This is a genomic window from Cytobacillus sp. Hz8 (assembly GCF_042263505.1).
In the GTDB taxonomy this organism is placed as follows: Bacteria; Bacillota; Bacilli; order Bacillales; family Cytobacillaceae; genus Bacillus_BE.
The window spans coordinates 115,344-346,029 of the sequence record NZ_JBHKFI010000003.1 but is presented as its reverse complement, the minus strand read 5'-3'; the positions used below and the strand labels follow the sequence as shown (position 1 = coordinate 346,029).

Annotated in this window: 192 protein-coding genes, 5 pseudogenes and 4 riboswitches (2 of these 201 only partly in view); of the genes and pseudogenes, 139 read left to right on the top strand and 58 right to left on the bottom strand. The window is 36.8% G+C overall.

Annotation, left to right across the window (positions count from 1 at the left end):
• The 10 genes from rnpA to ACE38V_RS06660 all read left to right on the top strand — a co-directional run.
• On the top strand, positions 1–32 hold the final stretch of the coding sequence (rnpA, locus tag ACE38V_RS06705) for a ribonuclease P protein component (protein WP_375840430.1). 334 nt of this gene lie to the left of the window's left edge; only the last 32 of its 366 coding nucleotides appear in the window; the start codon falls outside the window, past its left edge; it ends in the stop codon at positions 30–32.
• Between the two features lie 233 nt (positions 33–265).
• Positions 266–1,042, top strand: a complete 777-nt coding sequence (gene spoIIIJ, locus ACE38V_RS06700) for a YidC family membrane integrase SpoIIIJ (RefSeq protein ID WP_375840429.1) — start codon at positions 266–268, stop codon at positions 1,040–1,042.
• A complete protein-coding gene (gene jag, locus ACE38V_RS06695) occupies positions 1,039–1,659 on the top strand; it encodes an RNA-binding cell elongation regulator Jag/EloR (RefSeq protein ID WP_375840428.1) in 621 nt (206 codons plus the stop codon). Before spoIIIJ ends, jag begins: the two co-directional genes overlap by 4 nt.
• A 296-nt stretch (positions 1,660–1,955) precedes the next feature.
• Positions 1,956–3,341: a tRNA uridine-5-carboxymethylaminomethyl(34) synthesis GTPase MnmE gene (gene mnmE, locus ACE38V_RS06690; RefSeq protein ID WP_375840427.1), complete on the top strand. Its 1,386-nt coding sequence runs from the start codon at positions 1,956–1,958 to the stop codon at positions 3,339–3,341.
• Between the two features lie 33 nt (positions 3,342–3,374).
• Positions 3,375–5,276, top strand: a complete 1,902-nt coding sequence (mnmG, locus tag ACE38V_RS06685; protein ID WP_375840426.1) for a tRNA uridine-5-carboxymethylaminomethyl(34) synthesis enzyme MnmG — start codon at positions 3,375–3,377, stop codon at positions 5,274–5,276.
• A 9-nt stretch (positions 5,277–5,285) separates the two neighbouring features.
• Entirely contained in the window at positions 5,286–6,002 is a 717-nt protein-coding gene (gene rsmG / locus ACE38V_RS06680) for a 16S rRNA (guanine(527)-N(7))-methyltransferase RsmG (RefSeq protein WP_375840425.1), read from the top strand.
• Between the two features lie 144 nt (positions 6,003–6,146).
• Entirely contained in the window at positions 6,147–7,031 is an 885-nt protein-coding gene (gene noc / locus ACE38V_RS06675) for a nucleoid occlusion protein (RefSeq protein WP_375840424.1), read from the top strand.
• A gap of 198 nt (positions 7,032–7,229) precedes the next feature.
• Positions 7,230–7,991: a ParA family protein gene (locus ACE38V_RS06670; protein WP_375840423.1), complete on the top strand. Its 762-nt coding sequence runs from the start codon at positions 7,230–7,232 to the stop codon at positions 7,989–7,991.
• Positions 7,984–8,835, top strand: a complete 852-nt coding sequence (locus ACE38V_RS06665; RefSeq protein WP_375840422.1) for a ParB/RepB/Spo0J family partition protein — start codon at positions 7,984–7,986, stop codon at positions 8,833–8,835. Before ACE38V_RS06670 ends, ACE38V_RS06665 begins: the two co-directional genes overlap by 8 nt.
• Positions 8,836–9,243: 408 nt before the next feature.
• On the top strand, positions 9,244–9,951 hold the full coding sequence (locus ACE38V_RS06660; protein ID WP_375840421.1) for a DUF554 domain-containing protein: 708 nt from the start codon (positions 9,244–9,246) through the stop codon (positions 9,949–9,951).
• A gap of 92 nt (positions 9,952–10,043) precedes the next feature.
• On the opposite strand, the gene yyaC is transcribed toward ACE38V_RS06660, so the two are convergent.
• Positions 10,044–10,676, bottom strand: coding sequence for a spore protease YyaC (gene yyaC / locus ACE38V_RS06655; RefSeq protein WP_375840420.1), 633 nt, complete (start codon positions 10,674–10,676; stop codon positions 10,044–10,046).
• A gap of 211 nt (positions 10,677–10,887) precedes the next feature.
• On the opposite strand from yyaC, the gene ACE38V_RS06650 reads away from it, so the two are divergent.
• The 21 genes from ACE38V_RS06650 (at position 10,888) to rlmH (ACE38V_RS06550) (ending at position 33,288) form a co-directional block, all read left to right on the top strand.
• Positions 10,888–11,775 carry a mechanosensitive ion channel family protein gene (locus ACE38V_RS06650; protein ID WP_375840419.1) on the top strand — a complete coding sequence of 296 codons (888 nt, stop codon included), beginning with the start codon at positions 10,888–10,890 and terminating at the stop codon, positions 11,773–11,775.
• Positions 11,776–11,797: 22 nt separating this feature from the next.
• Positions 11,798–11,995 carry a DUF951 domain-containing protein gene (locus ACE38V_RS06645; RefSeq protein ID WP_375840418.1) on the top strand — a complete coding sequence of 66 codons (198 nt, stop codon included), beginning with the start codon at positions 11,798–11,800 and terminating at the stop codon, positions 11,993–11,995.
• 65 nt (positions 11,996–12,060) lie between these two features.
• Positions 12,061–14,067, top strand: a complete 2,007-nt coding sequence (locus tag ACE38V_RS06640) for a molybdopterin-dependent oxidoreductase (RefSeq protein ID WP_375840417.1) — start codon at positions 12,061–12,063, stop codon at positions 14,065–14,067.
• Positions 14,068–14,242: 175 nt separating this feature from the next.
• Entirely contained in the window at positions 14,243–15,343 is a 1,101-nt protein-coding gene (ychF, locus tag ACE38V_RS06635; protein ID WP_375840416.1) for a redox-regulated ATPase YchF, read from the top strand.
• A gap of 124 nt (positions 15,344–15,467) precedes the next feature.
• Positions 15,468–15,755: a 30S ribosomal protein S6 gene (gene rpsF / locus ACE38V_RS06630; protein ID WP_375840415.1), complete on the top strand. Its 288-nt coding sequence runs from the start codon at positions 15,468–15,470 to the stop codon at positions 15,753–15,755.
• Between the two features lie 73 nt (positions 15,756–15,828).
• Positions 15,829–16,329 carry a single-stranded DNA-binding protein gene (gene ssb / locus ACE38V_RS06625; RefSeq protein WP_375840414.1) on the top strand — a complete coding sequence of 167 codons (501 nt, stop codon included), beginning with the start codon at positions 15,829–15,831 and terminating at the stop codon, positions 16,327–16,329.
• 54 nt (positions 16,330–16,383) lie between these two features.
• Positions 16,384–16,623 (top strand): 30S ribosomal protein S18, encoded by a 240-nt coding sequence (rpsR, locus tag ACE38V_RS06620; protein WP_075983350.1) that lies wholly within the window; start codon positions 16,384–16,386, stop codon positions 16,621–16,623.
• Between the two features lie 186 nt (positions 16,624–16,809).
• On the top strand, positions 16,810–17,754 hold the full coding sequence (locus ACE38V_RS06615; RefSeq protein ID WP_375840413.1) for a YybS family protein: 945 nt from the start codon (positions 16,810–16,812) through the stop codon (positions 17,752–17,754).
• Between the two features lie 30 nt (positions 17,755–17,784).
• The gene (locus tag ACE38V_RS06610; protein ID WP_375840412.1) at positions 17,785–19,758 is read left to right on the top strand and encodes a DHH family phosphoesterase; all 1,974 of its coding nucleotides are present in this window, start codon (positions 17,785–17,787) and stop codon (positions 19,756–19,758) included.
• Positions 19,755–20,204, top strand: a complete 450-nt coding sequence (gene rplI, locus ACE38V_RS06605) for a 50S ribosomal protein L9 (RefSeq protein ID WP_375840411.1) — start codon at positions 19,755–19,757, stop codon at positions 20,202–20,204. Before ACE38V_RS06610 ends, rplI begins: the two co-directional genes overlap by 4 nt.
• A gap of 210 nt (positions 20,205–20,414) precedes the next feature.
• On the top strand, positions 20,415–21,779 hold the full coding sequence (gene dnaB / locus ACE38V_RS06600) for a replicative DNA helicase (RefSeq protein ID WP_375840410.1): 1,365 nt from the start codon (positions 20,415–20,417) through the stop codon (positions 21,777–21,779).
• A gap of 286 nt (positions 21,780–22,065) precedes the next feature.
• The gene (locus ACE38V_RS06595; protein ID WP_375840409.1) at positions 22,066–23,358 is read left to right on the top strand and encodes an adenylosuccinate synthase; all 1,293 of its coding nucleotides are present in this window, start codon (positions 22,066–22,068) and stop codon (positions 23,356–23,358) included.
• A 342-nt stretch (positions 23,359–23,700) separates the two neighbouring features.
• Entirely contained in the window at positions 23,701–25,182 is a 1,482-nt protein-coding gene (locus ACE38V_RS06590; protein WP_375840408.1) for a peptidoglycan DD-metalloendopeptidase family protein, read from the top strand.
• A 321-nt stretch (positions 25,183–25,503) separates the two neighbouring features.
• Positions 25,504–26,211 carry a response regulator YycF gene (gene yycF, locus ACE38V_RS06585; RefSeq protein WP_375840407.1) on the top strand — a complete coding sequence of 236 codons (708 nt, stop codon included), beginning with the start codon at positions 25,504–25,506 and terminating at the stop codon, positions 26,209–26,211.
• 9 nt (positions 26,212–26,220) lie between these two features.
• Positions 26,221–28,053: a cell wall metabolism sensor histidine kinase WalK gene (walK, locus tag ACE38V_RS06580; protein WP_375840406.1), complete on the top strand. Its 1,833-nt coding sequence runs from the start codon at positions 26,221–26,223 to the stop codon at positions 28,051–28,053.
• Positions 28,050–29,369 carry a YycH family regulatory protein gene (locus ACE38V_RS06575; RefSeq protein WP_375840405.1) on the top strand — a complete coding sequence of 440 codons (1,320 nt, stop codon included), beginning with the start codon at positions 28,050–28,052 and terminating at the stop codon, positions 29,367–29,369. The genes walK and ACE38V_RS06575 overlap by 4 nt, the downstream gene beginning before the upstream one ends.
• The gene (locus ACE38V_RS06570; protein WP_375840404.1) at positions 29,356–30,168 is read left to right on the top strand and encodes a two-component system regulatory protein YycI; all 813 of its coding nucleotides are present in this window, start codon (positions 29,356–29,358) and stop codon (positions 30,166–30,168) included. Before ACE38V_RS06575 ends, ACE38V_RS06570 begins: the two co-directional genes overlap by 14 nt.
• A gap of 5 nt (positions 30,169–30,173) precedes the next feature.
• Entirely contained in the window at positions 30,174–30,968 is a 795-nt protein-coding gene (locus tag ACE38V_RS06565; RefSeq protein WP_375840403.1) for an MBL fold metallo-hydrolase, read from the top strand.
• 181 nt (positions 30,969–31,149) lie between these two features.
• Complete coding sequence (locus tag ACE38V_RS06560) at positions 31,150–32,379, top strand: S1C family serine protease (RefSeq protein WP_375840402.1); 1,230 nt, start codon at positions 31,150–31,152, stop codon at positions 32,377–32,379.
• 187 nt (positions 32,380–32,566) lie between these two features.
• Positions 32,567–32,728: a CxxH/CxxC protein gene (locus ACE38V_RS06555; protein WP_375840401.1), complete on the top strand. Its 162-nt coding sequence runs from the start codon at positions 32,567–32,569 to the stop codon at positions 32,726–32,728.
• 80 nt (positions 32,729–32,808) lie between these two features.
• Positions 32,809–33,288, top strand: a complete 480-nt coding sequence (rlmH, locus tag ACE38V_RS06550) for a 23S rRNA (pseudouridine(1915)-N(3))-methyltransferase RlmH (RefSeq protein ID WP_375840400.1) — start codon at positions 32,809–32,811, stop codon at positions 33,286–33,288.
• On the opposite strand, the gene ACE38V_RS06545 is transcribed toward rlmH (ACE38V_RS06550), so the two are convergent.
• Both ACE38V_RS06545 and ACE38V_RS06540 read right to left on the bottom strand, forming a co-directional pair.
• Positions 33,184–34,923, bottom strand: a complete 1,740-nt coding sequence (locus tag ACE38V_RS06545; RefSeq protein ID WP_375840399.1) for a recombinase family protein — start codon at positions 34,921–34,923, stop codon at positions 33,184–33,186. The two genes, rlmH (ACE38V_RS06550) and ACE38V_RS06545, sit on opposite strands and share 105 nt — an antisense overlap.
• Positions 34,916–35,689: a helix-turn-helix domain-containing protein gene (locus tag ACE38V_RS06540; protein WP_375840398.1), complete on the bottom strand. Its 774-nt coding sequence runs from the start codon at positions 35,687–35,689 to the stop codon at positions 34,916–34,918. The genes ACE38V_RS06545 and ACE38V_RS06540 overlap by 8 nt, the downstream gene beginning before the upstream one ends.
• 127 nt (positions 35,690–35,816) lie before the next feature.
• Here ACE38V_RS06540 and ACE38V_RS06535 point away from each other — a divergent pair, with 127 nt between their 5' ends.
• The 4 genes from ACE38V_RS06535 (at position 35,817) to rlmH (ACE38V_RS06520) (ending at position 38,081) form a co-directional block, all read left to right on the top strand.
• Positions 35,817–35,978 (top strand): hypothetical protein, encoded by a 162-nt coding sequence (locus ACE38V_RS06535; RefSeq protein ID WP_375840397.1) that lies wholly within the window; start codon positions 35,817–35,819, stop codon positions 35,976–35,978.
• 53 nt (positions 35,979–36,031) lie between these two features.
• Entirely contained in the window at positions 36,032–37,066 is a 1,035-nt protein-coding gene (locus ACE38V_RS06530; protein WP_375840396.1) for a phage/plasmid replication domain-containing protein, read from the top strand.
• Between the two features lie 97 nt (positions 37,067–37,163).
• Positions 37,164–37,511 (top strand): hypothetical protein, encoded by a 348-nt coding sequence (locus ACE38V_RS06525; protein ID WP_375840395.1) that lies wholly within the window; start codon positions 37,164–37,166, stop codon positions 37,509–37,511.
• 90 nt (positions 37,512–37,601) lie between these two features.
• Positions 37,602–38,081 carry a 23S rRNA (pseudouridine(1915)-N(3))-methyltransferase RlmH gene (gene rlmH, locus ACE38V_RS06520; RefSeq protein WP_375840394.1) on the top strand — a complete coding sequence of 160 codons (480 nt, stop codon included), beginning with the start codon at positions 37,602–37,604 and terminating at the stop codon, positions 38,079–38,081.
• A gap of 285 nt (positions 38,082–38,366) precedes the next feature.
• Here rlmH (ACE38V_RS06520) and radC read toward each other — a convergent pair whose 3' ends face one another.
• The 4 genes from radC to ACE38V_RS06500 form a co-directional block, all read right to left on the bottom strand.
• Positions 38,367–38,972, bottom strand: a complete 606-nt coding sequence (gene radC, locus ACE38V_RS06515; protein WP_375840393.1) for a RadC family protein — start codon at positions 38,970–38,972, stop codon at positions 38,367–38,369.
• A gap of 195 nt (positions 38,973–39,167) precedes the next feature.
• On the bottom strand, positions 39,168–39,938 hold the full coding sequence (locus tag ACE38V_RS06510) for a hypothetical protein (RefSeq protein WP_375840392.1): 771 nt from the start codon (positions 39,936–39,938) through the stop codon (positions 39,168–39,170).
• Between the two features lie 25 nt (positions 39,939–39,963).
• Positions 39,964–40,482, bottom strand: coding sequence for a hypothetical protein (locus tag ACE38V_RS06505; protein ID WP_375840391.1), 519 nt, complete (start codon positions 40,480–40,482; stop codon positions 39,964–39,966).
• 39 nt (positions 40,483–40,521) lie between these two features.
• Entirely contained in the window at positions 40,522–40,728 is a 207-nt protein-coding gene (locus ACE38V_RS06500; protein ID WP_375840390.1) for a hypothetical protein, read from the bottom strand.
• A gap of 397 nt (positions 40,729–41,125) precedes the next feature.
• Here ACE38V_RS06500 and ACE38V_RS06495 point away from each other — a divergent pair, with 397 nt between their 5' ends.
• The 9 genes from ACE38V_RS06495 (at position 41,126) to ACE38V_RS06455 (ending at position 54,892) form a co-directional block, all read left to right on the top strand.
• The gene (locus ACE38V_RS06495; protein ID WP_375840389.1) at positions 41,126–43,921 is read left to right on the top strand and encodes a type I restriction endonuclease subunit R; all 2,796 of its coding nucleotides are present in this window, start codon (positions 41,126–41,128) and stop codon (positions 43,919–43,921) included.
• Complete coding sequence (locus tag ACE38V_RS06490) at positions 43,918–45,219, top strand: restriction endonuclease subunit S (protein WP_375840388.1); 1,302 nt, start codon at positions 43,918–43,920, stop codon at positions 45,217–45,219. Before ACE38V_RS06495 ends, ACE38V_RS06490 begins: the two co-directional genes overlap by 4 nt.
• On the top strand, positions 45,216–46,712 hold the full coding sequence (locus ACE38V_RS06485; protein WP_375840387.1) for a class I SAM-dependent DNA methyltransferase: 1,497 nt from the start codon (positions 45,216–45,218) through the stop codon (positions 46,710–46,712). Before ACE38V_RS06490 ends, ACE38V_RS06485 begins: the two co-directional genes overlap by 4 nt.
• 278 nt (positions 46,713–46,990) lie before the next feature.
• Positions 46,991–47,665 carry a hypothetical protein gene (locus tag ACE38V_RS06480; RefSeq protein ID WP_375840386.1) on the top strand — a complete coding sequence of 225 codons (675 nt, stop codon included), beginning with the start codon at positions 46,991–46,993 and terminating at the stop codon, positions 47,663–47,665.
• Positions 47,665–49,653: a hypothetical protein gene (locus tag ACE38V_RS06475; RefSeq protein WP_375840385.1), complete on the top strand. Its 1,989-nt coding sequence runs from the start codon at positions 47,665–47,667 to the stop codon at positions 49,651–49,653. The genes ACE38V_RS06480 and ACE38V_RS06475 overlap by 1 nt, the downstream gene beginning before the upstream one ends.
• A 24-nt stretch (positions 49,654–49,677) precedes the next feature.
• Positions 49,678–51,489: a hypothetical protein gene (locus ACE38V_RS06470; protein ID WP_375840384.1), complete on the top strand. Its 1,812-nt coding sequence runs from the start codon at positions 49,678–49,680 to the stop codon at positions 51,487–51,489.
• 271 nt (positions 51,490–51,760) lie between these two features.
• Positions 51,761–52,954 carry a GmrSD restriction endonuclease domain-containing protein gene (locus tag ACE38V_RS06465; RefSeq protein ID WP_375840383.1) on the top strand — a complete coding sequence of 398 codons (1,194 nt, stop codon included), beginning with the start codon at positions 51,761–51,763 and terminating at the stop codon, positions 52,952–52,954.
• Entirely contained in the window at positions 52,944–54,035 is a 1,092-nt protein-coding gene (locus tag ACE38V_RS06460) for a DUF3696 domain-containing protein (protein WP_375840382.1), read from the top strand. Before ACE38V_RS06465 ends, ACE38V_RS06460 begins: the two co-directional genes overlap by 11 nt.
• Positions 54,032–54,892 (top strand): hypothetical protein, encoded by an 861-nt coding sequence (locus ACE38V_RS06455; RefSeq protein WP_375840381.1) that lies wholly within the window; start codon positions 54,032–54,034, stop codon positions 54,890–54,892. Before ACE38V_RS06460 ends, ACE38V_RS06455 begins: the two co-directional genes overlap by 4 nt.
• Positions 54,893–55,195: 303 nt before the next feature.
• Here the strand turns inward: ACE38V_RS06455 and ACE38V_RS06450 are convergent, their stop codons facing one another.
• From ACE38V_RS06450 to ACE38V_RS06425, 6 genes and pseudogenes are all read right to left on the bottom strand, one after another.
• Positions 55,196–55,621, bottom strand: coding sequence for an OsmC family protein (locus ACE38V_RS06450; RefSeq protein ID WP_375840380.1), 426 nt, complete (start codon positions 55,619–55,621; stop codon positions 55,196–55,198).
• 23 nt (positions 55,622–55,644) lie between these two features.
• On the bottom strand, positions 55,645–56,382 hold the full coding sequence (locus tag ACE38V_RS06445) for an amino acid ABC transporter ATP-binding protein (RefSeq protein WP_375840379.1): 738 nt from the start codon (positions 56,380–56,382) through the stop codon (positions 55,645–55,647).
• A gap of 15 nt (positions 56,383–56,397) precedes the next feature.
• Positions 56,398–57,042, bottom strand: coding sequence for an amino acid ABC transporter permease (locus ACE38V_RS06440; RefSeq protein ID WP_375840378.1), 645 nt, complete (start codon positions 57,040–57,042; stop codon positions 56,398–56,400).
• A 31-nt stretch (positions 57,043–57,073) separates the two neighbouring features.
• A complete protein-coding gene (locus tag ACE38V_RS06435) occupies positions 57,074–57,895 on the bottom strand; it encodes a transporter substrate-binding domain-containing protein (protein WP_375840377.1) in 822 nt (273 codons plus the stop codon).
• Between the two features lie 70 nt (positions 57,896–57,965).
• Complete coding sequence (locus ACE38V_RS06430) at positions 57,966–58,538, bottom strand: TetR/AcrR family transcriptional regulator (protein WP_375840376.1); 573 nt, start codon at positions 58,536–58,538, stop codon at positions 57,966–57,968.
• A gap of 213 nt (positions 58,539–58,751) precedes the next feature.
• Positions 58,752–60,102 (bottom strand): annotated as a pseudogene (locus ACE38V_RS06425) (IS4 family transposase).
• A 153-nt stretch (positions 60,103–60,255) separates the two neighbouring features.
• On the opposite strand from ACE38V_RS06425, the gene ACE38V_RS06420 reads away from it, so the two are divergent.
• From ACE38V_RS06420 to ACE38V_RS06405, 4 genes are all read left to right on the top strand, one after another.
• On the top strand, positions 60,256–60,933 hold the full coding sequence (locus ACE38V_RS06420; RefSeq protein ID WP_375840375.1) for an HIRAN domain-containing protein: 678 nt from the start codon (positions 60,256–60,258) through the stop codon (positions 60,931–60,933).
• An 834-nt stretch (positions 60,934–61,767) separates the two neighbouring features.
• Positions 61,768–62,826: a DUF5105 domain-containing protein gene (locus tag ACE38V_RS06415; protein ID WP_375840374.1), complete on the top strand. Its 1,059-nt coding sequence runs from the start codon at positions 61,768–61,770 to the stop codon at positions 62,824–62,826.
• A gap of 13 nt (positions 62,827–62,839) precedes the next feature.
• A complete protein-coding gene (locus tag ACE38V_RS06410; RefSeq protein ID WP_375840373.1) occupies positions 62,840–63,991 on the top strand; it encodes a TcaA second domain-containing protein in 1,152 nt (383 codons plus the stop codon).
• 100 nt (positions 63,992–64,091) lie between these two features.
• On the top strand, positions 64,092–64,487 hold the full coding sequence (locus tag ACE38V_RS06405) for a hypothetical protein (RefSeq protein WP_375840372.1): 396 nt from the start codon (positions 64,092–64,094) through the stop codon (positions 64,485–64,487).
• Positions 64,488–64,701: 214 nt separating this feature from the next.
• Here the strand turns inward: ACE38V_RS06405 and ACE38V_RS06400 are convergent, their stop codons facing one another.
• On the bottom strand, positions 64,702–65,820 hold the full coding sequence (locus tag ACE38V_RS06400; RefSeq protein WP_375840371.1) for a Fic family protein: 1,119 nt from the start codon (positions 65,818–65,820) through the stop codon (positions 64,702–64,704).
• 774 nt (positions 65,821–66,594) lie between these two features.
• Between ACE38V_RS06400 and ACE38V_RS06395 the strand changes: the two genes are divergently transcribed.
• Complete coding sequence (locus tag ACE38V_RS06395; RefSeq protein WP_375840370.1) at positions 66,595–67,623, top strand: potassium channel family protein; 1,029 nt, start codon at positions 66,595–66,597, stop codon at positions 67,621–67,623.
• A 70-nt stretch (positions 67,624–67,693) separates the two neighbouring features.
• On the opposite strand, the gene ACE38V_RS06390 is transcribed toward ACE38V_RS06395, so the two are convergent.
• Genes ACE38V_RS06390 through ACE38V_RS06380 form a run of 3 tightly spaced genes read right to left on the bottom strand, consistent with a single transcriptional unit; the run spans position 67,694 to position 69,626 of the window.
• Positions 67,694–68,080 (bottom strand): DUF350 domain-containing protein, encoded by a 387-nt coding sequence (locus tag ACE38V_RS06390; RefSeq protein WP_375840369.1) that lies wholly within the window; start codon positions 68,078–68,080, stop codon positions 67,694–67,696.
• On the bottom strand, positions 68,077–69,312 hold the full coding sequence (locus ACE38V_RS06385) for a glutathionylspermidine synthase family protein (RefSeq protein ID WP_375840368.1): 1,236 nt from the start codon (positions 69,310–69,312) through the stop codon (positions 68,077–68,079). Before ACE38V_RS06385 ends, ACE38V_RS06390 begins: the two co-directional genes overlap by 4 nt.
• Positions 69,313–69,314: 2 nt before the next feature.
• Positions 69,315–69,626 (bottom strand): hypothetical protein, encoded by a 312-nt coding sequence (locus ACE38V_RS06380; protein WP_375840367.1) that lies wholly within the window; start codon positions 69,624–69,626, stop codon positions 69,315–69,317.
• A 95-nt stretch (positions 69,627–69,721) separates the two neighbouring features.
• Between ACE38V_RS06380 and ACE38V_RS06375 the strand changes: the two genes are divergently transcribed.
• Positions 69,722–70,171 carry a hypothetical protein gene (locus ACE38V_RS06375; RefSeq protein ID WP_375840366.1) on the top strand — a complete coding sequence of 150 codons (450 nt, stop codon included), beginning with the start codon at positions 69,722–69,724 and terminating at the stop codon, positions 70,169–70,171.
• A gap of 531 nt (positions 70,172–70,702) precedes the next feature.
• On the opposite strand, the gene ACE38V_RS06370 is transcribed toward ACE38V_RS06375, so the two are convergent.
• On the bottom strand, positions 70,703–72,865 hold the full coding sequence (locus ACE38V_RS06370) for a DUF5689 domain-containing protein (RefSeq protein WP_375840365.1): 2,163 nt from the start codon (positions 72,863–72,865) through the stop codon (positions 70,703–70,705).
• 177 nt (positions 72,866–73,042) lie between these two features.
• Positions 73,043–74,629 carry a bifunctional metallophosphatase/5'-nucleotidase gene (locus ACE38V_RS06365; RefSeq protein ID WP_375840364.1) on the bottom strand — a complete coding sequence of 529 codons (1,587 nt, stop codon included), beginning with the start codon at positions 74,627–74,629 and terminating at the stop codon, positions 73,043–73,045.
• A gap of 174 nt (positions 74,630–74,803) precedes the next feature.
• Here ACE38V_RS06365 and ACE38V_RS06360 point away from each other — a divergent pair, with 174 nt between their 5' ends.
• From ACE38V_RS06360 to phnE (ACE38V_RS06345), 4 genes are all read left to right on the top strand, one after another.
• Positions 74,804–75,742, top strand: coding sequence for a phosphate/phosphite/phosphonate ABC transporter substrate-binding protein (locus ACE38V_RS06360; RefSeq protein ID WP_375840363.1), 939 nt, complete (start codon positions 74,804–74,806; stop codon positions 75,740–75,742).
• Positions 75,743–75,845: 103 nt separating this feature from the next.
• A complete protein-coding gene (gene phnC, locus ACE38V_RS06355) occupies positions 75,846–76,619 on the top strand; it encodes a phosphonate ABC transporter ATP-binding protein (protein WP_375840362.1) in 774 nt (257 codons plus the stop codon).
• Positions 76,616–77,407, top strand: a complete 792-nt coding sequence (phnE, locus tag ACE38V_RS06350) for a phosphonate ABC transporter, permease protein PhnE (protein WP_375840361.1) — start codon at positions 76,616–76,618, stop codon at positions 77,405–77,407. Before phnC ends, phnE (ACE38V_RS06350) begins: the two co-directional genes overlap by 4 nt.
• The gene (gene phnE / locus ACE38V_RS06345; RefSeq protein WP_375840360.1) at positions 77,404–78,207 is read left to right on the top strand and encodes a phosphonate ABC transporter, permease protein PhnE; all 804 of its coding nucleotides are present in this window, start codon (positions 77,404–77,406) and stop codon (positions 78,205–78,207) included. Before phnE (ACE38V_RS06350) ends, phnE (ACE38V_RS06345) begins: the two co-directional genes overlap by 4 nt.
• A gap of 289 nt (positions 78,208–78,496) precedes the next feature.
• Here phnE (ACE38V_RS06345) and ACE38V_RS06340 read toward each other — a convergent pair whose 3' ends face one another.
• From ACE38V_RS06340 to ACE38V_RS06325, 4 genes are read right to left on the bottom strand one after another with little or no spacing between them, the layout of a single operon-like run.
• Positions 78,497–79,276 carry an ABC transporter permease gene (locus tag ACE38V_RS06340; protein WP_375840359.1) on the bottom strand — a complete coding sequence of 260 codons (780 nt, stop codon included), beginning with the start codon at positions 79,274–79,276 and terminating at the stop codon, positions 78,497–78,499.
• Positions 79,273–80,157, bottom strand: a complete 885-nt coding sequence (locus ACE38V_RS06335; RefSeq protein WP_375840358.1) for an ABC transporter ATP-binding protein — start codon at positions 80,155–80,157, stop codon at positions 79,273–79,275. Before ACE38V_RS06335 ends, ACE38V_RS06340 begins: the two co-directional genes overlap by 4 nt.
• Positions 80,154–80,345: a PLD nuclease N-terminal domain-containing protein gene (locus ACE38V_RS06330; protein WP_375840357.1), complete on the bottom strand. Its 192-nt coding sequence runs from the start codon at positions 80,343–80,345 to the stop codon at positions 80,154–80,156. Before ACE38V_RS06330 ends, ACE38V_RS06335 begins: the two co-directional genes overlap by 4 nt.
• Positions 80,345–81,463: a helix-turn-helix domain-containing protein gene (locus ACE38V_RS06325; protein WP_375840356.1), complete on the bottom strand. Its 1,119-nt coding sequence runs from the start codon at positions 81,461–81,463 to the stop codon at positions 80,345–80,347. The genes ACE38V_RS06330 and ACE38V_RS06325 overlap by 1 nt, the downstream gene beginning before the upstream one ends.
• 860 nt (positions 81,464–82,323) lie before the next feature.
• Here ACE38V_RS06325 and ACE38V_RS06320 point away from each other — a divergent pair.
• Together ACE38V_RS06320 and ACE38V_RS06315 are read left to right on the top strand one after the other, a co-directional pair.
• Positions 82,324–83,625, top strand: coding sequence for a GntP family permease (locus ACE38V_RS06320; protein WP_375840355.1), 1,302 nt, complete (start codon positions 82,324–82,326; stop codon positions 83,623–83,625).
• 18 nt (positions 83,626–83,643) lie between these two features.
• Positions 83,644–84,780 (top strand): glycerate kinase family protein, encoded by a 1,137-nt coding sequence (locus tag ACE38V_RS06315; RefSeq protein ID WP_375840354.1) that lies wholly within the window; start codon positions 83,644–83,646, stop codon positions 84,778–84,780.
• 38 nt (positions 84,781–84,818) lie between these two features.
• Here ACE38V_RS06315 and ACE38V_RS06310 read toward each other — a convergent pair whose 3' ends face one another.
• The gene (locus tag ACE38V_RS06310; protein WP_375840353.1) at positions 84,819–85,847 is read right to left on the bottom strand and encodes a CdaR family transcriptional regulator; all 1,029 of its coding nucleotides are present in this window, start codon (positions 85,845–85,847) and stop codon (positions 84,819–84,821) included.
• A gap of 452 nt (positions 85,848–86,299) precedes the next feature.
• Here ACE38V_RS06310 and ACE38V_RS06305 point away from each other — a divergent pair, with 452 nt between their 5' ends.
• Positions 86,300–86,980: an N-acetylmannosamine-6-phosphate 2-epimerase gene (locus tag ACE38V_RS06305; protein ID WP_375840450.1), complete on the top strand. Its 681-nt coding sequence runs from the start codon at positions 86,300–86,302 to the stop codon at positions 86,978–86,980.
• A gap of 231 nt (positions 86,981–87,211) precedes the next feature.
• Here ACE38V_RS06305 and ACE38V_RS06300 read toward each other — a convergent pair whose 3' ends face one another.
• A complete protein-coding gene (locus tag ACE38V_RS06300; protein ID WP_375840352.1) occupies positions 87,212–87,976 on the bottom strand; it encodes a DeoR/GlpR family DNA-binding transcription regulator in 765 nt (254 codons plus the stop codon).
• A 160-nt stretch (positions 87,977–88,136) separates the two neighbouring features.
• Here ACE38V_RS06300 and ACE38V_RS06295 point away from each other — a divergent pair, with 160 nt between their 5' ends.
• Complete coding sequence (locus tag ACE38V_RS06295; RefSeq protein WP_375840351.1) at positions 88,137–88,922, top strand: HAD family hydrolase; 786 nt, start codon at positions 88,137–88,139, stop codon at positions 88,920–88,922.
• A gap of 819 nt (positions 88,923–89,741) precedes the next feature.
• On the opposite strand, the gene ACE38V_RS06290 is transcribed toward ACE38V_RS06295, so the two are convergent.
• Positions 89,742–90,986, bottom strand: a complete 1,245-nt coding sequence (locus tag ACE38V_RS06290) for an EAL and HDOD domain-containing protein (protein WP_375840350.1) — start codon at positions 90,984–90,986, stop codon at positions 89,742–89,744.
• A 335-nt stretch (positions 90,987–91,321) separates the two neighbouring features.
• A riboswitch (cyclic di-GMP riboswitch) is annotated at positions 91,322–91,407 on the top strand.
• 305 nt (positions 91,408–91,712) lie between these two features.
• Here ACE38V_RS06290 and ACE38V_RS06285 point away from each other — a divergent pair.
• From ACE38V_RS06285 to ACE38V_RS06240, 10 genes are all read left to right on the top strand, one after another.
• Positions 91,713–93,731, top strand: coding sequence for a chemotaxis protein CheW (locus ACE38V_RS06285; protein WP_375840349.1), 2,019 nt, complete (start codon positions 91,713–91,715; stop codon positions 93,729–93,731).
• A 331-nt stretch (positions 93,732–94,062) separates the two neighbouring features.
• Entirely contained in the window at positions 94,063–94,548 is a 486-nt protein-coding gene (locus ACE38V_RS06280) for a chemotaxis protein CheW (protein ID WP_375840348.1), read from the top strand.
• A gap of 20 nt (positions 94,549–94,568) precedes the next feature.
• Positions 94,569–96,287 carry a methyl-accepting chemotaxis protein gene (locus tag ACE38V_RS06275; RefSeq protein WP_375840347.1) on the top strand — a complete coding sequence of 573 codons (1,719 nt, stop codon included), beginning with the start codon at positions 94,569–94,571 and terminating at the stop codon, positions 96,285–96,287.
• A 270-nt stretch (positions 96,288–96,557) separates the two neighbouring features.
• Entirely contained in the window at positions 96,558–97,382 is an 825-nt protein-coding gene (locus ACE38V_RS06270) for a CheR family methyltransferase (protein ID WP_375840346.1), read from the top strand.
• Positions 97,383–97,404: 22 nt separating this feature from the next.
• On the top strand, positions 97,405–98,439 hold the full coding sequence (locus ACE38V_RS06265) for a protein-glutamate methylesterase/protein-glutamine glutaminase (protein WP_375840345.1): 1,035 nt from the start codon (positions 97,405–97,407) through the stop codon (positions 98,437–98,439).
• Positions 98,440–98,471: 32 nt separating this feature from the next.
• Positions 98,472–101,426: an ATP-binding protein gene (locus tag ACE38V_RS06260; RefSeq protein ID WP_375840344.1), complete on the top strand. Its 2,955-nt coding sequence runs from the start codon at positions 98,472–98,474 to the stop codon at positions 101,424–101,426.
• 141 nt (positions 101,427–101,567) lie between these two features.
• Complete coding sequence (locus ACE38V_RS06255; protein WP_375840343.1) at positions 101,568–102,308, top strand: LytR/AlgR family response regulator transcription factor; 741 nt, start codon at positions 101,568–101,570, stop codon at positions 102,306–102,308.
• A gap of 273 nt (positions 102,309–102,581) precedes the next feature.
• The gene (locus ACE38V_RS06250; protein ID WP_375840342.1) at positions 102,582–102,941 is read left to right on the top strand and encodes a response regulator; all 360 of its coding nucleotides are present in this window, start codon (positions 102,582–102,584) and stop codon (positions 102,939–102,941) included.
• 935 nt (positions 102,942–103,876) lie between these two features.
• On the top strand, positions 103,877–104,758 hold the full coding sequence (locus ACE38V_RS06245; protein WP_375840341.1) for a DUF3994 domain-containing protein: 882 nt from the start codon (positions 103,877–103,879) through the stop codon (positions 104,756–104,758).
• A 526-nt stretch (positions 104,759–105,284) separates the two neighbouring features.
• Entirely contained in the window at positions 105,285–105,653 is a 369-nt protein-coding gene (locus tag ACE38V_RS06240) for a M48 family metalloprotease (RefSeq protein WP_375840449.1), read from the top strand.
• Between the two features lie 568 nt (positions 105,654–106,221).
• Here the strand turns inward: ACE38V_RS06240 and ACE38V_RS06235 are convergent.
• Positions 106,222–107,193, bottom strand: a complete 972-nt coding sequence (locus ACE38V_RS06235; RefSeq protein WP_375840448.1) for an NAD(P)H-dependent flavin oxidoreductase — start codon at positions 107,191–107,193, stop codon at positions 106,222–106,224.
• A 158-nt stretch (positions 107,194–107,351) separates the two neighbouring features.
• Here ACE38V_RS06235 and ACE38V_RS06230 point away from each other — a divergent pair.
• Positions 107,352–108,207: pseudogene (locus tag ACE38V_RS06230) on the top strand (IS30 family transposase); the annotation flags it as partial.
• Between the two features lie 106 nt (positions 108,208–108,313).
• On the opposite strand, the gene ACE38V_RS06225 reads toward ACE38V_RS06230, so the two are convergent.
• Positions 108,314–108,877, bottom strand: coding sequence for a TetR/AcrR family transcriptional regulator (locus tag ACE38V_RS06225; RefSeq protein ID WP_375840340.1), 564 nt, complete (start codon positions 108,875–108,877; stop codon positions 108,314–108,316).
• A gap of 138 nt (positions 108,878–109,015) precedes the next feature.
• Here ACE38V_RS06225 and ACE38V_RS06220 point away from each other — a divergent pair, with 138 nt between their 5' ends.
• Positions 109,016–109,561: an HXXEE domain-containing protein gene (locus ACE38V_RS06220; protein WP_375840339.1), complete on the top strand. Its 546-nt coding sequence runs from the start codon at positions 109,016–109,018 to the stop codon at positions 109,559–109,561.
• Positions 109,562–109,913: 352 nt separating this feature from the next.
• On the top strand, positions 109,914–110,255 hold the full coding sequence (locus tag ACE38V_RS06215) for a zinc ribbon domain-containing protein YjdM (RefSeq protein WP_375840338.1): 342 nt from the start codon (positions 109,914–109,916) through the stop codon (positions 110,253–110,255).
• Between the two features lie 333 nt (positions 110,256–110,588).
• On the opposite strand, the gene ACE38V_RS06210 is transcribed toward ACE38V_RS06215, so the two are convergent.
• Positions 110,589–111,167, bottom strand: coding sequence for a class I SAM-dependent methyltransferase (locus ACE38V_RS06210; RefSeq protein WP_375840337.1), 579 nt, complete (start codon positions 111,165–111,167; stop codon positions 110,589–110,591).
• 271 nt (positions 111,168–111,438) lie between these two features.
• Here ACE38V_RS06210 and ACE38V_RS06205 point away from each other — a divergent pair, with 271 nt between their 5' ends.
• The gene (locus ACE38V_RS06205) at positions 111,439–112,299 is read left to right on the top strand and encodes a metallophosphoesterase (protein ID WP_375840336.1); all 861 of its coding nucleotides are present in this window, start codon (positions 111,439–111,441) and stop codon (positions 112,297–112,299) included.
• A gap of 305 nt (positions 112,300–112,604) precedes the next feature.
• On the opposite strand, the gene ACE38V_RS06200 is transcribed toward ACE38V_RS06205, so the two are convergent.
• Complete coding sequence (locus ACE38V_RS06200; RefSeq protein ID WP_375840335.1) at positions 112,605–114,254, bottom strand: 2-hydroxyglutaryl-CoA dehydratase; 1,650 nt, start codon at positions 114,252–114,254, stop codon at positions 112,605–112,607.
• A gap of 23 nt (positions 114,255–114,277) precedes the next feature.
• A complete protein-coding gene (locus ACE38V_RS06195; RefSeq protein WP_375840334.1) occupies positions 114,278–117,769 on the bottom strand; it encodes a BadF/BadG/BcrA/BcrD ATPase family protein in 3,492 nt (1,163 codons plus the stop codon).
• A gap of 252 nt (positions 117,770–118,021) precedes the next feature.
• Here ACE38V_RS06195 and cls point away from each other — a divergent pair, with 252 nt between their 5' ends.
• Positions 118,022–119,470: a cardiolipin synthase gene (gene cls / locus ACE38V_RS06190; RefSeq protein ID WP_375840333.1), complete on the top strand. Its 1,449-nt coding sequence runs from the start codon at positions 118,022–118,024 to the stop codon at positions 119,468–119,470.
• A 171-nt stretch (positions 119,471–119,641) separates the two neighbouring features.
• Complete coding sequence (locus tag ACE38V_RS06185; RefSeq protein ID WP_375840332.1) at positions 119,642–120,229, top strand: hypothetical protein; 588 nt, start codon at positions 119,642–119,644, stop codon at positions 120,227–120,229.
• Between the two features lie 104 nt (positions 120,230–120,333).
• Here ACE38V_RS06185 and ACE38V_RS06180 read toward each other — a convergent pair whose 3' ends face one another.
• The gene (locus ACE38V_RS06180) at positions 120,334–124,011 is read right to left on the bottom strand and encodes a trifunctional glycoside hydrolase family 18/polysaccharide deacetylase/glycosyltransferase family 2 protein (protein ID WP_375840331.1); all 3,678 of its coding nucleotides are present in this window, start codon (positions 124,009–124,011) and stop codon (positions 120,334–120,336) included.
• Positions 124,012–124,611: 600 nt separating this feature from the next.
• Between ACE38V_RS06180 and ACE38V_RS06175 the strand changes: the two genes are divergently transcribed.
• The 20 genes from ACE38V_RS06175 to ACE38V_RS06080 all read left to right on the top strand — a co-directional run bounded on the left by ACE38V_RS06175 (position 124,612) and on the right by ACE38V_RS06080 (position 148,768).
• On the top strand, positions 124,612–125,247 hold the full coding sequence (locus ACE38V_RS06175; RefSeq protein ID WP_375840446.1) for a copper homeostasis protein CutC: 636 nt from the start codon (positions 124,612–124,614) through the stop codon (positions 125,245–125,247).
• Positions 125,248–125,534: 287 nt separating this feature from the next.
• A complete protein-coding gene (gene mqo / locus ACE38V_RS06170; protein WP_375840330.1) occupies positions 125,535–127,055 on the top strand; it encodes a malate dehydrogenase (quinone) in 1,521 nt (506 codons plus the stop codon).
• Positions 127,056–127,290: 235 nt separating this feature from the next.
• Positions 127,291–127,980, top strand: coding sequence for a DNA/RNA nuclease SfsA (gene sfsA, locus ACE38V_RS06165; protein ID WP_375840329.1), 690 nt, complete (start codon positions 127,291–127,293; stop codon positions 127,978–127,980).
• A gap of 409 nt (positions 127,981–128,389) precedes the next feature.
• A complete protein-coding gene (locus ACE38V_RS06160; protein WP_375840328.1) occupies positions 128,390–130,495 on the top strand; it encodes a BglG family transcription antiterminator in 2,106 nt (701 codons plus the stop codon).
• Positions 130,496–130,526: 31 nt separating this feature from the next.
• Complete coding sequence (locus ACE38V_RS06155; RefSeq protein WP_375840327.1) at positions 130,527–130,970, top strand: PTS sugar transporter subunit IIA; 444 nt, start codon at positions 130,527–130,529, stop codon at positions 130,968–130,970.
• Entirely contained in the window at positions 130,967–131,233 is a 267-nt protein-coding gene (locus ACE38V_RS06150; RefSeq protein ID WP_375840326.1) for a PTS sugar transporter subunit IIB, read from the top strand. Before ACE38V_RS06155 ends, ACE38V_RS06150 begins: the two co-directional genes overlap by 4 nt.
• A 29-nt stretch (positions 131,234–131,262) precedes the next feature.
• Positions 131,263–132,564: a PTS ascorbate transporter subunit IIC gene (locus ACE38V_RS06145; RefSeq protein WP_375840325.1), complete on the top strand. Its 1,302-nt coding sequence runs from the start codon at positions 131,263–131,265 to the stop codon at positions 132,562–132,564.
• Positions 132,565–132,644: 80 nt separating this feature from the next.
• A complete protein-coding gene (locus ACE38V_RS06140; protein WP_375840324.1) occupies positions 132,645–133,637 on the top strand; it encodes a phosphotriesterase family protein in 993 nt (330 codons plus the stop codon).
• 17 nt (positions 133,638–133,654) lie between these two features.
• A complete protein-coding gene (locus ACE38V_RS06135; RefSeq protein ID WP_375840323.1) occupies positions 133,655–134,395 on the top strand; it encodes a creatininase family protein in 741 nt (246 codons plus the stop codon).
• Positions 134,364–135,089: a KDGP aldolase gene (locus ACE38V_RS06130; RefSeq protein ID WP_375840322.1), complete on the top strand. Its 726-nt coding sequence runs from the start codon at positions 134,364–134,366 to the stop codon at positions 135,087–135,089. The genes ACE38V_RS06135 and ACE38V_RS06130 overlap by 32 nt, the downstream gene beginning before the upstream one ends.
• A 6-nt stretch (positions 135,090–135,095) precedes the next feature.
• Positions 135,096–135,830 (top strand): SIS domain-containing protein, encoded by a 735-nt coding sequence (locus tag ACE38V_RS06125; protein ID WP_375840321.1) that lies wholly within the window; start codon positions 135,096–135,098, stop codon positions 135,828–135,830.
• A 676-nt stretch (positions 135,831–136,506) separates the two neighbouring features.
• On the top strand, positions 136,507–138,525 hold the full coding sequence (locus ACE38V_RS06120; RefSeq protein ID WP_375840320.1) for a methyl-accepting chemotaxis protein: 2,019 nt from the start codon (positions 136,507–136,509) through the stop codon (positions 138,523–138,525).
• Between the two features lie 317 nt (positions 138,526–138,842).
• Positions 138,843–139,490 (top strand): GntR family transcriptional regulator, encoded by a 648-nt coding sequence (locus ACE38V_RS06115; RefSeq protein WP_375840319.1) that lies wholly within the window; start codon positions 138,843–138,845, stop codon positions 139,488–139,490.
• 522 nt (positions 139,491–140,012) lie between these two features.
• Positions 140,013–140,816: a fumarylacetoacetate hydrolase family protein gene (locus tag ACE38V_RS06110; protein ID WP_375840318.1), complete on the top strand. Its 804-nt coding sequence runs from the start codon at positions 140,013–140,015 to the stop codon at positions 140,814–140,816.
• A 387-nt stretch (positions 140,817–141,203) separates the two neighbouring features.
• Positions 141,204–142,097 (top strand): DUF6282 family protein, encoded by an 894-nt coding sequence (locus ACE38V_RS06105; protein ID WP_375840317.1) that lies wholly within the window; start codon positions 141,204–141,206, stop codon positions 142,095–142,097.
• Positions 142,098–142,114: 17 nt separating this feature from the next.
• Positions 142,115–142,846 carry a PIG-L deacetylase family protein gene (locus tag ACE38V_RS06100; protein WP_375840316.1) on the top strand — a complete coding sequence of 244 codons (732 nt, stop codon included), beginning with the start codon at positions 142,115–142,117 and terminating at the stop codon, positions 142,844–142,846.
• Positions 142,846–143,565, top strand: coding sequence for a 4-carboxy-4-hydroxy-2-oxoadipate aldolase/oxaloacetate decarboxylase (locus ACE38V_RS06095; RefSeq protein WP_375840315.1), 720 nt, complete (start codon positions 142,846–142,848; stop codon positions 143,563–143,565). Before ACE38V_RS06100 ends, ACE38V_RS06095 begins: the two co-directional genes overlap by 1 nt.
• Before the next feature lie 360 nt (positions 143,566–143,925).
• A complete protein-coding gene (locus tag ACE38V_RS06090) occupies positions 143,926–145,278 on the top strand; it encodes an MFS transporter (protein WP_375840314.1) in 1,353 nt (450 codons plus the stop codon).
• A gap of 549 nt (positions 145,279–145,827) precedes the next feature.
• A complete protein-coding gene (locus ACE38V_RS06085) occupies positions 145,828–146,826 on the top strand; it encodes a LacI family DNA-binding transcriptional regulator (protein WP_375840313.1) in 999 nt (332 codons plus the stop codon).
• A gap of 1,066 nt (positions 146,827–147,892) precedes the next feature.
• Entirely contained in the window at positions 147,893–148,768 is an 876-nt protein-coding gene (locus ACE38V_RS06080; RefSeq protein WP_375840312.1) for a hypothetical protein, read from the top strand.
• Positions 148,769–149,029: 261 nt separating this feature from the next.
• On the opposite strand, the gene ACE38V_RS06075 is transcribed toward ACE38V_RS06080, so the two are convergent.
• Positions 149,030–149,797 carry a nuclease-related domain-containing protein gene (locus ACE38V_RS06075; RefSeq protein WP_375840445.1) on the bottom strand — a complete coding sequence of 256 codons (768 nt, stop codon included), beginning with the start codon at positions 149,795–149,797 and terminating at the stop codon, positions 149,030–149,032.
• 403 nt (positions 149,798–150,200) lie between these two features.
• Here ACE38V_RS06075 and ACE38V_RS06070 point away from each other — a divergent pair, with 403 nt between their 5' ends.
• The 3 genes from ACE38V_RS06070 (at position 150,201) to brnQ (ending at position 155,164) form a co-directional block, all read left to right on the top strand.
• On the top strand, positions 150,201–150,923 hold the full coding sequence (locus tag ACE38V_RS06070) for a GntR family transcriptional regulator (RefSeq protein ID WP_375840311.1): 723 nt from the start codon (positions 150,201–150,203) through the stop codon (positions 150,921–150,923).
• 198 nt (positions 150,924–151,121) lie between these two features.
• Complete coding sequence (locus ACE38V_RS06065; protein WP_375840310.1) at positions 151,122–153,506, top strand: phosphoketolase family protein; 2,385 nt, start codon at positions 151,122–151,124, stop codon at positions 153,504–153,506.
• Positions 153,507–153,826: 320 nt separating this feature from the next.
• On the top strand, positions 153,827–155,164 hold the full coding sequence (gene brnQ, locus ACE38V_RS06060) for a branched-chain amino acid transport system II carrier protein (RefSeq protein ID WP_375840309.1): 1,338 nt from the start codon (positions 153,827–153,829) through the stop codon (positions 155,162–155,164).
• A 101-nt stretch (positions 155,165–155,265) separates the two neighbouring features.
• Here brnQ and ACE38V_RS06055 read toward each other — a convergent pair whose 3' ends face one another.
• Positions 155,266–155,589, bottom strand: coding sequence for a heme oxygenase (locus ACE38V_RS06055; protein WP_375840308.1), 324 nt, complete (start codon positions 155,587–155,589; stop codon positions 155,266–155,268).
• A gap of 241 nt (positions 155,590–155,830) precedes the next feature.
• On the opposite strand from ACE38V_RS06055, the gene ACE38V_RS06050 reads away from it, so the two are divergent.
• Positions 155,831–156,862, top strand: coding sequence for an ATP-binding cassette domain-containing protein (locus ACE38V_RS06050; protein ID WP_375840307.1), 1,032 nt, complete (start codon positions 155,831–155,833; stop codon positions 156,860–156,862).
• Entirely contained in the window at positions 156,859–157,674 is an 816-nt protein-coding gene (locus ACE38V_RS06045; protein WP_375840306.1) for an ABC transporter permease, read from the top strand. The genes ACE38V_RS06050 and ACE38V_RS06045 overlap by 4 nt, the downstream gene beginning before the upstream one ends.
• 178 nt (positions 157,675–157,852) lie before the next feature.
• On the opposite strand, the gene ACE38V_RS06040 is transcribed toward ACE38V_RS06045, so the two are convergent.
• Complete coding sequence (locus tag ACE38V_RS06040; RefSeq protein WP_375840305.1) at positions 157,853–158,611, bottom strand: IclR family transcriptional regulator; 759 nt, start codon at positions 158,609–158,611, stop codon at positions 157,853–157,855.
• Positions 158,612–158,968: 357 nt separating this feature from the next.
• Between ACE38V_RS06040 and ACE38V_RS06035 the strand changes: the two genes are divergently transcribed.
• The 4 genes from ACE38V_RS06035 (at position 158,969) to ACE38V_RS06020 (ending at position 164,883) form a co-directional block, all read left to right on the top strand.
• The gene (locus tag ACE38V_RS06035; protein WP_375840304.1) at positions 158,969–159,889 is read left to right on the top strand and encodes a dihydrodipicolinate synthase family protein; all 921 of its coding nucleotides are present in this window, start codon (positions 158,969–158,971) and stop codon (positions 159,887–159,889) included.
• A 224-nt stretch (positions 159,890–160,113) separates the two neighbouring features.
• On the top strand, positions 160,114–161,295 hold the full coding sequence (locus ACE38V_RS06030) for an iron-containing alcohol dehydrogenase (RefSeq protein WP_375840303.1): 1,182 nt from the start codon (positions 160,114–160,116) through the stop codon (positions 161,293–161,295).
• A gap of 98 nt (positions 161,296–161,393) precedes the next feature.
• Positions 161,394–163,367 (top strand): YjhG/YagF family D-xylonate dehydratase, encoded by a 1,974-nt coding sequence (locus ACE38V_RS06025; protein ID WP_375840302.1) that lies wholly within the window; start codon positions 161,394–161,396, stop codon positions 163,365–163,367.
• 169 nt (positions 163,368–163,536) lie between these two features.
• On the top strand, positions 163,537–164,883 hold the full coding sequence (locus ACE38V_RS06020) for a GntP family permease (protein WP_375840301.1): 1,347 nt from the start codon (positions 163,537–163,539) through the stop codon (positions 164,881–164,883).
• Positions 164,884–164,954: 71 nt separating this feature from the next.
• On the opposite strand, the gene nagZ is transcribed toward ACE38V_RS06020, so the two are convergent.
• Positions 164,955–166,691: a beta-N-acetylhexosaminidase gene (gene nagZ / locus ACE38V_RS06015; RefSeq protein WP_375840300.1), complete on the bottom strand. Its 1,737-nt coding sequence runs from the start codon at positions 166,689–166,691 to the stop codon at positions 164,955–164,957.
• Between the two features lie 379 nt (positions 166,692–167,070).
• Positions 167,071–167,253: riboswitch (Lysine riboswitch) on the top strand.
• Positions 167,254–167,367: 114 nt separating this feature from the next.
• Here nagZ and ACE38V_RS06010 point away from each other — a divergent pair.
• From ACE38V_RS06010 to ACE38V_RS06000, 3 genes are read left to right on the top strand one after another with little or no spacing between them, the layout of a single operon-like run.
• Positions 167,368–168,204: a transporter substrate-binding domain-containing protein gene (locus ACE38V_RS06010; protein ID WP_375840299.1), complete on the top strand. Its 837-nt coding sequence runs from the start codon at positions 167,368–167,370 to the stop codon at positions 168,202–168,204.
• A 58-nt stretch (positions 168,205–168,262) separates the two neighbouring features.
• The gene (locus tag ACE38V_RS06005) at positions 168,263–168,997 is read left to right on the top strand and encodes an amino acid ABC transporter permease (RefSeq protein ID WP_375840298.1); all 735 of its coding nucleotides are present in this window, start codon (positions 168,263–168,265) and stop codon (positions 168,995–168,997) included.
• A gap of 21 nt (positions 168,998–169,018) precedes the next feature.
• Entirely contained in the window at positions 169,019–169,762 is a 744-nt protein-coding gene (locus ACE38V_RS06000; RefSeq protein ID WP_375840297.1) for an amino acid ABC transporter ATP-binding protein, read from the top strand.
• A 55-nt stretch (positions 169,763–169,817) separates the two neighbouring features.
• Here ACE38V_RS06000 and ACE38V_RS05995 read toward each other — a convergent pair.
• Positions 169,818–170,283 (bottom strand): annotated as a pseudogene (locus tag ACE38V_RS05995) (transposase); the annotation flags it as partial.
• A 435-nt stretch (positions 170,284–170,718) separates the two neighbouring features.
• On the opposite strand from ACE38V_RS05995, the gene ACE38V_RS05990 reads away from it, so the two are divergent.
• The 3 genes from ACE38V_RS05990 to ACE38V_RS05980 all read left to right on the top strand — a co-directional run bounded on the left by ACE38V_RS05990 (position 170,719) and on the right by ACE38V_RS05980 (position 173,740).
• Complete coding sequence (locus ACE38V_RS05990) at positions 170,719–171,207, top strand: DUF3231 family protein (RefSeq protein WP_375840296.1); 489 nt, start codon at positions 170,719–170,721, stop codon at positions 171,205–171,207.
• Positions 171,208–171,213: 6 nt separating this feature from the next.
• On the top strand, positions 171,214–171,732 hold the full coding sequence (locus tag ACE38V_RS05985) for a DUF3231 family protein (protein ID WP_375840444.1): 519 nt from the start codon (positions 171,214–171,216) through the stop codon (positions 171,730–171,732).
• Between the two features lie 697 nt (positions 171,733–172,429).
• Entirely contained in the window at positions 172,430–173,740 is a 1,311-nt protein-coding gene (locus ACE38V_RS05980) for a M14 family zinc carboxypeptidase (RefSeq protein WP_375840295.1), read from the top strand.
• Between the two features lie 346 nt (positions 173,741–174,086).
• On the opposite strand, the gene ACE38V_RS05975 is transcribed toward ACE38V_RS05980, so the two are convergent.
• Positions 174,087–174,638, bottom strand: coding sequence for a TetR/AcrR family transcriptional regulator (locus tag ACE38V_RS05975; RefSeq protein ID WP_375840294.1), 552 nt, complete (start codon positions 174,636–174,638; stop codon positions 174,087–174,089).
• Between the two features lie 186 nt (positions 174,639–174,824).
• On the opposite strand from ACE38V_RS05975, the gene ACE38V_RS05970 reads away from it, so the two are divergent.
• Both ACE38V_RS05970 and ACE38V_RS05965 read left to right on the top strand, forming a co-directional pair.
• Positions 174,825–175,478 carry an MBL fold metallo-hydrolase gene (locus ACE38V_RS05970; RefSeq protein WP_375840293.1) on the top strand — a complete coding sequence of 218 codons (654 nt, stop codon included), beginning with the start codon at positions 174,825–174,827 and terminating at the stop codon, positions 175,476–175,478.
• Positions 175,479–175,489: 11 nt separating this feature from the next.
• Positions 175,490–176,587 carry an AbrB family transcriptional regulator gene (locus tag ACE38V_RS05965; protein WP_375840292.1) on the top strand — a complete coding sequence of 366 codons (1,098 nt, stop codon included), beginning with the start codon at positions 175,490–175,492 and terminating at the stop codon, positions 176,585–176,587.
• An 80-nt stretch (positions 176,588–176,667) separates the two neighbouring features.
• Here the strand turns inward: ACE38V_RS05965 and ACE38V_RS05960 are convergent, their stop codons facing one another.
• Positions 176,668–177,585: an aldo/keto reductase gene (locus ACE38V_RS05960; RefSeq protein ID WP_375840291.1), complete on the bottom strand. Its 918-nt coding sequence runs from the start codon at positions 177,583–177,585 to the stop codon at positions 176,668–176,670.
• Positions 177,586–177,939: 354 nt separating this feature from the next.
• Between ACE38V_RS05960 and ACE38V_RS05955 the strand changes: the two genes are divergently transcribed.
• Genes ACE38V_RS05955 through ACE38V_RS05940 form a run of 4 tightly spaced genes read left to right on the top strand, consistent with a single transcriptional unit; the run spans position 177,940 to position 181,376 of the window.
• On the top strand, positions 177,940–178,767 hold the full coding sequence (locus tag ACE38V_RS05955) for an electron transfer flavoprotein subunit beta/FixA family protein (protein ID WP_375840290.1): 828 nt from the start codon (positions 177,940–177,942) through the stop codon (positions 178,765–178,767).
• Positions 178,767–179,801: an electron transfer flavoprotein subunit alpha/FixB family protein gene (locus ACE38V_RS05950; protein WP_375840289.1), complete on the top strand. Its 1,035-nt coding sequence runs from the start codon at positions 178,767–178,769 to the stop codon at positions 179,799–179,801. The genes ACE38V_RS05955 and ACE38V_RS05950 overlap by 1 nt, the downstream gene beginning before the upstream one ends.
• Positions 179,785–181,080 carry an FAD-dependent oxidoreductase gene (locus ACE38V_RS05945; protein ID WP_375840288.1) on the top strand — a complete coding sequence of 432 codons (1,296 nt, stop codon included), beginning with the start codon at positions 179,785–179,787 and terminating at the stop codon, positions 181,078–181,080. The genes ACE38V_RS05950 and ACE38V_RS05945 overlap by 17 nt, the downstream gene beginning before the upstream one ends.
• Positions 181,080–181,376 (top strand): ferredoxin family protein, encoded by a 297-nt coding sequence (locus ACE38V_RS05940; protein WP_375840287.1) that lies wholly within the window; start codon positions 181,080–181,082, stop codon positions 181,374–181,376. Before ACE38V_RS05945 ends, ACE38V_RS05940 begins: the two co-directional genes overlap by 1 nt.
• Before the next feature lie 614 nt (positions 181,377–181,990).
• Here ACE38V_RS05940 and ACE38V_RS05935 read toward each other — a convergent pair.
• Complete coding sequence (locus tag ACE38V_RS05935; RefSeq protein WP_375840286.1) at positions 181,991–182,326, bottom strand: hypothetical protein; 336 nt, start codon at positions 182,324–182,326, stop codon at positions 181,991–181,993.
• Between the two features lie 251 nt (positions 182,327–182,577).
• Here ACE38V_RS05935 and ACE38V_RS05930 point away from each other — a divergent pair, with 251 nt between their 5' ends.
• On the top strand, positions 182,578–183,249 hold the full coding sequence (locus ACE38V_RS05930) for a YdeI/OmpD-associated family protein (protein ID WP_375840285.1): 672 nt from the start codon (positions 182,578–182,580) through the stop codon (positions 183,247–183,249).
• A gap of 504 nt (positions 183,250–183,753) precedes the next feature.
• Complete coding sequence (locus ACE38V_RS05925; protein WP_375840284.1) at positions 183,754–185,787, top strand: Na+/H+ antiporter; 2,034 nt, start codon at positions 183,754–183,756, stop codon at positions 185,785–185,787.
• A 202-nt stretch (positions 185,788–185,989) separates the two neighbouring features.
• Here the strand turns inward: ACE38V_RS05925 and ACE38V_RS05920 are convergent, their stop codons facing one another.
• Both ACE38V_RS05920 and ACE38V_RS05915 read right to left on the bottom strand, forming a co-directional pair.
• Positions 185,990–187,258 carry an MFS transporter gene (locus ACE38V_RS05920; RefSeq protein WP_375840283.1) on the bottom strand — a complete coding sequence of 423 codons (1,269 nt, stop codon included), beginning with the start codon at positions 187,256–187,258 and terminating at the stop codon, positions 185,990–185,992.
• A gap of 53 nt (positions 187,259–187,311) precedes the next feature.
• Entirely contained in the window at positions 187,312–188,631 is a 1,320-nt protein-coding gene (locus tag ACE38V_RS05915; protein ID WP_375840282.1) for an alkaline phosphatase family protein, read from the bottom strand.
• 165 nt (positions 188,632–188,796) lie between these two features.
• Here ACE38V_RS05915 and ACE38V_RS05910 point away from each other — a divergent pair, with 165 nt between their 5' ends.
• The gene (locus ACE38V_RS05910; RefSeq protein ID WP_375840281.1) at positions 188,797–190,068 is read left to right on the top strand and encodes an MFS transporter; all 1,272 of its coding nucleotides are present in this window, start codon (positions 188,797–188,799) and stop codon (positions 190,066–190,068) included.
• Positions 190,069–190,201: 133 nt separating this feature from the next.
• Positions 190,202–190,301: riboswitch (purine riboswitch) on the top strand.
• A 121-nt stretch (positions 190,302–190,422) separates the two neighbouring features.
• On the top strand, positions 190,423–191,712 hold the full coding sequence (locus tag ACE38V_RS05905; protein ID WP_375840280.1) for an NCS2 family permease: 1,290 nt from the start codon (positions 190,423–190,425) through the stop codon (positions 191,710–191,712).
• An 81-nt stretch (positions 191,713–191,793) separates the two neighbouring features.
• On the opposite strand, the pseudogene ACE38V_RS05900 reads toward ACE38V_RS05905, so the two are convergent.
• Positions 191,794–191,958 (bottom strand): annotated as a pseudogene (locus ACE38V_RS05900) (oxalate decarboxylase); the annotation flags it as partial.
• Positions 191,959–191,986: 28 nt separating this feature from the next.
• Positions 191,987–193,321 carry a 5'-deoxyadenosine deaminase gene (locus tag ACE38V_RS05895; protein WP_375840279.1) on the bottom strand — a complete coding sequence of 445 codons (1,335 nt, stop codon included), beginning with the start codon at positions 193,319–193,321 and terminating at the stop codon, positions 191,987–191,989.
• Positions 193,322–193,397: 76 nt separating this feature from the next.
• Positions 193,398–193,498, bottom strand: a riboswitch (purine riboswitch).
• Between the two features lie 329 nt (positions 193,499–193,827).
• Between ACE38V_RS05895 and ACE38V_RS05890 the strand changes: the two genes are divergently transcribed.
• Positions 193,828–195,048 (top strand): MFS transporter, encoded by a 1,221-nt coding sequence (locus ACE38V_RS05890; RefSeq protein ID WP_375840278.1) that lies wholly within the window; start codon positions 193,828–193,830, stop codon positions 195,046–195,048.
• A gap of 46 nt (positions 195,049–195,094) precedes the next feature.
• Here the strand turns inward: ACE38V_RS05890 and ACE38V_RS05885 are convergent, their stop codons facing one another.
• The 4 genes from ACE38V_RS05885 to ACE38V_RS05870 form a co-directional block, all read right to left on the bottom strand.
• Positions 195,095–197,032 carry an FtsX-like permease family protein gene (locus ACE38V_RS05885; RefSeq protein ID WP_375840277.1) on the bottom strand — a complete coding sequence of 646 codons (1,938 nt, stop codon included), beginning with the start codon at positions 197,030–197,032 and terminating at the stop codon, positions 195,095–195,097.
• Positions 197,022–197,783, bottom strand: coding sequence for an ABC transporter ATP-binding protein (locus ACE38V_RS05880; protein ID WP_375840276.1), 762 nt, complete (start codon positions 197,781–197,783; stop codon positions 197,022–197,024). Before ACE38V_RS05880 ends, ACE38V_RS05885 begins: the two co-directional genes overlap by 11 nt.
• Positions 197,784–197,879: 96 nt before the next feature.
• A complete protein-coding gene (locus tag ACE38V_RS05875; RefSeq protein WP_375840275.1) occupies positions 197,880–198,884 on the bottom strand; it encodes a sensor histidine kinase in 1,005 nt (334 codons plus the stop codon).
• On the bottom strand, positions 198,877–199,572 hold the full coding sequence (locus ACE38V_RS05870; RefSeq protein WP_375840274.1) for a response regulator transcription factor: 696 nt from the start codon (positions 199,570–199,572) through the stop codon (positions 198,877–198,879). Before ACE38V_RS05870 ends, ACE38V_RS05875 begins: the two co-directional genes overlap by 8 nt.
• A gap of 316 nt (positions 199,573–199,888) precedes the next feature.
• On the opposite strand from ACE38V_RS05870, the gene ACE38V_RS05865 reads away from it, so the two are divergent.
• Entirely contained in the window at positions 199,889–202,021 is a 2,133-nt protein-coding gene (locus ACE38V_RS05865; protein ID WP_375840273.1) for a peptidase M6, read from the top strand.
• Between the two features lie 371 nt (positions 202,022–202,392).
• Here ACE38V_RS05865 and ACE38V_RS05860 read toward each other — a convergent pair whose 3' ends face one another.
• Complete coding sequence (locus ACE38V_RS05860; RefSeq protein ID WP_375840272.1) at positions 202,393–203,571, bottom strand: ABC transporter substrate-binding protein; 1,179 nt, start codon at positions 203,569–203,571, stop codon at positions 202,393–202,395.
• A 443-nt stretch (positions 203,572–204,014) separates the two neighbouring features.
• Here ACE38V_RS05860 and ACE38V_RS05855 point away from each other — a divergent pair, with 443 nt between their 5' ends.
• The 5 genes from ACE38V_RS05855 (at position 204,015) to panF (ending at position 209,051) form a co-directional block, all read left to right on the top strand.
• Entirely contained in the window at positions 204,015–205,637 is a 1,623-nt protein-coding gene (locus tag ACE38V_RS05855; RefSeq protein WP_375840271.1) for a methyl-accepting chemotaxis protein, read from the top strand.
• 160 nt (positions 205,638–205,797) lie between these two features.
• Positions 205,798–206,268, top strand: coding sequence for a hypothetical protein (locus ACE38V_RS05850; RefSeq protein ID WP_375840270.1), 471 nt, complete (start codon positions 205,798–205,800; stop codon positions 206,266–206,268).
• Positions 206,268–206,786, top strand: a complete 519-nt coding sequence (locus ACE38V_RS05845; RefSeq protein WP_375840269.1) for a hypothetical protein — start codon at positions 206,268–206,270, stop codon at positions 206,784–206,786. The genes ACE38V_RS05850 and ACE38V_RS05845 overlap by 1 nt, the downstream gene beginning before the upstream one ends.
• A 535-nt stretch (positions 206,787–207,321) precedes the next feature.
• Positions 207,322–207,606, top strand: coding sequence for a YhdT family protein (locus ACE38V_RS05840; protein ID WP_375840268.1), 285 nt, complete (start codon positions 207,322–207,324; stop codon positions 207,604–207,606).
• Entirely contained in the window at positions 207,603–209,051 is a 1,449-nt protein-coding gene (gene panF, locus ACE38V_RS05835) for a sodium/pantothenate symporter (protein ID WP_375840267.1), read from the top strand. The genes ACE38V_RS05840 and panF overlap by 4 nt, the downstream gene beginning before the upstream one ends.
• Positions 209,052–209,168: 117 nt before the next feature.
• Here the strand turns inward: panF and ACE38V_RS05830 are convergent, their stop codons facing one another.
• The 3 genes from ACE38V_RS05830 to ACE38V_RS05820 all read right to left on the bottom strand — a co-directional run bounded on the left by ACE38V_RS05830 (position 209,169) and on the right by ACE38V_RS05820 (position 209,956).
• Positions 209,169–209,474: a MerR family transcriptional regulator gene (locus ACE38V_RS05830; RefSeq protein ID WP_375840266.1), complete on the bottom strand. Its 306-nt coding sequence runs from the start codon at positions 209,472–209,474 to the stop codon at positions 209,169–209,171.
• A 172-nt stretch (positions 209,475–209,646) separates the two neighbouring features.
• Entirely contained in the window at positions 209,647–209,793 is a 147-nt protein-coding gene (locus ACE38V_RS05825) for a Fur-regulated basic protein FbpA (protein ID WP_375840265.1), read from the bottom strand.
• A gap of 1 nt (position 209,794) precedes the next feature.
• Positions 209,795–209,956, bottom strand: coding sequence for a hypothetical protein (locus ACE38V_RS05820; RefSeq protein ID WP_375840264.1), 162 nt, complete (start codon positions 209,954–209,956; stop codon positions 209,795–209,797).
• A gap of 283 nt (positions 209,957–210,239) precedes the next feature.
• On the opposite strand from ACE38V_RS05820, the gene ACE38V_RS05815 reads away from it, so the two are divergent.
• From ACE38V_RS05815 to ACE38V_RS05805, 3 genes are all read left to right on the top strand, one after another.
• Positions 210,240–211,193 (top strand): DUF561 domain-containing protein, encoded by a 954-nt coding sequence (locus ACE38V_RS05815; RefSeq protein WP_375840263.1) that lies wholly within the window; start codon positions 210,240–210,242, stop codon positions 211,191–211,193.
• 222 nt (positions 211,194–211,415) lie between these two features.
• Positions 211,416–212,315: a permease gene (locus tag ACE38V_RS05810; protein WP_375840262.1), complete on the top strand. Its 900-nt coding sequence runs from the start codon at positions 211,416–211,418 to the stop codon at positions 212,313–212,315.
• Between the two features lie 7 nt (positions 212,316–212,322).
• The gene (locus ACE38V_RS05805; RefSeq protein ID WP_375840261.1) at positions 212,323–213,177 is read left to right on the top strand and encodes a TIGR03943 family putative permease subunit; all 855 of its coding nucleotides are present in this window, start codon (positions 212,323–212,325) and stop codon (positions 213,175–213,177) included.
• Positions 213,178–213,216: 39 nt separating this feature from the next.
• Here the strand turns inward: ACE38V_RS05805 and ACE38V_RS05800 are convergent, their stop codons facing one another.
• From ACE38V_RS05800 to ACE38V_RS05790, 3 genes are all read right to left on the bottom strand, one after another.
• Positions 213,217–213,867: a TetR/AcrR family transcriptional regulator gene (locus ACE38V_RS05800; protein WP_375840260.1), complete on the bottom strand. Its 651-nt coding sequence runs from the start codon at positions 213,865–213,867 to the stop codon at positions 213,217–213,219.
• Positions 213,868–213,977: 110 nt separating this feature from the next.
• Positions 213,978–215,084 carry an ABC transporter permease gene (locus tag ACE38V_RS05795; RefSeq protein ID WP_375840259.1) on the bottom strand — a complete coding sequence of 369 codons (1,107 nt, stop codon included), beginning with the start codon at positions 215,082–215,084 and terminating at the stop codon, positions 213,978–213,980.
• Positions 215,081–215,803 carry an ABC transporter ATP-binding protein gene (locus tag ACE38V_RS05790; protein ID WP_375840258.1) on the bottom strand — a complete coding sequence of 241 codons (723 nt, stop codon included), beginning with the start codon at positions 215,801–215,803 and terminating at the stop codon, positions 215,081–215,083. The genes ACE38V_RS05795 and ACE38V_RS05790 overlap by 4 nt, the downstream gene beginning before the upstream one ends.
• Positions 215,804–216,290: 487 nt before the next feature.
• Between ACE38V_RS05790 and ACE38V_RS05785 the strand changes: the two genes are divergently transcribed.
• The 3 genes from ACE38V_RS05785 (at position 216,291) to ACE38V_RS05775 (ending at position 219,739) form a co-directional block, all read left to right on the top strand.
• The gene (locus ACE38V_RS05785) at positions 216,291–217,010 is read left to right on the top strand and encodes a YebC/PmpR family DNA-binding transcriptional regulator (RefSeq protein WP_375840257.1); all 720 of its coding nucleotides are present in this window, start codon (positions 216,291–216,293) and stop codon (positions 217,008–217,010) included.
• A 112-nt stretch (positions 217,011–217,122) separates the two neighbouring features.
• Positions 217,123–218,124, top strand: a complete 1,002-nt coding sequence (locus ACE38V_RS05780) for an aldose 1-epimerase (protein WP_375840256.1) — start codon at positions 217,123–217,125, stop codon at positions 218,122–218,124.
• A 7-nt stretch (positions 218,125–218,131) separates the two neighbouring features.
• The gene (locus tag ACE38V_RS05775) at positions 218,132–219,739 is read left to right on the top strand and encodes a M20/M25/M40 family metallo-hydrolase (protein WP_375840255.1); all 1,608 of its coding nucleotides are present in this window, start codon (positions 218,132–218,134) and stop codon (positions 219,737–219,739) included.
• A gap of 887 nt (positions 219,740–220,626) precedes the next feature.
• Here ACE38V_RS05775 and pepT read toward each other — a convergent pair.
• Positions 220,627–221,856 (bottom strand): peptidase T, encoded by a 1,230-nt coding sequence (gene pepT, locus ACE38V_RS05770; protein ID WP_375840254.1) that lies wholly within the window; start codon positions 221,854–221,856, stop codon positions 220,627–220,629.
• A gap of 111 nt (positions 221,857–221,967) precedes the next feature.
• Positions 221,968–222,774 carry a formate/nitrite transporter family protein gene (locus ACE38V_RS05765; RefSeq protein ID WP_375840253.1) on the bottom strand — a complete coding sequence of 269 codons (807 nt, stop codon included), beginning with the start codon at positions 222,772–222,774 and terminating at the stop codon, positions 221,968–221,970.
• 465 nt (positions 222,775–223,239) lie between these two features.
• Here ACE38V_RS05765 and ACE38V_RS05760 point away from each other — a divergent pair, with 465 nt between their 5' ends.
• The 5 genes from ACE38V_RS05760 to ACE38V_RS05740 all read left to right on the top strand — a co-directional run bounded on the left by ACE38V_RS05760 (position 223,240) and on the right by ACE38V_RS05740 (position 227,849).
• Entirely contained in the window at positions 223,240–224,433 is a 1,194-nt protein-coding gene (locus tag ACE38V_RS05760) for an ABC transporter substrate-binding protein (RefSeq protein ID WP_375840252.1), read from the top strand.
• Positions 224,434–224,521: 88 nt separating this feature from the next.
• Entirely contained in the window at positions 224,522–225,400 is an 879-nt protein-coding gene (locus tag ACE38V_RS05755; RefSeq protein WP_375840251.1) for a branched-chain amino acid ABC transporter permease, read from the top strand.
• A 13-nt stretch (positions 225,401–225,413) separates the two neighbouring features.
• Positions 225,414–226,388: a branched-chain amino acid ABC transporter permease gene (locus ACE38V_RS05750; RefSeq protein ID WP_375840250.1), complete on the top strand. Its 975-nt coding sequence runs from the start codon at positions 225,414–225,416 to the stop codon at positions 226,386–226,388.
• Positions 226,363–227,142, top strand: coding sequence for an ABC transporter ATP-binding protein (locus ACE38V_RS05745; RefSeq protein WP_375840249.1), 780 nt, complete (start codon positions 226,363–226,365; stop codon positions 227,140–227,142). The genes ACE38V_RS05750 and ACE38V_RS05745 overlap by 26 nt, the downstream gene beginning before the upstream one ends.
• Complete coding sequence (locus ACE38V_RS05740) at positions 227,142–227,849, top strand: ABC transporter ATP-binding protein (RefSeq protein WP_375840248.1); 708 nt, start codon at positions 227,142–227,144, stop codon at positions 227,847–227,849. The genes ACE38V_RS05745 and ACE38V_RS05740 overlap by 1 nt, the downstream gene beginning before the upstream one ends.
• Before the next feature lie 115 nt (positions 227,850–227,964).
• Here ACE38V_RS05740 and ACE38V_RS05735 read toward each other — a convergent pair whose 3' ends face one another.
• On the bottom strand, positions 227,965–229,233 hold the full coding sequence (locus tag ACE38V_RS05735) for a dicarboxylate/amino acid:cation symporter (RefSeq protein ID WP_375840247.1): 1,269 nt from the start codon (positions 229,231–229,233) through the stop codon (positions 227,965–227,967).
• A 333-nt stretch (positions 229,234–229,566) separates the two neighbouring features.
• Between ACE38V_RS05735 and ACE38V_RS05730 the strand changes: the two are divergent.
• Positions 229,567–229,800: pseudogene (locus tag ACE38V_RS05730) on the top strand (multidrug ABC transporter ATP-binding protein); the annotation flags it as partial.
• Between the two features lie 157 nt (positions 229,801–229,957).
• On the top strand, positions 229,958–230,686 hold the 5' portion of the coding sequence (locus ACE38V_RS05725) for an NAD(P)/FAD-dependent oxidoreductase (protein WP_375840246.1). Its footprint extends 165 nt past the window's final position; only the first 729 of its 894 coding nucleotides appear in the window; it begins with the start codon at positions 229,958–229,960; the stop codon falls past the right edge of the window.

Here is a 230,686-nt window from a genome sequence, read left to right as displayed (position 1 = left end):
ATATAAAGAATCATCAGTATTCAAAAAACTAAATAAATAAGCTAGTGATGAAACATGAAAAAATGATACAATACACTTGGATTTCCCATAATTGAAAAAGAATAATTAATGGGTGTGATTTAAAGGTTTAAACCTTTAGTTAATCGCCTAATACATAAATAACGGCAAACTTAATAAATAACTGGATTGAAGAAGAATGAAGGGATGAACCCAATGAATGTTCATGTTATGTTTTTAACATGAAATGACAAGGAGGAATAAACGGTTGAAGAAGCGAATATTTTTAGCAATCGGTTTAACATTTTTAATGGCATTTTTGTCGGGATGTACGGAGGTTAATAAACCGATTACTTCAGAAAGTAAAGGATTTTGGAATGAATTTATTGTCTATCCACTTTCCCAGCTCATTATAAAAGCAGCTGATATTTTGTGGGGAAGTTTTGGATTATCTATAATTATTGTCACCATTCTTATAAGACTTGTAATATTACCATTAATGATTAAACAAACCAAAAGCTCAAAGGCGATGCAAGTAATTCAACCTGAAATGCAAAGACTCAAAGAAAAATATAGTTCTAAGGATCAAAAGACTCAGCAAAAACTACAGCAGGAAACAATGGAACTGTTTCAAAAGCATGGGGTAAACCCGTTAGCTGGTTGTTTTCCACTGATCATTCAAATGCCAATTTTGATTGGTTTCTATCATGCCATTTCAAGAACTCGAGCGATTGCGGAGGATAATTTCCTATGGTTTGATTTGGGTTCTCCAGATCCTATTTACTTATTACCTCTCATAGCAGGTGCAACCACCTTTATTCAACAAAAAATTATGATGGCTGGAACTGCGAATGATAATCCACAAATGAAAATGATGCTCTACGTTATGCCTGTTATGATTGTTGTCTTTGCAATAAATTTTCCTGCAGCCCTTTCTTTATATTGGGTAGTTGGAAATATCTTTATGATTGTGCAAACATACTTAATTAAAGGACCGGAAGTGAATACAACAGCTACCGGTAAAGCGGGAGGAGCGAAAAAGTGAAACAGATCACTGCTAACGGACAAACCGTCGAAGAGGCAGTACAGTCGGCTTTAGCTCAGCTAAAAACAACAAAGGATCGCACAGAAGTAACGATCATTGATGAAGGAAAAAAAGGATTTTTGGGGATCTTTGGTTCAAGGCAAGCTATTGTAAAAGTAACGGTTAAGATTGATCCAATTGAAGAAGCCAAGCAATTTTTGATGAATGTTTGTGAAAAAATGGGGACATCCATTGAAGTTGAGGTTGTTAAAAGCGGCAGGGATATTCAATTTATCTTGTCTGGTCAAAAAATTGCCTTGTTGATTGGTAAAAGAGGACAAACCTTAAATTCATTACAATATTTGACACAGCTTGTCATTAATCGCTACTCTGAGCAGTATATTAATGTGATTCTTGATGCGGAAGATTATCGAAAAAGACGAAGTGAAACATTAATAAAATTAGCCGATCGTCTTGCACAAAAATCCATTAAAACCGGAAAAACGGTTACCCTTGAACCGATGCCTTCATACGAGCGCAAGGTTATTCATACAGCATTGATGAACAATACTCGTGTGAAAACCTTCTCTGATGGATATGAGCCAAATCGACATATTGTCATTTCGCCAGTTAAATAATGAAATATATTTGAAATGCTCCAATCTTCAAGATTGGAGCATTTTTTTTGAATTTTTTCCTACCTTTGACCAGTTACGAAATAACGTTGTGAATAATCAGTGTGCTTTATTGTTATTCACATGTGGATAAGTTAAAATAGAATTTACTTGCAAAGATATGTGGATAACTATTAGAAGATTATTTTCTTTTTTATGAAAAAAACTTGTGATATTCTAAGAATTTAAATGACTAAAATTCAAAGTATCACAATACTTATATAAATTTTTGAGTGAAAAAATGAAAGGAGGAAGCATGTTTGGAGTTTGATACAATTGCCGCAATATCCACGCCGATGGGTGAGGGAGCGATTGCTATTGTTCGCTTAAGTGGTGATCAAGCAATTGAAATTGCCAATAAGCTTTTTCGCGGAGTAAAGGGGAAGAAATTAATAGATGTGGACTCCCATACCATTCATTATGGACATATTATCGACCCAAAGACAGGTGAGGTAGCAGAAGAAGTGATGGTTTCTGTTATGAAGGGTCGCAAAACATTTACAGCTGAAGATGTCGTGGAGATTAATTGTCACGGTGGTCTTGTTTCGGTCAATCGAGTTTTGAAGCTTACTCTAATAGCTGGAGCAAGACTAGCAGAACCTGGGGAGTTTACAAAAAGAGCTTTTTTAAATGGGAGAATTGATTTGTCCCAAGCAGAAGCTGTAATGGATTTAATTCGGGCTAAAACAGACCGTGCAATGAATGTCGCTTTAGGACAAATGGAAGGTCGACTTTCCAATTTGATTCGCAGACTTCGTCAAGAAATACTGGAAACCCTTGCTCATGTTGAGGTGAATATTGATTATCCTGAATACGATGATGTGGAAGAGATGACCCATAAGCTTTTATTTGAAAAAGCAACTTTGGTGCGTGAGGAGATTAAAAAATTACTACAGACATCAGAACAGGGGAAAATTTTACGAGAAGGATTATCGACAGTCATTATTGGTCGGCCAAATGTCGGGAAATCTTCTCTCTTAAATAGCTTAGTACATGAAAATAAAGCAATTGTTACGGATATTCCCGGGACAACCCGTGATGTAATTGAAGAGTATGTAAATGTTCGTGGAGTTCCATTGCGATTATTAGATACAGCGGGGATTAGAGAGACAGAAGATATTGTTGAACGAATTGGCGTGGAACGCTCTCGTCAGGTGTTAAAAGAGGCAGATCTTCTTCTCCTTGTATTAAATAGCTCTGAAGAACTAACAAAAGAGGATGAAAATTTATTCAAGGCAGTAGATGGTTTTGACAGTATTGTGATTATTAATAAAACGGACCTTCCTCAAAAAATGGATCTAGCCCGTGTCAAGCAGCTTGCGAGAAAAAGTAAATTGATTACAACCTCATTATTAGAGGATAAGGGAATAGATGAATTAGAGGAGGCAATTGCCTCATTATATTTTGAAGGGTCAATTGAAGCAGGAGATATAACCTATGTTTCAAATAGCCGTCATATTTCTCTATTAAATTTAGCTCTCCAATCCATTGAAGATGCCTTACATGGAGTAGAAGCTGGGATTCCTATTGATATGATTCAAATTGATTTAACTAGAACATGGGAGATCCTTGGAGAAATTATTGGAGATAGTGTTCACGAAAGCTTAATTGATCAATTATTTTCACAATTTTGTTTAGGAAAGTAGTCAGAAAGTTACACAATTCAAGGAGGCAGCATTATGCAATATGAAGCTGGAAACTATGACGTAATTGTCATCGGCGCCGGTCATGCAGGTTGTGAAGCAGGTCTTGCAGCAGCAAGACAAGGGGCCAAAACATTGATGATTACGATTAATTTAGATATGGTTGCCTTTATGCCATGTAATCCATCTGTCGGTGGTCCCGCTAAAGGAATTGTTGTCAGAGAAATCGATGCACTTGGTGGGGAAATGGGCAAGAATATTGATAAAACCTATATCCAAATGCGTATGCTCAATACTGGGAAAGGTCCAGCTGTGCGAGCATTAAGAGCACAGGCAGATAAACTGATGTATCAAAATGAAATGAAAAATACATTAGAAAGTGAGCCGAATTTAACGTTATTACAAGGGATGGTAGAGCGGCTGATTGTTGAAGATGATATTTGTAAAGGGGTTATGACCAAAACTGGAGCTATTTACTATGCCAAAACAGTGGTCATTACAACCGGAACTTTTCTTTGCGGAGAAATTATTATTGGGGATTTAAAATACTCCAGTGGTCCTAATAATCAACAACCATCCATTAAATTATCAGAACACCTAGAGGAATTAGGATTTGATTTAGTTCGATTCAAAACAGGAACACCTCCTCGTATAAATAGTCATACGATTGATTATAGTAAAACAGAAATTCAGCCTGGCGATGATGTCCCTCGGGCATTTTCTTATGAAACCACTCAATATATTACCGATCAACTTCCATGCTGGTTAACTTATACGAATGAAACCACTCATCATATCATTGATCAGAACCTCCATCGGTCACCGATGTATTCTGGCATGATAAAGGGAACGGGTCCTCGTTATTGTCCATCCATTGAGGATAAAGTGGTTCGTTTTAACGATAAACCGAGACATCAAATCTTTTTAGAGCCAGAAGGTAGACATACTCAAGAAGTCTATGTCCAAGGATTATCAACCAGCTTACCTGAAGAGGTACAGCATCAAATTTTAAAATCCATTCCGGGTTTAGAAAAGGCACAAATGATGAGGGCAGGCTACGCGATTGAGTATGATGCAATTGTACCAACTCAGCTTTGGCCAACATTAGAAACGAAAAAGGTGAAAAATCTATATACAGCCGGTCAAATTAACGGAACTTCTGGTTATGAAGAAGCAGCAGGACAAGGCATGATGGCAGGATTGAATGCAGGGAGAAAGGCTCTTGGTGAAGAGGAAATCATTTTAAGTCGCTCTGACGCCTATATTGGTGTATTAATTGATGACCTGGTGACAAAAGGGACGAATGAGCCTTATCGGTTATTAACATCAAGAGCAGAATATCGACTATTATTGCGCCATGATAATGCTGATTTACGCTTAACAGGCATTGGTTACAAAGTGGGCTTAATTAAAGAAGAACGCTATCAAAAATTTCTACAGAAAAAAGAAGCAATTGACCAAGAAAAGAAAAGGCTCAATTCAACCATATTGAAGCCAGTCAAAGAGGTTCAAGAGCTAATCGTGAGCCTAGGTGGAAGCGAATTAAGAGATGGGATTAGAGCTTCTGACTTATTGAAACGTCCCGAAATGAATTATAGCCATATTGAACAATTAGCTTCTAGTGACGTATCTTTAGATGAGGAAATAAAAGAGCAGGTTGAAATCCAAATCAAGTATGAAGGATATATTGAAAAATCCCTTCAACAGGTAGAGCGACTTAAGAAAATGGAAAACAAAAAAATTCCGGAAAATATTGATTATGATGCCATTACAGGTCTTGCGACAGAAGCTCGTCAAAAATTGAAAAAAGTTAGCCCATTATCGATAGCACAGGCTTCACGTATTTCTGGAGTAAATCCTGCCGATATTTCTATCTTACTAGTGTATTTAGAGCAAGGTAAAATTGCTCGCGTTTCAAATACAATGAACGAAGGATGATCCATATCAATGACCATTGAACAATTTATCAGCATGCTTACGGAGAAGGGAATTCACCTTTCTCCTCAGCAATTAAAACAATTTGAAACGTATTATCAGATGCTGGTTGAGTGGAATGAAAAAATGAATTTAACGGCAATTACGGAACAATCTGAAGTGTATTTAAAGCATTTTTTTGACTCGATATCCGCGTCCTTTTACTTTGATTTTACGCAGCCTTTACATATATGTGATGTCGGAGCGGGGGCAGGATTTCCAAGCATACCCATTAAAATTGCCTTTCCGCATCTCAAAGTTACGATTGTAGATTCATTAAATAAAAGAATTCATTTTTTAGAACATTTAAGAGAGCAATTACAGTTAGAGAATGTTCAATTTATCCATGATCGAGCAGAAACATTTGGGCAAAACAAACAATACCGGGAAACTTATGATGTGGTTACAGCACGAGCTGTAGCAAGAATGTCGGTGTTGAGTGAACTATGTCTGCCCTTGGCCAAAACGGGGGGATATTTTATTGCAATGAAGGCAGCAAATGCTAAGGAAGAACTAGATTCTGGGAAAAAGGCGATTTCCATTCTAGGGGGAAAATTAGAAGAAGTTCATTCATTCAAACTCCCTTTTGAAGAAAGTGAAAGAAATATTTTAATTATTAAAAAAGAAAAACAAACGCCAAAAAAATATCCGCGAAAACCGGGAATGCCTAATAAAGCACCTATAAAATAGCATTACTTTTTAGCCAAAATTGTGGCATAATTTTTAATAGGGTCGAAATGATAAATGAAAAAAAGAATAATTTCGATAGATGCAGGATATTGCCATTTTGTAGGGAATATTTTAATAGGGAGTTCATAAAGGTGGTGTTGGGGAATGAAACAGACTTTCTCACGCTTTTTTGGGTTGAGTGATAAAGATTCACAGGATTCTCAGGAGGAATTGGATTCTTTAGAAGAACCAATGGAGTTAGAGAATCGGGAGGAGAATGAAGAGGTTAGGAAAATTCCAATTGATCATATTGTCCCAAATCGTTTTCAGCCGAGAACGGTATTTGACGATGAGAAGATTGAGGAATTGGCGCGAACCATTCATATTCATGGAATCATTCAACCAATTGTTGTCAGAGAATATGAAAAAGGCAAGTATGAAATTATTGCTGGTGAGCGAAGATTGAGAGCGATTAAGAAGCTCGGTTGGCATGAAGTTCCAGCAATTATAAAAAATTTAACAGATACAGAAACAGCCTCCGTTGCGTTGATTGAAAATCTCCAACGAGAGGAGCTATCTCCAATTGAAGAGGCAATGGCTTATGGAAAATTATTAGAGCTACATAATTTGACACAAGAAGCACTTGCTCAGCGATTGGGAAAGGGCCAATCTACCGTTGCTAATAAGCTGCGCCTTTTGAAGCTACCAAGAGAAGTGCAGGATGCTTTATTAATGAAAAAGATTACAGAAAGACATGCAAGAGCATTAATCCCTTTAAAGGATCCAGAAAAACAGATTAAACTTTTAAATGACATCATTGAAAAAGGGTATAATGTGAAACAAACGGAAGAGCAAGTTGTTAAATTACTTGAATCTCCAAATAAAAAATTAAAGCCAAAGAGAAAGGCCTTTAGCAAGGATATGAGAATTGCCGTCAATACAATTCGCCAGTCCCTCTCCATGGTATCGGATAGTGGAATTAAATTAGATGCGGCAGAGGAAGAATTTGAGGAATACTATCAATTTACGATTAAGATTCCAAAGAAATAGTTCATATAGAATTCAAGTGGGAAATTAAACATCTAGTTTAGTTTCTCTTATTTTTTGTCTTTTATTCTAGTAATTATTTATGGTAATTATAAGAAAAAATTTATTCCCTTGTGTTTTTCATGCTAAAATAGTATACATGACTGCTAGATAATAGATTGAATCGAATAGATTGAATTGGAAATGAAGGTAGGTGAAATCGTGGGCAAAATTATTGCAATTGCTAACCAAAAAGGTGGAGTTGGAAAAACGACAACTTCTGTTAATTTAGGTGCTTGTTTAGCGTACATAGGCAAGAAGGTTTTATTGGTTGATATAGACCCTCAAGGAAATGCAACGAGTGGAGCGGGACTTGATAAAGCAGATGTTGATCAATGTATTTATGATGTTCTTGTTGATGATGAGGAAGCCAAAAATGTCATAAAGCCAACAGCAGTTGAAAATCTTTATGTCATTCCGGCAACCATTCAATTGGCTGGAGCAGAAATTGAACTTGTCCCAACGATATCTAGAGAAGTTCGTTTAAAACGGGCTTTAGAAGAAATTAAAAATGATTATGACTTTATTATTATAGATTGCCCTCCATCGCTAGGCTTATTAACTCTTAATGCCCTCACAGCTTCAGATTCAGTGATGATTCCGGTGCAATGTGAATATTACGCGCTTGAAGGACTTAGTCAGCTATTGAATACGGTAAGACTTGTGCAAAAGCATTTAAACCAAGAATTACGTATTGAAGGCGTCTTATTAACCATGTTAGATGCTCGAACGAACTTAGGAATTCAGGTAATTGAAGAGGTAAAGAAATACTTTCAGGATAAGGTTTATAAGACGGTTATTCCACGAAATATTCGTCTCAGTGAAGCTCCAAGTCATGGGGAACCCATTATTATTTACGATCCTAAATCAAGAGGGGCAGAAGTATATTTAGATTTAGCGAAGGAAGTGGTTGTTAATGGCTAAAGGCTTGGGAAAAGGGTTAGATGCTTTTTTTACTAATATGGATGTTGGAAAGGAAGAAATTGTCCAAGACGTGAAAATTAAAGAGCTTCGACCAAATCCATATCAACCACGAAAGTTTTTTGAAAAAGAAGCAATTGAGGAATTAAAACAATCCATTATGGAACATGGAATTCTCCAACCCATCATTGTACGAAAGAGCATTAAAGGCTATGAAATAGTGGTCGGGGAAAGAAGATTCCGCGCTGCAAAGGAAGCTAAATTAGCCACAGTCCCAGTGGTTGTTCGCGATATGTCTGAACACCAAATGATGGAATTGGCTGTCTTAGAAAATCTTCAACGCGAGGATTTAAATCCGATAGAAGAAGCGGGAGCTTATCAGCTTTTAATGGAAAAGCTGAATGTTACTCAGGAAGAGTTAGCTAAACGACTTGGGAAAAGCAGACCTCATATTGCCAATCATATTCGTTTGTTAACCTTACCGGCTAATATCCAAGAATTGATATCTAGCGGAAAAATTACGATGGGACATGGCCGTGCATTATTAGGTTTGAAGAAAAAAGATAAACTGTCCTCTCTAGTTGACAAAATCATGAAGGAAAATCTTAATGTACGCCAATTAGAATATTTAATTCAACAAATTAATAATCATGTTTCACGTGAAACAAAAGAGCCAAGGCAAGAAAAAGATGTTTTTCTAAAAGAGCAGGAATCTTTCCTTCGAGAGCGTTTTGGAACGACTGTCCATATTAAACAATCTAAAAATAAAGGGAAAATAGAAATTGAATTTTTTTCAAAAGATGATTTAGAACGGATCCTCGAATTATTCGATCGTCAGTCGTCATAAGCCTCCTTCAGTAGGATGGCTTATTTTTTTATCATAAAGTGAAACTTCCATCAGTGGGGGTTTTCGACGCACAGGACGTGCTAGTGCAGACGTTGCGACAGGACGTCGCGCTTTTAGTCTGCCATTCATCCCCCACTGATGGTTAGTCACGCAGAGCCTGATTGATTTTTCTAAGGGCTGAAGCCCAAAGAAAAATCTTATTTCACTTATCACGCTCATAACGCCACGTCCTGTGGCTTCGCCTGACTAGGACCTCCTGTCCGTTAAGAGTGGGATAAAACGAAAACCTTAGCTCTATTAAATTGAAGAATTTCATGCTACATTAGTTATTAAATGTTTGGTTTGTTGTAAAAATAGCGAAGTGCACAACTATTTGATTATACGAAATGGAAATTCAGGTGAAAAGAAATGGCATTATTAGGTACCATCGTTAATGGTTTATTAATCGTAATCGGAACACTTTTAGGAAAATTGATGCATCGTATTCCGGAAAGTATAAAAGGAACGGTGATGCATGCTATTGGACTTGCTGTTATGGTTTTAGGTCTTCAAATGGGATTCAAAAGTGATAATTTTTTAATTGTCATCCTAAGCCTAGTGTTTGGAGCGGTTATTGGGGAAATATTAGCGTTAGAAGATCAATTGAACAAATTTGGCGATTGGTTAGAAGAGAGAATTGGTTCGACAGGAGAGGGAAGTATATCCCAAGGATTTGTGACAGCGACTCTTATTTTTGTCATTGGGGCAATGGCGATTATTGGTGCTTTAGATAGTGGGATAAGGGGAGACCATGATGTCCTTTATACAAAGGCAATCATCGATGGATTTACAGCTCTAATCTTAACCACTACACTTGGAATAGGTGTTATTTTTTCTGCTATTCCTGTAGTCATGTATGAAGGACTTATAGCGGTTTTTGCTACACAAATTTATCATATTATTCCAAAGGAATTAATGGATCAATTCATCATTGAAATGACAGCAACTGGAGGAGTTATGATTTTTGCGATAGGGTTAAATTTAATAGGATTGACGAAAATTCGTGTTGCTAATCTCCTGCCAGGGATTGTTGTAACTGCCGTTATTGTTACGATCTTGTATTACTTTAAGATGTAATGAAAGAGCACAATAGAAGAAGGAAGAGATAAGAAAAGGCAAATTTGCCCCTTTTACGCAATATCAAGAGAAGAATTAGCCTTTTTTTAGGTTTATGTGATTTTTTCTTGGTCCCAATCAACATTTAGATTGGACCAGCCCATTTGTGGTTTATATAGTAAATTGGCCTTATAAATTCCATTTGCAATCGTCTTAGCCATATTAAATACTAAATTGAGTCTTGTATTTTGAAGGACAAAAAACTCCATAAAGCCACTGACATTCACAATTCCAGTTATATGAAGATGTCCAACTGACGGGAGTTCTTTATTCACTCCAGCTCCTGGTTTCACAGGGCCTTCACCTAGCTGAATATGCCCAACACTTTTCAATCTTCCAAGACAGGCATCAATGCCGATAATAAATGGATTAAAGTGCTTCTGCATGATTTCACTTAATTTATCTTCTAAGTTTACGGCATGGATGGGGTCATTCAATGTCCCATAAATATGAAAGGTGGAAATGGATTTATCCTCTAGTAAGGTACCTATGAGTGGACCTAATGAATCTCCAGTGGAGCGGTCGGTTCCTATACATACAATGACAATAGGTCTTGAATGAATGCCATTTGGAAGCAATGTCAAAAGTTCGTTTGCTAGTTTACTTGATGCACCACGGTCCTCATGGTTGAACCTAGTTTCACCCGTATTATTTTTTAAATCAAAGAAATTAGGTTTTAAATTCATTCATTCCACTCCCTTGCCATAGTAGTAACAGTATACGGAAATATTGCCAAAACTATACATTCATTTTTCAATTAAAAGAGTAAATAATGGTGAGGAGCTTCTTTTTAGCGAAAATGGTTGTTTTTTACTAAGAGAAAGCGAATCAGGAAACTTCAAAGAAGTCCGTTTTCTTGCTAAAATAGAGTGGAATTACTAGAAAGAAGGTGAGTGAATGAGCCATACTGAAAAGTTAATATCGATGGTTACGAAGAAGTTGACAAGTGAGGCTTTTTGGACCGATATAGGGATTGGGGCTTTAAAGATTTTAGCTATTTATATTGCTACAAAAATTATTATAAAACTAGGAAAAATGGTGATTGACAATATCTTTCGCGTTCGATCTCATTCACCTTTGCGAATATCGGAGCGAAGAGAAGCAACTTTAATGAAGTTATTAAAAAGCATTCTAACTTATGGTGTGTATTTTATCGCCTTAGTGATGATTTTGTCTGTTTTTGGTATTGATGTTAAAGCCCTGCTTGCAGGTGCAGGGATTGTTGGACTTGCTGTTGGGTTTGGTGCTCAAAGCTTGGTGAAGGATATTATTACAGGATTTTTTATTATTTTTGAGGATCAATTTTCAGTAGGTGATTATATTCGCATTGGAAACTTTGAAGGGGTCGTTGAAGGAATTGGCTTAAAAACGACAAAGGTGAAAAGTTGGACGGGAGAGCTTCATATTATCCCTAATGGAAATATAACGGAAATAACCAACTTTTCTTTGAATAATAGTTTAGCCATTGTGGATGTGAGTGTAACTTATGAAGGAAATTTCATCCAAGTGGAGAATGTCCTTAAGGAAATGCTGCTTGGACTTGAGGATAAATATGAAGAGATTGTTTCACCTCCAGAGCTATTAGGGATTCAAAGCTTTGGCCAATCAGAAATTGTACTCAGAATCATAGCAGAAACTTTGCCAATGCAGCATATGTATATTGCCAGAATGCTAAGGAAGGAAGTTAAACTTTGCCTAGATGCTCACGGAATTGAAATTCCACTTCCACGACTTGTTATGTATTCACGTAATGAGAAAGAAAAAGAAGCAATGAATAATTATTAATATTCATTTGGAGGGATCACCTTTGGAGGAGAAGGAATTTGGCTTAAATGACATTGTTGAGATGAAAAAGCAGCATCCATGTGGCACAAATCGCTGGAAGATCATCCGTATGGGGATGGATATTCGTTTAAAGTGTGAAGGATGCAATCATAGCGTATTAATTCCCCGTAAAGAATTCGCACGGAAAATGAAGAAAATATTAGTGAAGCATGAAGAATAACTTCTGCTTCTTTTTTCTTAAGAAAACGATTAAAAAATTGAGTTGCCAACGTGGGAGTGAGGTTGTTGGGGAAAATATATCAAACTGCTTGCCCATTAAATTGCTGGGATAGCTGTGGCTTTCGAGTAGAGGTAGAGGATGGTAAGGTTGTTAAGGTAGATGGAGACCAGGCACACCCGATAACAAAGGGGAAAATTTGTGGGCGAGGAAGATTGCTTGCAGACAGAACGAATTCCTCTGAACGGCTTCTATATCCATTAAAGAAAATAAATGGCTATTTTCAGCCCATTTCATGGGACCAAGCGTTAAATGAAATTGCAAGTAAATTGCAGGAATATAAGCATGAATATGGGACGGCCTCGGTTTTACATAGTCATGATTATGCCAATAGCGGATTATTAAAAAATCTTGACCAACGCTTTTTTAGTTGTTATGGAGGCGTTACAGAAGTAACGGGATCCCTATGTTGGGGTTCAGGGATTGAGGCGCAAAGCTGGGATTTTGGAGATGCTTACAGTCATGCCCCTGAAGACATCTTAAATAGTAAAAATATTGTCATTTGGGGAAGAAATGTTGCAAGAACAAATATGCATTTATTTCAATATCTCCAACATGCGAAAAAAAATGGAACCAAGATTTTTGTCATTGATCCGATATTTAATGCAACTGCCAAAATCGCTAATCAGCATATTTCAGTGAAACCAGGTATGGATGGTTTATTGGCTGCCGGTATTATGAAGGAAGTTTTAAGGCTGAAGTTAGAGGATACGGAGTTTATTGAAAATCATTCGATTGGATTTCATGATTTACAATTATTATTAGATTCTGTTTCCATTGACTATTTAAGTGAGGTAACAGAGGTTCCTGTTGAAGTCATGACAGAGTTAGCGTATCTATATTCGGATCGTCCAACATCAACCATGATGGGTCTAGGGATGCAGCGATATCATAATGGGGGAAATACAATTAGGCTGATTGACGCGCTAGTGGCCATTACTGGGAATGTCGGAATCAAAGGCGGCGGTGCGAATTATGCGAATAAACAAGTAGGTCAAAGCTTTGATATTGATGCACTAACACTGCCAAAACGGAAACAAACAGAAAGATATTTTACCATGATGAAACAGGCAAATGGAATAGTAACGGCTAAAGATCCTGAAATAAAAATGGTCATTGTCACTTGTGGAAATCCATTAACCCAGGTCCCGGATACGAATGAAATCAAACAAGCTTTTCAGGCAGTTGAAACAGTTGTTGTTATCGATCAATATATGACGGATACTGCTAAACTAGCAGACTTTATTTTGCCCACTACGACTGTATTCGAAGAGGAAGATATTTATTATTCATCAATGTACCATCATTATGTAAATTATGGTCCTAAATTAGTGGAGGCACCAGGTGAAGCAAAATCAGATTTATGGATTTGGACAGAGCTGGCCAAGAGACTTGGTTTTGAAAAAGATTTTGATTTTACAAGAGAACAGTGGATCAATATGGGGCTGCAAACTTTACAAAATCAGGGAGTTTCCTATAACAGTCTAAAAGATCATAAACATCTTGAATTACCTGTTGAGCCTATTCCTTGGAAGAATCACAGGTTCCGTACACCTAGTGGAAAATATGAGTTCACGTCAAAAGCAGCAAAAGAAAAAGGATATGAAGATCTCATACAGCTTACGTTGCCAAAAGAGTCAAAATGGTCAAATCCGGAGCTTTCCCAACGATTCCCTTATGCCCTTTTAACCATCCATCCGATGCGGTCTAATCATTCGCAGCATTATCCATTATTTGATAAGGAACCAAAGGTGAAAATTGAAATTGCTAGTGATATAGCTGAGAAATTACAGCTTCAGAATGATGATTATGCAAGAGTTTGGAATGACCGTGGAGAAATGAAGGGATATATTCATGTCTTGCCGCAAATTCATCCGGGCACCATTAATATCGATGAAGGAATTTGGGAGAAATTTGGGGGAACAGTTAACCAATTAACTTCTAGCAGAGAATCGGATAATAAACGAGGAAGTACATTGTATGATTGCTTAGTAAATATTGAAAAAGTAGGATAATGCGAAAAAGCTGCTTATTGCCGGCAGCTTTTTCAGTGGAATCATTAAGGAAAACTCGTGTAGGGTCTACTTGTTATTTTTTATGCAAATCTCTATAATTGTGAGAGGCTTGAAAACTTTAAGATCCAATTCAAATATTTTGAAATAGATATTTTTTAAATGGGGAGTGATTAGAATGGCTTTAACAGCAGGAATCGTAGGCTTGCCGAATGTGGGCAAATCTACTTTATTTAATGCCATTACGCAAGCGGGAGCAGAATCTGCCAACTATCCTTTTTGTACGATTGATCCAAACGTTGGAGTGGTAGAAGTACCTGATGAGCGTTTACAAAAATTAACAGAATTAGTTCAACCAAAGAAAACTGTTCCAACGACATTCGAATTTACAGATATCGCCGGAATTGTAAAAGGTGCAAGCAAGGGTGAAGGATTAGGGAATAAGTTTTTATCCCATATTCGTGAAGTGGACGCTATTTGCCAAGTAGTCCGTTGTTTTGAGGATGAAAATATTACGCATGTTGCCGGTAAGGTTGATCCAATTGATGATATTGAAACCATTAATTTAGAGTTAATTTTAGCGGATTTGGAATCTGTCGAAAAACGTATTGGCCGTGTAGAAAAATTAGCAAAACAAAAAGACAAAGATGCTATGCTTGAACTGGAAGTCTTAGAAAAACTAAAAGCTGCATTTGAAGCAGACAAGTCAGCACGTACAGTGGAATTCACAGATGAACAAATGAAATTGGTTAAAGTACTGCATCTTTTAACGATTAAGCCTGTTTTATATGTAGCGAATGTAGGAGAAGATGATGTCACCGATCCTTCAGGAAATAAATATGTTCAGTTGGTAAAGGAATTTGCCGAAAAAGACCATGCAGAAGTGATTGTGGTTTGCGCTAAGATTGAATCTGAGATTGCTGAGTTAGAAGGGGAAGAAAAGCAAATGTTCCTTGAAGAACTTGGAATTTTCGAATCCGGATTGGACCAATTGATTCGTGCCTCTTATGATTTATTAGGACTCGCAACGTATTTTACTGCGGGTGTACAAGAGGTCCGTGCATGGACCTTTATAAAAGGAATGAAGGCTCCACAATGTGCAGGGATTATTCACTCTGACTTTGAAAGAGGATTTATTCGTGCAGAAACAGTTTCTTATGAAGATTTATTAGCAGGAGGTTCCATGGCTGCTGCAAGAGAAGCAGGTAAGGTCCGCTTAGAGGGGAAAGATTATGAGGTAAAAGACGGAGATATTATGCATTTTCGTTTCAATGTTTAATCAAGTTTGTTCTAAAGATGATTCTTGCTTTTAATTTTTATCTATGCTATAATTTCAACCTGTGAGTAATGAACAATTGCTCCTTGCCCTTTATGGGCCGTTAGACCAAAAGGAGGTGAACGTGATGAGAGCGTACGAAATTATGTACATCATCCGCCCAAATATTGAAGATGAGGCTAAAAAAGCATTAGTTGAGCGTTTCAACGCCATCTTAACTGATAATGGTGCGGAATTAAATGAAGCAAAAGAATGGGGAAAACGCCGTCTTGCTTATGAAATCAATGATTTCCGTGATGGTTACTACCAACTTGTAAAAGTGAATGCTGAACCAACAGCGGTAGAAGAATTCTCTCGTTTAGCAAAAATCAGCGAAGATATCATTCGCCACATCGTTATTAAAGAAGAAGATTAATAACATTGATAGATTGAAACCTTCTAAATGATGTTTCACGTGAAACAATATTAGAAGAAAGGAGTTGGTTCTGATGATGAATCGTGTTGTTCTTGTTGGTCGTTTAACAAAAGACCCAGAACTTAGATATACACCAAGTGGAGTAGCTGTAGCTTCATTTACTCTTGCTGTCAATCGTACATTTACGAATCAGCAGGGAGAAAGAGAAGCAGATTTTATTAACTGTGTAATTTGGAGACGTCCAGCGGAGAATGTTGCAAACTTCTTGAAAAAAGGCAGTCTTGCAGGCGTTGATGGCCGCATTCAAACACGTAGTTATGAAGGACAAGATGGGAAACGCGTTTATGTGACAGAAGTTGTGGCTGAGAGTGTGCAATTCCTTGAGCCAAAGAATGCTTCTAGTGGCAATGGTGGAAACTTTGGAGGTTCTAGACCACAGGATGTTCCATATGGAAACAACAATCAGAATCAACACCAACCAAATAGAAATAATCAGGGGTATACCCGTGTTGATGAAGATCCATTTGCAAATGACGGTCAAATCGATATTTCAGATGATGATCTTCCATTCTAACATAATAACAGTCGTTTAATTATAAAACTAAATTATTGAAGGAGGGAAATTGAAATGGCAGGAGGACGCAGAGGAGGACGTGCAAAACGTCGTAAAGTTTGCTACTTTACAGCGAACGGCATCACTCATATTGATTATAAAGATGTAGATCTTCTTAAAAAATTCATCTCTGAACGCGGTAAGATTTTACCTCGTCGTGTAACTGGAACAAGCGCAAAATACCAACGTAAATTAACGATTGCTATCAAACGCGCTCGTCAAATGGCTTTATTACCATATGTTTCAGGTGAATAATGAAGGTAAAAAAGACATCAATTCGGTTGATGTCTTTTTTTATGTCCATATTCTCTTTAAAAGGATGGAGCATCCGTCCATTTTTTTTATCATGAGGTGGAATATCCCTAATTATGCCTAATATGCTTACAAAAGTTGAACATACTGGTATTAATAGATAAAATAGGTTTTAAGAGAGGTGACATAATGAAAAATGTAAATAGGCTGACCTATGGAGCCATCCTATTGGCTATCTTTGCGATTATTCTTTTAATTACCCTTTATATACCGGTAATTGGTATTATCATGAACTTATTTTTACCACTTCCTTTTATTATGTTTGCTGGTAAAAATGATATTAAAAGTTCTCTTGTCTTTTTTATTGCCTCCATTTTTATATCATTAATTGTTGGTACACTTTTTGCTATTCCTTTAACCTTAGCTTACGGTATGACAGGATTGATAATGGGAATTTTAATAAGAGAAGGGAAAAGTAGATTTAATGTCTTTATTATAGGTACCCTTGTCTTTTTATTAAATTTAGTTGGTTCTTATATTTTTTCAATTGTTTTCTTTGAGGTAAATATTATTAAAGATTCAATAGATTTACTACGTGAATCCTTACAAAGCTCGCAGAAACTGTTAAGCTCATTAGGGCAGGATACAAGTGACACGATGATGAAGCAATTTGAGAATGCTTTTTCGATGTTAGAAACGCTTGTTCCGAGTATTTTTGTTATCTCTTCAATCGTAATGGTTTTTATTATTGAATTGGTAAATACCCCGATTGCCAAAAGGTTTGGCATCAAAATCAAAAATTGGGATCCATTCCGTAATATCTTTTTGCCAAGAAGCATCATTTGGTATTATCTTTTACTGCTTTTGCTCTCTATTTTCTTAAAACCTGAAACAGGAAGCTTCTTGTATAGCGCATTAATTAATATTGGATTTATTTTGCAATTTTTACTATTAATTCAAGGTCTTTCCTTTATTTATTACTTTAGCTATATTAAGAATTTTTCTAAGGCTGTACCCGTTATTGTCACAATTACTCTGTTCTTTATTCCAATTGTTCTTTATATTGTAAGGATATTAGGTATAATTGATTTAGGATTTGATTTAAGAAAAAGATTGGGTAAGAAAGATTCATAATCAATTCACTACTGTTTGGGAGCTGAAAATATGCCTTCGTATTTAGAAAAAAGGTCCATTCTAGGTCCAATCTATGGATTGATGACCGTAACAGTGGTGCTCCTTGGAATTATAGCCTATTTTAATTGGATATTAAGCATCATTGGATTAATAATTGTCGTTCCCATTTTTTATTACATACTTTCAATTGATTCCAAAAAGAGAAAAGAAACGGAAGAGTATATTTCTACCTTATCCCACAGGATAAAAAGGGTGGGGGAAGAAGCATTAATGGAAATGCCTATTGGGATTATGCTAATCAATGATGACTTTTTTATTGAGTGGACAAATCCCTATCTATCGTCATGCTTTAATGAAGAGAGCTTAGTGGGTAAGTCTTTGTATGACATTGCTGAAGCGATTGTTCCAATCATAAAGCAAGAGGTGGAGTCTGAGGTTATTAATTTGTTTGATCGAAAGTTTAAAGTGGAACATCGAAAAAAAGAACGGTTGCTGTATTTTTTTGATGTCACTGAACAAACAAAAATTGAAAAGCTTTATCAAGAAGAGCGAACGGTCATTTCGATTATTTTCTTAGATAATTATGATGAATTGACACAAGGTATGGATGACCAAACGAGAAGTAGCATAAATAGTCTTGTTACCTCATTATTAAACTCCTGGGCCCAAAATAACGGGGTCTTTCTTAAAAGAGTATCTTCTGAGCGGTTCATTGCTGTCTACAATGAGCAGATCTTAAAGGAATTGGAAAGTGCCAAGTTTGCAATTTTGGATGAGGTTCGTGAAACAACTTCAAAACAAAATGTTCCATTGACCCTAAGTATTGGGGTGGGAACTGGGGTATCATCCTTACCTGAGCTGGGACTATTAGCACAGTCCAGTTTAGATTTAGCTTTAGGTAGAGGTGGAGACCAAGCTGCCATAAAGCTTTCTAATGGGAAGGTAAAGTTTTATGGTGGAAAAACCAATCCTGTTGAAAAAAGAACGAGAGTCCGGGCACGTGTCATTTCCCATGCTTTGAAGGATATTGTGAAAGAGAGCGGAAAAGTTATAATTATGGGGCATAAGAATCCGGATATGGATGCTATTGGCGCCTCGATTGGAATATTGAAGGTAGCTCAAATGAATCACAGGGAGGGCTATATCGTTGTCAATTTACAAGAAATTGATACCGGCGTAAAAAGATTAATGGGGGAAATTCGAAAAAATGAAGATTTATTTTCTCGATTTATTTCACCAGAAGAGGCGTTGGAAATTGCAACAGAGGATACCTTGCTTGTGATTGTTGATACGCATAAGCCATCCCTCGTGATTGAAGAAAGGCTATTAAATCGAATTGAAAAGGTCGTTGTCATCGATCATCATCGCCGTGGAGACGATTTTATTAAAAATCCTTTGCTGGTTTATATGGAGCCTTATGCATCCTCAACAGCGGAACTAGTAACAGAATTACTAGAGTATCAGCCTAAAAATGCGAAAATTGAAATGCTTGAGGCTACGGCGCTTTTAGCAGGTATTATTGTCGATACGAAGAGCTTCACATTACGGACAGGTGCGCGAACATTTGATGCTGCATCTTACCTTCGTTCACAAGGGGCAGATACCATTCTTGTACAGAAATTTTTAAAAGAAGATTTTGATACGTATTTAAAACGTGCAAAAATCATTGAAACAGTATATTTTTATCATGATGGGATTGCGATTGCAAAGGCTAGTCCTAATCAATTTTCCAATCAGGTATTAATTGCCCAAACCGCAGATACGCTGCTGACAATGGATGGAGTGGGAGCTTCGTTTGTTATCTCAGCTCGTACAGAAAATATGGTTGGAATCAGTGCAAGGTCCTTAGGTGAAATTAATGTTCAAATTATTATGGAATCCTTAGGTGGTGGCGGCCACTTATCTAATGCGGCAACTCAGCTGATGGATTTAACTGTTGATGAAGCAGAAACTTGGCTGAAAAAAGCAATAGATGATTATTTGGAAGGGAGAAAAAAAGAATGAAAGTCATTTTTCTAAAAGATGTAAAAGGTAAAGGAAAAAAAGGAGACATTAAAAATGTCGCAGATGGCTACGCACAAAATTTCCTTCTAAAACAAGGATTAGCCATTGAAGCGAATTCTTCAAATATCAGCTCTTTAAATGCACAAAAGAAAAAGGAAGAAAATTTAGCTGCAGAGGAATTAGCAGACGCCAAGAAATTAAAAGAAGAGTTAGAAAAAATTACTGTTGAATTATCAGCAAAGGCTGGTGAAGGTGGACGTTTATTCGGCTCCATTACTAGTAAACAAATTGCCGAAGCACTTCAAAAAAAACATGGCATTAAAATAGATAAGCGAAAGATTGAGCTAGAGGATGCCATTCGTGCATTAGGCTATACAAAGGTTCCTGTTAAGCTTTATACGGAAGTAAGTGCTACTTTAAATGTTCATGTGAAGGAAGTAAACTAAAAAATTTGGAAGTACCATTTTGACAATTCCATGTTACAATAAAATAGTTAACAAAATGTGATCGGTCTTAACTGGTCACATTTTTTCTAGTTGGTAGGAAAGTTTTATTTTTAATGACATTAAACTAATTATGAATGAAATTTTATAGATTAATTGTTTAGATTTGCTAGAGTTATTTTCTTGTTGATAACAAAGGGAGGTAATTCCATAATGAGTGAATTGTTAGCGGATCGTCTTCCTCCTCAAAATATTGAGGCTGAACAAGCGGTATTAGGTGCGATATTTTTAGATCCTACCGCACTGACACTTGCTTCAGAGATTTTGATTCCTGAAGATTTTTATCGAGCTCAGCATCAAAAGATTTTTCATTATATGCTAAAACTGAATGATGAAGGAAAAGCCGTCGATTTAATAACAGTTACAGCTGAATTGGCATCAGCAAACCTTCTTGAGGATACAGGCGGTGTGAGCTATTTAAGTGAGCTAGCGGGGGCGGTTCCAACTGCAGCCAATGTAGAGCATTATGCCAAGATTGTAGAAGAAAAGTCATTGCTGCGCCGACTGATTCGAACAGCAACCGGAATCGCTCAGGATGGCTATACTCGTGAAGATGAAGTCGATGTTTTATTAAGCGAAGCAGAGAAAAGTATTTTAGAGGTTTCTCAACGGAAAAATGCGGGTGCTTTTCACAATATTAAGGATGTTCTTGTTCGAACATATGATAATATTGAAATCATGCATAATCGCAAAGGTGATATTACTGGAATTGCCACAGGTTTCTTTGAATTAGATAAAATGACAGCCGGATTCCAACGTAATGATTTAATTATTGTGGGTGCCCGTCCATCCGTCGGTAAAACAGCCTTTGCCTTAAATATTGCTCAAAATGTGGCAACGAAAACAGGGGAAAATGTTGCAATCTTTAGTTTAGAGATGGGTGCTGAACAATTAGTTATGCGTATGCTCTGTGCGGAAGGAAACATCGATGCACAACGACTACGGACAGGAAGCCTTACAGATGAAGATTGGGGAAAACTAACGATGGCGATGGGAAGTTTATCGAACGCTGGTATTTTTATTGATGATACCCCTGGTATCCGAGTGAGTGATATTCGTTCTAAATGCCGCCGCTTAAAGCAAGAGCACGGGCTAGGGATGATCCTAATCGATTATTTACAGCTGGTACTCGGTAGTGGACGTTCAGGCGAAAACCGACAACAAGAGGTATCGGAAATTTCCCGTTCTTTGAAGGCGCTAGCCCGTGAATTAGAGGTACCAGTCATCGCCTTATCACAGCTTTCTCGTGGAGTAGAGCAAAGACAGGATAAGAGACCGATGATGTCTGATATTCGTGAATCCGGAAGTATTGAGCAGGATGCGGACATTGTTGCCTTCTTATACCGTGACGATTATTATGACAAGGAATCTGAGAATAAAAACATCATCGAAATCATTATAGCTAAACAGCGGAATGGTCCAACTGGAACTGTGCAATTAGCTTTTGTCAAAGAATATAATAAGTTCGTCAATCTAGAGAGACGTTTCGATGATGCAGGACTTCCACCAGGAGCTTAGGTTTAAAACGAATAATTATGGATAAAAGGACAATCCTAAACAAGGGATTGTCCTTTTTAAATGGTAAAATTCGAATTTTCAAATAAAGATAATTTATTCGATGAAACGTGATTATTAACGGAAAATCAGGCTGTTTTCCGAATAAACTACGAACATATTAAATTATTTTTATAAAAAATGTTCGTGTTTTCATTGACTTCTCCCTTTTTCTATTGGTAAACTTAATATGTTTGAGAAATCTATTTATTTAATCTTGCAATGCATACCTTTGGAGGTGCTTTTGTACATGTCGTCAGTAGTAGTTGTTGGATCCCAATGGGGAGATGAAGGGAAAGGAAAAATTACCGATTTTTTATCTGAAAATGCAGAGGTGATTGCTCGTTACCAAGGGGGTAACAATGCTGGACATACGATCCGTTTTAATGGGGAAACTTACAAATTACATTTAATTCCATCTGGAATCTTTTATAAAGAAAAAATCTGCGTCGTAGGCAATGGGATGGTGGTTGATCCCAAAGCGTTAGTTGCAGAACTTGCTTATTTAAAGGAAAAAGGCGTAACAGCAGAGAATTTACGTATTAGTAATCGTGCTCATGTTATTCTTCCTTATCATTTAAAATTAGATGAAGTAGAAGAAGAGAGAAAGGGCGCCAACAAAATTGGGACAACGAAAAAAGGAATTGGACCTGCTTACATGGATAAAGCAGCTCGTATCGGAATTAGAATGGCAGATCTTTTGGATCGGGAAGTATTTGAAGAGAAGCTGAATCGAAATCTAGAAGAAAAGAATCGCCTCTTAGAGCGTATTTATGAAACAGATGGATTCAAGGTAGAAGATATTCTTGATGAATATTATGAATATGGACAACAAATTAAAAAATATGTTGTGGACACATCTGTTGTCTTAAATGATGCATTAGATGAAGGTCGAAGAGTTTTATTTGAGGGTGCTCAAGGTGTTATGCTTGATATCGACCAAGGAACATACCCATTTGTTACCTCTTCTAATCCGGTAGCAGGCGGAGTAACCATTGGTTCAGGCGTAGGTCCGACCAAGATTAAACATGTTGTCGGTGTTTGCAAGGCTTATACGTCTCGTGTTGGAGATGGCCCATTCCCAACGGAACTGCTTGATGAAATTGGTAATCAAATTCGTGAGGTAGGAAGGGAATATGGAACAACGACGGGACGTGCTCGCCGCATTGGCTGGTTTGATAGTGTTGTAGTGCGTCATGCCCGCCGTGTAAGTGGTATTACGGATTTATCATTAAATTCTATCGATGTCTTGACAGGAATTGAAACTGTAAAAATTTGTGTCGCTTATCGTTATAAAGATCAAATTATTGAAGAGTTCCCTGCAAGCTTAAAGGTTTTAGATGAATGTGAACCAGTCTATGAAGAAATGCCAGGCTGGACAGAGGATATTACAGGTTGTAAATCATTAGATGAACTACCAGCTAATGCAAGACATTATGTTGAACGTGTTTCTCAATTAACAGGTGTTCCACTTTCAATTTTCTCAGTGGGACCAGATCGTACACAAACAAATGTTGTTCGCAGTCCTTGGAGACAAATGTAATAATTGAATTTCATATTTGTAAGAAGGTTCTCTTTTAAGGGAGCCTTCTTTTTTTGTAACAGGAATGAAAAATTAATAACAGTTACTGGGAGATTGATTGCGATTAAGTAATTTTCAGGGAACTTTAAAAAATCAATTCTACCAAGGGTTTTGAATAACGATAATTGAAAGCGCTACCAATAAAATGTCATATTTCGACATAAAATGTCAGTTTTTATACATTTATGTTACATTATGAAAACTCATCTTTTTTTAAAATAAAATTATGATAAATTAGAGAAGTGTGAAAAAGTTAACAATCATTTCATAATTAGCTCATTTCGTTCGTATAGGAGGTTTGTCATGGCTTTTTTGAAGAATAGACTCACTATACACCCAGATTACGCAGCTACTAAATTAAAATCTACCATCATAAAAACTGCATTAGCAGCTCTCACAATCACAACGCTCTCCTTTGGTGGAGGAGCATTATCCGCTTATGCAACCAATAGCGATATTACAACAGTCTATTATGTATATTTTAACAATGAATATATTGGTACCGTTTCCGATAAACATGTAGTGGATGAAATCATCCGCGAAAAGATTAATCAAGAAAAGCAAGTTTTTGAAAACTATGATTTATCTGTTGGCAATCAATTAGTATTTGTCCCGGAGCAGGTTTACCATTCTGAATCAGGGATTAATGATAATCGAGTCGTGGAAGAACTAGAGAATCATTTAAAGGTTCAGGCTGACGCGACAGCCTTATTGGTTGATGGGCATCCCGTAGCTTATGTGGAAAATCAAAAGATTGCAGAAGATGTTTTAGAAAAGCTTAAGCTAGAATATCTCTCTCCAAAGCAGCTTAAAGTTGTCGAACAAAGGATAGAGCGTCCTGAAGAAAAGCTTCCACCATTAAAGTCAAATAAAACTAGAATACTAGATATTCATTTTTCTCAAGATGTAACAATCGGAAAAGGAAAAATAGAACCAGAAAAAATTCTTTCCCTTCATGAGGCTATTCAATTTTTAGAAAAGGGCACTTTGGAGGAGAAAAAATACGAGGTAAAAGAGGGAGATGTGCTTAGTTCGATTTCCAGTGACCATCATATGGATCTAGAGAAGCTATTGTCGTTAAACAAAGGCCTGAAAGAAGACTCTGTCTTAAATATCGGTGATAAAATCAATGTTACCGTGACAAAACCGTTTGTCACAGTAGTTGTTGATAAGGAAATGAATACAAATGAGAAGATGAAATATAAAACAGCGATTGTCGAAAATTCCTCGATGTATAAAGGGGATAAAACGATTAAACAAGCAGGGAAAAACGGAAAACGTTCCGTTACCTATATTATTTCCGAGGAAAATGGGAAGAATGTAAAAAAAGAAGTTATTCAGGAAAAAGTTATTATAGAACCCGTTAAGCGGATTATTATCAAGGGGACAAAGGTGATTCCGTCAAGGGGAGATGGATCGTTTAGCTGGCCGACCAGTGGTGGGTATATCTCAAGCCCAATGGGATATCGATGGGGCAAATTACATAAAGGAATTGATATTGCAAGACCTAGTAATCTTACCATCACAGCTGCTGATAATGGAGTTGTTGTATCTGCTGGCTGGGATGATGGTGGTTATGGAAATAAGATTATTATCGATCACCAAAATGGATATCGAACCGTTTATGGACATCTTGATTCCATTTCTGTTCACGTAGGTCAAACTGTACCAAAAGGAACAAAGATTGGAATCATGGGATCTACAGGGGATTCAACGGGAACCCATTTACATTTTGAAGTCTACAAAAATGGAAGCCTAAAAAATCCTGTAGATTATTTACATTAATAATAAGATAAGATGATACGAAAATAAAAAAACTTGCTCATTTAGCGAGTTTTTTTGTCTATTGAAAATATAGAATTTAGATACTAAAAAAGTACTATAAATTATAAAATGTTAGCGTCCAAGGAATAATCTGCTTATTGTAAATAGATGAATTCCGTCCTATAAAATGTTAAAGTTAATAGTGATATGATAAAAAACAGGGCGATAAAATAAGTAGAAAATATTCTTTAAACAAACTTGGATATTTTAACATGATGCATAGATAGATCAATAAATTTTTCGAAATGCCAGGCATTCACATTTAAAATAAGGAGGAAAACAATGAAAAAGAAGATTTTGGTGGTTGATGATGAAAAGCCAATTGCTGATATATTGCAATTTAACTTAACAAAAGAAGGCTTTGAAGTTTATTGCGCTTATGATGGAAATGAAGCATTAGAAATGGTTGATGAAATTAAACCAGAATTAATCTTATTGGACATTATGCTTCCTCAAAGAGATGGGATGGAAGTGTGTCGAGAAGTCAGAAAGAAATATGAAATGCCAATCATTATGTTAACAGCAAAGGATTCCGAAATTGATAAGGTATTAGGTCTTGAGCTTGGGGCTGATGATTATGTCACAAAACCATTTAGCACAAGGGAAATCATCGCACGAGTTAAGGCTAATTTAAGACGGCATCAGCAAACTCCTGCGCAAGCAGAAGAGGAAGAAAGCAATGAGATTACTATTGGATCGCTTGTGATTCATCCTGATGCTTATATTGTGTCCAAACGGGGAGAAAAAATAGAACTAACTCATCGTGAATTTGAACTTCTACATTATTTAGCCCGTCATATTGGACAAGTGATGACAAGAGAGCATCTTCTTCAAACCGTTTGGGGTTATGATTATTACGGAGATGTAAGAACGGTCGATGTTACCGTACGTCGCCTTAGAGAAAAGGTAGAGGATAACCCAAGCCATCCTACATGGATTGTAACAAGAAGAGGGGTCGGCTATTATTTACGAAATCCTGAACAGGAGTAATTATTTCCTATGAGAAATGTTGGATTTTTCCGCTCAATTCACGTTAAATTAGTCATGATTTACATGCTTTTAATTTTATTAGCGATGCAGATTATTGGGGTCTACTTTGTGAGACAATTAGAATCAAGTCTATTAACCAATTTTCAAACGAACATGAAAGAAAGAATTGCTTATATTACTTATTTATTGGAAGAAGAAATGACGAAAGATAGAACGGATGCTGATGAAACTCCGACTCTTGAAGAAAGTGTAAAGGATATCCTCGCTGATTTTCGTGCGTCCGATATTTCTGAAGTAATGGTTATTGAAGGGGACTCTCTAAAAATCTTGGGAACATCCGATCCAGATAATCAGGGGATTGTTGGACAGAAGACAACAAATACCTTAATTCGACGGGCTTTCGTAACCTCAAAGGATGTTCCCATTGTGGTCATTGATTCACCAACGCGACAGCGCGTATGGGTTTCCGCAACTCCCATTAAGTCAAATGGGGATGTTATTGGAGTTGTTTATGTTAAGGCGAAAATAGAGAATGTCTATTCGCAAATGGAAGGGATTAATAAGATTTTTATTACAGGAACCTTAATTGCTCTATCAATTACTGCGGTATTAGGAATTTTATTAGCTCAGACGATTACAAAGCCAATATCAGATATGAGAAGACAAGCATTGGCGATGACAAAAGGAAACTTCTCACGCAAGGTTAAGGTCTATGGTTATGATGAAATTGGCCAGCTGGCGATGACCTTTAATAATTTAACGAAAAAGCTGCAAGAGGCACAGGCAACAACAGAAGGGGAAAGAAGGAAATTATCGTCGGTACTCTCCTATATGACCGATGGCGTTATTGCAACGGACAGAAAAGGGAGAGTCATTCTGATTAATGAACCTGCGCTAAAATTATTAGATGTTTCACGTGAAACAGTGCTTTCTACTCCGATTGTTTCTTTACTCGGAATTGAGGAGGAGTATACCTTTGAGGACTTGTTAATTGAGCAGGAATCAGTGATTTTAAATTATAGTACTCCTACAGACCCTTATATATTACGCGCCAATTTTTCTGTTATCCAAAAAGAAACAGGGTTTGTCAATGGCTTGATTACTGTTCTTCATGATATTACGGAGTCGGAAAAAATCGATATGGAGAGAAGAGAATTTGTTGCGAATGTATCTCATGAGCTACGAACTCCATTGACAACATTAAGAAGTTATATTGAAGCCCTATCAGATGGAGCCTGGAAGGATGAAGAAATTGCTCCGCATTTTCTTCATGTTGCTCAAAACGAGACGGAGCGTATGATTCGACTTGTCAATGAGCTTCTTCAATTATCGAAAATGGATAGTCGTGATTATAAGTTCAGAAAAGAAATGGTTAATTTCGTCGATTTCTTCAGTCGGATTATTGACCGTTTTGAGCTAACAAAAGAGAAAAATATTACTTTTCAGCGGAAATTGCCTAATCAAGCATTATTTATTGAAATAGATGAGGATAAACTTACTCAAGTAATTGATAATATTATTTCTAATGCCCTTAAATACTCACCTGAGGGCGGGATGATTAAATTTGGTATTCAGGAAAAGGATCATACAATCATTGTCAGCATCGCCGATCAGGGCGTGGGAATTCCAAAGTCAAATATTAAGCGAATTTTTGAAAGATTTTATCGTGTTGATAAGGCAAGATCAAGAAAGCTCGGTGGAACAGGACTTGGCTTAGCCATTGCAAAAGAGATGGTAGAGGCACATGGTGGCAGCATATGGGCAAGTAGTGTCGAAGGGAAAGGGACGACCATATCGTTTAGCCTTCCATATGTAAAAACGGAAGAGGATGATTGGGAATGAGTTATGAAAAAATTAAATCGGTCATCTTAGCCATCTTAGTTATATTAAGCGGTACGCTAACCTGGAGTCTTTGGACCTATCAACCGAATTATGAGACAATCGAAAATGGTGAAACTGTTAAAGAGGTATCACTGAGTGAGAAAAGAGATGCCAAAAAAATTATTAAGGCAGACCGTATTTTTTACCACCATGAAAATGGACTTGTTGGAACGATAAACCCTGCTGAGATTGATCGAACCTTTAAGGAGCTAAGTAGATGGACGTTCAGTGATTTTGAGGATGAGTCATCCAAAATAAAAAATATTCCGAGCTTTGTCCAACGGGTGGGCATGGCAGAGATCATTTTTCCAAGTCATATTCCCTTTAATCTTTACAAGAATTTTTTAGATATAAAAGGGAAGGATCCTGATTTTCATTTTGATCGTATTGTCATTGATGTGAAGAATATGAAAAAAGAAGAGGGTTTTGTCTACTTTATTGATTATCAAAATCAAAAGGTGGAAAGAAGCAGGGTTAATTCTTCTTTTATCAATGTATTTAAAAATAATTATTATAAACCCAGTCTTTCCAGTAAGAAGTTTAATTCCTATACTTCCGCTAAGCTGACTAAAAAACAAAATATCTATATTAGAGAAACAGAAAGTACCTATCCGACACGCAGTTATTTAATTGAAGAGTTATCATCTAATAAGTTTAAAAATGCTTTATTTAATAATCCAAGTTTTGTACAAAAAAACTATATCTTAACAGGTGAGGAATACACGGATGGCTTGACCTTGATGAGAGTCAATGTGGACAAGCATATCATTTCTTACCTAGATCCTGCTGCTGAAGAGGACTATACGATCAATAAAGAAGATTTATTGCAGCAAAGTATTGATTTTGTCAATAATCATGGAGGTTGGACTGACAATTTCCGTTATGCTGAAATGGATGAATCCACTCAAACGGTATTATTTCGCTTATATGAAAATAATGGATTGCCTGTTTTTAGTGATGAAGGAATGTCGGAAATTCTCCAAGTATGGGGACAAAATAATATTTATAAATATGTTAGAAATAATTTCACATTAGATTTAGTGACCGACCAAACGGATAAAACGCTTTTATCCGGAAATGAAGTGTTAGAGCAATTAAAGAAAGAGAAGGGATTCAAACCTGAACTATTAACAGATTTAGTCATTGGGTATACGATGTCGAATGATTCCCAGAACTTGCTTCTAAAGCTAGAACCGTTTTGGTACTACCATTACGACAACAAATGGATTCAAGTGAAAGATCAAAATCAGGGAGGAATCAAACATGGATTGGAGTAAGATAAAGACCATATTCATCATTTCCTTTCTGATTCTCGATTTTTATCTCATATATGAATTTCTCAATATTCGTAATGCCAGCCAGTACGAATTATTAGCGGAAACATCCATCGATAAACAATTAAAAACGGATGGTATTGAATATGTTGAACTGCCAACAGAAGATATAAAGGATAATTATTTAAGTGCCATTCCCAAATCTTTTAAAAGTGAAGAGCTCAAATGGTATGGAAATCCGAAGCTAAGCAATCAATCCATTATTTTTGCCAATAAATCCTATTTGTTGGAATCCGTATTGAAAAAACCTCTTAAGCTAGGAAAAGGCTACGAAATGTCTAGGCTTAATAACTTTATCAATAATCATGTGATTTACGGCGAACAGTATCGTTTTTGGGAAATCAATAAGGAAGCAAAAACCATTACCTACTATCAACAATACAAGGAAAAAAGTTTCTTTAAGAATATCTATGGAGAGCTCACCTTTTATTTAAATGACCGAAATGAAGTGATTTCCTATAAGCAGACATTACTTGAAAATATTAAAGAATTAAAAGAAAAAGAGAAAATCTTAAAGCCAATCGAAGCAATCGAAACTCTTTATGAAAAAGGGTTGATTCCACCGAATAGCAATATTTCTAATGTTGAGCTGGGCTATTATACACTTGTGCACCTTACGTCATCACAAGTGCTGACACCTGCCTGGAGAGTGGTGATTAATGGGGAACAAAATCTCTTTGTTAATGCCTTTGAAGGTCAGTTGATTCAACTAAACAACGAAGATAAAAAAATTGTGGAGTGAGTGATATGTCAATGCATTTTAGTGTACTCGCAAGCGGGAGTACGGGAAATGCGATTTATGTGGAAACAGAGGATCATTCCCTTCTAGTGGATGCCGGTTTGAGTGGAAAGCAAATGGATGCATTATTCGCAAAAATTGGCCGTAAAATGGAAAATCTCTCTGGATTATTAGTGACACATGAACACACTGATCATATTAAAGGAATCGGTGTCGTTGCCCGTAAATATAAATTACCGATTTATGCAAATGAGAAAACATGGCATGCCATGGAGGGCTTAATCGGCGAAGTCCCAACGGATCAAAAGTTTATTTTTGAAATGGAAAGTGTAAAATCCTTTGGTTCACTCGAGATAGAGTCCTTTGGTGTCTCTCATGATGCAGCTGAACCAATGTTCTATTGTTTCCATCATCAGGGGAAAAAGCTTGTTGTCATTACAGATACTGGATATGTGAGTGATCGGATGAAAGGAACGATCAAAAACGCCAATACGTATGTATTTGAAAGTAACCATGATGTGCAGATGCTTCGGATGGGACGCTATCCATGGAATATTAAGCGGCGAATATTAAGCGACGTCGGTCATGTTTCGAATGAAGATGCAGCGATTGCGATGAGTGATGTGATTGGGGATGAAACGAAGCGTATTTATTTGGCTCATTTAAGTTTAGATAATAATATGAAGGATCTGGCCCGAATGGCTGTATCGCAAACCTTAGAAGGCTGTGGCATCATTGTCGGAGAACAGTTTGAACTGTATGACACGGATGCTAAAATTCCCACCCCTTTAACAGCTGTTTAAATTTTATTAAAGACAGTTAATAGTGAAATATTAACAAATTAAGACCAAAGTATGAAGAAAGATGTAAGATTCTTATCATGATGTGTTTTTAGTTAGAATATTTTCCAATACAGATTATAATAAGGATAACAAGGAAAAATAACTCCTAGCGAATCGTTCAAGTTGAAAGGATAGATAGAGTATGGGTTATTATGACCAAGATTATCAAGACCAAAATAGAAAGAAAAAGGGAAATCGCGGCGGTTATTTTTTTGCAAGTCTGGTAGGGGTTATTATCGGCGCCCTAATTGTGCTGTTTGCTATTCCAAAGCTTGCGGAAAATAATTTGCTTCCTTATTCCATTCAGCCAGACGATAGTACACAAAATGAAGCTACTCAAAATACGAATGATAATGGCACAAAGAATAGCACCAATGTATCTGTCAATGTAGATACCGATGTTACAAAGGCTGTGAATAAGGCTAATGATGCAGTAGTTGGCATAACCAATTTGCAATCGTCCGGCTTTTGGGCAGACGATGAGAATCAAGAGGCTGGATCAGGATCGGGTGTTATTTATAAAAAAGCAGGCAATAAGGCATACGTTGTTACCAATAATCACGTTGTTGAAGGGGCAAGTGAGCTGGAAGTCACCTTATCGGATGGTACAAAGGCTTCTGCCAAGTTATTGGGTAGTGATATTTGGACAGATTTAGCCGTGCTTGAAATAAACGCAAAATCCGTGAAAAAGGTTGCCGAATTTGGCGACTCAGATACCCTAAAGTTAGGGGAGCCGGTTATCGCTATTGGCAATCCATTAGGCCAAGCCTTCTCAGGATCCGTTACTCAGGGGATTGTCTCCGGGTTAAATCGAGCTGTTCCGGTTGATATTAATTCAGATGGATCTGAAGATTGGCAATCAGAGGTTATCCAAACAGATGCCGCCATTAATCCAGGAAATAGTGGTGGGGCGCTCATCAATTTAACTGGCCAAGTCATCGGTATCAATTCTATGAAAATTGCTCAAGAAGAAGTAGAAGGAATCGGATTTTCAATTCCAATTAATTCTGCAATTCCAGTTATCAATGATCTTGAAAAGAAGGGGAAAGTTGATCGACCATTCATGGGCTTAGAATTACAATCCGTCAATGAAATTCCAGCCTACTATCAACAAGAGGCCTTAAAATTACCAAGTAAAGTGAAGGATGGAGTCGCCATTAAGAGTGTTACTCCTAATTCCCCAGCCGATAAAGCCGGATTGAAAGAGCTTGATGTTATTGTTGAGTTAGATGGTCAAAAAGTCAGTGACGTCGTTGCTTTAAGAAAGCATTTATATACTGAAAAGAAAATCGGTGATACCATGAAGGTAAAATACTACCGAGATGGAAAATTAAAAGAAACGACGATGAAGCTAGGAAAAGAATCACTATAATTCTATATGTGGATAAAAAGACAGGGAGGCAAAAAATGCTTTCCTGTCTTTTTTTGTTTAGAAATCCACAATGTGCATAAAATTATTTTATGATACGATAGGGGATGTGGATAAGTAATGAATGAAGCAACTTATTCACAATGACGAAATTGATAGATAATTGTTGAAAATTGAAAGGTGGAAAATCATGATATATTGTTGCGAAGAGCACGTAGAAATAGCGTTAGATACGATCGTAGATGAATACGAAACATTTCCGAATTTGTCGAAAATTCCGGAGGAAAAAGAGTTATCAACAGCCTGTGAATATTGCCAAAATCCAGCTGTATATGTTGTAGCGAACAAATGATTGCCTACAAGATGTGGATAGAAAATGTGGACATGTGGATAACTTCTGTGGATATCTTGTTCGTAAGGTGAGGATGAAATGTGAATATCTCCATTATTACAGTTGGAAAGCTAAAAGAAAAATATTTAAAGCAGGGAATTGAAGAATACTTAAAAAGATTATCAGCCTATGCCAAAGTCGAAATCATCGAAGTCCCAGATGAAAAGGCCCCTGAAGAACTAAGTGCAGTTGAAATGGAGATTGTGAAGCAAAAAGAGGGGGACCGCATTTTAGCAAAGGTAAACTCGGATGCCCACGTGATTGCCTTAGCGATCGAAGGGAAGCTGAAATCATCTGAGGAGCTCGCAGATACTTTGGACAAGCTTGCGACCTACGGGAAAAGCAAAGTCGCCTTTATTATTGGGGGATCCCTTGGATTGAGTAAAGAAGTGCTGAATCGCGCGAATGAAAAGCTCTCATTTTCGAGGATGACTTTCCCTCATCAGTTGATGCGGTTGATTTTGGTGGAGCAGGTGTATCGGGCTTTTCGGATTAATCGGGGGGAACCGTACATCTTTTAAGGGTAAAATATTAAGCGAATCCATCATTTCGCTTAATCTCTTACCCCCATCATTTTCAAGCATCCAAGGTTCTATAGGCATGATAAAATCCATTCCCACCGCACCTAGTAACTCCATCGATTGCGCTTCTAATCCCTCAATTGTAAAGTCAAAATGTAAATTAATTCGTTCAATTTGTCGTCCTATTCCCCTCGGTGCCTCTTTACTAATTTGAATATCCGAAATAATTAAGCGAAGCAGTGCTTTTTGTCTATCTGGACTTGCATCTTTCATCACTTTTTCAAAGTTACTTAATAGATGATGTAGTGCTTGCTCATCAATAGGCGTTGTATCACATTCATCTAATTCAGTATTTAAAGCTTCCAGCTTGGTTTGAATCTTTAATTCCTCTTCTTTCAGTTCCTTCAACTTCGGTTTAAAAATAGCTTTCATTGAAGGGTCATCCATTAATTCGTTTGTGATGTTGTTGATGCGTATTTCCACTTTATTTAGCTTAGACTGTAATACATTAATTTCTTCCGTAATGGGAGTCTTTGCTTGTCTACGTTTTTGATTAATATTGTCGATAATTCTTTTTAAAACGTATGGTTCAGAAGCAATCCGGTTTAATTCTTCAAATACTTGCCGTTCTGCAAGATCAGCACGACTTCCTTTATTATGAAAGAGTCCACAAACATAGTAACGGTACTTTATACCTTTTGCACCTTTTGATGATCCTGAAACCATTCCATATCCACACTCAGGGCATCTTGTAAGCCCATTTAATATGTACGGAGCATTCGACTGAGCTGGTCTGATGGAGCGTTTTTTTCTTATTTGTTGAACATGATTCCATTGATCTTGTGTAATAATGGGTTCATGTTTTCCTTCAACAAGAATGAAGTCTTCATTTTTCCCCATTCGATGTTTTTCTGCCCAATTTTGGTACAAATTGAAGCGTATTTTACCGATATAGATCGGGTTGTCTAATATTGTTTTAATCGTGTTAATAGAAAAGTCAGCACCACGTTTTGTTTTATAACCCATTGTATTTAGACGACTGACTATAGCTTTATAGCCTAAATCTTGTTCTGCATAATCAAAAATTAAGCGAATGACATGTGCTTCTTCTTCGTTCATAATCAACTCTTTATTTACACTTTCATAGCCGAATACTCGTCCACCATTATATAATCCTTGCTTAGCACGTTGAAGCATTCCCATTTTTGCACGATCGACAATGGAATTACGTTCATATTCCGAGAAGTTACTCATAATTTGGAAAATCATTTTTCCCATTGGAGTTGCGATATCAAAGTTTTCATTAAGGCTGATTAAACTTACATTGGCTTGTTCACAACGTTCGGCAATCTCCATAGCATCCTTTGATTTACGAGATATACGATCAATTTTATAAACAATAACCGTACTAAAATTTTTACCTTCGATATCCTTTAGTAACCGTTTCATTTCCGGACGGCCAGAAATACTTTTCCCACTAACACCTTCATCAATATATCTACCGACAATCTCCATGTTGTTCCTTTTTGCATATGATTCGATATCTTCGATTTGGGCTTGTATGCTGAAACCCTCTGTTACTTGTTCTTCTGTACTAACACGGGCATAAAGTGCTGCTTTTGTTTGATTACTCATTTTGATTCTCTCCCCTTAAATGTTGATCTTTAAGCTCTTCTAATAATTGTTCAGTGTATTGAACTGCTTTTTCATGGGATTGATTATCCATGACTGATTTGTCTTTGTTAGAGTGCCATGGAAAGGCATGCAATGATGTTTTGCCGTACTTAATATAATCCTGAGCTAATTTTATAGATTCTAAATTGCTTTCTATTAAACCAGGTTCAATTGATACATCTAACGTATTTATTTGACTAATGATTTGTGAAAGCAAGTAAAATAAGTGCTGCTCAGAATACTTTACCCGACTTTTAAAAATAAAGGTCAACTGTTCATCGTGATTTGAAGCAACCTTACTAACCATTGTTTTTATGGTGTATTCATTTTCAAGAAGCGGGTTAGCGCCAGAAACCTGTTGATTTTCAGTATGGTCTGTTCCAGCATTAGGCTCATCGTTTGGATCTGAGTTGTAAAGAGGAGGGATTAAATCAACTGATTCATAAGTATTTTGTTGATAATAATCGTCAAAAAACATATATAAATCAGCTCCAAAGTCTTTTGATATAGCATATAAGACCTTTGATGGAACATCCTTTGATTTATCTCTTTCAATGGTGGTTAACGTGGATTGAGAGAATAGCTGAATACGATTTGCTACACTCTTCCCACTGAATGCATTTCCACATTCCTTTTGAAGATGTTCACGAATATATCGGATTCTTTTCCCAATTGATAATTCCCGTAAATCAGAGAGATTTGGTTTATTTAAAGTAACTTTTTTCATCGCTACACTTCCTTGAATGCAGATTTGTTAAATTTACTATACCATAAAATTTAAAAAACAAATAGGGGTATTGAAAATTTAAATTAGATTATGTTATGATTTCAATCAAGAAAGGAGGTGATAAGAGATGAGTGAAAAAATTGATGTGATGGATTGTGATATTACCAACTTAGTTTTTGAGGGGAGCATTGCTGAATGCGTACATGGAACTAAGGTTAAAGGTGACCAATTTATTCAAAGGTTATCAGAAATACTGGCTGAGCATTACGATAAAGAACAAAAACTATAATTCTATTTTTCTGTAATACGTGAACAACTATCCTTTTAAAAGGAGTGAATGACTTGTTGGATACTGTCAAAATAGGTGTTTCATTAGCCCTATCAAAGCGGGAAGTAGAGGCAATTCAATGGACTCGAACCAACTCTTCTATAGACGTTAATAAGAATCAGACTGCACCAACTATCTTTAAGATACTAGAAGATAAGGAAAATAGCTCCCTTCCATTCATTCGATATACATATAAGGAAGACGACCCTTCAAGTGGTTGGTTAAAAGTAGAGGTGTCGATCCCAAAATTTATTTGTGGGTCTAATGTATACGAACTTGAGGATGGGGATATCGAAACCTTTTACAAAGTTTTGAGAAAATATATTTCTGCACGACTGAGGATACCTTTAAAAAGAGTGCCATCAATTTCACAGTGCACAGTTGAAAAACTGCATATCTGTAAGAATTTTAGGGTCGGTAAGTTAAAGAAGTTTTATTTAAAAGCCTTGTCATCACATACAAAGGCAAAGTATCAATTGCGCCAATATCATTCACTTGGTAGTAATAATATTGAATCGATTGAGTGGAAAGCAAAAAAGAGAAAAATAAAGATGTATGATAAGGAAGCTGAAATAGCTCAGCAAAGAAGTTATCCCGGAAAATCTAGGCATCAACAAAAAGCCATTGGATTATTGAGATATGAAATTGAGCTTTCAGATAATGAAATTAGAAAAATTAGTCCAACAAGAAGAGCTGCTGATGTATTACGGATGGATATTGCAGCTAAGATTTTACAAAAGGGTTTAGAGGACAGTGGCTTTAATAAGGGTATTAAATATACATCCCTTCAACAAATCATAGATAAAATAAATCAGGCGAATTTATCATCAAGGACAAAAAATTCATTAATTACATTTGTAACAAGGTGGCTGGTTAGTGGAGAGGATGAATGTGTGAATAGTTATACCCCCTCAAACTTTTGGAAAAATAAAAGCCAGATAAAAAAACTTTTAGGGGTTAACGAACTTCTTATTGCTGATACAGTTCTACCACCATTACAGGTTATAGAGAAACAAAAAAAGACTGCATCTGTTCCGTCAAAACAGTAGACAGCCGATAAGAAATTATATTTGCATTAATTGTAGCATTATTAACATTGTGCATCAATACAGTGAACGGCTGCAAACTAATATTGGAGTGATTGATTTGAGTGTAATTGTCAACATCACAGATACTTTTCCGACACATGATATACTGGCTGTTGGGAGTGTGAAAATATGGTCTTCAATAATTATATCGGGAGTAATGTTAAAATTTGATGATCAATCTGGCCAATATTTTTTTGAGTTCCCATCTATGGAAAATAATAAAGCAGTGGTAAAGCTTTGTGACAAAACTCTTAAAGAGAAGCTGCTTGATGCAATGGTTTACAAGTATGAAGAATACATATTGTCTCAATTTGAGAATGATAATTCTGGATCAAAACCATACATCTTAGTGTTAGAAAAGGAACGAATTGAGAGGAAATATTATCGACAACAAGGATTAATATAATGATCGAAGGTGTTTATATGATGCATTATGTAGTGTTGCAGAACAATACAGTGTATTATATAAGCACTCTACTTATGAAGGAGATCTTTTATGCAAATTCAAATTGTGAGTGTAGGAAAAATAAAAGAGAAATATATTAAGCTTGGTATCGCTGAATTTGAAAAACGTCTACGTCCGTATTGTAAGTTAACATTGGATGAAGTAAGCGACGAACAAGCTTCAGAGCAATTAAGTGATAAGGAGTTAAATCACGTAATACAAAAAGAAGGAGAGCGGATCTTAAGCAAAATAAAGCCAAACCAATATGTCATCGCTCTAGCGATCAATGGAGAAAGCTGGTCATCTGAACAATTGGCAAATGAGATGGAAAGGCTTGGTATTCATGGTAAAAGTCAAATATCATTTGTTATTGGCGGATCTAATGGATTGAGTGATGAAGTGTTAAAGCGTGCAGATCAAAAGCTATCTTTTTCTAAGATGACATTTCCACATCAACTGATGAAGCTTATCCTTTTAGAGCAAATTTATCGAGCATACAAAATACAGAAAAATGAGCCTTATCATAAGTGATCTAAGTGTCATGATAGCTGGAGGCACAGAAATCCAATGTTACAATTTGGATAGTTTGTGGATATATACATAGTAATAGATGATTTTGTGTTCTTAAAGAAGAAGCATCCGATTAATTAAATTGGATTAATACCTTTAATATCAAGACATCTCACTTAATCGCATGGTGGTACAAAACAAGAATACATCGATTATGATTAACTTTAGCCCATATCATGTTTAATAATGGAGAAAGCCAGTGATGGCGCTGATTCCAGCACTTTCACTGACTCTCTTAAAAAATTTTTATAGATATCCTTTTTCTTTTAATGAAACATATTTTTCAGCACCAATTATGATGTGATCAAGGATCTCACAGCCCATAATTTTTCCAGCTTCAGAAAGACGCTTCGTAACGTCAATGTCTTCACGGCTTGGATCAGGTGAACCGGAAGGATGGTTTTGTGAAATTATTGCACTTGCACAGCTGCGACGAATCAAATGCTTAAATGTCTCACGAGGATGAACGATCGATGCATTTAATGAGCCAATGAAGACTGTTTCACGGAATTGTACTTCATTCTTTGTATTGAGGCCTAAAACAACGAAATGCTCCTGAGTAAGATACGCCATATCCTTCAAATAATTATATGCATCTTCAGGAGACCGGATTGTAAAACGATTTTCAACCGGAGTCGGATTCATCCGTGCAAGCTTCAATGCAGCAATGATCTGTTTCGCTTTTACTTTGCCGATACCGTTAATTTGAAGAAGTTCTTCCTCTGTAACTTCAAGTAGTTCCTGAATGGACGGAAAGCGGCTGAATATCTCACTGACTACATAGCCATCTTCCTTTTCACGGATTGAAGTAGCAAGTAATAGTTTAAAAGTCATTTTATCGAATGTATTCATAATTAATTCCTCCATTTATAGCTGAATTTGAAATAAAAAAGGAGAGACGATGAACGTCCCTCCGATTGAGTAAATGCTTGTGCTACGATATACTGTTGAAAAGAATTTCTGATGGAGATGAGTTCATTGGCGGATGAGCTCATCTTTTTTGTACATAAAAAAACTCATCGAATTTAACGAAATTCCATGAGCACTTCATTCTTCTGTATTTTGCATATTCAATTTCTTCTTCTCATTAAATACATCTTTCAAATGCAGTAAGTCTTGAATGAAATCAGATGCTTGTTTCTTGCTTAGTTTTGTGCTGTGATCAACCTGGTACTTCATTTTCATCATTTCTTTTGCGACTTCATGGCGTATTTGAAGATCAGTAGCGATTTGATGGATCTTGAGTAGCTGACGTTTGGTAATAGTTTCATCACCTCCTTTAATACTAGATTGTGTTTGGAAGTCTTCGATATCTTGAGTGAAAATACCACTAGAACGGGTTGCTGATAATACAGCATCAATTAACGCTCGCTTTTTAGCCATCTTCAATACGGTGTTAACAATTGTGTAGGAATCTTGTTGTTGGAATGCTGATTCTTTGCTGTTACATGAACCAAGACCTTCAGCTTCAATGACTCCGTTGTCCTTTCGGGTTAACGTCATCTTTACTTCATAGGCAAAGATACCAGTATCCCATTTTTCGATGCGATTAACGACTTCTACTATCTTAGAAAATCCGAATACATCACATAATTTTTCAGCACCAGACTTTAATAATGTCGGCTTTGAGAAGCCATCTACCAGACCATAGTCAATGCCTTTCACCATTACCTCTTCTACAAATGTTTTCAGATCCTCAATACGACGTTTTGATTCTGATGAGGATACAACGATGTTAGGTAAAGTAGATACATTTGACCTGTTACTAATAGCGAATGGCACGATGTTATTTAATGATGAATGTTTATATGTCTTCATATGATTTTCACCTCCTTTCAATGGACTAGGATCTTTTTTGAAATGCGTTTGCTAGTTTTACTAAACCTTCCGATGCTTTATGGACAAGTAATTTAACTACAATGTGATTAAGATGATTTCCTTTGCTAAAAGTTTTATTAGAGAATAATATTGCCTTCTCTAAAATGCTGTGTGCTGAGTGATTAAATTTATCAAGATTGTGAATTACATTTAACAATATTTCTTCACCTTTAGATTCAACCGTAGTGGCAGCATCCTTCAATACATTTCCAATACGACAATTCATTGAATTATGAAAATTAAGTTCATCCCCATGAAGAGATTCAATTTCTTTTATTGCTGTTTGAATCCTGTTTCTAATCACAAGCAAATGAGATAGCTTCACAAAGTCATTACGTTCAATTGCATCGGTTAATTCTTCTGAAATAGCTGCTTGTTTGTTTAATAGGGTTCGGTGAATTTCTATAATCTCAAGAAAGGAAACACTTTTCTCTGTAAATGATCCTAATTTGTGTTGATGCACTTGCCATACATTTTCTTTCATATTTGATTTCCTCCTAATTAATGTTTTGAAAGGGGCCTCCTATTGTTTATTAAAGTGGTGATAGCCCTTTAAGGTTAGTTTTAATAGTAACCCATCAGACGTGCTTCTCTTAGTGAGAATCAAGTCATCATCCTCAAGTTTCAGTAGATCTACCTTTTGGATGCCATACTTTAATAGAAATCTAGTGGGAACCCATTTGTTCAGTTCTTTTGCATTAACTAGAATTTTTATTAATGACTGATTCATCCTTTTATTCTCCTTTCTTTTATGCGCTCCTCTCACCACGCAAGTCTTCTCTGTAAAACAAAAAAACCGTTATCTATCCAAAATTGGATAAACAACGGTTTATATAAAAGGGGTGGGGCATGAAACGGGTGGGTGCCCCTTTGAATAAATGAATGGTGGTAGTTAGGAAAAATTGATTCAATTTTTTATGTTTTAAGGTATTTCAAAAAAGACGACGTTTATAAATTTTCTTGAATGCTGTAAAATTAAGTCAACACATTTTTTTTACTTGGCGAAAAATATAAATCTTTAAATGTATCTAGGTGGATTATAGGACATTTAAATTTAGATAAAGAGGTTTAAAAGGTTTGTGGTAAACATGCTAAGGTTTTGTTAAAAGGTGTTAAGGGGTGAAATAATGACTAATCAGAATCCAGAACAAAGGGCTAGAGATAAAATCGATTCAATGTTAAGTCAAGCCGGATGGGTTGTGCAATCCAAGAATAGGGTAAACTTGTCTGTAGCATTAGGTGTTGCAGTTCGTGAATATCAAACAGATATTGGCCCGGCTGATTATGTTTTGTTTGTAGAAAGGAAACCTGTCGGTGTTATTGAAGCGAAAAAAGAAGAAGAAGGTCAAAGATTAACGGTTGCAGAAGATCAGTCTTCTGGATACGCACAAGCTAAACTAAAATACAATCTAAATAAAAAGCCTTTACCTTTTGTGTATGAAAGTACTGGAGTATTAACTAGGTTCACAGATTATAGAGATCCAAAACCTCGTTCAAGGTCTTTGTTTCACTTTCATCAACCTTCGACACTACTTGAATGGTTTAATCAAAATACAACACTTCGAAATCGTCTAAGGAATCTTCCTTATTTAGATAGAGAAGGGTTGCGCCCTGCACAAATTAGGGCAATTGAAAACCTTGAGACATCTTTTAAAAATAATAGACCCAAGGCTTTAATTCAGATGGCTACGGGTGCGGGTAAAACATTCACAGCATGTACCTTTGTTTACCGGCTGTTAAAACATGCAAATGCCAAGCGGATTCTATTTGTTGTTGATACAAAAAATCTTGGGGAACAGGCAGAACAAGAATTTTTAAAATACCAACCGACGGATGATAACAGAAAATTTACCGAATTATATAATGTACAGCGATTAAATTCTAGTTATATTGCTTCTGATAGTCAGGTTTGCATTTCAACGATTCAAAGGCTCTACTCTATTTTAAAAGGAGAAGAGTTAGATGAATCAGCAGAAAAAGAAAATCCTAACGAGAAAAGCTGGCAATGGCAAAGAAAAGAGCCTATGCCAGTAGAGTATTCAGCAAAAAACCCTATTGAGCAATTTGATTTTATAATAATTGACGAATGTCATCGATCTATCTACAACTTATGGAAACAAGTACTTGATTATTATGATGCTTTTTTAATTGGCCTTACTGCAACGCCGGATAAAAGAACATTTGGTTTCTTTAATGAAAATGTAGTAAGCGAATATACTTATGAAGAAGCTGTGGCAGATGGTGTAAATGTTCCCCAAGATGTGTTTATCATTGAGACGGAAATTACTAAAGCTGGTGCAAAAATTAAGGCAAAAGAATATGTTGACAAAAGAGAAAAGCTAACCCGTAAAAAGAGATGGGAAAGACTGGATGAAGACTATGAATATTCTGCTACTAAGCTCGATAAGGATGTTGTAAATCCCAGTCAAATTAGGCATATAATAAAAGCTTATAAAGAGGCACTACCAACGATTTTTTCCGATCGTTTTGATGAAAATGGAGAATTTGAGGTTCCAAAAACTTTAGTTTTTGCTAAAACAGACAGCCATGCGGATGATATCATCCAAATAATTCGAGAAGAATTCAATGAAAGCAACGACTTCTGCAAAAAAATTACTTATAAAATTGATGAGGATCCTAAATCGGTTTTAAACCGCTTTAGAAACTCATGGGCACCAAGGATCGCTGTAACAGTAGATATGATTGCAACCGGCACCGATGTAAAACCATTAGAAGTTCTACTCTTTATGAGAGATGTAAAAAGTATAAATTATTTTGAACAAATGAAAGGCCGTGGAACAAGAACTATTGGATTAGATGATTTAAAACGTGTAACCCGTACTGCAAAACACGCTAAAACTCATTTCGTCATTGTTGATGCGATTGGCGCTACTAAGTCTAAAAAAACAGATAGCCGGCCACTAGAACGAAAACCAGGGACACCACTAAAAGACCTCCTAGGTGCAATAGCTATGGGTGTGCAAGATGAAGATTTGTTTACGTCCTTAGCGAACCGATTGACTAGGTTGGAAAAACAACTTACAGATGATGAAAAGAATAAATTTAAAGAACTTAGCGGCGGCAAAAAAATAAATACAGTTGTAAAAAATCTACTCAATGCCTATAACCCGGATATAATTGAACAAAAAACACAAGCAATTATAAATGAAATTCCTGAAAGTGATCGTTCACCAGCTAAAGAGGAAGAGTGTAAAAAACAGGTACAACAAGAATTGGCAACGAATGCAGCACGAACTTTTACAGGAGAACTAAATGATTATATAGAAAACGTTCGAAAGGTTCATGAGCAGATCATCGATATGGTGAATCAAGATAAGGTTTTGCGGGCGGAATGGGACAATTTCACCAAAGAAAAGGCCGAGGAATTGGTAAAAGACTTTAGGGAGTATATTGAAGCTAACAAAGATGAAATTGTTGCATTGAGTATTTTTTACGACCAGCCTTATCGGAGGAGAGAACTAACTTTTAAAATGATAAAGGAATTAATGGAAAAACTGAAGGTAGAAAAACCATTGCTTGCTCCACATTATGTGTGGGATGCTTACTCGGAACTTGAAGAGGTAAAAAGCACAAGCCCTAAAAATGAATTGGTAGCATTGGTGTCATTGATTAGAAGAGTTACCGGCATTGACCAGCAACTAACTCCATATAACAAAATAGTGGATAAGAATTTTCAGGAATGGGTGTTTGGTAAACAGGCAGGCTCACTAAAGTTTAACGAAGAACAGATGAACTGGTTAAGAATGATTAAAGATCATATAGCTTCAAGCTTCCATGTTGAAATTGATGATTTAGACTATACACCTTTTGACGCGCAAGGTGGTAGAGGTAAAATGTATCAATTATTTGGAGACAGAATGGACGAAATTATTAACGAATTGAATGAGGTATTAGTAGCATGACAAGAGAAGGTTGGATAGAAGTAGAGTTGGGGAAAGTGCTAAGACTTAAGAATGGCTATGCTTTTAAAAGTTCTATGTACCAAAATGAAGGTGTACCGATTATAAGAATTTCAGATATAAATCAAGGTACTGTAACGGCTGATTGCGCTATAAGAATAAAAGAATTAAAAGAATATGATAGCTACCAAGTAGAATTTGGTGATATTCTAATTGCCATGTCCGGAGCAACAACTGGTAAGTTTGGAATTTACCGTGAAAGACAAAAATCATACCAAAATCAACGAGTAGGCAATCTTAAGTTGTATTCAAATAGATGGATTATAAAGAAATATATTTATTATTTGCTTTTCTCTATAAGACAAAGGATATTGGAAGATGCTTATGGTGGGGCACAACCTAATATTTCAGCAAAGAATATTGAAGCGATTAAATTTTTCCTTGCTCCACTTCCAGAACAACGAGCCATTGTATCTAAAATTGAGCAGCTTTTTAGTGAGTTGGATAATGGCATTGTTAATCTTAAAAATGCTAAAGAGAATCTGGAAATTTATCGTCAAGCTGTATTGAAAAAAGCTTTTGAGGGGGAATTAACAAATATAAAAGATATTGAATGGGTTACACTTGGAGAAGTTTGCGATGGTGTTGAATATGGAACATCAAGCAAATCGGAAAAAGAGGGTACGGTTCCCGTGTTAAGAATGGGGAATATTCAAAATGGAGAAATCGACTGGGAGGATTTAAAATTCACTTCAAATAAAGAGGAAATAATAAAATATCGCCTGAATAAGGGTGATGTTTTGTTTAATCGAACAAACAGCCCAGAACATGTAGGAAAAACAGCCATTTTTAGAGGAGAGAGAGAAGCAATTTTCGCAGGTTATTTAATTCGAATTAAATATAATAAAGAGGTTGTAAATGGATATTACCTAAACTATTTTCTTAATTGTCATATTGCAAAAATTTACGGAAACAAGGTAAAAAGTTTTGGTGTTAATCAATCAAATATAAATGGAACTAAATTAAAAAAATATCCATTTCCAAAAACCTCAATGGAAAATCAAGCAGAAATTGTTTATCAAATTGAAAGCCGCCTCTCTGTCTGTGATAATATTCTGGCTAATATAGAAGAGGGACTAGAAAAGGCTGAAGCTCTTCGTCAAAGTATTCTTAAAAGGGCTTTTGAAGGTAAGCTTCTGAGTGAAGATGAATTAAAATCTTGTCGAAAGGAACCAGATTGGGAACCTGCAGAAAAGCTTTTAGAAAGAATAAAAAAAGAAAATAGAGGTTTAAAAATATGAGTAATGAAGCAAGCATAGTATCAAAAGTATGGAGTTTTGCAAATGTGCTGCGGGATGACGGTGTAAGTTATGGCGACTATTTAGAACAGCTTACCTATTTACTTTTCCTCAAAATGGTTGATGAATTTGCTAGCCCTCCGTATAACCGCAAAATTAATGTCCCCAAAGGTTATGATTGGGAAAGTTTGAAAAGTAAAAGAGGTGCGGAATTAGATACACATTACTCTAAAACCTTGAAAGAGCTTTCAAATACCAAAGGAATATTAGGGCAAATTTTCACTAAATCCCAAAATAAGATTCAAGATCCGGCAAAGCTTTATAAAGTTATTGATATGGTAGATAAAGAAAAATGGAGTATGATGGGAGCTGACCTTAAAGGGAAGATTTATGAAGGGCTTTTGGAAAAAAATGCAGAAGATACTAAAAGCGGAGCAGGGCAGTATTTTACACCAAGGGCTTTAATTAAGGCAATGGTAGCTTGTGTCCAACCAGAACCCATGAAGACAATTATAGATCCTGCCTGTGGTACCGGTGGGTTCTTCCTAGCAGCTTATGATCATATTAAGGATAACCAAAATCTGAATAGAGAAGAGAAGGAATTTTTAAAGAGTAAAACCTTTTATGGAAACGAAATCGTTGCTAATACACGAAGACTTTGCTTAATGAACATGTTCCTCCACAATATTGGCGAAATTGATGGAGAAACCTTTATCTCATCTGCGGATGCTTTAGTGGCTGATGAAGGAAAAAGATTTGATTATGTGCTTGCAAATCCGCCATTTGGAAAAAAATCCAGTATGACCATTACTAACGAAGAGGGCGAGCAGGAAAAAGAGGATTTGGTTTATAATCGCCAAGACTTTTGGGTTACAACTTCAAATAAACAGTTAAACTTTTTGCAACATATCAGAACGCTTTTAAAAGAAAATGGTGAAGCAGCCGTTGTTCTTCCTGACAATGTCCTTTTTGAAGGCGGTGCAGGTGAAACCGTTAGAAAACAATTACTTCAAACAACTGAACTGCATACCATATTACGTTTACCTACTGGGATATTCTACAAACCAGGTGTAAAAGCAAATGTTCTTTTCTTTGATAACAGGCCAGGTTCTAAGGATGCTTGGACAAAAGAGATTTGGTTTTATGATTATAGAACTAATATCCATCATACTTTAAAGAAAAAACCTATGACATTCGATGATTTACAAGATTTTATTCGATGCTATAACCCATCTAACCGTCATGACCGCACAGAAACTTGGTCGGAAAGTAACCCAGAAGGAAGATGGCGCAAGTTTACTTATGAGGAAATTTTATCAAGAGATAAAACAAATCTTGATATCTTCTGGCTTAAAGATAAGAGTTTGGCAGACTTGGATAATCTACCTGATCCTGACCTTTTAGCAAACCAGATTATTGAAGATATTGAGGCAGGATTAGAAAGCTTCAAGGAGATAATGGCAACGTTAAATGGTGACTCAGTAGATAATGATTAAAGCATTAATACAATAGGATTATCAACTCGTATCTGTTTAAAGGTTTGATCAATAGAGAGTAAAAACAATTAAAGATACAAACAACAACCTTGCCCTAGCATCATGATAAAGAAAATGATGCTAGGGCAATTTTTGTTAAAGGATAAATAAAATGACAACCAGATTGTTAGCAAAGCAATATTGATGTAATAAGATATTCAGTAATGCTATGTCTTAATGTAGATTGTTTAAACTAATTAAATTCAAGTAATTAAATTTATAAATTGGATGTGAAATAATTGAGTGCTTTAACTTCTGATATACATAGATCCTATCGCGATAGATTAAGAATTTTATTAATTATTTACTTTTTCTCTCAGAATATTAATGAAGAGGAAAAGGAGAAATCATATTATCAGAAAGAGTTTAAGAGTGAAGTTCGAATCCAAAAAATTGACTTTTTAATTAGATATCCAGATTATTTGGCATATGAATTATTAGACTTACTGCAATATCCGAAATTTGAGGATTATAAAGAGGATATAAAAGCTAATGTTAAAGCAATATTTGGAAATAAAGAGCCTGATATTAGGCGCGAAGATATGTTGAGGTTTTTTTATGGTGCTTATGAAGATATAGATCACATAATTGCTTTTTTAGTATCAATTGGATTTATTGAATATTCTAGTAAAAGAAATTTAGCAGGTAGAGTTTTCGAGAAAGTATATTATCTTACTGAATATGGAGTAAGTAAGATTGAAAGAGAAATTTTAATTGGACTAGAAAAGGCCAAATGGTATGAAAGTAGATGTAATCTAATAAAAAAGTATTTTGGTGACCTGTCCGGGACAGAATTAAAGGTTCGTCAATATGAGCATGAGGAATATAGGGCAACTCCACTCAATCAGTATATAAAAGGAATTCAGGAAGATGTTAGAAGCAAGTACCAGGATATCTTTGGGGAGGAAATTTGATGTTTAACTATGATAAGTTTATTGATCATTTATATAATTCTTATGAAAGCAATCTTTCAAAGGAAGAAATAAATACTCTCTTGGAACTAGATGATTATGAAAAAGATAGTCCTGCTTCAATTGGTAAAAGATTAATAATCCATAGACTAAAAGTCATTGGAGAGAAAAATAGCGGGGAAAAAATTAACTATGATAAGAAATTCTATAGTGGTGTTAATATTTTGTTCGCAGCGAATGGTAAAGGAAAGTCTTCCATTTTTAAAATTATTAAGTTTGCTCTTACCGGAGATAAAGGATCAATTAAAAAAGATGTATTAAGTTGGTTAAGAGAGATAATATGCGAATTTAGTATAGGAAATACATTATATACGATTTATATAAATTTTGAGGGTAAAAGGATCTTTAGTGGATTATATAGAATTTCAACCGATGATTATTTAGAACAAAAAGGAAAGATCGGTTATGTAGAAAATGTATTAATTGATTTTGAAACTAACACAGAAACAGGATTTAAAGAGAAAATGCAGAAGTTTTTCTTTGATCATTTTTCATATTATAATTTAAAGTGGACTAGTGGAACAAAAGGAACAATTGATTTAATTGAGAATCAAACGAGTTGGAAAACTTATTATAAATCCATTTACTTAGAATCTAAAGACTATAATGTTTTATTTTTAAACCAAGACTTTGGTGGACAAAACAAAAAGATTCTAGAAATGATATTAGGGCTTAAACTGACTTATCCAATAAATTCTCTAAGTCAAAAACTCGATTACTTGAATAATATGTATCAAAAACAGGAGTTAATTAAATCTCATGAAACTGAGTTGACTAAAGAACGAAATTTATTATATGAAGTTGAGCGAATCAATGAAAAAATATCTATAATCCACAAAAACAAAAAGGAATCTTTTCAAAAAAGTATAAGTATTAATAGGTACAGCAAAATAGCACAACAAATCAAAGTTTTAGAAGATGAAATACAAGATTTAGAATCTCAAAAAGAAGAACTGGAAAAACAATTGCTTCAAATTTCTAAAAGTATACAAAGGTTAGAAGAAGAAATAAACTTTGGACATTACTTTAGTAACTTAGAAATAAAAATGTGCCCTAGGTGTGAACATGAAGTTTCACCTGAAAAAAAGTTAAATGAACAAGATCAGCATAAGTGTATGTTGTGTAATGATGAATTAGTTGAATCTGATGATGCAGACATTGAATTGATACAAACAAAATTAGATGAATTAAAGGGAAATGAAGAAAAATTAAAGTCATGGTTGGAACAAATAAAGGTAATGGGTACAGAAAAGAAAACCTTAAAGGAACAGTGTTTCACGAAAATAAGAGGGATTGAAGAAAATATAGTTGCTTTTCAATTTTATGAAAGTGACTTAGATGAACTATCTAATCTAGTTGAAAGGAAACTAGAATTAGAGTATGAATTAAAAAAAGATAACGGAAATAATAATATAGAAGAATTGAATAAAATTGAAGAAAAGATAAATATTTTAAGTTTTGCTATTCGCGATTTAAATAGTATTAGATTTGATATGAGCAAAGATATTATAGATAGTTTTGGGAAATTAATACTAAACCAATTACATAAATTTGGATTAGCCACCGTTACTGACGTAGTTGTGAATGATAAATTAGAGATAAAATTTTTACAAAACGGTTTATACAATAATTTTTCTGAACTTAATGAAGGAGAGCAACTTAGAGCAAAAATAGCCTTCTTTGTCAGTCTGATTTTATTAGATATACAATATGGTGTTGGACGACATTCAAGATTATTAATCATAGATTCGCCGGGGAAAGAAGAAGTAATAAGTAAAGATTTAATAGGGTTGTCACAAATTTTCAGGGAATTAGAAGAAGAATACGAAGGAGACTTACAAATAATAATTGGTACAGCTTTAGAAGAAATAAAAGAAGCAAGTGAAAGTTATAAGGTAGATTCTAAGAAAGAAAATGAATCTGTTTTTTAAGTTAGGTTTAAGGTGGATTATTTAATGGAGATGACTTATGAAGAATACTCTAATAAAACTTTGCATGAGAAAATTATTTATATAGAAGATTGGATTTCAAGTGAACATGAAATTCAAGATATATCAGAAAGTAAAATCAAAAAATTTTTAAGGCCTGTATTAGAAAATGAGAGTAACTCTTTTATAAGAATAATGATTATTGAAATTTTGTCCTTTTTAACTGTAATAAATCAAATAAGAAAGACATCAATGATTGATATGTTACTAGATATCGAGAAGAACGATGATCCTTTTGTTATTGTAACTTCATTAAAATACTTATCTCTTTTTTATGATGATGAAGAAGTATTGGAGAAATTAGAAATTAGCAAGGATAGTATTAATCCAGATGTTTCTTCAGAAGCATATTATAGATTAGGGTTGATAAAAATATTGGATACAAGCTTTTGTACCAATGAGATAGATTTTTATAATAAATTAAGTGAAGGTGGTACGTTATTTAAATATTCAGCTTCTATAGTTGAGAATCGAACTGATGCTGAGTATTTTTATCATATCACTAATTATTTAAAGTCTATTTTATCAGGTGATGAACAAAATTATAAGTTGTCATTAAAAAAACTGTTGAATGTTTCTTTTATAAGGAAGGCTTTTACTTATAATGAAAAATACTTAGCATTAGAATACAAAATTAATGAAATCCTACTTAATATGTATGAACTTCATAAGCGAACAACTAGCCATGAAAATTGGTTAGACTACTATAAAGAATTTAGTAAATTAGCATATTACCATTCTGAATTATTGAGTGTTCGTATGTCAGAAAATCAATACCAAAACAGACTAATATCTAGCTTTAAGAAAAATGTAAATGACCAGATATTAAGAAACTTATATATAAAAAGTTTTAATCAATATGAATTAAAAATCAATATTATAATGTCAACTTATGATGATCCTGATTTGATTCAATTTCTCTCTTTTGTAAAAGATGTGATTAAGGAACAAGATTCAAAAAAAAAAGAAAATGATGATGATTTAATAAGAATTTCTTTAAAAATTAAGGAGATAGTTCCTGAATCTAATCCAATGGATTTATTACAAACATTAAAATCTAGAAAGGATATAGATAGTGTTGAAAATATACTTTCTCTAGTGGCACAATATGTAGAAAATAAACATAATCATAATATTGAATTTGTCACAGGCTTCCCTACAGGAGCAGAAATGTATAATTCATTGTTGAAATCAATAAAACAAGAACTCCCAACATATAGTCAGGAGAAACTACACATTTTCATGAAAATAATGGAGCAAATTATTAGGTATTTGATTTTAACTATTAGATCAAAAAGATTGGAAGAATATAATTTTCTATATACTGAGAATTATGGAGGAAAAGGAAGAAGTGCATCAGAAAGAGATCTTCAAGATAGTCTTTACAAGCATTTTCAATACAGTAATATAGCTTATGGAGCAGAAGAAGAAATAAGTAATTTCTCAGATGGTGGAAGAATAGATATCGTATACAAAGTAAATAATTTTACTTTCCCCATAGAATTAAAGAAAACAAAGCAAAAAATTTCTAATGATTCTGTACGAGAAAAGTATCTTGAACAGTTACATTCCTATGTATATTCATATGACCAACTTGGTATTTTTGTATTATTAGATTTGAACAAAAAAGAACAGCCAGTAAATGATGTTAGGGATTTAATTTATCTAGATAAATTAGAACCACTTTATGATATTAAAAATAAATTTCCTGACTTTATTGTTGTTGTTATTATTCCAGGAAATAAACCCCTGCCAAGTGACAAGTCGGTATACAGATAGATTAATTATTGATAATCATGTATATACTGCTTATGAAAACTAAAATTTTTAAATAGAGGCAATCCAAAGAAAAAGGTTAAAGTAGTAGATAAAATTCATTCTTAAAGTAGGATGTTCAATGATTAGATTACATAAAAGTCAATGGACATAAAGGTGTGTATACATTATTTTAATCATAAGAGTAACGAAATTAAAATTACTATTCCTGTATAAAAGTTTGGGGTTATTAAATTCCATTTGTTAATATAAAAATTTAGAAGCAGGTGATTTAATGGGAAAAGGCTCTAATAACTCAAGAGAGAACATCGATGTTTATGTTGATGAGTTTTATGGTTTTGAATATGAGGAATATGAGTTAGAAGATCAAGAGAATAGCAATGAACACCCTTTTGATGCAGATAAAATTAGAATTGATCAACAAATGCTGTCATTGAAATATTTAACAGAATTGATGAAGGATGGCCAAATTATTTTAAATCCTGGATTTCAAAGAAATAAAGTTTGGACTGAAAGGAAAAGAAAGTCTCTGCTTATTGAATCTTTGATGCTAAGAATCCCTATTCCAGCATTTTATTTTTATGAAAATGAAGATTCAAAATTTATTGTAATTGATGGACTACAGCGATTATCTACAATTAATGATTTTATTAATGGGGAATTTAAACTATTTGGATTAGAATATTTGGAAAAACAATGCGGTGGTAAATCTTTTAATGAATTAGATATAAAATATCAACAAAGAATTTATAGGACTCAACTAGCTGTAAATATACTTGATGCTAGATCACCTTCAAATGTTGTATTTGATATTTTTAGAAGAGTAAATACTGGTGGTGTAAGTCTTAAACCACAAGAAATTAGAAACGCTATATCTAAAAATAGTACAAGAAAGGTATTAAAAGCATTGTATAACAGTGATGAGTTTCAGAATGCAACAAGAAGGCGTATTAAAGATGATAGAATGGATGGGCAAGAATTTGTATTGCGATTTTTTGCATTTTATCGAGCCTATGATTATGAAAGTAATAGTTTAAATTATAGTTCAGGAAATATTGCAGTTTTCCTTGATAATGCTCTTCTTAAATTTAATGAAGCAACAAGTTATGAACTAGAGATTTTTAAAAAGGATTTTAAGAGAGCAATGAAAACTGCAAACTTATTATTTGATAAATACACTTTTAGAAAATGCTATATTGATGATTCAAATAATCTATACAGTAATATGGATATTATAAACAAAGCTTTATATACGTCATGGGCAGTGCTTTTAACAAATCCAAAGTTTATCAATTATGATTTTTCAAAGCTTGGAGATAAAGTTTTAAAGAATTTAGCATATGAATTAACTTATGATAATTTTTATAATTCGTGTTTAACACAGGGGACAAATAGTACAAGAGCGGTTCAATATAGTTTTTATAAAGCAAACGACATACTTTCGGAGGTTTTAGGAAGTGATATCTAAAATAAATATTCAGAACTATAAATGTTGGATAAATGAAAATGTTGATTTTAGTCCTCTTACAATTTTAGCTGGTGGAAATGCGGTAGGTAAATCAAGTATTGTTCAAAGCCTCCTCCTTATAAAAAAGGCTTTTGATAATATTCAAATTGGTGAAATTATAACAAGTGATATTAATAGTATTAATTTAGGACTCCCAAAAGAGATCATTTCTAAGGATAAAACCTCAGAGGAAATCATACTAACAACTACCTTTGATGATGGTGATAGTAATGAATTAAGATTATCAATTGGTGATGAAATTACAAATCCATTATCATTGATAATTGAGAATCAAGATGATTTAAGTGAAAAATCTTATCCTTCTTTTAATAACTTCCAGTATTTAAATGCAGAGAGGGTTGGCCCTAGGATAAGTTCAGACATAAGTAGCAATGCAATTTTAGATGTAGGTAATAAAGGTGAATATACCAGCCACATCATCAATAAGGCTGAATTATTAAAGTATGAAATAAATCCAAAAATGCGTTCAAGTAGACTTGTTAAGTTTTCTGCAAACTGCGAAGGTTGGTTAGATATAATAATTCCTGGAACACAACTTAATATATCATTATATGAAGAAGTAAATAAAGTAACCATAAGATATAAAAATACAAGAACATCATCTGATGCATATGTACCAACTGCAACAGGGTTTGGTTTAACATATGTGTTACCTATTATTGTTGCAGGATTGTTGCTTTCTGCACACGAAAATTCTTTATTTATAGTTGAAAATCCAGAAGCCCATCTTCACCCATACGGTCAATCAAAAATAGGACAATTTTTAGCACTACTTTCTTCGTGTGGGGTGCAGGTAATTGTCGAGACTCATAGTGAACATGTAATAAATGGTGCACGACTACAACTAACAAAAATGAATCAAACTGAAAAAATGTTAGTTAATTTTTTTAATATTATAGATGATAAAATTAACATCGAAAAAATTCCAGTTAATTCTCAGGGCGAATTAGATAATTGGCCAAAAGGATTCTTTGATCAAAGCAAATCTGATCTTAGAGAACTATTGAGGGTTAGGTTATGACGAAGTTAACATTTTACATATCTGAATTATTAGATGATAATTCGACACTTTCAGACTTTGAAAACAAGATTGCGGATTTTTGTGATCTGTTAGAGTATATAGTTAATAATAATGACGTGATCAATGTACCTGAACACTTTTTTGAAAGTAAAATTGTTGGAAAGATTACTATTGCTGAATATCTGTTTGAACCACAGTATGCCAGTGACTATAGAGAGCTTTTATTTGAGTACATAAGACAATACAAGAGAGTAAATATTTTGTATCCGGATTTATATGTTTTACTTGATGAAAAAAATAATCAAAGTTATAAAGCAATAGTTGGGATGCTTGAGAATAAGTATATAAACGAAGATAGTTTATATGTTAATGATAAGACTATGATTCTCTCACCCTATCGATTTTATTTAGGGCAATTACAGTCACTAGAAGAATTTAAAATAGAGTTTAGTCACTGTTTTCCTAATTTAATTTTCCATGAAAGAGTTAAACAAACGCTAAATGCTTTTAATGATATTATTAATCATTCAAAAGAATTGATTAGGCATTTATCAATTCTGAATGATTTTGCAAAGGAATTATATGTTGAAATTGGTGGAGCTTCTGACGAGATATATGCACGGTTAAAAAGTGAATTTAATATTATTTCATCAGGAAGAGGTGCAAATGAAGGTTTAGACAAGTTCAAATGTGATTTCTATAATAAAAATAAAGAATTGGAAAGCGTTAGATGTAACCCGCATACTAAACTTTATTATGCTCATTCTGATTATAGAATTTATTTTAATTGGGGAAGAGACAGTATTGGAAATGGGGAAATTTTAATTGGACATATAGGGACGCACTGGAATGATTAGTTATTATTAAATACAATTAAATTATAAAGGTAAATCCCCAAATTGATAATGGGGATTTTTTATGTTTTAGACTCATTTTACCCTATCAACCGGTACGGTGAACCGTATCATAAGTAAGTGAGGTTTTTTGATTATACTAAAAAAGCGGAGGAATTGTGTATCATTTGCAGAGTTGATTAATGTTTGTAACAAAACGAATGTCCTTTGTATAGGAAATAAGCCGAATAATATAAAGTTTTGACATATTTTCGGCTTATAAAAAATGATTCAATTAAGAGTTAATACTCCGTTTGTTGCAAAAATCTATTCGTTTCTTTTTTGTTTTTCTCCATTTAATACCAGTTGAAAGGTAATGTCGGCCTTTAATGAATCGGACACAGCGCAATATTTTTCCTTTCCAAGGTCAATTGCTCTCCAAATTCGTTTGCTGTCAATGTCACCATCAATGATAAAAGTTATGTTTATTGAGGTGAAACCTTTTGGTTCTTTTTCTTTTCTCGTTCCGTCTGTTATGATCTCGAGTTTTTGGATGGAAGCCAGGTAGTGGCGCATTATCATAGTGACGTCAATGCCAATACATCCTGCAACGGAAGCTAAAAGCATTTCAGTAGGGGTCATTCCATTGCCTTCTCCGCCATATGCCTCCGTTGCATCCATGTTTATCTTAAATCCAGAATCCCCGACAGCTGTAAAGGCACGCTGTCCATTCCACTTTGTACGTACGATCATAATTCATCCTACCTTTACTATGATTATTGTAATTTTAGGAATTTTTTTGCCCGCTCTGTTTTTGGATTCGCAAAAAATTCCTCTGGCTTTCCTTCTTCGACAATGATTCCATCAGCCATAAAAATAATCCTGTCTGCCACTTCCCTAGCAAACTGCATTTCATGTGTAACGATAACCATGGTCATTCCTTCATTGGCAAGCTCTCTCATGACATTTAGCACTTCATCTACTAACTCAGGATCTAATGCAGAGGTAGGCTCATCGAAAAGAATAATATTTGGTTCAAGGGCTAATGTGCGTGCAATAGCAACTCTTTGTTGCTGCCCGCCGGATAATCTGGAAGGATACTCATTTCTTTTATCGAATAAACCAACTCTTGAGAGCAGGGCTTCCCCTTTTTGAATCGACTTTTCCTTATCCCACTTTTTCACAATCATTAATGCTTCAATCACATTTTGCAGGACTGTCTTATGTGGATATAAATTAAATTGTTGGAAAACCATTCCTGTTTGCAGACGAATTTTACGATATTCATTAATCCGTTCCCTTTTACTTTGCTTTGCATCAATAACAATTCCATTTAGTTCAAAATTGCCTTCCGTCAGTTCCTCGAGCCCATTCAGGCAGCGGAGAAGAGTGCTTTTTCCGGAGCCGCTTGGACCAAGAATGGCAACTACTTCCCCGTCGTTCACCTGTAAGTTGATTCCTTTTAGAACCTCTAGCTGATGAAAGCTTTTTGATAACTTGTTTGTTTTTATCATGATTAAACTCCAAACCTAAACATAGATAGATAATCGTTTTTCAATTTTTTCAAGTATGAAGGAAAATACTGTGCTCATAATCCAATACATCAATGCAATTGATAAATAAAATGGCATATAGACATAGTACTGAGCAATTAATAATTGGGCTGAACGTAAAAGTTCAGTCACGGTAATAACAGATACTAGCGAAGTTTCCTTTAACATTCCAATAAATGTGTTTCCCATCGGCGGAATAGCAATCCTTATTGCCTGCGGGAGAATGATTCGCCTTATTGTTTGAAAGGGGGTCATTCCAGAAGCATACGCAGCCTCGGTTTGTCCTTTCGGGATCGATTGAAGCGCACCCCGCATCGCTTCTGAAATATAAGCTCCAATGTTGATACTTAAAGCAATATAGGCCGCTGCGAAGGGATTAAGTTCGATATTATAATCAGCAAGTCCATAATAGACAATAATAATTTGGACTAGCGTAGGTGTTCCTCTAATAATCGATACATAGATACGGGCGATCCCACTGATAAAGCGATTTCCTTTCAAGCGGGCAATGGCAATTATTATCCCAATCATGGTGCCGAAAAACATGGACACAATTGTGATAAGGAGCGTATAGTATGATCCTTTTAATAAAAATTGTATATTTTCTAATACGAGATTCATCTAAGTATATATTCCTTTCTTTGTTAGCGGGTTAATCTTGAGGTTTTTCACCAAACCATTTAACAAAGATTTTATTATAAGTTCCGTCTTTCTTCATATCACTTAAAATAGAGTTTATTTTTTTCACAAATTCCGGATTTCCTTTACGGACAGCCACTCCGGCTTTATCGGATTTAATTGGTTCACCGACCGCTTTGATTTTAAAACCATTCTGGTCAACAACCGGTTTATTTGCATACATATTGTTAATAGTAGCGTCAATTCTGCCTGCATCCAAATCCTTAAGCGATGTGATAACATCATCGTATGTTTTGATATTAAAATTGCCAACCTTCGGAAGTAATACAGTTCGTAGATAAGTTTCGTCGTTTGTTCCTAAACCAACCCCGATGTTTTTCCCTTTAAAATCGTTTACTGACTTGATAGTATTATTATCTTGGCGGACAATAGCCTTTACATCATTAGTAATGTAAGGATCGGAGAAGTCCATTTGCTTTTGCCGATCAGGGGTGATGGTCATTTGACTGATGACAGCATCAAATTTCTTTGCTTGTAAGCCGGCAATCATTCCGGAAAATTCTTGAGAAATGAACTCAACTTTTACGCCTAAACGTTTGGCAATTTCTTTTGCAATATCTACATCGAATCCATCCATTTGCTTATTCTTGTTTAGGAAGTTATATGGTTGGTATGTACCCATTACCCCAACTTTAAGAACGCCTTTGTCTTTGACTTGTTGTAATAAGTCACCTTTAGCAGTATTATTATTGCTGTTTGAACTGCAGGCACTTAAAAATAAGGAAAATGTTAGCATTAGAATTAATACGAGTAAAGATTGTTTTTTTCTATTCATATTCCTATCTCCTTTCTTCATTTGAAGTTTATTTTTATTTTATACAGCTAACCTGCTCTTGCTTTTATTTCTATATTCCGAGCAAACCAAAAAACTCAAAACTGACTAGATCATGCGCAATTGCACCGGCCGACTTTAATGCCATAGTTGAATGGTCTGGACTGAATAACCATCTTTCCAAAGTTCCAAGGATGACACTGATTAAAAATGCTGATTCTAAAGAGGGATCTTTTTCAGGCAATATTCCCAGCTCAATAGCGCGTTTAATGTTGTTTCGAAAGGATTGCTCTACTTTAACCCAAGTTTCTTTGATGACGGTGTTGACGGAGGCTTCTGTTTCTACTCCGTTAAGTAAAAGTTTAATTAAATTTTTATTTTCCTCAGCGAATTGAAATAAATCTTTAAATAATTTTTCTGATGATTTTACGGCATCTTGAACCGTTCCGGTTGTTTGGCGGTAACCTTGTGCAACAACCTTTAAAATATGCTGTTGACCATTTTGGATAATTTCTAAAGCAATCGCTTCTTTACTTGGAAAGTACCAGTAAAAAGTACCTTGGGCGACCCCGGCTTCACGAACAATATCGGAAATTTTGGTTTTGTGATAACCATTTGTTGAAAATAACTTAAGCGAAATCTTCAATATCTGTTCTCTTCTATCGAAAGTATGATTGGTCTTCGAATTGAACACCTCCAATTCTTGATTGATTAGTCAGTCAATACAATCCTAATAAATTGAGCAGCTTTAGTCAACAAATTCGATAGATTTAGTGGGAATTAATATTTTATATTGATAAAAGTAATATCAAATGAGGGGATTATTATCAATTAGATGGAATTTTTTTATATTAATAACTCAACTTTCGCACACTGAAATAGGCAGATAAACCTTGATGTAATTAGGTAGGCCCGCAATCCAGTGTTGTAGTTGACTTTGTACCAACTTTTGAATTTTGTTGTTACTCTCTTTCAAGACATCTTGAAGAAGCCCAAATAGCTGACCTAGCGCCACGGCCCAATCAAGATCACTGATTTCATCACATAATTCATAGAATAGACCACCTAAAGTCCTTTGGTCTGTGCAGCATCGGTTTTGCCAAGAGAGTACAATGTACCTGGTAAAAACAATGGTGGTATGACAAATCAAGGAGTCATACGAACGGCCTTGAAACTCCTTTTGTATCTTTAATAATGACTTTGTTGTTTTAAAAAAAACTTCAATGTCCCAACGAATGCCGTAGATTCGAATGATTTCTTGTTCACTTAATGTGCAATCTGTACTTAAGATAGCTAACCACTCGCTCTTTTTATTGCGATTACGGACAAATACCATCTTGACGGGAACTCCATTAGCTTGTGTCGTTTGGATAGAGCGAAGAATTCCTTTTTTCCCTTGAACAGGCGAAGCTAATTGATAGAGTTCCTTTAAACTAACCTTTTTATCTTTCATGTGATACCGTTGCTTTAAGTTTTTCACCATGCCAATGACATCTAGACCTTGAGCTTTGATCTCTTTAATAAGTGGTTGATGAGTAAACCAAGTGGTATGAGGCCTCGATTCCCGTATTCATCGCACGTTGAATCATTGTTGGAATTTGTTCAGGTGCAGATTGTAAAGCTTCTACACGTCGCTTATAACCTGAACTACGTTTGTCAATTTGATGGAATATTCCATTTATGACACTGTTTTTTGAGCTTAATAAAGAAAAGTCAACGGGCATAAACGTTGTACCATCGGACCAACCCAATGTGAGCATACGAAATCCCTTGTAAAAGTGCATTTTCTGAGAAGCATGGTCGAAACACCGGGCAAGTAATTCAACCGATTTACTTCGGTTTTTGTCATAGGAAGAATCGTCAATAATCAGTACTTTGATCCGTTCATGATTTGTAAGATTACTTACTTTTTCAATCGAGTGAGCGCTTAATAAAAGGAGAAATCTTCTCCATGAATAAGTAGAACGATTTAAGAAACGGTAGACTGCATCTTTAGCTGGAAGGTCAGTAGATTTCTTACCTTCGAGTGTACGAAACCAGTTTTTGTTTTCAAAGATCAAACTGAAAATAAGCTGAAATAAATAAGCGCAAGTAAAGCCGAAAGACTTGGTAATACCAGCTTTTCTAAGATGTTTCAATATCTTTAATTCTTTAAAAGTAGATTTTACTTCATTTGGTAGTTGCTTAGTTTGGTCATGATTCGTTATCATATAGAGGACACCTCTTCTGTATGGTTATGTGATTCTAGACAAATCAACTATACCAAACGAATGGGTGTTTTTTCATGTGTTTTTTTCTTGTCAATGACAGTATTTAAACGGCATCAGTAACTATTACTGGTTGAATTTATCGCACATTTGTCGATGCGAAAGTTGAGTAATGACAATTATGAGTTTTGCTATACTAAATATGGATCTGGTCATCGGAAAATTAAAGATGCATTAGATAACGGATATATTTTACATCCTGCATTCCTAGAAATAAGTAAGGTTTATAAATCTAAAAACCTTTTTCCTGCATTTGATCGTCGCTTGCCATCAACAGATCGAAAAGATTTTAAATCTATTTTGACAGATCTAGGTTTAAATGAATTTTCTACAAAAATGGATCTTCTTCGAGAAACACGAGGACGCTTATCGAATGATACTTATTCTTTTGAACAACCACTTCGAATTAAAGAGGATGGAAAACTTCATTCTAGTTTTTTTGTTCATGGAATGCGACACCGTAATCTGCCTGTTGATTGGTCAAATTGGTTATCAATTAATGATACATTAAGATTAATTCAAGAGTCGTCTAACATTCATGATCAGCATGCTGTAGCAATATATACTCAAGGCGGAAAACATCTAGGCTACGTTCCAGGTTTTTATAGTAAAGCTATTTTTTCTTTATTAGAGAACAATGTTTCTCCAATTTTAAAAGTTATTTACAAAAATGAAAAATCAACTCCTCATTGGTGGCTGAAAGTAGATTTTGAATGTGAAGTACCCATCAACGAAGCGAAAGAAACAACTGAGGTCCTCACACTTGTACACTAAAATAATTTGAAAAACCAGTAAACTTATATCAAGTTACTGTTTTTTCTTGTTTAGGAAATTATAAATTTCTCGACTTGTGGATAAACTGTTCGATAAAATGTTCGTATAAAGTGGGGAGGGGGAAAGTATGCACACAAATAAAGCTAAACCGCCTAGAAAAAAAACCTCAAAAATAAAACAGCAAAAATACCCCGAAAATGAGGGAAACCCAAAGATTGAAACCCCATAGGCCGTAACCGCGATTTCATTCTTCTCAGGCAATCAAAAATTTTGCGATTAGCACAAAAAAGAGCTAGGGCACAACTAGTAATTTCCACTAGTTGTGCCCTTTTTTCGCGCAAAACTTCCGATTGTCCCCTATAAGAACCGTCCCCCTGCTCCTGCCCACTACAAAAATATCGAATATTTCCAGTTATTTATAGACCGATAGAACTAAGTCTTTATTATTATAATTCTCATCAAACATCATTTGAACATTGATGCTTTTTTACTATTCTAGAAAGAAGGGCGATTTAAATACATGGGGTTAAAACCTTTTATTACCAATATCCTACTAATTTTCCAGCTGTCCTTGACTAATAAATAAGTACTATTTCATTCTTTCTTTTATTATTCAATGCGGGGAATATTGGTTTAATCCCATACCTTTTACACATTGACCGTATATTTCCATTTATCTATGATAGAAATCGAATCAGTTTAGAAAATTGTGAATTTATGTTTAATTATGTGTATTTGCGCGGTATCTATTGATTCAAAAGAATCAATAGGAATTAGGTAGTAGCAGCACTAATTGAAAGCGAAAAAACTATTTTACAAAGGAGAGTCATTATCGTGAAAAAGTTTGGAATTTTTACTCTACTCATTACTGTAATCATGGCATTAGCTGCTTGTTCTTCAACGAGCGAAAAAACAGGTGCCAGCAGCAGCAGTAAAATCATTGATGTATCTATTGATAACGCTTCATACATACTAGCCGGCAAGAACGAGGGTGTTTCAGAGGATAAAGAAACAAAGAAAGGCTTATTAGCTGTTCATTTAAAAGTTAAGAATAAAACAGATTCAGAGGTTTCTATTTCGCCATATGATGACATTAAGATTTACGATGGGGAAAAACAATTATCCCCTGAAGACAACCTCAGCCTATCTGACCTTGGTATAGACTATTCCGAAACTGGCTCTATTGGGGCGGAAAAAGTAAAAGACATAACTGTTATTGTAAATGTAGAAAAAGACAAAAAATATGAACTTGGTATCACACCATATTCAGACAGTACGGATAAAGCAGAAGAAGTAAAACTGGCATTAGATACAAAAAAATACGCAGCTAGTTTTGATACATTAAACGACCCTGCAAAAGCTTTAACAGCTTATATCGAAACCATTTATATGGATAAGGAGAACGCTGATTACGAAAAATACGTTTCTGCTGACAAAGCCGCTCTCCAAGAAGAGGCTAAAAAGGCTTTTAAGGAAAAAATACAAGATGCATTCACGGATCTCAAAATATCCGATAAAGAAATGGACAAGCAATATATAAATTATAAATCATCCCTATCCCAAAAAGGTAAGATCGATGCAGAGACAGTTGGCAATGCAGAGGGGAAAGCAGTTGTATTAGTACAATACTCAAATATTCCATTAGATGATCTATTTGATCTTGTTGATGACTACAATGAAAAATACTATCAAAAAACAGGCAGCTACGATGGCGGCGAAGAATACGCTCTTTCGAAATTTGACGTTATTCTCGATTCAATCGAAGCCAAAGACAGCAAGGATAAGTTGGAAATTTTAATGGTTAAAAAGGACGGGAAATGGACCGTTGATTTATCGGATGATTATGTTGAAGAACAAATAGTAGATGCATTTGCAGCCGGTTATGGATATTAAGGAGAAGTGAATAATGTCAGGAAAAAGATGGGGAATGATAGTTTTTTTTTCTATAGTGGCAATCATGATTGTCGGGACGTTTATTGCTTTTCAGCAGCTGAACAAGCCGGATAAAATTGTTGAAACATTTGAAGAAGCGGTAGAGCAAAACAAACCAAATTTGCTTAAGGATATTATTTTACCGGATAACAAGGAAGCTGTTGTTAACACAGGTACGCTAGCTTCACTTGTTACCTATTTAAGAACAAATGATCAAAGCTACCAGGTTATCAAGGATGGCCTGAAGGGACAAATGGAGGCGAAAGAATATTCTCCAACTAATGAACAAATAAGTTTAACAGCTGACGGGAAAAGATGGGGAATTATCACAAATTATAAACTGAAAGTAAAAACAGCCTCCATTAAAGTGATTGGAGATAGTGAGGACGATCGAGTCCAGCTTAGCATCAAAACATCAAAGAAACAGTTCAAAACAAGTGATGATAAGGTATATGGTCCTATTCTGCCAGGTATCCATGATGTCAACGTAAGCGTTACTAATTCACTTGGCACGCTAACTGAAAATAAAAAAGTGGATGTTTGGGGAAATGAACAAGTCACCTTTGTCGTTGATACAGAAAGACTCGCTAAGGATGATAAAGGAATCATTGCTGACATTGTTGCAACTGTTGAGGTATTAAACAAGGAGCTTTCAGTCTTTGAAACATCTGCATACAACACAGATGTTTTCACGAATGTAAATGATACATTCACGGGTGGAGAGATTACTCAAGCAGTAATAGACGAGGAATTCTCAAATTATGCAGAGTATATAGATGAAATACAATCCCAGTATTTAGGAGCAGTCGTAAATTTGGATCAATTAAGCATCAATTATTTTAACGGTCATTGGTCAGCAGATGTTACAGCCCTAGTTTCCTATAATCGAAAAATAAAACTTATAGATATTCCCACCTTCGAAGATCTATCCTATAAATCAATACGGAACTATGCCTTAGCCTATAATGATAAAGAGAAAAAGTGGCTGATCGAAGGAATAACGGACACTGAAGCTGACGGCTCAGAACTTGAAAGCTGGAAGGAAAAGAAAACATTAACAGTCAAAAATCCACCACTACTAAAATGGAGCCGCAAGAATAGCGGTGACCCAAAAACTAGCTTGTAAAGGACTTAGGGGCAGGTTCCGATGTTTCTAGAGGGACACGGGGACATTAGCATATGACCCACCTACTAGACATACACGATTAGATTATTTAGGTATCACTATGTCGTATAGATTAATCCGAGGAAAAAGTATTGAAGAAGTGGTAAACTTTTTTAAACCTAAAAATCAAGTTGATACAGATTTAGATGAGAGTGTGCCTAGTGCTAATAATTGCAAGTTAATTCCAACACCTACAGTAAGAGAAAAATGCACTGTCCATAAGTCTACCTTTACAGCTTCAAACCCATTAGATTATGGGGATACTTATTATCTGGTAGTAAGATGTGAAAGTAAATGGGCTACAGAAGAAGTCGGTCCTCAAAAATATGCATTAGTTGTAACACTTGAACATACTAAAGAAGAAGTGGATTTATATACAGAAATTTCTCAGAGAGTACAAGAGAGTATTTCATTAAGAGAAAGAGTAAGAGTTAAAAAGGTAAAGGTTAAAATATAGTTGAAGGTATTAAATACTGACAAATTACTGAAGATTCTAATCAAGTTATATAAAATGTATAAAATCAAAAGGAGAGGTCTATTCCTTTCCATTTATCATTTTACCCTATCCAATGTTACGGTGAACCTTATCATAAGTAAATGAGGTTTTTTGGGGAATATAAAAATGCAAGCCAATTTTTTGATTAAAAAATTCTGCTTGCATTTTTATTTCGTTAGTCTTCTCTATATCCTAAATCATTTAGGGATAAATCTTTATATAATTCTCCAATGCGATAAGAAGTGATTCTTTCCTTACCACTTGCACCTTCTATAATACCTTTGTCTAGCCAAGTTGTTGCCCATTTAGTAATAGTAATTGGCTTTACATGAAATATCTCTGCTATTTCCTTAGGTTTTGTGGATCTATTACGTTCAATAAGAAATCTTAACAGTGTTTTTTCTTTTGGCTCTAATGAAAGTATTCTAGGATCTGAAGGAGTAGTTGCAAATTTAATAGAAAGATTTGCAACTTTTTCGTATGCTAATGCCATGATTCTTAGGAAATATTCAATCCAAGGAGCTAAATCTTTTGGATTTTTACGTCCGTCATAATAAAATACCGGCAGTCCCATTTGTAAATGTTTATAATATCCTTGTAAGTCTTCCACATAGTATTCTTCCATAGAATGAAATCCTTTAACATCATAATTCTCTATTGATAGAATGTAAGATGCTAGAGCACGTGCTGTTCGACCATTACCATCTTCAAATGGGTGAATTGTAAGTAGCTGATAAGTGGCAATAGCTGCCTTAATAGGAACAGGGATTTCTTTTTCTGTGGTAATCCATTTCACCAACGCTTTCATTAATGGTGGGACATCTGAATATTCGGGAGGAATATATTCTGGTTGTCTAGATTGATTATCATATACAGCAAATAATACACCAGGTGGAGTTGCACCTCGATAGTTGCTTTTTGTAGACTTTCTACCAGCACCATGTTTCACAATAATAGAATGAAGTTGTTTAATAAAATCTTCAGTAATAGGAGTTTGATTTTGTTTTTCATGTGATAAAAAAGAAAGGGCTTCCCAATAATTTCTTACCTCTTCTTCAACAGGAATTCGGAAATCTTCTTGTTTTTGTTTAACTACACGAGCAACTTGTTCTAAATCGAGTGTATTTCCCTCTATTCGCGTAGAATAATGTGTTGCCTTTAATTTAGCCTGTTCTTTTAGATCACTTTCGATATGTGCAGGTACAGGCATTAATTCAACAATTGCTCGAGAACGTTCTATAGACATTAAGTCTTTAACAATTGAGTGAGAATAACTAAATTTAGGTTGGTACAAATTTTTCACCATCCCTATAAATTAAATAATAATTAAATTATACGCTATTTATACGTTATTGATACGCTATTTATACGTTATTTATGAGGTTTAAAGAGTGACGTTACTTAGATTACCTAGTTACATCACTTTATTATAATAGTTCTCAACAATAATGAAATTATCCAGTTTGAAATTTATTGTTCTTTCAATTAAAAATTGTTCATCACGGGTTAACCCTAAAAATGAAGAAAAATTAAGAGTAACTGATATGATACTTATAGTATTTATTATATTTGAAAAAATTTTAATGTTTTGTTAAATTAGTTTTAATGTACCTTTAGAATGATAGAATTCATATATGTAGAAAAATCACTTCTTTTTTCTACATGGACATAATTTTTAAGAATATGCTTTCCTTAGGGAAATTAGCTCCTGAATATAATTTGTATTATGAAGCAGTAGGTTTAACTTTAGGAAGCAGTTTGGAAGACATAGAATTTTTAAAGTTTATTACTAAAGAGGAAGAAAATAACGGTAAGTTTTCAGTTTCGGAAATCTGCATTTTAAAATACGTTAAATCTAATAGGCTCGTTTCGTAACCTTTGTTGCTTTTGGAGCTTTATAAGGGTCATTACTAAGTTTCTAGGCAATTTTCGCAAATGTTCTTACGAAAATATGCTACGAGCCATATAGTTATACGGGTTGATAAACTTATACGAAATACAACAATCTATGCGAAAATAGCCTTCTATTAACAATTAGAACCGAAGTGAATGAAAGGAGGTAAAATCAATGCTGTTTTTCCGAAGGTTCTTTCTTACCGCGGCTAAGTATCGGTATTGGACGGTATTGTTATTTACGACTGTTTATATTTTTATAAATGCCGAGGTTATGAGACTCCTAGAGCCGAAAACATTTGATAATACTTTCCATGCTGTTTGGTGGATTCTAACTACGATGACCACAGTCGGTTACGGTGATGTATATCCAACTACACAACTAGGGAGAATTTGGGCGATGGTCATCGTCTATACAGTGGGTATTGGACTTTTTGGGACAGTCATTGGGATGATTGTTGATGCCGTGGCACGATACAAACGGATGAAGGAGGAAGGCAGAATGACGTTTAAAGGAGAAAATCATTATGTCGTGATTGGCTGGACTGTAAAAAGTAAAAACACGATCAAAGAACTGTTTATCGGAGACGAAAGAATAGAAATCGTGTTAATAGATGAATTAGCGACGTCCCCCTATGAACATGAGCGGTTTTTATATATCCAGGGGAGTCCGACCGATGAAGAAATATTGAAAAGAGCAAAAATTGAAAGATCAAGAGCGGTTTTACTATTTGCCCCCGATGGGATTGACAATCCCGATTTAGCGGATGGAAAAACACTTTTAACCGCTTCCTCCATCGAGCGTTATGATGAAGGAACGGAAAAAAATATTTATACCATTGCAGAAATTCTAAATGAAAAGCATGTCGGCAATTTCAAACATGTCAAAATTGATGAATTTATTCTTTCCCATGAATCGGTGTCCAACTTAATGGCAAAGTCAGCGCAGACCAAAGGTGCCAGCCATTTGTTTACTCAGTTATTAAGCCGTAAGGAGGGGGACGAGGGTAGTGATTTATGGGAAGTTGAAATAAGGTCCGAATGGAAGACTTACGGAGACGCTTACGAATACCTCAAGCAAAAGGGAGCCCAGCTCATTGCCGACCGGAGTGACTTAAATATTTTGAAAAAATGGAATGAACCCATCCCAAAAGAGGCACGTTTATTGGTGATTTGTGACAAGAATACATATCAAACCTTATAAAAAAATTGCCCCCTTTATTGTTAGATTGTGTCCAACAATGAAGGGGGCAGTTCATTGAGATGCGTTTTTTTTAATAAGTTAAACATCCAGCAATGACTATACCAATGGAAACCGACAGCAACATGAGGAAAAGGCCCACTGCTTGGTTATCCTCTTCAATACTTTGACTGACATTAAATCGTGGTGTCAGCCATTCAGCTAGGTAAAACACTACAATCTGGGCTACAATTCCGATGGCCCCCCATAAGGCCATATCCGACAGAGAAATCGAATTAGCTGCCGTGGAATACAAGACAATCGCAAGTCCAAGAAGTCTACCACCTAGGACATAACTCGCTGCCTTATTTCCTTTTGCCATTAAGGGAAATTCCTTAACCTTTGTGGTTATTTCCATAAGAAATAGTCCTACAAATAAAAGACCAAGTGAAACGACTAAATATAATAAGAAATTCGTCATTTACATTCCTCCTTTTTTTGAATTCCTACTGGTAAAAAGTAAGATTCATTTCCTGTAATTTTCTCGCCAGCGCGAATGCCGATACAACTTGCTTTACCAGCAATAAGAAAAGCCCCGAATACTAATGAAAGCTCCTCGTTTCCCTTTTCTGTTTCCAACGTAGCTGTAGGGAGAGGCACATATTGTTGAAAGACCGGAACTTCCTCTTTATAGGTTTGAAAGGAATTTTGAGCAGTAACATGGGTGAATTGATCCCAAATCGTTACGGTGTCTCCTTCTCTACCGAAAGCTGGTTTTTGAACATAAGAGCTCTGCCCGGAAAATTCCTCTGCTTCAAGGTAGGTGGGAAGCATATATTTCTTAATCCATTCCTGCTCTTCTTTTGTAAAATAAACCCCCTGTTCTGCAAGCCCCCATATTAAGCATTGGATTGTCTTTGGCTGTAGTAAAAAGGCAGAGACAGGATTCAATATCGACAGTTTCCCTGTTTGTACCAACTGTAATAAATCAATTCCAACCGATTCTCCTGTTAAGGGATCCCGATCATAAATCAGGTGTTCAAGAGGATAGGTTTGACGGTACAATACATCAATCGGAAAATCCTCATCATCAACAAGAATGCCGTCTATCATTCGAAGTGCGGATAATGGTACAGTTCGATTGTTAACCTGGCATAACTTGCTTAAATATTGGATGGTATTCCAGTCCTCAATATGATCAGAGTGGGCTGTGAACACAACGTTAGGTTCCCGTTTTCCTTTCGATGATTCAATTACTGCACGTGTGATTCCGGAAGAGAGTAGTCGTTCCCCGCTTTCATTTGGATCCAGGTAACCAAACTCCTTGCAAACCTGGCCGTTAATCTGAAAACATTCCACAATAAAAGTTGGTGTATCACTGTTGAACTCCAGCAACTTGAAACCATCTTCTGTTAACACAAAATCAAACCGACCGATTACCGTTTCAGGATAGAGAGTTTTCAACCTCAGAAATGGAAGACTCTCCGATGGATACCCCAATTCAAGCAGTTGTACATCTGAAAGACTTCGTAACAGATGGGCTGCTTTGAAGAAAACAGTGCCCATTCGTTCTGTGGCTTCATGTATAAGCTTGACGCTTTGTTCGGTTATAGAAAAAACGTGATAAAGGCTGTATTCGCTGTTGTATAAATCAGACCAAAAGCTTGGAAATTGTGAATAAAACCTTTTCCACTTTGATGAATAATGTGACATATTTAACCTCCAAATCCACCCTTAGAGCCACTTCCAAATCCACTTTTAAAGCTTGATGAGGATTTGTATGACTTATAAGCTGAGGATTTCAAGAGTGATGATTTATTGCGATAATAATTTCCTCCATAAAAAAAATGACCATAATGAGACGAGTGGGTTTCATCACATTGCCAGACCCCTTGATCATCGTCCCAGTCCCAGTCTCGACAGTTGCTGTCGTCTGGTTTGGGTGGGCGATCATTTGAACAGCCAGAAAGGGTGCCGGCTAGGAGGGAAGTGATGACACCAGTCACTAACCATTGGGTTTTCTTCAATGTTTCACGCTCCTTATTTATTTGATAATTTAATTATAAAAGTAAATCTAAGGAAAACAATGGTAAAATGAAAAGAAAAGAAAGAGGGATGAAATTTGAGGCTGGAATATCGAATGGATGAGGAATTTCAAAAGTTCCCTGCCCTTTGGAGTTATCAAAACTTAACGGTAAGTGAGGCCGTAGCTAGAATGTCTTGTGAATACTTCGTGAAAGAGGGAGAAACGTATCTGGTAACAGCCACAGCCATCGATCCTGATGGAACCACTGTCCTCTATGTAAAAAAGGAAAATCCCTACACAGATGTAACGGAGATAAATTATTCACATATAGGTTTTGAAGTAAGAGAACTTCAAAGAAACGGGTCTGTTCTAGTTGAGCAAAAGGAAGTTTGGAATCATGAAGAAGTATTGTCTGTTCTTCACTCCGACATTATTTACATTCAAAGAGAGGGAAGATGGTTAGAATTTACGCTTGATTCCAGGGAGATAGACGAGGACCGAAAATGTTATATTTATTACGGGAGCTTTACAGGAGAAACTCGATAAGACATACGATGTGATATTTTCTCTGTTCTAATTTGGTTTAGGTTTAGTACGGGGGGAATTTTAAAATTTTTTGTGAGTTTAGAATTTGTTTTCATTTTCAGTATCTTCTAGGCAAAATGTAAATCCTACGTTATATCCATAAGAAAATTCTTGAAGCTTTTGTATTTCATCGAGGTTAGCTAATCTAATCTTGTTTATTTTGAATACTGAACCAGGGTACGAAATAATAGATACATTGTTAAAAGCAATTTCTAAATCAGGATAATCATAAAATTAAAGCTACCTGCCAATGTAATTTTCTCACTGGTGTCCCTCATTTACATGTGTTACGGTGAACCTTATCATAAGTAAATGAGGTTTTCTAAAAAGAGTCAGTGGGAATTAATAAAGATTAAATAAAATATATTTTATAAGTTACATATTATTTACAGCTAAAAACCCCATTCGTTTCGAGTGAGGTTTTTAGCATTTTTAGTGATTTAAATGTATTTTTTCAAAATTTTATGTCGTTAATTCAGCATTTTTCCGGAACTATTTCTGATATACATGCTTGATATCTTCAGCCATGCGCGGCTTTAACTGGTATGTGCCTTTAAAAATAGAGGCCACTCCGGTAATGTTAACGACATTGTTTTCCTTATATTGTGCGGTGAAGCGATCATTATCAACACCTGAACGGTTATCCACACGGATACGTGTCGATGTATGACCGTGGACGGCATCAAATTCAAAGGTGCCATAGTTATCTGTTTGGGTAATATTTTTAACTCTTACATGCTTGAGGGTAACCAATTGTCCTTGGTTTGTTGAATCAACAGTATCTGCTACTTGTGGTGCTGGAAGCGCGTCTTGACCCTCATCTTCAGATTTTACAATATTTGAAAGTTCAATCTCATCATTATAAGTAGATTTGACCGCACTCAATTTCACCTTTTCCCCAAGCTTATAGCCTGCCTTGTTATCTCCTTGATATACATAAATTCCTCCTGTTGCATCTTGGAGATAGAAGCCTCCGCCTCCCCATGTGCCAGGATTAGATGTTACGACGCCTTCAACTGTTACAATTTCACCTTCCGCTGCTTGGCGGGCATCTGAAATGGAAATTTGTTCTGGTACTTGTATTTCGTATCCTGGAAGTGGTTCTACTGAAACATTTGCAATTGTCACTGCTTCTGTTGTACTATTCGTTCCGTTGATTTTTAACCGGAGATTAGCATCGCCTGTATAAGACGGATCTAACTTAATCGTAAGATCCTGATGGGCATGTCCTGTAGCATCCGCTGTTACATTAAATTTAGCACTGTATCCGGCACTGGTTGCCCAGACCCCATTATTTTGAAAGGTTGCCAACTGTTTGCCGCCTGGAGCATAGATGCCAACCTGTAAATTCGCAACGGTTTGACCAGGCTGCAAATCAGCAATATTTAAGCGAATTTGAAATTCCTGTTGGTTTGGAAGTGTTGCTTGGTGTTGAAAGGTATAATTAGGCTGAGATTGAACAGCTTTTGTGGAACCATAAGAACCTGCAGCAAAAGTTGATGAATCATACCACGTATAACCGCTAGTTGGGCTTGACCATGGTTCACTTTGAGGTTCTGTAGAATTTTGGGGAACCTCAAAATCGTGTAAAACTGTTTTCTCACTAAGCTGTAAGCCGGTTACTTGATCGAAGCTTGTATAATCTTCCTGTTTGGCCAACCAATTTATCGTATTGATCAGGTAAGTGCTATCTTGCCCTTCCGTTGAAAATCCGTCATAAGTCGTTTTTGACTTTCCAGTATCTTCACGAAGGTATTTGGGTGTCGCATCTTCCACAGGTGAAGAATCTCCTAAAAAGGCTGCTTTTCCTTTTCCAACCTTTGCGATCGCGGCAAATGCCCCTTCTGCAATACCGCCATTATCATACACACCCTGGTCTACTGCAGATTGCCAAGAAGGAGAGTTTTCCGGCATATAAATTAAGCCTTTGGCTTTTGTTGGATCAAGAATAGCAAGCGTTGAACCTGCGTGCATTTCAACAGTTGTAACGCCTTGTGTAATACCGAATGATTGGTCCGGTGTCACAACGGTTTCTCCGGAAGTAATATCGCCTAAGGCATTTGTGCGGAAACGGACACCAAAGTTTTCACCAAGCCAGTCAGAGCTGACTACCCCTTGCATAGCAGGTGAATTTGCTTCTTCTGTACTCATACCTTTAGTAGGATTATCCCAGGCACCGCGACGATATCCATTAAAAATCTCGCCTGAATCCCAACGGTTTAAGTTACGATCTGAATTATAGTGGTCACCGATAAAAAAGATGTTTCCTCCACCTTTAACATAATCCAACATCGCTTGTTGTTCAGAGGCTTTAAAAGGAATATTGGATTCACCTAGTACAAACACATTGTAATCTTTTAAATTATCCAAAGTAATCGGTGTTGTTTGTCTTAATTCCTTTACATCATAGCCCTGCCCAGCGATGGCGTTGGCAAAATCAGAAAAGCCACCATCAATTACCCAGTCAGCAGCACCGGCAGTTTCGCCATGAGTATTATCAAACAGTACTTTCCCCTTAAATGTTCCTTGGTGAGGAATAGAAGGGGCAGGATCAGCTGCTGTTTCAGCATTTGCTTTCTGTGCAAATGGCACCAGTATTGGAATGGCAATCAACAAGGTCATAAGCAGTTTAATAAATAGTTTGCTAGATTTCACAGTGTTTTCCTCCTTTTTAGTAATCGTTTAAAAAAGTTGCTGTTTTAGCATACCAATTACATATAAGGAGCGAAAAGGTTTTTATTAAAAATTTTACGAAATTTACAAATAATTAAAATAGTAAAACAAGGTTAGCGATTGGAGTTTACTGCAATCGCTAACCTTGTTTTTGATATGTTACCAGGTCACTTTCCAATTATGATTACAGCTTGCTTCTACTGCTTTTCTTTTAAGAAAATAATCGGCAAGCAGCTCTGTCATATCTGTTTGAATTTCCTTGATAACCGGTTTTTCTTTAAACATATCGAAGTCGCCTCCACCGCCAGCCCGGTAGTTATTCATTACGACTTCATATTGTTCCGAGAGACTAAGTGGCAAACCGTTGCGTGTCAATTTTTCTACCCGGGATCCAACCGGTTTTGCAATGTTTAATTGGTATTCAATTCCCTCCCACATATCATAGTTGTAATGTTGGGGCTTCGGCTCAGCAAACGTGGGATTTACCTGGATTCCCTTCTGTTCATCCATGATGAAATAGGTCGCGCACTTTTCTAATGCATCTTTTATATCCTGTCCGGAAATGCGGATCACCTTTAATGTATTTGGATAAATATAATTGGACACAATATCCCGCATCGTGACATTTTCAAAAAAACCTGGTGATTCATTGTGAAAGAGGGCAGTGTTGGAGATGTCAACTCCGGCTGCATCCATCTGAACTTTATTGATAAATTCAATTAATGGGTGGTCCGCCAGTCTGACAGCAAAGGTATCTTCAATTGACATATCTCCGATAATTTTTCCGATGGGCTGATCCAGCCACTCCTGCGTTTGTTTTTCATATTCTTTAGCTAACTCCAAAAGATCACTTTGAGCTGTAGTGATATCGTTCACTTCCACAAGCTCAGAAGACTTACTTATTAAATTCCACTTTCCATTATGAAGTTGAAATTGAAGGTTCACTTTTCCCAAAACTTGTCCATTAAATCCAGGCTGAACGATCGTTATTCCATTTAAATGAGAGGCAATTCTCCGATGCTGATGACCGGTTAGGAGCACATCAATTCCTTCGATTTCATTGCATATTTGGTAGCCTTGATTTTCACTAGTTAATGATTCAGTTGGCTCTCCTGATGCTATATCTCTTTCAAATCCTCCATGGTAGGAAACCACTAATAAATCAAATTCTTCATTTTCTCTTATGTATTTGACCCATTTTTTCGCAGTTTCAAAGACATCTTCAAACTTTAAGCCCCTGATATGGCTCGGGTTCTCCCAATTTGGAATATAATGCGTGGTTAAACCTAACACGGCAATTCGCAACCCATTGTCAAATTCCTTTATAAAATATGGCGTTCCGAATGCAGGCTTGTTCTTTTCTTCCTCGATAATATTCGCAGAAAGCCAGGGGAATGCAGATTCATCCACTGATTTGTATAGCAAACTCAGTCCATAATTGAATTCATGATTTCCAATTACCGCAGCATCATAATGCAAACGATTTAAAATGCTGATTATTGGATTTTTTTTCTCGTAAAGATATTTTGCAAAATGATAGGTTAATGGAGTTCCTTGAATCACGTCCCCATTATCAATAAGCAGTGTATAATCGGCTTGTTTTTTTTCTATGTTTATGAGGGTTGCTATCTTTGCTATTCCCGAATTCGTTTCAGTATTATTCCCATAGTTTATTGGAAAAATATTTCCATGTAAATCACTTGTTTCAAGAATGATTAATTCACATTGATCTTTTCGATTTTTCATTTTGTAACCTGCCTTTATCATTAGATAATTTCGAATTAATTATAGAGATTTATAAATTAAAAATCTTTAAAAAATACAAAATTAGAAATGTTTTACGAATAATTTACAACATTTTAATATTCATATGTTAATCTTTCACTTGCAACAAAAATTTATTCGTGATGGAGGTTACAAATGTTTAAGTTTAAAAAAATCGCAGCAATGGGAATGTCACTAACACTAGCTGCGGGTATTCTAGGTGCATGTTCATCTAAGGAAAGTTCGAACAACGCGTCAAATGACAATGGGTATATTCCCAAAACGTTAACTGTACAATTCGTTCCATCACAAAATGCAGGTACATTAGAAGCAAAAGCCAAACCATTAGAAAAGCTTCTAGGCGATAAACTGGGTATACCTGTAAAAGTAAGTGTTTCAACGGACTACAACACGATTATCGAAGCGATGGCATCAAAGAAAGTAGACGTTGGGTTTTTACCGCCAACTGCATACGTAATGGCTCATGATAAAGGTGCTGCAAATGTACTGCTTCAAGCACAACGCTATGGGGTTGATGATCAAACCGGCCAGCCTACAAAAGATTTGGTAGATTGGTATAAATCCGAGTTCATTGTGAAAAAAGATTCCAAAATAAATAGTATTAAAGATTTAAAAGGGAAAAAGATAGCATTCCAAGATGTTACTTCTTCTGCGGGATATGTATGGCCGGCTGCTTCTCTAATGGATGCCGGTATTGATCCTACAAAAGATGTGCAAGGAGTTACGGTGAAGGGTCACGATCAAGCCGTGATCGCTCTTCTGAATGGAGATGTAGATGCCGCAGTTATTTTCCAGGATGCGCGAAATATTGTCACAAAGGATTATCCAAAGGTATTTGATGATACAAAAATCATTGAATTCACACAAAAAATTCCAAATGATACGATTTCTGTACGTTCCGACATGGACAAGGATTGGGTAAAGAAAATTCAGGATGCTTTTGTTGAAATCGGCCAGGATCCAAATGGGAAAAAAATAATTGAAGATATTTACTCACATGAAGGTTATACACCATCAAGCGATAAAGTTTTTGATATCGTTCGGGATTATTCCAAAAAAGTAAAAACAGAGTAGGGAGTAAATATCAACAACAAGCCAGTAGTGAAAAAGATACTGGCTTGGCTTTTTTTTTGCTTACCCTTAGAAGAGTTTATTTCTAAAGAAAGTTGGTATAGAAGTGATTGAATTTAAAAACGTCTCCAAGACATATCCTAATGGGTTTCAAGCATTAAAAAATATTAACCTAAAAATAGAAAAAGGCGAGTTCGTAGTCATTGTCGGGTTATCTGGTGCAGGTAAATCGACGCTGCTGCGCTCGATCAATAGATTAAATGAAATTACAGAGGGTGAGATCTTAATAGATGGAAAGTCTATTACCAATGCTAAAGGTTCATCCTTAAGGAGGATTCGCCGCGATATCGGGATGATTTTCCAAAGCTTCAATCTGGTCAAAAGAAGCACTGTTCTTCGCAATGTTTTGTCGGGCCGCGTTGGCTATCATTCAACATTACGGACCATTCTGGGATTATTTCCAAAAGAGGATGAAAACCTTGCATTTGATGCTCTTGATCGCGTAAATATTTTAGATAAAGCCTACACAAGGGCTGATCAATTGTCTGGCGGGCAGCAGCAGCGAGTCTCGATTGTTCGTGCATTGGCGCAAGAAGCCAAGATTATTTTAGCTGATGAGCCTGTTGCTTCTCTTGATCCATTAACAACCAAACAGGTAATGGATGATTTAAAAAGAATTAATCAGGAATTGGGGATCACAACGATTGTTAATCTCCATCATGTTGACTTAGCAAGAGAATATGCAACAAGAATTATTGGTATGCGTGCCGGAGAAATTGTTTACGATGGAATAGCAACGGAAGCTAAAGAAGATACATTTTCCGAAATTTATGGAAGTGAAGGCAAAGAGAGTGAGTTAATAGGAGAGAGAGCTATATGAATCCAGAACTAAAACAAGTCATTCCCAAACCCCCTAGCAAGATGAAAGGATATGTGTCCGCCTTACTTGTCATTTTGCTGATTTGGGGAAGTTCTGTAAAAACAGGCTCCTCACCAGGCGAGTTGATTGAAGGTTTCCCTAATATGATGGATCTTTTAAAACAAATGTTTCCGCCTAAATGGGGGTATTTTAGTAATATAATGGATGCCATGCTTGAAACAATCCGAATGGCAGTCATAGGTACTACTTTTGGAGCCATCATTTCCATACCTGTTGCGCTATTTTCTGCCAGCAACCTTGTACAAACTACTTGGATTTCTTATCCGGTAAGGTTCATTCTTAACTTAATACGGACAATACCTGATTTACTGTTGGCGTCCATTTTTGTGGCTATTTTTGGGCTTGGGTCTTTACCTGGTATTCTTGCCTTAACTGTTTTCTCGGTTGGATTAATAGCAAAATTAACCTATGAAGCTATTGAATCCATCGATTCCGGGCCGCTCGAAGCGATGGTTGCCGTTGGAGCCAATAAAATCCAATTAATTGTTTTTGGAGTCATTCCTCAAGTTTTGGCTTATTTTATCTCCTATATTCTTTTTACTTTTGAAATTAATGTGCGAGCTGCAGCGGTCTTAGGGCTTGTGGGTGCCGGAGGAATCGGTTTGTTTTATAATAAGACACTTGGATTTCTTGAATACGATAAAGTTTGTACAATCATCATCTTTACGTTAATTGTCGTATTATTAATAGACTATATTAGTACAAAATTACGGGAGAAATTATTATGAGCGAAACTCTAAGAAGAATCCCAAAGCCGAAGAGAAATAAATTTGGTCTCTTGTTTATTTATATTGCCATAATCCTGATCTACATTTGGGCTTTTGTCGGCATGGGTGTACCTGAAGTAAAACCAACCGCCGGTCAGATCTCAAAATCCATTTTTAAGGGGATCTTTCATCCGGATTGGGGCTATATTTCTCAGCCGGGCGGAGAAGATTTGCTCCATGGCTTACTCGATACGTTAGCGATTGCGGTATTGGGGACTTTTATCTCAGCTCTCCTCTGTATTCCATTTGCCTTTTGGGCAGCGCTTAATATGAGCAAAGGCATCGTCATTTCAGGATCAGGTAAATTTGTTCTTAGTTTTATTCGGACGTTTCCAGAGCTCGTGATGGCGATAATGTTTATCAAAGCAGTTGGACCTGGCTCTTTTGCCGGGGCCTTGTCATTAGGCTTGCACTCCATCGGAATGCTAGGGAAATTGTTCTCTGAGGAAGTTGAAAATATGGACCTGGGTCCTACGGAGGCTTTAATGGCATCAGGGGCCAATCGCTTTCAAACCCTCTGGTTTGCAGTTATACCCCAGGTGATCCCTGGATTTATATCCTATACCCTATACCGATTTGAAATAAATGTCCGTTCGGCTACCATTCTTGGAGTGATAGGTGCTGGAGGAATTGGTACTCCCCTTATTTTCGCTTTAACTTCAAGAGATTGGAATCGAGTTGGTGTTATCCTTTTAGGAATTATTGTCATGGTTACATTAATTGACCTTATATCTGGTCACTTGAGAAAGGAAATTATTTAACTTGTCAGTTTAAACAAAAAAGAACTCATTTAGGTCCGTTACGGTAAACCGTATCATAAGTAAATGAGGTTTGCTTAAAAATGAAGATATAGGTGATTTTTGGAGAAGTCGAAAGGGTGGTCGTTTGTTAAATGAAAAACACTAAATAAGTAACAGTATGCTGTGATGTTGAGTGATACCCGTAAAAATATAATAGAAAACTGCCCAACAATAGTCATCAGGGCAGTTTTTTTAGTCAGAAAGAAGTATTCAGTCAGGAAAAGGAGTTTATATACCTTACCAATTACCTTTAAATTTTCGTTGTTCCAGAGTTTTTCCGGGTGAACAGGATACCGAGAATAATGGCTAAAAACGTTAGAGCAATGGTTAACAGTAATGTTTTCAAGTAGTATTCATTCCCAGTTTCAGCCATTAACTGAACGCTGTAATCAGCTAGTTTCCACGGTGAGATGTTCCAGTATTTACCGATCAACGATTCAATCATAATGGCAACTGGCAGAGTAATAATGGTGAAGGTCGTTGCAAGTGCTGTCTTAAACATTGCGCTAAACATAAGGGCAATAGCTGTTGCAAATAAAATCCATACACAATAAGACATGACCATTTGAATAAATGCTATAGCATTTACTGAACCATATAAAATCGATGTATAATACATACTGCCTGCATAGCCTAAAATAGCACTGAGCATTCCCAACATACTTGCAACAGTCCATTTACTCATAAACAAGGCAATAAAGGAAATGGGCCTCACATATATAAGGGTTGCTGTGCCGTTTTGCCGTTCGCGATTAATCATCCCAGCAGCCGTGATGACGAGCACAATAAGGCCTATAGATTGGAATTGTCCAGTGGAAGCCTTCAGAATATCTATTGGTGCATAATCTGGCAATGTAACAGAGAACCCTTCTGGTAAATTACCGACAGAGTTTAAAATGTCTTCCATATAATAATTCGTTAACGGATCTGAAATACCTAGGAAAATAAATAGTAATGGCATCCACAAAAATTTAAAACTTCGCCAGCTTTCACGAAATTCTTTTTGAAGTAGTACAGTGAAAGTTTTCATTGTCCAACCACCTTCATAAAAATTTCTTCAAGTGTCATTGTTACTCGTTCCACTTTTAATATAGAAAATGGCAAAACAACGAGCTGGGACATTAATTGCTGCATCGTAGGAAAGTTACCTTTTATTTCGATAAAGACATAATAGTCTTCCACTACGGTTGGTAATGGTGATTGGGAAGCAAAGTGCAATGCCTCGTCCTTACTTGAAAATTGAACCTTATAGCGGAATGAATCGAATTTTGCACGTATGTTCTTTAAAGAACCTTGCTCTACTAATCTTCCTTTTTTTAAAAAGAGCAGCTGGTCTGTCATTTCCTCGGCGTCATTTAAAATGTGTGTAGAATACAAAATTGTTGATTGCTGTTGCAATTGTTTTAATAAATTTATCATTTCCCGTCTTCCGACTGGATCAAGAGCGGATACGGGTTCGTCTAATACAAGAAGATTTGGTTTGTGGACGATGGCTTGAGCAATGCCAAGCCGTTGTTTCATCCCACCTGAAAAGGTTGCAGTTTTTTTAAGCATATCGTTCTTCAATCCAACAAAATCTAATACACTTTCTGCTTGTTTTTTTGCATCCCTATTTGGTACACCGTTTAGCTTTGCAGTCATTTCGGTAAATTCTAATGCAGTTAACCAAGGATAAAAATTGGGGTATTGAGGTAAAAATCCAATTTCCTTCCGAATATCTTGTACATTTTGCATGCTAACAGATCCATTTGTAGGTTTTAGTAAACCGGTTAGCATGGATAAAGTGGTCGTTTTTCCAGCACCATTGGGCCCAATTAATGCTGTGGAAGTACCTGCTTCAAGTGTGAATGACAAATCTGATACTACCTTTTCTGTACCAAAAACCTTCGTTAGATGCTGCACTGTAATCATGAGGTTTTTCTCCCAAAAATAAAGTAAAGAATCGGTCCAATGATACTGACGAATATGATCACAATAGCCCAAACCCATTTTGGACCGTTTGTTGCATGAATACGTGCTAAATCGATTAGTGCAACAATAAGCAAAATAGCTTCAATAGCAATTAATGGGGCGACTAACGCCCAATTGATAGCTGCCATTATAAATTCACCTCTACTTTTAAATGATCGGCCAAATTACGAATCATCTCTTTATAGCTTGATTGTTCTTTTAAAGCATCAAATGCAGGATTTTGTACAATCGAATGAACTAAATCCCTTTTGATCGATTGTTCATCCCGAGGTGCTTCACTGCTTAGTTGTGATGTGTTTTCAATCCATTGTGACAATAAATAGAAGTAGGAATTTCCCTTTAGCTTAATAGAAAACTGAATTTTTTTACAAAGTTTTACGTAATTCTGGAGCATTTCTATTGCCTGGTCAAATTGACCTTTCATAGTATAAACGGTTGCTGCCCTATAATAAAAAATAAGTACAGCATTAAAATTTAGATTCTCTAAATCAAACAGTCGTATGAGTTCTTGAATTTTATAAATCGTTTCATCTAAATAATCTATATTTTCCAATTCGAGCATTAAAACTTCCGTTGCATTTGATATGAGCTGCATTAAATTTTGATAATAGCTGATTTGAATAATTTCTTTTGCTTTTTCTGAATTGCCGAGCATGGTATGTGCTGTAGAAATAAGATGATCTGCGCCGAGTTGTATTTGGACATCCTTTCCTAGTAATGCTAATACCTCTTCTGGCTTCCCTAGTTGTAAATATACGAGGGCTTCCAACATCGTTGCTTCATTTACTAATGAGAAATCTCCGCTTAAAGTTTTTACTCTTGAACAAAGCTGCAAGATACGTTCCAGAGTGGATTGTTGGTCAGTAGACTTTGGAAAGTAATTTAAATACAGTTGTGCCATTTTAAGAACAAATGGAAAACAAGAATAATATTCATTTAAAAGCTCCTCTATTGATTTTTCCACTTGATCAAATGTCTTTTCAGAGAATTGCTGTGCCAGTTGTGAATATATTCGGCTGATTTGTTCCTTTGTCAATTGAGGTTTGTATCCTAATAATGTATCGATGGAAATGTTGAAGTATGTTGCCAATTTTGGCAATAACGTAATATCAGGATAGCTTTGCCCCTTTTCCCATTTGGAAACGGCTGCCCTCGATACCCCTACATATTCGGCAATTTGTTCTTGAGTGGCCTTTAGTTCTTTTCGACGATTCGCAAACATGGTTGAAAATTGAAAGTGTTCCATCTCAGGTCATCTCCTCTTACTCTAACTATAATGTAAAAATAGCTGATTTAGTAGCGAATATAAGTTACATTTTGGTACTTTTGTCAACTACAAGTTGACTTTCGTAAAAGGAGCTAAAAATGCGATCTAAATTTAATATTGTTAACCTCACTTAGATTCATCACGGTGAACCGTACCATAAGTAAATGAGGTTATTTTATGTCAATTAATCTACCGTTTTATAGTGGCTTAATTTAGAAAAATATAAAGTTTGTGTTTCCTAACCAGAAAAGTCTGCACAATACTTGCCGTCTTGTAAAAGAGAAAATTGAAGAAGAAATGGGGGTGAAATGAAGTGTTTACTGAACTCAATTTTTATCAGTTTCATTCCCACTTATTACATTTTTCGTACTTGGTCCTGTACTTGTACTTTTAGCAGTTGGAGTAATTTGGCGAAATTTTAGCTTTCCTATTCTTTGCTCGTAACAAAATATACATATTTAAAACTAACCCGATTTTATGTAAATAAATAGGCATTTTACGCCTAGCGCTTGATATTACTGCTTTCTTATTTTAAATTCCGATTAAAAACTCGTTGTTTAGTGCATATGCACAATATTATTTGTCGAATTATCAATTGTTAGAGGAGCATTATCAAACTAAAATGAAGGTGTAGTTAAATGAAAGGGCTTTTATGAAAGCGTTTAAAATGCGGTCACCAGTAGATAGAAAACGAAGAGTCTGCAAAGACCTGAAATGAATTATTGTGCAAACTCTTAATAAATCAATTAGATTTACAAATTAAATGAATTTCCAATTCAAGAAAGATAAAAGCACCTTTCATAGAAAAATGATTCATATAACAACTAGGAGGAAGTAATATGACAACAGCCATAGATATTAGCTGGATTGGCGCGTTAAGTGGTCTTGCGCTGGCAATTATTTTGATATTGTTTAAGTTGGCGCCAACTTATTCATTAATTTTGGGGGCAATTGTTGGCGCTTTCATTGGAGGAGCGAACTTTGCTGATGCAATTTCAATCCTAATTACAGGAACAGAAAGTGTACAGGGGACAGTTATTCGTATTATCGCTGCAGGTATTTTTGCTGGTGTCATGATGGAATCTGGTGCAGCGGAAAGTATTGCGAAAGCGATTGTAGATAAACTTGGCGGGACAAAGACAATGCTGTCACTTGCACTTGCTACTATGATCATCACGGCAGTAGGGGTATTCATTCCAGTTGCGGTATTGATTGTTGCACCAATTGCATTATCTGTAGGTAACAAAATGGGATATTCAAAAGTGGCGTTGCTGGTTGCATTGTCAGGTGGCGGTAAAGCAGGTAACATAATATCTCCTAACCCGAATACCATTGCAGCAGCGGGCGGTTTCAATCTTGACGTTAACCAAGTCATGATTGGTGGACTTGTTCCTGCAATTCTTGGAGTAGTTGTTACGGTTATTATTGCATCTATAATTAAGTTTAAAGGTTCAAAAGTAACAGATGCTGAAGCTGCCGAATTAGAGCAGGCCAGCTCCACAAATCTTCCTGCCTTATCAAAAGCTTTGGTAACTCCTGCTATCGCGATTGTTTTATTGATGATTAGTCCAATCGGTTCGATGATAGGTATTGATGCGCTTGCGAAATTTAAAATAGATTCATTGTTTATCCTGCCGTTTGCAGGTGTAGTGGGTGCCTTGGCACTTGGTAAGAAAAAGCAACTGTTGGATTATTGTACAGCTGGGCTAAATCGAATGACGCCAACCATTCTGATCATTATTGGTGCAGGTGCGATAGGTGGTTTAATTACTGTATCAGACCTGCCTGAACAAGTTGTTGCTTTAGTTGAGACTTCTGGACTTTCTGGAACGTTCCTTGCTCCAATTGCAGGTATATTAATGGCAGCAGCAACTGCTTCCACATCAACAGGTGTTATTTTAGCAACTGGTTCTTTCTCTGATGCGATTTTAAATACAGGGGTTGCACCTTTGGCAGCTGCAGTTATGACTCATGCTGGAGCTACGGTGATCGACCATCTGCCACACGGAACTTACTTCCATGTTACACGTAATGCAATGAACATGAGCATGAAAGACAGAATGAAGGTTGTCGCATTTGAAAGTATAGTAGGTATAACAATGACGATTGTAGCGGTAGTACTATACGGATTTATTTTATAAAAGATAGGAGTATATAGAATGGGGAAAACATTTTTGTTGGCACCTGATTCATTTAAAGAAAGCATGACGGCAAAGGAAGTTTGCGAAGCAATGGAAATCGGCATAAAAAGAGCTATTACGGATGCTATATGCATTCATGTACCAATGGCAGATGGCGGTGAGGGTACCGTCCAGTCACTGGTAGATGCAACTGGGGGCACATTGATAAAGAAAGAAGTTACCGGTCCACTTGGCACACCAGTAATGGCACAATATGGAATTCTCGGAGATGGCAAGACAGGTGTTATTGAAATGGCATCAGCCAGTGGAATTCATTATATTACGAAAGAAACAAAAAATCCTTTAATTACAACTACCTTTGGAACTGGAGAATTAATTAGAGCTTGTATTGAACAAGGTATTACGGATATTATCCTAGGAATCGGTGGAAGTGCTACGAATGATGGTGGTACTGGAATGGCAGCAGCACTAGGATATAAATTCTTGGATAAAAGCGGAAAAGAGTTGCCGTTAGGGGGCGGTTATTTAGGGGATCTCGATACGATTGATACATTTAATGTGCTTCCTGAATTAAAAAATATTAAAATTTTGGTTGCATCAGACGTAACGAATCCATTGTGCGGAGAACGAGGTGCATCAGCTGTTTTTGGTCCTCAAAAGGGTGCGACTCCTGAAATGGTTCAAATTTTAGATTGTAATTTAAGGCACTATGCTAAAATCGTAAAAGAGCAGATTGGAATCGACATAATAGATGTACCTGGTGCTGGTGCTGCTGGCGGTCTTGGCGGAGGATTGCTTGCATTTACTAATTCCAAAATGAAAAAAGGAATTGAAATTGTTATCGAGTATACAAATTTAAAAGAAAAGCTGCAAAATGTGGATTATTGCTTTACAGGCGAAGGCGGCATCGATTTCCAAACAAAATTTGGAAAGGCCCCTTACGGAGTTGCCCAGGCAGCCAAAAGTGTTAACAGTGGCATTAAAGTAATTGCACTAGCAGGCTATGTTGGGCAGGATGTTGAAACTTTATATGATGAAGGTTTTGACGCCATTTTTGGCATAGTTCCGGGAGCGGCAGATATTGATACTTTGCTCGTAAAAGGCAAGGAAAATGTTAGCCGCACATCCGAAAGCATCGCTCGTTTATTAAAATAAAATGAAAAACAACACATCAGATATTGGTGTGTTGTTTTTCATTTCATCCGATTAATAAGTATAAAGATTAGTTCCACGAGTTCCAATATATTCTTTGGATCTTTGCCGGTAATTTTACAAATCCTGTTTAATCTGTAATTCAATGTATTTCTGTGGATAATGAGCCGGTTGGCAGTTTCATTGGTGTTCAAGTTACAGCTTAGATAAACCTGCAAAGTTTTTATCAATTCATCATTTTTATCAAGTAAATTGACTTGCATTTCTGCTTTTAAATTTTTCCTTTGGAATTCGGCCATATCAGCGATGAATTCACATCTCGAATAGGAAATGACTTTTTCATTTAAAAAAACACCCTTCAATACTCGCATAGCTGATTTGGCCTGCAAGATTCCCTCAGAAATTTTATCATTCATTTTGCTAATGGAAATGAAAGCATCTGGAAATTGTTTTTCAATCTGCTGTTGCAGTAATTCAATCTTATTAGCTTCCTGAACTATAATACAATACGAATGATTGGATGTTTTAAAGGAAGGAAAATTATTAAGGATTTCCTTATCAATCTTATAAGGAAATTCCACATACACGATTTGGGAAGGTTTATTTATCCTGATACCATAGTTTAATGCCTTGTCAGTAATTTCTTTCGTAAATATTGTTTCTGGATCTGTAATTAAGTTAAAAAACTCCTGTTTTAAGTTCTTTTCCAGATTCTCCTTTTTCAGTGAAATGCTTTGTTCGATTAATAAAATAACTGCAGACTTAACAAGGTTAGCGAATGGTCTTGTTTCCTTAACCTCGCCGCTGATACCTACCACTCCGATAATGGTATCATTCAATTCGATTGGCAAGTTAATACCCTTTTTTACGAACTCTTCATCCTTTTTAATTTCTATTATTTTCTTTTGTTTTATGGCAGCCACCGCCCCTTGGTGCACTGTACCAATCCTTTCTTTATTTCCACTCCCGATAATAACGCCTGTTTTATCCATTATATTAATATTAAAAGGAATATCTTTCATCATTTTATTAACAATGTTTTGAGCCAGATTTTGTGTCAATTCATACATAGCTATTGCTCCTTGATTATCACTTGTATAAATTATATTATCACTATATAACTCCGAAAAATAAATATATAAACGAAAACAATACGAGAAGATATTAAAAAAATGGTAGAAGGTAAAACGCTTGAGGCATGTCTGGTTCAATTACTAAAAGACCCAGTGAAGTTTTGACGAAGAGAGGAACACCTTTTCTCTTTTTTGGGTTTCTCATCTCTTCCATCCCCTTAAAGCTTCTCTTCCAAAAAATAATAAAAATGTTAGCCATCTTCAGTATAACTATGGATAGATTATAAAAGGATAAAATCAGGGAAATACCTCATTTAGATGTACTAAGGTGAACCTTACCATAAATAGAGTATTTTTTTGGCTCATTTTTACTTATCGTTATTAAAAGTCCTGCAATACCTGAGGTAACCATTATCAAAAATGAAGTAGAAGAATGGTAGGTGAATAAGATGCTGGATGAAATTAAAGGCCGTTTAGTTGTTTCCTGCCAGGCATTGGACGATGAGCCCCTTCACAGTTCTTATATCATGGGGAAAATGGCTCTGGCGGCAAAAGAAGGCGGTGCCACCGGAATTCGGGCAAATACAAAAGAGGATATTATTGCCATTAAAGAGGAGGTTTCACTTCCTGTCATCGGTATTGTGAAAAGGGATTACGAAGACAGTGAAATCTATATCACGGCAACAAAAAGAGAAATGGATGAATTAATTGAAAGCGGCTGTGAAATGATTGCCTTGGATGCTACCATGAGAAAACGTCCGGGAAATCTTTCACTTGTGGAGCTTGTTTCCTATGCTCGGGGAAAAAAACCAACCGTGGAGCTTATGGCGGATATTGCATCCATTGAGGATGCCATAAATGCTGAAAAGATAGGGTTTGATTGTGTGGGAACGACCCTTTTAGGGTATACAAAAGAATCAAGTGACCGTAAACTATATGATAATGACTTTGCCTTTTTAAAAGATGTTTTAAAAGAAGTGTCGATTCCAGTCATTGCTGAGGGCAATATCATCACCCCTGAAATGCTAAAAAGAGTCCTTGAAATAGGGGCACATGCGGCAGTCGTTGGAGGCGCGATTACACGTCCGCAGCAAATTACGGCTCGGTTTGCGGCACAAATTTCAGAATAAAAGAAGTTTGATCGTGTGAAACATATAGTGATGATAAGAAAAACTCCACTTAGATAGTGCGATGAACCGTATCATAATATATTGATAATACTAATGTTGACAGTCTCTTATACATCAAAATGGCAGTATGTTCTAAGGAATGCTTTGTGTTGGAACCGCTAAGCATTTCTTAGAACATTTATTTTAGGCTACTGGTCATAATGTAGCCAGAGATTGCAGTATTACACTGTTTTAAATTAAATTCACATCGTATTGTTTCAGCAAAGTCATTATTGCATCTTTGGGTGTAGTTTCAGTAATAATACCATGGAAATCTGCTATATTTGAAAAATTAAAAATTCCATATAGATTGAATCTCTCATTTGGCGCCATTAGGTACAATTCTTTGGATATACTCATAATTGCCTTTTTAGTACCTGAATCCTCGGAGACGCCAGTACTAACACTTCCGTCACTAAGATCTATTCCACTACAACCTAAAAATGTTTTATTGCAGCGATAAAGCTTAATTTGTTCATTGGCAACTGAACCTATATTTCCACCTACAAAAGGATTAAAATCTCCTCCAATAAAAATTACTTGCATCTTTAAATCTAAGTGAAGAAGTGATGATATTTCAACCATATTTGTTATAAGAGTAATATTTTTGGGATTTTGTATAAGCAGTTTTGTAAGGAAATAGGAAATACTTGATGAATCTAAAAAGATTGTATCCTTATCTTTAATTAGCTCATATGCTTTTTTAGCTATAGTTCCTTTTAAATCTGAAATATTTTCAACTCTTTTAAAGAAACTCTCTGCATTTGTAATCGTACGATTTATATTAATTGCCCCGCCATAAGTACGCTGTAATAAGTTGTTTCTCTCTAAAACGCGAAGATCTTTTCTGATCATACTTTCACTTACTTTAAATTGTTTACTTAAATCTTTTACTAATACTTTTCCGTCCTTTTTTAACCGCTCTAATATATGCTTGTGCCTTTCTTCAATAAACATAGGTTCCTCCAATTGATTCTCATTTAATTCCATTTTAGCAACAATAAGATAAAAATCAATTAAATTGTTGATTGAATAGGAGTAAATGATATAAAATGTGATTAAATGAGATAAAACGAAACAAAATAGGAATGTTTAAAAGTGGAGGACTGTTGGAATTATGAAAAAGGCAATATTTTTCGATATTGATGGAACTTTATTAGACTGTTTAAATGGAATCATAGATATTACACCAAGAGTAAAAAAGGCTATACGTGCATTGCAAGCGAATGGTGATTCTGTTTTTATTGCATCAGGCAGACCATATGCTTTTTTAAATGAGGCTATCCTTAATTTTGGATTTGATGGTCTTGTCCTTACTAATGGATCATATGTAAAAGTCAAAGAAAAATGCATATATAAGGAGCCCATGAAGAAAGATTTTGTCAAAGAGTTGGTATATAATTTTGATCAGCACAATATTCAGTATATTTTGCAGGGGGAAATTTATTCATATATAAAAAATGAATATAAAAAATTACATTCATTTTATGATTCATATCATATACCTAAAACATATTTAGAAGGTAATTTTAATCATGAGGAAATAGACATATATAAAATTGAAATGTTATGTTGTGATACAAAAGGATTAGAGTATTGTTCATCTTTAGGAAATGGTGAATACAATTATATGCATGATGTAGAGAAACGTCATTTTGAAATATATTCAAAAACAAACTCAAAAGCTACAGGAATATTAAAAGTGCTGGATTATTTGAATATTCCCTTAGAAAATAGTTATGCTTTTGGTGATGGAAAAAACGATATTGAGATGTTATCTACAGTAGGTTGTGGAATAGCAATGGGAAATGCGGATGATTATGTAAAAAATTATGCAAAAAAAATTACAGATACGGTGAAAAATGATGGAGTAGCTTTAGAAATAGAAAAGTTTATTTTATAATATAGATTCCTGGATATATCTGGTAAAACAGGTGTATCCAAATACTAATCTTTATAGAATTTATAATGGTAAAACAAATAAGAACCTATATGAAATTGCTCACCGAATGGTTAGAACTAGACGAAAGTAAAAATGAAAAAACTGCTCTTAAAATGGGTGCGGTGAAACGTACCACAAATAGTGGTAAAGTTGAGAATAGAAGTAACTTTAGATAAAGACGTATGAAAGCGGCCATTTAGTTTTTTGCTAAAAATAATGCGGGTATGTTTAATACTCCAGTTAGAACATTATTTTAAAAGAAAAAGGAGCTTTATCGGTTTGATAAAGCTCCAAATTTAATTTGGCCGAATTTAATTATGGGAGATAGGCTCAGAAGACAACAACATAGTTAGTCAAGGAAAAAAAGGCAAGTCTGATTTTTTAAATCGGTCTTGCCTTTATTACTGTATTTTTCGCTAACACTTCAAGAGATACAGTCTTCATCTTTTTAATCATTGTCATATTGAGAAATAAATGGTTTTGCTAGCTGGAAAGGGTGTATTTTATCTCCTAAATTAAAAAAGTCACAGAAGTTCATGATAAGAGGCTTCCGTTTTTCAGGATCAATATAATTTTTTTTCCTTCCAGTAAAATAGATTCGTCAATATGGGTTTTTATTATCTCTACTTCTATCACCTTGATCACACGAGGTTCATCAAATGAATGAAAGGATGTTCTTAACAATTGATTGCTTGATAAATATCTTCAATATTAAGTATGAACTATATTAGACATAGACAAATAAAATCCTTTATCCGAGTTAAAGTTCATATTAATTATCTAGTTACTTTTAATTTCAAATTTCATAATTTTATTAGCCCAATTGATTGCTTCGTTATAGTATCGAAGGAATTCGATTCCATCAACTTCTAATTCATTACATCTCTCACTAACATTTTGCCAATCGCCTATTTCAATATAAATACATAAATCTAGAGCATCTCTCATAGGATTAGTAACCCCTTTTAAGGCATCACAAATATTTTCATGAAGAGGTAAATCACTTAAAATCTTCTCAATTGGAATGCCCAGCAATGTATCGATTAAGGAAAACATACCTGTCATAAAATAGGAAGGGGCTTCTAATTTTTTATTTTTTTGAAAAGCAAAGTACTCACACATTTTTGCTCTTGTGAAGCTCAGGCTAATTAATTCATTCGATAGACCAATTTTTGCTTTTGATTGTTCTCTAAAAGCTAGTATATAGATCCATTTTTTTATTTCTATAAGTCCTAGAAGTACGATAGCTTGTCGAATGGAGTTAATTTTATGTTTTGGACGGAATGCCTGTGAATTAACTAACTTAAGAAGTTTGTACGATAATGATAAATTTTGTTCTATTAATTGGGTAATAAGATCGATATTTGGCTCGTCTTGTGATAAATGAGTTAGAATTTCAAAATAAGAATGAAAATAACTAGGTATATCATGTGTAGCCAATATGATGGGTTTTGAAAAAAAATAACCTTGGAAATAGTCGTAGCCTCTATTTTTCGCAGCAATAAATTCATACTCAGTTTCTATTTTTTCAGCGAGTAATTTAATATTTGATTTTAAACCTAGTTCTTCTATAGGTCGCCTCATTTCTTCTGTAGTTTGCATAAAATCAACCTTAATAATATCGGCAAATTGTATTATTTGATAGGAAAATGGATTGTTTTTATTCAAGATAAAATCATCAAGAGCAATTCGATATCCTAATTCCTTTAGTTCTTTACATATATCTAAAATCTCCTGATTGAACTCAACTGTCTCTAAAATTTCTACAACAATCTCATGTGGTCTGAAATAAGTTGGAAGTTTTAATTGAAGCAATTTCTCAGTAAAATTAATAAAACATGGCTTACTATTCATAAGTTCATCAATACCAATATTTAAAAAACTATTAATAATGACTTCTGTTGTGGCCTCATCGCCATTGATTTCGGGAAATGTATTTACTCGATTGCTCCGATACAGTAATTCATAAGCAAAAAGTTCTTGATTCTTTGTGAAAATCGGTTGTTTTGCCACAAAAACCTCCATTTTTATAACCTCCGATTAAATCTAGGTAAAAAAATATATAGTAAAATAGTTCTAATAAAAATTCAAGTTTGCAAGTATGCACTAATTGGTGCAAATCTTGTTTCATTTGGAACAATAAGTATACATCAGTGGTACTAGACGGTGGGTGAAAGTTATTAATCATATTAGACATATTCAACATTAAAGTTAATATTAGGAATAAATATATGATAATTATATCATTCTGCTAATGAGACTTTTGTCATGTGGAATAGATCCATTTACCTACATCCTAACAAATGAGGATTTCAATCAAATTCTAGTAAGCTTTTCAAAAAATCAACTAATATAATCAAAAAGTTACGATACAAACTCGACGAAAGTTGAGGACACAAAGCCATGTGCCTAAAGCAAATATTGCTATGGTTGACAGGTTATCGAATAGCTAAGTTTCTTAAAGGGCTATTCATATTTTTAGTGTCATAATTTATATCTTTGAACTTAGAGAATTGTCTAGCTCCAGCGCCTAGTGTCCTTCGCTCTCCGCCTTACGATAAATCAACATCGAATCGTCTTCGGCTCTTCGTGTTTCCTTATCTCAGATGGAGAACTCCAGGCCAACGCCGCTTAGCAAGGAGTTGGCGCTTTTCTTTAATGACTTGGAAATATTTAACGATATGATACTTTTACTCTTGATTATCCGATATCTTGAGGAGAAATAAAAAACATGAATCGGAGGGGAGATATATGTCGGATCAATTTGTGGATGATTCTATTTTAGAGATTTATATTTTTGAATCTTCGCAGATGCTAGAACAACTTGAAGAAGTGATTTTGAAGTGCGAAGAGGCAGGCGTATATTCAACAGAAATGATAAATGATATTTTTCGTATCATGCATACGATTAAGGGTTCATCCAGTATGATGTCGTTTAACAATATTGCATCACTAGCTCATGTACTTGAGGACTTATTTTCTCTTCTTCGTGAGGAAAAGATGAGAATCGAGGATCATACTCAGCTTACGGACCTCATGCTTGATGGAGTGGATTTTATAAAGGTTGAGATAGAGAAAGTAAAGCACTGTGACCCTGTAGACGGAGATTCTACACAGATAATAGAACAAGCAAATAATTTTTTGAAAAGTTTGAAATTAAGAAGTGCTTATCATGATCAATTAAGCGAACAGGATTCTACTCATGTCACTAATATTGATAAAGAACAAACTAGTAATTCTTCTGCATTAAAAGAGTATGTTGCTACAGTTCGCTTAGAGGATTGTGGGGGAATGGAAGATGTACGTGCATTCCAAATCATTCACCAATTAAAGGAAGAAATTCACGAACTGACATTTACACCAGAAGATTTGGAGACAAATTTTGATACTGTCGATTTGATTCGCCAAAATGGACTTCATCTTTTTATTCATACAGACAAGATATATGAGGAAATGGAAGAGTTGTTTAGTCAAGTTTCCTATGTACAGTCTCTTGAATTAAAGGAAATAGATAAAACTATAATGAGCCCTGTATCAGAGATGTCAGTAGGCGAATCCCCCCAAAAAAATAGTTCAATTAAGGGAAATGGTAGGAATGCAGCCTATCAGTCGAGTTTTTTAAGCGTTAATGTTTTGAAACTGGATGAACTTATGGATTTAGTAGGAGAGCTCGTCATTGCAGAATCGATGGTGACTCAAAATCCTGATCTAGTCGGTCTTGAACTAGAACAATTTACGAAAGCAGCAAGGCATTTAAAGAAGATTACAGATGAAATCCAAGATAAAGTAATGTCAATACGAATGGTACCATTAACGAATACTTTCCAAAAAATGAATCGCATCGTAAGAGATATGAGTAAAAAGCTTCAAAAGGAAGTGCAGTTAGAACTCATTGGTGAAGATACTGAGGTGGATAAAAATATTATTGAACACATCTCAGATCCGCTCATGCACATTGTTCGCAACTCGCTTGACCATGGGATTGAAAGTTGTAAAGAAAGAATGGAAAAAGGAAAACCGAAGTTAGGAACACTGACACTTAAGGCAAAAAATGCTGGAAATGAAGTGTTAATTTTTGTGAGAGATGATGGTCGGGGACTAAATAAAGAAAAACTCATCAATAGAGCAAAAGAGAATCATTTGCTTCATAAAAATGAAAGCGAAATGAGCGATCGGGAAATCTATAATCTTATCTTCTTACCGGGATTCTCTACAAAGGATCAAATCACTGAATTCAGTGGCCGTGGTGTTGGAATGGATGTCGTCACAAAAAACATTGGGACGGTAGGCGGTACTGTGACAATAGATAGCGAGATTGACAAAGGAACCACAATCATCATACGAATTCCCCTTACACTTGCTATTATTGACGGCATGAATATAAGAGTAGGAAAGTCACGTTATACTTTGCCAACAACAGCCATTAAAGAATCGTTCCGTCCAGCAAAAGGGGATATCATCACTGACCCTGAGGGAAATGAGATGATTATGGTTAGAGGACAATGCTATCCTATTCTTCGATTACATGAGTGCTACGGTATTCGAGGAGATGTAACGAACCTAGACGAAGGTGTTTTGATTATGGCAGAACAAGAAGGCAAGTATGTATGCCTTTTTGCAGATGAACTTCTTGGTCAACAGCAGGTCGTTGTTAAATCATTGCCAGATTATATAAAAAAAATAAGTCAGGTGAAAGGCATTACAGGATGCACCTTACTTGGTGATGGTAGCATTAGCCTTATCCTTGATATTTCAGGACTCATAAAGTGAAACTTCCATCAGTGGGGGTTTTCGACGCACAGGACGTCGCGCTTTTAGAGTCTGTCATCCATCCCCCACTGATGGTTAGACACGCAGAGCCTGATTGATTTTTCTAAGGGCTGAAGCCCAAAGAAAAATCTTATTTCACTTATCGCGCTCATAACGCCACGTCCTGTGGCTTCGCCTGACTAGGACCTCCTGTCCGTCGTCGGACCTTTACGGACAGTTGATCTCCCACTTATCTTCTTCGTATTCTCATAATCTTGAAGCGGGAGTCTTACTGTCCGTTAAGAGTGGGATAAAAGGTACTACTAGATAATTAACGAAGGGTGAGAAGAACATGTCAAATGTTTTACAACATGAAGAATATGAGGAAGACAATCAAGTAGATAAGTTTTTGACCTTTGTCTTGGAAAATGAATTTTATGGTATCGATATCAAACACGTTACCGAAATTATTGGAATCCAGCAAATTACCGAAGTTCCAGAGGTACCAGATTATATTCGTGGAATCATCAATCTAAGAGGGAAAATCATTCCAGTTATGGATGTTCGATTACGATTTAAAAAGGATTTTAGAGAATATAATGATCGAACTTGTATTATCGTTATCGATGTGAAGGAATTATCAATCGGCCTCATAGTTGACAGTGTTTCAGAGGTTTTGACGATTGCACCGGAGGAAATTGTGTTACCGCCAGAAATAAATCAGGGTTCAAATAAGTATGTAATGGGAATTGGGAAGGTTGGAAGTGAAGTCAAACTGTTATTAAATTGTGACAAGCTACTACACGATGAAGTTTCAGAACAATTGCTTCATATTTAAACAAACAGGAGGATTCAGTCATGAATTGGTTTTATAATATGAAAATTGGTCGAAAGTTGCTTATAGCGTTCTTAATTGTAGCACTGATAGCTGCTGTAATAGGTACGGTTGGAATTATTAATATGAGAAATATTGATAAGGATTATACAGATATATATGTAAATTACGGGATTTCTACAGGTGATATAGGGAAAGCAGCCATTGAGTTTCAAGATATCCGTGCAACAGTAAGGGATATGGTATTATCAAAGGATGCAAAGGAAGTAGAGGCATATAAAAAGAAAATTGAAGAGAATCAAATGAAGATGGAGCAAGATCTAAAAGCATTTGAAACTAGTGTTCCTGCAAAAACTCGTGACAGCTATAATTCTTTAATAAACGCTCTTGATCAATATAATGGTACATTAGATAAAGTTATTAGTCTTGCAAGTGCAAATAAGATGGAAGAAGCCTACAGGGTTCTGATATCAGAAGGCACTTCTTCCTACAAGGAAGCAAGCAAAGATATTGATCAATTATTTAAGACAAAACGAGAAAATGGAGATAAGAAATCTGCTAATCTATCTGCGGAAACAAACAAAACGATAACAACTGTCATTGTTGTAGTCATTATGGCTGTTTTAGTTGCCATTTTACTTGGATTTTTCATTTCTCGGATGATTAGTAAGCCAATAGAACAAATTGTTCAAGCAGCTGAACAAATTGCAGCTGGAGATCTTGATGTGGAAATTAATATAAAAATGAAAGACGAAATCGGAGCTTTAGCAAATGCATTCCGTAAGATGTGTGACAACCTAAATCAAGTCATGCACGAAGTAAATACAGCAGCTGCACAGGTGGCATCCGGTTCAAGTCAAGTGTCAGAATCTAGTATTTCCCTATCACAGGGCGCTACTGAACAAGCAAGTTCGATTGAAGAATTGACGGCATCGGTAGAAGAAATCTCTTCACAAACAAGATTAAATGCAGACAATGCTAACGAGGCAAATAGATTAGCTATGATGGCAAAAATGCATGCAGTAGAAGGAAATTCTCAAATGAATGAAATGTTAAGAGCCATGGATGATATTAATGTGGCTTCTGAAAGTATTTCAAAGATTATTAAAGTTATTGATGAAATTGCTTTTCAAACGAATATCTTAGCACTTAATGCCGCAGTTGAAGCAGCAAGGGCCGGACAACATGGCAAGGGATTTGCGGTTGTTGCTGAAGAGGTACGCAACTTGGCAGCAAGATCGGCCAATGCTGCAAAGGAAACGACCGATATGATCGAAGGGTCAATTAGAAAAGTAGAAGGCGGAATGGAAATTGCAAATGAAACGGCAGCAGCTTTAGAAAAGATTGTTGAAGGTGTTGCAAAAGTTGCTGATCTTGTGAATGGTATTTCCACTGCTTCGAACGAACAGGCAGCAGGAATCAGTCAAATCAATCAAGGTATACTTCAAGTATCTCAAGTTGTACAGGCTAATTCTGCTACATCAGAAGAAGGTGCTTCTGCAAGTGAAGAATTGTCAAGTCAAGCAGAATTACTGAGAGCTAAGGTTAGCCAATTTAAGCTGAGAAATACTAGCAATGCGGGTTCGTTTGACAGAATGAATGGATTGAATCCAGATGTAATGAATTTGATCAACCAAATGTCGAATCATTCAAAACACCAAGTTGAAAACTCTTATGCGGAAGAAGCTGCATCAAGTCAAAGAAGAATTGTGTTAAGCGACAACGAATTCGGGAAATATTAATAGAATAAAGTGAAACTTCCATCAGTGGGGGGTTTAGACGCACAGGACGTGTTAGTGCAGACGTTGCGATTGACATCGCGCTTTTAGTCTGTCATTCATCCCCCACTTATGGTTAGATGAACTTATCGGACCTTTACGGACAGTTGATCACCCACTTATCTTCTTCGTATTCTCAGAATCTTAAAGTGGGAGTTTGACTGTCCGTTAAGAGTGGGATAAAAAAGGAGAGGGTCTAAAGACTCTCTCTTCCTATGTATAGGTGGTGAAGAAATGATTAGTATTACAGATAAAGAATTTAAACAGCTTGCCGAATTTATAAAGCAAAACTATGGTATCCATTTAAAAGAAAAAAAGAGAGTGATTGTAGAAGGCCGGTTATTTCAGGTATTACAAAAACTGAATTTTACCAATTATACGGATTATTTTCACTACATTTTGGCAGATCAAACGGAAAAGGCAGCTTCAGAATTAGTGGAGAAAATTACGACAAATCATACCTTTTTTATGAGAGAAGTGGAGCATTTTCGATTTTTTCAAGAACAAGTACTTCCTTTTTTAGAACGAACAGTACAAAGCCGTGACTTGAGAATCTGGAGTGCGGGCTGCTCTACCGGTGAAGAACCATATACTCTCGCTATGATTTTAGATGAATATTTTGGTTGGCAAAAGTACAGTTGGGATACAAAAGTGCTTGCAACCGATCTTTCTCAAAAAGTTTTATCCGCTGCTACGAAAGGTATATATCCAAATGAAGCACTTGCTTCTCTTTCTATTAAATGGAAACAAACCTATTTTAAGAATAATGGTGACGGGACTTCAGAGGTAGCTACAAAAATCAAAAATGAAGTCATCTATAGACGATTTAATCTCATGGAGTCGAACTTTCCATTTAAAAAGAAATTTCATGTCATCTTTTGTCGTAACGTCATGATCTATTTTGATCAGAAGACAAAAACAGATCTCGTTAATAAATTTTACAATTTTATGGAGCCGGGTGGTTATCTATTTATCGGGCAATCAGAGACAATAGACCGCGAATCTGTCAACTTTCGCTATGTAATGCCTGCTGTTTATAGAAAAGAGGTAATCATCTAGCAAACGAAAGGAAGATAGTCATATGCACGCACAAAAAAAAATTAGTGTGCTGGTTGTTGATGATTCACTTGTTTTTAGAGAAGTGATTTCACGTGGAATTGAGACAGACCCAAATATTCGAGTAGTTGCAAAAGCAGGAGATCCTTTTGAAGCACGGGATTACATTTTAAAGTATCAACCAGATTTAATGGTTTGTGATATTCAGATGCCAAAGATGAATGGAATTGAATTTATTAGAAGGCTTCTCCCCCAGTATTCGTTGCCAGTTCTTATTGTAAGTACAGCTAATAATGCTGTATTTGATGCGTTAAATGCAGGAGCAGTGGATTTTGTTGGAAAGCCAAATGCAAACTCGCCCGAGGATGTAAAGAATTTTATTATGGATCTAATTCAAAAAATAAAGATGGCTGTCCGTGTTAACGTAAGAAAAGATCATTCTTGTGAAGCACGAGTGATAAAAGAAGTACAATCGGCACCTATGGAAAGAAAAATTATTGCAGTAGGTGCATCTACTGGTGGTACGGAAGCAATATTTCAATTATTGCAGTCTCTTCCTACAAACATCCCGGGAATGGTTGTTGTCCAGCATATTCCTCCGGTCTTCTCAGGAATGCTTGCTCAGCGCCTTGAACAAACTACACCATTCCGTGTTAAGGAAGCACAAACTGGAGATTTTGTAGAGCAAGGGAAGGTATTGATAGCATCAGGAGACAAACACATGAGGGTAAAGAAAGTAGGTTCGAAATTTAAGGTTGAATGTTTTGAAGGAGAAAAGGTAAGTGGGCATTGTCCATCCGTAGATGTATTATTTCATTCGGTAGCAAAGGAAATCGGACAACATGCAGTTGGCGTTATCTTAACAGGGATGGGGTATGATGGGGCAAAGGGGTTACTTTCAATGCGGAGAATGGGTGCTCGAACCATCGGACAGGATGAAGCTTCCTCTGTTGTATATGGGATGCCTAAGGCAGCTTATAATATTGGTGCTGTGGAAAAGCAGGCATCTCTTTCGCGTATCCCACAATTACTCTACTCAATGGCTACAGAAAAAATATAAGCGCTAAAGATAAAAGGTTGGTGAAATAGATAGTGAAACTAAGTTTTACGAGTAAGAAACTTCCATTGTTTAAATGGATTTGGTATTCATTTTTAAGAACTGCACTCATTCCGTTAATTGTAGTAGAACTCGTATTTATTGGCATCTATTTTTTTACTAACAAATGGTCCCAACAAGAAACTATTCAACTACTAAAAGAAGAAACTCAAGACGAAGTACAACAAACTGCCAAAAGAGAGGCTGTTGTAATCGATAATCAAATTTCTAGTATTACGAACGCCACAGAATTATACAGACAACAAACGAAACAATCACTTAATTCAAAGGTTTCTGCACTCCCTGAAGATATCGCTAGATTAAAATATTCTAAAGAAGGGTCCTATTATTCAACAAAAGATTTACAAGACGGAGGACCAGCCATCTTTTATAGTGGAGCGGTACCTGTAAGAGAGAAAGAGAGAGAAAAGGTACATAGGTTTCTAACAACAGGGCCCATTATGAAAAATATTTATAAGTCACAACCCCTAGCTGGAGCCATCTACTTCAATACATTTGATTCATTAAACGTCATCTATCCTTATTTCGATGTATTAGAACAATATGCACCACATATGAATATACCGACTTATAACTTTTACTATGAAGCAGATCTCAAACATAATCCTGAAAAAAAGGTAAAGTGGACAGATGCGTATCTTGACCCAGCTGGTAAAGGATGGATGGCTTCAGCTATTGCCCCAGTTTATAACGGGGATTTTTTAGAAGGTGTTGTCGGAATTGATGTTACCATTGACACGATTACGAAAGAAGTACTTAATCTTGAAATTCCATGGGGAGGATATGGTGTTTTAGTAGGGAAAGATGGTACGATTCTTGCTTTACCAAAGAAGGGTGAAGAAACATTTGGATTAAATGAATTAACAGATCATACTTATGAGGAAGCCATATTTCAAGATACTTTTAAACCGGATCAGTTTAATATTTATAAAAGAAAAGCTTTTAATGTCATTACAGAGAGGATTAAACAGAAAAAAAATGGTTTGAATACCATCAAGTTAGACAATAATAACCATTTTATTTCTTGGTCCACTGTAAAGGATACAGGGTGGAAATTATTAGTGATTGTTCCGCAGGAAAATGTATATGGAAAGATTAATAAGATGAGTGATAAGTTATTTCAAATCGGATCATTTATGATTGGTGGATTGATATTATTTTATATTCTTTTCTTCCTAATCCTATACAGACAATCCCGTAAAATGAGTCTGAACATTGCAGAACCATTAATATCTTTAAATGCTGTTGTGAAAAACATCGGTGGGGGAATATACTACCAAAATAAACTTCAATTTAGAGTAATCGAGTTGCAGGAAACAGCAGATAATCTGATAGATATGGGAAAAGAGTTAGGGAGTACGAATAATAACTTAAATAAGACTCAAATGGAACTTGAGAAAAGTGAGTCTGATTTACGGGCTTTAGTACATTCGATTGATGATATTATTATAGAGTTAGATAAAACCGGTGTATGTTTAAATGTTTGGACAAATGATGAATGGATTCTTGCTCACCCTATTAATCATATTATCGGTAAAAAAGTTGGAGACATTCTTGATAAGAAGTTTGAAGAAATCCTTACACCTCTAGTTAAAAAAGTTTTTCATTCAGGGAAAAAAGAGAGTGTGGAGTATGAAGTTTCAACGGAACATGGAAATAGTTGGTTTCAAGGTAGGTTTTCACCTATATTTGATGGGGAAGGAAATATAAAAACCCTCTCATTTACTGCACGTAATATTACAAACCAAAAAAACATGGAGCAGACTCTCATCCAAGCAAAGGAAGAAGCTGAGAGAGCTAGTACAGCCAAATCTGAGTTTTTATCTAGTATGAGTCACGAGCTTCGTACTCCAATGAATGCCATATTAGGATTTGCTCAATTACTTGAAATGGACCCTTCAGAACCATTGACAGAATCTCAGCAAGAAAGTGTAGATGAAATTTTAAAAGCTGGGAATCACTTATTGATCCTAATCAATGAAGTATTAGATTTAGCGAAAATTGAGTCTGGTAGACTTTCAATTTCTATTGAACCTGTAGAAGTATATTCTGTTATGGATGAGGTGGTAAGTATTATTTCTCCATTAGCAGACAGACGTAGCATAACCTTGATTAATAGATTTGAAGAAGGTATTCATGTTTATGTAGATGCAGATCGAATTCGATTAAAACAAGTATTACTAAATTTAATGTCTAACGCAGTAAAATATAATAAAGATCAGGGGAAGATCACTTTTGAGTGTATAAAGTTAGAAGATCGTATGCAGTTTGTCATTACTGATACTGGAACAGGAATAGAGGCAACAGATCTGAATCTAATTTTCGAACCCTTCTATCGACTAAACGACCAACATTACATTGTAGAAGGAACTGGGATTGGTTTAACAGTTTCTAAAAAGCTGATTGAACAAATGAATGGTACGATTCACGTTGAAAGTCAAATGGGAGTTGGTAGCAAGTTCTGGTTCGACCTACCTATTACTGACGGTAGTGATTTATTTATGAATGAAGTTACGGTAGTCAAAGACCCAATAGATGAAGTGAACTTTGTTAATAAATACAAAATATTATATATAGAAGATAATCCTGCTAATTTACAACTTGTAGAGAAGATATTAATATCGAGATTTGAAAATATTGAACTCTTATCAGCACCAACTGGGGAACTAGGTATTGATTTGGCTAGTGTTCATAAACCAGATTTAATCTTATTAGATATTAATTTACCGGGTATTAATGGATTTGAGGTGTTTTCACGCCTTCATGGATTAAATGATACAAAGCATATTCCTGTAATTGCTATAAGTGCAAATGCAATGAAAAGAGATGTTGAAAAAGGATTAGCAGTTGGTTTTGAAGCCTATTTAACAAAGCCAATTAACGTAAATGAATTTGTTAAACAAATTCAAAAAACATTAGATGTTAGTTAGAAATAATAGGTATTAGTGTATAATTCTCTAAATTGTCATAGAAAGGTTCTTCTTTCAATAGGAGAACCTTTTTTTTCTTTAATAATCAAAGTTAAATGCTATATAATAAAGTCAAGAAGTCATTAGGAAAGAGGAGATGCTATGACTCAAAAATACCGTGTTATTATTGCGGATGATTTACCTGAAGCAAGGAAGCTCTTAAAACGTTTTATTGAACTTATCCAACCATTGTTTACAGTAATAGATGAAGCAGAAAACGGTGAGGCTTTAATAGAAAAAGTAATGGTTCATAAACCTGATCTCATTTTAACTGATATAGATATGCCAAAATTAAAAGGGATTGACGCAATAAGAGAATGTCAAAAATTAATGCCTGATATTAAATATATTTTTACCACAGCTCATGATTCATTTGCACTTGACGCATTTGAATTAAGTGCAGTGGATTATATATTAAAACCAATAAAAAAAGAGCGATTATATCTTGCCTTAGAAAAAGCAAAGAAGGTATTACAACAAAGTAAGTCAGTTTTAGGTAAAGAAGATAAAAAAAGAATTACAATAAAGTTTAATCGTTCGCTTTATTATATTTTTATGGAAGATATCTTATTTATTGAGAAAAGTGGCAGGAAAACAATTATTCATACCAACAAACAAGAATATCCATCTTTAGAAACATTAGAGGAATTGAAAGAGTCTTTACCAAGTGGGATTGTTCAATCTCACCGCTCCTTCCTCATTAATTTAGAACATGTATCCCATATAACAACAGTTGGTAAAAGTTATATGGTGTATTTTTATGGTTATGATAAACCAGCACAAATTTCAAAGCAAAACATAAACCATATTCAAGAATTAATGGAAACATATTTAAAAAAATAATGCAGATAGGAAGTAAATCCTATCTGTTTTTTATTTTTGATGAAACATTCTGTTATGACTTGAAAGGTCATAAAAATAGACTAAAAGGGCAGATTGGGTGTCTAGAACATGATCAAAAAGGTTTGAATGATTCTAGAATAAATTGACATTTAACTAAAAAATCGATATTTTATAGTCCTAAATAACTATTTATTATTAGTTGTATAGGTATATATTACCGGTTTAAGTGAATTATAATTATATTTTTTTAACGATGAAGAGGAGCAAATAACTATGAAAAAGATATTAATAGTAGATGATTCACTTATGATGAGACATAAGTTAAGAGAAATTGTCGAAAAAGAAGGATATAAAGTTGTTGCTGAAGCAAGTGATGGTGAAGAGGCAATTCAAAAATATAAAATGACAAATCCTGATCTCGTAATAATGGATATAACTATGCCAGAAATGAATGGGATTCAAGCGTTACTGGAATTAAAAAAGATAGATGAGAATGTTAAAGTAATTATGGTATCGGCAATGGGACAGAAGCCAATGGTGATAGATGCGATAAAATATGGCGCTAAAGATTTTCTTGTAAAACCATTTGAAACAGAAAAGTTTATTAGTTCCATAAACAAAGTGATTGCATAGGTAATCTAAATTTTTTTATAAACAAAGTAAGCTCGTATTCAAACAATCCATACAAATGGTGCTTTATAAGCGATTGGATAGCGGAAAACTTCAATGGCCAAAAGATGAAAATAAGTACGAAATCTATCGCAACAAGAGCTTCGCTGGCTTCTTATTATGAATTCTGAATAAGGAGCCACCGGAATTGACGGCGGGTTATTTTTAAAGGTCTCGTAATATCATTCGCTGCCATTGAAATTTTCCCCGTTCTAGTCGGCGATAAAAGAGCCAAAATCCATTTTAATCCTAGTAAAGGATTTTCAAATTATTCTTTTTGTATCATTTAATTTGGGTCAATCCGCTAACTTTAAATTCAGTTATACGAAGTTCCTACTCCTTTTGAACCTCCATTTTTTCCATAAAAAAACCTCCTCTTGTTTTTCCTTGAGAAGATTATGACAGGATTAGGAGAAGTAACTAGGTGGGAAGAGTTTGACGCTTACCCTAAATTTGTATGATATTTTATTTGGGGATTCAACTTCAAAGTCATATCTATACAATTCTCGAATCGACAAATGGTTATAAATCATATCCGATATTAGAAGCTAAATTTAAAACACCCTAAGTTTAAAAAAACTTAGGGTATTTTAATAACTTTCCATTTTATTGAAATGGTATTGGATTTTGCCCGGTTGTAATATATATTTGGTTTCCTTTAAAAACCTCCAAACAACCCAAAAAATGACACGAACAATTGGTATAAATAGGTTGATTAAATATGGTTTTGTTAATAAAGAGGACCTGTATGGAAATACAATAGGTAGATAGTTTTAGTTTTTTTGCATGGACAACTATCCATTTTAGCCTATTTCTAGGGGGGAATATTGACGCCTAAGAAGGGGAGTAGTAGGATAAAAACATTGTGGTAAATAAATACAAAAGAGGAGGTTATATCCATGTGGGAGAAAAAATTATTATGCTTTGTAATTCCGTTGATGTTATTAGGGGGATGCGGAACAGATACAGTAGTAGGAAAAACACATAAACAGGTTCAATCTTCTGAAACAAAAAAGGAAAAGCTGACTAAGGAGAATTATGCTCCAAGATTAACATCTTTAGCAGTTGATTTTACAAAAGAAATATTAGAGATACAAACAATTGCAGCATCAGATAAAAGTAATGCTGAAAAAATGAAAGAGGTTAATAAAAAGATAGATGACATTCTAAAGATGGCGGAGAAGTTTAAAAATATAGAAGCACCTAAAGAGTATGAAACGGTTCAAAAAGGAATCGAAAAAGCCGTGGACTACTATAGTAAAGGCTTTAAATATCAAAAGGAAGCAATTAAGGATCAGAGTAATAAAGAGAAATTAACTAAATCACTCGAACAGATTCAATTGGGAGATGAAGCTTGGAGGGAATCGTATAATCAATTACAGGAAATTCAACTGGATTTAATACAGGAGCCGGTAACAAAGTCAAAGGAAAGCAAGCCAGATATTCAAAACATATCAAAGGATGGCAAAGAGTTGGTCGGTACTTGGGTGGAAAAAACAAAAAATAGAATCGAACAATCACTCATCTTTCATCCAGATGGTATTTTTGAGAATTATGTTGAAGATACATATCCTACGAAAGACAATTATGTTAAAGGACACTGGAAGTATGATTCGAAAACAAATAAGTTAAAACTTACGGGCGAAAAAATGTACAGAGACGGTGAACTTGAACAAGATTTTATGGAAGTACGGACGTTTGTCGTTAAGTCTTTCCAAGGGGATAAATTAGAACTTGAAGAGCCTGAAGCGGGACAATCGGGAATACTAGAGAGGCGCTAAAGTGATATGGCTTAATGCTAGCTTCTAAATTAAATAATTTGATACAAAAGTAGATTAAAAGGAAATTATAGGGTTTAGGTGTATTAACCTAGTCCTATATTCATTTGGAATACTTTTTTACATTTGATAGGATACATCCGAAATTCTGTTCATGATAATTTGGCCATCACGGTTGGTCCTTTGCATGGAAGGAATATAAGAAACTACATCTAGCATATCCTTCTCGTGAACTATATTTTCCATACAGACGATGAAATTTAAGGTAAAAGAACAGAAATTTATCGGCGTTAGGAGACGACTTCAATGAAAATGGAGGCTAAGGTGCCAATAATATCTGTTTCACTTGCATATAGGGGAAACCAATCCGATTGGATGATGTACTTTTAGATCAGGTTGTTCAACTCCAATCTTTGATACAGAAAAAGTTAAGGAAGTTGGACTAATCATTGTCCGAAAAAATGGCAAGCCAAGTAGAATGTATGGAGTTGGTGAACTTACCCAGTTTAAAATGAAAACGCTATAAAAAATTTGTGATTATTTTCTTAACGTAGTATCTCTTGCCAAGTTACCACAGAATTGGGTAAGCAGAAATTTTATTGTTTTATATTCCAATATTGTAGAAATTGTAAAAAATGGATACGAAGAAGAACTAAACTTTATTATCGCCCATGAACTAGCCCATATAAAAAGAAATTATATTACAAAACAATTATTGATTCTCCCAGCTCGATGGGTACCTTTTCTTGGAAATGCATATTCTCGTGCGTGTGAATATACATGTGATCGAATTGCTACTGCATATATTAATAGTCCAAAAGGTGCAGCCAATGCTCTTGCTATTTTAGCTGTTGGGAAGACGCTTTTTGTTAGTTTGGATATTGTAGAATACATATAAAACGCAAGAACGAAATCAGGCTTTTTTATTTGGCTTACTAAGGTACTGTTTATACATCCACCATTACCAAAGAGAATTGAAGAAATTCAATATTTTAATAATGTTGTAGAGGCGTTTAAAGTATCATAAGTGGGGATATAAGAAAGTCTTTTCAGGTGTAAATTATTAAATAAGTAAACCCTTGATAAGCGATGTCAAGGGTTTATTTTTGTCGGGAATACTTGGAATATAAAATAAAAATAGGTATAGGTTGTGAATGACAAAAATGAGGAACCCTTATTTAGATACTTTCCAGTGACCGAATCATAAATAGGGGCAGTTTTTTGTAAAAACTTCCTAATATATTTCCAAAAAAGATAAAGATGCTAAAAAGGCCGCATAAGAAGTCAGCTGAATTAATGTGTTAAATAATATCTGGTGATCCATGCTGATAGGGCTTTTTTCTATTAATATCTAAGGTGGCCAAGTAAAATTAAAATTGTCTAAAAATAGCACGAAACCTATACATTTCGAAGGTATCGATATGGGCTAAAGTTAATATTGTATAGGGGGCATGTACCTTTCAAATTTACATACAAGCTTTATATTCACTCATAATATTGTTGATGATGGTTTTAACTGGTAGAATTTCTTTAATTTCATGTACTCTTGATCCAGCAAAAACAAGACCATTCTCGCAATCTCCATTCATTGATGTTAACAAAGAATCTAGCGTACAGAAACGATAAGAACAGTTTTTGAGGCAATCTATACATTTTTTTATCTTTACCTTTTTATCATCAGAAATAAGTTGAGTAAACTGGTTGATAATTGCACGACCCTGGAGACCGACAGTTGTTTTTACCAAAATAGTATCTTCCTGCTGAGCATGTACATATTTTTCTTTAAATGATAACGGTGCATCACACTCTTCACTAGCAACGAACCTAGTTCCCATTTGTACCCCGGATGCCCCTGCACGTAAAGCTCTCGCAACATCTCCCCCAGTCATAATTCCTCCAGCTGCAATAACCGGAATGTTAACAGCTTCAATTACTTCTGGCAAAATATCAAACAAAGGTCTTTCCGTACCAAGGTGTCCACCCGCCTCATGACCTTCTACAACAACTGCGGAAGCACCAAGACGTTCTGATAACCTAGCCAGCTTTGCGGAAGATACAATCGAAATGACGGGTATGCCAGATTCTTTGCCCCAAGCATACATATCTCTTGAAATTCCAGCACCTGATATGATGAAATCAACCTTTTCATCAATCGCAGCTTTCATTTTTTCAGCGAAATCATTCATAGCAAAAAGAACGTTTACCCCAATGTAGCCGGAACCCTTTATACTGTCCTTCGCCTTTCTTATATGGAATCTCATTTCATCGACGGTAATCCCGGTTCCTGATATGATACCAATTCCCCCAGCATTTGCAACGGCAGAAGAGAGTCCACTTAAAGAAATTCCTACACCCATACCACCTTGCATGATTGGAACTTTCGGAACCATATGACCTATTTTCAATTGTGGAAAATTCAAATAAAGACCCCATTTCATTACGATTATTGAGTGAAGCTTGATATTTACTGATTGTAACAATAGGCTTTTTTTTAAAATAGTGATGTTTGTAATGGTTAATCCTAAAATTCAAAAAGAAATTTTTAATTGCCACAAAATATTCAAATTTATTATTTTCTAGGAGATACTTTTTCTTACCGAACCACAAATCATTCAACGCATACTACCCAGAAACCGGTCAGGTCGTATACGAAAAACACAGGCAGTTTTGCGGACGTCGGATGAAACTAGCTGAGGCATCTGAGTTTATTGCTTTCGCAGAAGAGAAGATCTTGAAGGAAAAGTTGTCCCCAGATGCTGTCTGTGGTCGAGTCAGCCATCTCCCAGATTGGCAGCACAAAGTCAAAGCCTGTACCCGAACGCTTTATCATTATATTGACCTAGGCATCCTGAAAGTGAGAAATACAGATCTTCCAAAAAAGCTTCGCTATAATACCAAGAAATCTGAGCACAGAGTGAATATCAAACATCTAGGTGAAAGTATTGACAACCGTCCGGAGAGCATTCAGAAGCGCCGTCAATTCGGCCATTGGAAGATTGATACCATTGTTGGCAAGAAGTCTCGAGAAGATGATGCTTTGTTAATCCTAGTTGAACGTAAGACACGCTTCACCCTTTCCATGAAAATTGACGGTGAGGATCCTGATTCTGTGAGCTATGCTTTGAAACAGTTGAAGCAAACATATGGCTGCGCATTTAAAAGTGTGTTTAAAACCATCACGGCAGATAACGGCAGTGAGTTCTCAGGACTTATGGAAGCTCTGAAAGATCGGAAGACAAAGGTCTATTACACGCATCCATACTCTTCCTGGGAGCGTGTAACAAACGAGCGCCACAATGGGATGATTCGACGTTTTATCCAAAAAACGCCAATCCATTTCGAACAATTCACGAACGTTTATTCAGCAGGTGATTCATACCATCGATCATTTGTCCAGAAAGATTCTGAACTACTGCACACCGGCTAAAAAAAAGGTTTATACACCGGATTAATAGGTGGCTAATTTATTCTTGCAATTTAAGGAAATTATTTAACACATTAAAAGTAAGCAAACTCCTTTGTATTTCAAAGAGCTTTTAATGATTCAGCAAATCTTAATTAGGCAGTAACATTTGAATAATTGATAATCGACACAATATCTTCAATGATTGTAGATATTTCATCTGGTGATTTTTCATGCCCCTCGTTTAGCCATTTAATCATTAACCGCATGAATCCCCCTGTACTAAATGTTAAGGCATAGGAAATGCTTTCCTTGCTAAACGACATGGTTGATCCCTTCACTTCATCAAAAGTAGGCGGCAAAAGTTCATCAACTTTTGAAAGACACATAGGAAGCAAATGGTGCCGATTTATAACAATTAAGAAATCCAAATGTTTTACCATTACGCTAAAAAGAGTTTTTGCAATACTCGGCAAGGAAAAATCATGATTCTTCTTGACATTTGTCTCATATTCTTTCCATATTCTTAAAAACACTCCTTCTATGATTTCGTCTTTTGACGCATAATTTCTGTAAAATGTACGCCGTGATAATCCAGCATTATCGGTTATTTCCTGTATCGTAATGTTTTCATAGACTTCTGTTTCCATCAGTTTTAAAAGTGCTTCTTCCATCCATGCTTTGGATTGATCTGACTTTTGATTTCCTTTATTTTTCAACGCCCATTCAATTCCCTCCGTTATCGTCACAAAGTGGCGAAAGTGTAGCTTTCCTTTTAAAAATATTGAATTCATTGCTACATTTATTATACTTGGTATTGAAAAACGACACAAGTGTGCCGATAAAGGAGGATTTACATGAATACCATAAATTTTATCGTCTGGTTCCAGCCAATTATTTTTATGATTCATGATTTTGAGGAAATCATAATGGCTGAGGTGTGGGGAAAACGATTTAAAACCGAAATTGATACAACATGGCCAGGAAGGAAGCCGTTTGGCATCAATTATATTCGGCATTGTCAAACCCCCACATTTTCTATAGGAGTTGGGGTGGAGTTTTTGATTTTTACTGTAATCTGTCTATTCTCTGTTGCCCTTCAAAATTATTTTATCTGGATGGGAGCATTTATAGGTATATCGTTGCACATGATTCTTATTCATGTGCCACTGTGCTTTAGAATTAAACATTATGTACCTGGTGTGATGACATCACTCATTTTCTTTGTACCAAGTGTCTGGCTTATATATCAGGCAATATTATTATTGCACTATGATGTAGCAAATGTACTATTGGCATGCTTGTTGGGGGCTGCATTGGTTGCTGTGGTAATACCTCTTTTACATAAATCAATGGGGTCTTGGTCAGAAATGCTTTACAGATACTCAAAGAAAAAGGCGTAAATGTTTTATTCTCTTGTTCAATTTCTTTTATATATGTTCCTCTGAGAAAATTATTTCCCTTTTGGGAAGAACAATGTATTATTAAAACTATTGATTTATCCCACTCTTAACGGACAGTAAGACTCCCACTTCAAGATTCTGAGAATACGAAGAAGATAAGTGGGAGATCAACTGTCCGTAAAGGTCCGATAAGTTCAACTAACCATCAGTGGGGGATGAATGGCAGACTAAAAGCGCGACGTCAATCGCAACGTTTGCACTAGCACGTCCTGTGCGTCGAAAACCCCCACTGATGGAAGTTTCACTTTATAGTATCCCATGACAAAATAAACTTTATGGAGGAAATAAATATATGAGTACCTTACCTAACTGTCCTAAGTGTCAATCAGAATATACCTATGAAGATGGGTCCTTTTTGGTTTGTCCAATGTGCGGGAATGAATGGACTTTAGAATCAGAAACGGAAACGAATGAGGAGACAAAGATCATCAAAGACGCAAACGGAAATGTCTTACATGATGGAGATATAGTAACTGTTATAAAGGATCTGAAAGTGAAAGGCAGTTCATCAGTCCTAAAGCAAGGGACCAGAGTAAAGAATATACGTTTGGTAGATGGAGACCATGACATTGACTGTAAAATTGATGGATTTGGAGCTATGAAATTAAAATCTGAATTTGTAAAAAAAATATAATTTGATTTTTGTTCGGTTATTTTATAGATGAGATTTTGCAAAATTATATTTTTAATAAAAGAAACAACAAAAGAAACCCGAATAATTCTGGATTTTGCTTTGGTTTTAAAAGCACTCAAAAGGATTGGTAATTTCTCCTTAGACTCTAAAATTTGCAATTCTTCAAAGGAAAATAGACTTTCTTGTAGATTATACAAAGTGACTTCTTCCTTATGGATTTTGTGGTTTCGTTACTTCAAAATTCTCCAATAAGGGGTGAAGTCCTTTTTTTATGCCTTTAAAAGCCTTGTGGCTCTTGGGGCTCTTGGGGTGAAAAATGTGCAAAATGCTCAATTATAAGGAAGCTGAAAAATACAGTTCATTATAAAAAAAACACTTTTTAAATTTTTTTAGAACTTGACATTGAAATTTTTCCTTTGAAAAGTAATTTAGATACTCTTCTTCTCTTAAAATGTACTCACCTTTATCATTAAATCTCATAAACCAATTACTGATTGGAGACTTTTCAAACAAGCAAGGTTCAAGTACAACAATTCTTCCTTCTGGTTTTAAGACCCGTTTGAATTCTTTTACATAGCAATAAACCATTTCTGGAGGGATATGGTGCAGTACAGCAATAATTAATATAAAATCAAAGCTATTGTTGTCAGCAGGAAGTTCATTTTCCTTAAAAGTTTCAAATCGGTATTGGTTATATAATCGTTTGGCAAATTCTATCCTGTTTGAATCTGGATCAATCCCAAAATAATGATTAGGTGTACATAGAGTGCAGTTTGCTCCAGTACCTGCTCCAAAATCTAAAACTTTTTTTTCTAAAAAATTAAAATGTTGGTGAATATGATTTTGAATATATAATTTTGTAAACCATTTGGGTCGAATCAATGAGTGATAAATTCTTGGTGATAATTGCAATCCGAAGCACCTGCACTTTAATAAATTTATGTTTTTCTTTTCTAAAAGAACAATTATAGATTAAGAAGGAAGAAGCTTTTTTATACCTTTTAAATTACATTCAAATAAAGTAAAAGTTGGTAATGAATTAACCTAGTTTGAGTAAACAATTATACTATAACCATTTTTAGTAAATTTTATATATGGTGGTTATCTTTCCTTTTCCTCCATTAATTCCCGCTAATATTTCTTTTCCGGTTTCCTTATAATAGGTTGGAAGGAGGAGATTTAAATGAAATTATTCTTTTTTATTCTTGTAATTTTAGGTATTTTGCTCCTTTTCTATAGGGCATACAAAAATACTCATAAAGTTTCTTTAAATAAAGTAAATTTATCTAATATAGATTCTGATCAGAAGCAAGGATCTTTTTTTAATATTTTACAAATATCAGATATGCATTTAGAAAAGATTTCTGTTTCTCCGGAAAACCTTTTTAACAAGCTAGCAGGAGAGAAAATTGATTTAATCGCTTTAACGGGGGACTTTCTAGATAAAAAACGCAGTATTCCAAAGTTAATTCCTTATTTAAAAGTTTTTAACAGGTTAAATCCGCGCTATGGCATTTATGCCGTATTTGGAAATCATGATTACAAATTAAATCAAAAGGACTTTGAATTATTAAAAAATACATTGGAACATCATGGCTGTAAAACCCTTCAAAATGAAAATGAGACCATTATTGTCGAAGATAAATTGGTTCATATTATTGGCATTGATGATTTACATTCAAAAAGAAGCAACCTGCAAACATCATACTCAGGTATAGAAGACGGATACCATTTAGTTTTAACTCATGACCCCAATATCGTTCTCAACATGAAGGATTGGTATTACGATTATCTATTATCAGGCCATTTCCATGGCGGCCAAATATACTGGCCTAAACCATATCATCTTGCAAAATTGGGAAGGACGATGATGCAGATGAATATGATTAAAGGGCTTCATTATTATGAGGAAAAACCTTTTTATATAAGTGAAGGATTAGGACAAACATCTATTAATATCAGATTAGGAAGTCGTCCGGAAATAACACTTCACCAACTTTCTTTTAACAAATTTCGAGAAGGAGAGATCCAGACAGCTGTTTAACGTCAAAGTCTATTATAGTTAATGAATTTAAAAAGGCTGTTGAAACCACGTTTCAACAGCCTTTTCATGAGAGTCTTACGTAAGGAATTCTTTTACGAATCGATGGCGCATTACTTGAGAAAGATACTTTCGTTATAGACACTTCTTACATAAAGCAATTGTAGGTTAAATACTCTATTAGATATTCCAAAAGGAGTCGTTTAAGGGTTATGAAAAAAATCCATCCTTAATTCGCTTTAAGGATGGATTTTTTATAGCAAATTATTCCATATGTCAATTGGTTTCTTTTATACAAGGGGCTCAACTTAAATGCTTTCCATTTCTTCTTTATTTCTCCAAAACGAAAACTGCTTGAAAAATTCTTTTTTGCTATATACCGTATTGGCAGCTGTACAAGCAACAACATGACGGACAGTTTGTAATGGGCGGCTGGATTTTGAATTGTTCAGTTGGAGTTTCTCAACTGTAACGCCTTTTTTTATTAAAGCTTCGTCAAACTCCTTCTGTGCAGCCTTTTTTGCCTTAAACAGCATCATCTGAATTCTGCTGTACACGTTAATCGCGCCGTCTCCGGTCGTTTCAATCGGAAGAAAAATCGCTTCGGGGTGAAGCTCAGTAATTAATGATTGGACGCCATCTGAAACACCGGATGAAGGCATACATCCGAAAGGTTTAACAGAAATGGTCATGTTCACTTTACGTTTCACTACATTTAGAATGAGTTTGCCAACCTCCATATGCCCCTCTCCACCTCTAAGGTGGTTGTTATAGTGATTGTGAGCGGCCTTCGCAATTTCTTCCATATCAGGCAAGTGATAGCCACGAAGTCCCATAGCCTTGGCATACGTTTGGAACATCACTCGTACAGCACGATCCGCAAACTGCAACATCCTAAGATGCATCTGAGGGTTCTTTTCTGCCAGCCCTTTACCACCGGAGTCCGCTCGGCGTAAATTTATTCGTTTAAGGGTATCATAGCGTCCTTCCCAGATCAAATATAAAATCCATGCCGTCATAGATTGTACATCTACTTCAGCCCCTTCTTCCTCCAAAAATTGCTGAAGCCGATAGTTGCCATCTCCCTCCGTTGTCATCGCCCAAAACTCACCGATAATACTTACTTTTGGTTTGACGATTGTCCGGTCTACTTTCACCGCCTGCAGTTCTTTACGGCAACGATATATGGCACGGATAAGCGATTTCTGGTTACTGAAGGCATTATACAAATATTGTTTACAGCGATCCAGGGCAGCGTTGGTCGATCCCGCAACCACTTCATAAGGACGAATCCGATAACCAAGGGCGTTCAAAATGTCGCCAATCAAAACTGCCTTTAAAAAAGAAATGAAAAAGGAGCTGTCTAATTTAAGGGCAGATTCTTCCCCGGTAGCCTGCTTTAAGCCGCTCTGTTGTTGGAATACAAGAACTCGAAAACCATCAAATCCAGCATCACGCAATGCCTTCCGGTATTCCGTCACATAAGTACCAAAGCGGCAGGGACCACAGGAACCGCTTGTAATGAAAAGATAATTACGGACAATTTCTTCTTCCGACTTTCCTTCTATATCCCTTAGGTGGGTAAGATATTTAATCAAATTCCCCACAGTGAAATAGGTCGGGTTGCATTGTCCCCGATTTCCAAATTCCTTTCCGTAGCGCAAAGACTCCGTATCCGGGCATTCCATATGCTTGACGTTGTAACCCAATCCTTTCAGAGCTCCCTCGACCAAATAATCATGGGCCATCGTAAGTCCTCCGAAAAGAATGGTCGTAGAATCTTTGTCCTTAGCAAAGAATTGCCGCGGGACAGGGTCAAACCACTGGCTTTTTGTTTGGTTTAGGCCTAGGGCAGCTTCTTGTTCCTTCTTAAATCGTTTCATTTCTTCTTCGAATAGTTGAACAACATCAGTTTGATTCATATCCTTATCACTGGAATGGTCTTTTATCAATTTCACGTTTCTGTCAACTCCATTTATTATTATTCAGATATGGCTTTTTTCTCAGGTGAGCTAGATAACCGTTCGTGAATTGGGCCACGCATTAATTGATGACGTTTTTTCTCAATGAGGCGCTGTAATTCTTCCTTTTTATGTGCTAGGTCTTGAAGGCGCTCTTCATGAAGTCCCAAGCTATGGGCATACGTTTTGACACGAATTTTGATCGAACCGCTCGGCTTATTCGCATCAATATCATGGAGGGCGGAGTAGGGCGTACTCGCGGTTGAGATGATCGAGTCAATTAGCCCGTATGTTGGGGCATCATGTCCACATTTAAAGTTGGATAGGTCTAATACGGCCACATTTGGATGGCGGGCGGCAAATTTGGCAGCCCATACTTTCTGAACACTATTGGAACTAAAGTTTTCCGGCCATACATCCGTTACTTCCAACGCATATTTCACTCTTTCGCTTTCTAAATCATCTTTAAAGAAGCGACGTAGCCAAGCTTCATTTTTCGGAATGGCGCGCATGGAAAGAATCGGATAGCCAAGTACTTGAAATTCATCTAATACTCCATGGTTAAGACCCGGATCTGAATGATAAGGACGGCCAATCATTAAAATAGCCAGTTTGTTTTCCTCTTCCACCTGCTCCAAAATCATTCTGCCTTTCTCCTGCATTTCCGTGTCAAAAAGCTCCATTGCCTTCCAAGCCTCGTCTGCAGCAAAATCACTTTCGTCTTCCGTGATTCGCAAGAAATCCTTAAACGCATCAAACAATTGTTTTTTCAGCATATTCGTTTCTGTAAACGTCACCGCAGGATCAAAATAGGTGATTCCCCTAGTTTTGAAAAAGTCTGTTTCCTTTGTAAAAGCAGCTTTAATTACATTCGGGGCCCCAGCCACAATCGGACAGCTCGCGGAGTCCATCACATTGTTTAGATGAGTCGGAATATGAGTAATACATGGAAAAAAAATCGCGTGAAGCGGCTTATTTTCTCGATGGTGCTTAAATAGCAAATTATGCACATGTGCCTGTGCTACTTTTGATGGATAGCATGGATCGATGGATCCATACTTTCCTCCCTCTTGCCACATTTCCTCACTTGTATTGTCACTGAATACAATACCGCGTTCACTGACACCAAGCGTCTCAAAATATGTTCGCCAAAAAGGGGCAGTAGACCAAATGTTGAGTACTTTCGGAATTCCGATCCGAAGCTGCTTTCGCCATTCCAATGCTTCAGCTGAAGAACGTTGAAACGGTCGCATATACTTCGTTCTTCTTGTGCCAATCCAGCTTGTTTTTACCTTTACATCCTCAACCATACGCCCTTCTTCTGGTAAAGGAGTAAAATCATAAAAATGCTGAAACATGCGACGCGCTTCATATTCAACGAGATTTGGGTATTGTTTTTTTAACTGATTACGTTCTCGAGTTAACTGCATCATGGCTTCTTTGTCTTCTACCGTGCCTTTTTCACAGCTAAAACCGGAAATATAACGGGCAGTCTGACCATCAGGGGTAGAAGTATCGATAAACGTACGGCTGCAATTGTTAGGACAAAAGTTGCAGCGTGTAGTCTCATCGTTGCGGGACATGTATTGCATACCAATCGCAGCATCTAGCCCAAGAAACGTAGAATACCCTCTGCGCTTCACGACACGAAGGGTTTCCATCGCCGCTCCAATTGCACCTGCTTCGCCTGTATGCGGGTGGACATACACCTCTGCATCGGGAACCCGTTCTTTAATATAATCGACTTGCGCTTTGACAGCAGCCAGATTATGCTGAGTTCCGCCCTGCAGGACAAATTTTCGCCCCAGTTCAGCCATACGAGGAATTTGGACAACGTACTGCCATATATTTTTGGGCAATACCATGGCGAGCCCTGCTAACAGTTCTTCTTTCGCGTAACCTTCCTTCTGGAAGTTTACACGGTCCGAATCAAGAAATACGGCGCAGCCATAGGAAAATTTCGGACTCAGATCGGCCTTGAATGCTGTTTCGGCATATTCTTGGACAGGAATCCCGAATTGGTCAGCCATTGCCTGTAAGAGCATTCCGTTTCCGGCTGAACATTGATTGGACAACCGGAAATTACGGATATCCCCGTTTTTAAGAAAGAGGACTTTAATGTCCTGACCGCCAATATCACAAATCACATCAATATCACCGAAAAAGTGGACAGCACTCATCATATGGGCAACCGTTTCCACGATATTCACATCTGCTTTCAATGTTTTTTCCAAAACATCGGCCGCATATCCCGTGGCCCCGAAACCGATAATTTCCAGTTTGGCGCCTGCTGTTTGAACCTTATCGTAAATACATCCCAGAAGCTCTTTCGTATCTTGAATCGGATTTCCTTTAGACAGCTGATATTCTTTCAACAGAATCGTGCCATTCGTATCGACCAACACGGCCTTCGATGAAGTGGAACCCCCATCCAGACCAACCACAGCGCTAATCGTCTGACCCGGTTCAAACGAAGCCGGTACAAATTTAGGAATACTGTATTGACGGCGAAATTGTTCTAATTCTTCCACGCTTTTCACAAGAGGAGCGCCCGCTTTTTCGCCGAGCTTTGCTTTACGTCCGTGTGTAATAAATGTTTTTAAATCTTGCAGCCCTTTATAAACACCTACGCCCTGAGGTTCATACATGCCATAGATTACAGCGCCATAAGCCGCATAATACTGGGCATTTTCCGGGATGAAAATCAACTCATCAAGTGGGATGTCTTTCGGGTAATCGTATCCACGTTGTTCCCACGATTCAGGAATTCGTTTTCGCCAACATTGTTGCAGGAAAGGTAAGTATGTATTCGGTCCACCTAATAGCAGAACCTTATGACGTAATGTATTCCCCCTAGTCAGAACTGAGAGATTTTGCATCACAATGGCATCCGCTAGTGAGCACATAATTTCAGATGATGGAATACTGCTTTTCACTAGATTTACAATATCCGTTTCAGCAAATACGCCGCATTTGGCTGCAACATGATGAAGCTTTGAATCATCAAATTCCAGCTTACCTACTTCCTCTTCCGGCATTCCGACTTTAATCATGCATTTATCAATCGTGGCACCGGTACCAGAGGCACATTTGTCATTCATCGACGTAATCGCCTGCTTGTCTCCCGTTTCTCCGTTTTCTTTAAAAATAATAATTTTGGCATCTTGCCCACCCAGTTCAATCACACTGCCAACATCAGGGTGTAGTTGTTCCACTGACATCGTCACTGCATTTACTTCTTGAACGAATTTAGCTCCAATATGCTCAGCAATTGGTCCACCACCCGATCCAGTAATAAATACACGTATATCTTCCTTCTTCACATCGGAAAACTCATTTCCGATCCGAATTAAAAATTCCTGGACCATTTCAGCCTGTTTCGTATTGTGCCGTTGATAATCCGACCAAAGAATTTCTTTGCTTTTGGGGTTTACTACTGTAGCCTTGACGGTTGTTGAACCAACGTCAATTCCTATAAATAAGGAATTAAAGCTCTGGTTTCTATCTTCCACAAAGTCACTTCCTCACTATTAAATTAATTTTATTATATGCAATAAAGTAAACAACTTATTCGTAGTGAAAACTCCGATTCTTTCTTTTTACACCAGTTCTCTAATTTAATCTTAATAACATTATCATTCGCCATTCGTGAGAATATACTTTTGGGATTGTTAGAAAAATAACTATGTACCCGTCCTATTTGTCAAAATAAAACTTATTTCGTTATACGATTAACCTATAATTTTTTTAGTGAGGATTCCATTATGAATATTATTTCCTTATTACTATGGCTAGTTATTGTTTTGAATATTTTTTTTGCGATTATTGTTGCTTTTCGTGAAAGACGAGATGCTGGTTCCTCATGGGCTTGGTTACTGGTTCTATTTTTTATTCCTTTACTTGGGTTTGTCTTGTATATTCTTTTCGGACAAAACCTCAGACGGTCTCAACTTTTTCAATGGGAGGACCATAAAAAGATTGGAATCCAAAAAATGTTAAGAATTCAATTAAACCAGTTTGGTACCTGCCAATTTCATTTTCGTAATCAAGCTACAAGAAAAAATAGAAATTTAATATATATGCATTTAATTAATAATGACGCTGTCTTAACACAAGATAATTTGGTTGATATATTTACGGATGGTGGAGAGAAGTTTGACAGATTATTTAATGATATCGTTGGGGCAAAGGACCATATTCATTTACAGTACTATATTATTAAAAATGACCAACTCGGGAAGAAGCTCATAGAAGTTTTAACGAAGAAAGCTAAAGAAGGGGTTAAAGTACGGGTTTTATTTGATGGTCTGGGTTCGAGGGGATTAACCAAACAATTTTTCAAAGATCTTCGTAAGGCTGGTGGTGAAGTGGCAGTCTTTTTTCCTTTAAAATTCTACTTCGTCAATCTGCGGTTGAATTTTCGCAATCATCGTAAGTTAGTCATTATTGATGGAAAAATTGGTTATGTAGGTGGCTTTAACATCGGCACCGAATATCTTGGAATAAATCAAAAATTTGGGTATTGGCGAGATACGCATTTAAGGATACAGGGTACAGCTGTTCATGCGATTCAGACCCGTTTTATTCTTGATTGGAATCAGGCATCCCATCATCACGATATTACCTATATTCCAAATTATTTTCCAAACGATGTTTCTCGAGGAAATGTCGGAATGCAAATCGTTACAAGTGGACCTGAATCTAAATTAGAACATATTAAAAATGGATACATAAAAATGATCTTATCAGCAAAAAAATCTGTTCTCATCCAAACGCCATATTTTATTCCAGATACGTGTCTATTAGATGTCCTTCGAATTGCATGTTCATCTGGTATTGAGGTCAAAATAATGATTCCTAATAAACCAGATCACATGTTTGTTTATTGGGCAACCATGTCTTATATTGGTGAATTACTTAAGGCTGGGGCAAAAAGCTATATATACGATTCTGGTTTTATTCATGCTAAAACTGTTATTGTTGATGAAGAAATATCATCTGTTGGAACAGCGAATATTGATGTAAGAAGCTTCAAATTAGATTTTGAGATGAATGCCTTTATATATGATGAGAGAATTGCTCAAAGACTGACAACAAAATTTGAAGAGGATGTAAAAGTATCCAGAGAGCTCACGCTTGAACTGTATCAACAACGTCCACTATGGGTACAATTTAAAGAGTCTATATCCAGGTTATTATCCCCTTTGTTGTAAAACTAGAACCGTAACATATTGATCAAATACGATAAACAACTTAGAGCATTTAAAGATTTCCGAGAATAATACAAAGACTCAAAAAATATTTGAATATAATACCCCCATAATACATTTTAGTTTGTTCGTATTCTTTTAACATGAGGATACAACGAAAATGAGGGGAATTATATGAATACATTAACTAAGGGAGCTCTTGCTATGGTTTTAGCAGGCTCGGTTACGTTTTCTGTTACGAACGCCTTGTTAGGTGGTCAACCTTTTAAAAGATTGGCAGAAGAAAATCCTTTAACGATATCCAGAGATCTGAAAAAAATGGATATCGACAGTCAGGCAGAAAAATGGTTGCAGAACCAAAGACAAACAACAAATAAAAAAGACGATCAAACCAAGCTTTCACAGGATAACCATACTCTTCAATTGGCTTATAGAAACAAGAGTGATAGTGCGTCAGCAGCCACCCAACAAAATACGAAAAAAATCATCAAGAATACAACAACAAATGTTGCTTCTGCAAAAAAGGCAGCAACCATTACATCTGTTGGAAAAGCGAAAAATGAGACAAACACTAAAGCACCAATGACAAAGCCGACTTCATCAACAGAAACGAAAACAACCACACCCCCGTCCAGGACATCGGAAACGAATACGTCGGGTACAACCACGACGACAACTAACCATGGACAACAAGTTTCTCAGGCGGCAAAAGAAAACGCTGCGAATCGCGATAAAACCGAAAACAACGGTAAGAAAATGTAACTCTTTCAAAGAGGGTCACCAAAAGGAGGTGACCCTTTTTTGTTATATCAAAAAAAAGGCCTTCCCGACATGGGAAAGACCTAGGTGGAGATATTTCTTCAACTTTACATGGAGGTTTTCTGCGTGACATTTCCTTTTCTTTTTAGCTTATTCCAACCAACGGAGATTCCCTTTATTGCCGAGAAGATGGATTTTATAACTACATAAGTCATAAGCTGCTTGTACAGGATTCTTTGCAGAAACAATGAACCAAGTGGTTTAGGACTTTCTTTTTCTAATCGAAATGCATATAAAGAAGTGAAGAAATCCAGCAAGTAAAATAAAGTGAATCCAATAATAGCCTTTTCAGGGTGTGTGTTAAAAAGGGCGATGATGAACAAGATATCCGCAATTGGCGATATGGTTTGATAAAGATATTGGAAAATCCACATATTTGGCAGGGCAATAAATCCTAATGTGGAATGTTTTTTATTGAATAAAGCCCCGCGATGTTTCCATAAGCATTGTAATGTACCGTAGATCCATCGATAGCGCTGTTTTGCCAGACTTTTAATATCCTCCGGCGCCTCTGTATAGGCATAAGCCTTTTCTTCAAATTCAATCTTTTTCCCATTCCTTAAAAGAGTCAGCGTAATATCGGTATCCTCTGCCAGTGTGTCCTCTTTAAAATATCCTGCTTTTTCTACTTCCGCTTTTCTCCATGCACCGATTGCACCTGGTACAACCGTAATGCAATTGAGTGCAGCAAAAGCCCTTCTTTCAAGGTTAAAGCCCGTTACATATTCGATATGCTGCCAGTTTGTAAGGAGATTCCCCTTATTTCCGACCTTTACATTACCGGAAACTGCTGCAACTTTTTCATTTTTAAAATGACTAACAAGCAATGAGATGGCATTTTCAGCGATGAGCGTATCAGCGTCAAGCGCAACCACAATTTCCCCTTTAGCTTCTTGAAAACCAAGATTAACAGCGGAAGATTTTCCTCCATTGCTTTTTTTAATTAATCGGATGTGGGGATGGTCTGCATAAGTTTCTTGAACAACAGCTGCAGTATGATCCTTTGAACCATCGTCGATAATCAGTACTTCAAAAGCCGGGTAATCGCTGGATAAAATTGAATGAATGGTTTTGCCAATGACTTTTTCCTCATTGTAGGCAGCAATCACGACACTGACAAATGGTCTAAAATCAGGATCAATCTGAGCTGCTTTATAATTTTTTACCTGCTTTCTCGAAAGGAAAATAAAGATCGCCATTCGCAAGATTCCTAACACGATAGCTGAATAGAACAGGAAGCTTAAGCCCGAGTGCCAGCCTTGAAGGACTTTAAATACAGCCTTGTCATAGATCAAATAAGGGCTGTTTGGATCAGCAGGAGGGTTAATCTGACTATCGCTTTTCCTCATTAAATCGGAAATGGTGGTAAAAGTGTAGCCGCTCTTTTTAAGCTCTTTAATCAGGACAGGTAATGCTTTTACCGTATTGGAGCGGTCACCGCCAGCATCGTGCAGTAAAATCACATTTCCTTCGGGAAGCTGATTAAGAACCCGACTCACAATTTTATGACTGGAAAGTTTTTTCCAATCGTCCGTGTCAATGAATTCACCAACCATGGTATAACCCATCTCCTGTGCTCGCAATATCGGCACCAGTTCGCTCTTTGTGCTCGGTTCCGCATCGGCAACATACGGTGGGCGGAAAAGGGTCATCGAATGACCTGTTATTTGCTGAAATAAACGTTGATTAGCATTTAGCTCCATCTTTGTCCGGAATGAAGTGATGGATGCAATATCAGGATGGGTAAAGGTATGGCTTCCAATTTCATGTCCTTCTCTTTGCATCCGTTTAATCAGCTCCGGATGCTGCAGGGCATTCTTTCCTACAATAAAAAAGGCCCCTTTAATATGATTCTTGTCCAAAATATCCAATATTTGCGGGGTATAGGCAGGATCTGGACCGTCATCAAAGGAAAGGACAATTTCCTTTGTTTTAGGTTTGCCATACCGAACGACCTCAAAAGGCTTTGGTAATTTCATATAGGTTTCGGTCTCAATTAGTCCGTTTGTATCTAATTTAATCGTTCTTTTCCCTTTTTCTGCTTGAGAAACAATATTTAGGATCTCTCCATTACCCGAATAGTGAACAGGTTTAGGACTAGTTAAGGTTTTAAGAGCATTGGATGGATTGTTAAGTTCCTTTGGTTTATTGATGTAATTCCAGATGGAAGGATCTTCAGAGCCAAGGCGCCAAACGGCTACTCCTTTTGTGCCGCTATCTATCGATAATTTCAATTGATTATGGAAGGTAGCAGCATCTAAAAACCAAACCATATGCTTTTTTCCGTTTATTTTGTATCGTAAATAAGGGTTACCTACTAGCTTATTCCAATGAATTTGGAGATTTATTCCCATCCCCAAATTCATGATCTCTCCAAATGTCATTGGTTTTGCAGGCTGGTTGGAATTTTCCTCCCAGTCGTACCCGTAGCTTCCTAGGCCAGCAACCAATTTTTCGGAAGGAATGTGGAGCTCATCTAAGCTTTCCTTTACCCAATTGGTTGGAGCTACAGGACCAGGATGACTCATGGAATGGTGCTGGTCATATAGCATGACAATCATGCGATCAACGTTAGCTGCTAGAGCAGTATAGTTAAAACTTGCGTCCTTCGGAGGGGCATCAAGCGTAACCATGAGCCCATGTTGATGAAAGACGTCATAAATCTTATCCATAAAATCAGTAAAATGACCTTTATCCTTTGGATGGATTTCTTCAAAGTCAATATTAATCCCGTCAAAGTCATTTGTTCTCACATATGCCAATAAATTTTTAATAAAAAGATCTTCAGCACGGGGTGTGGTAAATAACCGATGCAATAGCTCGCCATCCCACTTGTTATTAATAAAATTGCTCACTAATGGAAGAACCTTAACATCATGTGCTTTTGCTTCCGCAGCAATCGAACTGTCCGTATTGGTCTTAAGCGAAAGGCTGGGAGTAAGCTGCAGCCACTCTGGAACTAACATTGTAATCGAATCTATATTTTTTTTGAAAGAGGTTTTGCTGTTTTCATCCCAATTGACGTAAAAACTATAGACTTCTTGTTTGCTTGCTATTTGTTTTTGGTTTGAGCTTTTTTGTACTAAAGGCGAAGGCGTTGTTTTTTGTAATTGTGAAGCAAGCTCTTTTTCACTGAGAACGGTATTGATTGGCTCGATTTCGCTCTTTGCTGTGCTTTTATTCAATTGCAGTTCAGGAAATATCGGGTCTGTTTGCAGACTTTCTATAAAAATAGTCGATACGACTACAATTAAAATCGCAAAGCCTACACTCATTCGTTTAAAAATGGACCAACGTCTTTTGGCAGGATCAAGAAAAATATGCTCTTGATTCCGCTCCCTTTTCTTTAACCCTAAATTATAAAACCAGTGGAAGAAAAAATAGCAAATAAGGCCAATCAGGCCTCCAAAAATACCTGACGTTAAGACCTGAGAAGATTGAATTTTCGCTTTCAGGGCAGAAAATAGCCCTGATTCTTTTAATACAGGTAAATCCAAGAAGGGTAACTCACGAATATAAGGAATAAACATCGCCATCAGTGTTCCAAGCAATAAGGCAATGATATTAAGACGCAACAAAAGTGAAAAAGCAAGTAATAATGGAATTCTTAAACTACCTAAGGGTAAAAAGGCCAGAAAAAAACCAAGAGTACTTGCAACTGCTCCTGCATTTCCAGTGACAGGCGCAAACCATGATCTGACCACCCACCTAAAAACTCGATTCACGGAAACTCCTCCCCAAATGTTCAGTGTCGAAAAAGGATATCTATTTTTTTAATAGATTGATCTATATTGAAAATCTGTAAAAAGTGCATAGGACTGGCATCCTGAACATAATACGAAAAGCTGACAAATCCTTTCGACAAAAAATGACTATCAACAAAAATTTAGATTGCTATCTTGAAATTTTGGGGGTAGTTGATAAAATTCTAACTTTTTACATGGTTAAGGAGAGAATTAGAGTTAAACTATCTATTATATGATACTTGAGTTTGTTGGCAATTCTTATAAAATAGTAATCCTTCAAACAGTATAATGAAGGTAAAATATGTATGCGCAAGGGGCTGACGATTATGACATTTAGACACAACTTCATATTTCTGTCTTTTTCCTTTTAACTACTGAGTTTGCAGAAATCTTTTGTGCAAATGTATAAATATTTTAGTTACATTGGCTATACTCAAATAACAGTGGATAGAAAAAACATACTAATTTTTAAAAGGAACAGTTCGTAAATCATTGATGTATGAAAAGCTGATTTCAGAATGGGACTTAGGAAAGGAAAATAGTGGATTATTTAGCAGAACTGGATCTATTAGGAGGGTTATTATGATAAAAGAAGTTTGTGTCGAAAATTTTACTGTGATTCCCGATGTAATTGAAAAGGGTGCGGATCGAATTGAGCTTTGCGACAATCTGGCTGAAGGAGGGACAACCGTTAGTTCTGGGGTAGCTTCGATAACGATTAACTATTGCCATGAAAAAAACGTTAAAGTTATGACAATGATTCGCCCTAGAGGTGGAAATTTCATTTATACTTCGAGGGAAATTGAAATGATGAAGCTCGATCTTAATCAGATGAGGCAGTTAGGCACTGATGGGGTGGTTTTTGGTTGTATAAATGATCAAGGCTGGATTGATGAGAAGGCGATGAGTACCCTATTGGACTTGGCAAAAGGGTTAGAGGTTACCTTTCACATGGCGTTTGATGAAATCAAACCCGAGTATCAGTTTAAAGCAATTGATTGGTTGGCAAATCACGGTGTACATCGTATCTTAACACACGGAGGTTCAGCAGAGACTTCCATCAAACATAATTTGCCAAGGTTAAAAGAGTATGTGGAATATGCAGCTGGCCGAATAATCATACTCCCTGGTGGCGGAATTACGGATGAAAACTTGCATTCCATTACATCTGAGTTAAAAGTTAGAGAAGCACACGGGACAAAAATAGTCCATTAAAAGCTTAAGGTGAATGTATTGAAAATATTCGTCAACAAAGCTTCAGCCCTTATAAACAGGAGGGTTAAAGCTTTGTTTTTTAATTTCTAATCTGTTGATTGGGACTTTTCTCTTTTTTCTTAGCATTAAATAGTTTATAATTATCAGAAAAATAGTAGATATTTTAATATATAAATAATTATAATAGAGAATAGTTGGTCAATTAAAAAAAGGAGAGTTCCTATAAAGTTTCTTAGTTTTGACACCTATCGAGGAGGGACCCTACTTTTTTTTGTAAATTAGAGGGGATGAGGAAGGTAAAAATGAGCAACAGACAATCTAGATCAGTCGTTATCTTAATTGGTGCAGGAATAATGAGTGCAACTTTAGGATCACTTCTGAAGGAATTGGTACCGAACTGGGAGATTAAGGTTTTTGAGAAGCTCGCAAATGAAGGAGAGGAAAGCTCAAATGAATGGAATAATGCAGGAACAGGGCATTCTGCATTGTGTGAACTGAACTATACTGTTGAAAAACCGGACGGATCCATAGATATCAGTAAAGCAGTAAAAATTAATGAGCAGTTTCAGCTTTCAAGACAATTTTGGTCTTATCTTGTCAATAGGAACCTGATTCGTAATCCGCATGATTTTATCATGCCACTGCCTCATATGAGTCTAGTTCAAGGGGGAAAAAATGTTGCGTTTTTGAAAAAGAGATTTAAAGCGCTATCAAACAATCCGTTGTTCGATGGAATGGAATTTTCTGATGATCCTGAAAAGCTAAAGGAATGGATTCCACTGATCATGGAAGGTCGTACATCAGATGAACCGATAGCCGCCACAAGAATCGATTCTGGAACGGATGTCAATTTTGGTGCATTAACACGCATGTTGTTTGATCACCTAAAGAATAATAATGTTGAGATAAACTATAAGCACAGTGTTGAGGATATTAACCGTACAAATGACGGCTTATGGGAATTAAAAGTGAAAAATCTCGATAATGGTCAAGTCGAGCACCATACGGCAAAATTTGTTTTTGTTGGTGGAGGCGGCGGAAGCCTTCCATTACTGCAAAAATCCGGTATTCCTGAAGGAAAGCATATTGGGGGATTCCCAGTAAGCGGTTTATTTATGGTGTGCAATAATTCGGATGTTATAGAGCAGCATCATGCGAAAGTATACGGTAAAGCAAAAGTAGGTGCTCCACCAATGTCAGTTCCACATCTTGATACAAGATTTATTGATCATAAAAAATCATTGCTCTTTGGACCGTTCGCCGGTTTCTCACCAAGGTTTTTAAAGACGGGCTCTATGTTCGATTTACTAGGTTCTGTGAAACCTAATAATGTCTTAACGATGTTGGCTGCAGGTGCCAAGAACATTCCATTAACTAAATATTTAATTGAGCAAGTGATGCTATCAAAAGAAAAGCGCATGGAAGAATTGCGCGAGTTTATTCCAAATGCCCAAATAGAGGATTGGGATATCGTGGTAGCAGGTCAACGGGTACAAGTAATTAAAGATACAGTTGAAGGCGGTAAAGGTACACTTCAATTTGGTACGGAAGTTGTTAGTGCAGCGGATGGTTCCATTGCAGCCCTACTTGGTGCTTCACCTGGTGCTTCTACTGCGGTTTACGTAATGCTTGACGTAATCAAAAAATGCTTCCCAGAGTATCTAAAAGCATGGGAGCCAAAAATAAAAGAGATGATCCCTTCATACGGAGTATCACTATTAGAAAACCCAGAGCTTATTCATGAAATTAATACTTCAACAGCTGGGGTACTTGGTTTAGCGGATAAAGAACTAGCAACGGTTTCATAAGCGATTATTTATGGACCATAATATTTGAAATAACCTTGAGCAGTGAATGGAAAATGTCACTGCTTTTTTTTACGCCAAAAACAAAGAAAATCTTGATTACAGAAATCATGAAAAATGTTTCTGAAATAGTTTAATTGGGGGATATAAGGAAGTTACTAGTGGGTAAGGATGATTAAGGTGAGATTCTTGGATCCATCATGCATAATAAAAGAAAAGGGTATTTGGAAGTGACGTCATGAAATATGGAACAATTGTACATGGAAGGTTGATTCGGCGAGTAAATCGCTTCATAGCTGAAGTTGAAATCAATGGAATCATGGAATTAGTACATATCAAAAATACAGGGCGCTTAAAAGAATTGCTTCAGCCATTTGTGGAAGTCCTTCTGGAAGTAAGCGATAATCCGAATCGAAAGACAAGATTCTCACTTATAGCGGTGAAGAAAAAGGGTGATTGGGTTAATGTTGACTCCCAAGCCCCGAATATGGTGGCATTTGAGGCGCTCACTTCAGGAAATTTACAGGAGATTGGACCTGTCAGTTTCGCAAAGCGAGAGGTCACCTATGGAGACTCCCGATTTGATTTATATTATGAAAAGGATAATGAAAAAGGGTTTATTGAAGTGAAAGGCGTAACACTTGAAAAGGATGGCTTCGCCTTATTTCCTGATGCTCCCACAAGTAGGGGAACGAAGCATGTATTAGAATTGGCAAAGGCCGTCCGCGCAGGCTTTGCTGGTACCATTTTATTTGTTGTACAAATGGACGGCTGTCATGCTTTTACTCCTAATAGAGAGATGGATGCCCCCTTTGCGGACGCCATTTTACTAGCAGCACAGCAAGGTGTACAAATATTAGCCTATGATTCGATCGTGACAGAAGATGAATTGGTTTTAGGAAATCCACTTCCGGTTCATTTATCTTAAGATAAGGCAAGCTGTTAATAAGAAGAGCTAGATTGAAAAATGCAATCTAGCTCTTTTTTCATCCCTCGTTTTTGATCAATGGAAAAGAATAGAGGGAGTAAATAACTCCTGGAAAATAAATGAATTTGGGAAGTTAATATTAGATGTTGCATTTTTGATTGCTTTTTCATGAGTGCATTGATCCAAGGGAGATACTAGATAGTAAAGCCGAGATTAACCGGCTCAATAAATCAATATTATGCAATTTTTTTAATTATTAATTATTAACGTCCAATTTTGCACAAATAAGTAGGGCGGCATTTGGTCTCCCCATTTTTTTAATAAGAGGTTATAGTTAATTCAAGCAATTGCTGAAGTAATCAAAATACTTTTTTGCACAAACTAGTGTGTGCAAGGGAGGATTTATCTAATGTCATTAGATCAGCGCAGTATCGCATTATTATCCTATTTAGTTAAAGCAAAGACCTATGTGAAAGTTGACGAATTGATTGAGAAATTTCAAATTTCCCGAAGAACGATTTATTATGATATCGGTAAAATCAGTGATTGGTTGAAAGAAAATGGTTTACAGCCAATCAAGCATGTTCGCTCAGCTGGCTATATTCTCGAAGAAAATGCCTTGAAAGAAATTCCTAAAAAGTTAAGAACCATGAAAACTTGGCACTATGAATATTCCGTTAAAGAGCGTAAAGCGTGGTTAGCCATTTATATTATGGCACGTGATAATCCTTTGTATCTTGAAAATCTAATGGAAAAAATTCGAGTCAGTCGAAATACCATTATTGAAGACATAAAGGGTTTAAGGGCAGAGCTGGAACGGTTTAACCTAACATTAGAGTTTGATCGGAAAACAGGTTATGTGATTTATGGCGATGAAGAGGATAAACGAAAGGCTATCGTTCATTTTCTTCAGCATGTTCTGCCAAATGAAAATTGGCAGTCCGTTTTATCTAAGATTCCCATGATATTAAATAAGGACTCTAACCAATTTACATTTGAAAAATTGGAAGTGATTCAGCAGATTGTCATGAAGAGTGAAGAAGAGCTCAATATTCAATTTACGGATGAATTTCTATATAGCATTTCTTTTCGGCTCTTCCTATTTTGCAGACGTGTTTCCCAAGGAAAGAAAATCACGATTGATCCAATTGAAAAGGCCGTTTTGCAAAAAACAAAGCAGTATCAAGCAGCTCAAAAAATTGGTGCTAGACTTTCTATCTTATTTGAAATCGATTTCCCAGAGGATGAAATTCTTTATATCACAAAGCATCTATTGAGTTCCCGGGTTCAATTTTCAGAAGATAACCTATCCAATCAAAATAGCAATGATTCTGAAATTCTATCTAAAGTAGTCACACAAATGGTGACGGATTTTCAAAAGTATGCCTGTGTCTTTTTTAAAGACCGGCAAGAAATTGAGAAAAGCCTTCTCCTTCATGTAAAACCAGCCTATTTCCGAGTTCGATATGGTTTGGAATTTGAAAGTGATATGACGGAATCCATTAAAAAGCAATATCATGATATTTTTTTATTAACCAAAAAGGTTATTACTCATCTAGAAGCCGTTGTGGGAAAAGATGTGAACGAGAATGAAATAGCTCTCATTGCCATGCATTTTGGCGGTTGGATGAGAAAGGTGGGAGCAAAACCTGCTGTTCGGAAGAAGGCTCTCCTAGTATGCACTAATGGCGTAGGTACCTCCAGATTACTCCTACATCAATTGGAGGGGCTTTTTTCCACCATCGATTTAATTGGTAGTGTTTCATTAAGGGACTATGAAAAAAATGATTATGATGCTGATTTCATTCTTTCCACCATTCCCTTAGAGAAGAAGGATAAGCCTGTTTTCGTTGTCAATCCGATCTTAACAGAAGCGGAAATGGAAAGTTTATTAAAGAAAGTGAATGCTCACTTTGATCATCACTCTAAACAAAGTTCATCCATTGAGGCTTTGATGGAAATCATTCAAAAACATGCTGATATTTTGAGTCCAGAAGGCCTCAAGCAGGATCTCAAGCAATATTTATACAAACCGGAAAAAGTTGTTAAAGAAGTAGAAAAGCCTTCATTAAATAAAATTCTCCAATTGAAGCATATTCAATTGCAAAGTGAAGTTTCCGATTGGAAGGAAGCCATTCGAATGGCGTCTATTCCTCTCCTTCAGGAAGAACTTATATCAGAAGAATATGTGCAAACGATGATTCAAAACATTAATAAGATGGGACCTTATATTGTCATTGCGCCGAAAGTAGCCATCCCACATGCGAGACCAGAGGATGGCGTTAATCAATTAAGCATGAGCTTATTAAGGCTTACTAAAGCAGTGCCGTTTTCAGAAAAAAGAAAGCATGATATTCAAATTATGATTGTGTTAGCAGCGATAGATGGGGAAGCGCATCTGAAGGCGCTATCACAATTAACGAAAATGCTAACAGACTCAAATAATGTGCAAAAAATCCTGTTAGCTGAATCTTCAGAGGAAATTTTTGATTTAGTCAATGCCTATTCCAAGTAGGAAGTTGTAGCAACAGTGAGGGGAATCCAGTATGAAGTTTTTAGAAAAGAATCTCGTTGAATTTGATGTTGATGTGACCTCTCCAGATGAGGCAATACAAGCAGCAGGTAAATTGCTTGTTCAGGAGGGTTTGGTAGAGGAAAAATACGTGGAGGCCATGGTTCAATCCTATCATAAAAATGGTCCCTATTTTGTTCTCTCGCCTCAAATTGCTTTACCGCATGCAAGACCGGAGGATGGAGCTAAGGAAGCATCTGTTTCCTTAGTACGATTAACGAAACCGGTTGTTTTTGGGCATGCTGCAAATGATCCAGTCAATTTAGTATTTGCTCTGGGAGCATCCTCTAGTATTGAACATTTAGAGATTTTACAGAAATTAATGACTCTATTAAACAGTCAAGACAATGTGAAAAAGTTAATGGAAATTACATCATATTCCGAAATGGAACAATTACTAGGAGGGAGACAATCATGAAAATTTTATGTGTATGTGGACTAGGACAAGGAACAAGCCTAATTTTACGTATGAATGTAGATACTGTTTTACGTCAATTAGGGATTCAAGCAGACGTCGATAATACCGATGTATCCAGTGCCTCAAGTGAAAGACCGGACTTAATTATAACAAGTAATGAATTGGCAGAGTCCCTATCAGGCCATCCTACGAAAATATTAATTGTGAACAACTACTTTGATTTAAATGAAATTAAACAAGTATTAGAAAGCCATTTTAACTAATATTTTTGACCTTTTTAGGAGGAGACAGTATGCAAGTACTAACGTGGATTGCAAATAATATATTTGGTGTACCGGCATTTTTGATTGGAATTATTGTTTTATTAGGTTTATTACTGCAGAAGAAAACCACAAGTCAAACGGTAAGCGGTACATTTAAGGCGATGATTGGATTTTTAATCATCAATGCTGGTGCTGGTATCATTACTGGCGCATTAAATATATTCCAGCCTATGTGGGCAGAAGTATTTGGATTAAAGGCAAATAGTTTAGGTCAGTTTATGGGCCAAACAGCCTTTAACTTAAAATTTGGTTCTGCTGTTACATTAGCGATGTTTCTTGGGTTTTTAATCAACGTATTGTTAGCTCGTTTTACGAAGTTTAAATACATTTACTTAACAGGACACATGATGTTCTGGACAACGACCATCTTTGCGGGAGTGATTGTGGAAGCAGTAGGCGTTAGCAATGTTTCTCTTGTCAAATTAGTCATTTTCTTATCTATTTTCATGGGTCTATATTGGACCTTCCAGCCTGCCATTGTTCAACCATTTATGAGAAAAGTCACTGGTGGCAACGCCATCGCATTAGGCCATACCTCAGCAAGCGTTGCAGTAATCTCTGCTTTACTAGGTAAAGTTCTTGGTAATAAAGAAAATGATTCAGAAAAAATTAAATTGCCAAAGGGTCTTGAGTTTTTAAGAGATTCCAATGTTATTACGGCTTTAACGATGGGGGTATTATTCTTCATTGGTGCGATTATCATCACTTTAAAGGGTACTCCAGGATCTCATGAATTAATTAAACAAGCAGCAGGGCAAAACTTCCCTATGTACTCCATTATTCAATCGTTTACATTCGCCGGCGGGATTGCCGTCGTATTGCTTGGTGTCAAAATGTTCATTGGTGAAATTGTCCCTGCATTCAATGGGATTGCTACAAAATTAGTACCGGGTTCCATACCAGCACTTGATTGTCCAGTTGTGTTCACATTCGCTCCAAATGCCGTTATTCTTGGATTCTTAGGGGCATTCTTCGGTGCCTTAGTTTGGTTATTGGTGATTGGTAACACCGTATCATACGTATTTGTTCCGACGATGATTGTCTTATTCTTCCACGGTGCAACAGCAGGGGTTTTTGGTAACTCTACTGGTGGTGTACGAGGTGCATTAATTGGCGGTTTTGTCACTTCAACCATCGTTGCCTGGGGACAATATATTATGGTTCATTTCTTGATTGGCTCTACGATTCCTGATACAGCAATGTGGGCAGCTGACAGTGATATGTTCATTCTTGGCCCAATTGTGAAGGCGCTTGCTCATATTATTTTTTAAGCTAATAATCTAGTTTTTTGTAAAGGGCAGGCTCTTGCCCTTTACTTCTTTAAAAATGTTTCAAATGGAGGGAGATCAACATGAGTTTTATTCGTACATTAAATGGTGATATCAAACCGGAGGAATTAGGATTTACTTATTCTCATGAGCATATCGTTTGCCGTCCAGCCTATTGGGCAGAACGGGGAGAGGACGACCTTTTACTTGATGATAAGGAAAAATCAAAATTAGATGTTCTAGATTTTAAAAATCATGGTGGACGTTCCATTGTGGATGCTACGGCTGTTGACTATGGCCGTGACGTGCAGGCGGTTAAGGAAATTTCAGATGAATTGGATGTCCAAATTGTCGGAACAGCAGGGTTTAATAAAAGCTTCCTTTGGAATGCCAAAATTAAAGAAGAATTAAAACCAATCATCGGAAATTACCCAACTTATGCCGAATGGATTGAAGCGGCGAGTATCAATGAACTAACAGAATTTGTCGTTCAAGAAATAGAAGAAGGATTAGAAGGAACTCCTTTTAAAGCAGGTCAAGTAAAATTTGGAACCGGCTATAACCGAATTTCTCCTTTAGAAGTAAAAACCTTGCGTGCTGTTGCACGTGCCCACCATGAAACAAAAGCCCCCATGCACTCCCACACAGAAGCAGGTACGATGGGACTTGAACAAATCGAACTTTTAAAAAGCGAAGGAATCGACCTTCAATTTATGAGTTTTGGTCATATGGACCGTAATCCGGACCCTTATTATCATGAGCAAATTGCTAAGACAGGTGCATTCTTAAGCTTTGATGGAATTGCCAAAATTAAATACGCCCCAGAGAGTACTCGGATTCAATGCATCTTAGAGCTAGTCAAAAAAGGCTACGAGGATCAGATTCTAGTAAGTGGTGACACGGCAAGAAAAACTTATTATAAGCATTATGATTTCGGTCTTGGCCTTGAATATATTATCGCCAAGTGGGTACCGCGATTTATAGATGATGCCAATCGCCAAGGCTTTGATGGAGAAGCATTAATCCGTAAATTCTTTATCGACAATCCAGCCCGTTGCTTTACATTTAAAAAATAATAAGGGGGACTTCCAGCATGATTTTTCAGCATGAAAATTCATTCGAGGTAAGAGATAAAATTGAAAAAAGTTTAGTAGCCATTTTACCAATTGGGGCTGTAGAAGCACATGGCCCCCATTTACCACTTGGAACGGATAACTTTTTAGCAGAAAGACTGTCAGAACGTGTGGCTGAAAAGACAGGCGCCTTTGTCCTTCCCACCTTGCCTTATGGGCAGGTTTGGAGTTTAAAAAACTTTCCAGGCAGCATCAATATCAGCAATGAATCCTTAATTAGCTTTATTTATGATATTGGGAATAGTCTATATGAGCAGGGATTCCGCATTTTTGCGATGATCAATGGCCATTTAGGAAATGCAGTTTCCATGAAGGAAGCTGCGCGTAAGCTTTACGCCCAATATCCGGATTTTAAGATTTTGTATCTCTTCTATCCTGGTGTAGGAAAAGTAACTGAAGAAGTAAGAGAAGCGAAATCAGCTCATTCAAGCTATTTCCATGCTTGTGAAATCGAAACCTCTTATATGCTTTACTTGGCAGGGGAATATGTGGATATGTCAAAAGCGCTTGCAGAAGACCCGCAAATTCCAGCAAGTGCTGATGTCACTCCAACCCCATGGGAGGAATTTACCTCCACTGCCGTATTAGGCAATGCCACACTAGCAACAAAAGAAAAAGGCGAAAAAATCATCGAAGTTGCGATTGAAAATATGATTAAGCTGATTGAAGGTGCGAAAGATGGAATTAAAAAAGCTGAATAAAATGGATGGGTTTTTACTATTCAATTTTTTAGCAAAAGACAAAGAAAATGCACAGGAAATAGTAGAAGCAGGAGAGGGATTTGTCATTCCGGGCATCGTATCTTCGGATTTTAACCGATTGGAAGATGCAGTGAAAAAAGTAGAGGAATTAAAAGAAGCAGCTCCTGTCATTAGCGTTGGCCTTGGGGATAATGGGAATCCGGCCAATTGGGACAAGGTGCTGAAGATTGCTGCTGATTCAAATCCGGGGCATATCAACCAACCCTTTGAAAAATCAAGTTATTCCAGGGGTTATTTAAAGGCAAAAGGTTTTGATCAGGCAGTAAATGGTTTAGTTTCTCCTGCTGGAAAGGTAGGGCATGTGAAACTATCCGGTGTTGAAATGAAAGTGGAGGATTTAGTCAATTTAGCGATTTCCATGGGGGTAGAATCGATTAAATTCATGCCTTTAAAGGGGCTTACCCATTTAGAAGAGCTTGTGTACTTATGTAAAGTGGCTGCCGAAAAAGGAATCACTTCCGTTGAGCCTGCAGGTGGAATATCAGCAGATAATATTGTTGAGATTGTGGATGCTGTTCGAGATACAGGTATTCCTATTTTTATGCCGCATATTTTTGGATCGACTATAGATAAAGCAACAGGGAGAACTATTCCGAAAGAAGTAGCGAAAATCGTTCGTTCAGTTAGGAGATGAGGATCTATGCTATCGCAATATTTTACAATTGCTAAGGAAAAAATCGAATTAGTCGAAAAGAATGAATGGGATAAACTGAAGGAAGCGGCTGAAAAGGTGGCAGAATCTATCCAAAACGGTGGTGTTATTCAGCTCTTTGGCTGTGGGCACTCTCATATTTTAACAGAGGAAGTATGCTACCGGGCAGGCGGACTTGTTCCGATTAACCCTATTTTATATGAACCATTAATGCTTCACGAAGGGGCTTTGCGTTCTTCCCAGTTAGAGCGACAAAATGGTTTAGCGGATGAATTTATGAAGGATCAGGATATTCGGAAAGAAGATGTAATGTTTGTGATCTCCACTTCTGGGCGTAATCCGGTCCCTGTGGATGTCGCACAAACGGCAAAAGCAAACGGTGCTTATGTCATTGGAATTACTTCTCTAGAATATTCCCAAAGTCAGCCATCCCGCCATGTTAGTGGGAAGCATCTATTTGATTCGGTGGATTTGGTCATCGATAATTATTCTGCAAAAGGAGATGCCGCTCTATCATATGAAAAGGTAAGCGTCCCATTCGGACCAACCTCTACCGTTGTTGGCGCAGTGATTATCAATGCGATTTTAGCTGAAGCTGTGAAAATTTTGGCAGATAAAGGAATCGAACCACCGGTATTCTTAAGTGGCAATATTGATGGAGCCGATGAGCATAACCTGCGATTGGTGGAGAGGTATCGGGAAAGAATTACGGTATTAAAATAAAACAAAGAAAAACGGGACTGTTCAAAAGGTTGTTGAAAGAAACCTTTTGGACAGTCCCTTTGTTTAATTAATAAAAATTGCATGTAATGTATCTGTTGAAAGGAAAGGTATTACATAGAGTGTAGAAGTGTTAATAGGAAAGGAGGCTTTTCAGTTAGGATAATGTTTTACATTCCTTCCACATCCTCCTACAAACTTTAAAGGTCAATGCCCAGTGAAGCAAAGACTCTGAAATATGGAATGGCTGCTTCAACTATATCAGCTATTTATGTGAACTTCATGTGTTTGAAGACAGACACCAACCGAAATAAACGAGAGCTCCCTATTTTTTGGAGAAATATTGCAAAATTTTATTAAACATTAAAAAATGCCCTATACATTCCAGTTTCTACATAATAGTTGAACTTGATTGTTTAACAATATTATTCTATAATTTAATTCATCACACTAGTGTTACATAAAAATCCAATGATCTGTTAAATGCCCATTTTTGTCATTTTACGGTATTGATTAAAATTAGGACATTTATTCCACTAACTATCGAAGAATGAAGATAGTTAGAGTTGATATACAGATGGGTATTTTATTAATTAATCATCAATAAGGCCTTACATTCAATTCAGTCACAACTAACTATATAGACTTAAGTAAAACTTTTGGAGGAGTGGCAGCATAGATGAAGTTCAATAAGAGAATCGTAGGACGTAGTATTAGGGCTAGGTTAGCTCTATTTATCGGTATTTTATTAATTGCTATATGTGGTGGGCTTAGCATAATTTCGTATGAAATTTCATCAAAAGCAATTTCAACAAATACAGATGAAGCTTTGACCCAAATAGCTAAGGAAGCATCACAGATTGTTGAAAGCCGCCTTGAAGGCGAGCTGTCTACATTAGATACCATTGCTGCCATGGAGAGAATAAGAAATGAGAACGTCTCATGGGATGAGAAAAAAGAAATTCTTAATGAACAGGCAAAGATCCATGGTTTTTTAAGAATTGGTATTGCGAATAAGGATGGCAAGGTTACCCAAAATACAGGAAAGATCTTAGATGTAAAGGATAGAGATTTTTTTAAAAAGGCTATTTCAGGTGAAAGAGCTGTATCTGACCCTCTTGTAAGTAAAAACGATGGTAAGCTGGTTATTACTTATGCAGTTCCTATTAAAGTCAATAACCAGGTTAATGGGGCAATAGTCGCCGTAAGAGATGGCAATGAACTTAGCAATACAATTGACGATATCAAATATGGTAATTCTGGAAAATCATATATGATAAATAGCGATGGGGTTATGATTGCTCACACAAATAAGGATTTTGTTATGGAAAGCGTCAATTTAATTGAGAAATCAAAAAAAGATAGTACCCTAGAATCTTTTGCGAACGTTTTAACCAGAATGAAGAACGGGGATATGGCTACAGGCGAATATTCCGATCAGGGAGTTAAAAAGTTTGTAGGCTTTGCTCCTGTCAAAAGCACAGGATGGTCAATTGGTATAGCAGGCAATAAGGATGAGTTTCTTGGAAAATTGAGCACATTAAAAACATCAACAATAAGTTCTTCATTAGCTTTCCTTGTACTTGGCATAATAATCGTCTATTTGATACTTGGTAGTGTAGTTAGAACTGTTAATGCAGCTGTGGGTCAACTAAACCTGATAGCTTCCGGGGATTTAACCAGTGAGGTGCCTTTGCGCTTCCTGAAGCAAAAAGATGAAATGGGTAAGATTGCAGGGGGGATAAAGGTAATGCAGGAGTCTATGCGCTCCATGATTAAAAGTATAAAAAACAATTCCGTCAGCATAGACGAGCAGTCTGAAAAATTAGCGTCTGTATCGGAGGAATTATCCTCTTCTTCAGAGAATGTATCAATGGCCATACAGGATGTTGCGATAGGTGCAGGATCACAGGCAGAGAACTTGACCAAAATATTCGATGTGTTAGGCGATTTTGCAGTGCAAATAGGAAATATTGTACTATCAATAAAAGATATTGAAGAAAATACAGAGGGCATAAGCAGGATGGCAGATGATAGCAGTGAAAATATGCAGACATTAATGACATCGGTTAACAGTGTAAGCAATACTTTTAAAGAATTTTCGTCAAAAATTATAATGCTTGGTGAAAATGTAAAACAGATAAATGATATTATTAATCTAATAAATAGTGTAGCTGAGCAGACAAATTTACTGGCGCTTAATGCTGCTATTGAGGCAGCAAGAGCAGGAGAATCTGGAAGAGGATTCGCAGTAGTGGCAAATGAAATTAGGAAGCTTGCGGAGCAGACAAAAATTTCATCTGAGAATATAAATCATTTAATTAGCGGTATATCCGGTGAAAACCTATCTATGATAGATGGTACAGGGTCTATGGATAGAGAATTGAAGAGTCAGGTTGAATCAATAAATACCGCAATAGAATCATTTAGGCGGATAATCAATGGTATAAATATGATAAGTCCTAAAATAGAGGCTGTGGCAAGCTTTGCTAAAAATATTGATCATCAGAAAGATACTATTCTTGAAAAGGTAGAAGGTGTAGCTTCAGTATCAGAAGAGGTATCTGGCTCAGCCGAGGAAATTGCAGCTTCCTCAGAGGAGATGAGCGCTTCAACACAGGAGGTTTCCACTACAGCTAATAGCTTAGCAAATATGACCAGAGAGATGATGGAACTGGTGAATAAATTTAAAATATAAATTTATTCAAACCCTTTAAAGCCACTTTTATAATAAAAATCAAAATTAGCAAGCCGTTTGTTAGGTCATTGCAATCTAGTATGTCTGATAATCTTCTATGCACTGTTAAAATAGATTATTTGTTTGCATAAAACTAAAACCATTATACTAACCTTTGAGATTGCACACAGAGTAGAAGTGGATCAAAAATATAAATGAATATGTCGGCTAGGGTGAGTTTACCCTAACCGATTTTTCCTTTATTAGGATATAATATATCTATACTGTTTCTTAGGATTTAGAGTTAAAATATTTAGAAAAGATGATGGAGGCAAATTATGGGAAGGGAATTGCAAGTAGATATTGCATATAAATATTTAAAGGAAAAGATATTGGACGGTACCTTCAGGCCTTCACAAAAGTTAAATGAACTTGAACTTGCTGAAACAATCAATGTCAGCCGTAATACATTGAAAAAGGCTTTTTTAAGACTGGAAAAAGAAAATCTGATTCAGATGGAGAATAATAAAGGAGCGTTTATCAAATCTTTTACGCTAGAGGAAATTAGCAATTACTTAAAAATAAGAGAAGTTCTTGAAGGGCTCGTTATAAGAGATGCCACTGTAAAAATAACTGATTCCAAGTTGAAAAGGATGGAAGAAATTTATCAAGATATGGGGAATTGCCTGAAGGAATCCCAATTTGATAAATACTCCAGCTTGAACAAGGAATTTCATCATATCATTTATACGGCAGCAACCAATGTGCAAGCTGTTGAGATAATTACGATGTTGAAAACACAAATGTCCAGATTTCAGCTTAGAACAATTCTTGTTCCTGGAAGAAAGGAAGAATCTTATGAGGAACATGGGGCAATACTTGAGGCAGTAAAAAATCGCGATAAAGATGCTGCTGAAGAAGCTATAAAAAAACACATTTCTAATGTTCGCATAACCATTGAAAAAAATTATTATGTTTTAATCTAATAACGAGGAAACTCGTTTTTGGCATAGTTGCTTCATATACAAGATTTCCACAATACTTGTATATGAAGCCTTTTTTATGCAAAAAACATTAAGCCTTCTGGTCAGCCAAGTTAAGCGAAAAACATGTATTAGTATAATATGAATATTTTTTGATCATTGTATGACAATTATAAGGAACTTTAGACGGGTCATTGACAAATATAGAGCAGTAATTTAGTATTTAGTTATCATCAAAATTGTTGAACAATATTGAATTCATTATTGTAAAAATATAATGATGAAGATATGTGAAACGAAGTTCATTGGAAAGGTCCTATAATCATGATCTAAGGAAAAATAGATGTTGATTCGGTGAGTTTTAAAGATATATCCTGGGTGTCTTTCTAATGGTAACGCTGTCTTGATTTAATGGTTTTACTGCAAACTCAATTAGCTTCACATTTGAGGTATAGTGCTTAAGATGAGCAAAACCTTCATATGGATAGCCGATTCAGATCTGAATTTAATAGGAGATGACTTAGTATGGCATTGATGGTGCTGCAAGAAACACAAACGATCGTTCGATATCAAAACATAAACGGTCAAATACATTATGGAATCGTTGAAGATGACGAAATTGTACAATTGTCTAGCAGTTTTAGTGAAATAGTAAACGATGAATTAAAATTCGATGGAGTACGGGTAAAATACCGTGATGTAAAAATCTTGGAGCCTGTCACTCCATCAAAAGTAATTAATTTTGGATGGACCTATGAAGGGCACGCAAACGAGACTGGAGGGAAGGCTAACTTAAAAGAACCATTTTTGTTTTTGAAACCAGGAACGACGTTGATTCCAGATCAAGGAGATATCATTCTTCCTCCGCGCAGTTTAACCAATCGGGTAGAATTGGAGGGGGAAGTTGCTATTGTCATGGGAAAACAATGCAAAAATGTTACAGAAGAAGAGGCAATGGACTATGTGTTTGGCTATACAATCTTTAATGATGTTACAGCAAGGGATCTAACTAAGAGGGATCCTCAGTTTACCCGTGGCAAGGGTTTTGATACTTTTGGGCCACTTGGTCCGTGCATTGTAACAGGAATTGATCCCACTAATTTAAGAATCGTTACTACTTTAAATGGAAAAGTTGTACAGGATGGTAATACTAATCAAATGTCCCTTTCTATTCCCTTCCTTATTAGCTGGATTTCACAGGTAATGACATTGGAATCGGGGGATGTTTTGGCCACTGGTTCTCCTGCCGGGAGCTGTCCAATGAAATCAGGTGATGTCGTAACGGTGGAAGTAGAGAAGATCGGAAGACTTTGTAATTATGTGATATAGATTTTGGACTTTATTGTGCCTGCGATAACTGAGGATCCAGCTTTAATCGGGGGCTTTGGTCTATATCAGGTACGGAAGGAAAATCCTCCCCTGCCTGTTATGTACATCATTCCTGATTCTGTTTATACCCATTAAAAAAGTGAGTAAGCATCCAAGGTTTCATTGTTTAGTGTTGGATATTTTTAGAGTATACGTTTGTAATAGTAAAATTTTGATTTGCTTATCAACCCAATCCTTTTAAAATAAGGCAATCCTTTCATGATGGCAAGGAGTCGAATTTTTAAAAAAATAAATTGACAGCGGTACCAAGAAAAAATTATACTAAGTTTATAAACAAGATTGTTGAACAATAATCTTAAACAAAAAATAGAAAGGTGGATTTTTTAAATGGCTATTGATTTAGATTTAATTAAAGGTGCTTATGATCTTCATATACATACGGGCCCAGATGTAATGACCAGAAAATTAGATGACTTGGAGATGGCGGAACGTGCAATTAAAGCTGGGATGAAAGGCTGGGCGATCAAGTCCCACTATATTGCAACTTCTGGACGTGCAAGATTAATCAATAAGCTTTATCCGGAATTAAATGTTGTTGGAACTGTTACTTTAAATAATGCAGTTGGCGGTTTGAATTACTTAGCGGTAGAAATGGCTGCACGTGATGGTGCGAAACTAGTATGGATGCCAACTTGCGATTCTACTAATGAGCAGGAATTCTTCAAAAAAGGAAGTCATAAGAAATTGCCTTTCTGGGCGAAATTACAAATGGAATTAATAGATTTGGGTAAAATATCATCAAGTATTTCTGTGCTAGACGAAAATGGTGGGTTAAGAAAAGAAGCAATTGAAGTGCTAGATGTTATCGTCCAATATAACATGATTTTGGCTACAGGTCATTTAGGCAAAAAGGAATCCTATGCTTTAGTGAAAAAAGCAAAAGATATGGGCATCAAGAAAATCATCCTGACTCACCCTGATTTTCCTTCACAAGATTATACAAAAGAAGAGCAAAAAGAATTTGCTGAAATGGGAGCTTATATGGAACACTGTTTCACAACACCAGCAACTGGAAAAACAACTTGGGAAGCAGCAATCGAACAAATTCGGCATGTCGGTCCTGAAAAAGTTGTATTGTCAACAGATCTAGGACAGCCAGCAAATGTATTCCCTGATGAAGGCTTACTGCAATTCGCCCAAAGGTTAACGGAAAATGGGTTCACAAAAGAAGAAGTTATGCAAATGACTGTAACAAATAATACTCAATTAGTGGAAGAATAATAGGGAGGAAAGCCATCATGATTGACCAAAATACTAATCTTTTGATTGTAAGCGCTCACTCTGCGGATTTTGTATGGAGAGGAGCCGGCACAATTGCGAAGTATATTAAAAATGGCGCAAACGTTCATTTAGTCGTGTTAAGCTTCGGTGCGAGGGGTGAATCAAACGCTCTTTGGAAAGAGGAAGGACAAACTTTAGAAAATGTTAAAGCAATCCGCCGCAGCGAAGTAGAAGCTGCTGCAGAAGCTATTGGAGTGAAGAACCTTGAAATTTGGGATTTTGAAGATTACCATATGCAGATTACAGAAGAGCGCATGATGCAAATGGTGAAGAAAATCAGAGAAGTAAAGCCGCATATTATCTTAACTCATGGACCTCATGATGCATTTAATCCGGATCATGAAGCAGTATCCAAATATGTATTTGACGCGAGTGTACTTTCAACATCAAACGGTGTAAAAATTGAAGGCTATCCAACAGCAAAACAGGCAAAAATCTTTGGATTTGAACCGCACCAGTCAGAAATCAGTAATTTTACACCAGAGGTTATCGTGGATATTACAGACACTTATGAGCTTAAGGAAAAAGCAATGAATTGCTTCGCGGCACAAACTCACTTAATCGAGTACTATGGTTGGAAAGCAAAATTACGTGGTAACCATGCACGCAGATGTTCAGGTAATAACGAATATAAATATGCAGAAGCATTTACAAGACGTCTCCCATTAGTTGGCGGTGAATTAGTATAATGGAAAACTATGTAATTAAGAATATAAAAAGACCAAGCCAGGTAATTATAGAGGAATTTACTAGATTCGACGTTTCGACTGTTTACGAAGCACAGGGCAAAGCTGGTTTAATGAATTATCAGTTAAGACCTATTATTAAAGGAAGTTCCATTTGCGGACCAGCTATAACGGTTACATGTCATGCTGGTGATAATTTAATGATTCATGCTGCAGTGGAAGTTTGTAAGCCTGGAGATATTCTTGTTATCACAACAATTGGTGACGGAGTTTCAGGAATGATCGGCGAATTAATAATTACAGCATTAATGAAACGCGGCGTGCAGGGAATTATCATCGATTCAGGTACCCGCGATGTAGCCCGCATTCGTGAGTTAGGCTTCCCGATTTGGACAAAAGCAATCTTCTCACAGGGAACAACCAAAATCAAAGGTGGCAATGTCAATGCACCAGCAATCTGTGGTGGCGTAACCGTTCACCCTGGTGACATTATCATGGCTGATGATGATGGAGTTGTAGTTGTAAAGCAGGAAGATACTAAGTTTACCTTAGAATCCTCCAAGAAGAGAATGATAAAAGAAGAAGGAACAAAACAAAAAATTGCCAATGGTGAATTGAGCATCGACTTTTATAACTTAAGGTCTGTATTGGAGCAGCAAAATGTCTATTACTATGAAGACGAAGAAGAATTTCACATAAAACATGGTGAATTATTGGTTTAATTTAATGCCATGCTAAAAACTAGTTTTAAGTATGATAACCAGAGATTTTAAAAATAAAAAGGAAGCCTGTGAAATAGGGCAGGGATAATCCCAGGCAGATGAAACGTGCAGAGGAATGTCTTATCTGCCCAAGCCCTAAGCAGGCTTCAATTTTTGGTTTTTCTATTAAATAAATACATTAGATATTCTATCACAATTGTACTAATTTTACACTCGAAGTTTTTTACACTTATAAAATGTACGCAAAGCCAGATACATGTCTTTTAAAAAGTTCAATCGTATCTATATGTAGTCCTAAAAGCGTTAACTCTCAATCGCATAAATCCTAAAATATGATGTTTTTTAAGGAGGATATATAAATTGGTTCATTCAAATGTCGCTAACCGCTTGGATAGATTGCCGATTACTTCTTTTCACAAATATATTTTGTTTGTACTGGCTTTTGCTTATTTCTTTGAGTTTGGTGATACGAATACATTTGCTGTTGTAGCACCAAGACTGATTCAGCTTTGGGGCATCGATGTAAGCACAGTTGCTTTTATAACTTCTATTTCCTTCTTAGGTATGTTCTTAGGTTCAATCGGTGGTGGAATACTCGCAGATAAAACCGGAAGAAAGAAAGCAATTATGATTACGGTTCTTTTCTTCTCTTTCTTTTCTTTCTTTAATGGTCTTGCTTGGGATGCTTGGTCTATGGGAATATTCCGCTTCTTTACAGGTATGGGCTTAGCTGCAATGACAGTTGTTTGTAACACCTATATTAGCGAGATTTTCCCATCTACTAAACGCGGAAAGTTTCAATCTTTATCAATTATGATTGGAATTTGTGGTACACCTATTACCACATGGCTTGCCCGCTTCATCATTCCAATTTCAGGTACATCTTGGAGATGGGTATTTATCTGGGGAGCATTGGGAATTCTCATTGTATTCTTAAGCAAAAGATTAGTGGAATCACCTCGCTGGTATGAAAGCCGCGGTGATTATGCAAAAGCAAATGAAGTAATGAATTTAATTGAAGCAAAGGTATCCGCTCATGCAGGTGAACTGCCAACTCCAAAACAAGCAGAAGTGGTTATGGTCACCCAAAAGGAAAAGATTCCAGTATCTGCTTTATTTAAAGGTAAGTATTTAAAGATTACTATTCTCTTGTCTATATTATGGATTACTCAAACAGTTGGATTCTTTGGCTTTTCAAGCTTTGCGCCAACGCTGTTGTACCAGCAAGGTGTAGATGTTAGTAAATCAGTTGGTTATGTTGCCTTCGCAACACTGGGTGCGCCATTAGGTTCTTATTTAGCATCTCTAATTTCAGATCGTTTCGATCGCAAATGGCTCCTTGCTTTTGCTGGAACGATGATTGCAGTATCAGGTGTGTTCTATGGATTAACATTAAATCCGGTGCTAATTGTAGTCTTTGGTCTTTCTATTAATATCTTTGAAAGAATCTATACTCCATTAGCATACTCTTACAGCCCGGAATTATATCCAACTGAAATGCGTGGTGTCGGTTCAGGTATTCCATACGGTATTGGACGTCTAGCTAATCTAGTAGGGCCGCTTGTTATCAGTGCTATTTTCGCAGGCTTTGGTTATAAATATGTCTTCTTCTTCATCGCTGGAACATGGTTACTAGGCGCAGTAGTCCTAGCCCTATTCGGACCAAGCGGCAAAAAATTACGTCAATCTAAAGGAATAGAACAATCAGCATAAAGTAAGCTTCACTGTTTACCGTAAACTAAAAAATGGGCAATATAAATTCGGGTTTTGTGTGTTATTCATCCAAGTAGAAAATGAATTAAAAATAGGTATTTTCTTTACTGAATATATAATTGAACTCCCCCAGCTAACCTTGTCTGCGGAATAGGGGAGTTCAATCATTTAAGCACATCAAATTGTAAGGATTCCACATTGACTCTTCAATTCTTAATTTTCTGTTCATAATTTTTCCTTGCATAATCAATCATCTGATACTTTGCTTAGAATTAAAGCAACTAGGACTCTATCCATCCGTCGCTTTGTTATTAGATGGAAATACTATTGAATTCTTATAATAAACTAACGGATGAAAAATTCAATTACATTGCCAACGATTTGAATATCGAATACTGGCAAAATGGATCTCTCTTAAATTAATCAAATAGGCAATTAGATACCTAGAATAAAACGGATTTTCTTGGTATGAAAAGTTATAAACATAATTAATAAAGCTAGAAGTTCTATTATGATTGAAGTGCATTGTTAAATGAAAGAGTGAAAAAAATGGTGACCATTAAAGATATAGCGAAGCTTGCAAATGTTTCTCATACAACTGTATCTCGGGCTCTTAATGATAGCCCGCTTATAAAACCAGAGACAAAAAGAAAAATATTGGAAATAGTCTCTCAACTAAAATATACACCAAACATTAATGCGAAAAGCCTTGCGATGCAAAAATCCTATACAATTGGTCTATTCTTTACTAGTATAACAAATGGGACATCGCTCAGTTTCTTTGTAGATACTGTAAAAGGTATAAATAGCGTCATTAATGAGGAATATAATTTATTTGTGAGAGGGATTGATGATTATCATGATTTTTCATCAATTTATAAGAGACGATTTAACGGTATTGTTTTGATGAGCCAAAGCGAAGTAGATAATGCCTTTATTAATCATGTAAGAGACCAAAATATACCACTCGTTGTTCTGAATAGAGAGGTTGAGGGTCAATCCATTGTCAATATTTTATCCCATGATCGAGAAGGTTCCTGTCATGCAGTCAATTATTTGATTAAAAAAGGACATAATGATATTGCTATCATCGAAGGGGCTAAAGGGTTTAAATCCTCGCTGGAGCGGAAGCAAGGTTATTTACAGGCGCTAATTAAACACCATATTCCCATTCGAAATGAGTATATGGTGAAGGGTAACTATGATATGATCAGCGGACATAAGGCAATGGAAGAATTGCTATCTTTAAAAAATCCGCCATCCGCTGTATTTTGCTCCAATGAAGATATGGCAGTTGGTGCGATTAATGCTATCTTTGCTAAGGGACTAAATGTACCGAAGGATATATCCATCATTGGTTTTGATGATATTGCATCCTCCCGTTATACGAACCCTTCTATAACGACGGTTAAAAAAAATATTGAAAAAATAAGTCAGATAGGAGCTGAAAAAATTTTAAAAATGGTTGAAAATCAGGAGGTAATGGAAGAAAAGATTTTTGTTGAAACGAAGCTTATTTTTAGAAAATCTGTTTCAGAGAGAAAATAAAGGAATTCTATTTATAAGCTATTTTTTTATAAACAGGATTTAATAAAAGTGGGAAATGTTAACGTGTGTATAAAAAATTGAGGATGCGCAAATGGTGCAAAAGTTAAATACTAAGTAAAAGGTTGAAAAATTATATCTAGTAAAAATTTTGCAATTTAGTGAGGGGAATTTCCTAAGAGCTTTTGTGGATTGGCAAATTGATGTTTTAATCATTCAAACGATTTTAATGGAGGAAAAGTGGTTGAACGGCTATTTGGCACAGGAATGGTAGAGAAGATAAATTCGCAGGAGAATTCTATACCCTTTATTTACAAAGAATGATAGATGAAAAGGCTGTAAAGGAACATTAATTTGAATCGATTACTAGTGGTTAAATTAGAAGAAGTAGGGTTGTTAGTAGGAGAACATTCTATTTGGAAGTATGGAGAAATGATAAGGTAGTTGTTTTAATACTTGGAGTTAAAGGGTCAGTTGGTTTTAATAGAGAAAGTACCGTAAAGGTAGTACAGTATATGGTCAAACAGATTATGGCGCTGGAGATGTATTTGCTACTGGAATTCTTTCCGTATTTTTAGAAAAACAGAGAGGTTTCTCACCTGCCTCCTGAAGTATTCTTGAGATGGATGAGATAAATCCATTGATACTAGGTGAATAAGGAATAACGAGATAAAAGGAAAAGTAGTTTAGTCGTATAAGATGATTTTTTGTAAAGATGAAAAGAGAAAAAAGTAGGAGAAATCCTGCTTATTTTTTATAGACAATTGATAGAATGCAAAATTTTTCAGAATAAATTTGGTATGGATTTGATGATTGTTTACAATAAAGGTAGAAAACGAATATTTGAAAATTTTTATAGAAAGCAGCACCATCTTGTTGAAAACTGTTGGAATTCTTATTGAATAAGACAATTATTGCCGTTATACATAGTGGATTAGGAAATCCCTTATGAATAAATTTTTTCAAATGAACTTTTGCTTTTGAGAAATCTAGCTTTTGTCTAGAGTGAAGGCTTGCAGACACGGAGATTGATCTTTTTTCAGTCTAGAAGGAAGAGAGTGGAGACAAAATGAATAAAATCAAATGGTTGGGTGTAGCGGCCGGACTGGTATTGCTTTTGGGGGCAGCAATTGGATGGATGGTACTCAAGGATCGAAAAGAACCACTGAATCAATCGGAATTCTTTGTAAGTAGTGAAAAAGGAAAGCTTCAATGGCTTGAATGTTCGAGTCGGATGGGGAAGATAAAGGGAACCTTCCATCAACAGCAACTCATCGAAGAAATTGGAAAAGTACCAATTATTCAAGAATATAAATATCCACTTACTGGTAAGAAAACAGATAAGGGGTATGAACTTCAGATAACCCAAAAAGGAAAAACTCAAACGTATATTGCCAAGTTTTCTGGTAAAAATCTTTTAGTTCAGGAGCAAGGAAAAGAGAATGATGTTATGTACCAATCTTCCAATAAGAATAAGTTGGATAAGTATGCAGCGAGGTTGCAACAGGAGCTGGACGAAGCTCTTTATTATGCAGAGGAAAAAGAAAAAAATAGGTTAAATACTTTTTTTACTGAAATAAAAAGTGTTTACGGCTATTTTTATTCGGAAGAGAATGGCGAATATCAACTATTGCTGAAAATTGATGAGGCCTTGCGCCAAGGTGAATTGGAAGGTTCTCTCCTTATGATGTCTTATACGGGAAATGAACAAAAGCCATATGAAGAAATCAGATATAAGTTGAATGGTATCACAGATGGGCTTATGGTAAAATTCTTCACCCAGGTAGATGGGAAAAAAACCACGCTGCAAGGGAATTTTCAAGCAGCTACCGTCGGCTTGAATCTATCCTTTTGGAAGACCAACCAAAAATTGATGTTTCATGCAGTAACAGAAAAAGAATTTGAACGGAGCTATGAGGAATTTAAGATCAAGGCAAAGAACTAGGCTGGTTAAGTAATTTGGGGAGGGGCTACCCTCTTCTGATTTTTTATTTGCACGAATTCAAAATGGAAGTGTGCGGACAGAGGAAAAGGAGTCCGAAAGCCGGCATCATATGGACAGGAAAGAGCGAAAAAAGGGAAAAGGAGTCCAAAAGCTGGTCCTATTCGGACAGAGGGAGCGCCAAGAAACTTAAAACAAGTCTAAAAACATACGAAACTAAGTCTATCAACTAAGAAGGATAAAGTTTCCCATAATCCTCCCAATCTATTTAAAATATGTACTTCGTTTATTCCCAATTGCAGTAAAGTTTTTCTTTAATATTCTGCTAACGGTCTTCGGATTTAAGCTCAGATCACTCCAATGATGGATATTCGAAGTCGTAATTCTTTCTTCAGGAAAAAGAAGTTGGAACTCTTTGATGTTCCGCAAAATAGCTTGTTCAATATTTTCAGTCTGCCCACACGTTTTGCAAATGAGGGAACTATTTTGAATTGAGACTCGAAAGGATTTACAATTGCTGCAGTAAGTTCCCTTTTTCAGTTGGTTGTAATGATAGATGGGTAATTTTGAAAATGGGTGCTTTGTTTGATGCAGAGAAATTAATGTTTGAGCTAGCCTTTGGTGTCCGGTGTTTAATTTCGATGTAGTTTTATTTAAATCTTGGAGAAATCTTTTGACTTGAGTGGGTAAAATAAAGGGTTGATCCATTGGGGCTTGATATAAGGTGAATTCAGGGTTAATAAAAATGACGTAGGATTCGATGAGGTAATTTTGCCTGAGGTTTTGGAGAAGTTGGCGGAATAGAGTAGTACTCCTTTTTAATTGATCAACAGGATTTTTACATTCACGATTATTGGATAAGGTATAGAGTTTGTCCGATTTAAAGTAATAATCCCCTTGAAAGTTTTTTATATCCAAAAGATGAATCCCCCCTTGCGAAATGATTAAGGAGTCGATTTGGAAAAAGAAGTTATTGACCTCGAGAAGGAGATCGTTAATGATGTATCTTTCCTCCTTCGGGTAAGTTGTCAGCTGATCAAATTTTCTTTCTCCATCAAGACCTTTTTCAAGGTTAGAGTAGTTGATTTTTCTTTCACATTTAACTCCATTCTTGTGTTTAAATAGTGCAGCACACTTAATTCATAGGATTCGTTTCTAGCTTTGAGTAGCATAGGTCACTTTCCTTCTTGAATATGTATATTTTCCTAAATTTTAACAAGATTTTGATGGGATCTCAACTTGTTTATCCCCTTGTTCAAAAAAATGAAATATAACTAAATGGTAAGTGATTATGATATAGTGAATATTGAAATAATGAGTGCGAGTGTTAAAAGTTGAAGCGTTGCTTTATTAAGTAAGGCTTTATTTTAGTCATAACAGCTGGTCAAAGAATATGTGTAGTATTGGATAGAAGAAGACCAAGAAGGAGTACAACATGGCAGAGTTAGTCTATAAGCAAATTATTGATGATCTAAAAAAGAAAATCTTTGCTGGACAGTTTGCTGATATGAGGTTACCGGATGAACGGAGTCTTAGTGAAACTTATCAAGTAAGTCGTAGTTCCATTAAAAGTGCGCTGACGAAGATGGCAAATGACGGCATTATTTTTAAAAAACGCGGTTCGGGGACCTTTATTAACCCGCTGTACATAAAAAATGAGTCGATTTTTAACTATGAGGGGTCGAATTTAGGAGTAACTGATAATTTCCAAATGAATGGGAAAAGGCCAAAGGTGAGGGTATTAAATTTCGAGGTTATTCCACCAACAGAGGAATTACAGCGGGATTTATTCCTCCAGCCTCACGATTTTGTTTATAAAATCATTCGGTTGCGTTTGTTTGATGAGGAGCCGTTTATGATTGAAACGGGATATATTCCTATAAAGATTGTTCAAGATTTAAATCAGACCATTATTGAGGGTTCAATATTTAACTATTTAGAGGAAGTACAAAATCTAGCTGTGACAAAATCCTTCTTATCGATTTCCGCAGAGCCTTCTGATGCAAATGATCAAAAACTTCTGCGTTTGAGGGAGAATGAGCCTGTGGGCATTATGGAGGGGATTTTCTTTTTGGATAATGGGACACCTTTTGAATTCTCCCATATGCGATTCCATTATAAGTATATGAAATTCAATACATTTGTATCGGTGCAATAAAAGAGGCTGAAATTTTCGGCCTCTTTTTTTGTTATGATTTTTTCCAGCTTGCCATATTTTATTCATAATTTCACAAAATTGGACCGTATCATTTTTAAAAATGATTGAATTTTATTAAAAAGTGGTTATGATTAGAGTATAGAAAAAAAGATTAGTGAAAGAATATATAGGAGAAATCATATAGGGAGCTGGTTAAAAATGGCATTATTATCTGAAAAAGTGGATTATTCATCTAAAGCGTATTTAGAAAAGCTTGATGCCTATTGGCGTGCAACGAACTATGTTTCAGTAGGTCAGCTTTATTTAAAGGATAATCCTTTATTACGTGAACCATTAAAAGAATCAGATGTTAAGGTTAAACCAATTGGTCACTGGGGAACAATTCCCGGTCAAAACTTCATTTATGCTCATTTAAATCGCGTTATTAATAAATATGATTTAGACATGTTTTATATAGAAGGTCCTGGTCATGGGGGCCAAGTGATGGTTTCCAATTCTTATCTAGACGGAAGCTACACAGAAATTTATCCGGAGATTACTCAAGATGTTCAAGGAATGAAAAAATTATTTAAGCAATTTTCATTTCCAGGCGGTATTGCATCACATGCAGCGCCTGAGACTCCAGGTTCCATTCATGAAGGTGGAGAATTAGGTTACTCTATTTCTCATGGTGTTGGAGCCATTTTAGATAATCCGAATCTTATTTCAGCTGTTGTGGTTGGGGATGGAGAAGCAGAAACGGGTCCACTTGCTACTTCTTGGTTTTCAAATCGATTTATTAACCCGGTAACAGATGGAGTGATTTTACCAATTCTACATTTAAATGGTTTTAAAATCAGCAACCCGACCATTTTATCACGACAAACGAATGCTGAATTAGCATTATATTTTGAAGGAATGGGTTGGGAGCCATACTTTGTCGAAGGGGAAGACCCAGCGCAAATGCACCAAGAAATGGCTGAGATATTGGATACAATTGTGGAGAGAATCCAAGAGATTCAAAAGAATGCACGTGAAAATAATGATCTTACTCGTCCAGCTTGGCCAATGCTTGTATTCCGTGCACCTAAAGGATGGACAGGACCGAAAGAATGGGCGAATGTACCTGTTGAAAATTCGTTCCGTGCTCACCAAGTGCCAATACCTGTTGACCAAAATAATATGCAGCATGTCGATTCATTAATTACTTGGTTAAAGAGCTATCGACCTGAGGAATTATTCGACGAAGACGGCCGTTTGAAAGCAGAAATTGCAGAAATTGCTCCTAAAGGCAATAAACGGATGGCGATGAATCCTGTCACAAATGCAGGAAAGATCATTAAAGATTTACATTTGCCAGATTTCCGAGAATTTGCACTTGAAAATTCTGAGCGTGGTAAAGTAATTGCTCAGGATATGGCTATTTTAGGGAAATATATAAAAGCTGTTGTTGAGAAAAATGAAGAGAACCGGAACTTTAGAATCTTTGGACCAGATGAAACGATGTCTAACCGCTTAGCACCAGTCTTTGAAGTAACAAAACGTCAATGGCTGGATAAGATTGTGGAACCAAATGATGAATTCCTAGCACCATATGGTCGTGTCATTGATTCTCAATTATCTGAGCACCAAGCGGAAGGTCTTTTAGAGGGATATGTTCTAACAGGCCGCCATGGTTTCTTTGCAAGCTATGAATCCTTCTTGCGTGTGGTTGACTCTATGATTACACAACACTTTAAGTGGTTACGAAAAGCAACGGAGCTTGAATGGCGTGAAGATATTCCATCCTTGAATGTGGTTGCCACTTCAACGGTGTTCCAACAAGACCATAATGGCTATACCCATCAGGATCCTGGAATTTTAGGGCATTTAGCTGATAAGAAACCGGAATTTATCCGTGAATATTTACCAGCTGATGCAAACTCTTTATTGGCTGTTTTCGATAAAGTCCTAAATGATCGTCAAAAGATCAATCTGATTGTTTCATCCAAACATCCACGTCCACAATGGTTCACAGCTGATGAAGCAAAGGAATTAGTAGATAAAGGATTGAAGGTAATCGATTGGGCAAGTACGGAAGTTGGTGGGGAACCTGATATTGTGATGGTTTCTGCTGGAACAGAACCAACAATGGAAAGCTTAGCGGCCATCTCTATCTTGAATGAAAAATTACCTGATTTAAAAATTCGCTACATCAACGTAGTTGATTTATTAAAACTAAGAAGCCCAAAATTAGATCCTCGTGGATTATCTGATGAAGAATTCGATCAGTTCTTTACAAAAGACAAACCGGTAATATTTGCATTCCATGGCTATGAAGGATTAATTAAAGATTTATTCTTTGAACGTCATAACCACAATCTCTATGTTCATGGTTATCGTGAAAATGGTGACATTACGACACCATTCGACATGAGGGTATTAAATCAAATGGATCGCTTTGACTTAGTGAAGGAGGCTGTTATGAGCTTACCGAATGCTGATCAATATCAAGCGATTGCTGAGGAAATGGAACAAATGGTTACAAAACATTATCATTATATCCGTGAAGAAGGCACAGATTTACCTGAAGTTGAAAATTGGGTATGGAAAGCTTTAAAATAATGCCTTTGTGATAAAAATTATAGACAAACCCAGACATGGAGAGTATGCTCATGTCTGGGTTTTTTTTATGTGTTGGAATGCATGTATAACAGGATGCTAGCTGCTCGCCATCAAAAAAATATTGGTGTATTCAGTCTGCGTTCTTAGGAGCAATATGAAAGATGTTATTTCTAAATATTGATTGGGTGTCGCAAATAAAAAGGGGAAAATTTCTAATTTGATGAATTATTATGTAATTTTTTAGATAAATCCTACAATGATCGAGAAATTTGGTAGAATAAAAAATATTTGAATATAACAATTTACTAGAGGTGGATGGATTGAACAAATTAACTTATAGAGAGATTATGTTTATTGGCTTTATGCTATTTTCGATGTTATTCGGAGCAGGAAATTTAATTTTTCCAGCATTTTTGGGTCATGCTTCCGGTGAACATGTATGGCAGGCAGTAATTGGCTTTATTATTTCGGATGCTGGTCTCTCTGTATTAGCCTTCATGGCTATTGCCAAATCAGGAACTTTCGATACATTGATTAATAGGGTGAATCCAACCTTTGCCCTGCTTTTTCCTATGGCGATTTATTTGTCCATCGGACCTGGACTTGCCATTCCACGTGCAGGCAGTCTAGCCTATGAGATGGGGGTAAAACCTTTTTTACCACAGACAATGGCGTCCTCGCCGATTGCACTATTAGTTTATACCGTTATATTTTTTAGCGTGGTTTTTTGGTTTGCGAAATCTCCATCTAAATTAGTCGATCGATTTGGCAAGATTTTGACTCCTTCTTTATTAGTATTGATTGTGATTATATTAATTAAAGCGGTGTTTACAGATTTATCTGACTTGCAGGGGGCTTCATTATCTTATAAAAATAATCCGATCTCACAAGGATTCTTAGATGGCTATCAGACCATGGATGCCATATGTGCAATGATCTATGGAATTATTTTTACCAATCTTTTTAAGAGTAAAAAAATAACGAAGCCTGCCTTACAGATGAAATACTTAATGATCTTTGGGCTTATTTGCGGGCTGCTCCTCACGTTTTGTTATTTAATTATTGCCTATTTAGGAGCTTCTGCAGCGGTCCCAGGAAAAGTAGATAATGGAGCCATTGTATTAAGCGTGGTATTGCATCAATTGTTTGGACAGGGTGGAACCATCGTGTTAGGTTTAATTTTTACATTAGCTTGTTTAAGTGTTTGTATCGGCTTAATCACATCCTGTTCTCAATATTTCTCAGGTCTATTTTCAAAGATATCCTATATTCAGTGGGCCATTCTTTTATGCGTGATTAGTGGTGTTGTAGCAAACCTTGGATTATCCCAAATATTAAAGGTGTCTGTTCCAGTGCTAGGACTATTGTATCCAATGGCGATTGCCTTAATTATTTTAGGTCTTGTGCATGATCGCCTGCCTGTTAATCAAAAGCCCGTGTATGTGATGACGATTGGAATGGTAGGGTTATTTAGTTTGATAGAGGTTATGAATTCAACTTTTTTAAATGGTTCTATGTCTGATTTATTGGCTGCAGTTCCTTTGCAGGATAAGGGTTTTGGCTGGGTGATTCCTGGGCTGATTGGGTTTGCAATAGGAGGTATAATTGAAAAATATAAATTGAAAAAGGTCATACCTGCTGTGAAGAAATCAGCATAATTTCTTAAGTGGCCTTCTCTTCTATTCATAAAAGCTGGGTTCCAAAGGGCGAGATTCATCACTTTGGAACTTAGCTTTTTTCATATGAATATTGAATGTTATTATTCTGAAATTGCTTCTAATGTGGAGGCGACCTCGGAAATAATGATTTGACTATCCAGAATAGGTGATTCTTGACCCGGGGCGTTAGATCCTTTATGTGCCTCTTTGAAAGCATCACTATTTTTCCAATGTTGAAAATCCTCCATCGTTTTCCAGTACATATTCACCTTTAATTCATCATAATCCGTTAAATTTTTTGTGATAAGGACTTCTACTTTCACAAAGCCTTTCATTTCTAATAATGCACCTGGCCTTGTAAATCGAGGAGCCATTTTCTCCGCAAACCCCAGTTTTGTTTGAATTTGATTCGTTACAACAAGCATTGATACATCCTCCTTGTTTTAAATGAATATGAGCTAAACATTTGACCTCTTTAATTTATCATATTCTTAAGCTTACTCTCTAAATTTAGACTCCACATAAAGTGATGGATTTCTCGCAATTTCCAAAATGATTCATATTCAGTTCATAATCATCTTTTATGATACTTATATCCTCAGTTCGGGGAGTTGCCTTTATAAAAATCGGATAGTAAATAGGTTGATAAAAGAAGGAGGAACATAAATGAGTAATATACATAAAATCAAAGCCGCTCCTAATAATGGAGATTGGGCGGTTGAAGCTCATGGGCTTGTTAAAACCTTTGGCGATAATCGTGCCGTTGACGGTGTTAATCTTAACGTGCGTGCTGGAACGATTTATGGTGTATTAGGACCAAATGGAGCTGGAAAGACAACAACGATAAGAATGCTTGCGACCTTATTGAAAGCTGACGCCGGTTCAGCACAGATTTTTGGTCATGATGTGGCAAAGGAGTCGCAGATTGTCCGGCAATTAATTGGGGTAACGGGACAATATGCTTCGGTCGATGAATCCCTAAGCGCAACGGAGAACCTTGTTATTTTTTCCCGACTTCTTGGGTTAGGAAGAGGAGAATCACGGCGCAAGGCAGCGGAATTACTTGAGGAGTTTGGGCTAACAGAAGCAGCAAAGCGACCATTGAAGAATTTTTCAGGGGGAATGAGACGCCGCTTGGATTTGGCAGCAAGTCTTATTGCTCAGCCTCCGTTAATCTTCTTGGATGAACCGACGACTGGATTAGACCCGCGAACACGGAATCAAATGTGGGATACCATCCGTCGCTTAGTTAAAATGGGGTCAACTGTGCTGTTAACAACGCAGTATTTACAGGAGGCAGATGAACTGGCAGATCGCATAGCAGTTATTGATCGTGGTCGAGTAGTTGCGGAGGGAACGGCAAATGAATTAAAAAATTCAATTGGAACCTCATCCTTACAATTGAGTATCAAAAATTTGGAGGACATGAACGATGCCCGTCAAATTGTCGAACGAGTATTAAAAGTCCGGTCAACGGTCGCATTGGGTATTGGCAGGATTAATGCTCCAATGGCAGACGCTGATATTGTGACCGATTTGCTTGTCGCTCTCCGCGAATCAGGCATTCAATTGGCTGAAATGAGTGTTCAAAAACCTACTTTAGATGAGGTGTTTTTAACAATCACGGGGCATGGTGCTACAGGAAATTCATCCGAGGAATCAAATGAAATCATCCATACTAAGGAGGCGGGAGCATGAGTCAGACTTCTATTCAACCAGTTGCAGAACGTCAACTGCAAAATAAAACGAGTTTTGGCCAGTCGGTTAGCCATTCTTTGACGATGGCCTATCGAGGGCTGCTGAAGATCCGTCGTACGCCCGAGCAATTATTCGATGTTACACTTCAGCCGATTATTTTTACTTTAATGTTTACGTATATCTTTGGCGGAGCGATTTCAGGAAATGTGCATAATTATTTACCTGTGATTATTCCTGGAATCCTTGTGCAGACCGTTATTGGTACTTCAATTGTGACAGGTGTTCAATTGCGTGAGGATATGGATAAGGGGGTATTTGATCGTTTTAAGTCCTTGCCTATTGCACGTATTTCCCCGCTAGCGGGAGCGTTATTGGCTGATACTATTCGTTATGCAATTGCAACTGTTCTCACTTTCATAATGGGTTATATTATGGGATATCGTCCTGAAGGGGGTTTAGGTCATGTTGCTGTTGCAGGGCTTCTCGTCATTGTGTGTTCCTGGGCAATCAGCTGGATATTCGCTTTCTTCGGTGTTATTGCCCGTACAGCTTCAAGTGTACAAGGGATTTCGATGCTGATTCTATTCCCGCTAACCTTTCTGTCAAATGCATTTGTACCAACAGAAACGATGCCAAATTGGCTTCAATGGTTTGTTAAAATCAATCCGATTTCGCATCTTGTCACCGCTGTTAGAGATCTAGTCAATTCTGGTACTATGGGATGGGATGTAACCATTTCCCTCATTGGAGCTGCAGTTATCGTTGCTATTTTTGCTCCATTCACAGTGAAAGCGTACATGCGTAGAACTTAAAAAAAGGATGAAACATTTATAAATGAAAAAGCCTTGGCTTGATTATAAAGCCAAGGCTAATTATGTGTGGGGATCATTATCCATTTATATTGTCTAATCTTGTAAAAAATCAGCAATTGTTCTTGCAGCTCTATAACAATTTTTGAAAAGTGAGGAAGATTTGTCTCAGTTTTTTTCGTTAATTCTTATTCCCAAGCTGCTCAGACAATTCCTTACCAGCCTGTTTTAATAAGGCAATATATTGATCCAATTCCCGAATATTAACGCGCGCAATTAGAGTGGACATACTAATTGCGGCAATCACTCGATGTTCATAGTTTAGAATGGGAACGGCAATGCATCGGACTCCTTGTTCATTTTCCTCATCATCAACGGCAAAGCCCTGAAGACGTATTTTTTCAAGCTCGTCTAACAATTCTTTCTCATCGGTTATCGTATTGGATGTGTGCTGAGTGAATTTGTAATTGTCTAACAAACGATCAATTTCCTCGGGTGCTCTGAAAGCTAAAAGAACCTTCCCAACAGCTGTAGAGTGTAATGGAATTCTTTTCCCAATCCGAGAATAACGAATTAAAGCCAAAGCTCCTTCAACTTTGTCTATATAGACTCCTTCCTTTCCATCTAATATCCCTAGATGAACAGTTTGTCCAGTTTTCTCGGATAAATCTTGAAGGTACTTTTTGGAGGATTTCCGGATATCGATTGTACTTGTAACTAGGTTTCCTCTTTCTACAAGCTTCATTCCTAATTTATATTTCCCGTTTTCAGGGTTTTGATCGATATAACGCTCTTCTTGTAAAGTTTTTAATAAAGAATGGAGGGTGCTTTTATGAAGCCCCATTCTTTCGCTAATTTCCTTTATTTGAAGTTCTGTTGTCTGTTCATCAAATAGGTCCAAAATCTGAAGAGCCCTTTGAACGGATTGGATAATGGGCATTTGTATCTCCTCTTTCGCATTCTATAATATAAAACGATATATGTATATTATAAAACGAATGATTCAACCTATCAAATAATTCAAATGTTAAAAACAGGTATTAATAGTTAGATTAAAAGATTGTTACCAAATAGTCACAAATGAAATGGTTTACATTTTGCTGAAGATGCTATAATCAACCTATAGAAATTCTATATTATAAAATATCGTTCTATAATATAGAATGTAATCCATTTAGGCTATACATGCTGGATGGTGGATATAACAAAATGGAAAAGGGAGGGATAAAAGTAATAATTAAGTAGAGTCCTGATATATCTCTCAAATAATCATGTTATGTAAGGAAGAGGTTTTGTTATGGAAAAAATGACGCAATTTAAAGGGATTATTCCTCCAGTATCAACTATTTTTCATCCAGATGGCAGTTTAAATCAGGAAGATATGGAGCGATTAATTGATCACCTTATTAAATCTGGGGTCAATGGGCTATTTTTCCTTGGAACGGCTGGGGAATTTTCTCAGATGTCAGTGGAGTTAAGAAAGGAAGCTGCAGAATTTGCGGTCCGTTACGTAAACAATAGAGTGCCTGTACTTATTGGGACAGGTAGTGCAAGCACACGTGAAGCCATCCTTTTAAGCAAACATGCTGAAGAAATCGGAGCGGACGGAATTGTCGTAGTCAATCCATATTATTGGAATTTAACAGAGGAGCATTTAATGAAGCATTATAGTGAAATTGCTGAATCTGTAAATCTCCCTATTCTACTATATAATTTCCCAAATCGAACAGGGCAGGATTTAAATCCAAATTTTGTTCTTCGACTTGTTAATAAGCATTCAAATGTCGTTGGGATTAAGGAAACAGTTGATTCCATCGGTCATATTCGAGAAATGATTATGAAGGTTAAGGGAGCACATCCACATTTTTCAGTGATGTGTGGTTACGATGATCATTTGCTAAATACACTTCAATTAGGTGGAGATGGTACCATTTCCGCAAGCGGCAATTTTGCTCCGCAATTATCAGTTGGAGTTTATGAAGCGTTTACTAGTGGAAACTATGCCAAGGCAATAGAGCTTCAAAGACAAATTGCGACTTTAACTTTCCTTTATGAGATTGATACGCCATTTGTGAATGTAGTTAAAGAAGCGATTAAAATGAGTGGATTGGATATTTCAACTTATGTATTGCCACCTTCAAGACCTTTAAGCGAGGAAAAATTAGTTCAGGTTGAAAGAATATTAGAGAGGGCAGGAGTCCTGAAAGAATCTGTTTGACAACATGAAGACAAAAATAAAAAAGATGTATGGATAACCTGTTGTTGCAGGAATCCAGTACATCAAAAAAATAAAGTCGAGTTATTATACCTTAGTTTCAAAATAAAGTCTATGATTCGGCATTTTTCCACGATCGGTGTCGGATCATAGAAATGGAAAAAATTTTCAAAAGACTTGTGAACATTTTCACATAACTTCATAAAATAGAACGGGAGAGTGCTCTTATGTTAACACCAAGACGTATTTATTGGCCGCCTATCAATCTCGTTGGTCCTGGAAGTCTTAAGTTCTTTGGGGAAGAAGTGGATAAGCTGGGTTTGAAAAAGGCCCTTCTAGTTTCAGATAAAGTGTTAAGTCAAAATGGAATCGTAAAGAAAGTAACGGATTGTTTAGATCAATATGGGATTGCCTACAGTCTATTTGATGATGTGAAGCCAAATCCAACGACGACAAATGTACATCAAGGATTTGAACAATACCAAGCAGAAGAATGCGATTTTATTATTACAGTGGGTGGCGGGTCACCACAGGATACAGGTTCAGCCATTGGAATTTTAGCAACCAACGGGGGCAATATTGCGGATTATGAAGGAATTGGAAAATCCAAAAATAAATCAGTTCCGATTGTTGCGATTAGCACAACAGCGGGAACGGCTGCTGAGGTTACCATCAATTATGTCATTACAGATGAAAAACGGAAATTAAAAATGATTATGGTCGATCCAAATGCACTTCCACTGATCGCCGTGAATGATCCGGAATTAATGTTGAAAAAGCCAAAAGATTTGACAGCAGCAACCGGTCTTGATGCTCTGACTCATGCGATTGAAGGCTATACAGCTAATGGGGCATTTGAGTTATCCGATGCAATTGCCTATAAATCGATTGAATTGATTGGACGATATCTTGTGAAGGCCGTTGAAAATGGAATGGACCTTGAAGCTCGTTCTGGAATGGGTTGGGGCTCTTATATTGCAGGACTTTGCTATTCAAATGCTGGACTAGGTATTGTTCATAGCATGGCACATCAATTGGGTGGAGAATATGATTTACCTCATGGTGTCGCTAATGCGATGTTATTACCATATGTTATGGAATTTAATATGGATGCCTGTCCAGAGAAATTTGCTGATATCGCTCGAGCTTTAGGTGCTGATACAACCTCATTATCAATTGAAGAGGCTGCCAAAAGGTCTGTTGAAGTAGTTCGTGAGATATCTGCAAAAGTCGGGATTCCACCATTATGTGAAACTGCTTTCCGAGTGGAAGACGTTGAAAAATTAGCAGAGCAGGCTTTAAATGATGCTTGCACGGGTGCAAACAAAAAAGCTGTAACAAAGGAAGATCTAATGGCGATTTACATGAAAGCCTATAATGATGCAAAAGTAGCTACAGCAGTAAGATAATAAATCCCTTTTGAAATGAAAAAACCCATTGAGAGGTTGAAGGGCATAAAGAGGGCCATTCTAGCCTCTCAAAAAAATCAGTCCATTGGAGGGGTAATATGTCACTCAAAACAATTTATGGCGAAGAGGAAAAATCAATATATAAAATCCAAACACATGCAGAGGGACCTAAAGGTTCACTTCCTTTAACTCCGGAATTATTAGCAAATTCCCCAAGTGGAGATATTTTCGGTCTTACTTTGGGAGCCGGAATGGGTTGGGAGCCGTCCAAACTCCTTGGAAAACAAGTGCTTATTTTAAGTACCCTAGGAGGAATTCGCGATGATGATGGGAATCCGATTGCTCTAGGCCTACATACTGGCCATTTTGAATTAGGGCTGCAAATGAAAGCAGCAGCAGAAGAGGTTCGAAATCAGGAAGGGGTTCCATTTGCTGCATATGTGACGGACCCGTGTGATGGTCGTTCACAAGGTACACAAGGAATGTTTGATTCATTGCCATTCCGAAACGACGCAGCGATGGTTCTTCGGCGTTTAATTAGACAATTGCCAAAAAGAAAAGCAGCTATCGGGATTGCCGCATGTGATAAAGGTCTCCCAGCGATGATGATTGCTCTTGCATCTATGCATGACCTTGCTACCATTATTGTCCCTGGAGGCTCTACTCTTCAACCAATAGAAGGTGAAGATGCAGGAAAGATTCAAACGATTGGAGCAAGATTTGCCAATAATGAGATTTCCTTAGAAGAGGCAGCTGAACTTGGTTGTCGTGCATGTGCTTCTGCTGGAGGAGGCTGTCAATTTTTAGGAACAGCTGGAACTTCTCAGGTCGTGGCAGAGGGTTTGGGCATTGCCTTGCCTCATTCTGCATTGGCGCCTTCAGGTCAACCTATTTGGGAAGAGATTGCAAAACAATCCGCACGAGCAGTCATGGAATTGGAGAAAAAGGGAATCACCACGGAAGATATTATTACAGACAAAGCCATTGAAAATGCAATGGTGGTTCATGCTGCATTTGGAGGATCAACTAATCTACTTCTACATATCCCAGCGATTGCCCATGCTGCAAACTGCCACATTCCGACTGTAGAGGATTGGGAAAGAATTAATAAAAAGGTTCCTCGATTGGTAAGTGTTCTTCCGAATGGACCAGTGAACCATCCGACTGTTCGTGCCTTCTTGGCTGGTGGTGTGCCTGAGGTTATGCTTCATCTAAGAAAATTAGGCCTCTTGCATGAAGATGTGTTAACCGTAACAGGTGAAACCCTTGGAGCAAACCTCGATTGGTGGGAAACATCTGAACGACGCAAGGAATGTAAAAAACGTCTGCAAGAGGTAGATGGAATTGAACCTAACGATGTGATTATGAGTCCACCTGAATCAAAGGAAAGAGGGCTTACGTCAACAGTTACATTCCCTAAAGGAAATATTGCACCTGAAGGATCTGTCATAAAATCAACATCGATCGATCCATCCGTTGTTGGAGAAGATGGAGTGTATCGTCATACCGGAAAAGCAAAGGTTTTTACTTCTGAAAGAGCGGCAATTGCGGCGATTAAGACAGGAGGAATTGAGGCTGGAGATATGATGGTTGTCATGGGTGGAGGACCTTCTGGAACGGGAATGGAGGAAACCTATCAATTAACTTCTGCTTTGAAACACTTATCCTTTGGGAAATATGTTTCTTTAATAACAGATGCCCGTTTCTCAGGGGTTTCAACAGGAGCATGTATTGGGCATGTTGGTCCAGAGGCTTTGGCAGGTGGCCCAATTGGGAAATTACGTGATGGGGATGTCATTGAAATGATTGTGGACAGGAACCAATTAGTAGGTTCGATTAATTTCATAGGAACAGAGAATGATAGATTATCCTATGAAGAAGCTGCTAAAGTTTTGGAAGCCCGTGAACCTCATCCAGATTTAAAACCTGAGCCAGGTCTCCCAGATGATACTCGGCTATGGGCAGCACTTCAAGCAGTCAGTGGAGGTACATGGCGTGGAAGCATATATGACACTGAGCGAATTCTTGAAGTAATCAAAGCTGGTATGGATGCTTTAGCAAAAGAAAAATGATTAGTTAAAAACTAAATAACAAGAACTTATTCTCTTCAAGGACGATTGAAGAGAATGGGTTCACCCGCCAAAATTATACTTTCATCATTGAAAAGACGATCTTAGAAATCTTCAAAACTATAGTTAATGCTTACAAAAAAACATTCTGACTTTCTTTTGGAGGATTATTATGCCATTATTTATTGTCGCTATCGCCATAATTGTCTTATTGATCTTAATTATGGGTTTAAAACTGAACACCTTTGTCTCGTTAATTATTGTTGCCTTCGCTACTTCTTTAGCACTAGGAACTCCGCTTGATAAGGTAGTAGCATCGATTGAGTCCGGATTAGGGGGAACACTTGGTCATATTGCATTAATATTTGGGCTTGGAGCAATGCTGGGTAAATTAATTGCCGATGCTGGTGGAGCCCAGCGGATTGCTATGACCCTCATTCATAAATTTGGAGAAAAAAATATTCAGTGGGCTGTTGTCGTAGCCTCATTCATCGTTGGAATTGCCTTATTCTTTGAAGTTGGGTTGGTGTTATTAATTCCTATTGTATTCACCATCGCCAAACAATTAAAGGTTTCTATTGTTTATCTCGGAATTCCTATGGCTGCCGCATTACTGGCAACACATGGTTTCTTACCTCCTCATCCAGGTCCAACAGCGGTCGCTGGTGAATATGGCGCAGATATTGGAACGGTCTTATTATATGGAATTATTGTGGCCATTCCTACAGTCATTATCGCAGGACCTTTATTTACAAAGCTTGCTAAAAAAATTGTTCCCAATGCCTTTAATAAAACAGGAAATATTGATTCATTGGGGGAACAAAAAACATTTAAATTAGAAGAAACACCAGGATTTGGAGTTAGTGTGTTAACCTCTATGTTCCCTGTTATTCTTATGGCGATTGCAACTGTCATTGATATGGTAAAAGAATCCGTTGGGATGAAAGATAATGCTTTTCTACATTTCATTGCCTTTATTGGAAACGCTTCAACTGCCATGGTCCTCTCTTTGATACTGGCAATCTTTACAATGGGAGTAGCAAGAAAGATACCGATCAAAACTCTAATGAATTCTTGTTCTGCATCCATCGCAAGCATCGGGATGATGCTCTTAATCATTGGCGGTGGTGGAGCCTTCAAACAAGTATTAATCGATGGTGGGGTCGGTGATTATGTAGCAGAAATTTTTAAAGGAACTTCTATGTCACCGCTATTACTCGCATGGATTGTTGCTGCCATTCTCCGTATATCCCTAGGATCTGCAACGGTAGCCGCCTTGTCAACTGCAGGCTTAGTTATTCCAATGCTCGGTGCATACGATGTCAATTTAGCTTTAGTTGTATTAGCCACTGGGGCAGGCAGTTCTATTTGTTCTCATGTAAATGATGCCGGTTTCTGGATGATTAAAGAATACTTTGGCTTGAATATGAAAGAGACCTTTGGAACTTGGACGCTGCTATCAACGATTTTGTCGGTGTGTGGGTTAGGGTTTATTCTGTTGTTAAGTTTGTTTGTGTAATAGGGAAATTAATTTGAAGTACCCTTCCTCATCAAGAGAAAGGGTACTTCTGTTTGGTTCAATCCTACATATTATTTTACATATTTCTTTAATAACTGATTAATTTCTTGATTAATTTCTGTGATATTGGCATTCCCCACTCTTGAATCACTAATCTGATATTTCCTCTTTAACTGAATAATTCTCCTGACGCTTTCGTTTATTCGTTGTTCAGAGATTTCTCCCTTTTGAACGGCTGATTTTAGGGAGGTAATGGTTTGTGAGATTTTGTTATAGTCATGTGCCACTAATATAATGTCGCTGCCTGCTTTGACCGATTCAACAGCAGCTTTGCCAATAGCGTAATGATCTGTTATGGCCTCCATCGTCATGTCGTCCGTAATCACAACGCCATCGAAATGGAGTTGTTTTCTTAGGATATTTGTGATGGCTATTTTAGACATAGAAGCCGGATAGGCCGAATCTAATTTTGAAAGCAAAATATGGGCGACCATCACGACATCGGCTCCACTGTTTATGGCTTGCTTAAATGGAACGAGTTCCAGCTTATTTAAGTCCGTCATATTTTTATAAACAATTGGAAGATCTAGATGGGAATCAACGGATGTATCTCCGTGCCCTGGAAAATGTTTAATCGTTGCGATGATCTTTTGCGATTGAATGCCCTTCATCGTTTGAATCCCTAGCTTACTGACAATAGAGGGATTATTGCTAAAAGAACGATCACCAATAACAGGATTTTTTGGATTACTATTTATATCAAGAACAGGTGCAAAGTCCAAATTAAAGCCAAATGCTTTTAATTCTTTTCCTAAAAGAGTTCCAACCTGATAAGAAAACGACGAGTTGTTGATGGCTCCAATTTTTTTATTGGTTGGAAAAGAGGTTAATCCTCCGGGAAGTCTTTCGATTTTTCCCCCTTCTTGGTCTACACTAGACAGAAGTGGTAAAGGATTTGCTTGATTTTCGATCTTCATCTGGTTGATGAGCTGAACAGTTTGTTTAGGATTTACCAAATTATCAGCATAGCAGATGATTCCGCCAACTTTATCTTTTTTTATTAAACTTTTGGTGCTTGCGTTCATGCTCGTACCTGAAATGCCAGCAATTATCATTTGCCCGATTTTTTCCGATAAGCTCATCTTCGCAATGGTTTCTGATATCGTTTTAGGCTGATTGGTTGTTTGTTGTGAAGGTTGTCGGGCTACTTCAGTATATAGTGAAATGTGATCAGCCTTTGGATTGGGTTCCTGAGTAGTTGGTTTTGGCATTATCCATTTTAAATCATAGGCAGGTGTGACATGATATACCAAGATGATTTGGTCATGTGTTTCATCCTTATAGTACCGAACCTCGTCAGGATCACCGCCAACTTTTAGAATATTATGGTAACGAATGGATTGTAGCTTGGAATCATATGATCGAATATCATTGCAGATATCTCCTTCATACCCTAAAACAACATGGTGCTGGGTATACTCCTCATAGCTCTTATCCTCAGCTTTCGTAATTTGGGTAGGCTTTCCCCATGTGCCTGATACTTCAGTTCTTTGCGTTTTCCCGGAAATGAATGGAAGATTGACCAATTTTCCACCTTCAGATAAGGTGAAAGTGTTACGAATGAAATCATTTACGTCATTGGCTTGGTCTTTCGGTTCATTGGCTTTAGGCGTAGAGGTAATGGGTTTATCCTTGTTTGGTTGGGGACGGGTTGCATTTTTTGTAATAGTATAAATGCCAGCGACGAGAAGAAGGGTTAAAAAAAGGAATAGAAAATATCTGAATTTACGATTTTTTGACTTGATCATATAATGAAGCCCTTCTTTCTTATTGAGATTTGTAATGGTGTTTTAATAAGCCTAAAGTAATTCTAATTAAAAATAAAGAAGAAATAAAAATTTGTTTTTGTTAATGAAATTATTATTCTTATCCAAGTTGGTGGCTGATTCACATTTATTCTAAAAAAATAAAATTTATTCGTGAATTCAATGAATATTTGTGCAAAATCCTCTATTAAAAATATAATTCCTTTGTGCAAAATATGTGAGAAAATCTTTTAATAAAAGGGTAGTAATACTAGTATGACGTTGATATCCAAATTCATCCAAATTATTATACTAGGTTGACAGATTTATCAGTATAAGGTAGCCTTAATAATATAATCTAATAACGAACCTCACTTTTTACTAGTGAGGTAGAGGCGCGATGTTTAACAGTCTTTAGCGGAGCTTGAGAGGGCTATGATTCTAAGGAGAAGGAAATGTTGCCGAAGTGAGTAATATTCTCAGTATTACTTGCTGGGTCTGCAGTGAATAACTGCAGGACTGTCTCAGGAGACTACCCGGTTTTCTGAGTTGTGCTATCTCATTTGGGAAAAGAGAGGGTTTCGGGGCATTCTATTATAATGCGGCCTGAGTATACCTCAGGCCGCTTTTTGTTGTGGAAAAAATGTCCTCGGTCAAAAATCAGGAGGAGAAGACGATCATGAAACAAAAAGCATCATTATTTTTCGTATTAATGCTTTCAGTCATTGTATTATTAGCAGGTTGTGGGAAAGGTGATAGTTCTAAATCGGCATCGGCTGATGAAAATACATTTAAGGTGGGGCTTGAAGCAGGCTATGCTCCATTTAACTGGACACAAAACGATGATTCCAATGGCGGCGTGAAAATCGCTGGAGCTTCAGAATATGCAGGGGGCTATGATGTAGAAATAGCGAAAAAAATCGCAGATGGTTTAGGGAAAAAATTAGTGATTGTGAAGACGGAATGGGATGGACTTGTGCCTGCCTTAACCTCTGGCAAAATTGATGCCATTATTGCAGGGATGTCACCGACAACGGAACGAAAAAAGACGATCGATTTTTCAGATAACTATTACAAGTCCAATTTAGTAATGGTTGTGAAAAAAGGAAGCAAGTATGAAAAGGCTACATCTATTCAAGATTTTAAAGGGGCAAAGGTAACCGCTCAGTTGAATACTTTCCACTATTCCGTGATTGATCAAATTAAAGGGGTAAAGAAAGCAAAGGCAATGGATAATTTCCCAGCTATGCGGGTGGCTCTAGAATCAGGAATTATTGATGGCTATGTCTCAGAACGACCTGAAGCCGTTAGTGCATCTAGTGCGAATGAGAATTTTGCCATGGTTGAATTTAAAGATGGGTTTAAAACTTCAGCGGATGATACAGCCGTTGCGGTTGGAATCCAAAAAGGCAGTGACTTAAAAGGAAAAATCAATGAAATTTTAAAAGGCATTTCAGAGGAACAACAGACCGAAATTATGGATGCTGCGATTAAAAATCAGCCAGCAGCCAAATAATGATTTTTTAGGCCGGCTGTAATTACAGCCGGTTTCATGATGATGGAGGAGGAGAAAGATGAGCTTCGATTGGATTGTCAGAATCATTTCAGAAAATTGGCCAATGTTTCTGCGTGGAGCAGGGATGACGCTTTTTATTGCTCTAATTGGAACCATTCTCGGTGCGATTATTGGATTGTTGGCAGGGGTAATTCGAACCATTCCTGTCCCTGATAGAGGAATGAAAAAGTTTATTCTTAAAGTCATTAATATTATTCTATCCATTTATATAGAATTTTTCCGTGGAACCCCAATGATCGTACAGGCCATGGTCATTTATTACGGTTCCGCATTGGCATTTAATATCGATATGAATGTTTTAGTTGCGGCGCTTATTGTAGTTTCTATTAATACCGGAGCCTATATGGCGGAAATTGTTCGCGGAGGAATTGTATCTATCGATAAAGGTCAATTTGAAGCGGCACAAGCGATTGGGATGAATCATTTTCAAACGATGATGAATGTGGTATTGCCGCAGGTGCTGCGAAATATTTTGCCTGCAACAGGGAACCAATTTGTGATTAATATTAAAGATACATCGGTTCTGAATGTGATTTCAGTATCAGAACTGTATTTCCTAACGAAATCTGTGGCAGGAAATAATTTTAGATACTTTGAATCCTTCTTTGTCGCATGTATTTTGTATTTTGTCATGACCTTCATTGTGACAAGAATCCTGCTTTATTTTGAAAGAAAGCTAGAAGGACCGGAAAATTACACCATGACAAACGATGAGATTCAACCAGCAAGATAATGAAGGAAAGGAGGAGAGAGCATGGAAAAAGTCATTGATATTCAGCATCTAAATAAATCCTTTGGAGCACACGAAGTATTAAAGGATATCGATTTTTCAGTGAATAAAGGAGAGGTAGTCAGTATCATCGGTTCCTCCGGTTCTGGTAAATCGACCCTGCTTCGCTGTATCAATCTATTAGAAAAACCGAGTGGCGGACAAATCATCTATCAAGGGGAAAACATTTTGGATGACAAGCGTGATCTATTTTTGTATCGCCGCAAACTGGGGATGGTATTTCAGCAATTTAATTTGTTTGAAAATCACAATGTGTTAAACAATTGCGTGGTCGGACAAATTAAGGTGCTAAAGCGATCCAAGGATGAGGCGGAAAAGATCGCCATGAAGTATTTGAAAGTGGTCGGAATGGATCGGTATGTAAATGCTAAACCTAAGCAACTATCCGGTGGTCAAAAGCAGCGTGTGGCTATAGCTAGAGCTTTGTCCATGGAGCCGGATGTTATGCTGTTCGATGAACCGACATCAGCACTTGACCCGGAAATGGTTGGAGAAGTCCTAAAGGTCATGAAGGGGCTTGCAGAAAGTGGCCTTACAATGTTAATCGTGACACATGAAATGGAATTTGCCAAGGATGTATCCGATCGGGTTGTCTTTATGGATAAAGGGGTTATTGCGGAAGAGGGAAGTCCAGAGCAAATCTTTATTCATCCAAAGCAAGAGCGGACAAAGGAATTTTTAAAACGAACGTTAAAAGAGTCTTATTGAGTTTAATAAAATAAAAACCGAACAGCCTTCCTTTCTGTTCGGTTTTTATTTTATTTATTTTCCTGTATTCTGTTGTTATCGCTACTTTGTGAGGCTTACCCTCACTTCTTTTTTTGTCATAAAACTCTTTAATTTTAGAATTGCAATTGTTGGTTAATCCACACTGAACTGCTGTATATAGCGCTTGTCTTAGCCTTGTAGATCCCCTTTTTGTAATGCGATTTATTGTGGCCTTGAATTTTCCTGATTGAAATATTCTTGGATCAATACCTGAATAAGCAACTTTTTTTAGGGTGACTAAAGTGCTCAATTTCACCAATTTTTGAAATGATGGTAGCTGTGATTTTACTTTCAATACCAGGAATAGATCAAATTAGCTTATATTCTTCAAACGTTTGTGCTAAGTCATCTATCTCTTTTTCAAGCATGATTAAGTGCTCTTTTTGTTGAAGAAGCATCTTAATGTACATATCCAAACTTATTAAATGACTGCGATATAACGTTTTTTTAAAAGTTTTTTTTTTCTAAAAAGGCGCTTGAACTTGGCTTTCTCCTTTCGCAATATACAGGCCAATTACTGGATCCATATTTTATCACGTCTCCTTGGCTTCAAAATAAAGTCGCGATGCTTTAAAAAAAGATGCGATATTAAAAGGTTTAAAATCCTTGATATTATTGGTTTTATCAAGCGTTGCGGCCAATCTACAAATTTATCATTGATTTTGCAACCATAAAATTAGAGCATATTTTTGATCAATCTTTATTTTAAAACCAAATATTAGGCAGCTTGATATCAATCAATGTTTCTGGCCTATTTATGGTCAAACTTTTTTCCAACCTACAGCTCTTATAGAGCAAATCGTTTCAAGGTTGCTGGGGCACTTTACTTAAATTGTCTAATATTTTCTATGGAGGAGATTAATAATATAATTAAATTCAAAAAATGGCACAACAACATGGTGAAAATTGCACAAGAGACAGAACATAATCCCAAATTAACCTCGGCAGAATTAGGAAATCTTTGGCTTACATTCATGGACGATAGTATGTTCAAATGTATTCTTCAATATTTTGTTGAAAAAAACGAGGATAAGAACATGAAGCCAATTTTTGAATATGCTTTAGATTTAACTCAAAAACATTTAAAAACTATCTCGGAATTTTATAAAATGGATAATCGTCCTGTTCCGCAAGGTTTTACAGATGAAGATGTAATTAAAACCGCACCTCGATTGTTTTCTGATATCTTTATGTTAATTTACGTTAATCATTCGGCAAGGTATCGAATGACCATTGATGCCCTTTCCTTGGGTGATAGTTCACGTTCAGATATCCGAAATTTTTATTCAGAACTTACGGCCTCTATTATTGAACTTTTCCAAAAATCCACAGAGTTAATGTTAGCAAAAGGAATCTATGTAAGAGCTCCTCAAATTCCAACATAAGGAAAAATTGAATTTATTAACAAGCAAAGTTATTTTAACGATTGGATTGGAAATCATAGACCATTGAATGCAATTGAAATTACACAAATTTTCTTTAACTTAACAAGAAATATAATAGGTTCGTCTTTGTTAACAGGATTTAGTCAAGTGGCTAGTTCTCCTAAAGTTCGTGATTATATGATCAGAGGAAAAGAAATAGCTAAAAAACATGTACGTAATTTCAGTGACTTACTCCATGAAGACGATCTTCCTTCACCAACGTTTTCGGATTTGGAAATCACTGATTCAACGGATTCACCATTTTCAGATAAATTGATGATGTTTCATACTACCGCACTTACTCAAGGCGGAATTCAATTTTATGGTACAGGTCTAAGTAGGAGTTCTAGGGGTGACTTAACTATAACATATACCCGTTTAATAGCAGAAACTGGAATATATGCTGCGGAGGGTGTAAAGATAATGAATAAAAATAACTGGATGGAACAACCACCTTCATTACCTAACAGAAAACAATCCTCTTAACAAACCTAATGAAGTAAAAGGTAACATATATTTACATCTTATTGCGGTTGGTAACAGCTATCCTTTTACTACCCTATATTCCGAAACGTCAAGAAAATTAGACTATAGCTAAAAATGCTTTAGAACGTAATAGGGGAACAAATGTTCAAGATTCCGATTGGGTACGGAAACGATTTTGAATTTCAGGTACCACTATGGAAAACAAAATCAAAAATCAGATGAAGTGTTAATAAAATTGTTCCAGAAAAGGGCGCTTTAATGAAGTAATGAAAAAGCTTAATTTCTCTAGTAATTTAAGGAGTAGTTGGACTTTTTTAATCGTTGTAAATCCGCATTTTCCTGACGCTACCCCTAAATAAAGAGTTTTCTCCAACGCAAATATCAAATGCCTTGTTCGAACCAGATATAAGAGACACTTATTAATTAATGCACACCTATTTAGCCTAGATAAAATAAAGGTGCTTTTATCTAGCTACAGCATAATAAGTAGTTGTTGCCCTGAAATATCCCAGGGCTATTTGTGTTTGTTTTGTAATAGGGAAAATATCCCTATAATTCCTTTTTTCATTAGTATCTTATTCCTTGTTCGCATAAAATAGATACACCAAAAAGACTTAATTTTCTAAAAATAAATATAATTCTGTTTTCTTTTCTTATTCTATCATTTAAAATTTGGGATAAACAAAGGAGGGATTTTATGAAAAAGAAGTTTTTAAAAGTCATCTTACCAACAGCGCTAGTACTGACTGCAAGCGTATCATCAGCTGCCTTCGCAGATCCGCAATCAATACCGAACGGACCTTATGTCGAGGGCGAGCAAAATATTTCTTTATCCAGCTATATGTCAAATGAAGAGCTAGCCGAGACTCTTCAGAAGCTGGAAGCATCATCAAAGGGAAAAATGAAATTGGATATTGCCGGATATTCCAATTTAGCGCCCGATGGGTACAAGACAGAAGATGATAAAGGAGTTCCTCTTTATGTGGTAAAATTTGGTGATGCCGACCCAAATAAAAAGCGGATTTTGATTACGACTCAAATCCACGGGAATGAACAGATCGGGACAGAGGCTGCTATTGATATCATTCAAAAGCTTTCAAGCGGCGGGCAGGAAATCAACGACATTCTCGATAAAGTATCGATTTGGATCATGCCGAGAATCAATCCGGAAGGTGCCGATAACCAATATGAAGGCAAATGGTATCCAACCCGTTATACCCACCAGACATGGCTGCCGCAAAACATCAGTCTGCCGGTCGATACAAAAGCTCCATGGTATTATAACGCTGATGGAAGCGAGCGTGGTCAGGCAAATGAAGGACGAGTTGTATATGGAATTCCAGGTTATGACCAAAATAGAGACTATAATCCGAATTTAGATTTCAAGGTAGAAAACACCAATAAAGACACAGTCGCTCAATTTTTAAATAATAAAGCGACCAATAATAGTAATTATGGCGGTCTTTTCGTCACCGCTGAAGCTAGGACGGTCAGCAGTGTGTTTAAGGAATTTAAGCCAGATGTTTATGTAGATGTTCACCATCGCGGATTTAACACGGTTACTGATGAAGATGACCGTTCGGTTCCGGTCCAGCTGGCTGCTGTAGTGGCAGACCCTTATACAGATCCATTTACAGGCAAGCAGTTTGAAGTGGATGCTGATGTTTTAAAGCTGGGCAAGCAGGTTAATGCTTTGTCATCGCTCGCTTTGCAAAGAGGCCATTCGCATTTTGGCGCGGTCCAAAAATATCCGCAGGTTAATCTCCCCGGAACGGCGCTTGGTGCTTTTGCTTTAAATGATACAGCGATTATGCTGATTGAAATTAAAGGACAAAGTCAGACACTCGGGCAGAAGCAGGCTGGTATGTTAAAAGAGACCGTAAAGGTGCCGTTATATGAAGTATTCAAAGGGCTGGCAGATGGTTCCATAAACGACGTCGATACAAAAGTTTATGATGAAATTCCTGAGTCCTCAAACTCAATCAGCGACCCAACTACAAGGGATTAGGAGCAAGGACGCATTAGTGAATAAAAAGGGCAAAATATAGTAGTCATGTCTACTATGTTTTGCCCTTTTTTTAGGTCCATTAGGAATTAGTATCTCCAATATACTTAAATGAATAGATATGTGTTTTTGTTAGATCAATGACTTTCTGAATAAATTTCTTTTGGGGTTCTTTGAAGCCATTTCCAATCCAATTATGAATCGCTTCTTTTACGTTCAATTGTTGATTTAAAATAAAGTCACGATGTTTATTAAAAAGATGCGATGTTTTGAATTAAGTCGCGATGTTTGCAAAAAAGTAGCCTTTATTCGTTAATGAATAGAGGCTGCTCATTTTTGAACCATGTCATTATAAAGCCTTTAAATAATCCTGAATCATGGCATCAAAACTTTCATTCTTCTCCCGGTTGGATTGGAAATATCCCGCTAATTCAAGCGAGACAAACCCATGTACTTGGCTTCTCAGGCTTCGATTTTTATCCAATAATTGATCCTCCGTTAATTGATAGGATTTTAGGATTTGATTTAAAATGGATGTCATCCCTGTTCCTTTATGGAGGGTTTTTACATCAATTAGTTGCGGTAATATGGTCATCGTTTGGTAAAGTTCTGGGTGTTTTAAGGCGTGATTTCTGTATACGTAGGCAAATTCAATAATGGCCTCGTCTCCTGATTTTCCAATTAGCGCTTTATATAAAGTATTTTCTAATTCCCTTAAGTAATAATAAGTAAGTTCTAGCTTTAACTCATTGATATTTTGGAGATGATTATAAATGGATTGCGATCGGACTCCTAAGTAATCGGCAAGCACCTTGAAATTTAAAGAAAACAGTCCTACATCTTCACAAAGGTGGGCGGCGGCCTCCACAATTTTCTCCTTCGTTAATACTCTTTTTTTCAAGTAATTTTCCTCCTAATGTGTGTTCCTTGTTCTAAATTATACTTTATCAATTGTGTCATATAGATAAAATTAATTAACAAACTACAATTCACAGTTTATAATTACATAGTAAAATATTCAATCTGATTTTTACATGTCATCCAAGGGTAAATATCATAATTCAATCTAAGAAAGGTGATGGATTCAATGAACATTAAATGGTTTGGTCAGTCTTCTTTTCTTCTTACTTCAAAAAAAGGAACAAAAATATTAATCGATCCTTATGATCGTTTTCTTGGATACAAAATGCCTTCCCTCGAAGTAGATATTGTATGTGTGACACATGACCATCGTGATCATAATAAAGTGCAAGTTGCTATAGGTGATTATCTTTTAGTGAATGAAGTGAAAGAATATGAATGGCAGGATGTGAAGATTAAAGGGGTCAAAACCTTTCATGATAAAGAACAAGGAGCAAAAAGGGGAGAAAACATTGTCTTTATAATAGAATGTGATGGTTTATCGATTTGTCATTGTGGCGATTTAGGACATCAGCTGACAGAGGAGCAAATCACCAAGATTGGGCCTATTGATATTATGATGATCCCAGTAGGAGGTACGATGACAATTAATGCGAGTGATGCCGCAGTAGTAGTTCAGCAATTGAATCCGGCTGTCACGATTCCAATGCATTATCGAACCAAAGCCATTGGCGTAGCAGGACCTTTCCTTTTCGATAAGGTGGATGATTTCTTAAGACAACTCCCTGCTGTAAAAACCAATCTAAAGGAATTAGATATTGAGAAAGAAACCCTTGAGGATTATCAAGGGGTGATTACGTTTGATTACATTCAAAAATAGGGGTACAAATAATGGATTTTCTTCTTAGTGATTACCGAATTTATAAGATCTTGCTCACACTTGCAACAGCTTTATTTGGTGGATTTCTTTTCTCCGTAATAGGTATACCAATTCCCTGGCTGTTAGGTCCGATGATTATGGTGCTAATCGGCTCTAATGTATTGAAACATCGATATTTATGGTCAGGACGAATCCGTAATTGTGGAATGATTATAGTTGGCTATACGATTGGACTTTCCATGACGACAGCGGCTTTACTCTCGATGGTTCATCAGCTGCCGGCGATGATTGTGATGACTCTTTTGCTGGTTGTGATGTGTGGAGGAATGGCCTATTTATTCTCCAAGTTCTCTGGAATTGACTTTCCTACACTTTTAATGGGGAGTATTCCGGGGGGATTAACGCAAATGATTATTCTTGCTGAAGAAACAAAGGATACAAATTTAACGATTGTCACCGTTTTCCAAGTAATACGGTTGATGATGATTATTATTACGGTTCCATTTTTGATATTTAGCTCATTTCTGGGACAAAATCATGACCATTCGCTAAGCAGCCAAACCTTAAATTCAGTGGCTGGCCATAGCCCTGATTTATTTCCCAATATACTCGTCTTTAGCGTAGTTTGTATTGTATTTGCTTTCTTAGGAAATCGAATTCACTTTCCAACAGCTTTTTTGCTTGGCCCTGCATTTGGAACAGCCATTGTCCAAATCATTGGCCTTCCAAGTCCTCATTTGCCGATGTTCGTCATGGATGCCGCCCAACTCATGATTGGTGCTCATGTTGGACTGATGTTAAAACTGGATGCTCTTCATAAAAAGGCTCAAACGATTGGGTTAGCGTTGGCGAATAGTGTCATTCTTATGCTTTGTTCATTTATCTTAAGCATGATTCTAACAAAATTTTTATCCGTATCCATGTCAACAGCGTTATTAAGTTTAGCTCCTGGTGGCATGGATCAAATGAGTATTATGGCTAGCGAAGTAGATGCGAAGATTTCAGTTGTAGCAAGTTTCCAGCTGTTTCGAACATTTTTTATCTTTTTCGCCGTACCGTCCCTTTTAAAAGTCTTTATTTCTTATTACAAAAAAGAGCCGAGTCATTAAATATAACGTTAAAAAAGGCACAACGATGGGAGTTGTGCCTTTTTTCGATTTGCCCTGTAAATTATGTAGCAAGCTTTTTATTAAGGTAAAATATTACCTGCTGCACGATAAATGCTGTACCATTCCTCGCGAGTTAAATGTATTTCACTTGCTTTTACGCAATCTTTTAATCGAGTTTCATTCATTGTTCCGATAATAGGCTGCATTTGCGCAGGATGTCTCAATAACCATGCAATGGCAATGGTAGTGTTAGAGACGTCATATTTTTTGGCTATTTCATCTATCTTTTGATTTAACTCAGGGAATTTATCGCTACCAAGAAATACGCCTTCAAAGAATCCATATTGGAACGGAGACCAAGGTTGAATGGTAATATCGTTTAGTCTGCAATAATCCAAAATGCTGCCATCGCGATCAACTGCTGATTCATTTTCCATATTGACATTAATTCCATTTGAAATCATGGTAGCGTTAGTAATGCTTAATTGTAACTGGTTCGCAATAAGCGGTTGCTTTACATACTTTTTAAGCAATTCAATTTGCATAGGCTTTTGGTTAGAGACACCGAAATGACGTACTTTGCCTGAAGTTTCTAGATAGTCAAAGGCTTCTGCTACTTCCTCAGGTTCAACGAGTGCATCTGGGCGATGTAGGAGAAGAACATCTAAATATTCGGTTTTTAACCGCTTTAAAATTCCATCGACGGATTCTAAAATATGCTCTTTAGAAAAGTCGAACATTCCTTTACGAATGCCACATTTGGATTGGAGGATAATTTTTTCGCGAATATCGGCATTCATATGAATGGCATCTGCAAAAATTTCCTCACATTCACCACCGCCATAAATATCGGCATGGTCGAAGAAATTGGCACCTTCTTCTAAAGCTGTTTGGACAAAATGCTCTGCACCGGTTTTGTCTAATGAATTAATGCGCATGCAACCAATTGCAATAACAGGAACTTCTAATGTACTACTACCTAGTTTGATTGTTCTCATGATAATTGCCCTCCAATTTTTTGGGAATTTGGTAAGTACGTGAGTGATGTTGACCATTGTAAATCCATTTATAATATCCTCTCACATATACCTGATATGGTGAAACCACTCTATGCGCTCGTTTCTATTTTGACATACTTGTATACTAGTTATCAATATTAATGCACTGTAACCTTTTCTCTTTTTTACCCCTAATATTTCACCAATATTTATCTGTAATTCAGCATGTTAAGTCAAGTCTCTTAATATAGTAAAAGTAAACAGGCTTTATAAAGTTTTGAGTGTAATCAAAGGAAGGCTACTATCTGAAAAGAGCAATAGGTAGGACCTTTCATGAGATAAGGAGGGAATCATGTGCTACATATTGTAGCTTGCATTAAGCAGGTACCTGACACAAAAATTATCAAAATGAATCCGAAAACCAATACCATGGATCGAAGGACAGCACCCGCTATCTTAAATCCATACGACGCTCATGCTGTGGAGGAGGCAGTAAGGCTAACGAAAAGGTACGGAGGAACCGTATCTGTCGTAACGATGGGCCCGCCGCCTGCTGTGAAGGCGATTAGAAAGTGCATTGAAATCGGGGCAGATGAAGGTTATTTAATTACCGACAGGCGTTTCGCCGGGGCGGATACTTTAGCAACGAGTTATGCAGTGACGAAGGCATTGGAGAAAATAGCAAAAATAAAGCCGATTGATCTCATCATTTGTGGAAAGATGAGCATTGATGGAGATACAGGGCAGGTTGGGCCAGGAATCGCCAGACGTCTTGATATCCCACCTTTAACTTCTGTTCATAAGGTGGTAGAAGTGAATCAAGAGGAATGCTATGCGATTGTGCATCGTAAAATTGAGGATGGCTATGAGGTAGTGAAATCCACCTTACCCTGCTTGCTCTCTGTTGAAAAAACAATTAATGAAGTTCCATACTCAACTTTTCCCAATATGTTAAAAGCAGCAAAATACCAGCCTCATATCTGGTCTGTTGATGATTTAGAGGATGTGGATATTAAACAGCTTGGACTAAAAGGTTCGCCAACTATTGTCTCAAAGGTATGGGCACCGCCAAAACCAGAAGGTGGAAACATATTTGAAGGGAACCTTGAGGAACAAGTGGGGCAATTGCTGGCTATTTTATTAGAAAAGAAAGAGCTGTTTCGTGTAAAGGAGGAACATTGATGGATTTCCAGGATTATAAGGGGGTTTGGGTTTTTATTGAGGTGAATGATGGAAGTATTTCACCTGTATCACTTGAACTGTTGGGAGCAGGCAGAAGACTTGCGGACAAACGAGGGGTAGAGTTGGCTGGTGTATTAATTGGTGAAAAAATCAAAAGGCTTGTAGCGACCATTTTTGAGTACGGGGCGGATATTGCCTATGTCTTTGATCAACCGATTTTTAAGCATTACCGCACAGAATCCTTTATGAAGGCCCTTCTTCAATGCTCAAATAAATACAAACCGGAAATCATTTTATTTGGTGCTACATCTACAGGAAAGGATTTAGCCAGTGCCATAGCGACCGATTTGCCAACAGGGCTTACGGCAGATACGACGGAATTAGACGTTGAAGAGGAAACCGGCCTATTACTTGCCAGTCGACCGGCATTTGGTGGCAATATTATGGCTACAATTTTATGTAAAAAGTATCGTCCTCAAATGGCTACTGTTCGCGCAAAAGTCATGAAAGCGTTAACGCCAGAGTCGGGAAAAACAGGGAAAATCGTGGAAGAGATCTGTCTGTTGAAGGAAGAGGATATTCGAACGAAGGTCTTAGAAATTGTGAAAGCAACAACCAAGAAGGTCCGAATTGATGAGGCAGATATTATTGTGGCAGGCGGTAAGGGATTAGGAAGTCAAGAGGGCTTTCAGCTTATTCACGAATTAGCCAATGTCCTTGGTGGTACGGTTGGAGCAAGTCGTGACGTTGTTGAAGCGGGATGGATCGAGCATCATCATCAGGTAGGGCAAACGGGTGTCACGGTTACACCGAAAATTTATTTTGCCATTGGGATTTCTGGAGCGATTCAGCATATTGTCGGCATGAAAAATTCCGGATTAATCATTGCGATTAATTCTGACAAAGACGCTCCTATTTTTCAAGCTTGCCATTGTGGAATTGTTGGAGATGCATTTAAAGTCGTTCCGTTATTAATCGAACAGTTCCAACAGGCTTTATTAAGGGAGGAGGTTCATCATGGCGGAAAGATTTGATTGCATTGTTGTCGGGGCCGGTCCGGCGGGAATATCTTGTGCACATGATTTAGCCAAAGGCGGAGCGAATGTATTATTGATTGAAAGAGGGGAATATCCGGGGGCAAAGAACGTCATGGGTGGAGTCCTTTATCGAAAAATGATGGAGGATATCGTTCCTGAATTTTACAAGGAAGCTCCGCTTGAGCGTCCTATTGTTGAGCAGCGGTTTATGATGATGGATAAGGAATCTGCCCTGAATTTTGGATATAAAGGGATGGAGTGGAGCAAGGAGCCCTATAATAATTTCACCGTCTTGCGCGCCAAGTTCGATCAATGGTTTGCGGATAAAGCAGTTGAACAAGGTGCAATCCTAATCAATGAAACGGTTGTTTTAGAATGTATTGTGGAAAATGGAAAGGTAGTGGGAGTACGCACTGACCGACCGGATGGAGAGGTTTATGCCGACGTTGTTGTTTTAGCCGATGGGGTAAATTCCCTTCTAGCTCAATCGCTTGGATTTCACCGAGAATATAAGCCAGATGAAGTCGCTCTAGCCACAATGGAGATTTTAAAGTTGGATAAAAAAATCATCGAAGACCGATTCAATTTAGAAGAAAATCAGGGCTGTACGATTGAATTATTTGGAGATGCAACGAAAGGAATTTTAGGGACAGGGTTTCTATATACAAATAAGGATTCCTTAAGCATCGGTGTAGGAACACTGCTCTCGGGATTAATCAAACACAAAATAAGACCATATGAATTACTAGAATATGTTAAAAATCATCCGATGATTCGCCCCTACATCCAAGGGAGCGAGCCTCAGGAATATTTAGCTCACTTGATTCCTGAGGGAGGCTATAAATCGATGGGGAAAATTGTCGGAGATGGGGTCCTGGTTATCGGGGATGCGTCTCAATTAGTCAATGCGATTCATCGGGAAGGATCCAACCTTGCAATGACCTCCGGCCGATTAGCAGCTGAAACAATTTTGCTTGCTAAGGAAGCGGGTGATTTCTCAGAAGCCATGCTAGATCGATATCGCGTTCAATTAATGAACGGTTTTGTCGGTCAGGATTTGAAAAAGTATAAGGATTCTACCCATCATTTTGATAAATTCCCTCAATACTTTGATGCCTATATTCCGATGATCAATAAAGCAGCTAGTCAAATGTTTACTGTTGATGGCAAATCAAAATGGGAAAAACAGCAGAAAATTTGGCGTGATTTAGGATCAGCAAAGGAAAAAATGAAAATAGCTCGCGATGTGTATCGAGCCTGGAGGGTGATTAAGTAATGAGTGAACAGAAAAACGGTCAATCCATTGAGGCTAAACAGTATCTTGTTCGCTTTAATGCTGATACGAAATCGCATCTTCATGTGAAGGACACAGACATTTGCATAACAAAGTGTCCGGATAAGATTTGCACGATCTTTTGTCCGGCAGAAATCTATAAATGGGAAGATATTCGCATGCACGTTGGCTACGAAGGCTGTCATGAATGTGGAAGCTGCCGCATCGGCTGCCCGCATCAAAATATTCAGTGGGAATACCCTAAAGGCGGTCATGGGATTGTGTTTCGCTTAGGATAATTATGAAAAATCGATGAAAAGGGCTAACGGGTTTAGTCCTTTTTATCCCACTCTTAACGGACAGTAAGACTCCCACTTCAAGATTCTGAGAATACGAAGAAGATAAGTGGGAGATCAACTGTCCGTAAAGGTCCGATAAGTTCAACTAACCATCAGTGGGGGGATGAATGAAAACCCCCACTGATGGTTAGTTGAACTTTATCGTTTGACTAAGTGGTTAAAGTGAAAGTTTACATGTGAATATATGGGAAATTCTAATAGAAGAGTGTCTCACATACCTTTTAGGGAAATTCATTTTGAATTCAGTGAAAGAGAAAATGTGATTTATTAGAGGATGAGGAGAATGAACGAAGCTTTTTAGAAACTGAGAAGTAAAAAGGAAATAAAAAGACAAGCTTACACGCCGCCGAATCTAAGCATTTGGCTGTTGCCTTGAAAAGAAAAGCTGAGCATTGATAAGACTTTGTGATGGATATGGCGCGGACCCGAAAACAAATGGATTATTTTCGAATGAATGGGGGGGTAATTAGATTTTATTCCGAGGGAGAAAGGAAATGTATGTACTTTTTTCACAAAACTAGTTAAAAAGAATTCAAAAAAATGATTCTTTTTTTTTATGCTTGGTAAATGCTAAAGAGCTCGTCATTTTTCGCTAATAATTCCAGCCTCCTTGAAAAGAGGAGAGCTTCATTGAATGAGTGAAAGAATGACGATCGATAGAACGGCCTTGTGAAGTTGAACGTTCCGCTCGACCTTGAAGGAAAGATGATGACCCTCCATTGAGTGGTTTTCTGCTCGAGTTCACTCCCTTCTAACCCAATCAACCAGTGAGTGCAATGTTCAAACATTTGTGATAGCCGATCATCCATTTGAATGGCTTCCCAATCCTTTGTATTAATGAGGATGGGGGTTTTTTGATAAAACTCTCTAAAATTCAGTAAATCTGTCAACCATATCACGCTCCTTTTATAAAAGACTGTCGGGAAGATTGCTTGAAGCATAAGGAGTTTGTTAGTAGGGGTTATTAATAAATATATGTAAGAATGTGAAAAAAAGATGGGTGTTTTTGAAAAAATAAATAGATAAATAATGTAAGAAAACTTCAAATTTCATCAATATTTTCAATGCGGAAATATTGCCATTTCACACGGGAGATTTTAAACTGAGAAGGTAAAAAAATTTGACTTTTTAGGTGGATGCGATGACGAAAACGATAGTGGAGAAGCTTAATTTACAAAAGTATTCAAAGAGAGCTGTAGTAAATGTGCCAAAAGGAACGAATTATTTTCAGGGGCTTGAGGGATATGATACCGAGCTCAGTGATGCTTCCTATGATCTTATTTTTGCCTTTGTTTTAGATATGGATGCTTTTAAGGAATTACTCCAGATGATAATAGATAAAAATTATTTAAGTCAAAATGGATATTTGTATGTGGCTTATCCGAAAAAAGGCAATAAGGTGTATCCGACCTATATTCATCGCGACGATTTATTGAGTGGACTTGGGGCGAATCAAGAAGGCTATATTGGGACAAGTCCTATTAAGTTCGCTCGTATGGTAGGTTTGGATGATGTATTTACCGTGGTGGGGTTAAAAGAGGATTCAAAGGCGAAAAATAAACCTGCTATGAAGGTAAGTCAGCACGTTGACGATTATATTACCTTCATCCCAACGATTGAAAAAGATCTACAGAATCATCCTGAATTACTCGCTTTCTATCGGGCACTTACCCCAGGCTACCAAAAGGATTGGGCACGATATGTATATAGTGCAAAGCAAGAGACTACAAAGGGGAAAAGGCGAGAGGAAATGATTAAGATTTTAGGAGCTGGATACAAGACTCGGGATGCTTATCTTAGAGTTCAAAGATAAATGAAGGATTTGATCAGTACCGAAAGATGGTGCTGATTTTTTTATTTACGATTGTAAATCTATCTATAGAGAAATTTTATTTGAATTCTAACGAAGGGTAGTCGATTCATAATATAACTGGTGTGTTATTTAGGGTTTTTCAAGAGACTATCACAAATATCATGCGTCATTCGGAGACGACGTTTGTTAGTGATTAGTTGAAAAAGGTCGAGGTTCAGATTTTTATGTTGATTCGGGACAATGGTATAATGAAAACCAGTCAAAAAATTGGAGTAGGATTTGGCTTGTTTTCGCAAGGGTTGTTGTTATTTCGAGCGGACTTCATTTTATCTTTCACAATAGGACTTCAGATTCGATTCCTTTGGAATTCTTTTGAGTTGTCCAAATGAGTCTCTAATTTTATACGCACAAAAGTTTACAATAAGAGTTAAAGAAAAAAATAAAAAGGTATATAGAATGCGGCTTAAGCGCTCATTAGTTTTTTTTTTTGAAAGGGGGAATTACATGGATATTCTCATGACAGTCATTTTATTACTCGTCTGTTTACTACTTTCGAATATCTTCAGTCATTACATACCTTTTATTCCCACGGCGTTAATTCAAATTGCTTTTGGTATGATCATTGCTTTGCTATTTAAAAAGATTTCATTTGAAATAGAGGCTGAGTGGTTCTTGTTATTATTTGTGGCCCCTCTTCTTTATAATGATGGACGTCATTTTCCACGGGAGGAATTGTGGAGGCTGAGGTCATCCATTTTTGGAAATGCCATTATTTTAGTTCTTTTGACGACGATTGCAGGAGGATATTTGATTCATTGGATGTTACCGATGGTTCCACTTGCAGCAGCGTTTGCTTTAGCTGCAATTTTATCGCCAACAGACCCTGTGGCAGTAAATGGAATAGCCAAAAGAATTCATATTCCTGAAAAGGTCCTTCATCTTGTGCGCGGAGAATCTCTTATCAATGATGCCTCTGGCTTGGTTGCTTTTAACTATGCTGTAGCCGCTGTCGTAACAGGGTATTTTTCCCTTAGCGAGGCGTTGCTTAATTTTTCCTTCAAGTTTCTTGCTGGGGCCATACTTGGCTTGCTTTTGGGTTTAATTGTAACCTGGATACACTTCATATTGCGGAAGCAAGGAATCAATGATGTTACCTTTCATTCCTTGCTGCAAATTTTGACTCCATTTGTGATTTTTATTATTTCAGAAGAACTTTTGCATGCCTCTGGGGTCATTGCTGTCGTCGTAGCAGGGATTATTCACTCCTTAATCAGTGAAAGAACAGAAACGATGATTGCTCAGGAGCAGATTCTGGTAGAAAATATATGGTCGATTCTGTTATTTATTTTAAATGGGATTGTTTTTCTGTTATTAGGGCTTAACATCCCATCTTCTATGATTGAAACGGTGAAAAACCCTTATATAGGAAACCTTAGAGCGGTTAGTTGTGTCATTGCCATTGGAGTCGCTATTCTAGCCATCCGCTTTATCTGGACTTATGCATTTTCCTATTATGAATACCTCTTTGCGAAAACAAAAACGGTCGAGAAGCCTGATTTGAAAACAGCTCTGTTTATTAGTTTAACAGGGGTCCGCGGTGCAGTCACAATGGCTGGTGTTTTATCTATTCCATATGTCATTATGAGCGGTCAGGCATTCCCAGAACGTGCTTTCATCCTTTTTATTGCTGCAGGAGTGATTTTATTCACCTTGGTTGCTGCGACTGTCTTTTTGCCCCTTCTAAGTAAGAAAGAGAGTGTTGATGGTGAAAAACAGAATTTGATGGATTTGAAAGAGGCGAGAGGCAGGCTGCTGCTTGCAGCTATCAAAAAAATCCGCTTGGAAATGAACGGGGAAAATGAAGCTGCTGCCTATGAATTAATGGATGAGTATAATTTCATGTTTAATCAAATACATCCAGAACCAAATGCGAAAGAAAAAGGGAGCATTGGATATCAGCAAAAAATGAGAAGCATCCGGTTAATGGCATTGAAGGCAGAAAGAAAATTTCTCCATAATGCTGTATTGAAAGATGGATTGGATAAAGAAATTTATGAGACATTTGAGAAATCGCTCGACCATCGGGAAGAGGTTCTTTCTAATAATGTTCGGACGGGAATGAGCTTTTTGCTTGGACGATTTTTAAGACTCTGGTTCTGGCACAGGGGGCATTCACGTGAGGATGAGGCCAAACGTCTAGAAACTTTTCGCCTAGGAAGTGTTATTCAGTTACAATCCTTCCAAGCCGCTCTTGAGTATTTAGAAGAATATGCAAGAACAGGTGAGCAAACTGAAATTGTTCAAGCGGTGATAGTGGACTATAAACGCCTGATTGATCGCTTAAAACGACCAAGGATTCGAAATAACGAGAAAACGGAAGAGCAAAAAGAAGAATTGCGGATAAAAGTGATGGACATTGAACGTTCGGAAATTCAACGTATGTTTGAATCAGGAGAAATTACAAATGATCAAGCAAGAGAATTAAGGAGCTTCGTTAACTATATTGAGAGTATTACTTTATATGAGTATGTAGAGTAGCAGAAAATGGGGATAAAAGAGTCGTGTGTAAGAATATGAAGGGGTTGTTCTCTTTCGATTAAGAGGAGGAGAGCACTCTTTTTTTCTATATATGAAATTTTCTATCCTTATAAAAGATAAAGTATAAATATAAGGAAAGCCAATCCTCTAATTATAAAAGGATTGGCTTTCTTATATTCATTTGAAAACAAATATATTTCCTCTACACCATTTCTGCTTTCCCATCCTCTTTAGTTTCCGGTACAAAAACAAGAATTACAATGCCAATGATAAAAAGGATAACTAAACTAAATACTCCCATGTTCGATTTACCGGTAATTTGTGCAGTTGCTCCTAGTAATAGCGGTCCCATGATGGAAGCGAATTTCCCAAATATATTATAAAAGCCGAAGAATTCATTCGAGTTCTTTTTAGGAACTAGCTTGGCAAAATAGGAGCGGCTTAATGCTTGAATTCCTCCTTGAGAGGTGGCAACGAGAATGGCCAGAATCCAAAAGTCTAGGGTTGTTTTAAGAAAATAGGCATAAATACACACCATAATATAAATAATGATGCCGACATAAAGCATTTTCTTTCCTGAAAATCGATCGGCTAATTTTCCATATAAAAAAGCAAAGGGGGCAGCTATGATCTGTGTTACAAACAGGATGATAAGAAGATCAGTGGAACTAATTCCTAAGTCTGTTCCATAAGCGGTTGACATTGATATAATCGTACCAACTCCATCAATATAGAAAAAATAGGCGAGGAGGAAGAGAAAAAGGGCACGGTATTTTCTAATTTCCTTAAGTGTTTTGGAAAGACGCTTAAAGCTATTGCGAATAGGATTTGCTTCCGGTTTGATATAGTGATGCTGGTGAACGTTTTTGAGGATAGGAATGGTGAATAATCCCCACCATAATGCCGTAATGAGAAAGGCAATAGAGCTTGCGGTCGTTGTTGAGATTGCCCAGACTTTGTTTTGAGAAAGAATGATGATCGCGATACTGATCATAAACGGAATTGTACTGCCAATATAGCCTAAACTATACCCTTGTGCGGAAACGACATTCATCCGCTTTACTGTGGTGACATCGACAAGAAAGGCATCGTAGAACACATTAGAGCCTGTCGACCCAATTGTAGTGAAGGTATAGCAGATTAGTAAAAGGAGCCATTGATTACTAGGAATAATGGCAAGAATAGCCGTTCCTACGACACCAAGGGCAAAGAAAAAGGCGAAGAACTTCTTCTTAAAATTTTGATAATCTGCTATTGTTCCTAAAATGGGACCCAGAATTGCAAGAATAAACGTAGCGATCGCGACAGTATAGCCTAAATAAGCAGTTGAATGGCTGAGACTGACACCAGCATTGGTAGCAGCAGCCTTATAATAAAGTGGAAAGACAGCCGTGGTAATGATAATCGAGTAGGCAGAATTAGCCCAATCATAGAAAATCCAACTTTTCTCCTCTTTTGAGTAAGGCTTCATGAGTATTCCTCCTATTATTCTATTGCTTTGATATTATATCGGAGAACAATCCTTCAAGTGGCTTTATCGTAATCAAGTAATTCTTCGAGAATTCTCCCATCTGTGTTTTCAAGTTGAAAACCTAGTAGGCGAGCGAGTGTTGGACCTTCATCAATAAGACGCATGGCTGGAAGGAAGATGTTTCGTTTAATCCCTTTTCCCATAGCCATAAAAATCGTTGTGTAATTGTCCTTTTCAGGAGAATAGCCGTGACTAGCGAGGGTATAGCGCTTTTCACTGAGATCCTTTTCCGTAATCTTATCAATAAACTCACCTTGCAGATATTCAGTAAAATAATAATCCCTTTGTGCTTCTAGGATAAAGAGGGCATTTTTATCAGCTCCCCTTTCAATGACATCCTTATTTGATAAAACTTTTTCGATCCCATTGGTTTTATCCTTCATAAGTTCTTCTAGAAGATGAAGAATCTTTTCCTTTGAATCGTCATCTTGTTCATCTTTTAGATAGATATAGGCTGAACCATCACAACTCTTACAATAAGCCTTCCAGTCGAGCACTTTTCCTTTTTCATTTACTTGAATAAGTCCCATTTTTTGAAGAAGGACGTTTGGTTTAATGGCATGTGATTCATCAAGTGCACTGTGGTCACCAAGCGCGATAATGGTTGTATGTTCATCAATTCCAGCCTCTTTTAGTGCCGTGAAAATCCTTCCTAATCGGTAATCATGGCGTTCAATAGCCGCGAATGCTTCATTCGAAGAAAATCCATGATTATGTCGTTGCGTATCTAAATCGGTAAAGTGGATTAATAATAATTGGGGCTTTTTCGATACAATCGTATCAACCGCTGCTTCTAGGACAAAATGGTCTAATTCGGGTTGTTGAAGGCCATTGCGAATATGCCCGAATTTACGCTGCATTTGGAGCTGAAAAAGTGGACTCCCATTGCAGAGTGAGACGGGAATTTGATGGTGCCAAGACCGGTTGGCAAAGATTTCTGGCATGTTATAGTCAATCTTAGCCTTTGCGGTAACTGGCCATAATAAAGCGGCCGTTTTCATCCCTCTTTTTTGGGCCTCATCATAAAGGATCGTTCCTCTAATATATTTGCGCTGCCAATACCAATCAGGAGAGGATTTCCCTGGCTGCAAAAGGGTGTTATTGATGACCCCGTGACGATTAGGATATTTTCCTGTGACGATGGTTGCGTGGCATGGATAGGTCACGGACGGATAAATCGTTTCGACATTCCGACAGTATGCTCCTTTTTCCAGCAACTCTTTAAAATGAGGGAGCGTCGAGAGAATGGGAAAATCCAAAGCGGAGAGGCAGTCAAACGAAATGACAATTAAATAGTCGGTAAGTCGATTCATCAGAACCTCCCAATAAATGAAATTTGGTTATGCATCTTGCTTTATTTCATTATATGACATTTTTATTTTACTAGAATTCCCAATATCGGACAAAGCAAAAAATAGAAAAAATTCTTTAAAATGGAGTATAATGGTGGAATATTAATATACAGGGGTAGAGTTCATTTGGATAAACAGAATAGCAAATATCGATGGGTTGTTTTTGGAACGGTCCTCTTATCGTATTTTTTTATTGTTACGCAACGAACTGCGCCAGGATTAATATCCGATCAAATCATGAAGGAATTTCATGTTACTGCAGCAACGATTGGATTATTAACGAGTATACAGTTTTTTGCCTATGCAGGCTTGCAAATTCCTATCGGGATATTATCAGATCGGTTTGGACCCAACTTTTTCTTAATTGTCGGGACATTTCTCAATGGAGTTGGTACCATTATTTATAGTCTAGCTCAGAATGAAGCGATTCTTCTCGTGGCCCGCTTATTGGTTGGGATGGGGGATGCAACGATTTGGGTTAATATAGTTCTCATTTTAAGTGGCTGGTTTAAATCAAAGGAATTTGTTGGCTTGCTTGGGATTGCAGGGATGAGTGGAAGCTTTGGGTTTCTGACGGCGACGGTTCCCTTTTCCGCTTGGATTGCCTTATCTGGCTGGAGGACTCCTTTTTTGATTGTCGGCCTTATTTTATGCCTTTGTGGACTCCTTCTTTACTATGTTCTAGTGAAGAAATCAAGGGAGCTTTTCTCGAGTTATTCGGAAAAAAAGGTTTCATCTGAAAGGATACAGGATAAAGACGAAAATTTATTAAAACGACTATTTTCGAATCGTCAGGCTTGGGCAACCTTCTTCTGTCATTTTGGTCTTGTCGGTACATATGTCGGTTTTATTGGCTCTTGGGCCGTTCCATATGGGATGCATGTTTATGGAATGACACGTTCCGCAGCAAGTCAATTAATTATGGTCGGTCTGATTGGGGCGATTATTGGGGCACCGCTGACCAGTTGGATTTCCGGTCGATTTTCTTCCCTTAAAAAGCCATATATTGTGGTGCATATGATTGTTTTTCTTAGCTGGTTAGGGTTTCTTCTTTTTAATGGGAAGCCTCCGGTATATTTGCTTATCCCCTTTTTCTTCTTCATTGGTTATGGGAATGGCGCAAGTGCCTTAACCTTTGCCGTCGTTCGCGAATCGTTTGCTCTGAAGGAGGTAGGGGTTATTTCTGGATTTGCGAATACGGGTGGATTTTTAAGTGCTGTGTTATTGCCTAGTTTATTTGGGAAAATATTGGACCATTATCATCTGCAAGCGAGTGTCATTGGGTATCACTACGGGTTTATGATTCCAGTATTATTCGCCTTGTTAGGATTAATGGGAGGAGTTCTTATTAAAGAAAAATCTCAAAGGGACAAGAGGACAAAGGAAATCTCTTCCTAAGTACTGTGTGATTCATTCGTATTTTTGTTCAATAATATAATTTGAATCATGATTAATCGTTATAATTTATCGAATAACCGAACGATAGAGATTGACACAAATTAAATATTCGGCTATTATTAGTTCCGTTATCATAAATCAAGTTAAGTTCATTCGTATATTCTTGGTGATACGGACTGAGAGTTTCTACAAGGAACCGGAAATTCCTAACTACGAATGGGGAGCTTCGTCTACCCATTCGTAGTTAGGAATTTTTTTCTTTAGAATGAGCTAAAATCTCTAGTTCTTGTTTAACTGGGTATACTAGTACCAAGTTTTCATAAGGCTATGGAGTTTTTCTTATAAGGAGGACATATGGAACGTTTGTTTAAGCTACAAGAATTAGGAACAAATATGAAAACAGAAGTTTTGGCGGGGCTTACAACCTTTTTAACCATGGCATATATTATTGTAGTGAATCCTGCAATCCTTTCAGCCGCAGGAGTACCATTTAATCAGGTGTTTGTTGCAACGATACTTGCAGCGGTGATTGGAACAGCTGTTATGGCGTTTTCCGCGAATTATCCGATTGCCATTGCACCTGGAATGGGGATGAATGCTTATTTCACAAGTGTTGTCGCTACACAAGGCTTAAGCTATCAAATCATTTTTGGCGCGGTCTTTTTAGCCGGGATTCTTTTTCTTTTATTAACCTTTACTAAGCTTCGTGAATTAATTATTGAATCTATTCCGGATTCTTTAAAGTATGGAATTGCCTCTGGTATAGGTTTATTTATTGCTTTTATCGGCTTAAGAATGTCTGGAATTGTAGTTGCTAATAAAAGCAATCTTGTTGCTCTTGGTGATTTCCATGAGCCCGTAACGATCTTATCGATTATTGGAATTTTTATTACGCTTATTCTTAATGCTCGTAAAATCAAAGGGTCCTTGTTTATTGGCATGCTGATTACAGCCATAATTGGTTATTTCATGGGCCTCCTACATTTCGATGGTATTGCTTCTGTTCCACCATCGATCAAGTTTTTTGATTTAGATATTTCTGGAGTATTTTCTCATTCTTTATATACAGTGGTTTTTGCTTTTCTACTTGTAACGATTTTTGATACGACCGGGACGATTATTGGAGTGGCCGAGCAGGCTGATTTAATTAAGGATGGTAAACTCCCAAGAGCAAAATCAGCTCTTACGGCAGATGCTATTGCCACAACCATTGGCTCTACCTTGGGGACGACGCCAACGACTGCTTATATTGAATCTACATCAGGAGTTGCCGCTGGTGGGAGAACGGGTCTTACGGCTTTAGTTGTTGCGATTCTTTTCCTCATTTCATTATTTTTATCTCCACTTGTATCAGCGATTTCCGGACTTCCTTCGATTACAGCTCCAGCGCTAATTATTGTTGGTAGCTTTATGATGGAAGGCTTAGCGAAGGTGAATTGGAGAGCATTTGATGAAGCTTTTCCTACCTTTGCCGTGATTTTAACGATGCCATTAACGGGAAGCATTGCAACCGGAATTGCGATTGGCTTTATTACGTATCCAATTATTAAATTGGTCAGTGGAAAAGGGAAAGACGTTCATCCAATCATCTATATTTTTGGAGTGATTTTCTTAATCCAAATGGCCTTCTTCCCGAACCATTGATAGGGGAGAATAGAAAAATGAAAGACAGACAATTTGATTCATTGTCTGTCTTTTTCTTGTCTAGGAAAGTAAGAAAAACCAAGGTATTTGACGACGGAGAGACAACACATCTTTTGGCGTATGGGCAAACCAATCCGTATTGGTGAAGGTATCAAATTCCGAGAAATTTCCATCATCAAAAGCAAGTAAAAATTCGCAGCCTTTTTCTAGTCCCTGAATGGAATGGGGGATACCGGGTGGAAAGTACTATAAGTCACCAGATTGCTTTATCCTTTTAATGGAGAATGGCCGCTCTTTTTAACAATCTTTTGATTGAAATATTCGCTTCCTTTAAAATGGTGGGTTTATGGATGGTCCTTATTTTTTTGTTTTCCATGATGATTCGGCCATTAATAATAGTGGTTTCGACATCGGCTCTAGTAGCAGAATAGACAATACGTGAAATAGGATCAACACCATAAGAAGGATAAGTATGGAAATCATTTAATTGTAAAAGAGCCAAGTCAGCTTTTTTTCCCACCTCAATACTGCCAATCTCTTTCTCCATGCCAACAGCCTTTGCCCCACCAATCGTGGCCATTCTAAAGACTGTTCTCGTATCCATTGCTGTCGGTCCATGCAGTGGTTTTTGAATGAGGGCAGCCAGTCTCATCTCATTAAACATATCCAGATTATTATTACAGGGGGCACCGTCAGCTCCAAGACTTAGTGATACATGGTTTTTCAGTAATTCAGGAGTTTGGGCAATACCCGATGCTAATTTAAGATTGGAGCCTGGACAATGGCTAACATGAACACCACGGTCTCGGATAATTTGCTGTTCTTCTTCATCGAGCCAAATACAATGGGCTAAAATCAGCCGGTCATTGGCAAGCCCTAAATGGTCTAGGTAAACAATATTTCTCATGCCGGTTTCTTTTTCCACCACTTCAATTTCGCTGAGATTTTCTGAAGCGTGGGTATGAACCTTAACCTGGTATTTATCAGAAAGCATTTGTACTTCTTTTAATAATTCTTCTGTACAGGAAATGACAAATCTGGGTGAGAAGGCATACTGAATTCTTCCTTGATCAAAATGGTTCCATTTCTCGAGTAAGTCGACGCTTTCCTGAATGGAGTTCGCCGTTGTTTCCTTTAAACCAGGAGGAACGTCCTCTCCTTTATCCATCATTACCTTGCCAGATAGAGCTCGAATCCCGCTATCTGCAAGTGCTCGAAAAGCATATTCTGTATGATGGACGGTTTCCATATCGACAATCGTGGTGGTCCCGCTTTGAATGAGTTCTCCTAATCCGAGCATGGCTGAATAATAGATGGACTCTTCGTCATGTGCGGCTTCTAGAGGCCAAATTCTCTTTTTTAACCAGTCCAATAACTCTAAATCATCCCCTTGACCACGGAAAAGGGTTTGGCAAAGATGGATATGTGTTTGGACGAATCCGGGAATAACCATCTTTCCCGTTGCATCTATCACTTTATCAACTTTTTCCGGATGCAAATCAACACCCAATGCCTGAATGGTGTCATTGACAATCCATATATCCCCACGAAATATTTCTTCAGCAGCATTCATGGTAATGATCTCAGCGTTTTTAATCAGTAAATTCATATAATACCCCTCTCAAGTCATCCCGCAATTCTTTTTGCCCATTGAAAAAAGCCACGAGAAAAAAGTTGCGGAAAAGATTTAGCAAGCTTTTTTTCGTAGCTAGAAATTTACGGTTTCTATGTAGAGACCCTTAATCCAGATTATTAAGGATATACGAATGATTGATTATTCACTTTGTTAAAGTGATTATAAAAAAATCATCATGTTGTCACAACAAAGTTGTTAGATGATCTAACAATGGAAATTCTTAAGAACATTATACTCCAGTTAACAAATATAGGGGAAGGAAATAGTTTGGAATAGATATTATAGTAATAAAATTTTTATTGAATAGAATTGAAACAATTATTGAGTGATTGGAAATATTTGACATAGAAATTTAGTCCTTTTTGAGGGGAGAATACATTTATTATAAAAAAATGTTTAAAAAAAATATATGCAGGCAATTTTGATTTAGACCTAACCATTTCTTTTATAAAATGAGCAAATGAAAGAGGTAATAAAAAATGGAGATTGATAAAAAGAAAGGGTATTTTATGTTGACCATACTTTGGCTAGCATATGTTACTTTTGCGATGAACTGGGTTGCCGGATCGTCTTTAACCCCACAAATAATGGAGACATTCTTTCGTGGCCCTGTGGATCCAGTTATTTCTCAGCTCGTCAATTACTCCATTACGACAGCTCGGGTATTTGCGAATATTTTAGCAGCTGTCATCATTATGAAATTGGGACCCAAAAAAGCTGCAGGAACGGGAATTGGTCTCCTGATAATGGGATTGGTCGCGATTTACCTGCCAAACTATTGGGCTTATACCATTGCTCGGATGGTTATGGCAATTGGAGGTTCCATGGTCATTGTCTATATGAATCCTGTAGTTGCTCATTATATTTCCAACTCAAAGGAAAAAATGAGAATCAATGCAGCTAATACGGTTTCCTATAATGTTGGTGCTTTTGTAGTCGCCGTTCTGTTCACACTGTTTTCAAGTCAAATGGTTGAAAATTGGCGTTTGACCTTAACCTTTTTTGCCTCCCTTACGTTATTTTTATTTGTTGCATGGATATGGAAGGCGGAGGATTTTCAAACTCGGGAAGTGACGGGAGAACAAGCAGAGAATTATACGTATATGGACGCCTTAAAGGATTCCTTTCTTTGGCGCTATGGAATTGCATTTGCTTCCTTCTTAACTTTGTACGTTTTATCGCTTGTTAGTTTTAAAACCGTTTTTGACCAATATACGCGATTAGATGGCTCCGTTACAAACCTTCTGATTTCGGGATTTGCAACGGTTGGCACATTTGCTGGAATTTATATTGCCAACAAAGGGTACCCGCGGAGAATTTCCTTGATGATTGTCGGAATAGTCATGGTGTCAACCTTTACCTTGACCTTACTATTTGCCAATTCCAATCCATTACTGGCTTATATCTTTGTATCAATATCCGGATTCGCCATGTTTACGCAATATCCAATCTTTTTAAATCTACCTCATGAGTTAAAAGGAATGAATCCGCAAAGATTAACCGTGATGTTTGGTCTCTTTTGGGCATTGGCTTATGCAGGACAAACGATTGCAACGATTATTTGGAGCTATTTATTAGGATCGGCTGGTTATGTACCATCCATGATTTTCTTTATCGCTTTTTCCAGTATTTACATTTTCTTAGTGGCAACCTTCCCGGAGACCCGTCCAGCTACGCTGGCAAAGAAAAAACTTGTTTAGGAAAACTGACAGGCAACCCGCACATTATATCGGGTTGCCTGTTCGATTATAAAGCTTCCTTAATGACTCTTTTATAATAAAGAACCGAAAGGATGCCAAAAATGGAATATAAAGCAGTATATAAAACCATGACAATAATCATCGGTGTCCAAAGCTCTGTACCAAAAAGGAACCACCCTGATTTTACTGCAAAATAGCCATGAAGGAGTCCGACAAGTAATGGGATTCCGAAATTAAAGATTTGTTTGCCTTGAATTCCGAGAATGAGATCTTTTTGTGTAAACCCCAGCTTCCTAAGAATGGTATAGTTCGGCTTTTCCTCTTCACTTTCATCCATTTGCTTAAAGTAGAGAATACAGCCGGATGTGATCAAGAAAGTTAAGCCTAAAAAGCCAACAATAAACATCATAAGCCCCATAGTGTTTTTTTGATGATTACTAATTTCAAGGCGAGATAAGTTTGTAAAACTGTCTTCCAAATGCATTTTTTGAAAGATGCGGTTAGCTTCTTCAATTTTTTCACTATCCTTCATATTAAAGCCAATAAACAGAGTGGCCTTCTTTTGAATGGATGGCTCAAAATCCTTCTTAAGTTGATTGAATATCGTTTCATCTACGATGGCAACGGGCTGTCCAAAGTAGGTTGAGATGACATAATCCCTTTTTAGTCCTAAATAATGAAGGGATTGAGTTGTCCTTTTCCCCTTTATTTCGATTTCTCCAGAATCCTTAAGAGATAAAAATGCTTTAACCGAGTCGTCAAAACCAGTGAAAATGATATCTTTTGGTGAAAGGTTGATTCCTTTTACTTCCTTATCACTGATAATCGGAACGATGGCCTTTTTAGGATTGAGATTTATTTCTTTTAAATTCGTTTCAACAATGGATTCAATGTCTGCATGCACTTGAATCACATCAATGATCTTTTCCTGATAAGCCAAATTTTGCTTGTCTAATTCCTGTTTAAATTGCTGCGCCAATTCTTTATTCGTGAAAGAGAAATCCGCTGCTACCCGGCTTTCTGCTAGTCTTTCAGCAGAATAATAGGAAATATAGCTTAAGGACAGTAAACCAATGGCTAAGCCGGAAACCGTTGTAATAATCGTTAATAGTAAGGCGTTCGATTTCATCCGGAACATAATGGATGAAAGGGATAGAACTTCCTTGATGCTAAGATAGCCATCTTTCCTTTTCCTAATCATGTGAAAGATAAAGCTGACTGAACCTTTATAAAATAAGTAGGTCCCAATGATAACAGAGGCAAGTATCCCCACCATGACAAATGTAAGTTGATGTAAGGTTTTAAAAGCCCCATCAAATAATTTTGAGGAAATGAAATACCCCGTTATAATCAGGGCTAAACCTATGATTCCAATGATCACTTCAAATGGAGAAATTCTCTTCACCCTTGTTTCTGTTGATGAAAGAACTCTAAATAAGGATAAAATGCTTTGCCTTTTGATAAAGAGAAAATTCATCAGCATAATAAAGAGATAGATAATACAAAAAACCAATAATGATTGTATGAGGGCCTCTGAAGAAAAATGTAATCTAGCAACCGCTTGAACTCCGGTAATTTTGTATAAAATCATGATGATTAGCCTGGAAGCAGAGAATCCCAAGAAAACTCCAATAATCAAAGAGCCGAAGTAAAGGAGGAAACTTTCTACAGAGAGAATGGCAAATATCCTTCCTTTGGTCATCCCAATCAATTGAAATAATCCGATTTCTTTACTGCGCCGTTTAATAAAAATGGTATTCGCATATAACAGAAAGATGGCAACGATTGCTACAAGAAGAACGGAAGCCGCTCGAATAGCTGCTGCCCCCTTAATGCTTCCTTTTGCCGCATCCATTGATGGGTCATATTGCAAGGTGACAAAAGCAAAATAAAGGGCTACTGAAAAAATTAAGGCAAATACATAAAGATAGTAATTCTTGATGTTCTTTTTCAAATTACGGAAGATGAGATGATTAATGCTCATTTTGCACCCCACCTAATACACTTTGAGTACGCATAATGTCCTTAAAGAAGGTTTGTCTTTCTTCTGTTCCTTTATTTAGCTGAGTATAGATTTGTCCGTCCTTGATAAAAATAACGCGATGGCTGAAGCTCGCAGCAACCGGATCGTGGGTCACCATAAGGATGGTTGCTTTTCGTTTTTGGTTTAAATCACTGATTTTATTGAGTAGATCCGATGCTGATTTTGAATCTAATGCTCCGGTTGGCTCATCGGCAAAAATAATACTAGGCTCATGGATGAAAGCACGAGCTGCAGAAGTTCTTTGTTTTTGACCTCCGGAAATTTCATTAGGATATTTATCTTTGACATCAAAGATCCCTAATTCATTTGCTAAAACCTTGAACTTTTCATTTGCTTCCTTTTTAGAAGTTTTGGTAATAGATAAGGGTAAAAGGATATTCTCTTTGACGGTTAAGGTGTCTAAGAGGTTATATTCTTGAAAGATAAATCCCAAATGGTGTTTACGAAATTCGGCTAGCTGCTTTTCTTTCATCTGGGTAATCTCGTTACCTTCAATTTTAATTGTCCCGTTACTTACTTTATCAATGGAGGAAAGAAGATTTAAGAGGGTAGTTTTCCCGGAACCGGATGCCCCCATAATGCTGACAAATTCTCCTTCGTCGATTCGAATATCAATTCCTTTTAATACTTCTTCTCTATTAAATTTATTTCCGTAGCTCTTATGAATTTTATTTGCTTCTAATATACTCATCTAAGCCTCACTCCTTTTTCTCTTTCATTATAAAAGTCTTCCTCTTCTCTTTCCTTCGATTCTCCGAACAATTAATGAAGGCATGTGACATTCACGTCACATGCCTGTAATCGAAACAAATTCATTTCTTTTTGGAAGAGTGAGGATAAAGGTTGTTCCTTGCTGAAGCTCAGATAAGACCTCGATATGAATCAACAAAGCCTTTGCAATTTTTTGCGTTAAATATAATCCCATTCCAGTTGCAGCTGCATCCTGATGCTTGGTTGTAGAGGTAAAGCCTTTCTCGAAGATGCGCGGCAAGTCCTTTGGATCAATTCCTCGCCCAAAGTCTTTAATCATTATCCTTGTTTTTTCCTCCTGTTTTTCGCTTTTAATGAGGATGGTTGAGGCTTCGCTATATTTTATGGCATTAGATAGGATTTGGCGGAGCATAAAAGCTAACCATTTTCCATCACTATAAATGACATTTTCCTCTAGTTCAATATCAATGCCAATCCCCTTTTGAATGCACCAAGATTGTAATGTCTTGATTTCTTTAAAAATTAAAGGCTTTAATTCAAGCTTTTCGATATATAAATCATTCTCTATAAAAGGAATGCGCTTTTGGTGCAGCTGCTGATCGAGAAGGAGATGAATCCGTAGCCATTCATGGGCAAGCTGGGCCTTTATTTTTTCGTCTTCTATACGGTCAATGATTAAATGTAACGTCGTTAATGGTGTTTTCACTTCATGAATCCAAGATAGAAGTTCATCTTTTTCCTGCTCAAGCAATAATAAGTTTTCGGAAAGAAGCTGTTTTTGTTTTTCTGCAAGACTCGTTATCCCTTCCTCAATGATTTCCTCAAAAGGACTATTCGCATTGGTGATCGTTGTGATATCGAGGCCATTCTCCCATTCAAGAAAATTTCTGTAAAATTTCGTTTCTTTATGATAGCGAGTGATAAGGAAAAAAGAAAAAATAAGCATTGATAAAAAGACACTATAAAGGATGGGTAAAAAGGGAACGGCAGAATCAATATAAGCAATAAAGAGACTAAACAATTGCATAAAGAGAAAAAGAAGAATCCAGCTCAGTCTTTCTCTTAAAAAGGTTTTAATCATAAGAGTGAACCTCTTCCATTGCCATATATCCCTGCCCAACCTTTGTCTCGATGTAGTGGCCTAAGCCGATTTCATCCAGTCTTTTTCGCAAACGATTGACATTAACGGTTAGGGTATTATCACTAATAAAACGCTCATCGTCCCATAAGCTCTTAATTAAGGATTCACGACTGACAATTTTATTTTTTTGCGTAATCAGCTCTTTTAATATAAAGATTTCATTCTTTGTCAGTTCCACTGTCCCGGATTCATTAGAGACGGTATTTTTCTCATAATCAATCGTGGCTCCACTCCAGGTTTTAAGCTGGATTTGATCGGTGTTGTAATTATAGACGCGTCGGAGGATTGCCTGGATCTTCGCAATCAGTACATCAAAATGAAACGGCTTTTGCACATAATCATCCGCTCCTAGCTGCATGGACATGACGATATCAGAAGGATGATCTCTAGAGGAGAGAAAAAGAATCGGAACATGAGAATGAGCGCGAATCATTCGACACCAATGAAAGCCATCAAATTTAGGTAATTGGACATCAATAATCACTAAATCTGGCTTAATCGTGGAAAATTCCTCAAGAACTTTACTAAAATCATGAATCCCATAAACATCATAGGACCATCCTGACAAGCGTTCCTTTATCTCCTGAAAAAGAGTCCTATCATCTTCAATTAACAACAGTTTAAACATCGGAATCATCACTCCGTTCTTTCACTTATCTTAAATTTTACAGGAAAAGTTTTCTAGAGGCTAGCACACATCTTCAACTATTACCTCTACTCATCTTTTCAAAAGAATTTAGAAGAAAATTTGTTATATTTAAAAGAAATTTGTCAAAGGGAGAAGCAAAAATGATATTTTTAAGAAAATTTTTCATATTCCCATCGAAATAGAAATAATCTTAGCAAAAAAGGGCTGAATTTGTATGATTTTCTTTGTTTATTCTGAATTTTCCCTATGTTACTATTATTTCTAAATATAGTAAGTTCGAAAGGAGAATAAACTTTTGAAAAAGAAAAAACTACTAGCTATTCTATCTGCAAGTGTTATCACTCTTTCTCTTATAGGGTCACCTTTACTAGGAGAATCAAAAGCCAAAGCAATTACCGCTCAGAATTGGAATGTGGAGAGGTATGGGGACCGAATAGATATTGATGGTCAGTTGAATCAACTTTCCAATGATTCTTCATTTTTGCATCAAGCGGATAAGAAAATTGAGGAGGAAGCTAAACATATTCAATTTGATGAAGAGGAAGGAACGAATACTGCAGCAAATAGCAGCCAATTTACATATAATGGGCCAACAAAATATTTTTTAAATCGAAATCTAGCATTTAAGTCCTTTACTCTCCGAAGCGTAGGGGAAAACATAGAGGTGTGGGTAGCGGATGATTTGTCCTTCCCAAAGGGTGATCCTCGACCTCCACAAGTAGTGACTCAGGAACAGGTGGATAAGCTGCGGGATGAATTTGACGGCAACATTTACCCAAAAGCAACATCATTCTTTGGCACACCGGATGTTCATGATGGTTCAAAATCTCCCCTAGCAGGAGTGAATGTTCCAGCAGGCTACTATGAAGGAAGTGACAAGGTCATTATGCTTGTTGATAATATCCAGGATGAAAATTATGATGATCCTACCTATCCTTTTTTTGTGGCGGGATTCTATTGGCAGACACTAGAAAACTATATTGATAGAAATATTATTACGGTTGATACCAACAGTTGGGATACGCGATTAGAATCAACGTTCTTTGGGACAACTATTCATGAGCTTCAGCACCTGATTCACGCGGATCATGATAGTGCGGAGGAAACATGGCTGAATGAGGGAATGTCAACTTTTGCAGAATTTCTTGGAGGATATGGACATGATGAGGGTTCGATAAATTTCTATCTCGACCATCCGGAAAACTCTCTAGTTAATTGGGATGATCATTACTCAGCTGCTACAGGGCCTGAAACCATTGCTGACTACGGACAAGTCTATTTATTCGTATTATATATGTATGATCAATTAGGGAATGATTTCATCCGTGACCTTGCCTTAAATAAAGAACAAGGAATTAATAGCATTAATGAGGTGCTTAAAGCTCATAAATCAAAACTCGATTTTACGAAACTATATCAAAACTTTATTACTGCCGTTGCAATAGATAGTGATCGTGTTGGCAATGGTGTGTTTGATATCGATCATATCGATCTTCGTGACCTTGCTGTCGATAATAATGGAACGAAACGGGGAATGACCATCAATTATGATAAGGCACTAGAATATGAAAAAGAAGGAGTTCCGGCATGGGGAGGGGATTTTAAGGCCTTAGATTTTAAGGATAAAATTCGGAGTATCTCTTTTGATGGCGTTGATTTTCTCCCAACTCCTTGGAAGTCTATTGTGGATCCGAAAGATGCAAGCAATAAAGTATTATGGGGAAATGAGGGGGATGAGGCAGATAATTCCGTGGTGCTAGAAGCCGATCTTTCAGCAGTCGATAATGCAACCTTGAAATTTGATCAGTTTGTTGATATTGAAGAGCAATGGGATTTCGGTGTCGTTCAAGTTTCTTCTGACGGCGGGAAAACCTGGGTAAGCTTAGAAAATGAACATACACGGAGTGATGTCGACCCAAGCGGCTATCCGAAAATTCAAGAAAATGTTCCGGGTTTTACAGGACATTTCGCTGATTGGCAAAAAGAAACATTTGATTTAAGTGCTTATGCCGGAAAGAAGATATTAATCTCCTTCCGTTATTTGACGGATTGGGGCTATAATGATTCCGGTTGGTTTATTGATAATATTGAAATACCAGAGATCGGGTTTGCGGATCATGGAGATTCAACTGATGCTTTCAAATCCTTGAATGAAATATTCAGCCAATACGTGAATTACACTGTTACCTTTATAAACGAAAAAGAGGTGGGAAACAAGAACGGGGAAAAGACGAATTACAAGGTCATTACCGTTGATCCATTTAATGTGACGGATAAGGATGCTTTAAGCTTAAGACAGGCTTTTCAAGATGGAAAGAATTATATGATTACCACATATGCTGCACCAGTAGATGATAAAAACCCAGTTCAATTTTCATACGAGGTTCATTTGAAAAAAGATCAAGTAAAAAAGAAAAAACATAGATGATAAAGTGAAACTTCCATCAGTGGGGGTTTTCGACGCACAGGACGTGTTAGTGCAGACGTTGCGACAGGACGCGCTTTTAGTCTGTCATTCATCCCCCACCGATGGTTAGTCACGCAGAGCCTGATTGATTTTTCTAAGGGCTGAAGCCCAAAGAAAAATCTTATTTCACTTATCACGCTCATAACGCCACGTCCTGTGGCTTCGCCTGACTAGGACCTCCTGTCCGTCGTCGGACCTTTACGGACAGTTGATCTCCCACTTATCTTCTTCGTATTCTCAGAATCTTGAAGTGGGAGTCAAAATGTCCGTTAAGAGTGGGACAAAAAAATAGTGAAATGGGGTTTTTATTTCCCCATTTCACTTCATGGATGTTATTCCGGATTAACCTTGGTGTTAAATACTTGTTTTCCGTCTTTATATTCTAGAACCGTTGCAGATTTAATCGGATTGTGATCCTTATCAATAGAAATGACTCCTGTTACAAGAGATAGATCCTTTGTTTTGGCAAGGGCATCTTTAATTTTGCTTGGATCGGTGCTACCAGCACGTTTGATTGCGTCTGCTAAAAGATAAACGGTGTCATAACCAAGGGCATTAAAGGCATTAGGTGAAGCTCCGTCATTCTTTTCTTTGAATGCTGTCACAAATTTCTGAATATTTTTATCGGGGTCCTCAGAAGAATAATGGTTCGTAATATACGTATTATTAAGGGCTTTTGCTCCAGCTAATTCTACTAGCTTAGGAGAATCCCAACCATCAGCACCCATAAATGGCACATTCAGTCCTAATTCACGAGCTTGTTTAATAATTAATCCAACCTCTTCATAATATCCAGGGATAAAGACATATTCAGGTTTTTTAGATTTGATTCGGGTTAAGGTAGAACGGAAATCTGTATCCTTGGCCATATATGCCTCTTCTGCTACAACCTCTCCACCAGCAGCCTCGAAAGTTTTCTTAAAGGAAGCGGCTAGACCCTTAGCATAATCACTTGCACTATCAGCAAAAATAGCCGCCTTTTTAATTTTTAATGTATTATAGGCAAAATTAGCAGCAACTGTACCCTGGAACGGATCAATGAAGGATGTACGGAAAACATATTCGTTTAATTTTCCATTATCTCCAACGGTTACGTTTGGTGCAGTTCCAGAAGGAGTTAATAAAACGGTTTTATTATCATTCGCAATTTGGGCTTGAGCCACTGTATTTCCACTTGTTGCCGCCCCAATAATTGCCGTTACTTTATCCTGACTTGTTAGTTTAATCGCACCATTTGTTGCTTCTGCTGCATCTGATTTATTATCAACCTTGACGACATCAAATTTCTTTCCGTCAACGCCACCGCTTTTATTGATTTCGTTCACGGCTAAATCAATTCCTTGAGAAAGGGATTCCCCGTAAGAAGCGACATTGCCGGAAAGTTCTAGGTTTACTCCGATTTTAATCTTATCACCGCCTCCTCCAGAGCTGCTATTTGCTCCTGAACAGCCGGCTAAAATACCAGTTAGTAATGATGAAGCCACGAAAATTTTAGTAAGTTTCTTTTTCACTGCGACAATCTCCTTTTTCTGATTTTTCTGACACATGTATTTGTAGATTCGTGTCGGCTCCTAATAGATTAAGTACGGATGAATATTATTGTAAAACAATATTTTGTACTCGTCTAGAATAATATTTTTATATTATGATATTTCAGAATTTTTTGCAATGTCTTATTTCATTTCTTTAATAAATTGTTTAATTTTTGCAACGTGATGGTGATATTTAGGCACAGGATTGAGAGAATGAAAATTATTTATATTTTTATTTTTAACAGTGAGATAGATATTGTAAAATATTTATTCCATTTTTTTACTTTATTATTATTTTTACACAAGGGTGGGGCTTAAGCGAATATTGTCAAAATATTCATTAAAATGTCAGCTTGCAGGGAAGGGAAAACGGCTCAACTGGAGAATTATTCTATTTATGTGATAAGAATGGGGGGAGATGAGTGAAAAATAGATTACAGTCAAGAAATGCCTATGCTGCTAAGAGTAAGGTTGAACGTGTTGCCCAAAAAATTGAGCAACAAATCAAACGGCATGGATCAGTTGATAAATGTATGGAAGAAATTAGAGTGATCATGGATGAGGAATTAGGTCAGGATGAATATTTCGTTTTCGTTAATAGAGAGGGGAGAGGATTAATTCATACGAATCGTTTGCGGGAAGGCACCCTTTTTCAAGATGAGGTAGGGTTGAAGTCAGCAAATACAAAGGAACCATTATTACAAATGTACGCTCGTAACACGGGAGAGATTTTAATCGATGCTTCATGTCTGGTTATTCAAATGCCTGATGGCAGACAGTATAATTTGCGAATGGGACGAATTGTTCATCGCCCTTTTTTAGTCCCTTTTATTTTTGGACTAGGGATCTTGCCTTCCTTATTTACAGTTTTCCTTGGACGGATTCTTGGTGGGGAAGGGCAGCTTATTTTTTGGATTCCGCTCCTTTCATTGGTTATCGGTATTGGTGGAGCCACTGTTTTTTACAATCAAATACGCAGGCGATTAAATGAATGGTATCAAGTTACACGTAGTATCTCTGCTGGTCATTTAAATATCATGGCTCCAAGCAAAGGAAGAAATCAATTTGCACAGATGGGATATGAATTAAATAAAATCATTATCGGTACGAGAGATATTGTTCAAGAATTAGCGAAATCAGCGTTGGTTACGCAGGAGGTAAGTGAGCATCAAGCTTATGAATCCAGACAATTGTCGCAAACGTTTACGGAAATGTCAGCCATGATGCAGAAATTTCGTGAGGGAACAGAGGAACAATTAGCTTCATTAGAGGAATTTTATACGATGATTGGTCAGATGATGACCGAAGTGAATCAAATGCAGAAGAATACCGATGAAGCCAGGAGGCTATCGAAAATGGTTGCAGACGCATCTAAGCGTGGTCAAAAGGCTATTGATGATTCAGAGGAGGAAATGAATCGCATAGAAATGACAGTTGATGATTCTGTTCAAACCATCATCCAAGTTTCCGATGGAGTGAATCATATTATGCATAAGGTTTCAGCTATCACCAATATTGCACGACAAACTAATATGCTTGCTCTTAATGCATCGATTGAAGCCTCTCGTGCAGGTGCAGGAGGAAAAGGATTTGCTATTGTGGCGAGTGAGGTGAGAAAGCTGGCGGAAAGCACATCTGCATTTGCTTCTGAGATTTTGGAAGCATTACAACAAATTCAGTATCAGGCATTAGACGCAGGAAAAAAAGCTTCTACAAGCATGAATGCTATCAAACGGGGGAAAGATGTTGGGAAGGTGGCAGGTCAAGCGATTGATGAAATGAAAGAAGCGGCGGATCAAGCACAACAACAGGTCATTTCGAATTATCACTTGGCGGAACAGCTAACAACAGATTTTAGTGAAATTGAAAAAATAATTGGAAACCTAACTACGATTTCCGAACAATTTACCGATTCAATGTCGAAGGCAGCAGCAACAATGGAGGAAAAGGTGGGGGGCATTCACCAGCTAGCGGAAAATGCAAAACTTCTTCTAGATCAGTCTCAATCACTGAACAAGATTGTCAAAAGATTTAAGCTGAGTTAATAAAATGTAAGTGTTTAAAAGAGTTGGCGTTCTCTTTTGATAAGTGAACAATGGATTATTTGATAATGCCTTGTTAGAAAAAGTTATTTCAAAAATGGAATGGTATCGCAATCTAAAGGACATACTGATTTTTATCTATTCCAATAGGTTGTGATGATTCATGACATTTGCCTTAATAGGTGCTTTGGCAGTGATTATTCTGGTTCTATTTATGAAATTAAACAAGCATTTAATCATCTTCGAATATCTCTTCTTTTGGTTATTGATTTTATTTGTTTTTACAACCTTATTTGATGTTGGTACCCACCATCATTTGTTTTCGATTTCCAATAAAGTTAGCGACTATTATTCATTGCGACTTACAGAGTTCGTAATTATACCTGTATTGCTATTGACCTTTTTGGATAGAATCTCTACGAGGAAATCAGTAAGGAATAAGTTGGTCATGACCGTTATCATGTTCCTGCTCTTGCTGGGAGTTGAAACAATTCTAAGAAATTGGGTTCAAGCTTTCCAATATGATCAATGGAGCATGGGGAAATCGATGATGACCTGGCTGGGATTCTTTGCTTTTCTGTATATCTCTCATCATATTTTTCAATCATTATGGATAAAAGGGAGATACTCTTAATGTACGGACCGGAGAAGTTTGATCAAAATGAATGGTTTGCTATTATTTCTGGGCTTAGTATGCTTATTCTGATTTTTCTTTTGCCACGACGTCTGCCAACCATCGTAAGTGTTGTTGTTTTTATGATTGGATTGTCCTTTTCTCGATTTTCTGATCATTTATTGGGTTCAGTCGATCCGTTTGACCATTATGATGTGATGGACAGTGGGCAGTTCGAATGGTTTGATTTATTTACGTATTCTCTCTATGGATTCTCAGCTTATTTCTTTATTTATATTTACTCTTGGATGAATCTTAAAGGGATTTGGGCGAAAGCTGTGTATGTGCTAGTATGGTCCTCGATTGGAGTAGGTTTTGAGTATTTTGCTGTATATTTTGATTTTTTCCATTATATCGACTGGCATTATAAATGGTCATTTCTCACTTATCTTCTTGTTCAACCAGTGACCTTGATTCTTTATCACTGGGTAAACGCTACCCATTTCAGACGTGCGGTTGAAAAGGAATCAGAAGAGTGATTGGTGAATAGAAAAGAGTGAATCGGTGGATGGATCGTTCACGTTTTTTTGAAAATCTGAATCTTTATTCAGATTTTTTTTTATGATAAATATCATAGGTTTATTTGAAAAGAGAAGGAAGAAGTATGAGATTTGCCGAAAAATAAATGACTTTTGTCCGCATGAAAAATTTAGTATGATCAATAAAGTGAAACTTCCATCAGTGGGGGTTTTCGACGCACAGGACGTGCTAGTGCAGACGTCGCGCTTTTAGTCTGCCGTTCATCCCCCACTGATGGTTAGTCACGCAAAGCCTGATTGATTTTTCTAAGGGCTGAAGCCCAAAGAAAAATCTTATTTCACTTATCACGCTCAAGGGACGCCACGTCCTGTGGCTTTCGCCTGACTAGGACATCCTGTCCGTCGTCGGACCTTTACGGACAGTTGATCTCCCGCTTATCTTCTTCGTATTCTCAGAATCTTGAAGTGGGAGTCAAAATGTCCGTTAAGAGTGGGATAAATAGAAACAAATCTTGTGTGGCAAGGAGGAATACTGTTGAAAAAGACAGTGAAGGAAGTAGATAGGCGATTTAAGGTAGCCCATCGGGAAGCTCTGATTGGAATCGTACTTGTGATTATCAATTTTGTATGGTGGTATGGATTTGCTTACGGGCTTGGATCTAGAAAAGTAGATGATTATACATACATAATGGGGTTACCTGCGTGGTTTTTCTATAGCTGTGTAGTTGGATTTATTTTTATGGTTATACTTGTAACACTCTGTGTGAAGTTTTTATTTAAAGAGGTACCTTTTGAGGATGAACAGGAGGATTCCAAATGAATTGGGCCGTTATTGCTCCTTTAGTCATCTTTTTAATTGTGATTTTTATAGTTGGTTTTTGGTCTAATAAATTTGTTATTCAATCTAATTCTTTTTTGCAGGAATATTTTCTAGGAGAACGACAATTAGGTGGCTTTATTTTGGCAATGACCATGGTTGCTACCTATGGGAGCGCAAGCAGTTTCATCGGTGGTCCAGGGGTTGCCTACACGCAAGGATTGGGCTGGGTTCTATTGGCTATGGCACAACTTGCTACAGGCTATTTTGTTCTCATGGTATTAGGGAAGAAATTCGCCATTGTGGCTCGTAAATATGAGGCGATAACGTTAATTGACTTTTTGAAAGGACGATATCAAAGTAATGCAGTGGTGTTAATCTCAGCTGCCAGTATTATTATTTTTCTTTTTTCATCGATGACAGCTCAATGGATTGGCGGGGCTCGGTTAGTGGAATCCTTAACGGGTCTTTCATATGTGACGGCATTATTGATTTTCGCGATTTCGGTTCTTGTGTTTGTCATTGTCGGTGGTTTTCGTGCGGTTGCCGTGACGGATGCAGTTCAGGGTGTGGTTATGTTTGTTGGGACGTTAATTTTGCTCATTGCTACGATAAAAGCGGGTGGTGGAATTCCCCATATCATATCAAGCTTACGAGCAGAAAATCCCAATTTAATTAGTCCTTTTGGGGCTGCTCATGATCTAACCCCTCGATATGTTTCATCCTTTTGGATTTTGGTGGGGATTGGTGTAGTCGGCCTTCCACAAATAACCGTTCGGGCTATGTCTTATAAAAATTCAAAAGCCATGCATATGGCTATCATAATTGGGACGATCGTTGTTGGTTTTATCATGCTCGGGATGCATCTGATTGGTGTGTTTGCAAGACCTGTACTTCCTGGAGTCAAAATTGGGGATACGGTTATGCCTTTATTATCAATGAAGGTCTTGCCGCCATTTGCTGCGGGAATTGTCTTAGCTGCCCCAATGGCTGCAATTATGTCAACGGTGGATGCGCTGTTGATTTTGGTGAGTTCAGCGATTGTGAAGGATATTTATATTAATTTTATCAAGCCTCATGCGAAGGAAAGTCATGTGAAAAAGGTCAGCTTTAGTGTGACCGCTTTGATTGGGGTTTTAGTTATTCTTCTGGCATTGAGTCCACCTGATTTAATTATTTGGTTAAATCTTTTCTCCTTTGGTGGATTGGAATCAGTCTTTATTTGGCCAGTAATATTTGGCCTGTATTGGAGTAAAGGAAATAAATATGGAGCGATTACATCCATGTTAGTTGGCATGATTTCGTATATTTTATTTGATCGTTTTTATCCCAATGCCCTTGGGTTGAATACCGTGGTGCTTCCCATTTTGCTTTCCTTGCTTGTTTTTGTTGTGGTAAGCTATGCAACATATTCTAAAAACGCTATTTCTCTACAACTTGAAAAATAGTCTATGTATATCACTATAAAGGAAAAGGGCGCGCTTTCCTTTTTCCTTTATAGTTATTAAAAAGGATTTGATATAAAGTGTGTAAAGCAGAGAAATTATTTTTATGATTGGAAGACATTATTTTCGTATATTGAAATGAGCGTTTAATTGACCGCGGATCATTTGATCACGAATATCTTTCTTTTTGGTTTCATTGATAAAATCCTTCTTGATTTCATAAGTTTGAATGCCTTCCTCTCGTTTGTCCGCAATTTTTAAAAGAAGCTCGATATCAGTAAAGGAATACTTTCTTGTGCCACGCTTTGTTCTTTCAGGGAATATCAAGCCTCGTTCTTCATAATAGCGAATTTTCCTTTCGGATAATCCCGTTAATTCACTGACAATTCCGATCGTAATAACTTTTTTATCTTTATAAGATGACATTTCTCCTCCTCCTTGTTAGATTTTATTCGCTTTATTTTATGAGAGAAAATGGGATATTCATAATTAATTATCCTATGATTTATGATAATTCTCAATTTTTGTGTGAGATTTTCTAACATAAATTACGGTTTTCTCCTCGAAAAGGAGAAAAACCACCCTAAGAGGTGGCTCATTAGCGATTTCGTTTATATAAATTTTGAAGTTCAGTAAGTGTCAGTGAATAAGGGGCTTGATCGGAATGTTGAAAAACACCGGCATCAAACAGCTTTCTGATGTAATACTGTCGAAGTTCTTCCACGGCTTTCCTTATATGAGACATACTATTGTCTTCCCTCCTGTGCGCCATAATGATTCTGAATGGTTCTTAGTAAGTCGTATGCTTGTGAACCTAAAAGGGTGCTTAGTTCTTCAAAAAGTTCATCTCTTTTTATATCCAATTGAATGATTTGGCGGGCCAATTGCAGTTCTTTTGTGTGTACCATTGTTAGTCCCTCCTTAAATATATCTTCATGATCAAATAAATGGCTGAATTTGTATATTCATTTTAGAGGAGATGGAAAGGTGCGTCACTAAATGTGTAAGAAAATCTAACGATATTTTTGTTAATATTCCTTCCCCATTTTTAAAGACTTATATTTTATGAAAAAAATGGTGAAAATAGTGGTTGAAGATTGTTGATAAATAGTAATAAAGCCGATCTGATAAATGTTCCTCCCAGTGCTATATTTATATTTGTAATTCATCATGTTCAACTGGAGGAAAGTCATGAGTATAGCAAAATTATTGGGGATTCGGTATCCCATTTTCCAAGGAGCCATGGCACAAATAGCTTTTGCTCCTCTTGTCAGTGCCGTTTCTAACGCTGGAGGGCTAGGTATTCTCGCTTCAGGTGGTTTAACGGCAGAAGAATTGCAGGCAGAAATTCGCAAAACAAGGCAAATGACAGATAAGCCATTTGCCGTTAACTTAATGCTTATGATGCACAATATTCCTGAGCTTATAGAAGTGATTGTACAAGAGAAAGTGAAAATTGTGACAACGGGGGCAGGTACTCCTGCTCCATATATGGATACGTTTAAAAGGAACGGGATTCTGGTGATACCGGTTATCCCATCTGTAAAAATTGCTAAGAAAATGGAGGCTTTGGGAGTTGCGGCTATCGTTGCTGAGGGGACGGAAGCAGGTGGTCACGTTGGTGAAACAACTACAATGGCCTTATTGCCGCAAGTGGCTAGTGCCGTATCCATTCCCGTTATCGCGGCAGGAGGGATTGCTGATGGACGGGGAGTTGCTGCTGCATTCGCATTAGGAGCACAGGGTGTTCAAGTGGGGACCCGATTCTTAACAACAAAGGAATGCCCAACCCATGAAAATTATAAGCAAGCAGTCCTTAAAGCAGACGATAGGAGTACTATTGTTACAGGACGAAGTATTGGGGGTCCAGTTAGGAGCATTAAAAATCAAATGGTCACTGAATTCCTAACGCTTGAAAGGCAAAACGTATCCCGCAATGAATTGGAGAAATTGACCTTAGGTTCTTTACGGAAAGCAGTATATGAGGGTGATATCGAGCAAGGGTCCGTAATGGCAGGGCAAATTAGCGGTATGTGCAATGAAATCACAACCGTTGAAGAAATGATTAAGGGTATGTTTTCAGATGCACAAGAAGTATTACATCAACTTGGTAGACTAAAAATTATCAGGAATGAGTTTGAATAAGAGCTAGGTAAAATATGAAATAAATACGCAATCTAATGGTAAATGAGGGAGATTCTAGATTTAGATCCCTCATTTTTTTATGGTTTAGTAAGATCATCCCATTTTTATAAGTTTTTGTATATTAATAGTTATTAGTTGAAATGTTTTTGGTCTGGGATTATTCTTCTTTTATGGTTTAAAAAATCAATCTTAGAATATACTCAGGAGATAGTGAGGCAGATTATGTTTGCTAAGTCATTTCTACAGCTGAATACTATATTTATTAGTATTTTAATAGAGGCCCTTCCATTCGTCTTAATCGGTGTTTTCATATCGGGATTTATTCAAATGTTTATTACAGAAGAAATGATTGCGAAGGTTATGCCGAAAAATCGGTTTTTGGCGATTTTATATGGAGCATTGATTGGCTTCTTTTTCCCATCCTGCGAATGTGGAATTATTCCAATTGTTCGGCGCTTAGTGCAAAAAGGGGTTCCTTTACATGTCGGAATTGCTTTTATGCTGACGGCACCTGTTATTAATCCTATTGTATTATTTTCGACGTTTATTGCTTTTGGAAATCAATGGAATATGCCTTTATATCGCGGGGGGCTTGCATTAATTGTAGCGATCATAATTAGTGTGATTATTTCTTATCAATTTAAAGAAAACCAGCTATTAGAGGAAAAGGATCATGGGCATCACCATCATCACCATCATCATTCAAATAAATTAACTTTCTTTCAAAAGTTTATCGGTATGCTGCGACACTCTGTCGATGAGTTTTTTTCAGTTGGAAAGTATGTTATTATTGGAGCTTTTATCGCAGCATCAATGCAAACCTTTATTAAAACTGCTACTTTGCTGCAAATTGGACAAACAGAAGGTTCCGCCCATTTGGTAATGATGGCATTATCTTTTGTTTTGTCTTTATGTTCAGAGGCAGATGCTTTTATTGCATCTTCTTTTAGAAGTACGTTTTCAACAGGCGCTTTAGTAGCCTTTTTAGTTATTGGCCCGATGGTGGATATTAAAAATATGCTTATGATGCTCAGTGCATTTAAAAAGCGCTTTGTCTTTTTCTTAATTTCATATATTGTCATTTTTATTTTTCTTGGATCATTATTAATAAGAGGAGTGTGAGGAGGAAATGTTTCGAACCTATGTTTTAATGCTTTTTACCTATTTCTTCTTTCACCTCCAAGCTTCAGGGAATATTTCGAAATATATCAATATGAAATATGCCTATGTCTCAAAGATTGCCGTAGTGTTATTAGGAATTCTTTTTCTTGTTCAGGCGTATGACACGATTAGATCCAATAAAGAAGATACGGAAGAACTTTCCTGTGATTGCGGCCATGATCATGGCCATGAGAAGGATAAACCCCTTTTTCAACGGTGGTTTATTTATTTTCTTTTTATTTTCCCATTAATTTCTGGTTTTTTCTTCCCGATTGCGACGCTGGATTCTACGCTCGTAAAATCCAAGGGGTTTACCTTTAAACCGATGCAGCAAATCGAATCGGCTGATCGCTATGCACAAACACAGTATTTGCGACCAGATACGAGTATTTATTATGGAAAAGATGGCTATGAAGAGGAAATGGCTAAAGAACTGAAAATGTTCTCCGCGAAAAAGGAATTAAATTTAGATGATAAATTATTCTTAAAAGGGATGGAGACGATTTATCGCTATCCTGGAGATTTTCTCGGAAAAACGGTTGAATTTGACGGCTTTGCTTTTAATGGGGAAAATGTTGATAAGCGACAGGTCTTTATTCTTCGCTTCGGGATTATTCATTGTGTTGCAGATTCAGGTGTTTTTGGTATGCTTGTTGAATTTCCAAAGGACGAGAATATTCCTGATGATAAATGGTTGCATGTGAAGGGAACCTTATCCTCAATTTATTATCAGCCTTTTAAATCAACGATTCCTGTTCTGAATGTGAATAATTGGAGCAGTATTGAGAAACCGAAAGATCCGTATGTCTATCGTGGTTATTAAATGGAAAAGCACACTGCTTTAAAAACAGTGTGCTTTTCTCTATGCTTTCTTATTACCAATTCCGTTCATAATGAATTGAATCGTGCGTTCCGTTTCTAGCTCATCATCCCAATCCAAGTCTGGTAGGAGAATATAGCGAGTAGCTAAATAGCCAAGGATACTCGTGATAGCGAGTCTGGCCAAACTTGCAGGGGGCATTTCGATTAATTGCCCATCCGCTTGATAGCCTTCGATAATATTGGCTACACGATCAAATATCCTTTTCGCAATTAAATCAATAAATTGTTCTCTGAGCTCAGGCTGGAACGGAATTTCTTGAAGCATTATCTTCACGACAGGAAGGATCTTTTTGATTACACCTCTGCGGTTTTCAATGATTGCTCTTAAAAAGTCTTCAACCTGTTCATATTGACGGTTAAGCACTTTGTCAAAATCATCCACAATAAATGGGGCAATCAATCTTGTCATTAAGGGGGTGACAATTGACATAAGCAAATCCTTCTTTGTTTTATAATGCCGAAAAATCGTTCCTTCTGCGACCCCCGCTTTTTTAGCAATTTCATTGGTGGAAGAAGCAGCATATCCTTTTTCCGAGAATGTTTCGATTGCGGCAATAATGATTTTTTTTTGTTTTTCCGTTAGTTTTTCTTCATCAAACAGCTGTTGTATCATCAATTCTTCCTCTGACATAGCTTGCTCCTTTTCTCCTTTATCACTAGTACTAGTTTAATTCAGAAATGGCAAATGTAAAAGTAGAATGCGAATTGTGACCGAATGCTGTATTCCCAGGTGCCTTTTTGTTAAATTTTCCGATATTTCTTTAAGGCAAGTATATTTAAGACAATAAAGATAAGGGCAAATCCTAATAGAATCAATAAGTCATATTGAATATCGCTTAATCCTAATCCCTTATACATGACACTAACTAAGGCGTCTCCTCCATAATACATCGGCATAAATTTCGCAATTACCTGTAGCCAAGTTGCCATCCCCTCGACGGGAAGGATTCCTGCAAAGAAAATCTGCGGGATAATAGCAATGGGAATGAATTGCATCATTTGGAATTCCGAATTAGCGAATGCTGATAATAATATGCCGAGTGTTAATGCGACTAGAGCGAGAAAGATATTAATGATAACTACATTCCATAATGAGCCAACAAGCATGATATCTAAGACTTTTACAGCATAAAAGACCACGATTAGGGTTTGAATTACAGCAAAAATACCGTAACCCAGAATATAACCAAAGACAATATCTCTTCTTAAAATAGGAGTGGCCATTAACCGATCTAGCGTTCCAGTGGTTCGTTCTCTTAATAAGGCAATACCGGAAATAAGAAAGACAAAAAAGAAAACGAAGAAACCGACTAAAATAGGGCTCAGCTGATCAAAAAAGGTGGAATCACTGCTTCCGTATATATAGGAAGTATCAAATTTAGGAGCTTTTGCTTGCTCCAGTTTTAATGGAACACCTTGTAATTTAGTTTGAATATTCTCCATGAAGGCAGATAAATTCTTCGCCTGCGTTTTTGCCAGATCGGCGGCAATTGCTTGTTGAATCTTAATTTGAATGGATTTTGCCGTTGCCGGTTGATCATTCTGCAGTACAATATGATATTGATCATTTTTCAATTGAAGGATGCCATCTAAATCATCATCCTTGATGGTCTGTTTGACCTTATCTAATTGATCATATTGAATGACCTTTAAATCTTTATCCTTTAATTGTTCTATGAGAGTGGAGGAGAGATTGTTTACACCAATTCTCGGAGTGCCAGTTTCCCCATCAAACAAATAATGAAGAAGTGTCAGAATGATTAAAGGCGCAACCATCATAAGGGCAAGAGCCCGCTTATCCCGGAGCATTTGTCGAAAAATTCTACTAACCATGGCAATCGATCTCATTCTTGTTTCCCTCCAGCTTTTAGGAATACTTCCTCTAATGTTTTAATTCCAAAATGATCCTTTAATTCCGCTGGTGAACCACTCGTTATAATTTTTCCGTCTCTTAGCATGGCAAGGCGGTCACATTTCTCTGCTTCATCCATTACATGAGTGGTAACTAAAATCGTTTTTCCTGCGTTTTTTAACCGAGTGATTTCTTCCCAAATGGAGAGTCTTAATTCTGGGTCAATCCCGACGGTAGGTTCATCTAAGATTAATACATCCGGATCCTGTATTAATGCTATAGCCAAGGATAATCGGCGTTTCATTCCACCAGAATAATTTTGCACTCTCTTTTTCAAATCATTGGTCAGATCGACTAAATCTGCAGCATAGGCAATTCGCTTTTTTTGAACATCCTTTTTGAGCTTAAAAAGGGAGGAAAAGAAAGCGAGATTTTCTTCTCCTGTCAAATCATTGTATAAAGCATCCGCTTGCGCCATGTATCCAATTCTTTGCAGTAATTTCAAATTGGGTACAGACATATCCAGTACTTTGACATCCCCGTGTGAAGGGCGATCCATCCCAACGATAAGCTTGACTAAAGTGGTTTTTCCAGAACCGGAAGGACCAATTAAGCCAAATATCTCTCCAGGAGAAACCTTTAAGCTAATGTGATCTAAGACCGTTTTTTTTCCAAAGCTCTTACTTATTTCATGAATAACAATGGTTGAAGTCATTTTGTATGGTGACCTCCTTAAAAGGATAGTGAGTGATTACTCACTTTTATTATAATGCAATTCAATCAAAGGTCAATAGGGATTAGGAAAAAAATGGAGTAGAATTTGACGGAGTGGTTTCGACGGGAATTGAAAAGGGATTTTTCGCGAATAAAATAAGATTTCACTTTCTTTTGCAAAAATGATTCTCATTTTTGCTCATAGTTTCCTCTTTTTCCAGAATTCATCTTGAAGAAATCCCTAGTCTCTATCAAGAAATAGTCTAAACATATTTAACAAAGTTACCCCATCTAACAAGTGATTTAATTATTTCACTAGAATAAATAAAATGGTTAAGATATGGTATAATCATGAAATGAGTCTTCATCTGCAAAAAACAAACTTCTAATATGAAGTGGTCACTTCTCCTTTTAAAAATAGTTGAATTGGTGTCCTATTTCATATTAATATTTTTTTGTATATATAAAGTGGAAAGAGAGTGTTCATTATGGGCCGTAAATGGAACAATATTAAAGACAAAAAGGCGTCAAAAGATGCGAATACAAGTCGAATTTATGCTAAATTTGGCGTGGAAATTTATGTAGCTGCCAAACAGGGTGAACCAGATCCTGAAGCGAACCAAGCATTGAGGTTTGTTCTTGAAAGAGCAAAAACATACAATGTACCAAGACATATTATTGATCGTGCGATTGATAAAGCAAAAGGTGGTTCTGATGAAGCCTACTCAGAACTTCGCTATGAAGGCTTCGGACCCAATGGTTCTATGGTGATTGTCGATGCATTAACAAATAATGTTAACCGTACAGCAGCAGATGTACGTTCTGCATTTGGAAAAAATGGTGGAAACATGGGTGTCAGCGGTTCGGTTTCCTATATGTTTGATAAAACGGCAGTAATCGGCTTTGAAGGAAAGACAGCAGATGAGGCATTAGAACTTCTTATGGAAGCAGATGTGGACGTAAGAGATATTTTAGAAGAAGAAGATTCTGTTATCGTTTATGCTGAACCAGATCAATTCAATGCTGTGCAAGAGGCTTTCAGAAGCGCAGGTGTAACTGAATTCACGGTTGCTGAAATTACAATGTTAGCACAAAATGACATTACACTTCCAGCTGATGCACAAGCACAATTTGAAAAAATGATTGACGTATTAGAAGATCTTGATGATGTTCAACAAGTTTACCACAATGTGGATTTAGGTGAATAATCAATAAAGCAGACCCATGTCGAAAAGCAGGGTCTGCTTTATTCGCATATGAAATCGTATACATATAGCTGTGTGAGAATCTTTCCATATCAATCATCAGGAGGAGGAAGGCATGGGGGCATTCGTTGAGAAAATTCAGTTTTTAGGTGTGAAGGCGATTAAAGCGGGGAATGAATTTTTAGAATTTATCGTTGTTCCAGAGTGGGGCTCTAATTTGATTTCTTTGGTAGATCAAGCAACTGAGACAGAGCTGCTCAGAGTACCAGCAACATTAGAGGAATATTTAAAGGTGCCGATGCTCTATGGAACTCCTATTCTTTTTCCTCCTAATCGGATTGAGAACGGCTCATTTACCTATGAGGGAAAGAGCTATCAGTTTGATATAAATGAAGTGGACAAGCAGAACCATTCCCATGGCTTTGTTCATGATAAACAATGGAAGCTATTGAAAGCAGAGGTATGTGGGGGAAATGTGGAAATCGTGACAGAGTTTGATTCTAGCCATTTTCCCAATGTAATGAGACAATTTCCGCATCATTTTATCCTACGCGTGAGTTATCTGTTGCGTGATCATGTCCTAACGACTCATGCAGAGGTGAAAAATCAGAGTGATTCCCGCATGCCATTAGGTTTTGGTTATCATACGACTTTTTTGTTTCCGCAAGAATCAGCTTTTCTTTATCTTCAGGCAGACAAACGCTGGGTGCTGAATGAACGAATGCTGCCAATCGGTGATTTTGATGAACCGGCAGTTATTGGAAAGTTGAGTAAGGGGACCGATTTAAAGGACGAGATATTAGATGATGTGTTCCTTGCTGCTCCGAAAGAAGAGGGCGGACATGAAGTGAAAATATCCTACCCATCTGAAGGGTTAGATGTCATTTATCAAACGGATGAAAGCTTCAAGCATTGGGTTGTTTTTAATATGGATGGAGAGCATGGATTTATTTGTCCAGAGCCATATACATGGGTAACTAATGCCCCTAATATCAAGCTCTCTCCCTCAATAACCGGGCTTGTGGGTTTAGAATCTGGAGAAACAAAGACCGTGAGCACAAGGATATCTGTTTTCCACAATAGGGATTCAATAAACGATTCTTTTGAAAAGAGGTAGGAGAGAAATGGAACAGCTACTTTGGGGATCACCTGATGCCTTAAGGGAGTTATTAATCGAAATCGTTGGTTGGGATAGTCTGTCATTATCAGAGGGTGAAAAGAAATTTCCTAAGAGATTAAAGGAAAAATTGCAGGAACTTCAGTATTTTAAAGAAAATCCAGCTTTTTTAGAGCTTCATCCGGTAGATCAAGAAAGAAGTTTTCTAACTGCCTTATATAAACATCCAAAATGCAGTGAGACAATCGTTTTATTAAGTCATTTTGATACTGTTAGTATTGAAGAGTATGGAGATCTTAAAAGTTATGCTTATCAACCAAGGATGCTGACAAAATTTTTTCTTGAAAGAAAGACTGAGTTTAAAGAAGAAGTGCAGAGAGATTTGGAATCTGGTGACTATTTATTTGGTCGGGGAACAATGGACATGAAGATGGGAATTGCTATGCATATGAGTCTACTAGAAAAAGCTTCAAGGGAGGAGTGGCCACTTAATCTATTAATGGTAACGGTTCCGGATGAAGAGGTGAACTCAGAAGGGATGCGTGCAGCCGTTTCTAAATTATTGGAGTTGAAGGATGCGCATCAGCTTTCTCTTAAGCTTTTTTTAAATGGGGAGCCTGTTTTTACTAAAGATGAGAAGGATCACAATTATTATATTTACACGGGATCCATGGGGAAAATCATGCCTTCTGCCCTTTTTTACGGAAGGGAAACCCATGTTGGAGAGCCTCTTAGAGGGATGACGGCAAACTATATCGCTTCTTTTTTGACTCAAAGAATGGAGTGGAACAAGACTTTTCAAGAAACCGTTAGGGGTGAGACAACGCCGTTACCTGTAACCTTACAACAAAAGGATTTAAAAAAAGAATATTCCGTTCAAACACCATATCGTGCAGCCGCTCTATATAATGTTTGTCTATTGGAAAGAACCGCAGCAGAAATGATGGATCTTTTTGAAAAGGTGGCTCAGGAAGCTGCGTCTGCCTGTAATGAAGCCTATGGGAGGATTTGCAAAGAAGAGCAGGTTCAACCGATAGGAAAGGTACAGGTTTACCGTTATGAGCAATTACTTCAATATGCCGTGGATAAATTTGGCGATGCATTCATTAAATCATTGAAGGCGGAAATCCATGCAAAGGTAAATGATGATGATCGTGAAAAAGCACTGCAGTTAACCGATGCCCTTATGATTCAATGCCAAGAGCTCGCACCGGCTATTGTTTTATATTATTCCCCACCTTTTTATCCATCGGTGAACTCATCGGAGCATGAGCTTATCAAAAAATGTGTCGATTATATAAAGGAACAAGGGGTAAAGAAATTTAACCTTCCAGTTGAGCAAATCCACTATTTTAATGGGATTTGTGACCTTAGCTATGTCAATTATCAGGGAAATGAAAAAGGGTGGAAAACCTTTGTGGCAAATACGCCCGTATGGGGAGACAGCTATACCATTCCTTTTACGGCGATGTCACAACTACAGGCACCCGTATTAAATATTGGTCCTTTTGGTAGTGATGCTCATAAGCGTACAGAACGGCTTCATATCCAAAGTGCATTTGTTGAGGTACCTGCTTTGGTAGAAGGGATGCTTAAAAGCTTCTTTGTTAATTAAAGATCACGAATCAAGCTCTTACCTAATGATGGGTAGGAGTTTTTTGATTGAAAGAAAGAATAAAGGGTAGTCAAGCCTCCCAGATGATCAAGCTTTGAAATATGCGAAAGAAATGATGCATGGTGGGAGATCAGATGCAAACTTTGTGACTCTGTCTCTCATCCCCTATGTTTTTTTTTTTAAAAGAGATTTAAATGTGTAAATGAAAAAGCACTGGATACTCCTAACGGGTTCCGTTAACTATCGCAAACATTAAAAAGGTAATGCAAAATGTAGGGGTACAATATCCAGTGCACCGCAGCAAAATACACGACATTTTTACTTGCAAATTGATCTACAGAAAAATATTGTTTTTTTAAATTTAAGGTTAGCCTCTGTAATAACTGAATGTTGATTTTACTGTGTATGAAAAATAAACGGAAAAATTCCGTCTAAATTGGGAAATACCCATATTTCCTTAAAAATAAGGGGAATTTTTCCGTTTATATGATCAAAATCTTTGGATTTTGTCTTATTTAGAGCACTTAATCGGAATATCTCCGCTTATATCGGCTTCTTAGGCTTCCTCGATATACATTAGCCGGAAATTCTCTGCCTATAAATTCTCATACCTACACGAAATCGATAAGGAGAAGGCGAAAATGGTTTGTAAACTTTTTAATGCGCATCATTCGTCATTCGCAATCCGAAGAATTAGCCATTAAAAGCAGAAATAGCAAGGGTATAAACCCTTGCTATTTCTAATGTTTTTTCATTTCTCTAGCCTTACCATTTGTCCTACATTTTTGAGTGCAAAAAGGATTACATTTTGGTTTGCATTTTCCTGTGTAAATTGACGTTTTGCGATAGTTACGGAACCTGTAAGGATACTCCAGTGCTTTTTTCGTTTATTTCTCAGCAAAAAGCTTCGTAATTTCGATAATCACGTTGGTTGCTTTCACCATATTATCAACTGAAACATATTCATATTTTCCGTGGAAGTTTTCCCCACCGGTAAAAATATTCGGTGTTGGCAGTCCCATGTAGGAAAGTTGTGAGCCATCTGTACCCCCACGAATTGGGTTTACAAGCGGTTTGATATCTATATTTTCCATTGCCTTGTAGGCGATATCAACAATTTCCTTCACTGGTTCGATTTTATCCTTCATGTTAAAGTATTGATCATGAAGTTCAAGGGCAAGTCGATCTTCTCCGTACTTTGTTTGAAGGTCACTGACAATTTGTTTCATCGTTTCTTTTCGTTGATCAAATTTTTTCTTATCAAAATCACGGATAATATAATACATATTGGTTTGCTCAACATCACCGTTTAATGAAAGGAGATGATAGAAGCCTTCGTATCCATCTGTGTATTCTGGAGCTTCCTTCTTAGGGAGCATTTGGTTTAATTCCATGGCAATTTTGGTTGAATTAATCATTTTTCCTTTAGCAGAGCCGGGGTGGATATTATTTCCTTTGATGGTGATTTTCGCACTTGCAGCATTAAAGCTTTCATATTGTAGCTCTCCAAGTGGACCTCCATCTACAGTATAGGCATATTTTGCTTGGAAGGCTTCGACATTAAATTTATGCGGACCTCTGCCAATTTCTTCATCGGGTGTGAAGGCAACACGAATTGTTCCGTGCTTAATTTCAGGATGCTGAATTAAGTAAGCCATTGCCGTCATGATTTCGGTCACACCAGCTTTATCATCAGCCCCAAGAAGGGTTGTGCCGTCTGTAGTGATGATTGTTTGCCCAATATATTCACGAAGACTTGGAAAATCCTTAGGTGAAAGGACGATATGTAATTCGTCATTTAATGTAATATCATTGCCATCGTAGTTTTCCACAATTTGTGGATTTACATTTTTACCAGTAAAGTCAGTCGCTGTATCTACGTGGGATAAAAATCCAATCGTTGGTATTTCTTTATCCGTATTGGAAGGAAGCGTTGCCATCACATATCCATTTTCATCAATGGTGACATCTGTCATTCCAATGGTTTTTAATTCTTCAACAAGCATACGGAGAAGAGTCCATTGACCTTCTGTTGAAGGGCATGTTTCGCTATTTTCATTGGATTGTGTATCCACTTTTACATAAGAGGTAAATCTTTCGATGATTTCACTTTTCAACTTTCCTTCATCTCCCTAGAACAAGATAATTCCATCATAACATATTATGAAATGCCAATTTAAATAAAATATTTTGATAAATGAAATGATTTTTGATTGGAACTCTGCCTTTTATGATTCGCTTGGAGTTTCATTTTCAGATTCAGCAAAATAGGGCTTATTTACATAGTGGTATAGAACCCCCATTAGGATGCCTCCACCAATCATGTTCCCAATTGTAACGGGAATCAGATTATGGATGACACCTCGAAATGAGATTGATTCTGGATGATTTAAGACTAATGAAATCGCAAAGGTACACATATTAGCAATACTGTGCTCATATCCGGAAATAAAGAAGCAAAACACAAACAACATCATCGTAAATAATTTGGGGCCATCCCCTTTTAAATTCATAGGGATGAAAAAGGCTAAGCAGACAAGCCAGTTACATAAGATCCCTCGGAAAAATAATTGCATGGTTGAGGCATGGATTTTTTTCTCGGCAACCGCTAATAAAAAGCCATTGACCTCCGGATCGTTAAAAAGACCAGTTGTAAAAATAAGCAAGGCAAAAGCCATTGCTCCTAAAATATTGCCCCCATAGCTGTATATCCAAAGCCGGATTACCTCCATCCAGCTCATTTTTTGCCGGAGGGCAGCGAAGGTGAAGTAGAAGGTGTTTCCAGTAAACAAATCCCCTCCGCCATAGGCGATTAAAATGATGGCTGCTCCAAAGGTTAGGGCTGCCATTGGATAGGCTAAGGGGGAGTGAACAAGGTAGAAGAAGTTTCCCGTTTTAAAGGCAACGATAACACCAAAGCCAATAAACATACTGGCTAGCATTGCTCTAGCAATGTAATGCCATTGGTTTTCTTTAAAAACTCTATTTTTTTTTAATGCTAATTTTTCTACTTCCTTTAGAGATAGTACTTCCATATAAAGGTCATCCCCTACCATTAATAAACAAATTTCTATTTGGTAGGGTTACCCAAAATTCGCTTAAGCATGTATTGGGTGATGATTAATAAATATAAATGGAAAGGAATTATTATTCTCATATTAGTTTTTAAAGGAAAGTCATTTCCAATTTATGTATGAAGGTAAGAGCCCTCTAATCGGTGCCAAACTTATCATAATCAAGGCTTATATGGAAGGGCATCAAAGAAATCAGCCATTTAAACGTTTTTGTATGGAATTTCTCTACGAATTCGTTTCAAAAAAATAATATTTTAATAATAGTAAATTGATACTAGACGAATAAAAAGATATCATGTACAATATTTTCAGAATATTATTTTTATTAGGAATAATGACTTTCGTTTGAAAATTGGTACAACAAGGGGATGCGACATACCGAATCGCTTTACAAAATAGTATTAATAAAAAACAGGGGGAAATTCAATGAAAAAGAAAAAGCTAGCAAGTATTTTTCTATCTTTATCTCTAGCAGCTGGTGTTATGGCTGGTTGTAGTGGTTCAAAGAGCAGTGGGGGCAGCGAAAGTTCAGGTACTAAAGGTGGAGACACCATTAAAATTGGTGCAAATCTAGAGTTATCCGGACAAGTGGCATCTTATGGATCATCCATTGAACAAGGTCTTGAACTGGCAATTGACGAGATTAATAAAGATGGCATTGATGGCAAGAAAATTGAGCTTGTTAAAGTAGACAATAAGTCTGATGCTGCAGAGGCTACTAGTGGTGCACTTAAATTGCAAAGCCAAGATAAAGTAGCCGCAATTATTGGTGCAGCTACAAGTACAAATACTTTAGCACAGGTCCAAGTTGCTGAAGAAAACAAAATTCCGCTTATTACACCTACAGGTACAAGTCCAGACATCACTAGTAAAGACGGAAAAGTGAAAGATTATATTTTCAGAACATGCTTTATTGACCCATTCCAAGGTCAAGTGGCAGCAAACTTTGCTACTCAAGATTTGAAATCTAAGAAAGCTGCTATCTATATTGATAGTGCAAGTGATTATGCAAAGGGTCTTGCAAAAGCATTTAAAGAAGTTTATGAGAAAAATGGTGGGAAAGTTGTTGCCGAGGAAGCTTACGTTGCGAAGGATACTGACTTCCATTCAACATTAACTCGTATCAAAGCAGCTAAACCAGACTTTGTATTCGTACCAGGCTACTATGAAGAAGTTGGTCTAATTGTAAAACAAGGTCGTGAATTAGGCATTGATGTTCCATTCATGGGTGGAGATGGTTGGGATTCTCCTAAGCTAGTAGAACTTGCTGGTGGAGAAGCATTAAATAATACATTTATTACAAACCACTATTCTTCCGGAAACACAAAAGATCAAAAGGTTCAAGACTTTGTAAAAGCATTTGGAGCGAAATATGACGGAAAAACTCCTGATGCCTTCAATGCTCTTGGATATGACACAGCTTACTTCTTAGCTGATGCAATCAAACGTGCAGGTTCAGCAGATCCAGCAAAAATTCAAAAGGCTCTTGCTGAAACAAAAGACCTAGCATTAGTATCAGGTAACTTAACTCTTGATGAAAATCATAACCCAGTTAAATCAGCTACAATTCTTGAATTCGTTGACGGAAAACAACAGTTTAAGACAATTGTAAATCCTTAAGATTTGGATTTTTACAAAGAAATTGGGGGCTATGTCCCCCTTTTCTTTTCAAAATTAATAAAAATAGCACTTTCAAGGAGAGTTCATTATGGAACTAGTACAACAGTTAGTGAATGGAATATCACTCGGTAGTATTTATGCTCTAATTGCCTTGGGCTATACAATGGTTTATGGAATCGTTAAATTAATTAACTTTGCTCATGGTGATGTATTTATGGTGGGAGCCTTTGTTGGGTTTTATTCCATAACCGTTCTTCATCTGTCTTTTTTCCCTGCATTACTTCTAGCGATGGCCGTATGTGCAATATTTGGGGTTATCATTGAGCGCATCGCCTATAAGCCATTGCGAAATGCCACACGTATTGCTGCCTTAATTACAGCAATCGGTGTTTCATTGCTTATTGAGTATGGAATGATCTATATTCGTGGAGCGCAGCCTGAAGCCTATCCTTCAGATGTACTATCGGTAGGAGACTTGCATGTTTTTGGTGTAACCATAAGCGGTCAATCGATCTTCATATTATGTATCTCCATTGCACTTATGATTATTCTCCAATTTATCGTTCACAAAACAAAAATCGGAAAAGCCATGCGTGCTGTTTCTCATGATGCCGAAGCAGCAACCTTAATGGGGATTAATGTCAACAATACCATCTCTGCAACATTCGCCATTGGTTCAGCATTAGCCGGAGCAGCTGGTGTCATATTTGGGGTATATTACACAAAAATTGAACCGTTAATGGGAATTATTCCAGGGTTAAAAGCCTTTGTAGCCGCAGTCTTAGGGGGAATTGGCATCATTCCGGGAGCAATGGTCGGCGGACTTGTACTTGGAGTCATTGAAGCACTAGTTAGTGCACTAGGCTATTCGCTCTGGCGTGATGGGGTAGCCTTTGTTGTTCTAATCCTTATTCTTTTATTCCTTCCAACTGGTTTATTCGGTAAAAACGTAAAAGAGAAAGTATAGGGGAGACAAAAAAATGACAAATATTAAACGTACAGTAGGCTTTTGGCTCTCGGTTGTAGCGGCATTTATTTTCTTTTTCGTCATTCAGTTTTTAATTAATGGACAAATTTTAAATTCATTTTATATTAATACCTTATACTATATGGGCATTAATATTATCTTGGCCGTAAGCTTACATTTAATTATTGGAATAACAGGGCAGTTCTCTATCGGACATGCAGGATTCTTAGCCGTAGGGGCTTATGCTTCAGCGATTATTACGATGAAACTGCAGCTGCCGTTTTCTTTAGGATTATTAGCTGGAGGGACTGCAGCAGCAATTGCCGGGTTGATTATTGGAATCCCAAGCCTTCGTTTGAAGGGGGATTATCTTGCGATCGCAACGCTAGGATTTGGTGAGATTGTTCGGATTGTCCTATTGAACCTTGACTATGTAGGCGGGGCAAGTGGAATGCAAGTATCTCACTTGACTACATGGCCATGGGTATTCGGTTGTATGTTCTTAACCATTCTTGTCATTGTGAATTTTACAAATTCAACTCATGGTAGGGCATGCATCTCGGTTCGCGAAGATGAAACGGCTGCGGACGCCATGGGAATCAATACGACTTATTATAAGGTGCTAGCTTTTGCCATCGGCGCTTTCTTTGCTGGTGTGGCTGGCGGATTGTATTCCCATAATTTTTATATCATCCAGCCTTCTAACTTTGGATTTCTCAAATCTTTTGATATTTTAATCTTTGTTGTATTAGGAGGACTTGGAAGCTTGTCTGGCTCTGTCATTGCTGCTATTCTTCTAACGATTGTTACAACATATCTTCAAGACTATCCAGAAACAAGAATGATTATCTATAGCTTGGTATTAATCATCATGATGATTTATCGCCCTCAAGGTTTGATGGGAACAAAAGAGCTTACATCATTCTTTAAAAAACGCAAATCGGTTGAAGGAGGTCCCACGGATGGCAGCAAACACACCGTTGCTTAAAGTAGATCATGTCGGAATCCGTTTCGGTGGCTTAAAAGCAGTATCAGATGTGAATTTAGAAATGAATAAAGGAGAGCTTATTGGATTAATTGGTCCAAATGGAGCTGGGAAAACGACCTTTTTTAACTTGTTGACGGGCGTATATGTTCCAACAGAGGGAACGATTACCCTTAATGGAGAGAAATTAAATAAGGTTCCACCATATAAAATTAATCGCAAAGGAATTAGTAGAACGTTTCAAAATATCCGCCTTTTTGGCGATTTATCGGTTATAGATAATGTAAAGGTAGCCTATCATTCTCTTGCGAAGCATAGCTTTATTAGTTCCATTATTCGCCTTCCATCCCATTTTAAAGGGGAAAGGGAAATGCATGAAAAGGCAATTGAATTTCTTAAAATCTTTAGTCTAGATGGGTATAAGGATGAGTTAGCGAAGAACTTGCCTTACGGTCAGCAAAGACGTTTGGAAATTGCTCGGGCTCTTGCTGCCAATCCAAGGGTTCTTTTACTGGACGAACCAGCGGCAGGGATGAATCCTCAGGAAACGAAAGAATTAATGAATCTAATCGCTTTTATCCGAGAAAAATTTGGGTTAACCGTTCTCTTGATAGAGCATGATATGCAGCTTGTTATGGGAGTTTGTGAACGTATTTATGTACTAGATCACGGACAGTTAATCGCACATGGTACGCCTGATGAAATAAGAAATAATCCAAAGGTTATCGAGGCGTATTTAGGCGAGGAGGTTTCATAATGCTAAAAATAGAAGACATCAATGTTTATTATGGAAATATACACGCGCTAAAAGGGGTTTCCCTTGATATCGATGAAGGGGAAATCGTGACGCTTATTGGTGCCAATGGTGCCGGGAAAAGTACTTTGCTAAAAACGGTTTCAGGTCTGTTAAAACCGAAGCAAGGGCAAATTTTGCTTGAAGGACATTCTATTGCCGGAAAGCAAGCCGTCTCGATTGTAAAACAAGGAATTTCCCATGTTCCAGAGGGACGCCGCGTATTTGCCAATATGACCGTTGAGGAAAACCTAGAATTAGGCGCTTACTTACGGAAAGATAAGGATGGAATCAAAAAGGATATGGCGAAAGTCTATGACCTTTTTCCCCGTCTTTTAGAACGCCGTAAACAGCAATCAGGTACGTTGTCAGGTGGGGAGCAGCAAATGCTTGCAATGGGACGTGCTTTAATGGCTCGGCCAAGGCTATTATTATTAGATGAGCCTTCAATGGGGTTAGCACCAATCTTAGTTAAAACGATCTTCCAAATTATCGAGGAAATTAACAAGACAGGTACCACGATTTTATTAGTTGAGCAGAATGCCCATATGGCGCTATCAATCGCGAATCGTGCCTATGTTATTGAAACGGGTCGCGTGGTGTTATCTGGTACTCCGGAAGAGCTGAATGCAAGTGAACAAATTCGACAGGCTTATTTAGGTGGAGCCTAATGTAGTGGAGTCCTTAGAGGCAATTTTCAAAATCTATAAAAATAGTAAAAAAGCAACCACAGAAACGGCATAGTGGTTGCTTTTCTATTGGTTATCCTTCAATTGACATCAGGGACTATGAAATTATCGATTTTTGAAAGCTCTTCTTTATCCAATTTTTCCCTTCAACGAAACGAGTGACCATCATGGCGCTGACTGTATTTCCAGTGGAGTTCAGTAAAGTGGCTGGTGCATCGATAATCGTGCTGATGACTGCGATAATGGGTAGAACTTCTGCTGGAAAGCCAAATACACTGAGGATAAGCATTTCGCCAATCATTCCACCACTTGGAATAGCACCCATAACAGCCCCAACTAAAAAGGAAACGCCGAGAATTGTTAATATACTGGTGATGCTGGTCATATCCTTTCCAAAAAGGCTAAATAAGAAAACAATCTTAAAAACACCGCCAAAGACAGAACCGTCTTTATGGGTATTGGCACCAAGGGGAATCATCGTTTCCGCAATATCCTTAGGAACCCCCATTTTTTGGACAGATTCTAGATTCACTGGAATACATGCTGCACTAGAGCATGTGGCAAGAGCTGTAACAGAAGGAGTGATGGCATTCTTCCAAAATACCTTTATCCCTTCCTTACCACCAGCAATGAATGCGTATAGGGTGAAAAATCCAAAATAATAAATAATAGCTAAAACTAAATAAAGAATAAATGTACGTGCGTACCCTTGAAGAATTTGTGGACCCAATTCGCCAATTACCGTTGCAAAATAACATCCAAGTCCGATTGGTGCATAATACATGACGAATTTAACGACCTTCATCATAACCGTTGTACCAGCAGATAGAAAGTCAGAAACCGGTTTTCCTTTTTCCCCAGTCATGGCCGTTGCTAAACCAAAGAGAACGGAGAACACAATGAGCTGTAACATATTGCTTTTAGAAAAAATCATCGAAAAGTCAGAAACCGTAAAGGTATTCACAAGTTGTCCTAAGAAAGTTACATCTTCCGCAGGCTGATCTGGCTTTGCTGCTTTATCCATCAAATGATTGATTGCGGACGTATCTGTATGTTCTAATGGATTCACAATCGATGTTCCAATAAATCCAATAACAGCAGAAATTAGGGCTGTTGCTAAGAAGACAATCACAATGCTTGCCATGATTTTTCCTAGTCTTTTCATCTCATTCATACTGGCAATAGCAGAAGCAATACTGAAAAAGACAAGTGGAACGATAATGGTGAACATTAAATTAAGAAACAAATCTCCAAATGGCTTTACAACAGTGGCATCTGTTCCATATATCGCGCCAGCTGTCCCACCAATTATTATGGATAAAAGCAGGATAATCGTTGACTTATAGTTTTTAAATATGTAGGCCAAACTAATCCCTCCTCCAAAATTTTTGTTCTACAAGAATTGACAATTTTTGAGTTCGGGTTAATTATACTTGAAAAACCAATAAGTGCAACTAGTCCCAGTGTATCTGGATCATATTGTAATGCCGAAGAAAAACCGATGAAAGCTCGCTTTCTCAGCTCTTCAAGACGAATTACTATAAATGTTCACCAATTATACTAAAATAAGAAACAAAATGATAAATAGTCGAGAGATATCAAGTTCTGGCTGATTTTCAAACGAAGATTTTTGGATTAATTTTACTATCAATCAACTAGACTATTGTATAGAGAAAATAAGGGAAGGGGACGGTCAAGAAACAGTATTGATACTATTAGCGAAATGAAGATTAATGAGGCCCTTAAAAGGCTCATGAAGGGACGCACAAGCTTTGTTATTGCCCACCGATTAAATACCGTTCGTAATGCAGATCAAATCCTTGTCTTAAAGAATGGGGCAATCGTGGAGAAGGGATCTCATCAGCAATTAGTCAAAAGGCAGGGATTCTATGCACATTTATATGAAAAGCAAAGAGCGAAAGGAGCGGTCTAACAAATATTCTTCTATTATCTAAAGGAAAATGAGAAGTGAAAAGGGAAATGTAATCAATTAATTCCTTATTTTACCTCAATATTTCAATAAATGGAGGAAGTTTATTTTTCAAAAAGGGTAAATTAAATGAAAACCAACTTTATTGGGAGGGGCTCATTTGATTTATGATTGTGTCGTTATTGGTGGAGGAATTGCCGGTTTGCAGGCGGCAATTCAATTAGGAAGGTATAGTCATAAAGTGTTAGTGATTGATGCAGGTGATGGCAGATCGATATTATGCCATAGCTATCACAACATATTGGGCTATCCTGATGGGATCAGCGGACTAAAGCTCCGAGAAATCGGCAGAGAGCAAGCGGAAAAATCGGGAGTCAATTTTCTTTTAGCTAAGGTCGAAAAAGTGAAGAGGGAGGGGAATCTATTTTCTCTCACGCTTCATAATGGTGGGGAACAGAAGGGAAGAAGACTTCTATTAGCGACTGGAGTGATGGATCGAATTCCTCCATTCCCTAATTTGTATCCGTGTCTTGGGAAGAGTGTGTATGTATGCCCTGATTGTGATGGCTATGAGGTAAAGAATCAAAAGGTTGCTGTGATAGGGTCCGGAATCGTTGGTGCGAATATGGCATTAACGTTAACCTATTTTACCGATCAAATCATTTTGATCAATCATGAAAGAGAGGAGATAGCAAGAGATATTGAGCAAAGGCTTAAAGAAAAAGGAATTCGATATATCAATCAGCAGATTGAAGAAGTACTAGCGGATGGTGAGCAGTTGCTTGGGTTCCGTCTTCAAGATCAAAGTAAGATCGAGATTAAGCAAGCTTTTATAGCCTTTGGAGGAAATGAGGTAAAATCTAATATTGCAAGTCAGCTTGGGGTGGAA

What these genes read in the sequence shown, in the direction of transcription:
- mnmG (WP_375840426.1), top strand. Translation starts at nt 3,375, where the DNA reads ATGCAATATGAAGCTGGAAACTATGACGTAATTGTCATCGGCGCCGGT.
- rsmG (WP_375840425.1), top strand. Translation starts at nt 5,286, where the DNA reads ATGACCATTGAACAATTTATCAGCATGCTTACGGAGAAGGGAATTCAC.
- noc (WP_375840424.1), top strand. Translation starts at nt 6,147, where the DNA reads ATGAAACAGACTTTCTCACGCTTTTTTGGGTTGAGTGATAAAGATTCA.
- ACE38V_RS06665 (WP_375840422.1), top strand. Translation starts at nt 7,984, where the DNA reads ATGGCTAAAGGCTTGGGAAAAGGGTTAGATGCTTTTTTTACTAATATG.
- ACE38V_RS06660 (WP_375840421.1), top strand. Translation starts at nt 9,244, where the DNA reads ATGGCATTATTAGGTACCATCGTTAATGGTTTATTAATCGTAATCGGA.
- yyaC (WP_375840420.1), bottom strand. Translation starts at nt 10,676, where the DNA reads ATGAATTTAAAACCTAATTTCTTTGATTTAAAAAATAATACGGGTGAA.
- ACE38V_RS06650 (WP_375840419.1), top strand. Translation starts at nt 10,888, where the DNA reads ATGAGCCATACTGAAAAGTTAATATCGATGGTTACGAAGAAGTTGACA.
- ychF (WP_375840416.1), top strand. Translation starts at nt 14,243, where the DNA reads ATGGCTTTAACAGCAGGAATCGTAGGCTTGCCGAATGTGGGCAAATCT.
- rpsF (WP_375840415.1), top strand. Translation starts at nt 15,468, where the DNA reads ATGAGAGCGTACGAAATTATGTACATCATCCGCCCAAATATTGAAGAT.
- ssb (WP_375840414.1), top strand. Translation starts at nt 15,829, where the DNA reads ATGATGAATCGTGTTGTTCTTGTTGGTCGTTTAACAAAAGACCCAGAA.
- rpsR (WP_075983350.1), top strand. Translation starts at nt 16,384, where the DNA reads ATGGCAGGAGGACGCAGAGGAGGACGTGCAAAACGTCGTAAAGTTTGC.
- ACE38V_RS06615 (WP_375840413.1), top strand. Translation starts at nt 16,810, where the DNA reads ATGAAAAATGTAAATAGGCTGACCTATGGAGCCATCCTATTGGCTATC.
- ACE38V_RS06610 (WP_375840412.1), top strand. Translation starts at nt 17,785, where the DNA reads ATGCCTTCGTATTTAGAAAAAAGGTCCATTCTAGGTCCAATCTATGGA.
- rplI (WP_375840411.1), top strand. Translation starts at nt 19,755, where the DNA reads ATGAAAGTCATTTTTCTAAAAGATGTAAAAGGTAAAGGAAAAAAAGGA.
- dnaB (WP_375840410.1), top strand. Translation starts at nt 20,415, where the DNA reads ATGAGTGAATTGTTAGCGGATCGTCTTCCTCCTCAAAATATTGAGGCT.
- ACE38V_RS06595 (WP_375840409.1), top strand. Translation starts at nt 22,066, where the DNA reads ATGTCGTCAGTAGTAGTTGTTGGATCCCAATGGGGAGATGAAGGGAAA.
- ACE38V_RS06590 (WP_375840408.1), top strand. Translation starts at nt 23,701, where the DNA reads ATGGCTTTTTTGAAGAATAGACTCACTATACACCCAGATTACGCAGCT.
- yycF (WP_375840407.1), top strand. Translation starts at nt 25,504, where the DNA reads ATGAAAAAGAAGATTTTGGTGGTTGATGATGAAAAGCCAATTGCTGAT.
- walK (WP_375840406.1), top strand. Translation starts at nt 26,221, where the DNA reads ATGAGAAATGTTGGATTTTTCCGCTCAATTCACGTTAAATTAGTCATG.
- ACE38V_RS06575 (WP_375840405.1), top strand. Translation starts at nt 28,050, where the DNA reads ATGAGTTATGAAAAAATTAAATCGGTCATCTTAGCCATCTTAGTTATA.
- ACE38V_RS06570 (WP_375840404.1), top strand. Translation starts at nt 29,356, where the DNA reads ATGGATTGGAGTAAGATAAAGACCATATTCATCATTTCCTTTCTGATT.
- ACE38V_RS06565 (WP_375840403.1), top strand. Translation starts at nt 30,174, where the DNA reads ATGTCAATGCATTTTAGTGTACTCGCAAGCGGGAGTACGGGAAATGCG.
- ACE38V_RS06560 (WP_375840402.1), top strand. Translation starts at nt 31,150, where the DNA reads ATGGGTTATTATGACCAAGATTATCAAGACCAAAATAGAAAGAAAAAG.
- ACE38V_RS06555 (WP_375840401.1), top strand. Translation starts at nt 32,567, where the DNA reads ATGATATATTGTTGCGAAGAGCACGTAGAAATAGCGTTAGATACGATC.
- ACE38V_RS06545 (WP_375840399.1), bottom strand. Translation starts at nt 34,923, where the DNA reads ATGAGTAATCAAACAAAAGCAGCACTTTATGCCCGTGTTAGTACAGAA.
- ACE38V_RS06540 (WP_375840398.1), bottom strand. Translation starts at nt 35,689, where the DNA reads ATGAAAAAAGTTACTTTAAATAAACCAAATCTCTCTGATTTACGGGAA.
- ACE38V_RS06535 (WP_375840397.1), top strand. Translation starts at nt 35,817, where the DNA reads ATGAGTGAAAAAATTGATGTGATGGATTGTGATATTACCAACTTAGTT.
- rlmH (WP_375840394.1), top strand. Translation starts at nt 37,602, where the DNA reads ATGCAAATTCAAATTGTGAGTGTAGGAAAAATAAAAGAGAAATATATT.
- radC (WP_375840393.1), bottom strand. Translation starts at nt 38,972, where the DNA reads ATGAATACATTCGATAAAATGACTTTTAAACTATTACTTGCTACTTCA.
- ACE38V_RS06510 (WP_375840392.1), bottom strand. Translation starts at nt 39,938, where the DNA reads ATGAAGACATATAAACATTCATCATTAAATAACATCGTGCCATTCGCT.
- ACE38V_RS06505 (WP_375840391.1), bottom strand. Translation starts at nt 40,482, where the DNA reads ATGAAAGAAAATGTATGGCAAGTGCATCAACACAAATTAGGATCATTT.
- ACE38V_RS06500 (WP_375840390.1), bottom strand. Translation starts at nt 40,728, where the DNA reads ATGAATCAGTCATTAATAAAAATTCTAGTTAATGCAAAAGAACTGAAC.
- ACE38V_RS06495 (WP_375840389.1), top strand. Translation starts at nt 41,126, where the DNA reads ATGACTAATCAGAATCCAGAACAAAGGGCTAGAGATAAAATCGATTCA.
- ACE38V_RS06490 (WP_375840388.1), top strand. Translation starts at nt 43,918, where the DNA reads ATGACAAGAGAAGGTTGGATAGAAGTAGAGTTGGGGAAAGTGCTAAGA.
- ACE38V_RS06485 (WP_375840387.1), top strand. Translation starts at nt 45,216, where the DNA reads ATGAGTAATGAAGCAAGCATAGTATCAAAAGTATGGAGTTTTGCAAAT.
- ACE38V_RS06475 (WP_375840385.1), top strand. Translation starts at nt 47,665, where the DNA reads ATGTTTAACTATGATAAGTTTATTGATCATTTATATAATTCTTATGAA.
- ACE38V_RS06470 (WP_375840384.1), top strand. Translation starts at nt 49,678, where the DNA reads ATGGAGATGACTTATGAAGAATACTCTAATAAAACTTTGCATGAGAAA.
- ACE38V_RS06465 (WP_375840383.1), top strand. Translation starts at nt 51,761, where the DNA reads ATGGGAAAAGGCTCTAATAACTCAAGAGAGAACATCGATGTTTATGTT.
- ACE38V_RS06455 (WP_375840381.1), top strand. Translation starts at nt 54,032, where the DNA reads ATGACGAAGTTAACATTTTACATATCTGAATTATTAGATGATAATTCG.
- ACE38V_RS06450 (WP_375840380.1), bottom strand. Translation starts at nt 55,621, where the DNA reads ATGATCGTACGTACAAAGTGGAATGGACAGCGTGCCTTTACAGCTGTC.
- ACE38V_RS06445 (WP_375840379.1), bottom strand. Translation starts at nt 56,382, where the DNA reads ATGATAAAAACAAACAAGTTATCAAAAAGCTTTCATCAGCTAGAGGTT.
- ACE38V_RS06440 (WP_375840378.1), bottom strand. Translation starts at nt 57,042, where the DNA reads ATGAATCTCGTATTAGAAAATATACAATTTTTATTAAAAGGATCATAC.
- ACE38V_RS06435 (WP_375840377.1), bottom strand. Translation starts at nt 57,895, where the DNA reads ATGAATAGAAAAAAACAATCTTTACTCGTATTAATTCTAATGCTAACA.
- ACE38V_RS06420 (WP_375840375.1), top strand. Translation starts at nt 60,256, where the DNA reads ATGCGAAAGTTGAGTAATGACAATTATGAGTTTTGCTATACTAAATAT.
- ACE38V_RS06410 (WP_375840373.1), top strand. Translation starts at nt 62,840, where the DNA reads ATGTCAGGAAAAAGATGGGGAATGATAGTTTTTTTTTCTATAGTGGCA.
- ACE38V_RS06405 (WP_375840372.1), top strand. Translation starts at nt 64,092, where the DNA reads ATGTCGTATAGATTAATCCGAGGAAAAAGTATTGAAGAAGTGGTAAAC.
- ACE38V_RS06395 (WP_375840370.1), top strand. Translation starts at nt 66,595, where the DNA reads ATGCTGTTTTTCCGAAGGTTCTTTCTTACCGCGGCTAAGTATCGGTAT.
- ACE38V_RS06390 (WP_375840369.1), bottom strand. Translation starts at nt 68,080, where the DNA reads ATGACGAATTTCTTATTATATTTAGTCGTTTCACTTGGTCTTTTATTT.
- ACE38V_RS06385 (WP_375840368.1), bottom strand. Translation starts at nt 69,312, where the DNA reads ATGTCACATTATTCATCAAAGTGGAAAAGGTTTTATTCACAATTTCCA.
- ACE38V_RS06365 (WP_375840364.1), bottom strand. Translation starts at nt 74,629, where the DNA reads ATGAAAAATCGAAAAGATCAATGTGAATTAATCATTCTTGAAACAAGT.
- ACE38V_RS06360 (WP_375840363.1), top strand. Translation starts at nt 74,804, where the DNA reads ATGTTTAAGTTTAAAAAAATCGCAGCAATGGGAATGTCACTAACACTA.
- phnE (WP_375840361.1), top strand. Translation starts at nt 76,616, where the DNA reads ATGAATCCAGAACTAAAACAAGTCATTCCCAAACCCCCTAGCAAGATG.
- phnE (WP_375840360.1), top strand. Translation starts at nt 77,404, where the DNA reads ATGAGCGAAACTCTAAGAAGAATCCCAAAGCCGAAGAGAAATAAATTT.
- ACE38V_RS06340 (WP_375840359.1), bottom strand. Translation starts at nt 79,276, where the DNA reads ATGAAAACTTTCACTGTACTACTTCAAAAAGAATTTCGTGAAAGCTGG.
- ACE38V_RS06335 (WP_375840358.1), bottom strand. Translation starts at nt 80,157, where the DNA reads ATGATTACAGTGCAGCATCTAACGAAGGTTTTTGGTACAGAAAAGGTA.
- ACE38V_RS06330 (WP_375840357.1), bottom strand. Translation starts at nt 80,345, where the DNA reads ATGGCAGCTATCAATTGGGCGTTAGTCGCCCCATTAATTGCTATTGAA.
- ACE38V_RS06325 (WP_375840356.1), bottom strand. Translation starts at nt 81,463, where the DNA reads ATGGAACACTTTCAATTTTCAACCATGTTTGCGAATCGTCGAAAAGAA.
- ACE38V_RS06320 (WP_375840355.1), top strand. Translation starts at nt 82,324, where the DNA reads ATGACAACAGCCATAGATATTAGCTGGATTGGCGCGTTAAGTGGTCTT.
- ACE38V_RS06315 (WP_375840354.1), top strand. Translation starts at nt 83,644, where the DNA reads ATGGGGAAAACATTTTTGTTGGCACCTGATTCATTTAAAGAAAGCATG.
- ACE38V_RS06310 (WP_375840353.1), bottom strand. Translation starts at nt 85,847, where the DNA reads ATGTATGAATTGACACAAAATCTGGCTCAAAACATTGTTAATAAAATG.
- ACE38V_RS06305 (WP_375840450.1), top strand. Translation starts at nt 86,300, where the DNA reads ATGCTGGATGAAATTAAAGGCCGTTTAGTTGTTTCCTGCCAGGCATTG.
- ACE38V_RS06300 (WP_375840352.1), bottom strand. Translation starts at nt 87,976, where the DNA reads ATGTTTATTGAAGAAAGGCACAAGCATATATTAGAGCGGTTAAAAAAG.
- ACE38V_RS06295 (WP_375840351.1), top strand. Translation starts at nt 88,137, where the DNA reads ATGAAAAAGGCAATATTTTTCGATATTGATGGAACTTTATTAGACTGT.
- ACE38V_RS06290 (WP_375840350.1), bottom strand. Translation starts at nt 90,986, where the DNA reads ATGGAGGTTTTTGTGGCAAAACAACCGATTTTCACAAAGAATCAAGAA.
- ACE38V_RS06285 (WP_375840349.1), top strand. Translation starts at nt 91,713, where the DNA reads ATGTCGGATCAATTTGTGGATGATTCTATTTTAGAGATTTATATTTTT.
- ACE38V_RS06280 (WP_375840348.1), top strand. Translation starts at nt 94,063, where the DNA reads ATGTCAAATGTTTTACAACATGAAGAATATGAGGAAGACAATCAAGTA.
- ACE38V_RS06275 (WP_375840347.1), top strand. Translation starts at nt 94,569, where the DNA reads ATGAATTGGTTTTATAATATGAAAATTGGTCGAAAGTTGCTTATAGCG.
- ACE38V_RS06270 (WP_375840346.1), top strand. Translation starts at nt 96,558, where the DNA reads ATGATTAGTATTACAGATAAAGAATTTAAACAGCTTGCCGAATTTATA.
- ACE38V_RS06265 (WP_375840345.1), top strand. Translation starts at nt 97,405, where the DNA reads ATGCACGCACAAAAAAAAATTAGTGTGCTGGTTGTTGATGATTCACTT.
- ACE38V_RS06255 (WP_375840343.1), top strand. Translation starts at nt 101,568, where the DNA reads ATGACTCAAAAATACCGTGTTATTATTGCGGATGATTTACCTGAAGCA.
- ACE38V_RS06250 (WP_375840342.1), top strand. Translation starts at nt 102,582, where the DNA reads ATGAAAAAGATATTAATAGTAGATGATTCACTTATGATGAGACATAAG.
- ACE38V_RS06245 (WP_375840341.1), top strand. Translation starts at nt 103,877, where the DNA reads ATGTGGGAGAAAAAATTATTATGCTTTGTAATTCCGTTGATGTTATTA.
- ACE38V_RS06235 (WP_375840448.1), bottom strand. Translation starts at nt 107,193, where the DNA reads ATGAAATGGGGTCTTTATTTGAATTTTCCACAATTGAAAATAGGTCAT.
- ACE38V_RS06220 (WP_375840339.1), top strand. Translation starts at nt 109,016, where the DNA reads ATGAATACCATAAATTTTATCGTCTGGTTCCAGCCAATTATTTTTATG.
- ACE38V_RS06215 (WP_375840338.1), top strand. Translation starts at nt 109,914, where the DNA reads ATGAGTACCTTACCTAACTGTCCTAAGTGTCAATCAGAATATACCTAT.
- ACE38V_RS06205 (WP_375840336.1), top strand. Translation starts at nt 111,439, where the DNA reads ATGAAATTATTCTTTTTTATTCTTGTAATTTTAGGTATTTTGCTCCTT.
- cls (WP_375840333.1), top strand. Translation starts at nt 118,022, where the DNA reads ATGAATATTATTTCCTTATTACTATGGCTAGTTATTGTTTTGAATATT.
- ACE38V_RS06185 (WP_375840332.1), top strand. Translation starts at nt 119,642, where the DNA reads ATGAATACATTAACTAAGGGAGCTCTTGCTATGGTTTTAGCAGGCTCG.
- mqo (WP_375840330.1), top strand. Translation starts at nt 125,535, where the DNA reads ATGAGGAAGGTAAAAATGAGCAACAGACAATCTAGATCAGTCGTTATC.
- sfsA (WP_375840329.1), top strand. Translation starts at nt 127,291, where the DNA reads ATGAAATATGGAACAATTGTACATGGAAGGTTGATTCGGCGAGTAAAT.
- ACE38V_RS06160 (WP_375840328.1), top strand. Translation starts at nt 128,390, where the DNA reads ATGTCATTAGATCAGCGCAGTATCGCATTATTATCCTATTTAGTTAAA.
- ACE38V_RS06155 (WP_375840327.1), top strand. Translation starts at nt 130,527, where the DNA reads ATGAAGTTTTTAGAAAAGAATCTCGTTGAATTTGATGTTGATGTGACC.
- ACE38V_RS06150 (WP_375840326.1), top strand. Translation starts at nt 130,967, where the DNA reads ATGAAAATTTTATGTGTATGTGGACTAGGACAAGGAACAAGCCTAATT.
- ACE38V_RS06145 (WP_375840325.1), top strand. Translation starts at nt 131,263, where the DNA reads ATGCAAGTACTAACGTGGATTGCAAATAATATATTTGGTGTACCGGCA.
- ACE38V_RS06140 (WP_375840324.1), top strand. Translation starts at nt 132,645, where the DNA reads ATGAGTTTTATTCGTACATTAAATGGTGATATCAAACCGGAGGAATTA.
- ACE38V_RS06135 (WP_375840323.1), top strand. Translation starts at nt 133,655, where the DNA reads ATGATTTTTCAGCATGAAAATTCATTCGAGGTAAGAGATAAAATTGAA.
- ACE38V_RS06125 (WP_375840321.1), top strand. Translation starts at nt 135,096, where the DNA reads ATGCTATCGCAATATTTTACAATTGCTAAGGAAAAAATCGAATTAGTC.
- ACE38V_RS06120 (WP_375840320.1), top strand. Translation starts at nt 136,507, where the DNA reads ATGAAGTTCAATAAGAGAATCGTAGGACGTAGTATTAGGGCTAGGTTA.
- ACE38V_RS06115 (WP_375840319.1), top strand. Translation starts at nt 138,843, where the DNA reads ATGGGAAGGGAATTGCAAGTAGATATTGCATATAAATATTTAAAGGAA.
- ACE38V_RS06110 (WP_375840318.1), top strand. Translation starts at nt 140,013, where the DNA reads ATGGCATTGATGGTGCTGCAAGAAACACAAACGATCGTTCGATATCAA.
- ACE38V_RS06105 (WP_375840317.1), top strand. Translation starts at nt 141,204, where the DNA reads ATGGCTATTGATTTAGATTTAATTAAAGGTGCTTATGATCTTCATATA.
- ACE38V_RS06100 (WP_375840316.1), top strand. Translation starts at nt 142,115, where the DNA reads ATGATTGACCAAAATACTAATCTTTTGATTGTAAGCGCTCACTCTGCG.
- ACE38V_RS06095 (WP_375840315.1), top strand. Translation starts at nt 142,846, where the DNA reads ATGGAAAACTATGTAATTAAGAATATAAAAAGACCAAGCCAGGTAATT.
- ACE38V_RS06085 (WP_375840313.1), top strand. Translation starts at nt 145,828, where the DNA reads ATGGTGACCATTAAAGATATAGCGAAGCTTGCAAATGTTTCTCATACA.
- ACE38V_RS06080 (WP_375840312.1), top strand. Translation starts at nt 147,893, where the DNA reads ATGAATAAAATCAAATGGTTGGGTGTAGCGGCCGGACTGGTATTGCTT.
- ACE38V_RS06070 (WP_375840311.1), top strand. Translation starts at nt 150,201, where the DNA reads ATGGCAGAGTTAGTCTATAAGCAAATTATTGATGATCTAAAAAAGAAA.
- ACE38V_RS06065 (WP_375840310.1), top strand. Translation starts at nt 151,122, where the DNA reads ATGGCATTATTATCTGAAAAAGTGGATTATTCATCTAAAGCGTATTTA.
- ACE38V_RS06055 (WP_375840308.1), bottom strand. Translation starts at nt 155,589, where the DNA reads ATGCTTGTTGTAACGAATCAAATTCAAACAAAACTGGGGTTTGCGGAG.
- ACE38V_RS06050 (WP_375840307.1), top strand. Translation starts at nt 155,831, where the DNA reads ATGAGTAATATACATAAAATCAAAGCCGCTCCTAATAATGGAGATTGG.
- ACE38V_RS06045 (WP_375840306.1), top strand. Translation starts at nt 156,859, where the DNA reads ATGAGTCAGACTTCTATTCAACCAGTTGCAGAACGTCAACTGCAAAAT.
- ACE38V_RS06040 (WP_375840305.1), bottom strand. Translation starts at nt 158,611, where the DNA reads ATGCCCATTATCCAATCCGTTCAAAGGGCTCTTCAGATTTTGGACCTA.
- ACE38V_RS06035 (WP_375840304.1), top strand. Translation starts at nt 158,969, where the DNA reads ATGGAAAAAATGACGCAATTTAAAGGGATTATTCCTCCAGTATCAACT.
- ACE38V_RS06030 (WP_375840303.1), top strand. Translation starts at nt 160,114, where the DNA reads ATGTTAACACCAAGACGTATTTATTGGCCGCCTATCAATCTCGTTGGT.
- ACE38V_RS06025 (WP_375840302.1), top strand. Translation starts at nt 161,394, where the DNA reads ATGTCACTCAAAACAATTTATGGCGAAGAGGAAAAATCAATATATAAA.
- ACE38V_RS06020 (WP_375840301.1), top strand. Translation starts at nt 163,537, where the DNA reads ATGCCATTATTTATTGTCGCTATCGCCATAATTGTCTTATTGATCTTA.
- nagZ (WP_375840300.1), bottom strand. Translation starts at nt 166,691, where the DNA reads ATGATCAAGTCAAAAAATCGTAAATTCAGATATTTTCTATTCCTTTTT.
- ACE38V_RS06010 (WP_375840299.1), top strand. Translation starts at nt 167,368, where the DNA reads ATGAAACAAAAAGCATCATTATTTTTCGTATTAATGCTTTCAGTCATT.
- ACE38V_RS06005 (WP_375840298.1), top strand. Translation starts at nt 168,263, where the DNA reads ATGAGCTTCGATTGGATTGTCAGAATCATTTCAGAAAATTGGCCAATG.
- ACE38V_RS06000 (WP_375840297.1), top strand. Translation starts at nt 169,019, where the DNA reads ATGGAAAAAGTCATTGATATTCAGCATCTAAATAAATCCTTTGGAGCA.
- ACE38V_RS05990 (WP_375840296.1), top strand. Translation starts at nt 170,719, where the DNA reads ATGGTGAAAATTGCACAAGAGACAGAACATAATCCCAAATTAACCTCG.
- ACE38V_RS05980 (WP_375840295.1), top strand. Translation starts at nt 172,430, where the DNA reads ATGAAAAAGAAGTTTTTAAAAGTCATCTTACCAACAGCGCTAGTACTG.
- ACE38V_RS05970 (WP_375840293.1), top strand. Translation starts at nt 174,825, where the DNA reads ATGAACATTAAATGGTTTGGTCAGTCTTCTTTTCTTCTTACTTCAAAA.
- ACE38V_RS05965 (WP_375840292.1), top strand. Translation starts at nt 175,490, where the DNA reads ATGGATTTTCTTCTTAGTGATTACCGAATTTATAAGATCTTGCTCACA.
- ACE38V_RS05960 (WP_375840291.1), bottom strand. Translation starts at nt 177,585, where the DNA reads ATGAGAACAATCAAACTAGGTAGTAGTACATTAGAAGTTCCTGTTATT.
- ACE38V_RS05950 (WP_375840289.1), top strand. Translation starts at nt 178,767, where the DNA reads ATGGATTTCCAGGATTATAAGGGGGTTTGGGTTTTTATTGAGGTGAAT.
- ACE38V_RS05945 (WP_375840288.1), top strand. Translation starts at nt 179,785, where the DNA reads ATGGCGGAAAGATTTGATTGCATTGTTGTCGGGGCCGGTCCGGCGGGA.
- ACE38V_RS05940 (WP_375840287.1), top strand. Translation starts at nt 181,080, where the DNA reads ATGAGTGAACAGAAAAACGGTCAATCCATTGAGGCTAAACAGTATCTT.
- ACE38V_RS05930 (WP_375840285.1), top strand. Translation starts at nt 182,578, where the DNA reads ATGACGAAAACGATAGTGGAGAAGCTTAATTTACAAAAGTATTCAAAG.
- ACE38V_RS05925 (WP_375840284.1), top strand. Translation starts at nt 183,754, where the DNA reads ATGGATATTCTCATGACAGTCATTTTATTACTCGTCTGTTTACTACTT.
- ACE38V_RS05920 (WP_375840283.1), bottom strand. Translation starts at nt 187,258, where the DNA reads ATGAAGCCTTACTCAAAAGAGGAGAAAAGTTGGATTTTCTATGATTGG.
- ACE38V_RS05915 (WP_375840282.1), bottom strand. Translation starts at nt 188,631, where the DNA reads ATGAATCGACTTACCGACTATTTAATTGTCATTTCGTTTGACTGCCTC.
- ACE38V_RS05905 (WP_375840280.1), top strand. Translation starts at nt 190,423, where the DNA reads ATGGAACGTTTGTTTAAGCTACAAGAATTAGGAACAAATATGAAAACA.
- ACE38V_RS05895 (WP_375840279.1), bottom strand. Translation starts at nt 193,321, where the DNA reads ATGAATTTACTGATTAAAAACGCTGAGATCATTACCATGAATGCTGCT.
- ACE38V_RS05890 (WP_375840278.1), top strand. Translation starts at nt 193,828, where the DNA reads ATGGAGATTGATAAAAAGAAAGGGTATTTTATGTTGACCATACTTTGG.
- ACE38V_RS05885 (WP_375840277.1), bottom strand. Translation starts at nt 197,032, where the DNA reads ATGAGCATTAATCATCTCATCTTCCGTAATTTGAAAAAGAACATCAAG.
- ACE38V_RS05880 (WP_375840276.1), bottom strand. Translation starts at nt 197,783, where the DNA reads ATGAGTATATTAGAAGCAAATAAAATTCATAAGAGCTACGGAAATAAA.
- ACE38V_RS05875 (WP_375840275.1), bottom strand. Translation starts at nt 198,884, where the DNA reads ATGATTAAAACCTTTTTAAGAGAAAGACTGAGCTGGATTCTTCTTTTT.
- ACE38V_RS05870 (WP_375840274.1), bottom strand. Translation starts at nt 199,572, where the DNA reads ATGTTTAAACTGTTGTTAATTGAAGATGATAGGACTCTTTTTCAGGAG.
- ACE38V_RS05850 (WP_375840270.1), top strand. Translation starts at nt 205,798, where the DNA reads ATGACATTTGCCTTAATAGGTGCTTTGGCAGTGATTATTCTGGTTCTA.
- ACE38V_RS05845 (WP_375840269.1), top strand. Translation starts at nt 206,268, where the DNA reads ATGTACGGACCGGAGAAGTTTGATCAAAATGAATGGTTTGCTATTATT.
- panF (WP_375840267.1), top strand. Translation starts at nt 207,603, where the DNA reads ATGAATTGGGCCGTTATTGCTCCTTTAGTCATCTTTTTAATTGTGATT.
- ACE38V_RS05830 (WP_375840266.1), bottom strand. Translation starts at nt 209,474, where the DNA reads ATGTCATCTTATAAAGATAAAAAAGTTATTACGATCGGAATTGTCAGT.
- ACE38V_RS05825 (WP_375840265.1), bottom strand. Translation starts at nt 209,793, where the DNA reads ATGTCTCATATAAGGAAAGCCGTGGAAGAACTTCGACAGTATTACATC.
- ACE38V_RS05820 (WP_375840264.1), bottom strand. Translation starts at nt 209,956, where the DNA reads ATGGTACACACAAAAGAACTGCAATTGGCCCGCCAAATCATTCAATTG.
- ACE38V_RS05815 (WP_375840263.1), top strand. Translation starts at nt 210,240, where the DNA reads ATGAGTATAGCAAAATTATTGGGGATTCGGTATCCCATTTTCCAAGGA.
- ACE38V_RS05810 (WP_375840262.1), top strand. Translation starts at nt 211,416, where the DNA reads ATGTTTGCTAAGTCATTTCTACAGCTGAATACTATATTTATTAGTATT.
- ACE38V_RS05805 (WP_375840261.1), top strand. Translation starts at nt 212,323, where the DNA reads ATGTTTCGAACCTATGTTTTAATGCTTTTTACCTATTTCTTCTTTCAC.
- ACE38V_RS05800 (WP_375840260.1), bottom strand. Translation starts at nt 213,867, where the DNA reads ATGTCAGAGGAAGAATTGATGATACAACAGCTGTTTGATGAAGAAAAA.
- ACE38V_RS05795 (WP_375840259.1), bottom strand. Translation starts at nt 215,084, where the DNA reads ATGAGATCGATTGCCATGGTTAGTAGAATTTTTCGACAAATGCTCCGG.
- ACE38V_RS05790 (WP_375840258.1), bottom strand. Translation starts at nt 215,803, where the DNA reads ATGACTTCAACCATTGTTATTCATGAAATAAGTAAGAGCTTTGGAAAA.
- ACE38V_RS05785 (WP_375840257.1), top strand. Translation starts at nt 216,291, where the DNA reads ATGGGCCGTAAATGGAACAATATTAAAGACAAAAAGGCGTCAAAAGAT.
- ACE38V_RS05780 (WP_375840256.1), top strand. Translation starts at nt 217,123, where the DNA reads ATGGGGGCATTCGTTGAGAAAATTCAGTTTTTAGGTGTGAAGGCGATT.
- ACE38V_RS05775 (WP_375840255.1), top strand. Translation starts at nt 218,132, where the DNA reads ATGGAACAGCTACTTTGGGGATCACCTGATGCCTTAAGGGAGTTATTA.
- ACE38V_RS05765 (WP_375840253.1), bottom strand. Translation starts at nt 222,774, where the DNA reads ATGGAAGTACTATCTCTAAAGGAAGTAGAAAAATTAGCATTAAAAAAA.
- ACE38V_RS05760 (WP_375840252.1), top strand. Translation starts at nt 223,240, where the DNA reads ATGAAAAAGAAAAAGCTAGCAAGTATTTTTCTATCTTTATCTCTAGCA.
- ACE38V_RS05755 (WP_375840251.1), top strand. Translation starts at nt 224,522, where the DNA reads ATGGAACTAGTACAACAGTTAGTGAATGGAATATCACTCGGTAGTATT.
- ACE38V_RS05750 (WP_375840250.1), top strand. Translation starts at nt 225,414, where the DNA reads ATGACAAATATTAAACGTACAGTAGGCTTTTGGCTCTCGGTTGTAGCG.
- ACE38V_RS05745 (WP_375840249.1), top strand. Translation starts at nt 226,363, where the DNA reads ATGGCAGCAAACACACCGTTGCTTAAAGTAGATCATGTCGGAATCCGT.
- ACE38V_RS05740 (WP_375840248.1), top strand. Translation starts at nt 227,142, where the DNA reads ATGCTAAAAATAGAAGACATCAATGTTTATTATGGAAATATACACGCG.